The organism is Agrobacterium sp. FDAARGOS_525 (assembly GCF_003938925.1).
In the GTDB taxonomy this organism is placed as follows: domain Bacteria; phylum Pseudomonadota; class Alphaproteobacteria; order Rhizobiales; family Rhizobiaceae; genus Agrobacterium; species Agrobacterium pusense.
In genome coordinates this window covers 1,454,723-1,678,865 of record NZ_RKIU01000004.1, presented here as the reverse complement: position 1 = coordinate 1,678,865, position 224,143 = coordinate 1,454,723, and the positions used below count along the sequence as shown (strand labels likewise).

Annotated in this window: 224 protein-coding genes, 1 tRNA gene and 4 pseudogenes (2 of these 229 cut by a window edge); 87 read left to right on the top strand and 142 right to left on the bottom strand. The window is 59.6% G+C overall.

Features of this window, described 5'->3' with window-relative positions:
* The 28 genes from trbE to EGT36_RS24110 all read right to left on the bottom strand — a co-directional run.
* Positions 1 to 1,063: the start of a conjugal transfer protein TrbE gene (gene trbE / locus EGT36_RS24240; protein ID WP_003500123.1), read on the bottom strand. It extends 1,388 nt beyond the left edge of the window; only the first 1,063 of its 2,451 coding nucleotides appear in the window; it begins with the start codon at positions 1,061 to 1,063; the stop codon falls past the left edge of the window.
* A gap of 10 nt (positions 1,064 to 1,073) precedes the next feature.
* Positions 1,074 to 1,355: a VirB3 family type IV secretion system protein gene (locus tag EGT36_RS24235; RefSeq protein WP_003500121.1), complete on the bottom strand. Its 282-nt coding sequence runs from the start codon at positions 1,353 to 1,355 to the stop codon at positions 1,074 to 1,076.
* The gene (locus EGT36_RS24230) at positions 1,355 to 1,627 is read right to left on the bottom strand and encodes a TrbC/VirB2 family type IV secretion system protein (protein WP_234825348.1); all 273 of its coding nucleotides are present in this window, start codon (positions 1,625 to 1,627) and stop codon (positions 1,355 to 1,357) included. Before EGT36_RS24230 ends, EGT36_RS24235 begins: the two co-directional genes overlap by 1 nt.
* Before the next feature lie 122 nt (positions 1,628 to 1,749).
* Positions 1,750 to 2,682: a P-type conjugative transfer ATPase TrbB gene (gene trbB / locus EGT36_RS24225; protein ID WP_003500105.1), complete on the bottom strand. Its 933-nt coding sequence runs from the start codon at positions 2,680 to 2,682 to the stop codon at positions 1,750 to 1,752.
* Positions 2,683 to 2,981: 299 nt separating this feature from the next.
* The gene (locus EGT36_RS24220) at positions 2,982 to 3,428 is read right to left on the bottom strand and encodes a hypothetical protein (protein ID WP_003500104.1); all 447 of its coding nucleotides are present in this window, start codon (positions 3,426 to 3,428) and stop codon (positions 2,982 to 2,984) included.
* A gap of 8 nt (positions 3,429 to 3,436) precedes the next feature.
* A complete protein-coding gene (locus tag EGT36_RS24215; protein ID WP_003500103.1) occupies positions 3,437 to 5,422 on the bottom strand; it encodes a conjugal transfer protein TraG in 1,986 nt (661 codons plus the stop codon).
* 31 nt (positions 5,423 to 5,453) lie between these two features.
* Positions 5,454 to 7,193: a relaxase/mobilization nuclease domain-containing protein gene (locus tag EGT36_RS24210; RefSeq protein WP_024899641.1), complete on the bottom strand. Its 1,740-nt coding sequence runs from the start codon at positions 7,191 to 7,193 to the stop codon at positions 5,454 to 5,456.
* Positions 7,194 to 7,437: 244 nt separating this feature from the next.
* On the bottom strand, positions 7,438 to 8,163 hold the full coding sequence (locus tag EGT36_RS24205) for a lytic transglycosylase domain-containing protein (RefSeq protein ID WP_003500099.1): 726 nt from the start codon (positions 8,161 to 8,163) through the stop codon (positions 7,438 to 7,440).
* Positions 8,164 to 8,499: a DUF736 domain-containing protein gene (locus EGT36_RS24200; protein ID WP_024899640.1), complete on the bottom strand. Its 336-nt coding sequence runs from the start codon at positions 8,497 to 8,499 to the stop codon at positions 8,164 to 8,166.
* A gap of 47 nt (positions 8,500 to 8,546) precedes the next feature.
* On the bottom strand, positions 8,547 to 9,089 hold the full coding sequence (locus EGT36_RS24195; protein WP_003500095.1) for a S26 family signal peptidase: 543 nt from the start codon (positions 9,087 to 9,089) through the stop codon (positions 8,547 to 8,549).
* A complete protein-coding gene (locus tag EGT36_RS24190; RefSeq protein WP_003500094.1) occupies positions 9,086 to 9,604 on the bottom strand; it encodes a DUF2840 domain-containing protein in 519 nt (172 codons plus the stop codon). The genes EGT36_RS24195 and EGT36_RS24190 overlap by 4 nt, the downstream gene beginning before the upstream one ends.
* A complete protein-coding gene (locus EGT36_RS24185; protein WP_003500093.1) occupies positions 9,601 to 9,855 on the bottom strand; it encodes a ribbon-helix-helix protein in 255 nt (84 codons plus the stop codon). The genes EGT36_RS24190 and EGT36_RS24185 overlap by 4 nt, the downstream gene beginning before the upstream one ends.
* Positions 9,852 to 10,610 (bottom strand): DNA-methyltransferase, encoded by a 759-nt coding sequence (locus tag EGT36_RS24180; protein WP_003500092.1) that lies wholly within the window; start codon positions 10,608 to 10,610, stop codon positions 9,852 to 9,854. Before EGT36_RS24180 ends, EGT36_RS24185 begins: the two co-directional genes overlap by 4 nt.
* A complete protein-coding gene (gene parA, locus EGT36_RS24175; protein ID WP_003500091.1) occupies positions 10,607 to 11,260 on the bottom strand; it encodes a ParA family partition ATPase in 654 nt (217 codons plus the stop codon). The genes EGT36_RS24180 and parA overlap by 4 nt, the downstream gene beginning before the upstream one ends.
* Positions 11,257 to 12,453 carry a replication initiator protein A gene (locus EGT36_RS24170; protein ID WP_003500090.1) on the bottom strand — a complete coding sequence of 399 codons (1,197 nt, stop codon included), beginning with the start codon at positions 12,451 to 12,453 and terminating at the stop codon, positions 11,257 to 11,259. The genes parA and EGT36_RS24170 overlap by 4 nt, the downstream gene beginning before the upstream one ends.
* Positions 12,454 to 12,465: 12 nt before the next feature.
* Positions 12,466 to 12,753 (bottom strand): helix-turn-helix transcriptional regulator, encoded by a 288-nt coding sequence (locus EGT36_RS24165; RefSeq protein WP_003500089.1) that lies wholly within the window; start codon positions 12,751 to 12,753, stop codon positions 12,466 to 12,468.
* 134 nt (positions 12,754 to 12,887) lie between these two features.
* Complete coding sequence (locus EGT36_RS24160) at positions 12,888 to 13,208, bottom strand: DUF2285 domain-containing protein (RefSeq protein WP_255411965.1); 321 nt, start codon at positions 13,206 to 13,208, stop codon at positions 12,888 to 12,890.
* 145 nt (positions 13,209 to 13,353) lie between these two features.
* On the bottom strand, positions 13,354 to 13,662 hold the full coding sequence (locus EGT36_RS24155) for a transcriptional regulator domain-containing protein (RefSeq protein ID WP_174005926.1): 309 nt from the start codon (positions 13,660 to 13,662) through the stop codon (positions 13,354 to 13,356).
* Positions 13,663 to 13,784: 122 nt separating this feature from the next.
* Positions 13,785 to 14,051 carry a DNA -binding domain-containing protein gene (locus EGT36_RS24150; protein WP_003500087.1) on the bottom strand — a complete coding sequence of 89 codons (267 nt, stop codon included), beginning with the start codon at positions 14,049 to 14,051 and terminating at the stop codon, positions 13,785 to 13,787.
* Between the two features lie 115 nt (positions 14,052 to 14,166).
* Positions 14,167 to 14,421, bottom strand: a complete 255-nt coding sequence (locus EGT36_RS24145; RefSeq protein ID WP_003500086.1) for a helix-turn-helix domain-containing protein — start codon at positions 14,419 to 14,421, stop codon at positions 14,167 to 14,169.
* Positions 14,422 to 14,633: 212 nt separating this feature from the next.
* On the bottom strand, positions 14,634 to 14,798 hold the full coding sequence (locus tag EGT36_RS30665) for a hypothetical protein (RefSeq protein ID WP_167666299.1): 165 nt from the start codon (positions 14,796 to 14,798) through the stop codon (positions 14,634 to 14,636).
* A gap of 622 nt (positions 14,799 to 15,420) precedes the next feature.
* Positions 15,421 to 15,930, bottom strand: a complete 510-nt coding sequence (locus EGT36_RS24140) for a hypothetical protein (protein WP_003500079.1) — start codon at positions 15,928 to 15,930, stop codon at positions 15,421 to 15,423.
* A 448-nt stretch (positions 15,931 to 16,378) separates the two neighbouring features.
* A complete protein-coding gene (locus EGT36_RS24135) occupies positions 16,379 to 16,927 on the bottom strand; it encodes a hypothetical protein (RefSeq protein WP_035242850.1) in 549 nt (182 codons plus the stop codon).
* 543 nt (positions 16,928 to 17,470) lie between these two features.
* Complete coding sequence (locus tag EGT36_RS24130; protein ID WP_003497247.1) at positions 17,471 to 17,875, bottom strand: single-stranded DNA-binding protein; 405 nt, start codon at positions 17,873 to 17,875, stop codon at positions 17,471 to 17,473.
* 722 nt (positions 17,876 to 18,597) lie between these two features.
* Positions 18,598 to 19,014, bottom strand: coding sequence for a hypothetical protein (locus EGT36_RS24125; RefSeq protein WP_003497248.1), 417 nt, complete (start codon positions 19,012 to 19,014; stop codon positions 18,598 to 18,600).
* Between the two features lie 165 nt (positions 19,015 to 19,179).
* A complete protein-coding gene (locus EGT36_RS24120) occupies positions 19,180 to 20,118 on the bottom strand; it encodes a DUF2493 domain-containing protein (RefSeq protein ID WP_024897978.1) in 939 nt (312 codons plus the stop codon).
* 328 nt (positions 20,119 to 20,446) lie between these two features.
* Positions 20,447 to 21,493, bottom strand: coding sequence for a DUF7146 domain-containing protein (locus EGT36_RS24115; protein WP_003497251.1), 1,047 nt, complete (start codon positions 21,491 to 21,493; stop codon positions 20,447 to 20,449).
* Entirely contained in the window at positions 21,493 to 25,851 is a 4,359-nt protein-coding gene (locus EGT36_RS24110) for a strawberry notch family protein (RefSeq protein ID WP_003497253.1), read from the bottom strand. Before EGT36_RS24110 ends, EGT36_RS24115 begins: the two co-directional genes overlap by 1 nt.
* Before the next feature lie 259 nt (positions 25,852 to 26,110).
* On the opposite strand from EGT36_RS24110, the gene EGT36_RS24105 reads away from it, so the two are divergent.
* Positions 26,111 to 26,509 (top strand): hypothetical protein, encoded by a 399-nt coding sequence (locus EGT36_RS24105; RefSeq protein WP_003497254.1) that lies wholly within the window; start codon positions 26,111 to 26,113, stop codon positions 26,507 to 26,509.
* Between the two features lie 81 nt (positions 26,510 to 26,590).
* Here the strand turns inward: EGT36_RS24105 and EGT36_RS24100 are convergent, their stop codons facing one another.
* The 10 genes from EGT36_RS24100 to EGT36_RS24055 all read right to left on the bottom strand — a co-directional run bounded on the left by EGT36_RS24100 (position 26,591) and on the right by EGT36_RS24055 (position 32,954).
* Entirely contained in the window at positions 26,591 to 27,013 is a 423-nt protein-coding gene (locus EGT36_RS24100) for an antirestriction protein (RefSeq protein ID WP_003497256.1), read from the bottom strand.
* A 97-nt stretch (positions 27,014 to 27,110) separates the two neighbouring features.
* A complete protein-coding gene (locus tag EGT36_RS24095) occupies positions 27,111 to 27,410 on the bottom strand; it encodes a hypothetical protein (protein WP_003497258.1) in 300 nt (99 codons plus the stop codon).
* A complete protein-coding gene (locus EGT36_RS24090) occupies positions 27,407 to 27,676 on the bottom strand; it encodes a DUF6117 family protein (protein ID WP_003497260.1) in 270 nt (89 codons plus the stop codon). Before EGT36_RS24090 ends, EGT36_RS24095 begins: the two co-directional genes overlap by 4 nt.
* Positions 27,677 to 27,753: 77 nt before the next feature.
* Positions 27,754 to 27,948 (bottom strand): hypothetical protein, encoded by a 195-nt coding sequence (locus EGT36_RS24085; RefSeq protein WP_024897976.1) that lies wholly within the window; start codon positions 27,946 to 27,948, stop codon positions 27,754 to 27,756.
* 9 nt (positions 27,949 to 27,957) lie between these two features.
* Entirely contained in the window at positions 27,958 to 28,359 is a 402-nt protein-coding gene (locus EGT36_RS24080) for a hypothetical protein (RefSeq protein ID WP_024897975.1), read from the bottom strand.
* A 65-nt stretch (positions 28,360 to 28,424) separates the two neighbouring features.
* The gene (locus tag EGT36_RS24075; protein ID WP_003497264.1) at positions 28,425 to 28,622 is read right to left on the bottom strand and encodes a hypothetical protein; all 198 of its coding nucleotides are present in this window, start codon (positions 28,620 to 28,622) and stop codon (positions 28,425 to 28,427) included.
* Positions 28,619 to 29,284 (bottom strand): hypothetical protein, encoded by a 666-nt coding sequence (locus EGT36_RS24070; RefSeq protein WP_024897973.1) that lies wholly within the window; start codon positions 29,282 to 29,284, stop codon positions 28,619 to 28,621. Before EGT36_RS24070 ends, EGT36_RS24075 begins: the two co-directional genes overlap by 4 nt.
* A gap of 97 nt (positions 29,285 to 29,381) precedes the next feature.
* Positions 29,382 to 31,550: a ParB/RepB/Spo0J family partition protein gene (locus EGT36_RS24065; protein ID WP_024897972.1), complete on the bottom strand. Its 2,169-nt coding sequence runs from the start codon at positions 31,548 to 31,550 to the stop codon at positions 29,382 to 29,384.
* 109 nt (positions 31,551 to 31,659) lie between these two features.
* Positions 31,660 to 32,001, bottom strand: a complete 342-nt coding sequence (locus EGT36_RS24060) for a hypothetical protein (protein WP_003497267.1) — start codon at positions 31,999 to 32,001, stop codon at positions 31,660 to 31,662.
* Positions 31,998 to 32,954, bottom strand: coding sequence for an ArdC family protein (locus tag EGT36_RS24055; RefSeq protein WP_003497268.1), 957 nt, complete (start codon positions 32,952 to 32,954; stop codon positions 31,998 to 32,000). The genes EGT36_RS24060 and EGT36_RS24055 overlap by 4 nt, the downstream gene beginning before the upstream one ends.
* Before the next feature lie 276 nt (positions 32,955 to 33,230).
* Between EGT36_RS24055 and EGT36_RS24050 the strand changes: the two genes are divergently transcribed.
* The 3 genes from EGT36_RS24050 (at position 33,231) to EGT36_RS24040 (ending at position 35,487) form a co-directional block, all read left to right on the top strand.
* Entirely contained in the window at positions 33,231 to 33,830 is a 600-nt protein-coding gene (locus EGT36_RS24050; protein WP_003497270.1) for an SOS response-associated peptidase, read from the top strand.
* A gap of 170 nt (positions 33,831 to 34,000) precedes the next feature.
* Positions 34,001 to 34,963 (top strand): hypothetical protein, encoded by a 963-nt coding sequence (locus EGT36_RS24045; protein ID WP_003497272.1) that lies wholly within the window; start codon positions 34,001 to 34,003, stop codon positions 34,961 to 34,963.
* Positions 34,960 to 35,487 (top strand): hypothetical protein, encoded by a 528-nt coding sequence (locus tag EGT36_RS24040; protein ID WP_003497274.1) that lies wholly within the window; start codon positions 34,960 to 34,962, stop codon positions 35,485 to 35,487. The genes EGT36_RS24045 and EGT36_RS24040 overlap by 4 nt, the downstream gene beginning before the upstream one ends.
* Positions 35,488 to 35,569: 82 nt before the next feature.
* On the opposite strand, the gene EGT36_RS24035 is transcribed toward EGT36_RS24040, so the two are convergent.
* From EGT36_RS24035 to EGT36_RS24005, 7 genes are all read right to left on the bottom strand, one after another.
* A complete protein-coding gene (locus tag EGT36_RS24035) occupies positions 35,570 to 36,781 on the bottom strand; it encodes an AAA family ATPase (protein WP_003497275.1) in 1,212 nt (403 codons plus the stop codon).
* Between the two features lie 205 nt (positions 36,782 to 36,986).
* On the bottom strand, positions 36,987 to 38,732 hold the full coding sequence (locus EGT36_RS24030) for a DUF2326 domain-containing protein (protein WP_003497277.1): 1,746 nt from the start codon (positions 38,730 to 38,732) through the stop codon (positions 36,987 to 36,989).
* On the bottom strand, positions 38,729 to 38,956 hold the full coding sequence (locus EGT36_RS24025) for an ABC-three component system middle component 6 (protein ID WP_125271208.1): 228 nt from the start codon (positions 38,954 to 38,956) through the stop codon (positions 38,729 to 38,731). Before EGT36_RS24025 ends, EGT36_RS24030 begins: the two co-directional genes overlap by 4 nt.
* Positions 38,953 to 39,696 carry an HNH endonuclease gene (locus EGT36_RS24020; RefSeq protein ID WP_003497280.1) on the bottom strand — a complete coding sequence of 248 codons (744 nt, stop codon included), beginning with the start codon at positions 39,694 to 39,696 and terminating at the stop codon, positions 38,953 to 38,955. Before EGT36_RS24020 ends, EGT36_RS24025 begins: the two co-directional genes overlap by 4 nt.
* The gene (locus EGT36_RS24015) at positions 39,686 to 40,069 is read right to left on the bottom strand and encodes an XRE family transcriptional regulator (RefSeq protein WP_003497282.1); all 384 of its coding nucleotides are present in this window, start codon (positions 40,067 to 40,069) and stop codon (positions 39,686 to 39,688) included. Before EGT36_RS24015 ends, EGT36_RS24020 begins: the two co-directional genes overlap by 11 nt.
* 1 nt (position 40,070) lies before the next feature.
* Positions 40,071 to 40,439, bottom strand: coding sequence for a type II toxin-antitoxin system RelE/ParE family toxin (locus EGT36_RS24010; RefSeq protein WP_125271207.1), 369 nt, complete (start codon positions 40,437 to 40,439; stop codon positions 40,071 to 40,073).
* Positions 40,440 to 40,451: 12 nt separating this feature from the next.
* Complete coding sequence (locus tag EGT36_RS24005; protein WP_024896899.1) at positions 40,452 to 40,754, bottom strand: helix-turn-helix domain-containing protein; 303 nt, start codon at positions 40,752 to 40,754, stop codon at positions 40,452 to 40,454.
* Between the two features lie 245 nt (positions 40,755 to 40,999).
* Here EGT36_RS24005 and EGT36_RS24000 point away from each other — a divergent pair, with 245 nt between their 5' ends.
* From EGT36_RS24000 to EGT36_RS23985, 4 genes and pseudogenes are all read left to right on the top strand, one after another.
* Complete coding sequence (locus tag EGT36_RS24000; RefSeq protein WP_003497286.1) at positions 41,000 to 41,593, top strand: DUF6088 family protein; 594 nt, start codon at positions 41,000 to 41,002, stop codon at positions 41,591 to 41,593.
* Entirely contained in the window at positions 41,586 to 42,602 is a 1,017-nt protein-coding gene (locus tag EGT36_RS23995) for a nucleotidyl transferase AbiEii/AbiGii toxin family protein (RefSeq protein WP_125271206.1), read from the top strand. The genes EGT36_RS24000 and EGT36_RS23995 overlap by 8 nt, the downstream gene beginning before the upstream one ends.
* Before the next feature lie 14 nt (positions 42,603 to 42,616).
* A pseudogene (locus EGT36_RS23990) lies at positions 42,617 to 43,497 on the top strand (hypothetical protein).
* Between the two features lie 49 nt (positions 43,498 to 43,546).
* A complete protein-coding gene (locus tag EGT36_RS23985; RefSeq protein WP_210211238.1) occupies positions 43,547 to 44,809 on the top strand; it encodes an AbiJ-related protein in 1,263 nt (420 codons plus the stop codon).
* Between the two features lie 33 nt (positions 44,810 to 44,842).
* Here EGT36_RS23985 and EGT36_RS23980 read toward each other — a convergent pair whose 3' ends face one another.
* The 10 genes from EGT36_RS23980 to EGT36_RS23935 form a co-directional block, all read right to left on the bottom strand.
* Positions 44,843 to 45,727: a DUF4231 domain-containing protein gene (locus EGT36_RS23980; protein WP_125271204.1), complete on the bottom strand. Its 885-nt coding sequence runs from the start codon at positions 45,725 to 45,727 to the stop codon at positions 44,843 to 44,845.
* 17 nt (positions 45,728 to 45,744) lie between these two features.
* A complete protein-coding gene (locus EGT36_RS23975; protein WP_024896896.1) occupies positions 45,745 to 46,212 on the bottom strand; it encodes a TIR domain-containing protein in 468 nt (155 codons plus the stop codon).
* Position 46,213: 1 nt separating this feature from the next.
* Complete coding sequence (locus EGT36_RS23970; protein ID WP_125271203.1) at positions 46,214 to 46,804, bottom strand: 7-cyano-7-deazaguanine synthase; 591 nt, start codon at positions 46,802 to 46,804, stop codon at positions 46,214 to 46,216.
* Positions 46,801 to 47,508 (bottom strand): 8-oxoguanine DNA glycosylase, encoded by a 708-nt coding sequence (locus EGT36_RS23965; RefSeq protein WP_024896894.1) that lies wholly within the window; start codon positions 47,506 to 47,508, stop codon positions 46,801 to 46,803. Before EGT36_RS23965 ends, EGT36_RS23970 begins: the two co-directional genes overlap by 4 nt.
* A complete protein-coding gene (locus EGT36_RS23960; RefSeq protein WP_125271202.1) occupies positions 47,505 to 48,908 on the bottom strand; it encodes a toll/interleukin-1 receptor domain-containing protein in 1,404 nt (467 codons plus the stop codon). The genes EGT36_RS23965 and EGT36_RS23960 overlap by 4 nt, the downstream gene beginning before the upstream one ends.
* Positions 48,909 to 48,952: 44 nt before the next feature.
* The gene (locus tag EGT36_RS31370; RefSeq protein WP_353505584.1) at positions 48,953 to 49,690 is read right to left on the bottom strand and encodes a PfkB family carbohydrate kinase; all 738 of its coding nucleotides are present in this window, start codon (positions 49,688 to 49,690) and stop codon (positions 48,953 to 48,955) included.
* Positions 49,691 to 50,146: 456 nt separating this feature from the next.
* Positions 50,147 to 50,920 (bottom strand): hypothetical protein, encoded by a 774-nt coding sequence (locus EGT36_RS23950; RefSeq protein ID WP_199777866.1) that lies wholly within the window; start codon positions 50,918 to 50,920, stop codon positions 50,147 to 50,149.
* Between the two features lie 87 nt (positions 50,921 to 51,007).
* On the bottom strand, positions 51,008 to 51,502 hold the full coding sequence (locus tag EGT36_RS23945; protein WP_024896892.1) for a TIR domain-containing protein: 495 nt from the start codon (positions 51,500 to 51,502) through the stop codon (positions 51,008 to 51,010).
* A gap of 167 nt (positions 51,503 to 51,669) precedes the next feature.
* Positions 51,670 to 51,969: a MerR family transcriptional regulator gene (locus tag EGT36_RS23940; RefSeq protein ID WP_024896889.1), complete on the bottom strand. Its 300-nt coding sequence runs from the start codon at positions 51,967 to 51,969 to the stop codon at positions 51,670 to 51,672.
* Between the two features lie 51 nt (positions 51,970 to 52,020).
* Positions 52,021 to 53,424 (bottom strand): tyrosine-type recombinase/integrase, encoded by a 1,404-nt coding sequence (locus EGT36_RS23935; RefSeq protein ID WP_003497302.1) that lies wholly within the window; start codon positions 53,422 to 53,424, stop codon positions 52,021 to 52,023.
* Between the two features lie 502 nt (positions 53,425 to 53,926).
* Here EGT36_RS23935 and EGT36_RS23930 point away from each other — a divergent pair.
* Positions 53,927 to 54,442 carry a disulfide bond formation protein B gene (locus tag EGT36_RS23930; RefSeq protein ID WP_003585612.1) on the top strand — a complete coding sequence of 172 codons (516 nt, stop codon included), beginning with the start codon at positions 53,927 to 53,929 and terminating at the stop codon, positions 54,440 to 54,442.
* Positions 54,443 to 54,471: 29 nt separating this feature from the next.
* Here EGT36_RS23930 and EGT36_RS23925 read toward each other — a convergent pair whose 3' ends face one another.
* On the bottom strand, positions 54,472 to 55,029 hold the full coding sequence (locus EGT36_RS23925; RefSeq protein ID WP_003585610.1) for an HNH endonuclease: 558 nt from the start codon (positions 55,027 to 55,029) through the stop codon (positions 54,472 to 54,474).
* A 313-nt stretch (positions 55,030 to 55,342) separates the two neighbouring features.
* Here EGT36_RS23925 and EGT36_RS23920 point away from each other — a divergent pair, with 313 nt between their 5' ends.
* The 4 genes from EGT36_RS23920 to EGT36_RS23905 all read left to right on the top strand — a co-directional run bounded on the left by EGT36_RS23920 (position 55,343) and on the right by EGT36_RS23905 (position 58,657).
* Positions 55,343 to 55,642, top strand: coding sequence for a hypothetical protein (locus tag EGT36_RS23920; RefSeq protein ID WP_125271200.1), 300 nt, complete (start codon positions 55,343 to 55,345; stop codon positions 55,640 to 55,642).
* A 120-nt stretch (positions 55,643 to 55,762) separates the two neighbouring features.
* Positions 55,763 to 56,368, top strand: a complete 606-nt coding sequence (locus EGT36_RS23915; RefSeq protein WP_125271199.1) for a transglutaminase-like cysteine peptidase — start codon at positions 55,763 to 55,765, stop codon at positions 56,366 to 56,368.
* A gap of 209 nt (positions 56,369 to 56,577) precedes the next feature.
* Positions 56,578 to 57,369, top strand: coding sequence for a metallophosphoesterase family protein (locus EGT36_RS23910; protein ID WP_125271198.1), 792 nt, complete (start codon positions 56,578 to 56,580; stop codon positions 57,367 to 57,369).
* Positions 57,370 to 57,694: 325 nt separating this feature from the next.
* The gene (locus EGT36_RS23905; RefSeq protein WP_125271197.1) at positions 57,695 to 58,657 is read left to right on the top strand and encodes a glycosyltransferase family 2 protein; all 963 of its coding nucleotides are present in this window, start codon (positions 57,695 to 57,697) and stop codon (positions 58,655 to 58,657) included.
* A 37-nt stretch (positions 58,658 to 58,694) separates the two neighbouring features.
* Here the strand turns inward: EGT36_RS23905 and EGT36_RS23900 are convergent, their stop codons facing one another.
* Both EGT36_RS23900 and EGT36_RS23895 read right to left on the bottom strand, forming a co-directional pair.
* Positions 58,695 to 60,167 carry a lipopolysaccharide biosynthesis protein gene (locus tag EGT36_RS23900; protein ID WP_125271196.1) on the bottom strand — a complete coding sequence of 491 codons (1,473 nt, stop codon included), beginning with the start codon at positions 60,165 to 60,167 and terminating at the stop codon, positions 58,695 to 58,697.
* 73 nt (positions 60,168 to 60,240) lie between these two features.
* Positions 60,241 to 61,461, bottom strand: coding sequence for a glycosyltransferase family 4 protein (locus EGT36_RS23895; RefSeq protein WP_125271195.1), 1,221 nt, complete (start codon positions 61,459 to 61,461; stop codon positions 60,241 to 60,243).
* Positions 61,462 to 61,776: 315 nt separating this feature from the next.
* Between EGT36_RS23895 and EGT36_RS23890 the strand changes: the two genes are divergently transcribed.
* On the top strand, positions 61,777 to 62,898 hold the full coding sequence (locus EGT36_RS23890; RefSeq protein ID WP_125271194.1) for an acyltransferase family protein: 1,122 nt from the start codon (positions 61,777 to 61,779) through the stop codon (positions 62,896 to 62,898).
* A gap of 46 nt (positions 62,899 to 62,944) precedes the next feature.
* Entirely contained in the window at positions 62,945 to 64,273 is a 1,329-nt protein-coding gene (locus tag EGT36_RS23885) for a hypothetical protein (RefSeq protein WP_125271193.1), read from the top strand.
* 110 nt (positions 64,274 to 64,383) lie between these two features.
* Here EGT36_RS23885 and EGT36_RS23880 read toward each other — a convergent pair whose 3' ends face one another.
* On the bottom strand, positions 64,384 to 65,436 hold the full coding sequence (locus EGT36_RS23880) for an acyltransferase family protein (protein WP_125271192.1): 1,053 nt from the start codon (positions 65,434 to 65,436) through the stop codon (positions 64,384 to 64,386).
* Positions 65,437 to 65,865: 429 nt separating this feature from the next.
* Between EGT36_RS23880 and EGT36_RS23875 the strand changes: the two genes are divergently transcribed.
* The 5 genes from EGT36_RS23875 to EGT36_RS23855 all read left to right on the top strand — a co-directional run bounded on the left by EGT36_RS23875 (position 65,866) and on the right by EGT36_RS23855 (position 72,596).
* Complete coding sequence (locus EGT36_RS23875) at positions 65,866 to 66,723, top strand: hypothetical protein (protein ID WP_125271191.1); 858 nt, start codon at positions 65,866 to 65,868, stop codon at positions 66,721 to 66,723.
* 133 nt (positions 66,724 to 66,856) lie between these two features.
* The gene (locus tag EGT36_RS23870; RefSeq protein ID WP_125271190.1) at positions 66,857 to 69,115 is read left to right on the top strand and encodes a polysaccharide biosynthesis tyrosine autokinase; all 2,259 of its coding nucleotides are present in this window, start codon (positions 66,857 to 66,859) and stop codon (positions 69,113 to 69,115) included.
* Positions 69,108 to 69,785, top strand: coding sequence for a hypothetical protein (locus EGT36_RS23865; RefSeq protein ID WP_125271189.1), 678 nt, complete (start codon positions 69,108 to 69,110; stop codon positions 69,783 to 69,785). Before EGT36_RS23870 ends, EGT36_RS23865 begins: the two co-directional genes overlap by 8 nt.
* Positions 69,786 to 69,858: 73 nt before the next feature.
* On the top strand, positions 69,859 to 71,388 hold the full coding sequence (locus tag EGT36_RS23860; protein WP_125271188.1) for an O-antigen ligase family protein: 1,530 nt from the start codon (positions 69,859 to 69,861) through the stop codon (positions 71,386 to 71,388).
* 2 nt (positions 71,389 to 71,390) lie between these two features.
* A complete protein-coding gene (locus tag EGT36_RS23855; protein ID WP_125271187.1) occupies positions 71,391 to 72,596 on the top strand; it encodes a glycosyltransferase family 4 protein in 1,206 nt (401 codons plus the stop codon).
* On the opposite strand, the gene EGT36_RS23850 is transcribed toward EGT36_RS23855, so the two are convergent.
* The 3 genes from EGT36_RS23850 to EGT36_RS30830 are packed head-to-tail and all read right to left on the bottom strand — an operon-like array spanning position 72,597 to position 75,065.
* The gene (locus EGT36_RS23850; protein ID WP_125271186.1) at positions 72,597 to 73,691 is read right to left on the bottom strand and encodes a glycosyltransferase family 4 protein; all 1,095 of its coding nucleotides are present in this window, start codon (positions 73,689 to 73,691) and stop codon (positions 72,597 to 72,599) included.
* Positions 73,692 to 73,746: 55 nt separating this feature from the next.
* Positions 73,747 to 74,895: a glycosyltransferase family 4 protein gene (locus EGT36_RS23845; RefSeq protein ID WP_125271185.1), complete on the bottom strand. Its 1,149-nt coding sequence runs from the start codon at positions 74,893 to 74,895 to the stop codon at positions 73,747 to 73,749.
* Positions 74,892 to 75,065 carry a hypothetical protein gene (locus EGT36_RS30830; RefSeq protein WP_156510768.1) on the bottom strand — a complete coding sequence of 58 codons (174 nt, stop codon included), beginning with the start codon at positions 75,063 to 75,065 and terminating at the stop codon, positions 74,892 to 74,894. Before EGT36_RS30830 ends, EGT36_RS23845 begins: the two co-directional genes overlap by 4 nt.
* Before the next feature lie 247 nt (positions 75,066 to 75,312).
* Between EGT36_RS30830 and EGT36_RS23840 the strand changes: the two genes are divergently transcribed.
* The gene (locus EGT36_RS23840) at positions 75,313 to 76,650 is read left to right on the top strand and encodes an SGNH/GDSL hydrolase family protein (protein WP_125271184.1); all 1,338 of its coding nucleotides are present in this window, start codon (positions 75,313 to 75,315) and stop codon (positions 76,648 to 76,650) included.
* Positions 76,651 to 76,776: 126 nt separating this feature from the next.
* A complete protein-coding gene (locus EGT36_RS30660; RefSeq protein WP_146617398.1) occupies positions 76,777 to 78,162 on the top strand; it encodes an O-antigen ligase family protein in 1,386 nt (461 codons plus the stop codon).
* Between the two features lie 29 nt (positions 78,163 to 78,191).
* Here EGT36_RS30660 and greA read toward each other — a convergent pair whose 3' ends face one another.
* A complete protein-coding gene (gene greA / locus EGT36_RS23830) occupies positions 78,192 to 78,674 on the bottom strand; it encodes a transcription elongation factor GreA (protein ID WP_004445578.1) in 483 nt (160 codons plus the stop codon).
* 272 nt (positions 78,675 to 78,946) lie between these two features.
* Between greA and eglC the strand changes: the two genes are divergently transcribed.
* On the top strand, positions 78,947 to 80,344 hold the full coding sequence (eglC, locus tag EGT36_RS23825) for an endo-1,3-1,4-beta-glycanase EglC (protein ID WP_034497169.1): 1,398 nt from the start codon (positions 78,947 to 78,949) through the stop codon (positions 80,342 to 80,344).
* Between the two features lie 79 nt (positions 80,345 to 80,423).
* Here the strand turns inward: eglC and EGT36_RS23820 are convergent, their stop codons facing one another.
* From EGT36_RS23820 to EGT36_RS23810, 3 genes are all read right to left on the bottom strand, one after another.
* The gene (locus tag EGT36_RS23820) at positions 80,424 to 81,338 is read right to left on the bottom strand and encodes a TIM barrel protein (RefSeq protein WP_172965708.1); all 915 of its coding nucleotides are present in this window, start codon (positions 81,336 to 81,338) and stop codon (positions 80,424 to 80,426) included.
* A gap of 398 nt (positions 81,339 to 81,736) precedes the next feature.
* A complete protein-coding gene (locus tag EGT36_RS23815) occupies positions 81,737 to 82,075 on the bottom strand; it encodes a hypothetical protein (RefSeq protein WP_125271183.1) in 339 nt (112 codons plus the stop codon).
* 134 nt (positions 82,076 to 82,209) lie between these two features.
* On the bottom strand, positions 82,210 to 82,701 hold the full coding sequence (locus tag EGT36_RS23810) for a hypothetical protein (protein ID WP_072493201.1): 492 nt from the start codon (positions 82,699 to 82,701) through the stop codon (positions 82,210 to 82,212).
* A 132-nt stretch (positions 82,702 to 82,833) separates the two neighbouring features.
* On the opposite strand from EGT36_RS23810, the gene EGT36_RS23805 reads away from it, so the two are divergent.
* The 7 genes from EGT36_RS23805 to EGT36_RS23775 all read left to right on the top strand — a co-directional run bounded on the left by EGT36_RS23805 (position 82,834) and on the right by EGT36_RS23775 (position 89,233).
* Complete coding sequence (locus EGT36_RS23805) at positions 82,834 to 84,816, top strand: BTAD domain-containing putative transcriptional regulator (RefSeq protein ID WP_172965707.1); 1,983 nt, start codon at positions 82,834 to 82,836, stop codon at positions 84,814 to 84,816.
* 8 nt (positions 84,817 to 84,824) lie between these two features.
* The gene (locus tag EGT36_RS23800; protein WP_125271181.1) at positions 84,825 to 85,253 is read left to right on the top strand and encodes a hypothetical protein; all 429 of its coding nucleotides are present in this window, start codon (positions 84,825 to 84,827) and stop codon (positions 85,251 to 85,253) included.
* A gap of 37 nt (positions 85,254 to 85,290) precedes the next feature.
* The gene (locus tag EGT36_RS23795; RefSeq protein ID WP_125271180.1) at positions 85,291 to 86,490 is read left to right on the top strand and encodes a YcaO-like family protein; all 1,200 of its coding nucleotides are present in this window, start codon (positions 85,291 to 85,293) and stop codon (positions 86,488 to 86,490) included.
* Positions 86,487 to 87,203 (top strand): TfuA-like protein, encoded by a 717-nt coding sequence (locus tag EGT36_RS23790; RefSeq protein ID WP_125271179.1) that lies wholly within the window; start codon positions 86,487 to 86,489, stop codon positions 87,201 to 87,203. Before EGT36_RS23795 ends, EGT36_RS23790 begins: the two co-directional genes overlap by 4 nt.
* Complete coding sequence (locus tag EGT36_RS23785) at positions 87,193 to 88,329, top strand: hypothetical protein (RefSeq protein WP_125271178.1); 1,137 nt, start codon at positions 87,193 to 87,195, stop codon at positions 88,327 to 88,329. The genes EGT36_RS23790 and EGT36_RS23785 overlap by 11 nt, the downstream gene beginning before the upstream one ends.
* 139 nt (positions 88,330 to 88,468) lie before the next feature.
* Entirely contained in the window at positions 88,469 to 88,906 is a 438-nt protein-coding gene (locus tag EGT36_RS23780) for a helix-turn-helix domain-containing protein (RefSeq protein ID WP_006697702.1), read from the top strand.
* 93 nt (positions 88,907 to 88,999) lie between these two features.
* Positions 89,000 to 89,233: a hypothetical protein gene (locus EGT36_RS23775; RefSeq protein ID WP_004445594.1), complete on the top strand. Its 234-nt coding sequence runs from the start codon at positions 89,000 to 89,002 to the stop codon at positions 89,231 to 89,233.
* Positions 89,234 to 89,474: 241 nt separating this feature from the next.
* Here the strand turns inward: EGT36_RS23775 and EGT36_RS23770 are convergent, their stop codons facing one another.
* The 3 genes from EGT36_RS23770 to xylF form a co-directional block, all read right to left on the bottom strand.
* Positions 89,475 to 90,257: an ATP-binding cassette domain-containing protein gene (locus EGT36_RS23770; protein ID WP_004445595.1), complete on the bottom strand. Its 783-nt coding sequence runs from the start codon at positions 90,255 to 90,257 to the stop codon at positions 89,475 to 89,477.
* Between the two features lie 18 nt (positions 90,258 to 90,275).
* Positions 90,276 to 91,589 carry a sugar ABC transporter permease gene (locus tag EGT36_RS23765; RefSeq protein WP_004445596.1) on the bottom strand — a complete coding sequence of 438 codons (1,314 nt, stop codon included), beginning with the start codon at positions 91,587 to 91,589 and terminating at the stop codon, positions 90,276 to 90,278.
* A 79-nt stretch (positions 91,590 to 91,668) separates the two neighbouring features.
* Positions 91,669 to 92,709 (bottom strand): D-xylose ABC transporter substrate-binding protein, encoded by a 1,041-nt coding sequence (gene xylF / locus EGT36_RS23760; protein WP_004445598.1) that lies wholly within the window; start codon positions 92,707 to 92,709, stop codon positions 91,669 to 91,671.
* A 241-nt stretch (positions 92,710 to 92,950) separates the two neighbouring features.
* On the opposite strand from xylF, the gene EGT36_RS23755 reads away from it, so the two are divergent.
* Positions 92,951 to 94,183: an ROK family transcriptional regulator gene (locus EGT36_RS23755; protein WP_167497240.1), complete on the top strand. Its 1,233-nt coding sequence runs from the start codon at positions 92,951 to 92,953 to the stop codon at positions 94,181 to 94,183.
* A gap of 16 nt (positions 94,184 to 94,199) precedes the next feature.
* On the opposite strand, the gene EGT36_RS23750 is transcribed toward EGT36_RS23755, so the two are convergent.
* From EGT36_RS23750 to EGT36_RS23720, 7 genes are all read right to left on the bottom strand, one after another.
* Positions 94,200 to 95,744: a glycerol-3-phosphate dehydrogenase gene (locus tag EGT36_RS23750; protein WP_125271176.1), complete on the bottom strand. Its 1,545-nt coding sequence runs from the start codon at positions 95,742 to 95,744 to the stop codon at positions 94,200 to 94,202.
* A gap of 165 nt (positions 95,745 to 95,909) precedes the next feature.
* Positions 95,910 to 96,326 carry a methylmalonyl-CoA epimerase gene (gene mce, locus EGT36_RS23745; protein WP_125271175.1) on the bottom strand — a complete coding sequence of 139 codons (417 nt, stop codon included), beginning with the start codon at positions 96,324 to 96,326 and terminating at the stop codon, positions 95,910 to 95,912.
* Between the two features lie 12 nt (positions 96,327 to 96,338).
* Positions 96,339 to 98,480: a methylmalonyl-CoA mutase gene (scpA, locus tag EGT36_RS23740; RefSeq protein ID WP_125271174.1), complete on the bottom strand. Its 2,142-nt coding sequence runs from the start codon at positions 98,478 to 98,480 to the stop codon at positions 96,339 to 96,341.
* A gap of 133 nt (positions 98,481 to 98,613) precedes the next feature.
* Positions 98,614 to 100,617, bottom strand: coding sequence for an acetyl-CoA carboxylase biotin carboxylase subunit (locus tag EGT36_RS23735; protein WP_125271173.1), 2,004 nt, complete (start codon positions 100,615 to 100,617; stop codon positions 98,614 to 98,616).
* Positions 100,618 to 100,660: 43 nt separating this feature from the next.
* Complete coding sequence (locus EGT36_RS23730; RefSeq protein WP_004445608.1) at positions 100,661 to 101,038, bottom strand: hypothetical protein; 378 nt, start codon at positions 101,036 to 101,038, stop codon at positions 100,661 to 100,663.
* 21 nt (positions 101,039 to 101,059) lie between these two features.
* A complete protein-coding gene (gene yghU, locus EGT36_RS23725) occupies positions 101,060 to 101,956 on the bottom strand; it encodes a glutathione-dependent disulfide-bond oxidoreductase (RefSeq protein ID WP_125271172.1) in 897 nt (298 codons plus the stop codon).
* A gap of 102 nt (positions 101,957 to 102,058) precedes the next feature.
* A complete protein-coding gene (locus EGT36_RS23720) occupies positions 102,059 to 103,591 on the bottom strand; it encodes an acyl-CoA carboxylase subunit beta (RefSeq protein ID WP_125271171.1) in 1,533 nt (510 codons plus the stop codon).
* 118 nt (positions 103,592 to 103,709) lie between these two features.
* On the opposite strand from EGT36_RS23720, the gene EGT36_RS23715 reads away from it, so the two are divergent.
* Complete coding sequence (locus tag EGT36_RS23715) at positions 103,710 to 105,128, top strand: helix-turn-helix domain-containing protein (RefSeq protein ID WP_125271170.1); 1,419 nt, start codon at positions 103,710 to 103,712, stop codon at positions 105,126 to 105,128.
* Between the two features lie 6 nt (positions 105,129 to 105,134).
* On the opposite strand, the gene EGT36_RS23710 is transcribed toward EGT36_RS23715, so the two are convergent.
* Entirely contained in the window at positions 105,135 to 105,791 is a 657-nt protein-coding gene (locus EGT36_RS23710) for a DNA-3-methyladenine glycosylase family protein (RefSeq protein ID WP_161794443.1), read from the bottom strand.
* A 39-nt stretch (positions 105,792 to 105,830) separates the two neighbouring features.
* Between EGT36_RS23710 and gluQRS the strand changes: the two genes are divergently transcribed.
* A complete protein-coding gene (gluQRS, locus tag EGT36_RS23705) occupies positions 105,831 to 106,730 on the top strand; it encodes a tRNA glutamyl-Q(34) synthetase GluQRS (RefSeq protein ID WP_037092717.1) in 900 nt (299 codons plus the stop codon).
* On the opposite strand, the gene EGT36_RS23700 is transcribed toward gluQRS, so the two are convergent.
* On the bottom strand, positions 106,698 to 107,615 hold the full coding sequence (locus tag EGT36_RS23700; RefSeq protein ID WP_004445618.1) for a YihY/virulence factor BrkB family protein: 918 nt from the start codon (positions 107,613 to 107,615) through the stop codon (positions 106,698 to 106,700). The two genes, gluQRS and EGT36_RS23700, sit on opposite strands and share 33 nt — an antisense overlap.
* Before the next feature lie 179 nt (positions 107,616 to 107,794).
* Here EGT36_RS23700 and EGT36_RS23695 point away from each other — a divergent pair, with 179 nt between their 5' ends.
* The 8 genes from EGT36_RS23695 (at position 107,795) to EGT36_RS23660 (ending at position 113,896) form a co-directional block, all read left to right on the top strand.
* Positions 107,795 to 108,628, top strand: coding sequence for an SDR family oxidoreductase (locus EGT36_RS23695; RefSeq protein ID WP_037092716.1), 834 nt, complete (start codon positions 107,795 to 107,797; stop codon positions 108,626 to 108,628).
* A 16-nt stretch (positions 108,629 to 108,644) separates the two neighbouring features.
* The gene (locus tag EGT36_RS23690; RefSeq protein ID WP_004445622.1) at positions 108,645 to 108,842 is read left to right on the top strand and encodes a twin transmembrane helix small protein; all 198 of its coding nucleotides are present in this window, start codon (positions 108,645 to 108,647) and stop codon (positions 108,840 to 108,842) included.
* Between the two features lies 1 nt (position 108,843).
* On the top strand, positions 108,844 to 109,422 hold the full coding sequence (locus EGT36_RS23685) for a cob(I)yrinic acid a,c-diamide adenosyltransferase (RefSeq protein ID WP_022563004.1): 579 nt from the start codon (positions 108,844 to 108,846) through the stop codon (positions 109,420 to 109,422).
* 32 nt (positions 109,423 to 109,454) lie between these two features.
* Positions 109,455 to 110,228, top strand: coding sequence for a rhomboid family intramembrane serine protease (locus tag EGT36_RS23680; protein ID WP_004445626.1), 774 nt, complete (start codon positions 109,455 to 109,457; stop codon positions 110,226 to 110,228).
* Between the two features lie 180 nt (positions 110,229 to 110,408).
* Positions 110,409 to 111,155, top strand: coding sequence for an electron transfer flavoprotein subunit beta/FixA family protein (locus EGT36_RS23675; protein ID WP_022563006.1), 747 nt, complete (start codon positions 110,409 to 110,411; stop codon positions 111,153 to 111,155).
* A gap of 25 nt (positions 111,156 to 111,180) precedes the next feature.
* The gene (locus tag EGT36_RS23670; RefSeq protein ID WP_125271169.1) at positions 111,181 to 112,110 is read left to right on the top strand and encodes an electron transfer flavoprotein subunit alpha/FixB family protein; all 930 of its coding nucleotides are present in this window, start codon (positions 111,181 to 111,183) and stop codon (positions 112,108 to 112,110) included.
* A gap of 114 nt (positions 112,111 to 112,224) precedes the next feature.
* Complete coding sequence (locus EGT36_RS23665) at positions 112,225 to 113,106, top strand: 3-hydroxybutyryl-CoA dehydrogenase (RefSeq protein ID WP_037092713.1); 882 nt, start codon at positions 112,225 to 112,227, stop codon at positions 113,104 to 113,106.
* Positions 113,107 to 113,239: 133 nt separating this feature from the next.
* Positions 113,240 to 113,896 carry a hypothetical protein gene (locus EGT36_RS23660; RefSeq protein WP_037092712.1) on the top strand — a complete coding sequence of 219 codons (657 nt, stop codon included), beginning with the start codon at positions 113,240 to 113,242 and terminating at the stop codon, positions 113,894 to 113,896.
* Between the two features lie 22 nt (positions 113,897 to 113,918).
* On the opposite strand, the gene tlpA is transcribed toward EGT36_RS23660, so the two are convergent.
* Positions 113,919 to 114,581 carry a thiol:disulfide interchange protein TlpA gene (tlpA, locus tag EGT36_RS23655; protein ID WP_037092758.1) on the bottom strand — a complete coding sequence of 221 codons (663 nt, stop codon included), beginning with the start codon at positions 114,579 to 114,581 and terminating at the stop codon, positions 113,919 to 113,921.
* A 22-nt stretch (positions 114,582 to 114,603) separates the two neighbouring features.
* Here tlpA and argH point away from each other — a divergent pair, with 22 nt between their 5' ends.
* The 4 genes from argH (at position 114,604) to EGT36_RS23635 (ending at position 120,445) form a co-directional block, all read left to right on the top strand.
* A complete protein-coding gene (argH, locus tag EGT36_RS23650; RefSeq protein WP_034497212.1) occupies positions 114,604 to 116,004 on the top strand; it encodes an argininosuccinate lyase in 1,401 nt (466 codons plus the stop codon).
* A gap of 94 nt (positions 116,005 to 116,098) precedes the next feature.
* Positions 116,099 to 116,302 (top strand): LPS translocon maturation chaperone LptM, encoded by a 204-nt coding sequence (lptM, locus tag EGT36_RS23645; RefSeq protein ID WP_004445637.1) that lies wholly within the window; start codon positions 116,099 to 116,101, stop codon positions 116,300 to 116,302.
* A gap of 13 nt (positions 116,303 to 116,315) precedes the next feature.
* Positions 116,316 to 117,584 (top strand): diaminopimelate decarboxylase, encoded by a 1,269-nt coding sequence (gene lysA / locus EGT36_RS23640; protein WP_037092710.1) that lies wholly within the window; start codon positions 116,316 to 116,318, stop codon positions 117,582 to 117,584.
* Between the two features lie 164 nt (positions 117,585 to 117,748).
* A complete protein-coding gene (locus EGT36_RS23635; RefSeq protein WP_037092708.1) occupies positions 117,749 to 120,445 on the top strand; it encodes a TIGR02302 family protein in 2,697 nt (898 codons plus the stop codon).
* A gap of 257 nt (positions 120,446 to 120,702) precedes the next feature.
* Here EGT36_RS23635 and EGT36_RS23630 read toward each other — a convergent pair whose 3' ends face one another.
* The 3 genes from EGT36_RS23630 to EGT36_RS23620 form a co-directional block, all read right to left on the bottom strand.
* Entirely contained in the window at positions 120,703 to 121,062 is a 360-nt protein-coding gene (locus EGT36_RS23630) for a response regulator (RefSeq protein ID WP_004445642.1), read from the bottom strand.
* A gap of 142 nt (positions 121,063 to 121,204) precedes the next feature.
* Positions 121,205 to 121,747 carry a hypoxanthine phosphoribosyltransferase gene (hpt, locus tag EGT36_RS23625; protein WP_004445644.1) on the bottom strand — a complete coding sequence of 181 codons (543 nt, stop codon included), beginning with the start codon at positions 121,745 to 121,747 and terminating at the stop codon, positions 121,205 to 121,207.
* A 68-nt stretch (positions 121,748 to 121,815) separates the two neighbouring features.
* Positions 121,816 to 122,487, bottom strand: a complete 672-nt coding sequence (locus EGT36_RS23620) for a DUF3426 domain-containing protein (RefSeq protein ID WP_034497223.1) — start codon at positions 122,485 to 122,487, stop codon at positions 121,816 to 121,818.
* Positions 122,488 to 122,684: 197 nt separating this feature from the next.
* Between EGT36_RS23620 and ftsE the strand changes: the two genes are divergently transcribed.
* The 4 genes from ftsE to EGT36_RS23600 all read left to right on the top strand — a co-directional run bounded on the left by ftsE (position 122,685) and on the right by EGT36_RS23600 (position 126,099).
* A complete protein-coding gene (gene ftsE / locus EGT36_RS23615; RefSeq protein ID WP_004445648.1) occupies positions 122,685 to 123,344 on the top strand; it encodes a cell division ATP-binding protein FtsE in 660 nt (219 codons plus the stop codon).
* On the top strand, positions 123,337 to 124,344 hold the full coding sequence (locus EGT36_RS23610) for a cell division protein FtsX (protein WP_035209125.1): 1,008 nt from the start codon (positions 123,337 to 123,339) through the stop codon (positions 124,342 to 124,344). The genes ftsE and EGT36_RS23610 overlap by 8 nt, the downstream gene beginning before the upstream one ends.
* Before the next feature lie 111 nt (positions 124,345 to 124,455).
* A complete protein-coding gene (locus EGT36_RS23605) occupies positions 124,456 to 125,187 on the top strand; it encodes a YdcF family protein (RefSeq protein WP_035209126.1) in 732 nt (243 codons plus the stop codon).
* A gap of 114 nt (positions 125,188 to 125,301) precedes the next feature.
* Positions 125,302 to 126,099 (top strand): lysophospholipid acyltransferase family protein, encoded by a 798-nt coding sequence (locus EGT36_RS23600; protein ID WP_004445653.1) that lies wholly within the window; start codon positions 125,302 to 125,304, stop codon positions 126,097 to 126,099.
* Here EGT36_RS23600 and EGT36_RS23595 read toward each other — a convergent pair.
* The gene (locus tag EGT36_RS23595) at positions 126,072 to 126,623 is read right to left on the bottom strand and encodes a gamma-glutamylcyclotransferase (protein ID WP_004445654.1); all 552 of its coding nucleotides are present in this window, start codon (positions 126,621 to 126,623) and stop codon (positions 126,072 to 126,074) included. The genes EGT36_RS23600 and EGT36_RS23595 overlap by 28 nt on opposite strands.
* 49 nt (positions 126,624 to 126,672) lie before the next feature.
* Between EGT36_RS23595 and EGT36_RS23590 the strand changes: the two genes are divergently transcribed.
* Positions 126,673 to 127,674, top strand: a complete 1,002-nt coding sequence (locus EGT36_RS23590; RefSeq protein WP_004445657.1) for a DUF2125 domain-containing protein — start codon at positions 126,673 to 126,675, stop codon at positions 127,672 to 127,674.
* Positions 127,675 to 127,798: 124 nt separating this feature from the next.
* On the opposite strand, the gene EGT36_RS23585 is transcribed toward EGT36_RS23590, so the two are convergent.
* The 3 genes from EGT36_RS23585 to EGT36_RS23575 all read right to left on the bottom strand — a co-directional run bounded on the left by EGT36_RS23585 (position 127,799) and on the right by EGT36_RS23575 (position 130,679).
* Positions 127,799 to 128,728, bottom strand: coding sequence for a prephenate/arogenate dehydrogenase family protein (locus tag EGT36_RS23585; RefSeq protein WP_034497228.1), 930 nt, complete (start codon positions 128,726 to 128,728; stop codon positions 127,799 to 127,801).
* Positions 128,728 to 129,834 carry a histidinol-phosphate transaminase gene (gene hisC / locus EGT36_RS23580; protein WP_112637004.1) on the bottom strand — a complete coding sequence of 369 codons (1,107 nt, stop codon included), beginning with the start codon at positions 129,832 to 129,834 and terminating at the stop codon, positions 128,728 to 128,730. The genes EGT36_RS23585 and hisC overlap by 1 nt, the downstream gene beginning before the upstream one ends.
* A gap of 83 nt (positions 129,835 to 129,917) precedes the next feature.
* Entirely contained in the window at positions 129,918 to 130,679 is a 762-nt protein-coding gene (locus EGT36_RS23575; protein WP_004445660.1) for a class I SAM-dependent methyltransferase, read from the bottom strand.
* A 119-nt stretch (positions 130,680 to 130,798) separates the two neighbouring features.
* On the opposite strand from EGT36_RS23575, the gene gloB reads away from it, so the two are divergent.
* A complete protein-coding gene (gene gloB / locus EGT36_RS23570; RefSeq protein ID WP_037092757.1) occupies positions 130,799 to 131,569 on the top strand; it encodes a hydroxyacylglutathione hydrolase in 771 nt (256 codons plus the stop codon).
* Positions 131,569 to 132,009: a cupin domain-containing protein gene (locus EGT36_RS23565; protein ID WP_037092703.1), complete on the top strand. Its 441-nt coding sequence runs from the start codon at positions 131,569 to 131,571 to the stop codon at positions 132,007 to 132,009. Before gloB ends, EGT36_RS23565 begins: the two co-directional genes overlap by 1 nt.
* Positions 132,010 to 132,151: 142 nt before the next feature.
* Here the strand turns inward: EGT36_RS23565 and EGT36_RS23560 are convergent, their stop codons facing one another.
* Positions 132,152 to 132,925 (bottom strand): DUF3108 domain-containing protein, encoded by a 774-nt coding sequence (locus EGT36_RS23560; RefSeq protein WP_004445663.1) that lies wholly within the window; start codon positions 132,923 to 132,925, stop codon positions 132,152 to 132,154.
* Positions 132,926 to 133,178: 253 nt separating this feature from the next.
* Between EGT36_RS23560 and rpmB the strand changes: the two genes are divergently transcribed.
* From rpmB to EGT36_RS23545, 3 genes are all read left to right on the top strand, one after another.
* The gene (gene rpmB, locus EGT36_RS23555; RefSeq protein ID WP_003509888.1) at positions 133,179 to 133,469 is read left to right on the top strand and encodes a 50S ribosomal protein L28; all 291 of its coding nucleotides are present in this window, start codon (positions 133,179 to 133,181) and stop codon (positions 133,467 to 133,469) included.
* A 109-nt stretch (positions 133,470 to 133,578) separates the two neighbouring features.
* Positions 133,579 to 134,223, top strand: a complete 645-nt coding sequence (locus EGT36_RS23550; protein WP_112637006.1) for a queuosine precursor transporter — start codon at positions 133,579 to 133,581, stop codon at positions 134,221 to 134,223.
* An 89-nt stretch (positions 134,224 to 134,312) separates the two neighbouring features.
* Positions 134,313 to 134,648, top strand: coding sequence for a pentapeptide repeat-containing protein (locus EGT36_RS23545; RefSeq protein WP_006697146.1), 336 nt, complete (start codon positions 134,313 to 134,315; stop codon positions 134,646 to 134,648).
* 2 nt (positions 134,649 to 134,650) lie between these two features.
* On the opposite strand, the gene EGT36_RS23540 is transcribed toward EGT36_RS23545, so the two are convergent.
* The 4 genes from EGT36_RS23540 to EGT36_RS23525 all read right to left on the bottom strand — a co-directional run bounded on the left by EGT36_RS23540 (position 134,651) and on the right by EGT36_RS23525 (position 139,371).
* On the bottom strand, positions 134,651 to 135,628 hold the full coding sequence (locus EGT36_RS23540; protein WP_037092755.1) for an esterase-like activity of phytase family protein: 978 nt from the start codon (positions 135,626 to 135,628) through the stop codon (positions 134,651 to 134,653).
* A gap of 37 nt (positions 135,629 to 135,665) precedes the next feature.
* Entirely contained in the window at positions 135,666 to 137,570 is a 1,905-nt protein-coding gene (gene cobT / locus EGT36_RS23535) for a cobaltochelatase subunit CobT (RefSeq protein WP_037092701.1), read from the bottom strand.
* Positions 137,571 to 137,677: 107 nt separating this feature from the next.
* Complete coding sequence (gene cobS, locus EGT36_RS23530; protein ID WP_004445672.1) at positions 137,678 to 138,667, bottom strand: cobaltochelatase subunit CobS; 990 nt, start codon at positions 138,665 to 138,667, stop codon at positions 137,678 to 137,680.
* A 68-nt stretch (positions 138,668 to 138,735) separates the two neighbouring features.
* A complete protein-coding gene (locus tag EGT36_RS23525) occupies positions 138,736 to 139,371 on the bottom strand; it encodes a J domain-containing protein (RefSeq protein WP_004445673.1) in 636 nt (211 codons plus the stop codon).
* A gap of 115 nt (positions 139,372 to 139,486) precedes the next feature.
* Between EGT36_RS23525 and EGT36_RS23520 the strand changes: the two genes are divergently transcribed.
* Positions 139,487 to 139,768, top strand: coding sequence for a BolA family protein (locus EGT36_RS23520; protein WP_004445674.1), 282 nt, complete (start codon positions 139,487 to 139,489; stop codon positions 139,766 to 139,768).
* A 226-nt stretch (positions 139,769 to 139,994) separates the two neighbouring features.
* Here the strand turns inward: EGT36_RS23520 and aroB are convergent, their stop codons facing one another.
* Together aroB and EGT36_RS23510 are read right to left on the bottom strand one after the other, a co-directional pair.
* Positions 139,995 to 141,128: a 3-dehydroquinate synthase gene (gene aroB, locus EGT36_RS23515; RefSeq protein ID WP_037092700.1), complete on the bottom strand. Its 1,134-nt coding sequence runs from the start codon at positions 141,126 to 141,128 to the stop codon at positions 139,995 to 139,997.
* 5 nt (positions 141,129 to 141,133) lie between these two features.
* Entirely contained in the window at positions 141,134 to 141,715 is a 582-nt protein-coding gene (locus EGT36_RS23510; protein ID WP_004445677.1) for a shikimate kinase, read from the bottom strand.
* Between the two features lie 188 nt (positions 141,716 to 141,903).
* Between EGT36_RS23510 and EGT36_RS23500 the strand changes: the two genes are divergently transcribed.
* The 5 genes from EGT36_RS23500 to EGT36_RS23480 all read left to right on the top strand — a co-directional run bounded on the left by EGT36_RS23500 (position 141,904) and on the right by EGT36_RS23480 (position 145,808).
* Positions 141,904 to 142,077: a hypothetical protein gene (locus EGT36_RS23500; RefSeq protein WP_037092754.1), complete on the top strand. Its 174-nt coding sequence runs from the start codon at positions 141,904 to 141,906 to the stop codon at positions 142,075 to 142,077.
* Positions 142,074 to 143,060: a site-specific tyrosine recombinase XerD gene (xerD, locus tag EGT36_RS23495; RefSeq protein ID WP_037092699.1), complete on the top strand. Its 987-nt coding sequence runs from the start codon at positions 142,074 to 142,076 to the stop codon at positions 143,058 to 143,060. Before EGT36_RS23500 ends, xerD begins: the two co-directional genes overlap by 4 nt.
* A gap of 62 nt (positions 143,061 to 143,122) precedes the next feature.
* The gene (locus EGT36_RS23490; protein WP_004445681.1) at positions 143,123 to 144,076 is read left to right on the top strand and encodes an acetyl-CoA carboxylase carboxyltransferase subunit alpha; all 954 of its coding nucleotides are present in this window, start codon (positions 143,123 to 143,125) and stop codon (positions 144,074 to 144,076) included.
* 191 nt (positions 144,077 to 144,267) lie between these two features.
* Complete coding sequence (locus tag EGT36_RS23485; RefSeq protein ID WP_006697153.1) at positions 144,268 to 145,563, top strand: L,D-transpeptidase family protein; 1,296 nt, start codon at positions 144,268 to 144,270, stop codon at positions 145,561 to 145,563.
* Positions 145,560 to 145,808, top strand: coding sequence for a sulfurtransferase TusA family protein (locus tag EGT36_RS23480; RefSeq protein WP_037092696.1), 249 nt, complete (start codon positions 145,560 to 145,562; stop codon positions 145,806 to 145,808). The genes EGT36_RS23485 and EGT36_RS23480 overlap by 4 nt, the downstream gene beginning before the upstream one ends.
* A gap of 231 nt (positions 145,809 to 146,039) precedes the next feature.
* On the opposite strand, the gene EGT36_RS23470 is transcribed toward EGT36_RS23480, so the two are convergent.
* Positions 146,040 to 147,185 (bottom strand): CobW family GTP-binding protein, encoded by a 1,146-nt coding sequence (locus EGT36_RS23470; protein ID WP_037092694.1) that lies wholly within the window; start codon positions 147,183 to 147,185, stop codon positions 146,040 to 146,042.
* A gap of 193 nt (positions 147,186 to 147,378) precedes the next feature.
* A complete protein-coding gene (locus tag EGT36_RS23465; protein ID WP_034497250.1) occupies positions 147,379 to 148,497 on the bottom strand; it encodes a D-alanyl-D-alanine carboxypeptidase family protein in 1,119 nt (372 codons plus the stop codon).
* Positions 148,498 to 148,661: 164 nt separating this feature from the next.
* Between EGT36_RS23465 and EGT36_RS23460 the strand changes: the two genes are divergently transcribed.
* On the top strand, positions 148,662 to 149,825 hold the full coding sequence (locus EGT36_RS23460; protein ID WP_037092693.1) for a M20 aminoacylase family protein: 1,164 nt from the start codon (positions 148,662 to 148,664) through the stop codon (positions 149,823 to 149,825).
* A gap of 159 nt (positions 149,826 to 149,984) precedes the next feature.
* On the opposite strand, the gene EGT36_RS23455 is transcribed toward EGT36_RS23460, so the two are convergent.
* From EGT36_RS23455 to EGT36_RS30655, 4 genes are all read right to left on the bottom strand, one after another.
* Positions 149,985 to 150,518, bottom strand: coding sequence for an ATP-binding protein (locus EGT36_RS23455; protein WP_286084335.1), 534 nt, complete (start codon positions 150,516 to 150,518; stop codon positions 149,985 to 149,987).
* A gap of 1 nt (position 150,519) precedes the next feature.
* Positions 150,520 to 152,724, bottom strand: a complete 2,205-nt coding sequence (locus EGT36_RS23450; RefSeq protein WP_125271168.1) for a TnsB C-terminal domain-containing protein — start codon at positions 152,722 to 152,724, stop codon at positions 150,520 to 150,522.
* Positions 152,725 to 152,770: 46 nt separating this feature from the next.
* Positions 152,771 to 153,403 (bottom strand): hypothetical protein, encoded by a 633-nt coding sequence (locus EGT36_RS23445; protein WP_286084334.1) that lies wholly within the window; start codon positions 153,401 to 153,403, stop codon positions 152,771 to 152,773.
* Between the two features lie 64 nt (positions 153,404 to 153,467).
* Entirely contained in the window at positions 153,468 to 153,611 is a 144-nt protein-coding gene (locus EGT36_RS30655; RefSeq protein WP_172965706.1) for a hypothetical protein, read from the bottom strand.
* A gap of 408 nt (positions 153,612 to 154,019) precedes the next feature.
* Here EGT36_RS30655 and EGT36_RS23440 point away from each other — a divergent pair, with 408 nt between their 5' ends.
* Entirely contained in the window at positions 154,020 to 155,402 is a 1,383-nt protein-coding gene (locus tag EGT36_RS23440) for a COG3904 family protein (protein ID WP_125271166.1), read from the top strand.
* Between the two features lie 124 nt (positions 155,403 to 155,526).
* Positions 155,527 to 156,021, top strand: a complete 495-nt coding sequence (locus EGT36_RS23435) for a hypothetical protein (RefSeq protein WP_125271165.1) — start codon at positions 155,527 to 155,529, stop codon at positions 156,019 to 156,021.
* A gap of 258 nt (positions 156,022 to 156,279) precedes the next feature.
* Here EGT36_RS23435 and EGT36_RS23430 read toward each other — a convergent pair whose 3' ends face one another.
* Positions 156,280 to 156,957, bottom strand: a complete 678-nt coding sequence (locus EGT36_RS23430; RefSeq protein WP_125271164.1) for an SH3 domain-containing protein — start codon at positions 156,955 to 156,957, stop codon at positions 156,280 to 156,282.
* Positions 156,958 to 157,165: 208 nt separating this feature from the next.
* Between EGT36_RS23430 and istA (EGT36_RS23425) the strand changes: the two genes are divergently transcribed.
* Entirely contained in the window at positions 157,166 to 158,698 is a 1,533-nt protein-coding gene (gene istA, locus EGT36_RS23425; protein WP_125270476.1) for an IS21 family transposase, read from the top strand.
* Positions 158,688 to 159,482, top strand: coding sequence for an IS21-like element helper ATPase IstB (istB, locus tag EGT36_RS23420; protein ID WP_125270475.1), 795 nt, complete (start codon positions 158,688 to 158,690; stop codon positions 159,480 to 159,482). Before istA (EGT36_RS23425) ends, istB (EGT36_RS23420) begins: the two co-directional genes overlap by 11 nt.
* Before the next feature lie 181 nt (positions 159,483 to 159,663).
* Here the strand turns inward: istB (EGT36_RS23420) and EGT36_RS23415 are convergent, their stop codons facing one another.
* The 5 genes and pseudogenes from EGT36_RS23415 to drt2 form a co-directional block, all read right to left on the bottom strand.
* Entirely contained in the window at positions 159,664 to 161,400 is a 1,737-nt protein-coding gene (locus tag EGT36_RS23415; RefSeq protein WP_125271163.1) for a COG3904 family protein, read from the bottom strand.
* A gap of 474 nt (positions 161,401 to 161,874) precedes the next feature.
* A pseudogene (locus EGT36_RS23410) lies at positions 161,875 to 163,165 on the bottom strand (IS3 family transposase).
* Between the two features lie 110 nt (positions 163,166 to 163,275).
* Positions 163,276 to 164,327 (bottom strand): annotated as a pseudogene (locus EGT36_RS23405) (IS630 family transposase).
* A gap of 949 nt (positions 164,328 to 165,276) precedes the next feature.
* Positions 165,277 to 166,080, bottom strand: coding sequence for a competence protein CoiA (locus EGT36_RS23400; RefSeq protein WP_125271162.1), 804 nt, complete (start codon positions 166,078 to 166,080; stop codon positions 165,277 to 165,279).
* Between the two features lie 27 nt (positions 166,081 to 166,107).
* Positions 166,108 to 167,355, bottom strand: a complete 1,248-nt coding sequence (drt2, locus tag EGT36_RS23395) for an antiviral reverse transcriptase Drt2 (RefSeq protein ID WP_172965705.1) — start codon at positions 167,353 to 167,355, stop codon at positions 166,108 to 166,110.
* Positions 167,356 to 167,536: 181 nt separating this feature from the next.
* Between drt2 and EGT36_RS31155 the strand changes: the two genes are divergently transcribed.
* From EGT36_RS31155 to EGT36_RS23385, 3 genes are all read left to right on the top strand, one after another.
* Positions 167,537 to 167,671 carry a hypothetical protein gene (locus EGT36_RS31155; RefSeq protein WP_286084333.1) on the top strand — a complete coding sequence of 45 codons (135 nt, stop codon included), beginning with the start codon at positions 167,537 to 167,539 and terminating at the stop codon, positions 167,669 to 167,671.
* A gap of 839 nt (positions 167,672 to 168,510) precedes the next feature.
* Entirely contained in the window at positions 168,511 to 168,855 is a 345-nt protein-coding gene (locus EGT36_RS23390; RefSeq protein ID WP_125271160.1) for a hypothetical protein, read from the top strand.
* Positions 168,852 to 169,487, top strand: a complete 636-nt coding sequence (locus EGT36_RS23385) for a hypothetical protein (protein ID WP_125271159.1) — start codon at positions 168,852 to 168,854, stop codon at positions 169,485 to 169,487. The genes EGT36_RS23390 and EGT36_RS23385 overlap by 4 nt, the downstream gene beginning before the upstream one ends.
* Before the next feature lie 448 nt (positions 169,488 to 169,935).
* Here EGT36_RS23385 and EGT36_RS23380 read toward each other — a convergent pair whose 3' ends face one another.
* Both EGT36_RS23380 and EGT36_RS23375 read right to left on the bottom strand, forming a co-directional pair.
* Positions 169,936 to 171,312, bottom strand: a complete 1,377-nt coding sequence (locus EGT36_RS23380; protein ID WP_125271158.1) for a hypothetical protein — start codon at positions 171,310 to 171,312, stop codon at positions 169,936 to 169,938.
* A complete protein-coding gene (locus tag EGT36_RS23375) occupies positions 171,309 to 176,003 on the bottom strand; it encodes an AAA domain-containing protein (RefSeq protein WP_125271157.1) in 4,695 nt (1,564 codons plus the stop codon). Before EGT36_RS23375 ends, EGT36_RS23380 begins: the two co-directional genes overlap by 4 nt.
* A gap of 693 nt (positions 176,004 to 176,696) precedes the next feature.
* On the opposite strand from EGT36_RS23375, the gene EGT36_RS23370 reads away from it, so the two are divergent.
* On the top strand, positions 176,697 to 177,866 hold the full coding sequence (locus tag EGT36_RS23370) for an SEC-C domain-containing protein (protein WP_125271156.1): 1,170 nt from the start codon (positions 176,697 to 176,699) through the stop codon (positions 177,864 to 177,866).
* A 328-nt stretch (positions 177,867 to 178,194) separates the two neighbouring features.
* Here the strand turns inward: EGT36_RS23370 and istB (EGT36_RS23365) are convergent, their stop codons facing one another.
* Entirely contained in the window at positions 178,195 to 178,929 is a 735-nt protein-coding gene (gene istB / locus EGT36_RS23365; protein ID WP_003501246.1) for an IS21-like element helper ATPase IstB, read from the bottom strand.
* A 1-nt stretch (position 178,930) separates the two neighbouring features.
* Positions 178,931 to 180,430 carry an IS21 family transposase gene (gene istA, locus EGT36_RS23360; RefSeq protein ID WP_052821263.1) on the bottom strand — a complete coding sequence of 500 codons (1,500 nt, stop codon included), beginning with the start codon at positions 180,428 to 180,430 and terminating at the stop codon, positions 178,931 to 178,933.
* 136 nt (positions 180,431 to 180,566) lie between these two features.
* On the opposite strand from istA (EGT36_RS23360), the gene EGT36_RS23355 reads away from it, so the two are divergent.
* Together EGT36_RS23355 and EGT36_RS23350 are read left to right on the top strand one after the other, a co-directional pair.
* A complete protein-coding gene (locus tag EGT36_RS23355; protein ID WP_125271155.1) occupies positions 180,567 to 180,971 on the top strand; it encodes a hypothetical protein in 405 nt (134 codons plus the stop codon).
* Between the two features lie 968 nt (positions 180,972 to 181,939).
* Positions 181,940 to 182,239, top strand: a complete 300-nt coding sequence (locus tag EGT36_RS23350) for a hypothetical protein (protein ID WP_004445697.1) — start codon at positions 181,940 to 181,942, stop codon at positions 182,237 to 182,239.
* Positions 182,240 to 182,357: 118 nt separating this feature from the next.
* On the opposite strand, the gene pbpC is transcribed toward EGT36_RS23350, so the two are convergent.
* The 6 genes from pbpC to EGT36_RS23320 form a co-directional block, all read right to left on the bottom strand.
* Positions 182,358 to 184,436: a penicillin-binding protein 1C gene (pbpC, locus tag EGT36_RS23345; RefSeq protein WP_125271154.1), complete on the bottom strand. Its 2,079-nt coding sequence runs from the start codon at positions 184,434 to 184,436 to the stop codon at positions 182,358 to 182,360.
* Positions 184,433 to 189,889, bottom strand: a complete 5,457-nt coding sequence (locus EGT36_RS23340) for an alpha-2-macroglobulin family protein (RefSeq protein ID WP_125271153.1) — start codon at positions 189,887 to 189,889, stop codon at positions 184,433 to 184,435. Before EGT36_RS23340 ends, pbpC begins: the two co-directional genes overlap by 4 nt.
* A 119-nt stretch (positions 189,890 to 190,008) precedes the next feature.
* A complete protein-coding gene (locus EGT36_RS23335) occupies positions 190,009 to 190,197 on the bottom strand; it encodes a Trm112 family protein (RefSeq protein ID WP_004445702.1) in 189 nt (62 codons plus the stop codon).
* Positions 190,198 to 190,207: 10 nt separating this feature from the next.
* Complete coding sequence (locus EGT36_RS23330) at positions 190,208 to 190,879, bottom strand: LON peptidase substrate-binding domain-containing protein (RefSeq protein ID WP_172965704.1); 672 nt, start codon at positions 190,877 to 190,879, stop codon at positions 190,208 to 190,210.
* A gap of 67 nt (positions 190,880 to 190,946) precedes the next feature.
* Complete coding sequence (trxA, locus tag EGT36_RS23325; RefSeq protein ID WP_022563036.1) at positions 190,947 to 191,915, bottom strand: thioredoxin; 969 nt, start codon at positions 191,913 to 191,915, stop codon at positions 190,947 to 190,949.
* Between the two features lie 53 nt (positions 191,916 to 191,968).
* Entirely contained in the window at positions 191,969 to 192,478 is a 510-nt protein-coding gene (locus tag EGT36_RS23320) for a prolyl-tRNA synthetase associated domain-containing protein (RefSeq protein ID WP_004445709.1), read from the bottom strand.
* A 254-nt stretch (positions 192,479 to 192,732) separates the two neighbouring features.
* Here EGT36_RS23320 and EGT36_RS23315 point away from each other — a divergent pair.
* Positions 192,733 to 192,807: transfer RNA gene (locus EGT36_RS23315), tRNA-Gly, on the top strand.
* 45 nt (positions 192,808 to 192,852) lie between these two features.
* On the opposite strand, the gene EGT36_RS23310 is transcribed toward EGT36_RS23315, so the two are convergent.
* Positions 192,853 to 194,043 (bottom strand): IS481 family transposase, encoded by a 1,191-nt coding sequence (locus EGT36_RS23310; protein WP_125271152.1) that lies wholly within the window; start codon positions 194,041 to 194,043, stop codon positions 192,853 to 192,855.
* Positions 194,044 to 194,211: 168 nt separating this feature from the next.
* Between EGT36_RS23310 and EGT36_RS23305 the strand changes: the two genes are divergently transcribed.
* On the top strand, positions 194,212 to 195,039 hold the full coding sequence (locus EGT36_RS23305) for an IS5 family transposase (RefSeq protein WP_067489441.1): 828 nt from the start codon (positions 194,212 to 194,214) through the stop codon (positions 195,037 to 195,039).
* Between the two features lie 436 nt (positions 195,040 to 195,475).
* On the opposite strand, the gene EGT36_RS30825 is transcribed toward EGT36_RS23305, so the two are convergent.
* The gene (locus EGT36_RS30825; RefSeq protein WP_125271151.1) at positions 195,476 to 195,808 is read right to left on the bottom strand and encodes a hypothetical protein; all 333 of its coding nucleotides are present in this window, start codon (positions 195,806 to 195,808) and stop codon (positions 195,476 to 195,478) included.
* Positions 195,809 to 195,814: 6 nt separating this feature from the next.
* Between EGT36_RS30825 and EGT36_RS23295 the strand changes: the two genes are divergently transcribed.
* A complete protein-coding gene (locus EGT36_RS23295) occupies positions 195,815 to 196,258 on the top strand; it encodes a thermonuclease family protein (RefSeq protein WP_353505583.1) in 444 nt (147 codons plus the stop codon).
* A 146-nt stretch (positions 196,259 to 196,404) separates the two neighbouring features.
* Here EGT36_RS23295 and EGT36_RS23290 read toward each other — a convergent pair whose 3' ends face one another.
* Positions 196,405 to 197,259 (bottom strand): ParB N-terminal domain-containing protein, encoded by an 855-nt coding sequence (locus EGT36_RS23290; RefSeq protein WP_125271150.1) that lies wholly within the window; start codon positions 197,257 to 197,259, stop codon positions 196,405 to 196,407.
* A 586-nt stretch (positions 197,260 to 197,845) separates the two neighbouring features.
* Between EGT36_RS23290 and EGT36_RS23285 the strand changes: the two genes are divergently transcribed.
* The 4 genes from EGT36_RS23285 (at position 197,846) to EGT36_RS23270 (ending at position 199,806) form a co-directional block, all read left to right on the top strand.
* Positions 197,846 to 198,133, top strand: a complete 288-nt coding sequence (locus tag EGT36_RS23285) for a hypothetical protein (RefSeq protein WP_502697447.1) — start codon at positions 197,846 to 197,848, stop codon at positions 198,131 to 198,133.
* Positions 198,134 to 198,227: 94 nt separating this feature from the next.
* Positions 198,228 to 198,494, top strand: a complete 267-nt coding sequence (locus tag EGT36_RS23280; protein WP_125271148.1) for a hypothetical protein — start codon at positions 198,228 to 198,230, stop codon at positions 198,492 to 198,494.
* 98 nt (positions 198,495 to 198,592) lie between these two features.
* Positions 198,593 to 199,315: a hypothetical protein gene (locus tag EGT36_RS23275; RefSeq protein ID WP_125271147.1), complete on the top strand. Its 723-nt coding sequence runs from the start codon at positions 198,593 to 198,595 to the stop codon at positions 199,313 to 199,315.
* Complete coding sequence (locus EGT36_RS23270) at positions 199,312 to 199,806, top strand: type II toxin-antitoxin system VapC family toxin (protein ID WP_125271146.1); 495 nt, start codon at positions 199,312 to 199,314, stop codon at positions 199,804 to 199,806. Before EGT36_RS23275 ends, EGT36_RS23270 begins: the two co-directional genes overlap by 4 nt.
* A gap of 163 nt (positions 199,807 to 199,969) precedes the next feature.
* Here EGT36_RS23270 and EGT36_RS23265 read toward each other — a convergent pair whose 3' ends face one another.
* Positions 199,970 to 200,173, bottom strand: a complete 204-nt coding sequence (locus EGT36_RS23265) for a hypothetical protein (RefSeq protein WP_125271145.1) — start codon at positions 200,171 to 200,173, stop codon at positions 199,970 to 199,972.
* Between the two features lie 104 nt (positions 200,174 to 200,277).
* On the opposite strand from EGT36_RS23265, the pseudogene EGT36_RS23260 reads away from it, so the two are divergent.
* The 4 genes and pseudogenes from EGT36_RS23260 to tnpC all read left to right on the top strand — a co-directional run.
* A pseudogene (locus EGT36_RS23260) lies at positions 200,278 to 200,931 on the top strand (flagellar hook-basal body complex protein); the annotation flags it as partial.
* 81 nt (positions 200,932 to 201,012) lie between these two features.
* A complete protein-coding gene (gene tnpA / locus EGT36_RS30355; protein WP_286083554.1) occupies positions 201,013 to 201,399 on the top strand; it encodes an IS66-like element accessory protein TnpA in 387 nt (128 codons plus the stop codon).
* Positions 201,396 to 201,749: an IS66 family insertion sequence element accessory protein TnpB gene (gene tnpB / locus EGT36_RS30350; protein WP_133308182.1), complete on the top strand. Its 354-nt coding sequence runs from the start codon at positions 201,396 to 201,398 to the stop codon at positions 201,747 to 201,749. The genes tnpA and tnpB overlap by 4 nt, the downstream gene beginning before the upstream one ends.
* 68 nt (positions 201,750 to 201,817) lie before the next feature.
* Positions 201,818 to 203,377, top strand: a complete 1,560-nt coding sequence (gene tnpC, locus EGT36_RS23250) for an IS66 family transposase (protein ID WP_125270077.1) — start codon at positions 201,818 to 201,820, stop codon at positions 203,375 to 203,377.
* Here the strand turns inward: tnpC and nhaA are convergent.
* The gene (gene nhaA, locus EGT36_RS23245; RefSeq protein ID WP_125270076.1) at positions 203,346 to 204,533 is read right to left on the bottom strand and encodes a Na+/H+ antiporter NhaA; all 1,188 of its coding nucleotides are present in this window, start codon (positions 204,531 to 204,533) and stop codon (positions 203,346 to 203,348) included. The two genes, tnpC and nhaA, sit on opposite strands and share 32 nt — an antisense overlap.
* Positions 204,534 to 204,863: 330 nt before the next feature.
* Between nhaA and EGT36_RS23240 the strand changes: the two genes are divergently transcribed.
* A complete protein-coding gene (locus EGT36_RS23240) occupies positions 204,864 to 206,198 on the top strand; it encodes a flagellar hook-basal body complex protein (RefSeq protein ID WP_125271143.1) in 1,335 nt (444 codons plus the stop codon).
* A gap of 39 nt (positions 206,199 to 206,237) precedes the next feature.
* Here the strand turns inward: EGT36_RS23240 and EGT36_RS23235 are convergent, their stop codons facing one another.
* The 13 genes from EGT36_RS23235 to EGT36_RS30635 form a co-directional block, all read right to left on the bottom strand.
* A complete protein-coding gene (locus EGT36_RS23235; protein WP_125271142.1) occupies positions 206,238 to 206,567 on the bottom strand; it encodes a hypothetical protein in 330 nt (109 codons plus the stop codon).
* Positions 206,551 to 206,805 carry a hypothetical protein gene (locus EGT36_RS23230; protein ID WP_125271141.1) on the bottom strand — a complete coding sequence of 85 codons (255 nt, stop codon included), beginning with the start codon at positions 206,803 to 206,805 and terminating at the stop codon, positions 206,551 to 206,553. The genes EGT36_RS23235 and EGT36_RS23230 overlap by 17 nt, the downstream gene beginning before the upstream one ends.
* A gap of 45 nt (positions 206,806 to 206,850) precedes the next feature.
* Positions 206,851 to 207,015: a hypothetical protein gene (locus EGT36_RS30645; RefSeq protein ID WP_172965702.1), complete on the bottom strand. Its 165-nt coding sequence runs from the start codon at positions 207,013 to 207,015 to the stop codon at positions 206,851 to 206,853.
* Positions 207,016 to 207,054: 39 nt separating this feature from the next.
* Positions 207,055 to 207,381, bottom strand: a complete 327-nt coding sequence (locus tag EGT36_RS30640; RefSeq protein WP_172965701.1) for a hypothetical protein — start codon at positions 207,379 to 207,381, stop codon at positions 207,055 to 207,057.
* A gap of 19 nt (positions 207,382 to 207,400) precedes the next feature.
* Positions 207,401 to 208,213 (bottom strand): glycoside hydrolase family 108 protein, encoded by an 813-nt coding sequence (locus EGT36_RS23220; protein ID WP_286084332.1) that lies wholly within the window; start codon positions 208,211 to 208,213, stop codon positions 207,401 to 207,403.
* Positions 208,214 to 208,943: 730 nt separating this feature from the next.
* The gene (locus tag EGT36_RS23215) at positions 208,944 to 209,471 is read right to left on the bottom strand and encodes a hypothetical protein (RefSeq protein WP_125271139.1); all 528 of its coding nucleotides are present in this window, start codon (positions 209,469 to 209,471) and stop codon (positions 208,944 to 208,946) included.
* A 2-nt stretch (positions 209,472 to 209,473) separates the two neighbouring features.
* Positions 209,474 to 211,330 (bottom strand): pyocin knob domain-containing protein, encoded by a 1,857-nt coding sequence (locus EGT36_RS23210; protein ID WP_125271138.1) that lies wholly within the window; start codon positions 211,328 to 211,330, stop codon positions 209,474 to 209,476.
* Complete coding sequence (locus EGT36_RS23205; RefSeq protein ID WP_125271137.1) at positions 211,330 to 211,551, bottom strand: hypothetical protein; 222 nt, start codon at positions 211,549 to 211,551, stop codon at positions 211,330 to 211,332. Before EGT36_RS23205 ends, EGT36_RS23210 begins: the two co-directional genes overlap by 1 nt.
* An 18-nt stretch (positions 211,552 to 211,569) precedes the next feature.
* On the bottom strand, positions 211,570 to 214,716 hold the full coding sequence (locus EGT36_RS23200) for a phage tail protein (RefSeq protein WP_286084331.1): 3,147 nt from the start codon (positions 214,714 to 214,716) through the stop codon (positions 211,570 to 211,572).
* A 58-nt stretch (positions 214,717 to 214,774) separates the two neighbouring features.
* Positions 214,775 to 215,203, bottom strand: coding sequence for a GNAT family N-acetyltransferase (locus tag EGT36_RS23195; protein ID WP_125270944.1), 429 nt, complete (start codon positions 215,201 to 215,203; stop codon positions 214,775 to 214,777).
* Positions 215,203 to 215,868, bottom strand: coding sequence for a hypothetical protein (locus tag EGT36_RS23190; protein WP_125271136.1), 666 nt, complete (start codon positions 215,866 to 215,868; stop codon positions 215,203 to 215,205). Before EGT36_RS23190 ends, EGT36_RS23195 begins: the two co-directional genes overlap by 1 nt.
* Positions 215,869 to 215,890: 22 nt before the next feature.
* Entirely contained in the window at positions 215,891 to 216,154 is a 264-nt protein-coding gene (locus tag EGT36_RS23185; RefSeq protein ID WP_125271135.1) for a hypothetical protein, read from the bottom strand.
* Positions 216,155 to 216,181: 27 nt separating this feature from the next.
* The gene (locus EGT36_RS30635; protein WP_172965700.1) at positions 216,182 to 217,243 is read right to left on the bottom strand and encodes a carbohydrate binding domain-containing protein; all 1,062 of its coding nucleotides are present in this window, start codon (positions 217,241 to 217,243) and stop codon (positions 216,182 to 216,184) included.
* Positions 217,244 to 217,324: 81 nt separating this feature from the next.
* On the opposite strand from EGT36_RS30635, the gene EGT36_RS23170 reads away from it, so the two are divergent.
* Together EGT36_RS23170 and EGT36_RS23165 are read left to right on the top strand one after the other, a co-directional pair.
* Complete coding sequence (locus tag EGT36_RS23170; RefSeq protein WP_125271134.1) at positions 217,325 to 217,579, top strand: hypothetical protein; 255 nt, start codon at positions 217,325 to 217,327, stop codon at positions 217,577 to 217,579.
* Positions 217,580 to 218,030: 451 nt separating this feature from the next.
* Positions 218,031 to 218,459 carry a hypothetical protein gene (locus EGT36_RS23165; protein WP_125271133.1) on the top strand — a complete coding sequence of 143 codons (429 nt, stop codon included), beginning with the start codon at positions 218,031 to 218,033 and terminating at the stop codon, positions 218,457 to 218,459.
* A gap of 76 nt (positions 218,460 to 218,535) precedes the next feature.
* On the opposite strand, the gene EGT36_RS23160 is transcribed toward EGT36_RS23165, so the two are convergent.
* Positions 218,536 to 220,851, bottom strand: coding sequence for a tape measure protein (locus tag EGT36_RS23160; protein WP_125271132.1), 2,316 nt, complete (start codon positions 220,849 to 220,851; stop codon positions 218,536 to 218,538).
* A gap of 45 nt (positions 220,852 to 220,896) precedes the next feature.
* Here EGT36_RS23160 and EGT36_RS23155 point away from each other — a divergent pair, with 45 nt between their 5' ends.
* On the top strand, positions 220,897 to 221,184 hold the full coding sequence (locus EGT36_RS23155; RefSeq protein ID WP_125271131.1) for a hypothetical protein: 288 nt from the start codon (positions 220,897 to 220,899) through the stop codon (positions 221,182 to 221,184).
* Positions 221,185 to 221,188: 4 nt separating this feature from the next.
* On the opposite strand, the gene EGT36_RS30630 is transcribed toward EGT36_RS23155, so the two are convergent.
* The 8 genes in view from EGT36_RS30630 to EGT36_RS23120 are tightly spaced (at most 32 nt apart) and all read right to left on the bottom strand, a layout consistent with a single transcriptional unit that may run on beyond the window.
* Complete coding sequence (locus tag EGT36_RS30630; RefSeq protein ID WP_172965658.1) at positions 221,189 to 221,335, bottom strand: hypothetical protein; 147 nt, start codon at positions 221,333 to 221,335, stop codon at positions 221,189 to 221,191.
* A gap of 32 nt (positions 221,336 to 221,367) precedes the next feature.
* Entirely contained in the window at positions 221,368 to 221,751 is a 384-nt protein-coding gene (locus EGT36_RS23150) for a gene transfer agent family protein (RefSeq protein WP_125271130.1), read from the bottom strand.
* Positions 221,751 to 222,197, bottom strand: coding sequence for a phage tail tube protein (locus EGT36_RS23145; protein WP_125271129.1), 447 nt, complete (start codon positions 222,195 to 222,197; stop codon positions 221,751 to 221,753). Before EGT36_RS23145 ends, EGT36_RS23150 begins: the two co-directional genes overlap by 1 nt.
* A 23-nt stretch (positions 222,198 to 222,220) precedes the next feature.
* Positions 222,221 to 222,643, bottom strand: a complete 423-nt coding sequence (locus EGT36_RS23140) for a DUF3168 domain-containing protein (RefSeq protein WP_112635757.1) — start codon at positions 222,641 to 222,643, stop codon at positions 222,221 to 222,223.
* Positions 222,640 to 223,104 (bottom strand): HK97-gp10 family putative phage morphogenesis protein, encoded by a 465-nt coding sequence (locus EGT36_RS23135; protein ID WP_125271128.1) that lies wholly within the window; start codon positions 223,102 to 223,104, stop codon positions 222,640 to 222,642. The genes EGT36_RS23140 and EGT36_RS23135 overlap by 4 nt, the downstream gene beginning before the upstream one ends.
* The gene (locus EGT36_RS23130; protein WP_125271127.1) at positions 223,101 to 223,451 is read right to left on the bottom strand and encodes a phage head closure protein; all 351 of its coding nucleotides are present in this window, start codon (positions 223,449 to 223,451) and stop codon (positions 223,101 to 223,103) included. The genes EGT36_RS23135 and EGT36_RS23130 overlap by 4 nt, the downstream gene beginning before the upstream one ends.
* Positions 223,426 to 223,617, bottom strand: coding sequence for a hypothetical protein (locus EGT36_RS23125; RefSeq protein WP_125271126.1), 192 nt, complete (start codon positions 223,615 to 223,617; stop codon positions 223,426 to 223,428). Before EGT36_RS23125 ends, EGT36_RS23130 begins: the two co-directional genes overlap by 26 nt.
* 9 nt (positions 223,618 to 223,626) lie before the next feature.
* On the bottom strand, positions 223,627 to 224,143 hold the 3' portion of the coding sequence (locus tag EGT36_RS23120; RefSeq protein ID WP_125271125.1) for a head-tail connector protein. It continues 65 nt past the right edge of the window; 517 of the gene's 582 nt are visible here — the last part of the coding sequence; the start codon falls outside the window, past its right edge; the stop codon is at positions 223,627 to 223,629.

The following is a 224,143-nucleotide window of genomic DNA, read 5'->3' as shown; positions in this document are numbered from 1 at the left end:
TCTCGACCAGCCGCAGCTTCTCGTCGGCCACGCGGGCGTCGCCGTCCCAGACGGTCACGGTGGCGGTGATGTATGCTTCTCCGGCGAAGTCCTGGCCGAGTTCCTGAAGCGCGAGATCCGCATCCTGCGCCTTGTTCGCGGCGTCGGTGTCGACGAGCACGGATTGCTCGTTGGTCATCACCTCCTTGAGGATCGCGGCGATCGATTTGCGCTTGGCGAACCACTGCCGCCTGATCTTGGTCAGGAGGCGGATGGCATCGGTCTTGTCGAGGAGGATCGCGCGCGTCGACCAGCGATATTCGAAGGCGAGCCGGTTCAGCTCGTCGAGAATGCCGGGCGTCGTCGCGGTCGGAAATCCGACAATGGTGAGGATGCGAAGATGTTGCTCGCCCAGGCGCGGCTCCAGCCCGCCGGTGAGCGGCTGGTCGGCGAGCAGCGCATCGAGGTACATCGGTGCCTCCGGCACGCGGACGCGGTGCCGGTTGGTCGAAATTGTCGAATGCAGGTAGGTGAGCGTCTCGCCGTCATCGAGCCATGCGCATTCCGGCATGAAGCCGTCGAGCAGTGCCAGGATGCGATCGGTGCGGTCGGTGAAGGCGCGCAGCGCCTCATGAGGATCGACGCCGGAGCGCTCCCGGCCTTCATAGAGCCACGCTTCCGTGCGGGCGGCTTCCTCGGCGGGCGGCAGGTAAAGCATGGTGAGGAAATAGCTGGACACGAAATGCGCGCCCTCTTCCTCGAAATCGGCCTTGCGCTCGGAATCGACCAACGATGAGGCGGGATCGGGAAAGCGGCTGTCGGGATAGGTCGCGGCCTCGGACCGCTGCGCCTCGACGAAGATCGCCCAGCCGGAGCCGAGGCGGCGGAAGGCGTTGTTGAGGCGGGCGGCGACGGCGACCAGTTCGGCCGCCACGGCGGAATCCAGATCCGGCCCGCGAAAGCGCGCCGTGCGCTGGAACGAGCCATCCTTGTTGAGGACGACGCCGGCGCCGACGAGCGCGGCCCAGGGCAGGTAATCAGCGAGGCGGGCGGAGGTGCGGCGGTATTCGGCAAGGTTCATCATGGCCGCGCCCTCACACCGACAGGTGGCCGGGGATGCGCAGATGTCGGCGCCCGACCTCCACGAAGAGCGGATCGCGCTTGGCCGCCCAGACGGCGGTGAGATGGCCGATCATCCAGATCGCGAGCCCGACCAGCCAGAGCCGCAGGCCAAGGCCGACGGCGCCGGCGAGCGTCCCGTTCATGATGGCGATCGAGCGCGGCGCGCCGCCGAGCAGGATGTGCTCGGTCAGCGCGCGATGGACGGGAACCGAGAACCCCGGCACGGCGTCGAGCTGTTCGAAGCCGGCCGCCATCAGATGAGCGCCCCGCCGCCGAACGAGAAGAAGGAGAGGAAGAAGGAACTGGCCGCGAACGCGATCGACAGGCCGAAGACGATCTGGATGAGACGGCGGAAGCCGCCGGCCGTATCGCCGAAGGCGAGCGTCAGACCCGTCACGATGATAATGATCACGGCCACGATTTTCGCGACCGGCCCTTCGACGGATTCGAGGATCTTCTGAAGCGGCGCTTCCCACGGCATCGAGGAGCCGGAGGCGTGGGCGGACGGCGCGGCCGACATCATCATGATGGTGACGAGCGCGGTCGAACTGGCGAGCCGGTCGTATGCTCCCCGCAGCACGGAGGACCTGGGCGGCTTGGCCGGAACCGGCGGAACGGTCGTGATCGGGGCGGAAGCGGGCGACTTCATCAAGGTTCTCCTGTGGGGGGCTGAGTTGCGGGAATGACGTGGTAGTCGCCGTCGGCGGTGAGCCCTTCGACGCGGGCGAGCTGGGCGAGACGGCGGCCGGAGCCTCGGCCGGCGAGCACGGCGACGAGATCGATGGTCTCGGCGATCAGGGCGCGCGGGACGGTGACGACGGCTTCCTGAATGAGCTGTTCGAGGCGGCGCAACGCGCCGATCGCCGTGCCGGCATGGATGGTGCCGATGCCGCCGGGATGTCCGGTGCCCCATGCCTTGAGAAGATCGAGGGCCTCGGCGCCGCGCACCTCGCCGATGGGAATGCGGTCAGGGCGCAGGCGCAGCGACGAGCGCACGAGATCGGAGAGGGTGACGACGCCCTCTTTGGTCCGCATGGCGACGAGGTTCGGCGCGGCGCATTGCAGCTCGCGGGTGTCTTCGATGATGACCACGCGATCCGCGCCCTTCGCCACTTCGGCCAGCAAGGCGTTGGTCAGCGTCGTCTTGCCGGTCGACGTGCCGCCGGCGACAAGGATGTTGGCGCGTGACTGGACCGCCATGCGTAGCGTCTGCGCCTGGTCGGCGGACATGATGCCGGAGGCGACGTAATCGGCGAGGGTGAATACCGCGACGGCCGGCTTTCTGATCGCGAAGGCGGGCGCGGAGACCACGGGAGGAAGAAGGCCCTCGAACCGCTCGCCGCTCTCGGGCAGCTCGGCCGAGACGCGCGGCGCTCCGGCATGGACCTCCGCGCCGACATGATGCGCGACGAGCCGCACGATGCGCTCGCCATCGGCCGCCGACAGCCGCTCCCCCGTATCGGCCAGCCCTTCGGAGAGCCGGTCGATCCAGAGCCGCCCATCGGGATTGAGCATTACCTCGACAACCGCGGGGTCCTCCAGAAACCCGGCGATTGCGGGTCCGAGCGCGGTACGGAGCATCCGCGCTCCCCGCGTCGTCGCCTCGGTCTGTTGGAAGGATCGCGCCACGTCGTCCCCGTCCGGTAGCGGGCACGCCCCATGCGCAGCCCTGGATCGGGGATGAGTAAAAGAGCCCGAAGTCGGGCCGATTCAACAAGTATCGGTCGTAGTAGTGCGGTGGCGTGCAAAGACAGGAAAACGGCGGAGTCCGCTCGTGACGGTGATCCCGGTGGGCGCGCGCGAAAACCGAATCAGTTGCTTGGACTTATCTGTTTTCGCGGCGCGGTGGTCAGATTGCGGACTGTATAATTCGCCTCGGCCTACGGCGTGCCGCCCTCGTCCTTGCCCGCCGCGTCCATGTCCTCCGAAACCTCCTGCCGGAGCTTCGGGCCTTTGACGAGCCGCTGGCCGAGGACGGCGACGAAGGCATCGTAGCGTTCGCCGGCCTTCGCCTTCGCGGCCTGCGCGGCAGGCTCGGGCAACGCGGGCGTCGTCGTGAGCCAGAAGCGGACGAAGACGGCCAGCGTCTCGACGGCGATGCCGAGATCGCGCTCCAGGCGCGTCATGCGGCGGTCGAGCTGATCGAGGCGCTTGGCGACGACCGCCTCCCGGCGCTCGGCATCGTCGGGTGACAGGAAGGACGCGATCGCGGCTTCGGCGATCAGCGAGCGCGACTGGTCGCGCCGGGCCGAATAGGCAACGAGCGCCTGCATGACATCGGGATCGAGATAGACGGACAGGCGCTGCTTTTTCGGTGTTCGGATCATCGCGGGCCTCACAGGTCGATGCCGTCATTGGGATCGAGCGAAGCCTGCCGCGCGACCTGCCGCATAAGCCGGTTCATCCGGCTGTTGCGAACGGTATCGTCCTCGCTGTCGTCGCCGGGATCGCCGCCGAACTCGTTGTCGATCGGCTCCTTTTTCTCGACGGTTTTGACGCGGCTGAGTTCAGGCTGGTGCCGCCGCTCGGATTCGGTCGGATCGTCGTCATCCTCGCCAACGCCGGAGACCGGGGTCAGATCGACCTCCGGCCGCTGCGGCAGGGGCAGGCTGCTCCAGTCGTCCGGCTCGACATTCTCGGAGACCAGCGCCGGGGGCGGCAGGACCCTTTCCTGAAAACGCGGGTCCTCGAAGTAGCGGGCCTTCTTCGCCCGGATCGGCGGCGTGCCCGCCACCATGACGATTTCGTCGGCGGGCGGAAGCTGCATGATCTCGCCGGGCGTGAGCAGCGGTCGCGCCGTCTCCGAGCGCGACACCATCAGGTGGCCGAGCCAAGGGCTCAACCTGTGCCCGGCATAATTCTTCATCGCCCGCATCTCGGTCGCCGTGCCGAGCGCGTCGGAGACACGCTTGGCCGTCCGCTCGTCATTCGTGGCGAAGGCGACGCGGACATGGCAGTTGTCGAGGATCGAATTGTTCGGCCCGTAGGCTTTCTCGATCTGGTTCAGCGACTGCGCGATCAGGAAGCTCTTCAGCCCGTATCCCGCCATGAAGGCTAACGCACTCTCAAAAAAATCCAGCCGGCCGAGTGCGGGAAACTCGTCGAGCATGAGGAGCAGACGATGGCGATCGCCCCTCGTCTCCAGCTCCTCGGTGAGCCGGCGGCCGATCTGGTTGAGGATCAACCGGATCAGCGGCTTGGTCCGGTTGATGTCGGAAGGCGGGACCACGAGATAGAGCGTCGTCGGGCGCGCAGCGCCGACGATATCGCCGATCCGCCAGTCGCAGCGGCGCGTCACCTCGGCCACGACCGGATCGCGGTAGAGGCCGAGGAACGACATCGCGGTGGAGAGCACACCCGAGCGTTCGTTATCGGATTTGTTGAGCAGCTCGCGCGCCGCGCTGGCGACGACAGGGTGCGGCCCGGCCTCGCCCAGATGCGCCGTTCGCATCATCGCGTCGAGCGTGGCTTCGATCGTCCGCTTCGGATCGGAGAGAAAGGCGGCGACACCGGCGAGCGTCTTGTCCTTCTCGGCATAGAGGACATGGAGGATCGCGCCGACCAGAAGCGCGTGGCTGGTCTTCTCCCAGTGGTTCCGCTTCTCCAGCGAGCCCTCCGGGTCGACGAGAATGTCGGCGATGTTCTGGACGTCGCGGACCTCCCACTGGCCCTTTCGCACCTCGAGCAGAGGATTGTAGGCCGAGGAGCGCGCATTGGTCGGATCGAACAGGAGGACGCGGCCGTGCCGCGAACGGAAGCCGGCGGTCAGGCTCCAGTTCTCGCCCTTGATGTCGTGGACGACGCAGCTTCCCGGCCAGGTCAGCAGGGTCGGCACGACGAGGCCGACGCCCTTGCCGGATCGGGTCGGGGCGAAACACATGACATGCTCCGGCCCGTCATGGCGCAGATAGGAGCGATCCATCCGGCCGAGCACCACGCCATCCGGGTCGAGAAGACGCGCGGCGGTGATCTCCTCCGGCCGCGCCCATCGCGCCGAGCCGAAGGTTTCGACCTCCTTGTTCTCGCGCGCCCGCCAGACCGACATGCCGATGGCAACGGCGATGGCGATGAAGCCGCCTGATGCCGCGACGAGGCCGCCTTCCATGAAAACGGACGGCGCATAAGCGTCGTAGAAGTACCACCACAGGAAGAAGGACGGCGGATAGTAGACCGGCCATCCGGCGAGTTCGAACCATGGGGTGCCGAGCTGCGCCTGAAACCCGAGCCGCCACGCGGTCCACTGCGTCGCCGTCCATGTCGTCGCGAGGACGATCAGGAAGACGGTGAGGATCTGGCCCCAGAGGATTTTCGTGGCGGACATTGCGGGGTCCTTTCTTGGAAGGGTGTGATGGTCAGAGGCCGAGCCCGCGCTTGCGGCCAAAACTCCAGTCGACGCCGCCGTCCCCGCGCGCGACGCCGGAGACGTGCCTGGCGAGCTGCTTTTCGAGCGAGGGCGACCAGGGCACGAGCTGGAAGCCGAGGCCGTCGTCGATCATGGCGAAGCGGCCAGAGGCGAGCGTGAAACGCTGGCGATAGGTCCCGGCGACGTATTCGCCGCCGGCGGAATGGTTGAACACGCGCCCCGTCTGCGCGGCGATCTGCTCGCCGAGCGCGTCGACCTCGCGCTGTCGCAGGGTACGCAGGAGGTTGCGGTTGAAGATCACGCTGCGGCCGTGCCGCTCGGCAAAGCCCTGCTCGATCAGGCGCTCGGCGCGGCGGTCGAGCGCGTCGCGCACCTCCGCGCCGAAGCCGCCCTCCGAGAGCGACGCCGGCTCGCGGGCAATGTTCTGCCGGTCGAGCCAGGTCGCGCCGGTCGCCGTGACCTGCCGGCCGATGTCGAGGTCGGAGCGGACGGCGAGAGCGACGCGGCGGCGCCCCTGCGCGTCGTCGAACTTGCGCAGCTCGACGATCGATCCCGGCGCGCTGTCGCCGGTCGAGTCGAGATCGGGGAACTTGATGTGATGGGTGCGGCCGTCGACGCCATCGACCACGGCATAGGCTGTGCCCTTCAGCTCGTCATCCAGGCCGCGCTCGACCAGCCGGCCGACGATCGGGTCGTCAAGGCTCTCGGCCGCGAGCACATAGCTCGCCGTGCCACGCTCGATGCCGCGTTCGGCGAGCGCACGGTGCATGCGCTTGATGATGTCGCCGCGCTCTCCGAGTTCGCGCAGCGTCGGCTCGGCCTTGTCCGAGATCGTCCACTGGCCGGGGCCGATCTCTTCGGCGAGGCCGAGGGATTCGAGCTTGCGCAGCCGGCCGACCTTGAGCGGGAGATATTCGTCGGGCTGGCGGTCGGGATGCGGCGCGACGTCGATGACGCCGGTGCGATAGCCGTCGCGCGCGAGCTGCCGGTCGAGATCGGTCCAGCGCTCGGCCTCGACCTGCCGCTCCAGATGGCCGCGGATTTCGAGATCGCTGCGCAGGCCGAGGTCCTGCGTCACGAGATCCTGCGCGCGTGCTCGCATCCCCTCCTTGATGTAGTCGCGGGCGATCACGAGGTCCTGCCCGTCGTCCGTGCGGCCGCGCAGGATGATGTGGACGTGCGGGTTGTCGGTGTTCCAGTGATCGACGCCGACCCAATCGAGCTTCGTGCCGAGGTCCTTTTCCATCTGGCTCATGAGATCGCGGGCGAAGTCCCTCAGATCGGTCATGCGCCCGGCGTCTTCGGGTGAGACGATGAAGCGGAAGTGGTGCCGGTCGTCCTCGCAGCGCTCGGCGAAGTCGCGGGCGTCCACCTCGTCCAGCTCGGCGCCGAACAGGCGGGCCTTCTCGCCGTCGCGGGTCACGCCGTCACGCTGGAGATATTTGAGATGGGCGGCGAGCGGAGCGGCGCGCGCCGAGTGCCGGACCACGCGGGTCTTGATCACCACGTTGCGCGAGCGGCGCGTGAGCACGCGGTTCGCCTGCACGCTGGCGCGCCGGCCGCGCCCGAACTGCGAGCGGTTGCCGGGCGTGATCCGGCCGGAGCGCGAGACGCGCCCGCCGGCCTTCTGCGCGGCAGCGAGCGCCTGAGCGATGAACGGTCTGGCGCGCTCCGCCTTCGAAGAGCGGATGCGGCCAGGGCGGATGCGGAAATCGTCCTCGGCGCTCATCACATGAGCCCCGCACATCGCGGCAAGTCATGGAAAAGACGGCGAAAGCCGGAAAATCGCGAGGTTCGCCAGAACCGCGCACATCGCGCAGACGGCGCGTAACTCCTTGAAAAACCACAACCGGAATCAGGCGCACCTCGCGCCTTTTTATCTCGCCATCGTCCGGTTGTGGTTCTGCGCCTCCCCGGCCACCCCGCCGATCCTCGCCGGTTGCACGCTACGCCGACCGAGACCGCGAACGCCGTCATCTCGGACCTCCAGCGCCCGAACGGGCGATGAAGAGGTCGCCGGACTGCGGCGCGACGGCAGGCTGACGGCGCGCCGGTAGGGAGGCGGCCGCATCGCCGGGCGCGCCGACGAAGAGCGGCGCATCCCGCCATCCGCGGCGCTTGCCGCGCAGCATGGCGGCGGCGCGGAGGTCGGCTTTCACGCCGATTGCCGGCAGGATCGCCGCGACATAGGCGCGGGTTTCGGCGGGCAGCGCACGGCCGGTCGCGAGATGCTGGTCGAGCCGCGCCGGCCCTGCATTGTAGGCCGCCAGCATCGCCGCGACATTGCCGTAGCGGTCGAGCATCTCGCGCAGATAGGCCGTGCCCGCGAGGATGTTGTCGCGCGGCGCGAACGGATCGCGGCCGAGGCCATAGCGACCGCGCAGCTCGGCCCAGGTCGCGGGCATGATCTGCATCAGGCCCATCGCACCGGCCGGGGACACGGCGCGCATGTCGCCGGCGCTTTCGGCGCGCTTTACCGCGACGATCCACGCCTGCGGAATGGCGAAGCGTCGCGACGCCTCGGCAACGTGGGCGGCATGCGGATCGGCGGCCGCGTTGCGCGCCGGCTGCACGGTCTGCGCGTAAGCCGGGAACGCCGAGGGCGCGGCGAAGATCAGGCCGGAAAGAAGAAGGAGGAGTGCTGGGCGTCGGGCGGCGGAAGGTGGTCCGACGCTGGCGGAAGGTTGGACCGGCACCATTCAGTCCTCCGCCCGCTTCTTCTTCGAGGGAGTGACGTGCAGGCCCCAGACCGTCTCGTCGTCGGGGTCGCGGAAGAGATTGGCGCGCAGAATGCCGCCAAAGAGCGGGCTGTAGAGGTCGACGGAGACGAACTCGCCAGCGCGTTCGCCGACATGCGACCAGCCCGCGCCAATGTCGAGACCGTCCTGATCGCCGAGCAGGATGCGGTATTGCGGCGCGTTCTCGGTCTCCAATGGTTCGGCTGGAACGAAAGTGAGCGGCTCGTCGATGCCGAGCGCGTGGAAGCGCCCTTCGAAGCCGGTTTCTGTGCGGGTGAAGTGGCCGAGATGCGCCATGGTTTTCGTCTCCTGTGCGTTGCGGTGAGGATGAAAGGAGCGCGTCGTCACCGCGTCGGCGCGCGCCAGACGAAGCGGCCATCGCCGTCGTCATCGGTGTAGAGAGGCATCGCGCGGCCGATGACCGCCGAGGCGGGAAGCGCGCCGAAGTAGCGGCCATCGAGGCTGTCGCGGACGTCGTTCATGAGGAAGAGTTCGCCGTCGCCGATCACCCGGCAGCCCTGCCAGGCGGGCAGGTCGCGGCCCATACGGTCGCGCTCCAGCGCCTCGCCCATCTCCACCGCGTCGACCGTGATGGTGCGCCCGGTGCGGCAGACCCTTTGCCCCGGCAGGCCGAGCACGCGCTTGAGGAGCGGCACGCCGCGACCGACATAGCCGCGCGCGACCATGAAGCTCGCGAGCGGCTCGGGCGGCAGCACGGCGACCAGATCCGGTACTTCCAGGGCAACGGCGGGCTCGACCGTGTAGAATCCGACTGGCGCGCTGGCGGTCGCGTTCCAGATCAGCCGTGTCGGCGCCGGGACGATCGCCGCCGCGACCGCGCCCGTGGCCGCGAGGCACGTCACGACGGCGTAGCCGAGGCGGGTCATGGCTCCGCCCTCCGGCGCAGGAGAAACGCCTTGTGCCGGGTGACGGTGTAGGCGCGCGGTTCGTGACCCGCGGCGAGCCGGTTGTGGACGTGCCGCCAGTGGTCGGGCGAAACCTCGGCGGGATCGATGCCCTGCGCCTCGATCGCGTCGACGATCTGGAGCACGCGCTCAACCTTCGGCCAGCCGTCGATCTTGAGCAGGATGTCGCCGCCGGGCCGCACGAATGGCAGCGTCTGGAACGGCTCGCCTCGGTCGACGGCGCGCACGATGTCGACGCGCGAGATGATCGTGCCGTGCTCGTTGGCGGCCCAGCGCACGAGGCAGAAGATCGTCTCGGGCGCGAAGCCGACGAGCCTGCGGCGGCGGTCGAGCTTCTGCTCGTAGCTCTCCTGGCCGAACCTGATCCAGCACTCGATCCGCTTCTCGATCCAGGTGAGTTCGACGAGCGTGGTGAAGGGCGCCGGTCCGTTCGGCAGCGGACGGCCGCGCAAGCGGTAGGCCGCATTGCCGGTCATGGCATGTCTCCTTGGCGGTCGGGAAATTCGCGTTCGAGCAGCTCGCGGAGCATGTCGGACGCCGTGACGCCGCGCCGGAAGGCGGCGATCTTGATGCGGCCGCGCAGCTCGGGCGTGATGTCGATGGTGAGGCGCGCGGTGAAGGCGGCGGCATCGCCACTGCGCGCGGGCGGCGTCTCGCCAGCCTTGATCCAGCCTTCGGCGTCGCCGGGCCGGGAGGCGAAGCCGCGCTTTTCCGTGCGGACCGTCATGGCGCGGCTCCCGCGTCGAATGGCAGCACGGAGGCGATGCGCGCGCGGGCACGCTCGGCCATGGCGGCGTCGATCTCGCAGCCGAGATAGCGGCGGCCGGAAAGCCGGCAGGCTTCGCCCGCCGCGCCCGAACCGGCGAACCAGTCGCCGACCAGGCCGCCAGGAGGGCAGCTCGTGCGGATCAGGATTTCGAGAAGCGCGGACGGCTTCTCGGTCGGATGGATGGCGCGGCCATGCGCGTTGCGCACGTAGATGACCGAGCGCATGAGGCGCGGCCCGCCGTCCTGGCTGACATAGTGGCCGGCGTCGATCTGGCCGGTAAGGGGCGGCCGCTTCTTTCGCCGCACCGTGCGCGCCAGCGCGTCCGGCGTCGTCTGGACATCGTTGTAGACGTCGCGCCAAGGCGTCTCGGCGGGATAGAATTGAACGGCCAGCTCATGCACCCGCTTGAAGCGGTCGGCATGGAAGCTGGAGCCGTTCTGCTTCTCCCAGACGATCTCCTGCGCGATGCGAAAGCCTGCATCCGCGAACCGGATCGCCGTGACCATGAAGCTGCGCAGCGAACCGAACACCCACAAAGAGCCGGTCTGCTTGAGGGCGGCCCGCGCGAGCGGAAGCCAGCCTTCGACGCGGCGGTCCCAGGAGAGCGAGGTGTCGCCGTAAGGCGGATCGGCGAGGATCATGTCGAACGGGCCGCGTTCCGGCATGAGGTCGCGGCAATCGCCGGCCAGGAGGGTTTCGGAAAGCACCGTCATGGCGCGGTCCTCCCGACGCCGAGCCGCGCGATCTCGGCCGCCAGCGCCGAGATCTCGCGCGCGGCCAGGCTGTCGGCGGCGATCTCGCAGGCAAGCCGTCCGGTCTGCGCGGCGTCGGCGAAGATGACGCGCTGGCCGATCGTCGTGGCGAGCACCGGCGGATCGTGCTCGGCCAGCGTCTCGGCCGTCTCGCGCGCGATCACCGTGCGGGCGGCGCAGCGGTTGAGGACGAAGCGGGCGACGAGCTGAGGCCGGTAGATGCGCGCCTCCGTCAGGAGCGCCAGCATCTCCGCCGAGGCCCAGCCGTCGAGCGGCGACGGTTGCACCGGCATCAGCACGAGGTCGGCGGCGAGCAGCGCGGAGCGCATGAGTCCGGCGACACGAGGCGGTCCGTCGATGACGATGTGGTCGGCGTCGCGGGCGAGTTCCGGGGCTTCGCGATGCAGCGTGTCGCGGGCGAGGCCGACGACGCCGAAGGCGCGTGGCAGGCCCTCCCGCCCGCGCTGCTGCGACCAGTCGAGCGCGGAGCCCTGCGGGTCGGCGTCGATCAGGGTGACGCGCTGGCCGCGCCGCGCCCATTCGCCGGCGAGATGGAGGGCGAGCGTCGTCTTGCCGACGCCGCCCTTCTGGTTGAGCACGGCGACGATCATGTGTGCCCTCCCGGCTTTCGGGATCGGGGCGGCGTCGGCGCGTTTGAAGTATCGTCGGCCGTAAGGGAGGATTTACGGAAAGACGTAACCGGACTAGCCTGCGGCCCATGTCCGTGTTTCGTCTTCGTGACGCCGGCATCGAGACTTCTGGCGGCGCTGCGGATGAGGTTTTCCACATCGCGCGCGCGCCCAACAATGTTAGATTCTCTATTAGACTCTAAGTTAAGGCCGGGAATCGTGGTTTCGGGCCAGAGACTTAACTGTGGTGCGTGCGTGCGAAGTCCCGATACCGCCTGCGTGCGAAATCCCGATAGTGCTGCGTGCGAAATCCCGATCGCGTCCACAGCCTTGTCCACAGGGGCCGCTGACGGGCTGACCGGTACGATCCTTAGCAGTTCGCGGCGGCCCTCCCGCTCGATGCGCAGGCGGTAGCCGGGCAGCGGCTGGCGCAGGGCGATGCGGCGGAGCTGGAGCGCGAAGTCGGAGACGCGCACCAGGCTGCCGGATTTCTCATGGAGGTGCGGAACGTCGAACAGCCAGCCGCCGGGCTGGCGTCCGGCGTGCTTGCGGGCGACGCGGTAGAGCCACCGCTCGATGCCGCCGCTCAATCGGAAGTAGGCCGGATCGATGGTGAGGACCAGCGAGCGGTCGACGACGCCCCGGTAGAACCAGTCGGGCAGGACGAACTCCATGCCCTCGACGCGGCCGTCGGCGCGGGAAAGTTCCTCCCACTCGTTGATCCACGAGAACTGGTGCCGCCGCCAGTTCTCGCCCTGGCGGATGTTGGTGCGGATGACCGTCGACTGGAGCCGCGAGAGTGCGCCCTTGAGGAGCTTGTAGTCGCGCGCGCCGGTCTCGCGGCCGATCGCGGTGAGAAGCTGATAAGGGGTGAAGCGCAGGAAGCGCGAGGTTCGAAGGCCGAGATTCTCGGCTTCGACGATCTGGCTCGCGGCCCAGATCAGGACGTCGGCGTCCCAGATGGTCGCCATGCCGTGCTCCTGCACGGCAAGGACCTCGACGCGCACGTCGCCGGCCTCGTAGAGGATCGGCACGACGCGCTTGGCCTTGGCCAGCGAGAAGAACGGCCGTTCCATGAGATCGCGCTGGTCGCGCGGCCGCGCATCGCCGGTCGCGACGACGAAAGGATCGAGCGTGTTGCGTTCGCTGGGCGTGATGAGGCGGCGGCGCTGCATGCCGGGTCCGCCTCAGCGATGCCGCCGCACGCCGTTGTAGGCGGGCGACACCAGGGAAGCGTGGCGCTTGGCGGGCAAGACCGAGCCGCGTGGATCGGCGGTCGAGGTGACAGCGCCCCGCTCGGCCCAGGCTTTGAGGTCGTCGATCGCGTAGACGACGCGGCCGCCGAGCTTGCGATAGGCCGGGCCGGTGCCGTAGGTGCGATGCTTTTCGAGGGTCCGGCCAGACAGGCCGAGGTATAGCGCGGCCTCGGGCGTGCGAAGATAGCGTGGCGGCAGGTCGGAAATGTCGGGCGTCATGATCGGGCCTCCGTGGGGTTCGCGAGGCCGCTGATGGTCAGCGGCGGTCGAAGGCCACGGTGGCGAAGAAGCAACGGCAGGGGGGAGTGCGAAGATGGCGATGCTAAAATCGCACCCCCTGGCCCGACGCCGGATTATTTGCGCCGGCGCCGGCGCAGGAGGCTGAGATAGCCGCCCTCGATCATGGAGAAGGCGTCCTTGACGAGATCCATGACGGCATCGCGCAGGGCCGACGTCTTCCAGGGCTCGTCGGCGATCCGGGCCTGTCCGTAGATGACGCCCGCGATCTCGCGGTAGGTAGCGCCGTTCATGCGGCCATCGACAGCCTGGAGCATGTGCCGCGCCCGCCGGCGTTGCTGGCGGGTCAGACGCCGGTCCTCCGGCACGCGCCGCCGCAACAGCCGGCTGAACAGGCGTTGGACGGCATCGGCGCGGTCGAGCCCGTCCGTATCGATCGGAATGACGATCGAGAGCGGTCCGCCGGCGTCAGCGCCGGAAAGGCGTACGAGATTGAGGTAGCGGCCGCCGCCGAGGTCGTACCGGAAATATTCGCCGTCGTCGCTCGCTCTGGCCTCGGCCGACCCGAGCGCGGCCGAGAGATCAAGTCCGCCGGAAAGGATTGGCGGCGTGGCGGCGAGGACGAGAGCGCCGGTGTCGTGGCCGGGCAGCCAGAATACCGGCGTTTCTACGGCCGAGAGGCCGGGCCGGACGGGGAAAGCAAAGCCCCCAGTTGTTGATCAGGTCTACGGTGGCAGGCGTATCGTCGACCGCCGCGTCCGCCACGGCCCGGTAGTCGCCCTGATATTTCGCATTGCGGCGAAGCCACTCCCAGGCGATGTCAGGGGAGTCGATATCGTCCAGGAAGTCGTAGGTGGAGGAAGATCGCCACTGCGATATGTCGGGTTTCATCGCCTCCTCCTCGCAGTCGTAGAATTAGGGCGTGCAGAGGAGTGATGATTACAATTGCCGCTTGCTCGCGGAAGCCCGATCGCTGGCAACGGATGTTGCCGCGCAGGCATCACGGTGATCGCTTATTTCCGGTATCCTTCGCGCACGAGATGGCGATAGCCCTGCTCGGTCAGCCAGCGCGCCCGCGCCAGGTGGGTGTCGTAGACGTGCCGCGCGCGTTCAGGCTCGCTGTCCGCGTCGAGGCCGAACAGGATCGAGACCGCCTCCCGCCAGCACGCGCCGTCCGCAGCCGAGTCGTGCAGGCGGAAGTAGCGCTTCATGTTCTTGCGGTCGTAGGGTGTCAGTTCCGGGCAATCCGGCGGTGCATCGAGAAAGGCGTTGTCGGTCACGGCAGGGTCCGATCATGGCTTGTCCCCTGGGATTGCGCTCCAGCGCGCCGCCAATGTGCCAGCCCGGCATGGCAGAATGACAAAGGAAGGTTTGCTTCAGAAGGAAATAGCGGCATCAGTATTCTTTGCGGTGCTGTTGTTTCGGCCGAACAAGCATCAAGCCCTCACCCTGATCGGTGCTCAGAAACATGATGCCGTTGTTTTCGAGAGCCCGGCGCACCTGATCCCGCGTGCTTTCGTAGACCTTGAGGCCGCTCTCGGACTCAAGGCGCTTCAGCGCGGTCAGGGAAACCTGGGCCTTGTCAGCGAGCGTCTCCTGCGTCCATCCAAGCAACGCGCGCGCGGCCCGCGACTGTCGGGCGGTGATCATGCATGATCACCTCCTACAGCCACGAATGCGCACGCCAGAACTACGACTAATTTAGTCGCTCTTGGCAAAAAGAGCCAGCGGTAATCGAGTGAAATTCACGGGTTCTCTATAGGTTAGGCCGAACTGATTCGGTCGCCGTGCGCCACGCTCGCCCGGTATGTGGTGCCTTCCCGTCGGCGAGCCGGAAAGAGGGCGAGCGCCCCCTGGCCGGATCAGGCGAACGGGTCGATCTCCCCGACGATCGCATCCTCGTCGCCGTCATATTCGGCGAAGGGCATCACGGCCATCGTGCCATCCCCGGCCCGGAAGATGACGATGGAGACCATCAGGGTAGAGGCGAGGCTGAAGGCGTAGGCGTTTGCATCTGGAAGGGACATTTCTCGGCTCCTGTGCGGGAGCGGGACCATCTCCGCTCGACAGGCTCCCGAAATGTTTCGGCATGGCCGCGATCACCTTGCAGGCTGCGCCGGCAAAGGCCGCACGCATTGCGTAGCGGACCCTTCACGGGTTGATCGTGGAAGGGCATGGCGAAACCAGAGTGGAGCATTCAAGAGCAGGGTGGCGTCCGACCGCGAGCCTCGAACGCCTTCCTGATGCCACCGCCAGGCCGAGCACGCGACGGGTGATCGGGCGCCTCACTCGGTCCGGCGTCGGCAACGAAGCTGCGCACCCGCCGTTCTGCCGGGCGGATTCGCGCCATCGCGGCGAATGATCAATGCCAGGGCTGCGTTCCCCTGCGCGGAGGTAGTCCGCTCAGGGCGCAGCGGAAAGCGGCTTCCGGGAGAGGGAAAGGGGTTTGGGGAAAGGGAGGAGGGAACCGTCCCCTTTCCCCATGGGAGGATGTTTGAAGGAGGGGCTTGCCCTTCCTTCATGGGGAGAGCGCGAGAGGGGGCAACGCCCTCTTTTCGCAAGCAAAGGCGGCCGGTCGAACCGGCGGCCTTGGCTCCCGGCTCAACGGAAAGGCGACAGGCGGCCGAAGCCGCCTGTCGCCTGATGACGTCATCCGTCCTGCTCTTCGTCCTCGAAGGCCGGATCGGTGGTGTAGGTATTGAACCGGATGCCGGTCTCGGCGGCGATCTGGCGCAGGATGGCGCAAAGGCCGTTCAGTCGGTCGTCACCGACTTCGACGCGCGGCGGAGGGAAGCCGTCGAGGAAGCGCCACGTCCCGGTGCGGCTGTCATAGTATTCCTTCGTGGCCCAATCAACGTGAACCTCGCAATGAAGAAGATCGATGCCGTCCGGTTCGCGCCAGTTGTAGGTGAGGTCCTGCCCGGCGCCCCAGATCTGCTCGCCGAGATCGTCTGCATCGGGGCCATCGGGGTTCAGCGCCAGCGCATGCTGAGCGGCGAGCGTCCCGCGCGCCAGGTCGATGAGCTGGTCGAGCTTGGCCACCAGCCTGTCGTGAGCGCCGCGGCTGAAATCGTCGTCGCAGGCAAGCCGGTTGGCAAGCACCATGATTCGGAAGCCTGCGAACTTCGCATAGAGTTCGACATAGTGGAAATCAGACATATCAAGTCTCCTTTCGTTTCTGACGAAAGGTGTCCACGCCTCAAGCACAGAGGGGTCAGGGACCGCGGAACGCGGCCGCCGTGCGGCAAGCGGAGGAACCGATTTTGTGGAGTCGGCCTCTGGCCGGCGGAGGAAAATTGGAGGGGCCGCGCAGTCCTTGACGCCGGATGGGCTGGCGTACAATGCGTAGTCAGAGAGAGATAGCCCGCGGCCCCGACAGGGGCCGCGTCCGTATGGGCCGGGGTGGTTTGGAGGGGGTGTTTCACCCCCTTCATGGGTGGGGGAGCTGGAGGGGGCGGGGCTCTGCCCTGCCCCTTCCGGGGTGAGTTTGAGAGGGGTGGCTTGCCCCCCTTTCATGAGCAAGGTCGAGCGGTCGATCCGCTCGGCTTTGCAGCCAGGACGTCGCAAAGGCGGCAGGCGGTTGCCGCCGCCCGCCGCCTCTCCGGCACTATCGGTATCTGTCGTTTCTGATCGGGGTCTCGTAGATCGCGGGTTCGATGCCCGCCGCCCCGTCCGGCCCGATGCAGTCGTAGTAGAGATAGGTGGTGAAGCGGATGCCGGTATCGGCCGCGATCCGCCGGATGATCCCGCCGAGGCCGCACAGGTGCTCGTCGCTGACCGTGAAGCTCTCCGGGATCGGACGAGGGCACCACATTTCCGCGACCGGATCTCTGTAGCCGCCCCAGTCTATCTCCGGATCGATGCAATCCAGGAGATGCCAGGGATAGAAGCCGCCGCCGCTGGTTTCGAGATCGCCGACGCAGAAGTCGATGGTCATTTCCAGGGCCTCGCGCGCGGCCGGATCGGTTTCGGTCCGAAGCAACGCTTCCGCCCGATGGCCTTCCCGGCAGAACCCGGCAAGCTGCTCGAGCGCATCGGCGAGCCGGTCATGGACGACCTCGGCAAAGCGCGTGTCGCACTCGGCGCGGTTCGCACGAACCTGATTTCCGAAGGCGATGAACTTCGCATGGAAGTCGAGGAAATCGAGCTTGGACATTCTAAGTCTCCTTTCGTTTCTGACGAAAGGTGTCCACGCCTCAGCACAGAGGGGTCAGGGAACGCGGAACGCGGCCGCCGTGCGGCAAGCGGAGGAACCGATTTTCTGATCCGGGCCTAGCAAGGAACGGAGTCGAAAATTGGAGGGGCCGCGCAGTCCTTGAGGCCGGATGGGCTGGCGTACAATGCGCAGTCAGAGAGAGATAGCCCGCGGCCCCGACAGGGGCCGCGTCCGTATGGGCCGGGGTGGTTTGGAGGGGGTGTCGCACCCCCTTCATGGGTGGGGGAGCTGGAGGGGGCGGGGCTTTGCCCTGACCCTTCGGGGTGAGTTTGAGAGGGGCGGCTCCGCCCCCCCTTTCATCAGGGGAGCATCGGGCCAAAAAGTGGATGCCGGTTTTTGGACCTGCCCGATGCCCCGGCGAAGACCTCGGACCGTCGCGCCGCAGCGCGGGGCGGTTCGGGCCGGTAAATCTTCCGGCGGCGCGATCGGTCGCGAACATGGAGAAACCCGGCGGCTTGCGCCGCCGGGCCTTGGGCCTCCCGCTCAAAACGGGATGTCGTCGTCGTAGTCGGTCTGTCCGCCCCGCTCATTTTCGGTCTGCTTTGCCCGGCTCAGGAAATCGACCGTCTCGGCGATGATCTCGCATCCGTAGCGGTCGTTGCCTTCCTGGTCCTTCCACTTCGTGTAGTGGATGCGGCCGCGAACCAGCACCTTCATACCGCTCTTGCAATAGTCCTGGACCGTCTTGCCGAGGCCGTTGAAGGCAGTGATCCGGTGCCATTCAGTGTCTTGAACCCGGTAGCCCTTCTCGTCCCGGACAACCTTGCCTTCAGAGTAGCGGGGGCGCGAGGTGGCCAACGTGAAGTGGGTGATCCGGGTGCCGCCCTGGGTGGTGCGGGTTTCGGGGTCCTGACCGATGTTACCGGCGAGAATGACGATGTTCTGCATTGTAAGTCTCCGTTGCTTCTCGGAGGGACCATCCCTCCGACGAGACCCGGCCAAGGCCGGCGGGAGACGCCTGCAACTGCACGCTCGCGGGCAGCTCGCCCATAAGGCCCGGAGTGGGGCGGGCAGCCGCGCTTGCGCGGCAACACGGTCCGGAGCCGCGTGGGTTGCGGCCGGAAACCGAACGGTCTTAGGGGATCAGTCAGTCGGAGGGATTGGTGCCTCTGAACGCACACGGGATCAGACGCACGGCAGACCATCGCCATTCTCGCCGGCAACAGCGAAACGTCAGGCCCGATGATTCCGCGCCGCCGGGACGACACCTCCATCATCCGCTTCCGGCCACCCGCGTCTCGCTGCTCGGAGGGCATGGGCCTCCGGGAAGGCAATGAAGAGGGCTGACGGGTGCTGAAGGCACGGAACGGCGCTGCGTCCCCCGGTTCGACGGCCGGCAGTGCGGTCCATTAGCATCGTGGCGAGGCGGAAATGAAGGTGGTCGCGGCCAGCCTTCACGACACGAGGGGAGTTGGCCAGCGGGCGAAAGACGCTCGCGGCCTGCGGGCTCATGCCGATGATCGGCCGCTCCTGACCGGGCGAAGCAGACCCGAAGCGGGCGCATGGGCCGACCGGCGCCGACGCTGCATCGCGTTCTGAGCGGGAGGCCGAAGGGCGGGCGGCGCAAGCCGCCTCAGTTTGTCCTGGGAGCGGCGGATCGCGATGCCGGATCAGCGCGAGAAGACCGAGACGCCGAGGGCATTGAGATTGACCATGGCGGCGATGCCGATGAACAGGCCGCCCGTGCCGCCGAGCAGATTGAGCACGATCGCAGAGTCGACCGCATTCTTCGTAACGCCGTGGACAAGGGCATAGCCGGCAATGGCGGCGGGAACTGCGAAGATCGCGAGTGCGATCAGGCGCAGGGCCGGGTTCTTCGCGAAGCCGAGAACGCCGATCACCAGCGCGATCGCCCCCAGGGCGGCGGCGATGGCGGCGAAGCCGGTCATGAACAGGCCCGCGCCGGCGGCCCAGGCATATTGTGCGGCCGTGAGGCCGACCATGAAGGGCAGTGCATAGATCGCGAGATTATAGGCGATGATGCAGAGCATGATGGTCAGGGAGATAGCGAGCAGGATCAGCGACATGGAAGCCTCCGCATGAACGGTTGAGGATCACGACAGGCTTCCGGTGAATACGCTCCGCCTGCGACTATGCTGCTGTGCCGGTTCTGCAAGGATGTTCAATCAAAGCCATCATCATCTCCCGTAGTCAAGTATTCGGCCGGTGAAGGGTTGCCGGAAGGCGGCGCTTTACGCGCCGCCCTCGAACTGCATGGTCGGGATGCCGAGCTTGCGGGCCTTGTCCGCGAGGTTTCCCTGAATGCCGCCGCCGCCGAAGACGAGGACGCCGACCGGCAGGACTTCCAGCATCGTGTCGTTACGCTTGTAGGGAGCCTGCTTTGCCGGATACTTCTGGAAGTCGGGCTCGAAGGCGATCTGCGGCACCTTGCGGCTGGCTGCCCAGCGGGCGGCGATGCGTTCCGCGCCCGTCTTCGCGCCGCCGTGGATGAGCACCATGTCGGCGTGCTTCGCACGAACCTGATCGAGTTTCGCCCAGATCAGGGTATGATCGTTGAAGTCGGTTCCGCCCGAGACGGCAACTTTCGGACCGGCGGGCAGCAGCACCTCCTTCTCAGCCCGGCGCTTCGCGGCAAGGTAGTCTCTGGAGTCGATCATCGCGGCGGTCAGATTGCGATGGCTGACCTTCGAGCCGGTGCGGGGCCTCCAGGCGCTGCCGGTGTGGTGCTCGAAGGCTTCGGCGGCGACATCGCGGAAGAGTTCCATGCTGTTGCGCCGTTCGATCATGGTCTGGCCCTCTGCCGTGAGGCGTTCGAGTTCGACCGACTTCACCTCGCTGCCGTCCTGTTCCGTCTGAAACCGGCGCTGCGCCCGCTCGTTGTCGTCCAGCTCGCGCTCCACCCGGCCGGTGGCGCGGTGGAAGAGATTGACGGCTCCCCAGAGCAGCTCTTCGAGATCGGGTTCGAGGCGGGTGTCGCCGAGGGTCGCGACGAGGGCATCGAAGATATCTGCGACGGCTGCGGCGACGGCATTGCCCTCCGGAAGCGGCCTCGGATCTGGTTCGTCCTGATATGGCCGCCAGCCGTAGAGCTGGAGTTCGTTGAGGACATGATCGGTGGGGGATGCGGTGTGGATCGGCTCGTAACCTGCGTTTTCGTCTTCGTTCGTCATCGTGAGCGTCCTTGTCTGGAGACCGCGCCCATCGCGGCCTTCGCAGGCGTCGACGCCCACAGGCGGACCGGACTGGCAGCCCTCGCCTCTCGCGAGGGCCTCGATGGCCAAGCCCGGCTATTTTGTTTCGCGCTGCAAAGGCGGGGCTCGCCCCGCCGGCGGAAAATAGCCGCGCGCCGCGCCATTGCCCGGCCGGGCCGTTTGTGGGCCGATCGCCCTCTCAGAAGGCCGTGGGCGTGGGCTCTCCGACAGCAAAGGTCGCTTGCGATGATGAAGGGAGACGGCAAGTGGAGACGCCTGATCCACACCGCATCCCCTGCCGATCGCCTCAGCCCTCCACGAAACGGCGGACGTCATCGGGATGAACCTGCTCCAACAGGGTCGCCCGGAGGGCGTCGACGCCGCGCCAGCGCAGATCATCGTTGAAGTCCTCAAGCTTCGGCGACAGGGAAATCGCCTCGATCCCGAGGCTCGTTGCTCTGGCGACCAGGCTGTCTCGCGCACCGTCCCCTGCCGGATCGCGATCCCGGAGGACATAGAGCCTGCGCAGGCTCAGTGGGAACAGGATGGCGGCGAGGTGTGCGGCCGAAAGCGCCGCCATCATTGGCATGTGGGGCAGGACCTGACGGGGCGATAGCACGGTCTCGATGCCTTCGCCGGCCGCCAGCACCTCACCGGCGGCGCCGAAGCGGACACCGTGCCCGAGAAGATCGCCCATCGCCCGCCGCGGTGAATCGACGGGCGCCTTGCCCGAACCGTCCGGTGAAAGCCAGGTGCGGTGCGCGCCGGTCTGCTTGCCGTCGAGGTCGGTGACGGACGCGACGATCGCCGGCCAGATCTCGGTGGGCGAATGCGCATCCGGTTTATAGTAGCACCGCCCATGGTAGCGCAGCGCGGCGACGCCGGAGAGGGACGTGATCGCCCGCCCGTTGAGGTAGATTTCCGCAAGCGTGCCGCCGATCGGCTGCGACATCGCGAAAAGCCGGCGCGAGGCTTCCGGCGACCCCGACGGCGCGGGGCTGGAGGTCCTGCCGGTCGGTGCCCCCGTCGTCGCAGGCTCGGGATGCGGGAGCGAGAGGAACCGGCGCGCTTCCTCGGCTACGTCCTTGAAGTCGACGAGGCCGAGCGCCTCGCGGATGACGTCGAGGAGATCGCCATGCTCCCCGGTCGATGCGTCGGTCCATTTGCCTGCCGCGCCCTTGCCGGTTTCCGGCCCGGTCAGGCGCACGAACATCGAGCGTCCGGGGCTGTTGCGCGCATCGCCGACCTGCCAGTACCGTCCGGCGCGCCGGCCGGACGACAGGTATTCGCGGCAAACCGCTTCGGCGTGATGGCCGAGGCGGATCGCCAGCTCGGAGGCGTCGGGACGGGGCATCACGCCGCCTCCCGCTCGCCGATGCGCTCGACCGGCCAGCGATCGAGCACCCTGGCAAGCACGTCCGGGCCGCTGGCGTCGCTCGGCACGAACATGCGCAGCTTCCACGAGATGATCTCGTGGAACAGCCCGTAAGCCGTCAGGCGCTCGCGCATCGTGTCGTCGAAGCCCGACAGTTCGATGCGGTTCGCGCCCATGACGCGCACCCGGCGAAGCTGAAGGCCCTCGGCGAGGTCGAGGATGGTGCGGCCGTCCATCAAGGCGGCGAAGGCGTCGTCGGGCGCGATCGACGCGGCGCCGGTCGTGGTCGCGGTTGCGGCCCAGGCCGGAGAGACCTGCCGGCCGATGATGCGCTCGCCATCGTCCGTCTGGAGCCGATAGACGCGCGTCGAGTCGTTGGGCAGGCGCTTCCAGATCGGCAACAGCAAGCCCGTAACCATGTGAAGCCTCGCATCGGTGAACTCCGGCACCTCGGCGATCTCGGCTTCCCAGGCCGATGCGAAGGCATCCCGGTCGGCTTCGGCCCAGTGCGTCCCGCCCATGAGGCGGATCGGGATGTTGTGCGCCTCGGTCGGGCGGATCAGGCGGACACGGCGGTCGATCTCGCCGTCGTCGAGCATGACGCTGCTCGCTGGTATCTGCACGGCGGCCCGGCCGGAGCGCTCGTTGACGAGCAGCTTCGCGCGCGGATCGGCAAGTTCGGCAAGAGCTGCGTCGAGCGTCACCGGCCGGTTGCGCCTGCGTTCGTTGATCGTGAGCAGGCTGGTTTCCGCGCCGGTGCGGGGGTGGGTGTAGATCGTCTGGCGATCGACGACGACGAAGCTTTCGGCGCGCAGGGTCTCCAGCCCGGCGTCATAGGTGCCGGACGCGATGGCACCTTCGATGCGGGCCGTCAGCAGCCCTTCAAAGGCGGTGAACAGCACGCCTTGAAGCTCGATCGTCAGCGCCAGCAGCCTGTTCAGGAAGGTCGTGATCGGCGGCAGCTCGTCCTTGAGGCCGTTCGAGTCCATCAGCTTCAGCCCGGTGGCCTGCTCGAAGCGGTCGAGCGAGCATCCCTCGACCTTGCCGCGCACCAGCAGGAAATAAAGCTGACGCAGCGCGTCGCGGGCGTAGGGGCTCTCCAGATTGTCCTCGGGCCGGAACAGGCCCTGGCCGCCGGTCTGGCGCTGGCCGCGCGTGATCGCGCCCAGCGTGTCGAGGCGGCGTGCGATCGTGCTCAGGAAGCGCTTCTCCGCCTTCACATTCGTCGAGATCGGCCGGAAGAGCGGCGGTTGTGCCTGATTGGTGCGGTGCGTCCGGCCGAGGCCCTGAATGGCGGTGTCCGCCTTCCAGCCCGCCTCGAGCAGATAGTGGACGCGCAGCCGCGTGTTCTTCGCCGACTTCTCCGCATGGTAGCTGCGGCCGGTGCCGCCGGCGTCGGAGAAGACGAGCACGCGCTTCTGATCGTCCATGAACGCCTGTGTCTCGGCGAGATTGGCGGCGCCTGCGCGCGTCTCGACGACGAGACGGTCGACGGTGACGCTGCCGCCGGGCTTGCGCACGATGCGCCGCGAGCGGCCCGTCACCTCGGCAACCATGTCCGTCCCGAAATGCTGGACGAGCTGGTCGAGCGCGCCGGGAACCGGCGGCAGGCTGGCGAGCTTGGCGATCAGCGCGTCGCGTCGGGCGACGGCCTCGCGGCTTTCGACCGGCAGGCCGTCGCGATAGACCGGGCGCGACGACAGATTGCCCTCCGAGTCCGTGAACGGCTCGTAGAGCTGGACCGGGAAGGAATGGGCGAGATAGTCGAGGACGTATTCGCGCGGCGTGATGTCGACGCGGACGTCGTTCCACTCCTCGGTCGGCAGCTCCGCCAGCCGCCGTTCCATCAGCGCCTCGCCGGTCGAGACGATCTGGATGACGGCCGAATGGCCCGCCTCCAGATCGGCGGCGATCGAGCGCAGCAGGGTCGGCGCTTTCATGCTGCATAACAAATGGCCAAAGAAGCGCTGCTTGGCGCTTTCGAAGGCCGAGCGGGCGGCGGATTTCGCCTGCCTGTTCAGCGTGCCGGAGCCGCCTTCGCCGCCGCCGGTGATGTTGGCGGCCTGCATCGCCGCATCCAGATTGTTATGGATGATGGCGAAGGCGGCGGCATAGGCGTCGTAGATGCGGACCTGCTGGGGCGTCAGCTCATGCTCGACCAGCTCGTATTCGACGCCGGCGAAGGAGAGCGAGCGGGCGGTGTAGAGGCCGAGGGCGCGCAGGTCGCGGGCAAGCACCTCCATCGCCGCCACGCCGCCGGCCTCGATCGCCTCGACGAACTCCGCGCGCGTGGCGAAGGGGAAATCCTCGCCGCCCCACAGGCCGAGCCGCTGCGCATAGGCGAGATTGTGGACGGTGGTCGCGCCGGTGGCGGAGACATAGACGATGCGCGCGTTCGGCAGCGCATGCTGGAGGCGCAGCCCGGCGCGACCCTGCTGCGAGGCGGCAACGTCACCGCGTTCTCCCTTGCCGCCAGCGGCGTTCTGCATCTGGTGCGCCTCGTCGAAAATGATCACTCCATCGGCGTCGGAGCCAAACCATTCGACGATTTGCCGGACGCGCGAAACCCTCTCTCCGCGGTCGTCGGAGCGCAGCGTGGCATAGGTTAGAAATAGGATGCCCTCGTTCAGCGTGATCGGCTTGCCCTGCGGGAACCGCGACAGCGGCGTGACCAGCAGGCGCTCCATGCCGAGCGCGCCCCAATCGCGCTGCGCGTCCTCGATCAGCTTGTCGGACTTCGATATCCAGACCGCCTTGCGCCTTCCTTGCAGCCAGTTGTCGAGGATGATCGCGGCCGACTCGCGTCCCTTGCCGACGCCGGTGCCGTCGCCGATCATGAAGCCCTGGCGGAGGCGGACGGCGCCGCTGGCGTCCTCGGCCGCGGCGCTCAGCTTGTCGAAGGTGTCGTCGACCGTCCATGCGCCGGCGAGGAAGTCGGAATGCGCCTCGCCGGCATAGATCACCGTTTCGAGCTGCGCGTCCGACAGCAGGCCGAGCACGTCCGCCGGCAGCATCGGGCGATAGCTCGGCTTCGGCGGGGCGACGCTCGCCATCGACGTCGACTGGACGAGCTGGGTGGGATGCGCGCAAGCCCCGGAAATCCGGATGGTCTGGAGACCGTATTCCTCATAGATCGCATCCGACAGGCGACCGGCCTGGGCAGGCTTCCAGTCGACCGTCTCATAGGCGAGCGGAACGCCCTCCGGCTCGCGATGCGCCACAGCCGGCGCGGCCTTCGCCGCCCGGTTGATATAGGCGCGCACGGTCCGGGGCGCGGCGGTCGCGGCCATGGGCACGGCGATGGAAGGGTCGACCGGCGGGCGGGCCGGGAGATGCTCGGCCAGCCATCCGAGAAGCGTGGCGACGTCCGGCGCGACGCCGGGCGCGGTCGGGAACGCGGTCGGATCGTCCGCCGGCAGCTTGTCGATGACGGTGAGCCGCGTCGGGATGGTCGTGCCGTGCTTGGCATAGACCGACCCGTCGATCGCGGCGGAGAAGACGACGCGGCCGCGTTCCTGCAGACGGGCATAGGCCGAGGACCAGGCCGGTGCGTCCGGCGCGAAATTCGCCCCGGTGATCGCCACCAGCCGGCCGCCGGGCGCAAGGCGCGCCAGCGCCGAGGCGACATGGCGGAAGGCGGCGTCGGCCATGCGGCCCTCGACATTCGCCATCACCGAAAAAGGCGGGTTCATGAGAACGACGGTCGGAAGGAGAGCCCGGTCGAGGTGATCGTCGATCTGGGCCGCGTCGAAGCGCGTGACGGCAAGGGCCGGAAAGAGGTGGGAGAGAAGATCGGCGCGGGTGTCGGCCAGCTCGTTGAGCAGGAGCGAGCCGCCGGCGATCTCGGCCAGGATGGCGAGAAGCCCGGTTCCGGCCGAGGGCTCCAGCACGCGGTCGGCCGGCGTGATGGCTGCGGCGAACGAGGCTGCCAGGCCGAGCGGGATCGGGGTGGAGAACTGCTGGAAGGTCTGCGCCTCCTCGGAGCGGCGCGTATGCGTCGGCATCAGGCCGGCGATCTTGGAAAGCTGCGGCAGGACCGCGGCGGCGGAGCCGGCCTTGCGGAAAAGCGGCTTTCCGTATTTGCGCAGCATGAGGACGGTCGCGACCTCGCAGGCTTCGTAGGCGGTCTTCCAGTCCCAGGCGCCGGCAGTGTCGGAGCCGCCGAAGGCGGTTTCCATCGCGCCGCGCAGCATGGTGGCGTCGACGCGCTGGCCGCGTTCGAGGTCAGAAAGGAGGATCTGCGCGGCAACGACGATCGCCGAGGGCGTGGCGGACGCAGCGACGGGCGGAAGCGATGCGGCGACCTCGGCGGCCGCGGTTGCGGATATCATGTTCATGATGGGGAACCTCGGGAGAGTGGACGGAAACGAGCCGCGCAGCGCTCTCTCTCGACCGCACCGGCTCAAATCCGTCCCGGCCCCTCTCTTCCTCTCACAGCTTCCGCGAAATCGCCGAGAGCAGCCGTTCGCCGCCGGAGGTTTCCGGCCGTCACCTCGTTGAGACGACGGCTTTGATCTACAATTGAGCGGGCTGGATTTTGCGCCGGTTTGCTTGCGCAAATCCCGAAACAACCGCGATATTGGAAGGATTAAGCTCGTGAGGACATGGCTGCTTCCGCGTGCGCCGAGATTCTACTGGCTCATCATCCTGGCGTTCGCGGCATCGACGATCACGTCCGATTTGCCGGATTTCGGAGAGGGGCATTGGTCGACCTCGACCGCCTTCCGTGCCTGCATCATCGCGATCGCGCTTCTCCTCGCCGCCCTGTCGGAGTTCTGGGACATCGCGCCCGCGATCATCGTCAGCGCGGAGGCCCGCTACCAGAACCGGCAGGCGCAGGCGGTCTACACGATCCCCGTCGTTTTCGACACCGCACCGACCGTCGTGCCGAGGATGTCGCGACTGCGCGTGACGCGGACGGATGACCATCGGCCCGTCAGGCCGTGGACCTTGCGCTTCGACTATGCCGCCGAAGGACAGAAGGGCGAATGGTAGGACGGCCGCCCCCGCCGCGCCGAACGGGCCATCGCGAACACGACGAGAGCGCCCCGCCGTGAGGCGAGGCGCCCGGTCAAGTCAGTCGATCGCCGCGAAGATAGCCGAAGCTTCGGCATGTCCCTTCGAATAGGCTGCGAGGCGATGGTAGGCTTCCGCCAGATGGTCGGAATCGTGGCGCAGCGCGAGGTTCGAGAGGACGAAGAGGGTCGCGATGATGCCGGCGGCCTCGGCCGACACCTCGCCGCGAAACTCGGTGAGCCCGCTTTCGATCCGCATGGGCGATCGCGACGCGGGGGCGAGGAACAGCGGGCGGCCCCCATACTCGTAGAAATTCCAGAAGCCCCCGCGATAGTCATAGGGGCTGAGCCGCTCCATCACATGATAGACGGTGTTTTCCGCGATGATGAGGAGCCGCAGGCCGAACAGGGTCGGCAGGAAGGTTTCGCGGCAATCGTCCGCTACGATCGTTGCGGTCTGGCGGGCAGTGGCTTGAAGGGTCATGGCCTGGTTCTCCGGAGAGAGGAAGGAGACAGGTCCGGGCGGCGCTCTCTCTTCAACCGCCCCGAACCGTCCAGGCCCCGTCCCTTCTCTCCCTCGCTCACAGGCGCCAGAGGCCGCCGGCGATCTCCCGCACCAGCATGTCGCGCGCCTTCGCCATCACCTCGCGGCCGCAGGTCTCGGGGTGATCGAAGAAGCGCGCGGCCGGGCCGTTCTCGGTCCAGTCGGCGTAGTAGCAATAGGACCGATCCTGAAGCCGGAAGGCCGTCATGTCGGCGGCCCAATGCGGCTTCGGCTCGACGACGACGGTGACGCCATCGCGCGTTTCGGGCCAGGGCAGCGAGCGCTGCGAGGGCGGGCAACGAAGGTCCGCCGCCAGTATCTCGTCGACGGTGATCATGACGCGGCTCCCTCGCCCGACCTGGCGATGAAGCCGTCCGGATCGTCGGGATCGGGCGGCAGGTAGGCGTCGTAGGGATTGCCATCGGCCAGATGGCCGAAGGGCGTCATGACGAAATCGCCGTCCTCCGCGCGGCCGACGGCGCAAAGGACGTAACGGCGCTCGCCGGTGACGGCATCCAGGCACTCCATGAGTGCGAGATTGCCGTCGCCGGCGGCGCGGAGAAGCGTGTTGAAGTTGGTGCGGGCGTGATCGGGAATGGCCATGTCAGGCTCCTGAAACGAGAACGCCCGGCGCGATGGCCGGGCGATGGATGGGGATTGCGATCGGGGAGACGCAGGCGTCAGAGGCGGAAGCGCGCGACGAGGCGTTGCGCCTCGGCGTGGTGGCGCAGCATCTTGCGATAGAAGCGCTTGCGCGCGTCCCGCCTGTCGGGATCGCGCAGGGCGGAGCGGGACAGCTTGCGCCGCGCCGCCCCGACGACCGTGCGGCCGCGTTCCCACACGGGAACAGCGAGACGGAGATAGGTGGCGTACATCGCGGCCACCTACACGTTGATGCGCTCGCACAGCGCGTCGATCTCGGGGAGATCGAGCCCGGCGTGCGCGCCGTCGTTGTTGTAGATGTCCAGGAACACCGGATCGAGCGGCCCGTTGACAAGGGCGAGCTGAAGGGTGCGAAGACCGGCGAGCACCGCATCGCGCTCGTGGGCGGTCATGGCGACGATCAGGAACGCCTCGACCGTCTCACCCTTTTCGAGAAGACGGACGCCGGTGGATTCGTCGATTTCATAATCGTCGAACTCCTGCACCTCGCCGGTGGCGATCCATTCGCCATCGTAGCGGACGCTTTCGGCGACGCTTCGCGCCTCTGCGGGCGTGCCGGCCTCGACGACGGTTTCGTAATAGACAAAGGCATCGTGGCCCTTGCGGACAACAAATCTGGGCATGGGAAGCTCCATAGGGAAAGCACCGGGCGCGACGGCCGGTCTGGTTGACGGGATGGTGGGAAGGCTCAGTGCCAGGTCTGCCACGCGCCGCTTTGGGCCGCGGCGTGGCAGCGCAGCATCTCGCGGTAGAACTTGCGGCGCAGAAGGCGTTTGCAGCGGTCCCGGCGGACCCAGGCGGGAAGCATTCGCGCCGCCGCCCGCAGGACCGCCCGGTCGGTGTCGATCACCGTGATGCCGAGATCGGCATAGATCGAGTGCATCATGGCCGGCCTCCCTTGGTGTTGCGCCACAATGCCGGTCCGAGGGCGGTGAGCACCGCGCGGATCTCGGCCGTGCCGGTCCGGTCGTCGGGAGCGGTCGATCTGACGACAGCCAGGCATGCCGAGCTGATCTCGCAGTCGGTCACGGCGTCGGGCGACAGGCCGCCGAAGTCCGGATCGGTTGCGAGGATCGTCGCGATGCGATCGCGAACTCGATCTTCCTCAAGCCATGCCAGGACATGGCGACGTCCGGGAAGATCGGCGGCAGGGTCGGGATCGCGCGCGCCGGCGATGATCGCCTCGCCGCGTGCGACCTCCCAGGAGGCGCGCGAGATCCAGTCCCTCTCCGTGGCGGTATTCGCGCAAACGTCTGCGACCAGCATCTTCAGCAGGCCGAGAACGATCTCGAACTGCGCGATCTTCCGGGCGTCCGTCTCCGCGAACTGCGAGGGAACGGCAATGGATGACCGTGCGAGGGGCGCATCCGGTCCGGGCCAGATGCCGGTGACGTAGGTCTCGCCGGCCGACTCGTAGGCGATCGCATCGCCATCCCGATCGTCGTCCTCGATGGCGAGCCGGCAAGCCAGCTCGGGCGTGTCGGCCTCGTATGTCCGCGTCCGGTAGGCCGGGAGCCGGTAAGCGGTCTCGATGGTGAACATCGGCATGATGTGCTCCTGAAACGAAAACGGCCCGGCGAGCGCCGGGCCTGGAGGTGGAAGGGGGAAGATGCGGGGCGACCGCGGCCGCCCCGCGGATGTGGGACTATTCGGCGGCGACGAGCACCGCCGGATCTTCGCCGGTGCCGGCTTCGGGGGCCTCGTCGTCGCCGGCGAGGAAGTCGGGAAGCGCCACGTCGGGCTCGTCCTCTTCGGCTGCACCCTCGATCGCGGGCTCTTCGCTGGCGAGACGCAGCGGTTCCGGGAGCCAGCCGGTATTCGCCAGCCGCTCCTCCGCCTCGGACGCCATCCACATCTTGTCCTTCTTCTGGTTGTCGAGGAGATTGGCGGTGCTCTCGCCGACGGCCTCGGCGATGGCTTCGAGGATGCGCTGCTTGGTCACGCGACCGAAGTAGTTCGCGACGGTCGGCCGGAATCCGGCCTCCGCCATGTCGAGGCCGGTCACGCGGGCCAGGCGGTCGGCTTCCGCCATGCGCGCCTGGAGCTGCCTTTCGGAGATGCCGGTGGCGCTCATGGGATTGGGCCGCTCGTAGAGCGCGTTGATCCCGAGAGACATGCAATGCGCCAGCAGCGCCATGCGGTTCTCGTCGTCGAGCGCAACGAGCCAGTCCCAGAGCGCATCGTCGTCGGTCGGCACCTTGGCCTTCCATGCGGCGTGGCGCTTGTCCACGGCCTTCGCATAGGGCGTGGTCTTCAGGTCGGTTCCCTGATTGCCGCAAAAGACCTCGTGAACCGAGACCTGGACGGTCGCGCCATGGGTGGATCGCCTGAAGGCGTCGCGGGCGAGCTTGTGCAGCAGCGCCGTCATGGCGACATGGGGATTGCTGCCGACCGCGTTGCGCAGCGCGATGGTACGATGCGCCGACAGCTCGATCACCAGCTTTTCGGGGAGCGGCCGGATGACGTCCACGTCCTCCTCTGGCTCGACCGGCCGGCCGTTGACGGCGATGACGGTGCGCGGTCCCTCGGGCGAGAGATCGTCATCGTCCTCGCCGTCGATACCGGCATCCGGCTCGACGCCTTCGGTGTCGACGGTCTCGACCGGCTCGTCCTCGGGGCGCACCCAGCCGCGATTGACGACAAGCTCGCCGTCCTCGTCGACGGTGACGAAAGCGCCGGCGATGGCGATCTCGACCGGATCATAGACGGTCGGGCGGCGCTCGAAGGCTTCGAGCTGCCTTTCGATCTCGCCTAGGCGCCGGTCGATGTCCTCGGGCAGCTCCTGATCGGCCGGGTACTTGGCCTCAAGCCGCTCCTGCTGGCTGCGCAGCTTCTCGCGTTCGCGCCGCTCCTTCTTGGACAGTTCCGCCGGCGTGCCGACGACGCCGCGCAGGCCGTGGTCATAGCCGTAGGGAAGTTCGAGGTCTGCTTCGACCCACTTCCAGCCTTCGGCGGCCACAGCATCCGCGGCCGCCTTCAGCTTCTCCCCGACCAGCCGGTCGAGAAGCGGCACGTCTTCCAGCCATCCCTCCTCGTCATCGTCGAAGAGATAGCGCGGCAGGAGAGACCCGCTCGCCGCCAGATAGGCGTCGAGGCCGACGAAGCGCGCACGCTTGTCGGATGCGGGAACCTCGGTCTCGGTGAGCATTTCCCGGATCTGCCAGGGCTCCTTGTTGTGGGACTGCCGGACGGCATCCCAAACCTGCTCCTGGCGTTCGTGATCGGGATGGGCGGTGAACGCCTCCAGCGTCCGGAGCGTCATGCCGTTCGCGGCATAGACCTCGTGCAGCTTGGGCGAGACCTTGGCGAGCACCAGGCGCTGCTCGACATAGCGCGTCGTCGTGAAGTAGGCGCTGGCGACCTCCTCGTGGGTCATGCCGCCATCCACCATCCGCTTGAAGGCGCGGAACTGGTCGAGCGGATGCAGCCCGACGCGGAAGGTGTTCTCGGCCAGCGAGTCGTCGACGGCCGAGGTCTTGGCATTGGCCTTCTTGACGAGGCAGGGGACCAGGCCGTCCTCGGGGAAGCGACCCTTTGCCACCAGGCGGGCGATGACGCGGTAGCGGCGACCGCCGGCCGGGGTCTCGAAATCGCCGGTCTCGTTGCCGTCGGCGTCGAGAACGGCGCGGACATTGATGCCGAGGATCAGGTCCTCGCGGCGCTCGACATCGAACTCAAGCTCATCGAGGCCCGCATCGGCGTCGACTTCGCGAACATTGTCGTTCGACAGATGGATGCGGTTGAAGGGAATGTCGCGCGACCGCGAGAACTCGATCATCGCGAGGGCGGGCTTCTTCTTGGCAGCTCGGGCCATGGTGGGGTACTCCGTGACGGGCGCCGAGAGCCTCTCTCTCCGCTATCAACCCGTCACGAAATCCCCATCCCCTCTCTCACTCTCTGGAACGCCGATGCGGGCGCCTGCCTCACCGGGCGGGGAGCGACGGCCGCGGCGCGTCCACCCCGTATTTCCGCCGCAGCGTGTCGATCGCCGCCTCCTGCCGGACGATCCTGCGACGAAGCCGGTCGAGATCGGGACCGGACGCCTTGAGCAGATCGTCGAGGATGCGGCGGTATTCCGCCTCGTCCGCGCCGGTCCAGCGGCTCATCGCACGATGGTAGTGCCGCGCTTTCGGCCGCCGGCGGATCGCCTCGGCTTCGGCCCGGCGGCATACCGCGCGCTCGGCCAGCGCGAGATTGTCCCGGCTTCGGGCGAGGCCGGCTTCCATGCGCACGAGAGCGGCGTGAAGTCGCGCGCGGTCAATCACGCCGCCCGCCTGTCAGGCTCGGCCTCCACCGGGCGCAGCCCGTCATCGGGGGCGAAGGACAATATCCAGTCGGCCGCCTTGCTGGCCTGGCTGGCGGCGCGGACCACGGCGCGGGAATCCTCGCGCAGCACGTCGAGCCAGGAGCCGATATAGTCGGCATGGCGCACGGTCGGGACGATGCCGAGCGACGCGCAGCAGAATGCGGCGCTCATCTCGGCGATCAGTTCCTCGAAGGCATATTTCTTCGTGCCGAAGGAGGAGGAGAAATCGCGGTTCAGCCGGCTGCGATGGCCGCTGGCGTGACCCAGCTCGTGCAGGGCCGTCCGGTGCCAGTTGATCGGCTCGAAATAGGCTTGCGGCGGCGGCACGACCACATAGTCGTCGGCCGGTACATAGAATGCCCTGTCGCCGCCGATGCGGAAGTCGACGCCCGTCGCCCTGATCAGCGCCTCGACCCTCGGCTCGATCAGGCCGGGGGGCGGCGGCGGAACCGCGACGGTGATGTCGTCGGGCAGCCGTTCGCATTGCGCTGCATTGAAGACGGTGAAGCGCTTGAGGAAGGGGATGGCCTGGGCTTCCTCGCCGGTCTCGCGCGCCCGGCGCTTCTCGTCCTCTGGGACGAAGCGGTCGGCATAGACGACGGTGGTGCCCTGCTCGCCCTTGCGGACATTGCCGCCGAGCGCGGCGGCCTGCCTGTAGGTGAGCCAGCCCTGACCGGGAAAACCGTGCTGCACGACGGCGCCCCAGAGGATCAGGATGTTGATGCCGCTGTAGCTGCGGCCGGTGGCGGCGTTCCTCGGCAGGCCGAGCGGCGCTTTCGCCGACGCCGTGCCCCAGGGCTGGACCCAGGGGAAGCGGCCGACCTCGAGCTCGGCGATGATCTTGCCGGTGATCTCGTCATAGAGGTTCGTCCGGTCCGAGCCGGCGCGAGGGGTGCGGTCACGTCTGGACATCGCGGTTCTCCGCGACGGGCGCCGGGAGCCTCTCTCCCAGCCCTCAACCCGTCACGGCAAACCCCGTCCGCACTCTCACTCTCGGGGGGCGTTGCGGGGTCTCCCCGCAGAAGGGGGTGTGTCGGCAACGAAGTGCCGACCAGGGGGAAGGCTTTCCCCCGCAAGACCGTAAAACCGTGGAAGCGTATAAATGCAAAAGCATAGATACGGACCGCCGGAAATCGCGAAGGACCGCCAGCCTCGAAATCGCTCCGGTCCCGCCCTATCTTGCCATCCATGTGCAACGCCTATGAACAGCATGTGAAATGGGTCGAGTATTGCAGGATGATGCAGGCGCTGGAGCTTGGGATTCCGACGCAACAAAGCGACCTTGACCTTCCCGAACATGACGACATCCGCATCAACCAGATGGGTCCGGTGATGCGGGCGACGGCGAACGACCGCGAGGTCGAGCTGGAGCGGATGAATTTCGGATTGCCGTCGAACCGGCCCGAGGGCGGCCCGGTGTTCAACTTCCGCTCGGAAGGGCGCGATTTCTCCAACACCCATCGCTGCCTCGTCCCGGCCTCGGCCTTCTTCGAGTTCACCGGCACGAAATATCCGAAGACCAAGCACCGCTTTACGCTGAACGGAGCGCCCTTCCTTGCCGTCGCCGGCATCTGGCGCGAGGCGCAGGGCAATCACCCGGCCTCCTTCGCCATGCTGACGACCGATCCCGGTCCCGACGTGAAGCCGATCCACGACCGGCAGATCGTGGTGCTGCGGCCGGAAGATTGGGCGGCCTGGCTATGGCTGACGAAACCGGAGGCCGAGTTATTACGGCCGCTGGAGCAAGTCTCCCTCTCGGTCGAGACGGTGCGGAAGGGTGCCGACTAGCCCCATCGCCGCTTCCATCCGCCACTATGACAGCGGCATCCGACGACGAAAGCGGCCGTCAGCTTCTCCAACATGCGATAGTGCGCTCGACCGCTTCCCGGCCGAGGTGACGCCTTTCCTTGAAGAGTCTAGGGTAGATTTGTGGAAGTTTCGGAGCTGTTGGCGGGGGCATGGCGGATATATTTGAGAATGCGGTAACTTCGATTGTGCTCGGTATCGAAGATTTCCGAGAGGGTTCCGACGCGCGCATGTTGAGTGCGGCGCGCAACTACTATGCGGGCGTGCTGTTACTGGGCAAGGAATGCCTCGTCCGTGCCGCCCCTGACGCCGATCCGATGGAGATCATCGGCGCGAAATTCGAACCCGTCCCCGATGGTGACGGCGGCGTTGACCATGAGGTTGTCGGCTATGCGACGGTAGATCTCGCCCAGCTCAAGAGCCGATTCAAGAAATTCGGCTTGTCCTGGCCTGACGTGAACATCGAAAAGCTGCAACGATTCCGAAACAATCTTGAGCATTATCACCTGGCCGAACCCGTTGGAGCGCTGAAGGAGGCGATCGCCGCCTCATTTCCGATGGTTATCGACTTCCTGGAGACGCTGAAAGAAGATCCGCAAGACGTCTTGGCGGACGTCTGGGATACAATCCTTGAAGAGACGAATGCCTTCAATAAGGTCCAGAAGAGCTGCATGGACAGCCTTCTGCGCCTGAATTGGCCCGGTGAGATCGGGCAACTGGATCGTATGTCTTGCACCAATTGTGGCTCGTCTCTTATCGGTCAGACCGACCGCGACAATATCGAGAGCGAAGCGGCCGATGCCAAATGCTTCCAGTGTGGCCATGAGTACGATCAGCGGCAGCTTGCTGAGATGGTCGTGTCGGCGAGCTACGAGATCGACGCCTATTATGCCGCCAAGAACGGTGACTCGTCACCGATCGCGACATGCCCCGAATGCAGCGCCGACGCCTATGTCGAGAATGGAGAAATGAGCATTTGCTTTGCATGTAAGGAAACGATCGGTGGCGAGTGCAGTCGATGCAGTGCCGACATCACGGTCCATGAGTACAATCCAGACTATCCCGGTTTGTGCAGCTACTGCGCTCACACCTGGGAAAAGGTTATGCGAGAGTGACGAAGGATATTGTCATCCGCACCGCCGTCGAGACGGATAATTTGATGGAGATGGTGCGAGCCTCTGCCGCACGGGCTCAACAATGGATGGCGTCGCAATCGGGGGACCCGCTGGACCTGTTGCGCCGGATGAAGTTCGATCCAATTGGCTTCCATCCCCTCGAGGATCGGCCGTTAAATCTGATCGAGCAAATCAATCAGACTTGGACCTTCGCCGTCGCCATCGCGGCTGCCCGCCAATTGTTGAACCTACATCCAGACGTGAGCGGGTTTCGGCTCGCCCCTGGCGCGCACGCATCGCTTGAACTCGACATCATGAGTGAGGAAGCCGGCTATGTCGGCGCCGAGACCTTTGCGGCTGTCAATCCACGCAACAACGGCAAGCTGGCAGCCGATCTTGTTAAGCTCGCATCTCGCATGGAGCGATATAAGTACGTATTCTTCATGTCACCCTTGTTCCCCGGCAACGAACGCCGACCGCAGTTCGAACGCAATGGGATAGAGGTCTGGTCTGTCGATTTCTGACCAGGACGAAAGGGTTGTCCGACAGGGTGGTCGTCGGTGGTTGCAGCAGACTGAGAGAGGCGATGAACCCAAACTTCTTGGGTCACGCACGCGGTGATGCGACTACTGTCCCTTTCTCTCCTGGTCGTCCGTCCACCATGTAGATCTGCCAGCCGAGCATCTCGACGTCGCTGGGTAGTTCCCAAGATGTCAAGACAGTTTGGTATAGGCACTCGGGACTGCCGAAGAAGTCCAAATAGGGCTGGATAGCACCCCAATCCATTCCAAGCGACTTAAGCTCGACCAATAGCAGCGTCGGCCCGAATTGGGTTCCTTCACGGGCTAGCGCCATCGCGAGTTCAAGTAGAACGCGCCCCCTTTCGCCACCCGATAATTGCTCGAACCTCATCACTCGACCATTGGTCAGATGACTTTCCAACACGTAGACAGGTGCGTCAAGATCATCTCTCTGAAGCTCGTCCTCGTCGTCTTCCTGCTGCGTCCGCTGGACAAATTCCACTTTCTTTACGAAATCACCGGATACGCGAGTGCCCAAGCTGCGCAACGCGAACTCATCAATCTGGAGCAAGTCCATGATTCGACGAAGATCGCACACAATGCGGTTGTCACCGCGTCCGCTTAGATAAACCGCGCTTGATCGGGCGTGGTTTCGGCTAACCGTTTTTCCATCAAGGTCTAGAGTGAGGATGCCTTCTGTTTGAACGGAGAGCCGATGTTCGGCGGGGGCGTCGAATATGATATCGTAGTGGACGTTGTTGTTTGCGAGCCAACGCCGGATATTGTCACTCGCCTCAAGTATGCTCACCCACTCGCAAATAGCGGATTTGCCACTGCCATTAGGCCCGATTAGAAATGTGGTCTTGGCGAAATCGATCTGCGTGCCGGGCGTGAAGAGCGGTGAACGCTCAAGCCTTAGAGTTCGCACGAATCCGAAAGCTGCCTGATTTCCGCTATGTTCAAACGATGTGCGGTATTCGTGGAGCGCTTTCCAGCTCTGCAACACATTGACGGGAAAGCGCACGCCGCTTTTCTTGTCGATCAGGTTCTCGTGCGCTCCGCACATCCAAATACCATTGGATGCGTGTTTTAGTTGCGCAGGCTTTAGCCCGCCCTGCCCACGGGGGCCACGAAGAGAGGCGGCGTGAATATGGCTGGCGAAGCCGGTGTCCTCGTACTGGTCAGGTGCGACCGCTGGCCCGAGGGTCAACTTCTGGCAGCCCGGATAGGAACAACGATAGCCTGCCCTGGAAGCGATGACATGGCGCGTCGTTGATGTAAAACCGTGCCGCGTCACGTAGATCGTACTCCGATTTGCGAGGCCCTAAGATACACAACTGAATAGACCAAATTACCTTCATTCACTTAAAATCGCGCGTTTTCACGCGAATTTCTCCGATATGCCCATATCCGTCCGTGAGCGTGCGCCCCCGGAATGGGCGCGGTGGCAACCGAAGCGTTCCGAAAATGAAGAGCCAGACCCGACCATGTGCGCCCCCCAATCAGTACCGGAATCCGAGCAGACTACCGCTCGCGTCGGTATCCGTCAGACGCAGCCGAACGAGCGCTTCATAGTCGAAGCCCGGCGAAAAGTCGCTGACCGGGACCATGTCGGTGTTGAGGGTGCAGATATATTGAAAGTCGTATTTTGCGGCCATCGCTGCCGCTAGTTCGAGCGCGTGGGCTCGCTGACGGGGATCAACGCCGTCGAAGATCGTGCTGTCGTGAATCAGGAAGTCGATCCCGAGACCGCGCTGCCGCGCGAATGAGATCAGCATGAGATCGTAGCAGAAGATTTTCATCTTGCTGATACCCTCGCTCGGGCTACCGGCAATCTCTACGTCGAACTTGTAGCCCGTATCATCGATGTCGATGACTAGGCGACCGGGCGATTTGTAGAGACTCTCGGAGAATTCAGAGAACAGGCTGAGCGCCTGTGACCAGAGTGCGCGCCGTTCTTCATAATCGAGTGCTGTCGCTCGCTTCAACTCCACGGTCTCGACCTTGATCGTGTCCGCCTTCGTGGTCATCTGGCGAAGCTGGGTGATCCTGTTGGTCAGTTCATCGACCTTCAGCCGGGTGGCGGCATGCAGCTCCTGTAGCTGCGTCAGTTCCTCCAGCGCGCCCTGTCCGGCAAGCGCGCTAAGGTAGCCGGCACGGCGATCCGTGAGAGTCGCTATGTTCGTCTCGCGCTCGCTGACAGCAGCCTCAAGCGCGGCAATCTCGCTGGCGATGAACTCGCGGCGGTTGGCGATAATCTGCGCATTGAAAGCCCGCGCATCCTCCAGCGTCTTCTTGACGGCGCCAGGCAGGGCGATGCCCGCCTCACCGTAGAGAGCTTCCAGCCGGTCTTCGGTCGGGACATCTTCGCTGACCAGCGAGTCGCGGTAGCGATCGAGCCGGCGCTTATCCACGATATTGGCGTTGACCAAGCCGTGGATTTCGCCGGTCAGGACGTTCGCCTGGCCCTCGATCTCACGGTACTGGGGAAGCACGCGGAAGCTTGAGAGAGCATCGCGCTCGCGTTCGAGCTGTGTCGACAGGCGAAGGCGTTCGGCTTCGAGTTCACCGAGGGACGCCAGTTCGCCGTCGACCGCTCCGGTCTTGATCGCCTGTTTGAGCGCATCGAGTGCGTTTTTTTGATCCTTGAGCTGCTGCCAGGTCGCAGCTTTCTCCCAGTTCAATCCGAGAAGGAATGCGTTGTGGACCTGGATATCCCAGGTCTTCTGATTATCGAAATACTTGAAGGGGATGTTGTACGCGGCTGTCTGGTTACGCACGAAATAGGAAAGCAGCGACCGCGCCGAGGGCTTGTAGCCCGACTCGGCAGACAACTCGCTGATGCCGAACAGCGCCCAGGCGAGGACCGCTCGCCATTTCTTCGCGTCGAGACCGGGCACGCCTTCCTTGTTAGGGGTCGGGCGGACAGGCCAGTCGTCGGTCGCGCCTTCGATCGCGAAGAAACCGGGCGTGTCGGTGGCTCGCGTTACCGCGACGTCGCGGCCGGACAGGGAAAGCTCCAGCGTGAATGCCCAACCCTGCAAAGCCTCGATGCGAAGTCCCTTCCCGGGTGAGGTATTGCTTGCGAGACAGAAGTCGATGATCTCGATGAGCGTCGATTTGCCAAGTGCGTTCGTCGTGTCCTTGTCGCCGGCCGAGGTGGATCGGTCGGCCAGTATGAGATTGACTCCTGGCTGAAGCAGAGCGGCGTGGAAGCCTTTGTGATTGGCGCGAACAGCTCGGATCATGAGGCGGTCCTGACGATGAGGCCGTCTCGAATGTCGATGGCGCCGATGAGATAGAGGAGATTCGAGGCCAGCACGAACCGCTCGAAAGTTCCGACGTTCGGCTCCGTGCGCAGACGCTCCCAAAGGCCCGAGAAGGTCATGGGCATGCTGAGGTGGGCAAGCAGCGTCGCGCCGACACCGATCAGCGCCTCGTTCTGCGGGATATGTTTGGTCGGAAGAATCATTTCTCAAACACGTCGCAGATTTCGAAAAGATAGATCAGCACCGCGATACCAGCAGTCTTGTCCGCCTGCCGACGCAACCCGCGTTGGGCAAAGGCGCACATCAGCTCGAACAGCTCGTCGCCCTTATGGCCCTCCTTCCGACGCGCGTAATATTCCTCAAGGAAGCCGGCTTTCAGGCGTTCGGGAAAGTCCGGATCGAGCTGCGCTTCGGCCTCGACATAGTCGCCAACGGTAGCTCGCGAGGTCAGACCGGCAGCAATGATATGCCGAGATCCGTTCGATAGAGCGTTCTTCTTGATCTTCTCGTCGGGCGCGGTGAGATCGAACGATCCATTGCCTACAGGAGCTTGGCTGGCGACCCACGACACAGCGTTCTGCAATTCGGGAAAGGCAACGTCCGCAAAAGCCGCCTCCATCGCCTGGCGAACCTGCTCTTCGTGGCTTTCCTTCAGTTGCTGCAACGTCGCGGTGGGCCAATCAGCCTCGACCTTGTCGATGATCGTATGGTGGTCGGTGCAGAGATAGATAAGGTTGCGGACGTTATCGCGCTCCGCATCGGTCATGGAGGCGTCGTAGCGCGCGGCGGTCGGCTTTTCACCCCGAATATGTGCCGCCTCGCCGACATAGGTGTCGTCTCCCACCTGGGCGTCGTAGGTGAGATGCTTGCCGCATTTCGGAAAGGCGCAGACGCCGCCGCTTCGAAACGCCAGGATGATTCTCGTCGGATAACTAGCGCCCACGCCGACCGCCCATCTGCGCGCGCGTGCCAGGACGGCGGGTCGTTATCTGTGGAGGAGCGCTGGCATCGCCGAGCTGGTGAATCCGCAATGCGGGCCGCTGCGGCAGCTTGACCGTCAATTCGAGCTCTCCCCCCACAGCTTCCACATAGCTGCGGAGAGTGGAGAGATACATATCGGTCTGTCGCTCGATCTGAGAAACCGAGGGCTGCTTGATGTTGAGCGCGGATGCGATCTCAGCCTGGGCCTTACCCGCAATCTGCCGCAACTCGCGAAGGCCCTCGACTTCCTGCTTCAAATCCTGATAGCGGGCGTCGATCGCTGCCTGCTCTTCGGCAGGGAGCGCGGCAATGATGTCATTCAGGCTCCGACCCATCTCATTTGCCCTTCTTTGCGGATTTCAGGCTTTCCAGATGCTCGGAAAACCGTAGATCCGCCTTTGCGATCAGCGTTTTGTAGAAGCGCTTCTGACTGACGCCCGATTTGTCACCCGCTACAAGAACGATGGCTTTGCGCTCGGGATCGAAAGCGAAGGCCGCACGCCATTCGCCATCGCTGCCTTCGAAGCGCAGCTCCTTCATATTGGCGTGTTTCGATCCTTTGAGCGTGTCGGCGTGAGGCCGGCCAAGCTGCGGTCCGTAATCGGACAGCAGCTTGGTGGCGGCGATCAACGCGACCCGGACATCACGCTCAAAAGTCAGAACCTCAGCCTCGAAGGCGGAGTGGAATTCGACCTCCCATTCCATATAGGTTAGAACCTATATCCGGTCAATGGGAAGGATGCGGGGCGGTTCTGGCGATACCGTCGTGGTGCGACGGCAGCTCTTAGCCCAAGCGTCCAGATCATCGACTGCATAGCGGACCCATTTGCCGAACTTATGATAGGCGGGGCCTCCTCCTCGCGAGCGGTAGCACTCCAACGTATGTGCTTCGAGGGCGAGGTAGCGCGCCGCCGCCTCAGTGTCGACGAAACGAACTGGTCCCGCCTCGTCGACGAACCTGGCGCGCTTGAGGATGTCCGGCGTTGGCCAGCGGCGATCCGGCTTTGCTCTATCGGACATGACCGGCCTCCATCGCTTCGGTGCGCTTCGAGCCAGGCGGAACCGAGCGGTTTTCGCCGCTGCGGTGACGATAGGGTCTGTAATTGCCGAGACGGGTGGGGGACTAGCGCCCCGACCGCAGATAATTCGAACATCCCTGACTCCGCGCGACAGTCCGGGGAGCGGGCGTAAACATTAGTCATGCCGTTCCCACATAGATTGAAAACTGTCAGAAAACTGCGTATATTTCTGACAGGAGATTTATCATGCAGCGACTGACCGAACAGATTCTGGCGCATACCGAGGGTTTGCCCGAGGGCGCTCCAATCGCCGCGAAAAGCCTGCTCCATCTCGGCAACCGCCCCGCATTGGACCAGGCATTGTCGCGACTGGCAGAACGTGGCCGGCTGATACGGGCCGGGCGCGGCGTTTACCTACGTCCGGTTTCGAGCCGGTTCGGCGTTCGCGCGCCCTCCGTCGATAAAGCCGTTGAAGCCCTTGCGACGCAGCGTGGTGAAATCATCGTGTCGAACGGAGCGGCGGCTGCCAATGCGCTCGGGCTCACGACCCAAGTACCGGTCCGGTCGGTCTATCTGACCTCGGGCCGAAGCCGGACCATGACTCTGGGCCAGCAGACTATTGAGCTGCGCCATGCGCCACGCTGGCAGTTGGCGTTGGCCGATCGCCCTGCCGGGCAGGCCGTGCGCGCACTCGCCTGGCTGGGACCGGAGAAGGCGGAAGCGGCCTTGAAGACGCTGAAACACAAGCTGCCGTCTTCTACGTTCGGCGAGCTTGTCGCGGCCGCGCCGCAACTACCGAGCTGGCTCGCCAGATCGGTCGGCAAGGTCGCTCATGGCTGAAGCCTTCGTCACATTGTCAGCGAACGATCGGCGCGAGGCTCTTGCCGTTGCCGCCGATCGATCCGGCCGCCCGGCCCATCTGCTTGAAAAGGACGTGTGGGTCGTCTGGACTCTCGCAACGCTGTTCGGGTCAAATTTCGGCGAACATCTCGTATTCAAGGGCGGCACATCACTGTCAAAGGCTTATTACGTCATCCGGCGTTTTTCCGAGGACGTGGATCTCACCTACGACATCCGCGCCATCGCCCCCGACCTGGTGGGCGAAAACGGCGAGGGCCTGCCGAAAAACCGGAGTGAGGAGAAGCGATGGTCGAAGGCAGTCCGCCACCGGCTGCCAGAATGGGTCGACGGAACAGTCCGACCTCTCCTTGCCCGCGCGATCGACGCGCAGTCGTTGCCTGCAACGTTCAGGGCCGAAGGCGACAAGCTGTTCATCGACTATGAGGCGACCTCTTCGGGATCGGGCTATGTGGCTCCGAGCGTGATGCTGGAATTCGGCGCCCGCTCGACCGGGGAGCCGGCCAGCCCGCGCGATGTTGTATGCGACGCGGCCGGATTGGTCGACGGCGTCGAATTCCCAGCGGCTCGTCCCCGGGTCATGCATGCCGAGCGAACCTTCTGGGAGAAAGCGACGGCAATGCATGTTTATTGCCTCGAGGGCCGGTTGCGGGTCGATCGGTTCGCCCGTCATTGGCACGATGTCGTCCGACTGGATGATGCGGGGGTCGCCAACGCCGCAATATCGGATCGTGAGCTCGCCGACGCGGTTGCCCGCCACAAAACCATGTTCTTCGGGGCGAAGACGGTTGATGGCGAGGTTATCGACTACGAAGCCGCCGTCGGTGGAAAGCTGCAACTCGTGCCGGACGGAGATGCGCGCGCTGCGCTGGCAACGGACTATGCGCACATGGTCGAGGATGGGTTGCTGCTTGACGACGCGGAACCCTTCGAGGCGCTGATCATGCGATGTGCGGACATCGCCGGGCGAGCCAACCGTGCTGCGAAGTGATGATGGGAGATAGGGTGTCGAGCTATTTTACGGATCGTGAATATGGGGCACGCCCTGCAACAATCGATGTCATTGGTGACCGTCTGTGGCGGGTCTTTTCACCTTGATCGAGACGAGGATTGGCGATGGCTCGTTTGGCTTTCGCTTTCCGGAACAGTGCCCCGACGGGAATGGTCCGTGCGGATGTGACGTCCAAGCCTTCAGCCGGGTGCTGGGCGCCGAGGTGCCGTGGATCGAATGGCCGTTCTCTGTGAACGAAGTGCCCGATACGCCGGTGATCCTCGATCTGCTCGAGTTTTGCGCCAGCGCCGTCGGCGAGCCGATTCAAGGCAGTTATCATTCCTACTTCGGTCACCATCACTTGAGCTGGAACCGGGACGGCGGCCTTGCTCGGTTCGTAGCCGACGTAAACCTCCTGTTTCGCCGGAACGCGATTGCGTATGAACTCACATCGAGCGGACAGGCCCGCCGGCTTCTCCCACAGCCGGTCGCCGATGTTCTCGGTTGGGCGATGTTTCATACCGGTGATGCGGAGACGGACCGCCTGCTCGAAGCCGCTCGCCAACGATTTCTATCGCTCAAACCTGAAGACCGGCAGGACGCGCTGGAGAAACTGTGGGATGCCTTTGAACGGCTGAAGACACTGGAACCCGGCGCCAACAAGCGCGCTCAGGCCGAAGCGATGCTGGACCGTGTCGCCACGCCGGACTCTGGATTCCGGGAAGCCCTTGGGCGGGAGGCCGCTGAGCTGACCTCCATAGGGAACAGCTTTCGCATTCGTCATTCCGAGACGACCCAAGAAACCCTGACCTCTCTGGATCAGGTGGATTATCTGTTTACGCGGATGTTTGCATTTGTGCGTGTGATCCTGAGAGGGACCGGGCGTGGCGGATGATCTTTATCGGCTTATCTTCGGAATTCTGCACGGGATGAGCCACGCCCAAATGAGTCAGGAGCCGGGGCTGGTCGCTGGGCTGGTCGTGCCGGCACCAGAGGGCTTCTCAAAACGGCAGCGTATCGAACTTGCGCTCGAAAACCTCACGCAGGCGGACTTGGCTCGACTGGCGCTCAAATTCGCTGCTGCTCGCAGCGACATCCCGCTTGATGAGGCGGGCCGCAAGGTGCTTGAGGCTGATGATCCACCGCTGACGCAGATCACACGACGAGACGTCGCGCGGATTCTCGACAACGACCTCGCCGGCGAGCGTAGCACCGTGGAGGTCGTCGAGAGCTACTTCCCGCTTTCCTCACCATTCGAAGCCCTTTTTGGCAGCAAAGGCCAGAGCCTGCGCGACCGCATCGCCCGGCACATGGATCACAATCCCGGCGATTGGTCGGTCGAACAACTGTTTGGAGAAATCGGGGCCTTCGATTGTTCCAGGGCCAGGTTCGGCGCCTTGCTCGAACAAGCTGTTCACCCCCTTTCCCGATCAGGTGATGAGCAGACGAAGACAGTCGAAGCGTTGAACAGGGTGCTCGCGCGGGATGGATATGAGCTTGCGCAGGATGGCGAGGTATCCGGCCATCCGCTTTTCAGTTTCCGCTCTCTAGTGCGGGGGGTTGGCGGCCGGCCGAAAAACCTGATCTTTGCGTCACGAGGACCGAAGCCGGAAATCGGCTTCGCCGATGCGATCAACAACGACATCGTCATTCTGTCCGGCGAAGAGAGCTGCCTGATCTACGACCGGCCGATCAGCGCGAGCGGCCTTCTGTGGTCGGAACTCGTTTCCTGGTGGGGCGACGTTACGCCCGGTGCTGATGCCGCAAGACTCGGAGCGCGTCTCCAGGAATCCCTGGCCTCGGATGCGGAACGCAAGCTTTTCGCGGCCTACTTCAAGGCTTATCGGTCTACCCTCGGCGAGGCGCTGCCCGCGCTGCTGCCGCAGGTCTACCTTCACTATGATCCTGCCGTCGTAAAAACCCTGCGTCACCGGCTTCCATTGCCGCGTCAACGCATGGACTTCCTGCTTCTGTTACCCAGCCGTCAGCGCGTCGTGATTGAGGTCGACGGTAAGCACCATTTCTCGGAAAACGACCTTCCTTCATTGAAGGTCTATGCCGATATGGTGTCGGCCGACCGCGAGCTGCGCCTTGCGGGATATGAGGTCTATCGGTTCGGTGCAAATGAACTGGTCGGTGACGGCGCCGAAGCGAAGATCAAGGATTTCTTCGACAAACTTTTTCGCCTGCATCGCATTCGCCAGTGAACTCACTCGCTGATCGGTTGGCGTATGATCAAATCAGGGCGCATTCTCGATCTGGCGGGCAACCCATTGGGTATGTTCACGAGAGAACGCTCGCTCGGCTTCATTTATGAAGGCAGAAAACTTCTCTTCGCTGTCAATCGTGCCAAGCCGCGTCTGCAAGATGCCGATCTCGTGGGCGGTGAGGCTGTAGGCAGAAGCGAGTTCGTTGAATTTCTTCAGTTGGATCCAACCTATGGCGGAAGACGCTATCACCAGCAAAGGTTCGGTTGGCCAAATCATCCATGGTGGATCATGGCGGATTCGGAGGAGAGCTAAAGCGATTGCGGCACCTTGAACGAGGACGCATATCAATATCCATAGGCGAAAACGCTGCCTATTCCAGGTAACCTTTGCTACATACCATTCGCGTTGGTCCGTAATCCGGTCAGTATTATATCGTTGAACACGCTCTGCGAGAGGCAGAGCACGAACCGCATTCATTTCGTTGGTGATCTGATCGCCGGTTACCGGCCGACGGCTTATCGAGTCGCGGACGTGGCTGTTGGCATCCAGAATCGCCCTCAGAAACTCCGAGAATTTCTCTGCTACTGTTGAGAGTTTCGGGGCATCTTCGAATGGCTCAGCTCGCATCATGTAACGCCAGGTTGATGTCTTGATCGACTCCGCCAGCGCTCGGCACCCGTACCACTCTTTCTCAGGTTTTTGGACTGCCATATATAGTAGGAGGCCCGTAGAGGCGGCCAGAACTAACGCATAAGCGATGTATAGATCAGGAGACGCTCCAAACCAAATAGAGATCGTCGCTGCGACAGTGAGCAGAAGGTACTGCAGCCGAATAAGCCTTAGATAGGTGGACTGGGCATCGGCGGCGGAGCCGTCTGCCGAGCGGTACAGGGCGGGAAAACTATCAGGCGTCATATCGACGGATCTCCGGGCTATTTCAGTTCAGCGGCCAATTGATTCCACTGGACGACTTTCACGCCGTGCTTCGCCACCCAAGGCGGATTTTGCCGTGGGGCGCCCCCCTTGGGGTGAACCGCCACCACCTTTTTCCCAAGAGCGAGGCTGGTCTCCACTTCCCAAGTCACCCAACGGCTTTGCGCAGTATTGTCGGAGATGTAGACGACACAAACAGATGAGCGCTCTATCCGCTCGCTGATCTTTTGTTTGATATATTCTGCGCGTTCGCTGTCGTAGGGCTCGCGAACAGAATGATCGTTGAACTCGATATCACTGTTCTCGTTCTTCGCATGCGCGCGCAGAAGATTGACCTCGTCCATATCTTCGGTTGCAAAACTGATAAAGACATTTCGTTTGCCGCCCTGAAGCGCCGCCTTGGCTTTCTCCTCCAGGGACCGAATGTCGCCTAACCTGCTCCAGCTCCCGCTACTCCCGCCGCCCATATCAGACCCCCTCAGCCTTGAATTCATTACATGCTATGCACGCTCCACAAGGTGTTTCACCCCCGAGATGACAGGAATAAGTGCCCTCGATGCCTTTAAGCATCGCGACTTCGATGACTTCCTGCTTGTGGAACGACGAGAGCGGTGCAAGGACCTTTATTTCACGCCCCATGCTCCTTGCGATCATTGCCTCCGCCTCCTGCAAGAACGCCGATGTCTGGTCAGGAAACAGGCTGGTTTCCTCATGGAGGAGTCCAATCGATATCGCATCGGCGTCGCGCTGAAATGCGTAGGCTGCTGCTACAAGCAGAAAGAGGAGATTTCGACCAGGAGTAAACGCATCCTCCAGCACTCGCTGGTTCGGGTCCGTCAACCCGGACTTAATGAGGCGGCCATAGCCCGACAGGTCGGCCACCTCCAAATCTGGTAGCTGCAACTTGGCCATCGCTGACCGGCAAGCCGCGTGCTCTCGATCGCGGGATCGCTGCCCATAGTCGATGAAAATCGGATATTGCTGAATCCCTTCCTCTTTTGCGAGGTAGGCGACCAGCGTGGAATCAAGCCCACCGGAAACGAGAGTGACAATGCTCATGCTAACGCGCGCTCCGTATCTTGAGAACCCGCAACCCGCATCACTATCCAGATCGCCCAATCCATAAGGCCGACTGCAAATCCGAGCCTATTTGCATGTGAAATCAGTTTATCTTCTTGCATGTGATAGTGTGAAAGCTTCGAGATGGCTCGGCCGGCCCCTGTGTAGAGTCCAATAATCGTCATGTAGTTCAATACGTGGCGATCCAGGACTGCGAGATCGTAGCTGATACCTGCGTTACGCAGGAACATACTCGCCTGCTTTGGCCCGATTCCAGCTACGTTCGACACAAGCCACGAGCGAGCGGTTGCCGCATCTCCGAAGGCATGCACGAGTGAGCACAGGTCCCCGCTTTCCTGCGAGACCGATTCGCGCGCAGAGGCCAATTGCATCGACTTTGATCGAGGAAAGCGATAATTTCGAAGGCTGCCGTTCACCAGTACAGGTTGACGGAGAACCCCGAGGATTTCATCGGCGAGTTCGGCCCGGGGTGCCGATGTGTTGAGGAGAAGCTGCCGTTTATCCAAAGCATCGGCGGTGGCTACGGCAAGCCCATACGGTACTTGACTGCTGAGCAGGCAGCATGAGAGTTCCCACCAGAGATTTCGCTCGTCAAGCGCACTCTGAGAGCGCTTAGCCCGCTCTTCAATCTCCGGGCATATTGCGGCAACGGCGTGCTCCAGCCTGGCAGCATCGTTTCTCATCTGAACAAATCCGGCATTTGATCCCTAAGTTGTTTTGAATTGGATTGGCCCAACAGGCCGACGGCAAATGCTTCTAAGCGATTTGTTGAAGCGGCAGCCTGCAAGTCGTGGGTTAGCTCCCGATAGTAGTCCAAATTATGGAAGGCAACTTTACCTGCGTAGTCTATATTATCGTCGGAGAGCGCAGAAACAGTGATGGCCGAAGCCGCCATCTGCGCCTGGTATGCGAAAAAATCGAAATGTTGGTAGTGATTTAATCTGTGCTGCTGTCGGTCAACGGCAACCCGGCACCACTCTAACCCATCGAAGCTGTCTGCTCCAGCTGCCGTTAGGATCGCTATACTCCATGGATTTCCCGTACCCAAGAGATGGATCGGCTGATAAAAGGATAAGCGATCAAGCTCGTTCCGGACGCGCCTCATGGTCTGTGCGCGCTGGATCAGCCCTCGGCCCAACTCGCGCTCCGCCAGCGCGATCATCGGTGGCTGGAGCTGGTCGGCGACATCCCGCACGACCTCGGGGAGAATAGTAAGATCGTACCCTTTCGACCTAGTGGCGGGAGCATGAATGATTGGAAGGACGGGGGCTTTGGTGAACTTCCTGTCTCGTTCGACCGCTGCGATGACTTGCCCAACCGCACGCTTTCTGTCCCTCGACGGATCCATCTCGTCGAAGCAATACACCCAATCGTGTGAAATCCCTTCCAGCGCCAATTCGAAATCTTGGGGCTTCCAGCTGTCGTCGTCGCGTCGCGTCGCTTCATAATTGCCTGAATCGACGAGGACAAATCCGCCTTGCGCGCGGATACGCTTCAGCTCCTGCTGGATACCTCGAGGGCGGCGGGGTGGAAACAGGTCGTAGGCGGAGACAAGGACCGTCGATGTACCGAAGAGACGAAGAGCCTTAAGAGCTTCGAGAGGAACGAGTTGTGTCTCGTGTGATGACACGGAGAGGAACAAGCTCGGAAGGGGGACTCTACCCGCAGCGATGGCTGATGGGCGGGTTGGCGCCATCCTCGGCGGGACGACAGTCGAAATCTTGCGCATCAGGTGCTGGATACCAGGATGATCGTCTTCTCCGGTCCAGCCCAGAAGATCAACCGCACTATAGCCGTTAAAGCCGTACGGCGCATTTGTCGGAATGATCTTAGCGGGAATAATCGGAATATTATATTGCTCAGCTAAGCGGAGTTCGTCCTTTACATTACTATTGTCCTTAGCTGTCGGCGACCAGAGCGGAACGACGCATTTTGTATTCTGGATTTCACGTTCGATCACGGTCGAGAAGTCGCCGACGATTTTATCGTCCCACCAAACATCCCATCGGGTTGAAAGTGTTTTTACTAATCTCTCCGCCTGTCCGACATCTTCTCGTGAATAGACTATGTAGACGTCTGACATACGTAATTACTCCCCCCAGAGTAGTGAATCAGAAGTCTCACAAATTATGCGTCGCCGCAACTGTCTAGGCTACGGCAAGATGCACGAGGCCAGGCAGCTCGGTACAAAGACGAGGCGAAGTCGGGAACAATCGTAACGCCGAGATCGGAGAGTGCAGCGATATCGGACCGCTGCTCCTCGTCCAGTATTACAATATTTTGGTGAGATCGCGTTGCGCAGAGTCGTCGAATTTCCGTTGTGCTCAATCCGTCCGCCACTAGAAGTGAAGGTGCATTTTCGAGGAATGAATCTGGGACCTCATCGAGTTGAGGTGAGAGCACTTCAACACCAAGCTCTTTCAGGCGGAAGCGCGCCTCCTCAAGCGTATACCGCCTTCCGATTGTAGATGTTGAGCCATGCAGAACAATCCGGTTTGGTGCCTGCCCTGTTATGGGCTCGCGGCTATTGAGCAAGTCGGTTTGCACCGGAAGGGTCATTGTCTCACAGTAGGCGGACACCGATCGGGAGGCGAGGTCCGCGGCTTCGGCCGCGGAAGTTCCGGCTTCGCCCCAATGATATGCAAACACGGCACTGAAGACATCCCCTGTTCCGATCTTGAAGACCCGAGATGAATAATATGCGGGAATGGTATTAGGTTCGGCATGACGCTCAAAGACGGTGACCCCCCGCACCCCTCTTTTTACGACTATCACAGTCACCCGATCGCCATTCGACATGGCTTTCGCGGCGGCAGTCGCCAAGTCGGTGCAACCCGCATAGCGGCAGAGCTCTAGCTCATTCATAACCAAAGCAAGCCGTTTCGCTGTCGAGCCATTGGCTCCAAATGGCTCAGGACGGACAGCTGTCTGAGGATCGTAAATCGCGCGGACAGCGTGCACGATGGCAGATCCTTCCAGGAACCCGAATCTCAGGACCACATCTCCCGAAACATGTATCGGAGGCTGCTGAGGAAATGACCCAGGTCGCGGCTCGATGTGTGGTTGAGACAGTGGGTGGAAGTACGCAAATGCGATCGCAATATCGGAATGGGTGCGGGATAGCCGCACACCGAGGTCCGACAGTTCGTCCGCTCCCGGGCTGCTCTCGTCCCGTGCATAGGTGTGAAGAGTGCTCCCTGGCGAAAGAGCACTGACGGCTGCCGCCGCGCGCCCGCCCGAGCCAAACTGTGCGTTCCACTTCGGCGTTTCGCACAATTCGCGATATAGTCCACCTGCGATTTGCATGATGCATACGTCCAGCTAATGGCCGATGATTGTCTGCATGCGGGCTAGTAGCGTCGCGGACAACTCGGCCCGACCTTGGTCGTTGTTGAGGTAGCGCACATATCGGAGATGGCGCAGGTCGAACGGGATATCGTGATCGCTTTGTGCAATGAGGATGACCTCTCGACCTAAGGTGTGCGCAATCCCGGCTTCGTAAAATACATTCGGATTTCGACCTGAGCAGTCACAGATCACGATGCGCGAACGATCAATCAGGGAAACGACATCCTGAATAATTGACGCATTCTCCCAGATGTCGTCCGCCCGTCGGCAACGAAGTCCGACACCTTGAGCAGCGTTTCGGATAGCATCAAAAACAGGATTAAACGCCGCATCGAAGGGCATCATGGCGGATGCAAGATGGGGGTCTAAATTCTCATGCTCGGCCAATGGGAAGACCGTTGGCCGCTGTCGCCGGGGGCGTACCTGGCGAAGTAAAAAGCGGTACAAGTCGACCTCTTTCACGGCCCAATGGTTGCGAGAGAATTCGAAATCTCGGGGCATGTCCAGTTCAGCCCGGCTATCATAAAGCAGCGAGTTTGTTAGGGGAGGAACGTCGGGGTCAAAGCTTACCTCGAGTGAGACTTCGCCCCCTACGATGCGCGCCCGGTTTATCTGCCCGACATACGCGGACTCATCGCCGGTCCCCTCTTCGCAGAAGAGACAAGGCAGAGCCGTAAGTTTGTCCAGAAGTGGCGTATTGTTCAATCTGAATAGTTCGGCAATATGCGCTTCCGTATATTCGAACATCCGGCCGATCGGCACAGTGACTCTTCCCGATGGCCAATCAGCATTAAACATCAAAAGATTGAAAATCGACGTCCCCTCCGCGTTAAATTACAGGCCCCAGCTACGATACTGATCCGTGCCGTAGTGCCGTGCTCCCCCGGCCCTTTCGGTGCGGCTCAAATGTTGGAATTCAGTTGGCCAATGTCTTATAGCATGTTCTATGGCCTTCAGTTTGAATGGTACGTGTACAACACAATGATCCCTAATGATCGGCGGGCACAAACTGTCCTGTACGCGGCTTTCATTGAGGTTGACGGCAATAATCGGCAGATCCAAGCTCAACGCGAGTTCTAGCTCCCACCTTACAAAGCGGAAAAGATTCTTGGTCGAGTTTCCAATCAACACCATAACTGCTGTCGATTGTCGCATTCGCTCCCGCAATTTCGATTTTACGTAATCCTCATTCTGAGCACGCGACGTCATGTTGTCGAGATCATGAGAGTCCACGAACTGGAACGGTATTCTGGGGTTGGCATGCCACCCCCGGACATACCGGTAAGCCCATTGGTCGTTATCGCCATCGAAAACGACGTAAGTCGACATTTTCCGTTCCCCCCAAGACTACTTAACGCTGAACCCGATCTACAAAACTCAGAAGCTTCCTTCGCCGCGTGCGAACCCCAACGCGATTCAGAACTCTCGGTCAAAGGCTCGAATCTCATCCTCGAAGGAAGAGTGAGCGTGCCCCTCCAAGAGACATAGCCTCAAACCTATGTTCGATTAAGAGGGAGAATGCGCGGTGCTTCCGGAGAAGCGGTCGTCGAACGTCGGCAGCTTTCCGCCCAGGCATCAAGGTCGCCGACCGCGTACCGGACGTAGCGTCCGAACTTGTAGAATGCCGGCCCCGTATCGAGAGATCGGTAGCATTCGAGCGTATGGGCATCGAGCGCCAGATATCTTGCCGCTGCGTCTGTATCGACAAAGCGGACGGGGCCAGCATCTTCCACGTAGACCGCGCGCGCGAGGAGGTCTGCGGACGGCCATTTTGCTCGGTTGTTAGGTCGCGACATGACGCACCTCCGTTCGTGCTTCGGCAGGGATCGATGTGAAACGGGGCGCGCTCATCGCGTTGCCTCCCTGTTTTCATCATGTCGGGCGCCGGGCGGGGTGGCGCGATTGGCCCCGTTGCGATGGCGGAATGGCCGATAGTTTCCGACCTTGGTGCGCGACGAATACTTGCCGTCTTCCAGGCCGGGAGGCGGCGACGCGGGCTCGGCAACGTCCGCTGTTTCCAGCGCGGCGCCGACCTCGATCTCGACCTCTGTCGACGGTTCCTCAGCGACCGGGGCTTCGGCGCCGACGACGATGCGCCTGCGCGCGGCGACCGCATCCGCAGCCATGCGCACCGGGTCTTCCTCGTTGTGAACGTAGCGCATGAACATGGTGACGGTCTTATGCGCCGTGAGCGCCATACCGACCTTCAATGGCACGCCCGAGTTCGCGATATCGGTTGCGGCGCGATGGCGGATGCCGTGCGTACCGACATGGGGGACGCCCGCTCGGGCAAGGATGCGCCGCCATCCGTGTTGATAGGTATTGTCCGTCATCGGCTTCGAGGGATCGAAGATCGACGGGCACACATAGGGCGACGTTTCGAAGCGCGGAGCCTTGCTGAGCAGCCGGTGAGCCTCGTCGCTGAGAGGCTTCGTCATTCCTCCCGTCTTGCTGTCAGGCCAGGTCACGCGCCGGCGTTCGAGGTCGATCCAGGCCCATTCGAGCGTAAGCACCTCGGACTTGCGCGCCGCCAGCTCGAACTGGAGCCGGATGGCGAGGGTGATGAAGGGATGCTCCAGGCCCTCCCGGTCCGAGCGGTCGAGATAGGCGAAGAGCTTGCGCATCTCCTCGTCGGTGATGAACCGGGTCGATCCGTTCTCCGCGAATTTCTGGACGTGCCTGCACGGATTGGAGCCGTCTGGCCGATATCCCCACAGTTCGGCGAGGTTGAACATCTTCCGAAGGGCAGCGAGCGTTCGGTTGGCGTTCACCGGCCGGTCGGCCATGCCGGTCATCAATTCCGAGATGTGGGCGCGGGTGACTTCATGAGCCTTGTAGCGGCCCAGGCGCGGAAGGATGTGGTTCTTGATGTTCAGTTCGTTCGTCGCGACGGTGGAGGGCTTGTTGTGAAGCTTCGAGTGCTCCTCGATGAACTTGGTGCACAGCTCCTTCATGGTCGGTGCTGCGCGCGCGGCTGTCTTCTCCGCGCACGGGTCGCGTCCATAACGAACCTCCGCGAGCCAGTCCTGTGCCAGGTTGCGGGCCTGATCGACGGTGAGTTCTCCGAATCGACCTAGCGCGGGCTTCCGGCGGACGCCGGAATTGGTCACGTAGGCGAGCATGAAGATCTTGCCGCCGAACGGTGTGACTTTCAGCATGAAGCCCGGTACGATCGTATCGCGGAGTTCGTATTCGCGCTCCTTCGGGCGCGCGGCGTCCACAGCCGTCTTGGTGAGTTTGATTTTGGCCATCAGAGGTCTCCAAACACGTTAGTCGTAGGAGTCGCGCGAGGGTGTCTAGGAGCACGATTCCCGGCTATTGCCGGCAAGTATGGAGAAGTTTGAAGCCTACGATGGTCAAGCTAAATCATTGATCGTAGTAGGTTTTCGCGCTTTTACTTGCAATCGGCGGTGTTTAGAATATCGTCCTTTGGGCCGCTCAAAATGCGGTTCCGAAAGGAGTGCTGGTTCGATCCCGGCTTGGGGTACCATTACCTACACATCTCAATTTTCCCTGCTCCAGATGCTTTTTTCATAGCGGCTTCGATGGGTAGCGTAGAGGCTGGTGTCCTCACGAAAGCTTGCTCATCCGCCTCCGTTTCTTACCAGGCTTTCATTTGCCAGTTGCAGAGGACTGGATTAGACGAATCCCGTAACATTCATCGAGATCGGCGACTTAATTTCGCCATCACGCCCGCCTTTTTGAAAGCCCGTTCGGGATATCTGCTTCTTCGCGAAGTTTGGGGAAATTTACATGGCCAATGCGACATCCGCCGATAACAGCCGCACACTCGCCGCTCTCGGCGTCACGGCGGGAATGATCTTCACCGTCGGCTCAGCCCTCGGTTTCCAGCATATTGGCGGTTACACGCCCTGCGCGCTGTGCCTGCTACAGCGCGATCCCTATTATTACGCCATTCCGCTTGGCATCTTGGCCATTGCATCCAGCATTTTCAAATTGCCGGTTCAAATAACACGGCTGCTTCTCGCCCTTATCGGCGTGGCCATGTTGATTGGGGCCGGCCTCGGCGTCTATCATGCGGGTGTGGAATGGGGTTTCTGGGCGGGGCCGATTACCTGCGCCACCGGGGCGCCTTCCATCACGACCAATGCCGGCGACCTGTTGGGTAACCTCAACGCCATCAAGGCGCCTTCCTGCAATGATGCGGCACTTCGTGTCCTCGGCCTGTCGTTCGCCGGATGGAACGTCATCGCAAGTCTGGCACTTGCGGCAGTCGCCTTTTTCGGCGCAAGCCGTAAAAGCCGCTAAGCGGAAAACCGCGTCGCAGTCCTGAAAGCTCAGGGCTGCAGCTCGGTATCCCAGTAAAGATAGTCCATCCAGCTTTCATGCAGATAATTGGGCGGAAACAGACGCCCATTATTGTGCAGGTCCTGAACCGTGGGCTGGAAAGGCTTCTGCGCCGGGAACATGCCCGCCTGTTTGGGAAGCTTGCTGCCTTTTTTAAGGTTGCAGGGAGAGCACGCCGCCACGACATTGTGCCAGGTGGTTTCACCGCCATGCGCGCGGGGAATCACATGGTCGAAGGTCAATTCGTCGCGTGTCCCGCAATACTGGCATTCAAACTTGTCCCGTAGGAAGACGTTGAAGCGCGTGAAAGCTGGGTTGCGGGTGGGCTGCACATAGGTCTTGAGGCTGACGACACTCGGCAGCCGCATGGAAAAGCTGGGTGACGACACCGCATGATCATATTCTGCAATGATGTTCACACGGTCTAGAAAGACGGCCTTGATCGCGTCCTGCCAGGACCATAACGACAAGGGATAATAACTCAGCGGCCTATAGTCTGCGTTCAGAACGAGCGCCGGCAGGGCCTGTGGTGAAACTGCAATCGTCAAGGGCTTCTCCTGAGCGATTCGGCATCTGCACTTGTATATTAGGTCCGTTGTTACAGGATTGTGAAGCCTATAAATGCAGCGGAGAAGAGCTTAATTTTTCAGCGGGAAAAAGGCCCTTTTATGTTCCGGTGAGGCAGGCAGAAGCCGATTGAGCAGCCGGTCGCACGACGAGACAGCGGCGGGTGATTCCATGCGCGGGAACCGTCAAATCCCTTCTCACGACAGCTGCTGCATCAATGATATGATCAGCGATACGGCGAGATGAAAACGGCGCTGCCGGCGACGACCATTCGCGCCCCCCGGAGGAAACGGAATGACCGCGCATCGGCATCTAACAGCAGCATTTCGGGCGGCCCTTGCGAGCGGCGCTTGGATCTTTGCCGCTTGCCTGGCGGGCTCGGCACCTGCCCAGCAATATCAGAATTTCGAGATCGCGCCGGATGGCCGCGGTGGTGCGCAGGGAACGATAGGCGGGCGAAATTTCGAAGTGCCCCGCAGTTACGACAGGCCGCCCGCCGGCCGCGTCTCCCCGGACACGCGGCGCGACCGGAGAACCAGCGTGCCGCAGCAGACATGTATCGTCGACGCCGAAGGCCGAACACGCTGCAACTGATGGCATTCCCGCGAGAAAAATGGGATTTCACTAAAAAGCAATCTATCGACTTAAATGGCCTGCAAGAAAGCATCGCTATGTTCCCGGGCATAAGGAAAACAACTGTGCAGGGGCAAGAACATGGCGAAGAAAATAACCCGTGTGGCGGCAAGTCTGGCCATTGCCATCGGCGTGGCGGCAGGCGTGGCGACGACGGCACCGGCCGTTCAGCTCGGCGGCCTCGCGAAAAACCCGGCGGCGTCGCGGCCCGGCCAATTCATGACGACAAGCCGTCCCACGATCGCGCCGATCGCCTTTGCCAAATTCTGCGACAATGCCGCCGACCAATGCGTGCGCATTGGTGATCGTGACACGATCGAACTGACCAAACAGAAACGCGTGGAGCTTCAGCGCATCAACTCCGAGATCAACACCGCAATAACCTATGTTGGCGAACTGGAGGGCGAAGACGAATGGAAGCTGAACCCGACAAGCGGTGATTGCGATGACTATGCGGTGAGCAAGCGGCAGCGCCTGCTGCGTGCCGGCTGGCCTTCCGGCGCCCTGCGCATCGCCACCGCGCGCACCCCCAGCGGTGTCGGCCACGCGGTTCTGGTGGTCAGCACCACCCAAGGGGATTTGGTGCTGGACAATCGCACCAATGTCGTCAAACCGTGGAAGTCCGTGGATCTGAAATGGATCAAGATCCAGTCGCACGAAAACCCGCGTGTCTGGCTGAAACTCTAGGTCTGAAGCAGACATAGTCTTTGCAGGCGAAAAAGAGTATCCTGCCGCTCGCCGATGGAGGCCCCGCCGCGCAAAAACCGCTTCTGGCGAAGCCTTCCGGTAGGGGCCGGGAGCGAGATTCTGACCGGGCACGACCTGTCTCGGGCGGGTGACGTGGCATCAGCTTCCAACGCTCTTGACCTCGTGTAAGGGAGACAGTATCGGCAGCTATGCCCAAGGTGCTCAACTGGATTCGCGGTCGTAAACAACCAGCCCCCCGCGAGGCGCGGAGACGGCGCAGAGTTGAGCTTGGCGACAGGCTGACATCCTTTCCGATCTATGCCATCGGCGATGTGCACGGCAGTCTCGATCTGCTTTTGCAGGCAGAACAAAAAATCCTAGCGGATCTGGCCGGCGACCCCTCTCCCGCCCTTGTCGTGCTGCTCGGCGATTATGTCGATCGCGGACGCGATTCCTGTGGGGTTCTCGAGCATCTGTTGCGGCCGCCGCCTGCGCCACTGCGCCGCATCGCGCTGTGCGGCAATCACGAGCAGCTGTTCAGCGACTTTCTCGAAAACCCGCACGAAAACATGCATTGGCTGGATTTCGGCGGTCGCCAGACGCTTCTGTCCTATGGTGTGGATATTGATTATTTCATTGAAAAGGGCCGCCTGAGGGTTCAACCCTTCAAGGATGCCCTGCTGGGCGCCATTCCCCAGACTCACCGCCAGCTTTTGGCCAATTTGCCGATCTACGCCCGCATCGGGCCCTATATTTTTGTGCATGCCGGCCTGCGTCCGGGTCTGCCACTCGAAGCGCAGACCGATGAGGACATGCTGTGGATCAGGGAACCTTTTCTGTCCCAGGGCGCGGGACTGGACCTCCTTGTCATCCACGGCCACACGCCGGTGACGGAACCGGAAACCGGGCCGCAACGGGTAGGCATCGATACCGGTGCTTTCACCACCGGCAGGCTTACAGTCCTGAAGATCGTGGAATCGGGTCTTTCGATTATCGTGTAACCCCGTCGCTGTCACCGCCATACAACATGTCGTTTGAATATCCGTTTATTGTTTTGACGAGAGAAATTTCACTTTATTCCTGAAGAAAATTGCCTTTAAAAAAGATGGATACTTAAAATGACTGCAGCATATTTCCGGGAAAAACCGGCCATAATTTAAACATTCAGGACGCCCCGCCAGTGCCGATACAAACAGGAACACTTTCCCTGATCCCCGATGAAGCTCCGTGGGCGTTTCCCACAGGCCTCGCACGCGAAACCGCAGCAGCAGGTAACCCGCTCGGTCGTCGCTTCAGGTCCAGGGCCAGCCAACTGCAAGAGGCTTCATGCGTTATTCCATTCTCGTTCCGGCCTTCAACTCCGAAAAAACCCTGGCACGCGCACTAGACAGCCTCACCCAACAGAGCTTCGGTGACTGGGAAGCCCTGATCATCGACGACGCTTCCACCGACGGTACGGCGGAGATGGCAGAAGTCCATGCTGCGCGCGACCCGCGCTTCCGGGTCTTGCGCCAGCCGAAAAATGCCGGCCCGGCCGCATCCCGCAACGCGGGCATCGAGCATGCACGGGGAGAATGGATCGCGCTTCTCGATGCCGATGACGCCTACCTGCCCGATCGATTGAAAAGGCTGGCGGAAATATCCGACCGTGTCGGCCTCGATATGATCGCTGACAATCTCCTGCTTTACGACCTCGGGGCCGATACCATCGTCGGTCCGGCCTTTGCGATGGAGAACGCGCTTTCGAAATGGACGATCCGGACCCTCTGCGAAAACGATGGCCCCGGCCGACACAGCCACGCGGGATGGCTGAAGCCTGTTTTTCGCAAGCAATTGCTTACGGAGAATAATCTTCGCTACCACGACACATTTCGCGTCGGCGAGGATTTTCTTCTTTATGCCGAATTGATTCTCACCGGCTGCAGGGCAGCCATTCTTGATGAGGCGCTCTATCTATACACCACGCCCACCGGCGCAGTATCGGGTCAGCGGTCGACATCGCAGACAGTCGTCAATAATGCGCACTTACTCGCCTCAAGTGACATGCTCATCGAGCGGCTGCAGCAGGGGGACGGCGGGCGCAACGCCCTTCTTGAGCGAAGGGCGCGTCTTAATCTGTCGCAACGCCGGGAACCGGTGAAAGCCGAGATGGTAAAGCTCTATAAAAACAGGCAATTGCTGGCTCTTGCCCTAAAAACCATCCGTCACCCGGCCGCATTCCGGGATATTCTGCGCCCGCGACCCGTCTCCCCCGGTCCTGAAAAATTGCGGGCGCTGCCCTTTTCCTGATGGGAGACGACGGCGAAATAGTCTGCAATGCCCCGCTTCAGCGGCGCGACAGAATTTTGCGCAACTCTACGACCGAGGTTTTCGCGACCGCGGGCATGGCCGCGAAAATCAGCGCCGCGTAGATGCAGGCGCCCACCACAACCAGACATGCGAGAGAGATGATCGGAGGCAATCTACCCTCGATGACCTGCTCCAATCCAAATACGGACGCTCCCATGACGATCGATGCACCAAGCGGGATGGCAATGACCCTCATGATTTTCTGGAATTCTACGCCGCCGTAACGCTGGGTATAAAAAACACCCACTGGCCAGACGCCATACACCTTCGCGACATGCGCCCAGGCGACAGGATAAAGACCGAAAGGAGCGGCGAGGAAACTCAGTCCGATACCGGCGAGCAATTGCAGGACCGAAATTTTGAGATTGAGCCCTGGCCTTTTGATCGCCGCCAGAACACCCCAGGTGAAGGATTCCACCACGAAGGGTATGGCAATGAGGCAGAGAATTTGCAGCGCCGGCACCGCGGGTTTCCAGTTTTCGCCAAACAATACTGGAATGAATATAGGCGCAACCGCTGCCATGCCGGCAAAACACGGAAATGCGAGAAGGCCCGAAAAGCGGATGAAACCGAGACAGGCCTCTTCCACCGAGCCTTTCTGTGCATGGGCCTGCGAGTAGGTCGCCATGGCCACCGAACCGAAAGGAATAACGGCGAACTGGCTGACAAGATCGATACAGCGCCAGGAAAGCCTGATGTAACCCACGGCAGCCGGCGTCAGGAACATGGCCGCGATCAGTTCCTGAAGTCTGAGGTTCATGGCGAGCAGGAAGCTGGCCGAGAAAATTCTGGACCCGAAACTCCATTGGTCAGCCGCGTAATGCCTGACGAAACGGCGGCGCGGCACCCAGCCTGATGCGAGCCAGTTCATGATCGTCGTTGCGATACTGGCCAGCAGGCGCTGGGCCACCATGGCCCATATCCCCCATCCCTGGAGGGCAAGAACTATGGCAATGGCCCCGGCGAGCATGTTGGAAAAAATCGCCCGCATTGCCAGCTTTCGAAACGCGAACGCCCGCTGCAGCCGGGCCTCATGGATACTGCCGGCACCCATGATCAGGAGCACCGCGGAAAGCGCCATCAACACGGGGCCGAGTTCCGCGAGCCCGAACAGGCCGGCGAGGAACGGTGCCGCCACGGACAGCGCAACGCATAAGGCAGCGCCCCAGCCAAGGGAGAACCAGAAGGCTGTATCCGCATAGTCTTCTTCAAGTTGAGGCCGCTGCACCACCGCCTCCGGCAATCCGCCGCGCGCGATGACGAGAATGATATCGACAAAAACCGTGGCGATGGCGACGAGGCCAAACTCATCCGGCGTCAGCAGACGCGCGAGGATAAGAAAAACTGCAAATGAGAGGAAGACATTGCCGTAACCGCCGACGGCGCTCCACAGGGCGCTCGTGACCGACCGCCTCTCAAGGCCGGGGGTATCGTCCTTCGTTTTCAACATGGCCGGCTCCAGTGCGGCCTGTTCAACCCTTCACCCACGGCATCGGGAGCAGGCTCGCGCCGTCGGCGGCCCGTCATGCCGCCGCGGCCCTGCTTTTTGCCAGGACGTCCTCATAGAGTTTCACATAATTCTCGCCTACCCGACGCGAAGTGGATTCCTCGACAATATTTCCGAAGTCGGCTTCCGTCGGCAATTGCTCGCGTGACAGTGTCAGCACCCGACGGATACGGGCAGCCAGATCGGCAGCATTGCCGGGTTCGAACAGCCAGTCATGATTGGTCTCGCCGATCAGTTCCGGAATGCCGCCGGAGGCGGCGCCGATGACCGGCACGCCCATCGCATAGGCCTCATAGATCGTGCGTGGTGAGGGTTCTGCCCAGAACGAGGGAACGATGAGAACATCGATCTGTTCGAAAAACTCCTTCGGTTTCGCCCAGCCGATGAATTCGATCGGCAGATCGCCGGCCTGCGCCTTGAAGCGCTCAATGGAATCGTCCATCGCGTGGCCCGCCACCAGACAGCGCCAGTTGCCATGACCGATTTCCCTGAAAGCATCGACCATGTTGCCGACGCCTTTCTCCGTATTGATGCGGCCTATGTAACCGAAGGTCATGGGCTGGCCGCTGCGGTCGATCTGTCGTCGCGCCACGGGGTCGCCTTCCGGGACCGTGCAGGAATAAAATATGACGCGCAGCAGGCTTTCCGGAATATGGTGGAAAAGCCCGTGATTGACATGCGTCCTGAGGATTTCCGTACCGACGCTCGCGACCGCGCCGATATAACGCTGTGTGAATTTCTTTGTGAAATTCACCACCTGACAGCCCAGATGAATATGGTCGCAGGGTTTGCCACCCTTGAACATGGCGGCGTTGCCGCATAGCAGGTCATATTCGCAAATCGTATGCACGATCGGAATGCGGCGCTTATGCGCCGCCCGCCACACCAGCGTCGTAACATCGAGCAACGAATGCGTGTTGAGGACATCGGGCCTGAAATCGTCAAGAACCGCCTCGAACTGCTTCTCGACGTTGAAATTCCATTGTTGCCTGATCTTCTGCATACGCCTTTGCTGCGGCGTATATTGCGGCCAGTCTTCCAGCCAAAAATCATTGTTGTGGAACATGCGGTAGACGCTGACGCCATTGCGCACCGACTTCGCCTCGGCCTGGCGCTCTATGCAGGCGGCACCCACCGTATGCCCCATGGCAACGAGTTCCTCTGCCAGATGCTCGACCGAGCGTTCGCATCCACCGACGATATGCGGCGGGTAAAGACTGCTGAGGAGGATTCGCATGGGCTACGCTCAATATCCTTTAAAATTTATATTTCGGCACCGGCACCGCTGAACCGACCAAAAGGAACGGTTGTGAAAGGGCGGCGACCAGGCCGAAGGAAGTAACAATTTAAAAATCAACATCAGAATATCGGGCTTAAAGAGCACCGAAAACACCGCCGTTTCAAGTGATTTTTTGCGGCGCCGCGGAATTCATGCCGTATTGCAAAAAAGAATCTCCGTTGCTAATTATATTCGAATATAAAACCTAACGATATGCAGCCCCGCCGCTGCACCATTGATCTTATTATTTTATTTTAAAAAATTTGGATTCCCATGTCTTCTCAAAGTAGCGGAAAGCTTCCGAGAAACTACAATCTCGACATGTTGCGCGGTCTTGCCGCAGTTTGCGTTGCTTATTCTCATTTGGCCCTGAAGATGCACAATCGCGGCGATACTGATGGAGTGACCCGGGCCCTTTTCGATGTCACCAAGGTTTTTCTCGATGTCGGCAAATTCGGCGTGATCGTGCTGTTCGCGCTCGGCGGTTACTTCATTCTCTCATCGCTGCAAAATGCCGCCATGCGGTATCGGAAACCGCTTACCGCCTTTGTCCTGCATCGGTTTTTCCATCTTTATCCCGCCTACTGGCTGTCACTTTTTTTCGGCGTGCTGATGCCCTGGGATGACCCGGGCAAGATATTCCCGGCCCATGTCGTCGCCATCAACGCCACGATGCTGCAGGGCTTTTTCATGACGGAAAATGTCATGGGGCTCTACTGGACCCTGCAGATCAATCTGACTTTTTACGCGCTGTGCGTGCTGCTGTTCCTGATGGGACGAGCAGCCGATTTGCGGGTGGTGACGGCTGCAACAGTTGCGCTTTTTGGTTTTGCGGCAATTCTCTCCCTCGTAAGATACAAGCTCGGCATCAAGATGCCGGTTGCCCTGCTGCTGATGGTGGGTGTGTGCTTTCTGGCATCGCTGTGGAAGGCGTCAGATGCCGGGCGCAACCGTGACAGTCGATATTGTGCCTGGATTGCGGTCGGCACTTTCTACGCAATGCTTCTCCCCATCTGCCTCCTGGCCTATTCGCATGACTACGGCTTCGAGGAGACCTGGTATCGCTACGCCATCAGCTACGGCACAGGCATGACGGTTTTCCTTGCGGTTTCGGCGATGAAGAGGCCTGTCCTCAATCGGCTGGCGCCCCTCGGCGGTGCAAGCTACGCCATTTTTCTGTGTCATCCGTCCGTCTATGCGGCTCTCGACAGGATCGGGTTTACGCCAGCCAATACATCGCTGTCCCCATCCATCGTTATGGCTATTTCTGTCCTCTTGGCCATCACATGCGGCCTGGCCGCCAATCGTTTTGTTTTAGCACCCGTGCTCGCCTGGGGAGAGAATGTCGTCAATTCGGCATCCCGCAGACATTTAAGTGCAACCTTGGCCCGTTAAATTGAGATAGGAACATAGTCAGCACGAATAACGGCAGGAGATCTTGATGAAAGAAAACAGGCCTGTCGGTGCTCGCTCCATGACGCGACGCACATTGCTGTCTGCAGCCTCTTTCGCCTTTGCCGCAGCCGGTGGTCTGCGTGCCGCACCGGCGCAGGTCAAAACCGATTTTTCTGCCAATACCGAGGCATTTCTGGACAGTGTTGGAGTGTGCGGCCATTTCACCCGCACACGTGGTGTCTATCCGGAACAATTCGACCGCATCCTTCCGGAACTCAAGGCTCTCGGAGTGCGCCATTTACGCGACGAAGGCATCATCTTTCCCGAAGACCGCCGGGAAAGCGCCTCCTTTAAGCGGCTGCGCCAGATCGTTGCGTCAGGCCTGCGCCTCACCGTCATCTGTTTTGACGATCTCAACCCCTATCTGAGCACGCCATTGGACAGGCTCGTGGATTTCTACGACTGGTGTGATGGCGGCATCGAGGTTTTCGAAGGCAGCAACGAACCCGTGCTTACGTCCGATCCGAAAAATGCGCCGCGCCTTTCGGCGCAACATCAGACGGCATTGCACGACGCCATCCGCGCAAACCCCGCGCTCAGGGATCTTCCCCTTGCCGCGCCAAGCTATGTCCTCAGCAACAGGGCGCTGGCGTTTGATCTTGCCAAGGTTTGCCAATATGGCAATATTCATCCCTATGCGGGCATGGAACACCCCGAAACGACCGGGCCGGGCGCCCTCTCGAAGTCTCTTGCAGCTTCCGCGCACATAGCAGCAGGCAGGCCGACGCTCGCCACCGAAATCGGCTACCATAGCGCCCTGAAGACCCAGAGCTTTCATTTTCCTGTCACCGAAGGAATAAGGGCGCGCTACATGCCGCGCACGCTCCTGTGGTGCTTCATCAATGGTATCCGCCGGACATATATCTATGAAATGGTGTCAAGCTTCGCCCGGGATGACACCAATCCCGAGTCCTCCTTCGGCCTGCTGCGCCACGATCTGAGCCGCACCGCCGCCTATGAGGCGGTCCGCGCCCTGCTCTCGCTCCTGACGGTAAGACGCCAGACCGCGCCCACGCAATGCCAGCTCGAATTCGTCGAAAGCGCCTCCGAAAGTGTTTCCCTGAGACTGTCGCGACCGGATGGCGCGCTGCTTGTGCCGGTGTGGCTTGCAATATCGGGCTGGCAATGGCCGGCGCAGATCGAAAACCCGCCAGCCGAACGTGCAGCAAGCTTTATCGTTACCGGTCCACACAGCCAGGTGATTGCCCACCGGTTTCAGGACGACGGCTCCGTTATCCAGCGCGTTATTCCGCAGGAAGGCGGGCAATATCGGCTTGCCATCAGCGACCAGTTGACGGTGCTGGAAGTTTTTTGAACACTCACCAACGATTTCCAGCCGCAGCTTGAAACCTCCGCCCACACCGGGCGGGTGACTGGCGCGGCCGACATCTTTCGCGTGATCGACCGGGCAGTTGCTCTCACCGCTCAATGTTGAAGGGAGAGCCGCCTGACGCCGTCTCTTTTGCGATAGGCTCGATTAATCGGCGCCTCAATGAATCGATAAGACGCCAAGCCGCACACGATCGTCAGCAGCAAAGCCAGAACACCTGTGATGAGCACCGACACGATACCCGACAACCCCGTTACCCCGACAGCCTTCATCGCAATTTGAATCACCAGATTGTGGACGAGATAGATGGAATAGCTGGCATTTCCCAGATGGACCAGAAGCCAATGCCTTGCAACATAACCGTTCTGTTCAAGGAAGACGCAGCCGGAAACCAACAGGAGTCCCGCAACGCCCCAGGTCAGAGGCCGCACAATGCTGTTGTTATAGAGCTCGAATCCCGAGCTTGTCGCGAGGATGACTGACGCTCCGGCAACGATGAAAAACCAGGCCCCTCTCGGCCCCAGGAAGGGCGGCTTGCCTTTCCTCGCGCAGAAAAATGCTCCGAAGGCGGCACCCAGGGCGAAATCCAGCATCACCGGGCTGCTGTAATACCGCAGGTAACCATCAAACGAAAACAGTAATCCGGATAACACAAGTGAACAGAGAAAGAATATAATAAACAATATTCTCGTATAAAAACTCCCCACAACCATCAAAATCGAAAAAACAACATAAAAGAACATTTCGTAGTTCAGGGTCCACCCGACAGACAAGACCGGCTCCCAAAATCCTCCGCGTTCAAATGGTATGAAAAACAGGGACTTCCAGACGTAGCTCGGCTGCAACTCCATAACGCCGAGAGGGCGCGCGCCGAGGAGAAAAATAAAGACGATTATGAATGTCATTATCCAGTAAATCGGAACGACCCTGACAATTCTGTTCACCAGGAATTTCAAGGGATCGCCATCTTTGTTGTGAGTTGTGACGACCATTATGAATCCGCTCAGAACGAAGAATATGTCGACGCCGGAAGCTCCGGCCTCGTATCGTCTGACACCGGGGAAAACCCGGTCGATAACGGGCATGAAATGATGGAAAAAGACCATGAACGCAGCAACCGCGCGTAAAACCTGAAGATTGATGATCATCAAATCAATATCCGTATGAATTTGGGATTAATCAAAAAATTATATTGATATAACAGGTGCTTAACTCGGAAAACCGGAGAAATTATAATTTTGCCACGCAGTGCGAAAAGTAAATGAGCAAGACGGGAAGACAAAATATCTCCCTTTATTCAAACATCAGCTAAAATCAAACAATTCCATAAGCCTGTCAATTCCTCAGGACCGGGGAGAAGAACTTCGTGACTTTCATCGCTGGCCGACCAACGCCGTATCAAGCCTTGGGCAGCTATCGCCGGTTAAGGATACTTAAGAAGTTGCGGTTGCGTAGTTGTTTTAGCACTTGATCCGCCGCCTAGCCTATGCGATCTAAGAAGAACATTTTAAGTGCTGAATAACCATATCGGCATTGCGCGTAATTAAAGTCGTATTTTAAGAATTTGGAGAGTTGTGATGTCTCGCCTTCTTAATGGCTCGGCGCTCACCGGTGCGATATTGATTATCGGCACGGGTATAGTTTCCGCCTCAGCCCATGCACAGAATGTCGAACCTGCGCCAGGCGCGCCGCAGCAGCAGGCCGCGCCCGCCCAGAGCGTGGCGACAGGCGCACCGGTCAAATCCCCCGATGAAAGCACCGCCGCCTTTCTGGGGCGGGTGAACACGACCAGTCCGGACATGGTTCCCCTTGCCGCCGCTGAAGCGTTCAAGCAGTCTCCGACGTCGCCAACGGTCAGGGACCTGATCGCCGTCGCTTCCAGCACCGATGCCGCCACGGCCGAGCTGGCGGCGAAGGTGACGGGCGGATTTCCGATCATCGCCGTCTCCACCAGTGCCGCGCAGTTTTCCGAGCAGATTTCCGCACTTGTACTGAGCGACTCCAGCCAGTTGCCCGCCGTCGTCGCATTGGCACAGAAGGTCGGCAACAAGGATTTCTCGGAAGTGGTGGGCGAAGGTCTGGCGCTTGCCTATTCCGCGGCGATGCAGAACAACAACACGATCCTTGCGGCCGCCATTCAGCTGCAGACGAAGGGCGCCGGCGTGCCTTCCGATCTGCTGATCGCCTTCAGCGAAAACATTGAAGGAACCGCGGCCGGCCCGGCTGCGGCAGCAGCACCCGCGGCCGCAGCAGCCGCCTCGCCGATCGGCGGCGCGGGCTCCACGCCTGCGAGCGGCAACAGCGTCGGTGGTTCGGCGGGCGGCCAGACCGGGGCGGGTACCGCTCAGTCCGGTGGAACAGGCGCGCCTGCCGGCCGTGGCAGATCGCTTTCCACCGGCAGCACCAGTACGCCGGTCAGCACCAGCCCCGTTTAACAAAGCCCGGCCTTGCCGATCCCTACGGGAGCGGCGATCACCCGAAACGTGATGCAACCGGGACTTTGGCAGGCCCTGTGCCTGCCTAAAAAAGCGAGGCTGACAGTTGTTGCAAAGGCACGATCCACTGACGATGGCCGATTTCGATAAAAACGGCTTTACGGCTGACTTTATCGATATAGATGCCGCACTTGCGACGGTTCGCCGTCAGTGGCGCATCGTGCTGGCGGCCGTCGCCGTTGCCGGGGCAATCGGCCTTGCTTTCGCAGCCACAGCCGTTCCGATCTATTCGGCTACTGCAACCCTTTTGATAGACCGCAACAACAGCCAGGTTGTCGAACAGCTTTCGACGATCGGGGGCGTGATCGAGGACGAGGCGTCCATTCTCAGCCAGGTCGAGGTGCTGCAATCGGAAACCATCGGCCTCGCCGTGGTCGACAGCCTCAACCTGACGGAAAACCAGGAATTCAGGGCGACACGCGCCTCGTTCCTAAGCTCCGTGCTGAGCACCATCCGCTCACTTGTCAACGTATCGCAATGGTTCGCGCCGGCGACAAAAGAGGCGGTAGTGGATGACGGAACCCTGAAAAGGGGTCTTTCGGACCGGTTGCTGCAGGGTCTCAGCGTCAAGCGTATCGGCCGGACCTATGCGCTGGAACTCACCTATAATTCGACGTCGCCGGTCCTTGCAGCGCAGATCGTCAATGCGGTCGCCGCAGCCTATCTGGTGGACAAGCTGAACTCCAAATATGAGGCAACGAGGCGGGCGAGCGACTGGCTGTCCGATCGCATTGCCGAACTGCGCCAGAGGGCGCTCGACACCGACCTCGCCGTCCAGAAATTCCGTGCTGAGCATAACCTGATCTCGACCGGCAATAACGGGCTGCTTTCCGACCAGCAGCTGGCGGAGTCGAACAGCGCGCTTATCCTGGCGCAATCGGAAACCGCCAGGGCGCGGGCAAGAGTGCAACGTATCGAACACATCCTCGCTACCGACGATGTCGATGCGGTCGTGACGGATATTCTCGACAGTTCGGTCGCAAACGACCTGCGGAAGAAATACCTCGAATCCTCGAAGGTCGAAGCCGAGATCACCGGTCGGCTGGGCGCCAACCATGTGCAGGCGGTGCGTCTGCGCAACGAGATGCAGGAATATCGCAGGCTGATGTTCCAGGAAATCAGCCGTATCGCGCAAAGTTATAAGAGCGATCTGGAAGTTTCCGAAGCAAGGGAGAAATCCCTGGCCGAAACCGTCGCCAAGGCCACCAATATCAGCAACTCCGCCGGCGAGACGCAGGTTCAGCTTCGCGAATTGCAGCGCGAGGCGGAAACCTACAAGAACATGTATCAGACATTCCTGCAGCGTTATCAGGAGGCCATGCAGCAGCAGTCCTTCCCGGTGACGGAAGCGCGCGTAATCTCCAAGGCCGTACCGCCGAGAACGCCGAGCAAGCCGAACAAGGCGCTCATTCTGGCGCTGTTCATGATCATGGGTGCGGCCGCGGGCGGCGGCGTCGCCATGTTCCGCGAATTCCGCGATCGCTTTTTTCGCACGGGGGAGCAGGTCCGCGACGTGCTTGGCCTGGAATTTCTGGGCAATACACCGCTTGTGCCGAACAAGCTGGCCGCAGACACGGAACCGAGAGGGCAAGATGGCGGCCCAACCGTCACGCGCCCTTCCGGCGTTGCCCGTTATGCCGTAGACCACCCGCTCTCCTCCTTCGCCGAAACACTGCGCAGCACGCGGCTGGCGATCGATCTCGGCATAGCGGCAAAAAACGGCGCCAGGGTCGTCGGCGTCGTCTCCGCCCTGCCGAGTGAGGGAAAATCGACAATTTCCATCAATCTCGCACAGCTTCTGGCCGCACAGGGCGCAAGGGTGCTGCTGCTCGATGCGGATATTCGCAACCCGGGCGCCACCCGCGCCCTTGCCCGCCACGCGACAGCAGGCCTGCTTGAAGTGCTGCTGGAATGTCGCTCCATCCGCGATGCGCTTGTGCATGATGAAAAGACTCGGCTTGCTTTCCTGCCCACGGTCGTCAAGCAGCGTGTCCCGCACTCCTCGGAACTCCTGACTTCCGCGCAGATGCACCGCCTGCTGGCCGAGGCAAGCGGGGCCTTCGATTACATCATCGTCGACCTGCCGCCACTTGGCCCCGTTGTTGATGCGCGGGCGATGGCCGGCCGGATCGACGGCTTCGTTTTCGTCACGGAATGGGGCAAAACCGCACGGCGGGCGGTTCGCAACACCATCGAAAACGAAGTTCAAATCCGCAAGAAATGTCTGGGCGTCATTCTCAACAAGGTCGACACGGAGAAGCTCAAGCTTTACCGGGCTTACGGTTCAAGCGAATATTATCATTCCCGCTACACGCGATATTATCATGACTAGGACTGCTGGCGTGCCGAGCCTGCGCAGGGTCCTGACGGTCACGCCGGTATTGATCGTTTCGCTATTTGTGTTGTTGCTCGCGGCCCAGGCTTTTTCCGAAACACGACGGTTTTCCGATATCATCGCTTTGGCGCGCATTGCCGACGAGGACAATGGTCTCTCTCCCGATCTGCTGACGAAAACCGTCGAGGGTCTGCAGCCCGTCATTGCCGAAAAAATCTGCCGTTCGGATATCATCAAGGCCGGGATGCGGCTCGTGCTTGCCGATATCGACGCCCATGCCGGGGATGCATCGCCAGAAGCGGATGCCATGCGCCTCGGTTTTGCCGAAACCTATATGCGCCACGCCCTGTCGTGTCTTCCCGCCAATGGCGATGTCTGGCTGCGCCTCGCCATGGTTCGCTCGTTGCGCAACGCCTCTGCCATGGAAATCGCCGTGCTGACGAATTTCTCCCAGCTTTATGGCCCCGCCGATGCCAATCTGATCCGCGGGCGCTTCGTCATCTGGCAACAATTTACCAAAGGCGCCCTACCGCAGGCTGAGGCGGCCCGTGAAGCCGACACCGCGATCGTCTGCGGCAGGCAGGGCGAAATATTGCGATGGTCGTTGAGGCATGTCTGCTCCCAGGAGCTTCGGACCAGCATGCAAAGCGCCAAACCACGGCCCTGAGATACACGGAAGCGCCAAGTCCTTTCTTTAGTTCATTGTCACCACAACAAGCAGATCTCAAAAGCCGAACATCATGCAGACCCTCGACGCTCGACCGGAATTGCTGTCATCCTCGCCGCCCCGGCCGGCATTTGTTCTGCATCGCGCCCGGGCAATCGTCACGATCGCTTTCTGGACCATATTCCTGCTTGCCTTGCTCAATCGCGGCGCAACCGACATCGAAAGCCGGATCGTCATCACATTCGCCGCCTATCTGCTGCTCCTTGCCGCCCTGCCTCTCTTCGGCCCGCCCCAGCCCGCCATAGGGAAGGCGCTGGCAGCGGCCTGTCTTCTGCTCGGCGTACTGATGCTTCAGGTCTTGCTTCAGACATCCGCCAGGCAGGGCATACTGTCGTCCAACCCCGCCTGGTCCGCCGCCGCGATGTTTACGCAGGTGGCGCCCGCAGCCACGATCTCGCTCACGCCGGCAGATGATTGGCTGGGCCTGCTGAGCGCCGCCTTGCCCTTTGGCGCCTTCATGACCGGGCTCGTGATCTTTAATACGGACGAGCGTGCGGCAAAAGCGCTGCGATGCTTTGCAATCGCCGGCGGCTGGCTGTCGCTGGGCGCGATCCTGCAATTTCTCCTGTTTCCCGATATGCTCGGCCTTATTCAAAAGCGTTTTTATCTCGGCAGCCTGACGGGGCTCTTTGTCAACCGCAATACGGCGGCGACTTTCTTCGGGCTTATCCTGCTCACGCTTGTGGTGCTGCTGAATAACAAGCTGGCGGCTCCGGATTGGGGAAGGGTGAGAGCGCTTGTGGCAAACCGCCTGACGGTGCCGGGCGATCAAAAACGCCTCATCCGCCACGCCGCCTTCATCGGCCTTCTGACCGGGTTCTGTTTCATCGCCCTGATGCTGACGGGATCACGCGCGGGCATCATGTCCAGTTTCGCGGCGCTGCTTTTGCTCATCCTTCTCATCGTTTTCAACTCACCCGGGCCCGGCCGGAATGTCGCGCCCTCACGGCGCAGAAGGCGCGGCTCCAGACGACGCGCAGCAATCCTGCTCGCCATCGCCATCGGCCTCTTCGCCCTTTTTGCAAATCGTGTGGCGCTGCGTATGGAAACACGCCTCGAAGACGACATGCGCTTCTGCTATATGCCCGGTATTGCACGCGCGATAACGGATAACTGGCCCCTGGGCGCGGGGCTGGCCAGCTTTTCAGAAACCTACGCTCCCTATCATTCCGCGCAATGCGGCGTCGATGCCGTCGTCACCCATGCCCATAATGTGTATGCCGAGGGCTTGCTGACCCTCGGAGCCGCTTTCCCGTTTTATGCGGCATTTTTCCTGTTCGGCCAGTTGCTTATTTTCATTCGCGGGGCCCGCAGGCGCAAAACTTATCGTTATGCCTCGCATCTCGGCCTCGCCGGGCTGCTGCTGGTGGCGCTGCACTCGTCCCTCGATTTTTCACTGCAAGTGCCGGGCTTCGCCATGGCTTACGCCGTTTTCCTCGCACCCATCGTCACCCTTTGCCTGCACCCACCAGGAGCAGATCGGCGCAGACAAACTTCGGCCAATGCCGCTTCCTCCGTCTCGGCCGCCGGCACAGGAATTTAAACATGCGTATCTTGCAGGTGACATCACTGTTTTCTCCCGACCGTGTGGGAGGCGCGGAGATATTCGTCGAAGACCTTGCCCGGGGTTTGGCCGGGAAAGGACATACAATCGCGGTTGCCGCCATTTCCCGGGAGCGCAAGACCGCAGAATTGCGAGACGGTTTCGCCATTCATCGGCTTGGACATACGACGCCCTTTTTCATTGGGGATTGGGAGCGGCAAGCAGAATGGAAACGCAAATATTACAAGGTCGCCGTCCAGATCGATCCCCGGCTGGTGCAGCGGCTGGCGCGCGTCATTGAGGATTTTCGCCCGGATGTGATCAATACCCATTCCCTCTCGGAACTGACGCCGCTGATCTGGCCGATGATTGGCAGACGCGGTATTCCGCTTGTGCACTCCCTGCATGATTTCACCAGCATGTGCACCAATGGCTCCCTGTTTCACGAAGGGCATATCTGCGATGGCAGGAGCAAAAAATGCCGGGCCTTCTCCTGTCTGCACCGGCGCTGCCAAGGCGCGGTGGATGCTGTCACCGGCGTTGGCAGCGACATTCTGAAACGCCATCTGGAGGCCGGTTTTTTCACGCACGTTCCTGAAAATCGCCGCGCGATAATCTGGAACGCCATCGCACAACCAGAATCGTTGAACCCCCGCAAGGCCCGTGTTGCAGGAGAACCGCTGGTTTTCGGTTATCTCGGACGTATCGAAGAACCCAAGGGCGCCGATCTCCTTATCGGGGCCATGCGGCTCCTGCCCCCGCAAGGTTGGCGAATGACCATGGCCGGTCGAGCGCCCGGCGGCATCGAAACCTATAAGCGAAAGGCATCAGGCCTGCCCGTCGACTTTCCCGGATATGTCGAGGCCGACAGTTTTTTTGCTGGCATAGATTGCCTCGTCGTGCCGCCTTTGTGGCCGGAGGCTTTCGGCAGAACGGTAGCGGAGGCCATTTTGCGCGGCGTCCCTGTCATTGGAGCCAATCTCGCCGGAGTTGCCGAACAGATTGGTCGCGACAGGCCGGACCGCCTTTTTGCGCCAGGTAATGCCAACGAACTTGCCGCCCGTATGATCGAGGCCATGAAAAATCCTGCCGTTCTCACAGAGTTGGCGCAAACCAGAGAGCGGATTTCTCAAGGCGTCGCGCCGGAACGGGTGATTTCCGCGTATGAAAAACTTTATGCTGATCTGCGGCGGCCGATCACGGCATAGTCAGGCCGTCTCGTGGAAAAGCTGCGCATATGTCTCCGCCGCCTTTTCCCAGGAATAAAGGCTGCGGTTTTCGTAACCCGCCTGGCGCAGCGTCTCCGCAAGCGCCGGCTCGCGAAAGAGCCGCTCCAGAGTTGCGACGAGACTATCGGTGTCCGAGGGATCGAAGGTCAGCGCGCCCATACCGGCAATTTCTGGTGTCGCAGAACGATTGGAGCAGACGACCGGGCATCCCAGTTGCTGCGCCTCCAGCACCGGCAGGCAGAAGCCCTCATACGTGGAAGGCGCGCAAAGGCAGGCTGCATGACGATAAAGTTCCGCCAGTTCCCGGTCATCTATGCTTGAAAGCCGGATAAGCCGGGCCTTCAATCCCGGATCGTCAAGCGTGTTGGCGATTTCTTCCGCCTCGTCGCGGCCCACATGGACAATACGCAGGTCCGGCATCGTCGGGCCCAATCGCGCAAAAGCCTTGCCCAGAAGTGCAAAATTCTTGTTCGAGGTCGCGTTTCCGACCGCCAGTATGTAACGCCCCGCGATCGGCGGCGGCGCAGCCGTGGCCCCTGCATCCAGCTTCAATGTGCTGTCGGAATGAATGGTCACGCTCTTGCGGGCAGCCCCGGGATAAAAACGCGCAAGATCCATTCGCGTCGCGTCGGATACACACGCGATCCGGTGCGAACCGGCCAGCATGAGGCGAAAAATGAAATCGGTGGTCAAGGCCGCCCGCCAGCCAATCTGTTCAGGTATGGTCTTGAAATAGAGATCGTGAACAAGGGTGATTCGACGCCTGCCGCCCAGCGGGCTGCCAAAAGGATCGGCATTAAAAAGCACGTCAATGCCTTCCCGGCGGCAAAGCACCGGCAGCGTCATGGCCTGCCGCAGCACGTCAAGCACCATGATGTGCGGCCGAGCCGTCTCTATCAGCCGCAGGCGGCTGTCGCGCAATTCCGCGGGCAATTGCGCCCGCGTCCAGGGCGAGCGCAGGATATAATCATCATCAGTCTGCTCTAGAAGCCGCTCCAGCAGGCTGAAGGTTACGCGGGCAACGCCGGAAGCTTTCCCGCCATACTGGCTCGGCATGTTCACGAGAATGCGCATTCCAACCTTCCACCCGTTTGGGATTGCCGCCTGTGAGCGGTCGCAGACCGCAGCGTCACGCTACTTCAGACAAAAGCGCGGAGATCGTCCTGCAGGTTTCCTCGAGCGAAAAACGCCGCATCACATCTTCCCGCCCCTTCTTCCCCAGTTTTTCAGCCAACGTCGGGTCCGTCAGGATGCGGCCCAGCGCCGCGGCCAGTGCCGGCGCATCCGCAGGCGGCACAAGCAGGCCGGTTTCACCATCACGGATGATCTCGGTGACCCCACCGCCGCGGGTGGCGACAACCGGTCTTCCGCACATCATGGCCTCCACCACCACACGACCAAACGGTTCGGCAACAACTGAGGTATGGGCAACCGCGTCCATCGCCGCCATCAACTCCGTTACATCCGGGCGAAAACCGAGAAATCGGACACGGGAATCAAGACCGAGACTGGATGCCAGCGTGCGGATGCGGCCTTCGTAAGCCTCCTGCCCAAAAAGCGCGCTGCCGACGATCACGGCCTGGACCCCCTCCATTGCAGCAATCGCCTCAAGGAAAACATGCTGCCCCTTCCATTCGCTCAACCGGCCGAACAATCCGATCAGTGGCTGAGGGCCAAGGCCGAGCTCCCTGCGCAATTGCTGCGCTCTTGCGGGGTCATAAACTGACGCTTTGGCTGGGTCGAAACCGTTATAGACGACGCGGACCTTGTCCTGCTCGCCTCCCGCCTTCACAAAAGCCCTGCCCGTCTCTTGCGAATTGACGGCGACCAGCCTGGCGAAAAGACGCGAGAATGTCAGCGAAGCGCGGCGGTTTGCGGCGCTGAAGGCGGGGTCGGTGACGATATCATGCAGGATCCAGATCAACGGCCGACGACTGAGCTTCGCCGCCAACGCGCAGACAAAAAGCGCCTTTTGCGAATTGGCGCAGATCACGTCATGGTTTTTTGCCTGACGGCTGAGCTGCCAGGCAACGGCCAAAACATCGACGGCCCCTCGCAGCATCGCACCAAACGACGAATCCCGCCGGATCGACAGCATTTTTTCTCCCGCAGACAGCAGAAGAGGCGGCCTGCCGCATTCCGCCAGATCGTCTGCTGCCCCACCGCCACTGAGGAAGCAGGCTCGCCAGGAGCGCGGCCCGGCCTTGACGATATCCGCCAGAAAAAGTTCGGCACCGCCCTTTTCCCCCGTGTGGCTGACGAAAAGCGCCGATGTCATGCCTTGAGCTCCACGGCATGCAGGCACCAGGGATAGCACCACTCCGTCTTGCGGGCATCACCGGGGTCGGGGTCAGAACGACCGCCCCCTCCGTCAGTGGCGGCGGGATATTCGGCGGAGACAGCAATTGAGAAATAACAATACTTGATCGCGCGGAAAAAAAGTGACATTCAAACCTTCGTGTGGACCAAAAATCCGACCCAGATAAAATAAAAAATCTATTTTATTTATATGCTTTAGTTGAAATCGAAGAAAATTCGTGACGTGCAGTTTTATTGCGATTCAGCGTCCGGCTCCCTGTGTTTTTCCCCGGGCCTCACCGCGAGGTTATTCTCAAGGGGCAGACAAGGAGACCGAAATGATGCTGCTCGAAGACAAGATATGCATATATATGACCGGAACGGAAGAGGTGCCGGCATGATCGGCGTATCGCTCGGCATTTCCCAACAAAACCGCACGGCGATGGCGGGATCAGTCGATGCGTTCTCCCCCCTGCGGGCCCGTCTTGTTGCGGGCAAGAACGCCACGATCTTTGTGAATGGCGACAGCACCGCCCACGCGGACGACGGGCCATTCCAGCAATTCGCCATCATGCTTGGCGGCCTGCATGATATCAAGGTCGTGCTTTACCGCTGGGCGGAATGGCAGACCCATGCCGCGACGGGTCCCAAGGCCTATGCTGACCCAGTTATACTGCGCGCCGGCACGGGCGCGACGCTGACTGTCTATCTTGCCACACTGCCGGTTGGCAGGCCGGGCTACATGCTTGCCGAACAGCGCATGGCAGCGCTGCAAATTCCACGCCCCGACCTTTGCATTATGCATCACGGATATAATATGCAGAGCTTCGAAACGCCCGGTGGCATCCGAAGCCCCGGAAGGGCTGCCCTGCTTGGGCCGCTGGGCATGACCGAATGGCATTGGCCGGGCGCTGCACAGCTCATCACCACCCAAAACCCCTGGAAGGATGGAACGGGCTACGACAAGGTCTATCACACCATACTGGACGTCGTCCGGGCGCACCCGAACCTGACGCTGGTGGACACCCATGCGGCATTTATCGCAAACGGCAAGGACGCCACGCTTTACAACGACAATATTCATCCCAGCAGCACAGGTTCGGCGCTCATCGCCAGAACCTTGTTCGCCGCCTATCTGGCGTCAGCGCCGAATAGCGGCTTCGAAACCCCCTGCTGGCCAAAACTATCCGCCACCAACCTGATCGCCAACGGCGATTTCACCGAATGGTCCGGGCCCGCTCCTTCAGGCTGGTCCCTTGCAGAGTCAGCCTCCGCCACCAAAAGCACGGAGGTCACCTTCTCCCCCTCTTTTGCCTATAGCCTCGCGTTGCGAGCGAATGGCAGCGAGTTCAGCGGGCTTTTCCATTATTTCCGCAACGAAGAAGCGGCCGCGATGATCGGCAAGACTCTCTCCTTTGCGGTGCTCTATAAGAACAGCGCAGGACAACGCAGCCCGTTCGTGGAGTTGGTTGCAAAAAGTGGCGGCGACCTCAGGACGATTATTTGCGCCGCCTTGCAATTTGGAGGCTCGGGCATTCTGGACGATAGCGGATGGATGTGGGCCACAGCTAACGGAATTACGGTGGATGCCGATGTCGATCCAAACGAATACAGTCTTTATCTGCGAATCCTTCCGGCCTTTGGCTATAGTGTCCCGACGTCCAATGCACCGCTTTACCTTCAAAGGATAATTGCGGTGGAAGGAGATTTGCCGAAAGGTAATCTCACCGGCTGAAGAATAAAGGAAAGGACTTGCACGCCGACGTCATCAGGATCACTATCCAACGCCTCACCACATGGTCGCGGCGCCCAACAACCTCAGGACAATTTCATTGTCTGCAGCGAAGAATAAAGGCCGCGAATGACAAGTCATGCAAATAACGGGGCTGCTTATCGATCATCGATACCAGGTTTCGTCGTGGCGATGCCGTTTTATCCTTCCAAAATCATCGGTGTGCCTGGCGTGATCCTGGCGTTCTTCGTTTTTTCCATTGGCTTTTTTATTCAATGCAACATCGTGACGAGCAATATCGGACTGCGCTTCCTGAACATTAGCGACATGCTGGTTTTGGTAACGCTTCCTGTTATCGCCATTCTCTATATTCGCTGCCTCACCCCCTCAATCATTCTTCTCTATCTCGTTCCGCTGACCGTTTTTTTTCTACTTTCTACTTTCTTCGCGGATGATCGTGGCGAAGGCGAATTTTATACGACAGCGCTGACATATTTTTACGCGATCTATTTCCTCTTTTTCGCCTATATGCTTTTCAAGGAGAACCTTCTCGAATTATTCTCTTGGGGCATGTTCATCGGTTTCATCGCGGTGACAATCCTGTTGTTCCTGGATATCGTCATTCATGACAGGCTCGCCTCGCTTGGCCTATCCTTCATGTTCGATGAGGCGTCGGTGCTGGAGTCCGCGGCTCGAGGTGAAATAAGCCCGCTATTATTACGTTTGGAGAAGGCGGGGGGAATATGGCCGGTGGGCAATACGGCCGGACCGGCTTTCGCTCTAGCCGGTGCGGCAGCCGCTCATCTTGCGGAGCGCTACAAGCGCCCAATGCTCTTTGCTATATTTATACTGGTATATTTGGCCAGCTTCACGCTGACGCTCAATCGATCGGGCCTATTTGCCGTAATCGCGATCGGACTCTATTTTTATTTTAGAAATTTTTCGATACGAATGCTGTTCAGCACGTATTTCGGTTTCGCTCTATCTGCGCTCGTCATCGCTGCCGTTTTGCCCTTCGGAATTCTCGATTTCGCAGAACAGGCGTTCTCGAAACGCTTTGTGGAGGACAGCCACAGTACCGACAACGTGCAGGAACGATGGACAACCATCGCAGGCGGCTTCCAAGTGATGCTCGATCACCCTTTCGGCGTCGGTTTCACGGCACGAATTCAGGAGCTTACGCAGGTCGCGGGTATCGGCACGCCGCATAACGGCTTTCTGGCTACTGCCTACGCCTCCGGCATCCCGTTTTGCCTTCTAGCTGCCTTCGCACTCGTCTATACGATCCTTCGGAAACGCAAAGTCGGTTTTTTCGCCTATTCCGCGATAGCGGTCATTATCGGTTACCAATTTGAAGAACTGAATTTTAATCCCGTCTTCATGGCGCATGTGGGACTAGCACTGGCATACGCCTCTATCGACCTCGATTTCAGGTTTTTCCTGAAGAACGCCATGATGCGGCTGACGGCAATGGCCAGCGGTGGAGGCAGCTCGGCAGTGCCATTTTCCCGGTGATAATGTTGGTGCCAATGCCAAGGAGCCGGTCACGAAATGTCGACAATTTCAATCTCCCTGTCAGCCAACCCGACAAAGTCTCCGACCGCTCTTCCCATCAAGGCCCGAGCCACCGGAGAAACATAGGACATCGATCCCCTGGCGGGATTGGCCTCATCCTCGCCAACGATCCGCAACCGCTGCGTGCGGCCATCGTCGCGGCGGAAGGTTACCAGATTGCCGAATGCCACAACGGCATTTGTGGGCGGATCTGGCATCACCTGAGCCGTACGGACTCGCTCCGCAAAATAACGCATGTCTCGCAATGGGCCGGCGGAAGCGCGCCGCCTTTCATTTACATCCTCGATCGCGCCAGCGGCTTCACAGGCTTCACGGGCCAATTGTAACTGCCCTTCCAGAGCTTTCAGCCCTGTCTTGGTCACCAGATTGGGATGAGGTGAAATCACCCGATCCGGCAGAACCGTTTCGGCTGCGGTCTCCGCACTGTCTTCCTTGGTAAAGGCTACACTCAATCCTGCAACTCCATTGCGACGGGATGCTGACAACAACCGCTAACCCGGAGCGATTTTGCCACTACCGGCAGCAACGCAGCAAGAGCACAAATCCAAGAAACGATCTTTCGATGTCGATCGAACAGGAACAAGCCAACTCTCTGCGTAACATCTCCCGTCCGTCCGGAACGGAACATACCCCTCATTTCTGGCCCTAACAGGAAGCTTTTCGCGCTGTTAGGCTGTTGTTCAGGAGGAGGGAGGAAGCGACGCAAACGGACAGGAGAAGGCTTATGGCCAGAACAGTTGTGAATGCGCTTGGAGACACACTCTACTATAGCGGCAGTTCCACCGGATTTTTCTCCGCCACGGGCTCCGGCCCGCTTCTTGCCGGTACGGCCGGCAATGATTCCATGTGGGGTGACAGTTCCGTCAATGTGACAATGGCGGGCGGCACCGGGGACGATATTTATTATCTTTATTCCAGCATCAATCGCGCCGTCGAAAATGCCGGAGAGGGTATCGATACGATCGACACCTGGATGAGCTATACACTTCCCGAAAATTTTGAAAACTTGCGGGTCACCGGCGATGGCCGTTATGCCTTCGGCAATTCGCTCGACAATATCATCACCGGCGGATCTGGCAGCCAGACGATTGACGGCGGTGCCGGCAATGATGTGCTGATTGGCGGCGGCGGTGCGGATACGTTCGTATTCACGAGCGGCAATGGCACCGATCTCATCATGGATTTCAGCGCCAATGACACGATCCGCCTCAATGGCTACGGCATTACCTCCTTCGAGCAGCTTGCAAGCAATGCCACGCAGCAGGGCAATGATCTGTGGCTGAATTTCTCGAATGGCGAAGCCGTCGTTTTGGCCGGAACGACCATAGACGATATCCAGCCCGACCAGTTCGAGCTCAGCCTCGACCGGTCATCCCTGACACAAACCTTTGCAGACGAGTTTGATACGCTGTCACTGCGCAACGGCGATCAGGGAACCTGGGATGCCAAATATTGGTGGGCACCGGAGAAGGGCAGTTCCCTGACGACGAATGGCGAGGCGCAGTGGTACATCAACCCGGCATATACCGGTACGTCGGAGGTAGACCCGTTCAGCGTCAGAAACGGCGTCCTGACCATCACGGCTGCCGAGACCCCGCAATCGATCGCCGACGAGGTCGAGGGATATGATTACACCTCCGGGATGCTGAACACCTATTCCTCCTTCAGCCAGACCTATGGATATTTTGAAATTCGCGCCGATATGCCGACCGATCGCGGTGCCTGGCCGGCCTTCTGGCTTCTGCCGGAAGACGGGTCGTGGCCGCCGGAACTGGACGTCATCGAAATGCGCGGCCAAAATCCCAATACGCTCATCATGTCCACACATTCGAATGCGACCGGCGAACAGACTTCTGTCATCAACAATGTCAGCGTGCCGAGCACGGAGGGGTTTCACACATACGGCGTGTTGTGGGATGCCGAACACATCACCTGGTATTTCGATGATGTCGCCGTTGCGCAAACGGATACGCCTGACGATATGCATGATCCGATGTACATGGTCGTCAATCTTGCCGTCGGCGGCATGGCGGGAACACCCTCGGCAGGTGATTTCAGCGACGGTTCGCAAATGATGATCGACTACATCAGGGCCTATTCGCTCTCCGACTGGGCAGCGTGAACAGAATTCCGGCAGCCGCGTCCGCAACTGCCGGTATCTCCGGCGTCGGCCGATCGCGGCCGCGCGCAATTCGGTTCCCTTACTCTGCTGCGAGCAGTGTCCGTTCGGCGTTAAGCGTCATCAGACGCCGCGCCGTTTCGAGGCTTGCGGGCTGCTCGGCCCGATAGCGACGGCCGATTTCCATCATCAGAACGGTGTCAGGCAGGAAGGTCAGTTCGGAGAAGATGCTCTCCCATTCGATGTCGCCCCAGCCGAGCGGCATATGCAGATCGCCGATGCCGAGCGCTGTGTTTTCCTGCGGAAAATAGGGCTGGTAGAAACCCTGCGGCCGGCCGAAGGAATCGTGGACATGGAGATGACCGGCGACCGGCGCCATCGCACGAAGCTGTTCACGGAAGTCCAGGCCACGATAAGTGGATTCGAGATATGCATGGCTGAAGTCGATCAGCGCCACGACATTGTCGTGGCCGACAGCCTTAACGGTCGCTGCCACCTCAGCCGGTGTCTGGCGGTATTGGCCGGGTTCGGTGGTGAAGATATTTTCGAGCGCAATCCGCACACGATAGGGCCGGCAGAATTCTGCGAGTTCGAAAAGCGCGTCGCGTTCACGATGATCGGCCTCTGCCCGCTCGGCGATCTGGTCAGCGCGCAGCGCGCCGCCATGCTGGACAAGAATACCCGCACCGATGCGGTCACAGAGAACGGCAAGCGCCTTCGCGGCATCGATCTGGTAGCGGCAGGTCACCGGATCCATGAAGTTGGATGAAACCAGGCCGTGCACCGTGTAACGGAAATCGAACTGCCTTGCGAGCGACACGAGACGGTCCGCGCGCTCCTCGATGATGCGGCCGCCGGCAATCACGTCGAGGCTGGTGGCGGCGATTTCGACGGTGTCGCAGCCAATATCGGCAAGGGCACGCAAATCGTTTTCAAGCGTGGCGAACTCGCCATCGTCCGAGCCGGCGTTAAAACCGGTACCAATAAGATTGCTCACTTCGTCATCTCCAGAGCTAAAAAAGTCATGCGAATTCGCGCGACCGCGCAGCGCGTCATGCCGCACCGAAAGATCAGGCCGGCCAGCACAGACATGGTCTGTCTCGGCCGAAGCGACGTGATAAGAAAAGTCCGTGCCCGCCGGCGAGGCCAACGGGTGGACCGTGGTGATGCGTCTCCATCGAGACCGATCACTCAATTAAGTTTGTTCATTTACAGCTTTATGACATTCCGCTGAGCGAAGTCCGCAAATCGACGTGGCGGAAGCGGCGCTACAGGGCTGCGGAGGAGCCGGACTGGATATCCACTCAGTTTCGGGGGTGCGACACTCTCCAAGTTCCGATGCCCGAATTAGTGGCGGACGATATCGGCTGTTGAAGCCCGTTTGGGCAGGAGGAGTCAACCGAGATTACGCACCATGAAATAGATCAGCAGACAATGTCCAATCGCAAGCACTGCCCATGCCCATTTCGCGACCCTGATATCGGCGTCGACGACCATGTTGCTGATTTCCGCCCGGCGTCCCGCTTCTTCTGCCTCGCGCACTTCCGGCGGGCGCGGCGGGAACGCCAGCCCGGCTTCCGCCTCTTCCACGACATGAAGCCTGTCTTTATGAGCTTGCGGACGTGGTTCCCCCTCGGCGCGCTCCGTCGAAAACGCACGGCTGTCGGAAGCGCTATTCACCGCCAGAAGCTGCGATGACACCCGCCTGTTACGCACGTTACCTTGATTGGGCATCATAATTTTCCACACAATAAAAATAAAAATATGCACCGGTATTCCCCGACCAAGCCTGAGCTCTGCCAGGTGAATCTACCGAACCCCCTCTGCCCGCGCGCCGCGTTCTCCCCTGAACGCGAAGCACCCCGCAATCAGCGCGCCGCGCCCGCGGGAAAATTCCGCCCGCCCGGGTGAGGTTTCGCCTCCCGCTGGATCAGGAAAACTGATTTCTCCACCGGCAGCGGCTCCACCGTCCGGTAACGCTGAAAACGTCTGGAATATTCGAACCGGATGAGCCTGTCGTCGAATTTACCCGCCAGAACGCGATAGCCGTTGACCACCTCGTTCAGGATTTCCAGTTCCTCTCCCCACAGCCAGCCGCCATAGAAAGTGCCTTCGTTCGAACGCAGCACGATCTCGAAGAAGTGTCCGCCCGCCACGGCAGGCATGCGGAAGAGAATGTCGAGATTGTCCTCATCCTGATCATCGCATTTTTCCGCCGACAGCCTTGCATGCGCGACCTTCGCGTGAACCAGCGCCGAGACCGGATAAAACGGGCGGCCCTTGAACCACATGAATTCACTAACCGCGTATCCGACGTCATCGGCGCGCTGGTAAGGCTCAATACGCGGCTCGAATGCCATGTAGCTTCCGTTGAACGCTATCACTTTCGATGATCCCCGATACCTGTCGCCTGCCGGTTCCGCCCGTCATTCACGCTTCCGTTTGCGACAATAGGCAGGCGGCGTCACACCAGCGTCAAATCGAATGCTATGATGACTTTCAATTTCCCGGGCACGTTGTTAGATGGTGATTCAAGGGGGACGAAAGTGGCTGGGAACGATGAACTGATAGCGATCCGGCTTTTTGGCACCCCGCGCTGTGAAGCGGTGCGGGAGGCATTTTTTCCGTCCAAGGGTTTTGCCCTCACGGCCGCCCTGATCCTTGCTCCCAACCAGTCCCTGTCGCGCCAGCACCTCGCATCGCTGCTGTGGGAAGATGTCGAGCAAAAAAGGGCCCTCGGCAATTTGCGGCAGCTCATTCTGCGCCTTCAGAAACTCTTCGGCGACGACGAGGCCATTCTGCTGACGGAAGGGAATGATCTGAAGGCCGGAAAGCTGGCGCAGCGCACCGACCTCGCGCTTTTTCTCGCCGATGCGAGAGCCGAAGACCCGATGCGGCGGCTGAAGGCCCTTCTGGAGTTCGGCGGCGACCTTCTGGAGGGACTGGATGCCGGCCAGGACCATCTCTACCTCTGGCTGCTTTCAGAGCGTCGCCGTCTCAAGGACCTGTTTTTTTCGAGCTACACGCAGCTTCTTGAGGAGCTGACCCGCTTCGGTCGCGCCAGCTCGAATGATATCGCCAGACTTTCCGAGCGCGCGCGCAATATCGAGCCGGAGCGCGAAGAAACCTATCGTGCCGCCATGGCCTCCTATGCGCGGATCGGCAATATCAGCGGTTGCGAGAGCATGTACCAGCTGTTGCTGGAACAGCTCCGCCAGGAGGGACGCCCGCCGGAAGCCGAAACCGTCGCGCTGAGGCGGCGAATACAAAGCCTCACCGCGACAATCGCGACCCCCGCCGAGCCGGAGGAAAGCAGTCGCCGGCAATCGCTGGCAAAACCGCGCGTGGCTTTCTGCCGGCCGGCGCGGGTGGACGGGCTATCCGTTTCACCGGTGATGCAGGCCTTTGTCGAAGACGTCGCAAACAGCCTTGTGCGGTATCGGACCTTCACCGTCCTTTCACCGCACAGTACCTTCGCGCTCTCGCATGACCGGGCGGATGACGGATATGCCATGTTGCGGGCCGATTATCGCATCACGTCGACAGTTTTTGACGATGCCCGCATGTCCGTGGCGCTGATCGAGGAAACGACCGGTGAAATCGTCTGGTCGCTGGAGGCGGTGCTGACCGAAAGGCACATCCACGCTGCCTTCCGGCTGCTGTCCAAACAGGTGGCTGCTGCGCTTGCGCGGGAGATCGAGCGGCTTCAGGTGGAACCCGACCGCAACCACAGTGGCGTGGCTTACCGGCAATTGCTGGAGGGCCAGCAGCTTCTGCGCGGCAAATGCGACCTGCCGCTCCTGCGCAGGGCCCGCTCGATGTTCCGCAAGGCTGTCGATCTCGATCACGGAATGGCGGTCGCCCGCGCCCGCGTTGCGCAAAGTCTGCAACTGGAGTGGCTGATGCTGGGCGGTAATGACCCTCACCTGCTGCACCGCGCCAAGGCCGAGGCTGACGCCTCTGTGGAGATTGATCCGGCCCTCGGCGTCGGCCACTGGATGTGCGCGGTGGTGGCGCTTTATCAGCGGGATTTCGACATGTCCGCCGAGAAATTCTTCGAGGCGGAAGCGCTCGCCCCAAACTCAGCCGACCTGCTTCTCCAGCATGCCGATGCGCTCGCCCATTTCGGTGAGGCGGAAGTCGCGTGGGAAAAATTTCAGCAGGCCATCGACCTCAACCCGCTCGCCCCCGATATTTACTGGTGGGCTGGCGCCAGCATCGCATTCAAGCGCGAGGATTATGGGGCCGCGGTGGAACTCTGCGGTCGCATGGAAGACGATGAGCCCGCGCTGCGAGTTCTGACCGCAAGTCACGCGCTCCACGGTGATCTGGCCGCCGCCCGGGAAGCCGGCAGCAGACTTCAGGAAAACTATCCGGGCATGACGGCAAGGGAGATCAGCAGCCTGTCTCCGGACCGCGACCCGGTAGCAAACGAAAAATTTTATCAAGCGCTTCGTTTAGCCGGGATCAAATAGGAGAGAATATGTCGTCGCATTTCTTTATCTTCGGGAAAAAGGGTTTTGGCGTTCTGTTCATTCGCACCACGCCGGTCAGAGTTGCTTCGGTATCGCACGAAACGATCACCGCCTATGAGGCGAGCCACCCCGGCGTGGATGGTTACGCCCGCGTGGCTGCAGCAGCCAAGGCCATGCTTGTCCGCCAGGACGGCCAACCTGAAGCCGAGCTGGACCAGGTTCAGATTCAAGGCATCGAGGCGCTTGTCTCAGGCGGCGCCGTCGTGTCCGAAGCCGATTTCGCCTTTATCGGTGAAGTGGTCGATGCCGGCTGGGATTTCAACCGCATGGTGCTGACGCCGATCGAAGCGGCACTGAAGGCAGTCGGGCCCGCGGGTTCGATCACCGGCGAATTGTTCGACGCGATCCTTGCCGACGACCCGAACGCCGCGCCCTGACGGCGATTGTGAAGCCTTGACCACTCAAGGTCCTTCCATGTCAGCGACAACGGACAAAGGTGATGCAGACGCTTCCATCTTCGATCCCGAACTGCTCCGGCGGTTCGGGATTACCCGTGTCGGCGACGTGACCGGCCTCGATATTGTCGGCATACCCGTCTGGTTTGCGGTTCGCCCCAATTCGCGCGGTTTATCGGTGTCACAGGGCAAGGGACTGGTTCCGGCGCAGGCGAGGCTCTCTGCCGTGATGGAGGCGATCGAAGGCGCGGTTGCCGAGGATACCCGCAGACACACGGCCGCATTCGGCTCAATCCAGGATATGCGCGACAGGGGTTTTCCCCTTATCCCCTTCGAGAGCGTTGGCAGGGTCGATATGGACATGCTCAACCCCCAGCGTGAACGCGCGTGGGTGAAGGGAACATCGGTTCGTCGGCAGCAGGAGATCTACGCTCCCTATGAGCTGATCGGCATGGATTTTCGAGCGGATTTCCCCTGGGACCGGCAAGCCTTCCTCATGAGTTCGCAGGGCCTCGCAGCCGGTTTCAATCATGACCACGCCGTCCTCCATGCCCTGCAGGAATTGATCGAAAACGACGCCTGCTTTCTCGTTGACGCTTTCGAAACCCGCGCCGTCAGCCCCAGACCGATCCTGTTGCCAGCGGGCGTCGAAACATCATTCGACAGGCTTGTCCGGCATCTTTCGGACCTCGGTCTGCCGCCTTCCTTCTTTGACATGACAAATGCGCTCGGCGTGCCGGTGGTGATGGCAAGCCTGCCGCGGTCGCTTCATGCGCAGGATGGGCCGGCGACCCGCAGCGCTGCCGGGGCGGCCTGCCGTCCCGACGTTTACGACGCCGCGCTTGCTGCGCTACTGGAGGCGGTCCAGTCGCGGTTGACGGATATTAGTGGTGCCCGCGACGATCTCTCCCCGCTTCGTTATCGGCGTGACGGGGTTGCTTCCAAGCCCGTGGCCCCCGGGGCAAATCAGGCAGAACAGGCGCCGGGCAGTCTCGACTTATCGCGTTTCGAAACCTCTTTGCCGCCATGGCGCCAGCTTGCGGAACACCTTTTTGCGCGTGGCATCGACGATGTCCATGTTTTTACGCTGGAAACGGGCCTTTCCGGGCTGCACGTCGTGCGCGTCCTGGCAAGCGGGCTGGCCCCGCTCAGCCGCGGAATGCAACGCCTATCGCAACGAACGCTCGAGGGTTTTCTGAAGGCCGGGGGGACGACATGAGACCGGTGGTTTTTGCGGGCCCATCCATCCACGGCATTGCCGGCCAGTTCGCCGGCCTCGATCTTCGCGGCCCGGCGGCATGCGGCGATATTCTCGATGCGGTCCGTCAAGGCATCAAGGTCATTGGGCTGATCGATGGGCTTTATGGCGATTGCGCCGCCGTCTGGCACAAGGAAATCCTTTACGCGCTTTCATCAGGCGTCACCGTTTGCGGTGCCGCCAGCATGGGCGCGCTGCGCGCGGCGGAATGCGCCGCCTTTGGCATGATCGGCATTGGTCACGTCTTCGAAGACTATCTGGATGGACGGCGTTTTTCCGATGCCGATGTGGCCGTGAACCACGCCCCAAGAGAGCTCGGTTACAGCCCGCTCACTGTCGCGCTGGTTGACGCAGAAGCAACGCTCGCGGCATGCGGAACCTCCTTCGGGCTCGCAGAGCGGAACGCCCTGTTGCATGCCGCCCGCTCTCTGCATTTCACCCGCAGAACCTGGCGCTCTGTCACCACGGAGGCCGGTCTCGAAGCCGAGGCGGCAAATCTTCTCGCCGCTCATGCTGTTTCCGTCAAACGAAACGACGCCGCCCTGCTTCTGGCCATGCTGAACGGCGGCGCGTTACCAACCCCGCCACCGCCAGGCTGGAAATTCCAGAATACTCTCTTCTTCCAGCAATTGGCGTCCGGACGGACCGCAGGAGGTCCACGCGGTGACCACTGATCGGCCTTCGCCTCTGATAGCCGATTGCGGCGGCCTCATCGAGACGATCGCGCTCTCGCTGCCCGCCGCCTGGTTTGCCGACGCCGGGATGGGCTTCACCGTTTCACCTCTTGCTCCCATCGGTAACCTGCTTTTGACCCTGCCGCGAAATGTCGCGGTTCTTCTGCTGGTTGATCGTCCGTGCCTTGCAGCCGCGCGGAGCTGGCTCGATCGTCTCGCTGTCACGTGCCAGGTAGACTTGGTGACGCTTGATGAACCCGGCACCGTTCCGCACCCGTGGATACAGGATATGTTCCATGTCCGGCTGCGCGCAGACGCCCTGACACCGGAATTGGTCTCAAGCGGGGAGAGCGCTATAAGCCAGGCGCTTGCAGCCCGTTTAGGCTTCGCGACCGCAATCTCCGATGTCATCTTGCCCGGCGGCAACCAACTTGTCGGCCCGGATTACCGGCTGGTCGGCCACGCCAGCCTGCAGGGCGGCGCAGAAAGCGCGCGAAGCGCGCCGGCCACCCTTTCACGTCGTTGGCTGCGGATCGAGGCTCTTGACGCACGGGCCGTCTTCAGCTTCGGCTATAGGCCGGAAGACCTCGGCGAAACAGTCCAACCCGACCTTTCGCAGACGGGGTCCGGACCGGCAATGGCCGCCAGGAACATCCACCAGTGCGGTTTCCACGTCGATCAGTTCGTTTCGATAACTGGACTTCGGCGCGACGGGCGGCCGCTTCTGCTGGTCGCCGATCCGGAAGCCGGTGACATGCGCTACCCCCGTGCCGCCGAGGAGCTGAAACGGAAGCTGGACGCTTCTGCTCTTTCACTCGCGCGCCAGGGTTTCGCCATCCTGCGAAATCCCGTGCCGGTTTTGCCCACCATCGACACCAACAAATGCCTGCCGAGGCTTTACAACAACGTCCTCCTTGAAAACGTGACGCGCAACGGCGAGACCCAGCCGTTGGTCTGGGTTCCGCATTTCGGCGATCTGGAACTGCTCACGAACTTCGATGCGGAAAATCGGCGCATATGGGAAAGCCTCGGCTTTCGTGCGATCGGCGTTTTGGGATTCAGTCATCTTGCAAGCCGCAACGGGGCGTTGCGCTGCGCTACAAAGGTTATAATGCGGGGCCTCTGACAATCGATTCCAGATGAAAAACCCTGTTCTTTTGGCAATAAAGGTTCATAATACCCGTGGAAATTGTGTTGAATGTATACCTTCGACAATATTAATTGACGATCATCGAATTTAGCCCTCACAGCCGGAGGAATTTGTAATGCAAGCGAAACTACCCAGCCCGATCGATGTGCATGTGGGCGCGCAAATCAGAATGCGCCGCAAGTCGCTCGGCATGAGCCAGAGCGCGCTGGCCGGGCGATTGGGCATCACCTTTCAGCAGGTGCAGAAATACGAAAAAGGCGCCAATCGCGTCGGCGCATCACGCCTGCAGGCCATAGCATCCATCCTCGGTGTGGAGGTCAGCTCGCTATTCGCCAATGCCACGCCCGACGGCGGAGAAGCCAATCCGGCCCTCGGCTCGATCAACGCCATGCAGACATTTGTCGCCTCCAACGAAGGTTTTTCGCTCAACCAGGCCTTTTCGCGCATCAGGAGCGCCGCCGTGCGCAAGAGCATTGTTGCCCTCGTCACATCATTGGCAGCTTCCGAAGCCATTGAAAATGCTGGCACCGCGGAAACCAAAAACGACGATTGACGCAGGTGTGACGCTCGCGTGACGCTCGATGTGGTCGAAAATGAACAACGCGGTTTCACGCGTTCTCATACTGTCGACTGTCGAGAGGGAATCATGGTCACGCCTACCACAGCAGTACTTGAACAGGACGATGCAGACGAGATTCTGGCGCTTGGGCGGATGGTTTCCTACCTATGCCAGCGGTCGAAATCTCTGGAACTCGGCATGTCGACCTATTTCCTGGAAATGGCCTTGTTGTCGCTCGCCCAGGACATCAATCAGCACGGCCTGCCGCTCACAGCCGCGGAGGCGAATGGGGGTGGTTTCGCTCCGGCCGACCTGCATTGAACAGGCGGCCGGCGTAATCTGCAGGATTGAGCGCCTCCATCTCGATCTCCGGTCATGAGGCGTCGGTCCGCTTTTTTCGTGCCGCTCCGGCGCGGCCGGTCCGTCGGTAGCGCTTCCGGTTTTCTGCAAATCCAATGACAAAGGCCCGGCTTACCACCGGGCCTTTGTCATCAACAAGCGCTGCGAAAGGAAGTCCGAAGCCGCTTCGGATTTGCGCGTCTTCGGACGGAATATTCGACAGTCAGGATACGACCGCGCCGGGGCCTGCCACGGCACCCGCAGGCACCTTGCCCAGAATGATCATCCCGAGCACTTCGTCCTTGGTCACATCCTGGGTGCGGGCATGGCCCACCACCTTGCCGTTTTTCATCACGAACACACGATCGGCGAGATCGAAAACGTCGTGAATATCGTGGCTGATGAGAAAGATGCCGATGCCCTGCCGTTTCAGCTCCTTGACGAGATCGCCGACCTGCGCGGTCTCCTGCGGACCGAGCGCCGCCGTCGGTTCGTCCATGATAAGGATGCGGGCGTCAAAGAGAATGGCACGAGCAATGGCAACGGACTGCCGCTGGCCGCCGGACAGCGCCTTTACCGGCTCCTTGAACCGCCGAAAATTCGGGTTGAGACGTCCCATGACCTCACGCGCGGAGGCTTCCATGGCGACATCGTCCAGCGTGCCCCATTTCGTCTTCAGCTCGCGGCCGAGATAAAGATTGGCTGCCGCATCGACATTGTCGGCCACGGCAAGCGTCTGGTAGATGGTCTCGATGCCATATTTCTTGGCGTCACGGGGATTGCGGATATCCGCCTCTTCGCCATTGATGAGGATATCGCCGCTATCGCGCCGATAGGCGCCTGAGAGTATCTTGATCAGGGTCGATTTGCCTGCACCGTTATGGCCGAGAAGGGCGACAACCTCGCCGGGGAAAAGATCGACAGAGGCGTTTTCCACCGCGTGGATGCCGCCGAAGGAAATGGAAATATTGCGCATTTCCACGAGGGGCGTGACTTGGTCCGTCATAGGAGTTCTCCTCGGTTCTTACTTGGCGCGGGCGCGGTAGATGGTGTCGAGCCAGACGGCGACGACCAGAACCACACCGACGACGATGCGCTGGAAGGGCGTATCGATGCCCACCAGCACCATGCCGGATTGCAGCGACTGCATGACGAGCGCGCCGAGCATCGCACCCGCTATGGTTCCGACGCCGCCGGCAAGCGAGGTGCCGCCGATGACGGCTGCCGCGATGGTGTAGAGTTCATCGAGCTCACCCTGGGCATTGGTAGCGGCATTGAGGCGAGCGGTTGAAATCGCCGCGGCGATGGCGCACAGAACCCCCATCAGCGTGAAGATCTTCACGGTGACCCAGCGGGTCTTGATGCCGGCAAGTTCGGCAGCTTCAGGGTTGCCGCCGATGGCGAAGACATACCGTCCGAAACGAAGCCGTGTGGCGATGAAGGTCATGACCGCACCGACGGCGAGCGCCATCAAAACGGGAATGGCGATGCCGTGCGGAATGAACAGGCCGCCATCCGGCCAGGCGATGCCGTTGGCATCGGCATAGTTGCGGGCAATGTTGACCGGCCATGGGTAGCTGTTGACGACGGCCACGAAACCGATGACGACAAGGCATCCGAGCGCAGCCAGAAAATACTCCGCCCAGACGGGCCGTAGCGGAAAGCCGAAACGTCGGCGCTGATGACGTGAATTCAGGATTGCCGCCACAATGGCGACGCAGGCGACGGCCGCGGCTATCCAGCTCCATGTCGCACCGATCGAGCCGCTGGTGCCGCCCCCCATCAGGCGGAAGGTGGAATCCATCGGCGCCACCGTGCGGCCGCTGGTGATGAACCACGTGCCGCCGCGCCAGACGAGCAGGCCACCGAGCGTGACGATGAAGGAGGGTACGTTGAGGAAGGCGATGATGGAGCCCTGCAACATGCCGATCGCGCCGCCGACGAGAATGCCGACCGCAAGCGTGACAATCCATGTGGCCCAATGTTCGAAGCCAAGGATCTGCGGCAGGATTTCCGCCTGCATGACACCCATGATCATACCCGAAAAACCAAGGATGGAACCCACCGAGAGATCGATGTTGCGGGTGACGATGACGAGGACCATGCCGGTTGCCATAACGGCCACGGACGCCGTCTGCACGGAAAGGTTCCAGAGATTTCGCGGCGTCAGGAACAGGCCGCCGGACAGGATATGAAATCCGATCCAGATCAGAAGAAGTGCGCCGACCATACCGAGCAGGCGGGTATCGAGTTCCGTGGCGCTGATGAAGCGCGCAATCGAGCCGGTCTTTTCCGTCTTGGCGGACGCTGTGGAATTGGATTGGGTCATATCGGCCATGAACTGCCGGTGCTCCTCACATCTTAAAGGGCGCCGCGCCATGAACCACGGCGCGGCGCCCGAACCGGGACATATTCGATCAGTCGCAGGCCTTGACGGACCCGGCCTTCACGCCCTGGCAGGCGGTTTCCTTCTTGATCCATCCCGCATCGATAACGACGTTCAGATTGTCCTTGGTGATGGCGATCGGCTTGAGGAACACCGACTGCATCGTCACCTTCTTCGGACCTCCGTCAAAAGCGGTGACGCCCTTGATCTCCGTCATCTTCTTGCCACCGGCCAGTTCCAGCGCGATGCCGGCTGCTTCCTTGCCGAGTTCGCGGCTGTCCTTCCAGACTGAGACGGTCTGTGTGCCGAGCGCGACGCGGTTCAGCGCGGCGAAATCGGCATCCTGCCCGGAAACCGGGACCGACCCCGCCAAGCCCTGCGCCGCGAGCGCGGCGATTGCGCCACCGGCCGTGCCGTCATTCGAGGCGACGACCGCATCGACCTTGTTGTTGTTCTTGGTCAGGAACTGTTCCATGTTCTTCTGGGCATTTTCCGGCTTCCAGCCATCGGTATAGGCTTCGCCGACATTCTTGATCTTGCCGCCGTCAATGGCCGCCTTCAGCACTTCCTGCTGGCCCGCAAAGAGGAAATCCGCGTTCGGATCGGAAGATGAGCCCTTGATGAAAACATAGTTGCCTTCCGGCTTCACCTTGAAGACTTCGGCTGCCTGCAGACGACCGACTTCCTTGTTGTCGAAGGTGATGTAGAAGGCGTTCTTGTTTTCGATCAGACGGTCATAACCGACAACCGGAATACCCTCGGCAACCGCCTTTTCAACAGCCGGGCCGATGGCGTCGCTGTCCTGCGCCAGGATGATCAGCGCGTTGGCGCCCTGGGAAATCAACGATTCCACATCAGTTAGCTGCTTGGCCGCGGATGACTGCGCATCGGCGGAGATATACTTTGCGCCTGCCTTGTCGAGGGCCGCCTTGATGGCCGCCTCATCGGTCTTCCAGCGCTCTTCCTGGAAATTCGACCAGGATACGCCGACGACGAGGTCAGCCGCAATAGCGGCCGTATGCAGGGAAACGAGTACGGCTGTACCCGCCAGAAGCTTGGCGAATGAATTCATGATGTCCTCCCGGTAAGAGCGCTGCCCCACACCTCCATGCGGGGAAAACGCCTGAAAAAGCTGCCGGTCGTTGTGGTTTCACAATTTTCTCGACAGTCGAGAAAATTAATGTCAGAGATTCCCCATGCTGTCAACAACGGCTGCGGGCAGCATCCGGGTGCCTTGATCTTGTCCAGCACATGCGCCATGGACAGGTCTAGCACGACAGGAAAAAGGCCGTTCAGGGAGCATGCCCCAGCCCATGTCCGCCATTGCAAGCACGGAACTGGTGCGCCAGAAAAACAGCCTGTCGGTGATGGCAGCACTGCGCCTGCACGGCAGTCTCTCCCATACGGACATGTCGACTTTCACCGGGCTTGCTTCAGCAACCGTTTCCGCCATCACCACCGAGCTTGAGCGGGCGGGCCTCATATTACGGAAGGAACAGCTCGCAACCGCCGGTCGGGGCCGGCCGCGAATTCTCTTCGGGCCACGCGGGGCTTTCTGTCACGTCGCCATCGTCATCATTTCTTCAGATAGCGTGCAATATTCGCTGGTCGATTATGCCGGCAAGCTGGTGGACCGCTTTACCGAACAGAGGATCGCCGCTGAAAAAGGCACGTTCGGCGGCGCGATCCTTGGCGGCCTTGCACGGCTTGCCGACCGCTCACGCATCGACAGTCATGATATTCTCCAGGTCTCGATCAGCAGCAAGGGGCTGGTGGATGCGGGCGCGGCAACGCTTCTCTGGTCTCCGGTTCTCGGCGACGAAAAGATAGATTTCCGGCAGCTTGTTTCGCAAGACGGGCGCACCCGCGTGACGTTGAACAACGAGACGCTGCTGGCCGCAAAAGCCATCTGGATGGGAGAGCATGCGAAGGGCAATCCCGCGCCGGATGCCCTTGTTACCCTGTCGCTCGGCCATAGTATTGGCCTTGGCGTCGCCCGTGCAACGGGCGGCATGATCGAGGTCAGCGCCCCCAACTTCGGACATATGCTGCATCTGGCCGACGGCGCCTTGTGCCGCTGCGGCACCAAGGGCTGCATCGAGGCTTATTCCGGCTTCTACGCCATCCTGCGCTCGGCTTTCGAGGCCCCACCGCAGGCCGAACCTGCGAAGTTCGTGCCGATAGCCGAGGTGGACAAGATCGCCGCTTCAGCCCGCGCGGGGGGACGCATGGCGCGGTTTGCGTTCCGCACCGCTGGGCTGGCGCTCGGCAACGGCCTTTCACGCCTCTTCAGCCTGCATGGTCATATGCCGGTTTTCATCACCGGCCCCGGCACGCGTTATTTCGACCTCCTGGAAAGCGGCCTGCGCGACGGGCTGGCGCAATCGCAAGCAGTGCGTTTCGGCGGCATGCCGGAAATTGTAATAGCACCGAACGAACCGGAACTGGTGTTCGAAGGGCATATGGAACACGCTCTTTCCGCCGCCGATGACTATATATTGAGTGCAGAAAGCTTTCCGAAACCGGCGAGGAACTCCACAGCCTGACACTAGCGGAAGACGTTCAGGCTCGCTCCACCGCAGCTTCCGCCTTTTCCCTTCCACCCGTCAGCTTGGATACGAAGTCATCCAGCTCGGCAGCCTCGGCCTTGCTCATGCGAAGGCCCTGTTTCGTACGTCGCCAGAGAATGTCCTCGGCCGTGCAGGCCCATTCCTGCTCAACCAGCCAGCGCACCTCGCATTCATAGAGCGTGCCGCCGAAATGCCGGCCGAGCCCGGCGGCATCGGTAACGCTGCCCAACAATTCCGCAGCCTTCGTACCGTAGTTTCTGACTAGCCGCTCGGCATGGTGTCCATCGAGGAAAGGATATCGGGAGACAAGCGCCCGCACCCGCGTCTCATATCTCTCCGCGCCGAAATCTCCACCCGGCAGGTGTGAGCCCGCCGTCCATGGCTTGCCCTTCTCGCCGATCGCCGCGCCGATCTTTTCCAGCGCATGTTCCGCCAGCCGTCGATAGGTGGTGAGCTTGCCGCCGAAAATATTGAGGAGTGGAGCTTGCCCGTTGCCCTCCTCAACCTTCAGCACGTAATCGCGTGTGGCTTCCTGCGCTTTCGAAGCACCATCATCAAACAGCGGCCGCACGCCGGAATAGGTCCAGACGATGTCTTCCGGCCGAACCGGCTCGCTGAAATAGTCGCTGGCGGCGTTGCAGAGATAGGAAATCTCTTCCTCGGAAATGCGAACCTTGGCCGGATCGCCCTTGTAGTCGCGATCCGTGGTGCCGATCAGCGTGAAATCCCGCTCATAGGGAATGGCGAAGATGATGCGGTTGTCAGGGTTCTGGAAGAAATAGGCGCGCGGATCGGAAAACTTCCGGCGCACGATAATATGGCTGCCCTGCACGAGCCGGACATTATGCACATCCTTTCGCCCGAAGACGCCGGACAGCACCGTATCCACCCAGGGACCAGCGGCGTTCACCAGCATACGTGCCTTGTGCACGCCCGCACGGCCGGTTTTTTCGTCCAGAGTTTCGATGAGCCAGAGCCCACCTTCGCGTCGTGCGGAAACGACCCGCGTGCGGTTCATGATCATCGCGCCGCGATTAGCGGCATCGCGCGCATTGAGAACCACGAAACGGGCATCATCCACCCAACCGTCGGAATATTCGAAGGCCCTGGCAAAAGCCGGCTTCAGAGGCTTTCCAGCCGGGTCCTTCCGCAGATCGAGCGTTCGGGTGGCTGGCAAAAGTTTCCGGCCGCCGAGATTGTCATAAAGAAACAGGCCAAGCCGAACCATCCAGGCCGGGCGCACCCCGCCCTTCTGAATGGGCAGGACGAAACGCATGGGCCAGATGACATGCGGCGCCATGGCCCAGAGAATTTCCCGCTCCATCAGCGCCTCGCGCACCAGACGAAACTCGTAATGTTCGAGATACCGCAGGCCGCCATGGATGAGCTTGGTGGCGGCGGACGACGTGCCGGAAGCGAAATCGCCTTTTTCCGCAAGCGCCACGGAATAACCCCTGCCCACCGCATCGCGGGCAATGCCGCAGCCATTGATGCCGCCGCCGATGACAAAAAGATCAAAAATGTTCTCGCTGGACATGAAGCCTCCGCGACAATGCAAGGGAGAACCCTTTATGGAAAGACAATTACATAAAAACGAAAACAAAACGAATGTCAAAAGAAAACAAACGAACCACGAAAGCACGTGTGAAAGCGCCGCCGTGAGCATTGCCTCACAGGGTCAGCCTCCTAGGAGATTTATGTTTCAGCCGTGTGTCTGAGAAACCTGCTCGAGCTCATAAAGCACCCCGCCCATATCCTTCGGATGCAGGAAAAGAACGGGATTGCCGTGCGCGCCGATCTTTGGCGTGCCATCGCCGAGAATACGGACGCCTTTTTGAATGAGGTCGTCGCGCGCCGCCAGTATATCCGGCACCTCGAAGCAGAGATGATGTGTGCCGCCGCCCGAATTGCGTTCAAGAAAAGTGGCAATCGGCGAGTTTTCCCCGAGCGGGTGAAGAAGTTCGATCTTGGTGTTATCAGCCTGAATGAAAACAACCGTCACGCCATGTTCAGGCAGGGCTTGTGGTTCCGAAACCGCCGCGCCAAGCGCCCTGTAACGGGCAATGGCGGCATCGAGGTCGGGTACCGCGATGGCGACGTGATTCAATCTTCCGAACATGGCCGCCTTCCCTCACACGTTCCGCCTGATGCCTTCGAGCAGGTCGAGCACCTTGTTGGCCGCATCCATGACATTGGTACCGGGGCCGAAGATGGCCGAGACTCCGTGGTCGAGCAGGAACTGATAATCCTGGCGCGGAATGACCCCACCGACAACAACGATGACGTCTTGCGCGCCTTTCTGTTTCAGCGCCTCGACCAGCTGCGGCGCAAGCGTCTTGTGCCCTGCGGCGAGCGACGACATGCCGACCACATGCACCTTGTTCTCAACGGCAAGCTCGGCCGCCTCCGCCGGTGTCTGGAACAGGGGACCGGCCAACACGTCGAAACCAATATCGCCGAAGGCAGACGCAATAACCTTTGCGCCACGATCATGCCCATCCTGCCCCAGCTTGGCGACCATGATGCGCGGTTTTGTGCCGATCCGTTCAGCCACACCTGAAAGGCGGGCGGCAAGCGTAGCGAGTTCCGGCTCATCCTTATAAGCCTCGCCGTAGATATCGCTCACCACCTCGGGCACCGCAGCGTGGTCTCCGAAGGCCGCGCGCAGCGCATCGGAAATCTCTCCCACCGTGGCGCGTGCACGGGCCGCAACGACGGCGGCTTCGAGAATATTGCCCTTGCCGCTGCGGGCCACCTCCGAGAGCGCCTGCAAAGCGGCGGTCACGTCCTTGCCATCGCGGCGCCGGCGCGTGTCTTCGATGCGGCGGATTTGCGCGGCCCGCACGGCGGCGTTATCGATATCGAGAACATCGATATCCTCTTCATTCTCGAGACGATAGCGGTTGACGCCGACGATCACCTCCTCGCCCTTGTCCACCGCCGCCTGCCGGCGTGTCGCGGCCTCTTCGATCAGCCGTTTCGGCAGGCCTTCCGCCACGGCCTTTGTCATGCCGCCAAGCGTCTCGACCTCCTCGATCAGCGCCCAGGCCTTCTCGGCCAGCTCATTCGTCAGGCTTTCGACATAATAGGAACCGGCCAGCGGATCGACGACCCTGGTGACGCCGGTTTCGTGCTGGAGGATAAGCTGGGTATTGCGGGCAATGCGGGCAGAGAATTCCGTCGGCAGCGCAATCGCCTCATCGAAGGAATTGGTGTGCAGTGATTGCGTGCCGCCGAGCACGGCGGACATGGCCTCGAAGGCAGTGCGGACGATGTTGTTATAGGGGTCCTGCTCCTGGAGCGACACGCCCGACGTCTGGCAATGGGTGCGCAGCATCAGCGAGGACGCCTTTTGCGGCTTGAATTCCTCCATGATACGTGACCACAGCAGGCGCGCGGCGCGCAGCTTGGCCGCTTCCATGAAGAAATTCATGCCGATGGCGAAAAAGAACGACAGGCGGCCGGCAAAATCGTCAACATTCAGCCCCTTGGCCAGCGCCGCCCGCACATATTCACGGCCATCCGCGAGTGTGAAGGCAAGCTCCTGCACCAGCGTCGCCCCGGCCTCCTGCATATGATAGCCGGATATCGAGATGGAGTTGAATTTCGGCATCTCCCTCGCCGTATATTCGATGATGTCGGCGATGATCCGCATCGAGGGTTCGGGCGGATAGATATAGGTGTTGCGGACCATGAACTCCTTGAGGATGTCGTTCTGGATGGTACCGGAAAGCGCTGCACGCGGCACGCCCTGCTCCTCCCCCGCTACGATGAAACTGGCAAGTACGGGAATGACCGCGCCATTCATCGTCATGGACACCGAGACCTTGTCGAGCGGGATGCCGTCGAACAGGATTTTCATGTCCTCGACGCTATCGATCGCCACGCCTGCCTTGCCGACATCGCCCTCCACGCGCGGATGGTCGCTGTCATAACCGCGATGGGTAGCGAGATCGAAAGCCACGGAAACGCCCTGCTGACCGGCGGCCAGCGCCTTGCGGTAAAAGGCATTCGAGGCTTCCGCGGTGGAGAAACCGGCATATTGGCGGATGGTCCAGGGCCGTCCCGCATACATGGTGGCGCGCGGGCCGCGGGTGAAAGGCGCAAATCCCGGCAGGCTGTTCAGATGGGAAACATGTTGCAGGTCGTCGGCCGTATAGAGCGGCTTGACCTCGATACCCTCGGGCGTGTGCCAGACGAGTGTGTCCGGTGAGCGCTTCAGCTCCTTTTCAGCAAGGTGAAGCCAATCCCGCACCGTTTTTTCACCCGACATGCATCTCTCCCCGTTTGCATTTCGCTCTAGCATTCCAGCGGGAGATCAAGGCAGATTCGCCCGGCCCGTCCGCAGGTCCGACCCCGTAAACCGCCCCGGCCGGTATCCGTTCCGGACAAACCGGCAGCGACCCTCACTCGAACTCGAGAATAACCTCATCCACAGCGAGACTATCGCCGGGTTTCGCCGCCACTCTCGCAACACGACCGCGTTTTTCGGCACGCAGGATGTTTTCCATCTTCATGGCTTCCACCGTCGCCAGTGCCTGCCCGGCCTCTACCTCGTCACCCTCACACACCGAAATACCGGTGATGACCCCCGGCATGGGGCAGAGCAGCAGTTTCGACGTATCCGGCGGCAGTTTTTCCGGCATCAGCAGCGCCAGTTCCGCCACGCGCGGGCTGCGCACGCGGGCGAGAACATCCATGCCACGCCAGCGCAGACGAACCGCTGCGCCTGCAAGGTCGACCTTGACGGCAATGACCTCGCCCGCCACCGTAAACTGGCCAAGGCTTTGACCGGGAAGCCAGCCGGTATCGATGGTGAGCGCTGTCCCGTCTTCAAAACGGACCGCCGCGCCATCCGCACCGGTTTCAATGCTGAGCCGGTGGCGGAACCCACCAAACGAAACCATCCAGTCTTGCCCGATAATGCGGCGATGATTGCCGATGGTACCGGAAATTTCCACCGCTCGGTTCTGCACACGCTGATTGATGATAGCGGCAATGGCAGAAAGCCTGCGTGCTGCGGCTTCATCCGGCTCGACGCCGGAGAAGCCTTCCGGAAACTCTTCCGCGATGAAGCCCGTCGTGAGCCTGCCAGAGCGAAAGCGCTCATGCTGCATGACGGCCGACAGGAAGGGCAGATTGTGGCCGATGCCCTCGACTTCGAAACGGTCGAGCGCCCGCCCCATGGCATCGATGGCCGTTTCGCGATCCTTGCCCCAGCTGCACAGCTTGGCGATCATCGGATCGTAATACATCGAAATCTCGCCGCCTTCGAAAACACCGGTATCGTTGCGGAGAATGGTGCCGTTTTCCTGCGCCCCCTCCTGCGGCGGCCGATAACGCGTCAGACGACCGATCGAAGGAAGGAAGTTGCGATAGGGATCCTCGGCATAAAGCCGGCTTTCGATCGCCCAACCGTTCAGCTTCACATCCGCCTGTCCGAAGGAAAGCCTTTCACCCGAGGCCACACGGATCATCTGTTCAACCAGATCGATGCCGGTGATCAGTTCCGTTACCGGATGCTCCACTTGCAGGCGGGTGTTCATTTCGAGAAAATAAAAGTTGCGGTCGCCATCAACAATGAATTCCACCGTGCCGGCGGAGTGGTAACCGACCGCTCTCGCCAGCGCCACGGCCTGCTCGCCCATGGCATGCCGAGTCGCCTCGTCCAGAAACGGCGACGGCGCTTCCTCGATGACCTTCTGATTGCGCCGCTGGATCGAGCATTCGCGCTCCCCGAGATAAAGGATATTACCGTGCCTGTCGCCCAGTACCTGTATCTCGATATGGCGCGGCTGGGTGACGAATTTTTCGATGAAGATGCGATCGTCACCAAAGGAGGATTTCGCCTCGTTTTTCGAGGACTGGAAACCCTCGCGCGCCTCAGCGTCGTTGAAGGCGATGCGCATGCCCTTGCCGCCACCGCCGGCAGACGCCTTGATCATGACCGGATAACCGATCTGCGAGGCGATCTTCACCGCCTCATCCGCATCCTCGATCAGCCCCATATGGCCGGGTACGGTGGAAACGCCGGCTTTCGCCGCCAGTTTCTTCGACGTGATCTTGTCACCCATGGCCTCGATCGCGCCGACGGGCGGACCGATAAAAACGACACCCGCCTTTTCCAGCGCCTGCGCAAAGGCAGCGTTTTCCGACAGGAATCCGTAGCCCGGATGGACCGCATCCGCTCCGGTCTTCTTGATCGCCTCAAGGATCTTGTCGATGACGATATAGGACTGTGACGAGGGTGCCGGGCCGATATGAACGGCTTCATCTGCCTGTCTCACATGCAGCGCATTGGCATCGGCATCCGAATAGACCGCAACGGTGGCGATGCCCATCTTCTTCGCCGTCTTGATGACCCGGCAGGCAATCTCGCCGCGATTGGCGATGAGGATTTTCTTGATCATGCGGTTGTTGCCCTCTCCCTCAGCACAAACCCTTAAACAGCCCTCAAATCTCGAAAAAATTCTCGAAGGATTCCGGGAAATTCTGCCGGGCGACGCGTTCGTCTATGACGAGCATTGCCTGATAGGAAACAGGGTCGAAATTTTTCTCCGCAGGTACGACCTCGCGGCCGAAAAGCAGGTTGAGGCGGGCGGCGTCGAGATTGCCGCGCTCGAAGGGCTCGGCACCGAAATGGTGCCAGAGCGAGTGCAGAAAGGCGGCATCGATGCGATGCTCCTTGGTGTCGTTGCGCGCCCGGCGGGGTATCATCTTGATCGGTGTTACCCCTTTGGGGTTGGCGCGGCGGATGGTGAACTGGACGCCCGTGCTCGGCATACCGGAGGGAAATCCCTTGTGTTTGGTCATTTCGGGCAGGTTCGCCATCTTTAGTCCTTCTTGTATTTGTTACGCCTTGCCGATCTTGTCCTGCGTCTTCGTGTCGAAGTCGGAGGCATCGTGGCGTTCATGCAGTTGTTCAGACGGATCGCCGGAGGTCTTGTTGACGATCACGCCGCGTTTTACAGCAGGGCGTTCGCCGATTTCCAGCGTCCAGCGCATGACGTTCTTATAACCGTCTGCTTCAAGGAAAGCACCCGCATCGCCATATGCCTGGCCAAGCGCGATCTTGCCATACCACGGCCACACCGCCATGTCGGCAATCGTGTATTCCGAACCGGCGAGATAACGGTTTTTGGCGAGATGGCGATCCAGCACGTCGAGCTGGCGTTTGACTTCCATGGCGTAACGATCGATGGCGTATTTGATCTTGATCGGCGCATAGGCATAAAAATGGCCGAAACCACCGCCGAGGAAGGGGGCGGAGCCCATCTGCCAGAACAGCCAGTTCAGCGCCTGCGTGCGGGCATTGCCCTCCTTCGGCAGGAAGGCGCCGAATTTTTCCGCGAGGTAAACGAGGATAGAGCCGCTTTCGAAAACGCGCGTCGGCTCAGGCGTCGAATGATCCATCAGCGCCGGGATCTTGGAGTTCGGATTGACGCCGACGAAACCGGAACCGAACTGGTCGCCTTCGCCGATCTTGATCAGCCAGGCATCATAGTCTGCGCCCTTGTGGCCGGCAGCCAGCAATTCTTCCAGCATGATGGTGACCTTCTGGCCATTCGGCGTCGCCAGCGAATAAAGCTGCAGCGGATGCTTGCCGACGGGAAGTTCCTTTTCATGGGTGGGACCGGCGATCGGCCGGTTGATATTGGCGAACTGGCCGCCATTGCCCTTGTCCCAGGTCCAGACCTTGGGCACTTCATACCCGGCGGGGAAATTATCTGCTGAGGATTTTTCGGCCATGAAAATGTGTCCTTGTGCGTTTCAAGAGGACATCCGGACATCCGGGCGCCTGAACATCCATATAGTAAGGTGGCCGAAGCATTTTTCCAGCCCTTCAGCAGATCAGAGCGGAATGGTGTCGTGTTTCTTCCAGCGGGTTTCCACGCTCTTGTTGCGCAGCGACGCAAACGCGCGGGCGATGCGGCGGCGCGAGGAATGCGGCATGATGACCTCATCGATAAATCCGCGCTCCGCCGCGACGAAGGGATTGGCGAAACGCTCCTCATATTCTCTCGTGCGCGCAGCGATCTTCTCGGCATCGGCAAGCTCGGAACGATAGAGGATTTCCGCCGCGCCCTTGGCACCCATCACGGCAATTTCGGCCGTTGGCCAGGCGTAGTTGACGTCCGCCCCGATATGTTTGGAGGCCATCACGTCGTAAGCCCCGCCATAGGCCTTGCGGGTGATCAGCGTCACCATCGGCACTGTCGCCTCCGAATAGGCGAAGAGAAGTTTTGCGCCGTGCTTGATGACGCCGCCATATTCCTGGGCCGTGCCTGGCAGGAAACCCGGCACATCCACCAGCGTCAGCAACGGAATGTTGAAGGCGTCGCAGAAGCGCACGAAGCGGGCGGCCTTGCGCGAACTGTCGATATCGAGGCAGCCGGCCAGCACCATCGGCTGGTTGGCGACGACGCCGACCGTCTGGCCTTCGAGACGAATGAAGCCGGTGATGATGTTTCGGGCAAAGGCCTCCTGCAACTCGAAGAAATCGCCCTCGTCGGCCAGCGCGTGGATCAGCTCCTTCATGTCATAGGGCTTGTTGGAACTGTCAGGGATCAGCGTATCGAGCCGCGCTTCCAGGCGCGCCGGATCGTCGTGGAACGGCCGCACCGGCGGCTTTTCGCGATTGTTGAGCGGCAGGAAATCAAAGAGCAGCCGCACATGCTCCAGCGTCTCGATGTCGTTTTCGTAAGCGCCGTCAGCGACGGAAGATTTTTTGGTATGGGTCGAGGCGCCGCCCAGTTCTTCGGCCGTGACGATCTCGTTCGTCACCGTCTTCACCACATCCGGCCCTGTCACGAACATGTAGGAGGTGTCACGCACCATGAAGATGAAATCGGTCATGGCAGGCGAATAAACCGCACCGCCCGCACATGGCCCCATGATGACGGAGATCTGTGGCACGACGCCGGAGGCGACGACATTGCGCTTGAAGACATCGGCATAACCGCCAAGCGAGGCCACGCCTTCCTGAATACGCGCGCCGCCGCTGTCGTTGAGGCCGATAACAGGCGCGCCGTTACGCACCGCCATATCCATGATCTTGCAGATTTTCTGCGCATGGGTCTCGGATAGCGAACCGCCGAGCACGGTGAAATCCTGGGAAAACACATAGACCTGCCGGCCATTGATGGTGCCCCAGCCGGTCACGACGCCGTCGCCCGCCACCTTCTGCTCCGCCATGCCGAAATCCACCGCACGGTGGGTGACATACATGTCGTATTCTTCGAAGGAACCTTCATCTAAGAGCACGTCGATGCGCTCGCGCGCCGTCAGCTTGCCCTTGGCATGCTGCGCATCAATGCGCTTGACGCCGCCGCCGAGCCGCGCCTCTTGCCGCCGCGTTTCCAATTGCTCCAGAATGCCGGGCATGTTTCCTCCATGCGTTTCCTCAAAATCAATAGCTTAGAAAACATTCGCCTAGAAGCCTTGATCGTGCGCGTATGCGTGCCATAAATATTTGCAATATTTAATTTTGCAAAGTTGCAACATGGCGACGGAAAAGCTCTTCATCGGCCGCAAGGTGCGCGGCCTTCGCGAAAATGCCCGCGCCACGCAGGCGCAATTTGCCGAACGGCTGGGCATCTCCGCGAGCTATCTGAACCAGATCGAAAACAACCAGCGCCCCGTTTCGGCCAGAGTTCTCGTGACGCTGGTGGAAAAATTTCAGCTCGACATGGCGGAACTGGCGACGGGCGAGAGCGACCGGCTGGTTTCCGCCCTGCGCGAGGCGCTGAAGGACCCGCTGTTCATGAATTACGAACCGGGGCTTCAGGAGTTGAAGCTGATTGCCCAGAACGCACCGGGTTTTGCCCATGCGCTGCTGCGCGCCCATCAGGCCTATCGCCAGAACAGCGAGCAGCTGGTGCAGCTGGATGACAGGCTGGGCCGCGGCACCGCGCAGGTGGAAAGAACCCCCTATGAGGAGGTCCGCGATTTCTTTCACTTCGTCGACAATTACGTTGCCGAGATCGACCTTCTGGCCGAGGAGCTGGCGCAGGAACTGGAGATCGAGGGAGGCGAGACCGACGGCATTCTAGCAGCACATCTCAGGAACCGTTACGGCATCCATATCACAAGAACCGCGGCGGCAGGCGGGCTGATCCGGCATTTCGATCCTGTCGGTAAAACGCTCGCCCTCAGCTCCTACATGGCCGCATCCACCCGCTGTTTTCAGCTCGCCTTGCAGATCGCCCAGCTTCACGCCGGCCCGACGGTGGACAGGGTGCTGGCCGGCGCCGGTTTCCGCAACACGGAAGCGGCCGAAATCTGTCGTATCGGACTGCACAATTATTTTGCCGCAGCGCTCATCCTGCCCTATTGGCAATTTCACCGGGCGGCGCAGGAGCTACGCCACGATCTCGAACTTCTCGCCGTGCGTTTCGGCGCAAGCCTTGAGCAGGTGGCCCACCGTCTGAGCACCCTGCAGCGACCCGGCATGAAGGGCGTACCCATCTTTTTCGCCAAGATCGACCGCGCCGGCAACATCACCAAACGCCACAGCGCCACGCGGCTGCAATTTGCCCGCTTCGGCGCGGCCTGTCCGCTGTGGAATATCCATCAGGCTTTCGAAAGCTCCGACAGGATCGTGCGGCAGCTGGCGGAAACGCCTGACGGCGTGCGCTATCTTTCCATTGCAACGCAGATCGAAAAGGCCGGCGCCGGCTTCAATACGGAAAGGCCGCGTTACGCCATCGCACTCGGCTGCGAGATTTCCCATGCGCAGAATTTCGTCTACGCCGACACGCTCGATCTCGGCAATGCGGCTTCCTTCAAACCGATCGGCATTTCCTGTCGGGTGTGCGAAAGGGTGGATTGCGTGCAGCGCGCCGTGCCGCCGCTGAAACGCAAGCTGCATTTCGATCATCTTTCACGCGGCGCCCTGCCCTATCGGATTGCCGATTTTTGACCCCGCTCAGGGCAGTGGCACCATCGCGCGCCGCATGATGTTGGCGTAATAACCCCAGAAAAGCCGGGCGGCTACAGAGCGCCATGGCGACCAGAGCGTCGCGCGTTCCGCGAGCCATTTCGCTTCCGGCCTTATCTCCAGATCGAGCGCATGTGCCACCGCTGATCTCAGCGCCACATCGCCAACGGGAAAAATATCCGGATGCCCGCCGCAGAACATCAGATAGACCTCGGCCGTCCATGGGCCTATGCCACGAAGCGCCACGAGTTCAGAAAGGGCTGCACTCCCCTCCTTGCGCACCACGCCGTCAAGGTCGATCTGCCCTTCGGTAACGGCGCGAGCCAGTCCTTCCAGCGTCGTCGCCTTGGCGCGCGAAAGGCCGAAAGTAGCCCGCAATTCCTCCGGTGCGCCGAGATAATTTTCCGCCGTGACCGCGCCGCCCGTCCCGGTGAGAATACGCGCCCATATGGCAGTGGCGCTGGCGCGCGACACCATCTGCGAGACGACGATATGAGCAAGGCCGGCAAAGCCGGGCTCGTGGATGCGCAGTTCCAGCGGACCGGCTATCTCAATGACAGGGGCAAGTGCGGGGTCGAGGCGGGCGAGATGCTCCAGCCCTTCGCTGATGTCATCCATCCCGGTGATGATTTTCATGTCGGTCATTCCATATGCCGCCAGCCCGCTGGCGGGGTGCATTAAAACATGGCAGAAGAAACCATGCCTTCATCCATCCGTCAAAAACCGGTTTACCGTTTCGCGCCAAGCCCCAACGGCCCGCTGCATCTCGGCCATGCGTTTTCCGCATTCCTGAACCATGACATGGCGCTGGACAATGGCGGCCGCTTTCTGCTGCGTATAGAGGATATAGACCAGACGCGCTGCACGCCGCAGCTGGAGCAGGCGATCTATGATGATCTCGGCTGGCTGGAACTCTCTTGGGAAGAGCCAGTGCGGCGACAATCGGAGCATTTCGATGAGTACCGGATGGCGCTGCACAGGCTGATCGAGGCGGATCTTGCCTATCCCGCCTTTCTCAGCCGTGGCGAAACCAGGGCCATTGTCGGTGCCTTCGAAGCGGAAGGCGGGACATGGCCGCGCGATCCTGACGGAGCGCCGCTCTATCCGTCCGTCGACCGCGAGAGGCCGAAGGCGGAACGGGCGGCCCTGCTTGCATCCGGCCGGCAACATGCCTGGCGGCTCGACATGGACAAGGCGATCCGCGCCGCCCGCACCCCTCTGTTCTGGCAGGAGAGCGGCGACGGGGCGACGGGGCAGATCGATGCCCTACCCGCGCTCTGGGGCGATGTGGTGCTGTCGCGTTCCGACGCGCCTTCGAGCTATCATCTTTCCGTTGTGGTTGACGATGCATTGCAGGGGATCACCCATGTGGTGCGCGGCATGGATCTCTTCCATGCCACCGCCATCCACCGGCTGCTGCAGCAGCTGCTGGACCTACCGCAGCCCGCTTATCATCATCACCGGCTGATTTTGGGCACGGACGGGCGCAAGCTTTCGAAAAGCGAAGGCAGTACCGGGCTTTCCGCCCTTCGCGCCGAAGGAGCGACGCCCTCAGATATCCGCCGGCTTGTCGGCCTCCTCTAGCGCCTGCCCGCGGCGCGCGCCATTGCCGCCGATGTTACGGCGGATGATCTGCCGGACCTTGTATTTCATCAACGCGGCATTCACCTCCGCGCCGAGCATGAAGATGACGCCGACCATATAAAGGAACACCAGAACCACCATGACGGAGGCGAGACCGGCATAGGTGGCGGCATAATTGGCGAAGGTGGAGAGATAATAGGCGAAGATAGCCGCGCCGATGACCCAGAATATCATCGTCAGCAAAATACCCGGCCAGACATCCCAGATGCGGCGCTTGCCTGCGGGTAGCCACAGATGCGCCGCCACCAGCCCCGCCGTCAGCACCACGATGGTGCCATAAAGGCCGAGGCTGGAAATGGTGTTCAGCACATCCGTCAGCCACGGAAACCGCCGTTCGGCGAAGGACATGGCGACCGGCACGGCGACGAGCACGGTGCTGATGCCGGCAAAGACCACAACGGCAATCAGGACATAAAGCAGGCTGAGCAGCCGGGTCACATACCACCAGCGCGTTTCCGTGACGCGATAGGCGCGGTTCAGCGAAATGCGCAGCGCCTCGACGCCGTTCGAGGCGAAGTATGCAGCCGCCAGTACCGAAATCGTCAGCAGGCCGCCGCGCGGGATGGTGAGAACCTGCTGCACCTGAGCTGCCAGCGGACCGGCAATTGCTTCCGGCCAGGTGTCGAAAATCAGATGCACCGCCGTTTCTGAGAACTGGTCGGCGCCCAGAAAACCGGCCAGCGCCGTGCCGAAGATCAGGAACGGAAACAGCGCCAGCAGGATGGACAGCGCCATGTGGCTCGCCATCGCCCAGCCGTCATCCTCGGCGAAATGGGAATAGGCATCGAAGGCAACCTTGCCTGCCAGGCGCACTGCGGCAACCATGTCGCCTCCATTCATCGGCATTTCATTTGTAACTTCGCCCCGAATATGGGAAATCAGCTTCGTTTTGTACAGCGCGCAAGCTGACCTTTCGGTTCCCGAAGGACACGGATTTCGCGCGATTGGATTTTAACGGGCCGGGTAATCGGACCAGAGCGACAGTCGGTTTCCCGGAGCGGCAAATGTCTGAAAAACCCGTCATCATCGTCACCGGATGTTCCTCGGGGATCGGCGCCTATTGCGCCGGCGCGCTCCACCGGGACGGCTGGCGGGTCTTTGCCACCGTGCGGCGCATCGCTGACATGGCAGCCCTCGAAAATCAGGGCATAGAAACCCTGATCATGGATTACACAAAGCCCGAAACCATCGCCGCGCTGGTCGACACCGTCGCCGCCCGCACCGGCGACCGCATCGATGCGCTTTTCAACAATGGCGCCTATGGCCAGCCGGGCGCGGTGGAGGACCTGCCAGTCGAAGCGCTGAGAGCCCAGTTCGAAACCAATGTCTTCGGCTGGCACGATCTGACGCGGCGGGTCATTCCCTTTATGCGGGCGCGTGGTGCGGGCCGCATCGTGCATTGCTCGTCCATTCTCGGGCTCGTGCCCTATCGCTATCGCGGCGCCTACACCGCTTCGAAATTCGCGCTTGAGGGGCTGGGCGTCACCCTGCGCATGGAGCTTCAGGGCAGCGGTATCCATGTCAGTCTGATCGAACCCGGCCCGATCACGTCGAAATTCACCGCGACGGCGCTTGCTCATATCAATGAGCATATCGATCTCGAAAATTCGGCCCATGCGGCAGAATATAAACGCCAGCTGGCGCGTATGGATGGTTCCGGCCCCGTCAACCGTCACAAGCTCGGCCCGGATGCCGTTTATGCCGTGCTGAAACACGCCCTGACGGCTGCAAGGCCGAAACCACATTATCCCGTTACCGTTCCGGCCAAACAGGGGCTTATGCTGAAACGGCTCTTGCCTGCCGGACTTTTCTATCGTCTGCTGCGCAGATTCGATTGAGGAGGAGTAATACCGCATGTCCGGCTTCACCACCGTTCTGGCCCTTATCGTCATGGGGCTTGTCGTCATCGTGTTGATACGCGGCCTCTTCAACATGCTGAAGGGACAGGACGCCAACCGGTCCAACAAGCTGATGCAGCTTCGCCTGCTTCTGCAGGCCATTGCCATCGCTCTGATCATGCTCACCCTCTGGCTCACCGGAGGCGGCCGCTGACATGGTGAAACTGAACAAGATCTACACCCGCACCGGCGACAAGGGCACGACGGCGCTGGTTTCCGGCCCGCGCCGACCGAAGCACGATCTGCGCGTCGAAGCCTACGGCACGGTGGACGAGACCAATTCGGCCATCGGTGTCGCGCGGCTTCACACGGCCGGGCTGGAAAAGCTGGATGCCATGCTTTTCCGCATCCAGAACGATCTTTTCGACCTCGGCGCCGATCTTGCCACGCCTGACGATGGCGAACCGCTGCCTTACGAACCGTTGCGTATAGTCGAAAGCCAGGTCACACGGCTGGAAAGCGAAATTGACGACCTCAACGCCACCCTCGAACCGTTGACGTCGTTCGTGCTGCCGGGCGGCAGCGCCGCGGCGGCAAATCTGCATTTGGCACGCACGGTTTGCCGGCGCGCAGAAAGGCTGATGGTGGAGCTTTCCGTCACCGAGAATGAGATCGTCAGCCCGGCCGCCATCAAATATGCCAATCGCCTCTCCGACTTCCTGTTTGTCGCGGCCCGTTTCGCCAATGATGCCGGCAAGGCCGACATATTGTGGGTTCCGGGCAAGAACCGCTAAGGCGTTTCAACGACGCAACCAAAGGGCGTTCGATGTTCATACCGCTGCACGATGCGAATTCCCTCAAGCATATCCGGCTGCAATATGTCACCATCGGCCTGATCGTGGTCAACGTGCTGGTCTGGCTGTTTACCGGCGTGCTGGCCAGCGACACCGAAGCCAATGCCGCTGCCCTCGGCCTCGGCTTCATTCCCGCCGTGGTGTTCGATTACGCCTATCTGGAACCCGCCCTGCAGGTCGTGCCTGATGACCTCACCGCCATCACCTATGCCTTTCTTCATCTCGATTTCTGGCATCTGGCCGGCAACATGCTGTTTCTCTGGGTCTTCGGCGACAATGTCGAGGATGCGCTCGGCCATTTTCGTTTCCTGATCTTCTATCTCGCCTGTGCCATCGCCGGCGCGCTGTTTCACGGTTTCGTCGCACCCACCTCGGAAGGACCACTGATCGGTGCCTCGGGTGCGGTTTCCGGCGTCGTCGCGGCCTATTTCCTGCTGCATCCCAAAGTGCGCGTCTGGGTGCTGGTCCTCATGCGCATTCCGCTTCCACTGCCCGCCTTCATTCCCCTGGCGCTGTGGATCGGCCAGCAGTTCCTGATGCTGGCGCTCGGGCTGGAAGAGAATGTCTCCTGGGGCGCGCATGTCGGCGGCATCTTGGCGGGCGCCATCATGGTAATTTTCATGCGCAGACGGGGCGTTCCCCTGTTTGATCGCACCATTGTCCCGCCGAGGGCGGCGCAGTTCAAAAATACGTCGCAAACGGCGGGGTTGTCGCAAATCGAACGCGGCTATGACGGGGGTAGATGAGACGTCACGTGAGAGATAGAGTATTTACGTTAACGTCAACGTAAGATATGCCTTGTGTGCATGCGATAATGAAGATTGCTCCGTTGTAATTGCGGGAAAAATGCTTATCCATGTCGCCAACCTGTTTTTGGAGGTCCGCTCGGCACTGCCAAGCGGACAGGAGTTTGAGGAAAGCCGCCGATGAAAATCCTTGTCCCCGTTAAACGAGTCGTCGATTACAACGTGAAGATCCGCGTGAAGGCGGATGGTTCTGGCGTTGAGCTTGCCAATGTGAAGATGTCGATGAACCCGTTCGACGAAATCTCGGTGGAAGAGGCCCTTCGCCTGAAGGAAGCCGGCAAGGCTGAAGAAGTCGTCGTCGTCTCCATTGGACCTGCCAAGGCGGAAGAAACGCTGCGCACCGCGCTTGCGATGGGTGCCGATCGCGCCATCCTGATCGAGACCGATGAAACGGTCGAGCCGCTCGCTGTCGCCAAGCTCCTGAAGGGCGTGGCCGAGGCTGAGCAGCCCGGTCTCGTCATTGTCGGCAAGCAGGCGATCGATGACGACTCGAACCAGACCGGCCAGATGCTTGCGGCCCTCCTCGGCTGGGGCCAGGGCACCTTCGCCTCAAAGGTCGTGCCTGCCGACGGCAAGGTTGCGGTGACCCGCGAAGTCGATGGCGGCCTGCAGACCGTGGAACTGAAGCTTCCCGCTGTCGTCACCACCGATCTTCGTTTGAACGAGCCGCGTTATGCCTCGCTGCCGAACATCATGAAGGCGAAAAAGAAGCCGCTCGACAAGAAGGCTCCGGCCGATTTCGGCGTCGATGTTTCGCCGCGCCTGAAGGTGTTGAAGACCGAAGAGCCGGCGGGCCGCAAGGCCGGCATCAAGGTGGGCTCGGTTGCCGAGCTGGTCGAAAAGCTCAAAGCCGACGGCGTCCTCTAAGGTTTCGGAAAAGGGAGATATTCTCATGGCCATTCTTCTTCTGGCAGAACACGACAACGCAACCCTTTCCGACCTGACGGCAAAGACCCTGACGGCGGCAACTCAGATTGGCGGCGACGTCCATGTGCTGGTCGCCGGATCCGGCGCCAGGGGCGCTGCCGACGCCGCAGCAAAACTTTCCGGTGTTTCCAAGGTGCTGCTTGCCGACGATGCATCCTATGCAAACCAGCTGGCGGAACCGCTGGCGGCGCTGATCGTTTCGCTTGCCCCGTCCTATGACGTCATCATCGCTCCTGCGACCGCCTCGGCAAAGAACGTCACGCCGCGTGTTGCTGCGCTTCTCGACGTGGCTCAGGTCTCGGAAATCATCGAAGTTGTCAGCCCGGATACCTTCAAGCGCCCGATCTATGCCGGTAATGCCATCCAGACCGTTCAGGCAACCGATGGCAAGAAGGTCATCACCGTTCGCCCGACCGCCTTTGCGGCAGCGGCAGAAGGCGGTTCGGCAGCGGTCGAGACGATCGCCGCCGCTGAAAACCCCGGCGTCTCCTCTTTCGTTTCTGATGCACTGGCCTCGTCCGACCGTCCGGAACTGACCTCGGCGAAGATCATCATCTCGGGTGGCCGTGCTCTCGGTTCTTCGGAAAACTTCAAGGAAGTCATCCTTCCTGTCGCCGACAAGCTCGGTGCTGCCGTTGGTGCATCGCGCGCTGCCGTCGATGCCGGCTATGCGCCGAATGACTGGCAGGTGGGCCAGACCGGCAAGGTCGTCGCCCCACAGCTTTACATCGCGGCGGGCATTTCCGGTGCCATCCAGCATCTGGCCGGCATGAAGGACAGCAAGGTCATCGTCGCCATCAACAAGGACGAAGAAGCGCCGATCTTCCAGGTTGCCGATTACGGCCTTGTGGCGGACCTCTTCGAGGCATTGCCGGAACTGCAAAAGGCTCTCTGATTTCAAATAGATGATGAAGGCGGCGCGTTTTTTGAACGCGCCGCCTTCTCTTTTTCGGCGATATGCGTAACATCGCCAGCGAATTTGCACATGCAGCACATGGGAGAACAGCATATGACCGCCCCCTTTAAGAACATCGGTGTCATCGGAGCCGGTCAGATGGGGTGCGGCATCGCACATGTCTCTGCGATTGCCGGCTACAGGGTTCATATTTACGATCTTTCCAAAGACGGCATCGAGGCCGGCCTTGCCACCATCAACGGCAATCTCGCGCGCCAGGTCACCAACGGCAAGCTTTCCGACGAGGCCCGCAAGCAGGCCCTGGCGCTCATCAGCGGTTCGACCGATGTCAACGACCTGGCACCCATGGACCTCGTCATCGAGGCTGCCACCGAGAACGAAGAGATCAAGCGCAAGATCTATGCTCAGATCTGCCCGGTCCTGAAGCCGGAGGCGCTTCTCGCCACCAACACGTCTTCACTTTCCATCACCCGGCTTGCCTCTGCCACCGACCGTCCGGAACAGTTCATGGGCATCCACTTCATGAACCCGGTGCCGGTCATGAAACTGGTGGAACTGGTGCGCGGCATCGCCACCAATGAAAAGACCTTCGATGCGGCCAAGGACTATGTGCGGACGCTCGAAAAGGCGATCACCGTCGCCGAAGATTTCCCGGCCTTTATCGTCAACCGCATCCTTCTGCCGATGATCAACGAGGCAATCTATACGCTTTATGAGGGCGTTGGCTCCGTGGAAGCCATCGACACCGCCATGCGCCTCGGCGCGAACCACCCGATGGGTCCGCTGCAGCTCGCAGACTTCATCGGCCTCGATACCTGTTTGTCGATCATGCAGGTGCTGCATGACGGCCTGTCCGACAGCAAATACCGCCCTTGCCCGCTGCTGGTCAAATATGTCGAAGCCGGCTGGCTCGGCCGCAAGTCCGGCCGCGGTTTTTATGATTACCGCGGCGAGACGCCGGTTCCGACACGATAGAACCTTCACTGTTCTTTCGTTGCTGGACCGCAGAAGGCAGCCGGGCGACAATGCAATCTATGCGATTATAAAGTAAGTAGACGCGCAGTGCGTGCGCACCCAAGATCATGCTGTGATTCTTTTGGGGGCTTACATGAAAATTCATACTGCAATGTCTATTGTCGCCATTCTCGCGAGCGGTTGCGTTTCGGAAAATCCGCGGGAGATTGTCAGAAGGGCTGGTTATCTCACGACGGTGCCGCCCAGCACCAGCTTTGGTCCAGGTAACATCGTCTGGAAAAAGACCAATCGATATAACGACAAAGACGATATCTCGCTTGGTTACATCTGCTCTCCGGAATATGTGACGTTCCCTGGCAGCCCTGAAAAAGGGAGGGGCGAAATCAGTGATTTCGGGCGAAAGAAGGATTTCTCCTTCAATGCAGACAATCTGCAGAAACTCGGATTTTCAAGCAGCGCGCAATATGTGAACAACCTGACAATCAGGTTCAGCAATATCGAATATCTCGAATACGGCCTCGACAAACTCGAAGCCATAGAAAAGACGCTGGGGCCGGAGTGCCGCAATATCCTTCGGAAACAACGCAAGAAGCAAAATGCACATATTGTACGTTCTGCTTTCAAGGCGGATCTGGATTACGCCATTACATATAAGGCATCAACCAGCGCCTCCATCAAAGCTGCAATATTGAAGGAAATTGAAGCCGGGTTTGGCATTACCCTTGAAGGCAATCAGGGTCGTGTCGGCCGAGGCCTTTATTACGGTGTATCGGTGGACCCGCTATACTGAGTTCGAAAAGTCTTATCGGCAGTCATTTGACTGCCGATATCAGCGCCTTCGCATCTTCGCTATCCCACGCCGCCGGGCCGTTCATGGCGCCGAGCAGGCACCCGTTTTCGTCCAGCAGCAGGGTTGCGGGCAGGCCAAAGGCAAGGCCTTCCTTTTTGAGAACGTTGAAAACGCCCATGGAACTGTCGCGATAGTGCTTCAGGGAATCGATCTTGTATTCGTCCATGAAGGCTTTCGGCTTCTCATCCCCGCCCGTATCGATGTTAACAGCCACGACTTCAAAGCCGTTACCGCCCTTTTCCTTCTCCAGCGCGTTCAGCGCCGGCATTTCTTCCCGGCAGGGCACGCACCACGTCGCCCAGAGATTGAGCAGCACCGCTTTACCCTTGAGATCGGCAAGGCTCATATCTTTCCCCTCCGGCCCTTTGAAGGAGAGCGGAATAACGCGCGGGGTGTCTGCCGCCGACATAGCCGCCACCTGGCCCTTCAGAAAGGGTTTCAGCGTCGCAATGCGGTTCGCCGCACCTTCACATAAACCGGCGTCGGCCACCGCTGCCCCTTGAACCGGGCTCTCAGACCCAATATGCCTGAACCAGACCGCGCCTGCACCGGCGAGCACACCGGCAACGGCAGCAATTGCAACCAATTTGGCGGAAGGAAGCCTGAACGGCCTTTTCTCTGTCATCGAATACTCCAGGGCATCACACATGGCTGACGGCACAGATCAGAAATCCTCCAACCAGATGTGGGGCGGGCGTTTCGCTTCCGGGCCATCTGCCATCATGGAAGAGATAAATGCCTCCATCGGCTTCGACAAGAAACTTTACGCCCAGGATATCCGCGGCTCTATGGCGCATGCCGCCATGCTGGCATCTAAAGGCATTATTTCGCCTGAAGATAAAGACAAGATCACCGAAGGCCTGAACACGATCCTGTCAGAGATCGAATCCGGCAGCTTCGAATTCTCCCGCAAGCTCGAAGATATTCACATGAATATCGAAGCGCGGCTTGCCACCCTCATCGGCCCGGCCGCCGGCCGCCTCCATACCGCCCGCTCGCGCAACGACCAGGTGGCGCTCGATTTCCGCCTGTGGGTCAAGGAAGAATTGCAGAAGACCGAAGGCATGCTGACGGCGCTCATCGCTGCCTTCCTCGACCGCGCCGAGGAAAACGCCGATACGGTCATGCCCGGCTTCACGCATTTGCAGACGGCGCAGCCTGTCACCTTCGGCCATCATTGCATGGCCTATGTGGAAATGTTCGGCCGTGACCGCGCCCGCGTACGCCACGCCATCGAGCACATGGACGAAAGCCCGATTGGTGCGGCTGCCCTTGCCGGCACCGGCTATCCGATTGATCGCCACATGACGGCCAAGGCGCTCGGTTTCCGCGAGCCGACCCGCAACTCCATCGACACCGTGTCCGACCGCGATTTCGCGCTGGAATTCCTGTCGATCGCCTCCATCTGCGCCACGCATCTGTCGCGTCTTGCCGAAGAGATCGTCATCTGGTCGACGCCGCAATTTGGTTTCATCCGGCTGTCGGACGCCTTTTCCACAGGCTCGTCGATCATGCCGCAGAAGAAGAACCCTGATGCCGCTGAGCTGGTGCGCGCCAAGACCGGCCGCATCAACGGCTCGCTGATCGCTCTCCTCACCGTGATGAAGGGTCTGCCGCTCGCCTATTCCAAGGACATGCAGGAAGACAAGGAACAGGTTTTCGACGCCGCCGAAAGCCTGGAACTGGCGATCGCCGCCATGACCGGCATGATCCGCGACCTTGAAGTGCGCAAGGACCGCATGCGGGCGGCGGCAGGCTCCGGTTATTCCACCGCGACCGATCTGGCCGACTGGCTGGTGCGCGAAGCGGGACTGCCCTTCCGCGATGCTCACCATGTGACCGGCAATGCCGTGGCGCTGGCGGAAAAGAAAGGCTGCGATCTCGCCGATCTTTCGCTGGAGGAGTTGCAGGCGATCCACCCCGGTATCACCAACAGCGTTTTCGATGTTCTTTCGGTGGAAGCATCGGTCGCCAGTCGCACAAGCTTCGGCGGCACGGCTCCTTCGGAGGTGCGCAAACAAATCGCCTGGTGGCGCGGCCGCAACTGATAAATCTGCGTTAAGCCGCGATCACAAGAAACAGGGTGCACAAGCGCCCTGTTTTTCGTTATCAGAGATGCACATATTTCCTTTGGACAGGCCCATGCTTTCAAAATCCGTGCGCAAACTCATCGTTCCCATCGGCATGACGCTTGCCGTAAGCCTCGCTCTCAGCGCCTGCGGGCGCAAGGGCGACATCGATCCGCCGAGCACGCCGGTCGAAATGCGCAACAAGCGCGCCGCCGATGGCAGTGAGCCGAAGCCGGCAACGGCGGAACGGCCCTTCATTCTCGACAAGCTTCTCTGACGGGTAAAAAGCCGTGAACCATTTTGGCTATATCGACGGCGTGCTGCACGCCGAAAACGTGCCCGTGCCCGAGATCGCCAAGGCGGTCGGCACGCCCTTCTACGTCTATTCGACCGCAACCCTGGAGCGCCACTACAAGGTGTTCTCAGGTGCGTTTGCGGATGTGGACGCCATGGTCTGTTATGCCATGAAGGCCAACTCCAACCAGGCCGTGCTGAAGACGCTGGCAAAGCTCGGCGCTGGCATCGACGTCGTCTCCGGCGGTGAATTGCGTCGCGCTCTGGCTGCTGGCGTGCCGGCAAACCGCATCATGTTCTCCGGCGTCGGCAAGACGGTTGCGGAAATGGATTATGCGCTGGATGTGGGCATTTATTGTTTCAACATCGAATCCGAGCCGGAGCTGGAAGTCCTCAATCTGCGCGCCATCAAGGCGGGCAAGCGGGCGCATGTCTCCTTCCGCATCAACCCTGATGTGGATGCGCGCACCCACGCCAAGATTTCCACCGGCAAGAAAGAAAACAAGTTCGGCATTTCCTATGAGCGGGCGCGCGCCGTCTATGCCCATGCTGCAACCCTGCACGGCATCGAAGTCACGGGCATCGACATGCATATCGGCAGCCAGATCACCGAGTTGCAGCCTTTCGAAGACGCCTTCCGGCTGCTGCGCGAACTCGTCGAGGCCCTGCGAACCGATGGCCACACCATCAGCCATGTCGATATTGGCGGCGGCCTCGGCATTCCCTACCGCGACGACAATAATCCGCCGCCTTTGCCGGATGCCTATGCGCATATCGTCAAGAACGAGTTGAAAAGCCTCAACTGCAAGATCGTCACCGAGCCCGGCCGCCTGATCGTCGGTAATGCCGGCATTCTGGTAACGGAAGTCATCTATGTGAAGGATGGCGGCGAAAAGACCTTTGTAATCGTTGACGGCGCGATGAACGACCTCATCCGTCCGACACTATATGAGGCCTATCACGGCATCCGCCCGGTGGTGCAACCGGCAGAGGATACGCCGCGCATCAAGGCCGATATCGTCGGCCCGGTCTGCGAAACCGGCGACTATCTGGCGCTGGACCGTGAGATGGCCGCACCGCAACCGGGCGATCTCATCGCCGTCAGTTCCGCTGGCGCCTATGGTGCGGTGCAGGCAGGAACCTACAATTCCCGCCTGCTGGTGCCGGAAGTGCTGGTCAAGGGTGACAAATTCCACGTCATCCGCCCCCGCGGCACGTATGAAGAGCTGATCGCCCTCGATTCCGTGCCCGCCTGGCTCGACTGATCCGCTTGCAGCCGATCACAATTGAGCGAAGCTGCCTAAAAAATGGGGGTGAGGGCTTGGCTGCCCTCGTCTTCGCCACAAAGAATGTTATCCTTGCCTCTGATATGGAGAACTCGCCGTTCCGGGAATGGCGTTGACGTGGCCAGAACCGGGAGAACGGATTGATGACCACAGCCGGAGAGGACAGGACAGGCAGAAAGCGCTCCACTGGCGCATTCGTGCAGCGGCCGGACCTTGCCCGCCGGGTTGCCGCCAAGCGTTTCTTCGCAAAAATCGTTCTGCTTTCGGAGAAGATCGCCCCGAAAACGCTATGGCCGCTCTCTATTGCCGCTCTGTTTTTGGCGCTTGCCTGGTTCGGCCTTTACCGGCACATGCCGGATTTCCTGCGGCTCGGCGTCGTTTTCGTGCTCGTGTTCGCCTTCATCGCCACTCTCCTGCCGATCGCGCGGCTGAAATGGCCGACTGACAACGACGCTTCCCGCCTTCTCGAAGATCGCAACGGTCTTGCACACCAACCTGTTGGAGTACAGGAAGACGAACCGGCCTTCGACACGCCTTTTTCCAGAACGCTCTGGAAGGAACACCAGATCCGCATGGCGGAGCGTATCGCCGCACTGAATGCCGGTCTGCCGAAGCCCGATATCGCCCGTTATGACCGTCTCGCCCTACGCGCCGTTCCCGCCCTTCTTCTGGCCGCTGCCTTCGGTTTTTCCTTTTCCAACGGCGCAGGCACGATTGCCGATGCCTTCCGCAGCCAACCGACCGTGGGTCCGCTCAATCCCGATATTCGACTGGACGCCTGGGTTACGCCGCCCTCTTATACCGGCCGCGCACCGATTTTCCTGACTGGGCGTGACGCGACCAACCGCGACGCGGTTTCCGTGCCGCAGTCCTCCAGGCTGACGATCCGCATGACCGGTGGTGATGGGGGCGAAGAAGTGACCTTCGAACCGGAAATGGCGGGCGCCCTGCAAAAGCTCGCTCCCGAGACAACCCGGGCCGACAGCGCGAGCGGTGATGTCTCGGTTCCGGCGCAGGCTCCTTTGGCGGATCAGCCCTTGGCACCGCGCACCTTCGCGATGGATGTCACCGAAAGCGGCATGATAACCGCCAATGGCGAGCAATGGTTGTTCAATGTCATCCCGGACCAGCCGCCCAGCATTGCCTTCGACAACATGCCGCGCCGCGCCGTCAACGGCGCGCTGGAAATCGGCTTCACCGCCAAGGATGATTACGGGTTGAAGGAAGCTCACGCAATTATTGAGCCTATCGGCGTGGCCGAAGGCGCGACAGCGCTTTACCCGCCGCCGGAATTCAAGCTCGATCTGCCGCGGCAGAACAATCGCGAGATCAAGGGCCTGACCAGCCGCAACCTGACCGAACATCCGATGGCCGGGAAACGCGTGCGTATTACACTGGTGGCGACTGACGGTGCAGGCCAGACCGGCCGCAGCCCTCCGCATGAAATGGTGCTGCCGGGCCGCAATTTCTCCGAACCGCTGGCCGCTTCCATTGCCGAACAGCGGCAGATTTTTTCGCTCGACACACGCCAGATGCCAAAGGCGATCGCCTATAACGAGGCGGTTGGAATGCGTCCGGAAGAGACCATTCCCAACACGACGCATTATCTCCTGCTGCAATCGGCGCAGACCCGCATGCGGCTCGCCTATAATGAGGAGATGCTGAAGAACACTGCGGATTACCTCTGGGAGATCGCACTGGGCATCGAGGATGGTGATCTTTCGCAGGCGGAAAAGCGCCTGCGCGATGCACAGACCGCCCTTTCCGAGGCGCTTCAGCGCAATGCCTCCGATGAAGAAGTGGCCAAGCTCATGCAGGAGCTGCGCGAGGCGATGCAGCAGTTCATGAGCGAGCTTGCGCAACGCATGCAGAATGCGCCGCAAGCCAACATGAACCAACAGGCACAGAACGTGCTGCGCCAACGCGATCTGGAAAACATGATGAACCAGATCGAGAATCTCGCCCGTTCCGGAAACCGCGATGCCGCGCAGGAAATGCTCTCGCAATTGCAGCGCATGATGAACAATCTGCAAGCCGGCCGACCGCAGCGTCAGGGGCAGCAAGGCCAGCAGCAGAGCAGCAAGATGCGCCAGCAGATCGACAAGCTTGGCGAAATCCTGCAGCAGCAGCAGAAGCTGATGGACGAAACCTTCAAGCTGGATCAGGCATTGCGCGACCGGATGCAGCGCGGTGATCCGCAGCAGGGCGGCGAAAGCGACGACCAGCAGATGGGCGAAAACGGCCAGCAACAGCCTCAGGGCCAGCAAGGCCAACAGGGTGAGAATGGCCAACAGGGCGGACAGCAGCAGACTGACCAGATGACCGCCGAGCAATTGCGCGAAGCGCTGAAAAACCTGCGGGCCCAGCAGGATGCCCTCGGCAAGCAGCTCGGCGAATTGCAGCAGGGACTTCGCGATCTCGGCATGGAGCCGGGCGAAAATTTCGGCAAGGCGCAGCAGGAAATGCAGGGCGCCGGTGAGGCGTTGGGCAAGAGCCAGGGTGAACAGGCCGTCGAGGGCCAGGGCAATGCGCTGAATGCGCTGCGCCAGGGCGCACAGGACATGATGGGCCAGATCATGCAGGCCATGCGCCAGCAGGGCCAGCAGCCTGGTCAGGGGCAGGAAGGCATGGCCGGTCAAGGCGGCCAGAACGGCCGCGATCCGCTCGGCCGTCCGCGCAGCACCACCGGCCCTGACTTTGGCGATCAGGTGAAGGTGCCTGACGAAATAGACGTGCAACGCGCCCGCGAGATTCTTGACGCCATCCGCGAAAAGCTCGGCAACAATCCGCCGGGTGAGGTGGAACGGCGTTATCTCGAGCGGTTGCTGGATATCAGGTGACGGTCCGCACAGGTAATGGTGCGCCTCGTTACATCCTGTTTCAGAAGCTAAAGTTTCTGTCATGCCGGACTTGATCCGGCATCCAGCAGACGCGCGTCTGCGCGGCGGAAAGAGTTCTTTCAGCCCAAGGACTTGGGCTGGCTGGATTCCGGCTCAAGGCCGGAATGACGGAGGTAGGGAACTGCGCTGAGCCAGGGGGCTGACCAACAAAAATGGCGGCCCGACGGCCGCCCTTTAAATCTCTGCGCCCCTACCACTCAGGCCGCAAGCGCCCGTGCCACAGCCTTGCGAATATCCGGAAGCGCAAAGGGTTTGGAAACCACGTCCACGATCTTCGTCGCCAGATCATCCGCCCGTTCGCGCTGCTCGGCGTAACCGGTCATCAACAAAATACGCATGGCCGGGAAGCTTTCGGCGGCGCGGTGCGCCAGCTCGATGCCATCCATGACCGGCATGCGGATATCCGAAAGAAGAAGATCGAAACTGGTTTCCTGAAGCTTTTCCAGCCCCTGCTCGCCGTCTGCCGCCTCATGGGTCTCGTGACCGTCGAGACGGAGCGCCCGCGCCACGAAAGAACGCAGCGCATCCTCGTCTTCGGTAATCAGAATCTTCGCCATTACTCATTGCTCCTGGGCATCATTTCCAGCCGTGAGCAACATCGCAGGCTCCTCTTTTCAAGAGGTAAACACCCAGGCTTTGGCTGGGTGAATGGTTAATGAGGCGTCTCTTCGCTGTGCCGTTCCGGCACGGGAAAACTGCTCAGGCGTCGCCGGTGACGACGCCGACGAAGGGCAGCTCGCGGAACGCATAAGCGACATCCATGCCGTAACCCACCACGAAATAATCAGGACATTCGAAACCGACATAATCGGCTTCCAGATCTTCCTTGCGCTTGACTTTCTTGTCGAGAAGCACGGCGATGGTGACGTTGCGAGCGCCACGCTCGTAAAGCAGTTCCTTGGCGAAGCGCAGCGTGCGGCCAGATTCGAGAATGTCGTCAATCAGCAGGACGTCGCGGTCTTTCACGTCGCTGTCGATATCCTTGACGATCCTCACGCCCTGCGAAACCGTGCCGGTGCCATAGCTCGACAGCGTAATGAATTCGACTTCGGGGGCAAGACCACTGTCATGCAGCGCGCGGATAAGGTCGGCCGCGAAAATGAACGATCCCTTGAGCACGGCAATGACGAGCAGATCCTTGGTCGGGCCGCTGGCAATGTGCTTGGCCATGTCGCGATTGCGCTCTGCAATCTGCTCGGCGGTATAAAGCGGCTCGATATTTTTTCCACGGACGACGGGCATTCTTACTCCTGTGCTGCGCCTTGCCGATTTTACCTTTCAGTAAAAATAGAAGACAGGCGTTAGCACAGTCAGCGTCCGGACGCACCCGCCTCAACGAAGGAAAGCTTGATCTCGGGCGTTTTTCCACCGGGATGGCGCAGTTTTGCCGAAAAACCGTGGCTGAAACCGGGCTGCATCTGTTTAACCGGCGGTTCAATGACCATGCTGGCCACCAGTTGTCCCTTGGCGGCAAAAAGGTCGGCGCGAAGGGCCGGCACCTCTTCAAGCTTGCCGCCGTTGTTCTCCACGATGCCATTGATGAGCAGGATATCCATACCGCCCGCCTCCTGCGGCGTCACGGTGACATGGGAAATGGCGAGGGGACTGACCGAAGCTGCTACAGCGGTCTTTTCCGGCACCACCACCGAGAGGCCGCCTGAACAGACAAAAACAAGAATGGCGAGCCCCGCCACCAGTGCGGAATAAGCGTCCGCCGACAGGAGGGATAATCTGCGATCCAGCCAGCCGATGAAGGCGAGGCCGAGCACACCGATGGTGACAGGTGGTTTTGCACCGTCCAGGGGCCTCGCGCCGCGATTGTCGTTTCCGGGCTGGCGCGGACGGTTTTCCTTGATGGTGACAAATTCCGCGTCTACCACGTCAACTGTCGGGTTTGCCGCCCGCGCCGTGCGGCGCAGCGGCGTCTCCGGCATCAGGAGGTCAAAATCGAATGCCGCTTGCCGGCGAGATGAACGGAACATAGCCATAGAATTCCTTGGGTGAGGTTTTCCGGCCCGCAAAACTGGGCATTGCAACGAATCCTGCCAAGTTTTAAATTTAAATGGTTAATGCTTCGCAAAAACCGCTCGCCGGGCGTCCCGAACCGGGGTAGACCGCGCCCTCCGGCTTCATCCCAGCGGCTTGCGAACCACCACGAAACGAAGAGACTGGAAGTCCGTTGATCCATTTCGAAAATGTCGGGTTGCGTTACGGCATGGGACCCGAAATCCTGAGGGACATGACCTTCGATATTCCCAAAGGGTCGTTCCAGTTTCTGACCGGCCCCTCGGGTGCCGGCAAGACAACGCTCCTGCGCCTGCTACTGATGTCGCTGCAGCCGACCCGCGGCAATATCCGCATGTTCAATCGCGATGTGTCACGCATTCCGCGCAGCGAGCTGCCGATGTTGCGCCGACGCGTCGGCATCGTGTTTCAGGATTTCCGGCTGCTTGATCATCTGACGACCTATGAGAATGTCGCCCTGCCGCTGCGCGTGCGTGGCAAGGAAGAAAGCGCCTATCGCAACGACGTGATCGAGCTTCTGAAATGGGTTGGGCTCGGCGAGCGTGTCAACGTGCTGCCGGCGATCCTTTCCGGCGGCGAGAAGCAGCGCGCCGCCATTGCCCGCGCGCTGATGGACCAGCCGGAAATATTGCTGGCCGACGAGCCGACCGGCAATGTCGATCCGCCGATGGCCAAGCGCCTTCTCAACCTGTTTCTGGAACTCAACCGGCTGGGCACCGCCGTCGTTATCGCCACCCATGACTTCGGCCTGATGGACCAGATCGATGCGCGCCGGATGATCCTGACCGAAGGGCGGCTCGACATCTATGAATGAGATCACCCGCAAACCGTTGAAGCCGGAAGCGGCGCAGCCGAAGCGTCCGCCCATGCGCATCCGCCCGATGGCACCCATTCTGCCGCCCTCCAACATTCAGGGCAATGCGCTGATGGTGGTCATCGCCATCATGGCTTTTCTCGCCTGCCTCACGCTCGGCGCCGTTTCCATGGTGCGCGCCACCGCCGCCACGTGGCAGAGCCAGATTTCCCGTGAGATCACCATCCAGATCAAACCCGAGGACGGGCTGGACATGAATGCAGCGCTGAACAAGGCGCGCAATCTGGCGCTCACCTTCGTCGGCACCCGCGATGGCACCATTCTTGACGATGCGGCGACATCACGCCTGCTGGAGCCGTGGCTCGGCAGCGGGCTCGATCTCTCCGAACTTCCCATACCGCGTCTCGTCGTCATCACCATCGATGAAAACAATCCGCCCGATTTCCAGGCGATGCGGGATATGCTGAAGGCCGAGATTCCACAGGCATTTCTGGATGACCATCGCACCTGGGTCGACCGGCTCGTTTCCATGGCAAGAACCACTGTCATGATCGGCGTTGGCGTCCTCGTTCTCGTGTTCACCGCCATGGTACTGACCGTCGTGTTTGCCACCCGCGGCGCGCTTTCCGGCAACCGGCACATTGTTGAGGTGCTGCATTTTGTCGGCGCGGAGAGCAGCTTCGTGGCGCGGGAATTCCAGAAACACTTCCTGAAGATCAGCCTCAAGGGCGCGGCGGCGGGCAGTGCGCTGGCGGCCGCCGTGTTCCTCGTCGCCGGTTTCTGGCAGTCGAGCACCGTCGCCACCCCCCAGAGCGACCAAGCAAGCGCGCTTTTTGGCTCCTTTTCCGTCGGCCTTGGCGGTTATTTCGGCATTGCGATGACGATGATCATCATCGCGCTTCTCACCACCATCACCGCACGCGTCACCGTCATCCGCACCATCGACGATATCGATCGTGTCCGGTCCGATCCGTCGAAAAGCGACGGCCTGGCATCGTGATGACACGATGAATCTAGCGGAAAAACTGAAACCGTCACGAACGGGATGTAACCTGCGGACGGTGGACAAAAATGCCTGTTCCTTGCCTTAATCGGCGAGTAATCAGGAGGAATGTTTGTGAGTCGGACGGACCAGGATCAGGCAGCGACGCGACCGGCCCGAAAGGGGCTTTTGGCGCGGCGTGGTCCATTGCGCCGTTTTATCCGCGGCCTCATCCTGCTCTGCGTCATCGCGCTCGGCGCATTTTCCGGTGGTTTCCTGTGGTTTGCGGATTCTGTCGCCTCGATGCGCCCGCCCGAGGGTGCCAGAGGCGATGCCATCATCGTGCTCACTGGCGGTTATCAGCGCATCGAACAGGCGGTCGGCCTTCTGAGAGACGGCGTGGGCAAACGGCTTTTGATTTCAGGCGTCAACCCGGCCACAACCCGCTCGCAGATACGCAAGATGACGCAAGGGTCGTCCGATATGTTCACCTGCTGCGTGGACATGGGCTACAAGGCGATAGATACGATCGGTAACGCCAATGAGGCGGCGAGCTGGATACGCGATCACAACTACTCGTCCATCGTGGTCGTCACAAATAATTATCACATGCATCGCAGCCTTCATGAATTGCGCAGCGCCAGCCCACACACGCAATTCATCGCCTATCCCGTCATCAGCGCCGATCTTGCCCGCACCAACTGGTTCGTGGAACCGGATGTGGTGAGAACCATGCTTTATGAATATCTGAAATTCGTGGCGGCGGCCGGACGTGACCTGACGGGCTTCGGCAAGGGCGATGGCCTGCGCAAGGCCACTGCCGATCACACTGCGCCTAAAGTCACTGCAGCTTCCTCATAAGCATCCAGAAACACGCTTGCTGCCGCCCCTTGTTTTCGTGTAGGCGTCTGACATCGGCATCCGGCATCGAAACGCTAAAGACTTCGAAACGGCTGCGTCCCGGGAAGGCTGTTGATGCTCAAGCTGCGCTCTTTTCTTTTCAATACGCTGTTTTATCTCAACCTGATTGTCCGCATGATCGTGCTGACGCCGATCTATTTTATCCTGCCACGCAAGATCGCCTACGAAATCCCGAAGAACTGGGCGCGCTCCAATCACTGGCTGATGAAAACCATCGTCGGCACCACCTTCGAGATCGAAGGGCTGGAAAACATTCCAGAGACTGGCTGCATCTTCGCGCCGAAGCACCAGTCCTTCTGGGACACCTATGCGCTGCTGCCCAACCTTCCCGATCCGGTCTATATTCTCAAGCGCGAACTTTTGTGGATCCCGCTGTTCGGCTGGTACGCGATGAAACAGAGGATGATCCCGGTAAACCGCGCCGCACGCGGTAAGGTGATGCTGAAGGTGATGGAGCGCGCGAAAGAGGAAATGGCCGCGGGCCGCGAACTCATCATCTATCCCGAAGGGACACGCCGGCCGCCGGGCGCCGAGCCTGAATATCGTTACGGCATCGCGAGGCTTTACCGTGACCTTCAGGTTCCGGTCATTCCCGTCGCCATGCATCCGGGCCTCTTCTGGCCGCGCCGTTCCACCATGCGTTATCCCGGCCATTTCAAGGTGCGTATCCTGCCCGCCATCGAACCGGGGCTCGACCCCGATGTGTTCTTCAAGCGCCTGATCGATGTCACGGAAAAGGCAAGCGACGAATTGCTGCTGGAAACCGTGCGCAACAATCCGCATTTGCCCTTGCCGCCGACTGCGGTGAAGCGGATTGCCGAACTTCAGGGCAAGGAATCAACGGCTGGCTGAGCGACAAGCGCGCCGACATTGGCAGCGATGCTCTCCAGCAAGGAATCGCGTATGCCCATGTCCTGCAGATGCTGCACGGTGTTGAAGACGTAATCCGTGTTCGGACCGGAGCGACCGGCCGCAGCCGCGATGATGACAGCCGATTCGGCAACGCCGAGACCGCCGATATATTGCTCATGCGCGGGATCGGCCACGTAGGTCACGGCACTCCCGCGCCGGCCGTCGGAAAGCGCGATCGAAACTACCCGCTCCTTGTAGACGTTCGTCACCAGTTCGCGCTCACGCAGATAGGCCATGACGGGATCATGATCCTTGCCCCGCACGCGAAAAGCGACGCCAAGACATGAACCACCGCGTTCCAGCCCGAGAACGAGGCCGGGCTTTTCTTCCGTGCCTCTGTAAAAATTGGAGCTGATGCAGAGCGAGCGCCGATAACCGTGCAATCGTGCCTGCTGCCTCTCCTCAAAGGCGAAGCCAGGGTTCCACATTAACGAACCGTAGCCAAAGACCCAAAAATCGTCCATATCCCAAGCCAAATCAAAATTCCCTGAAGTCTGTTCATCGGAGATCAATATGGCAGCGTCAAGCCAATCCGGCACGGCCAAAAAATTCCTCTGGCTCGCCATCGCCATCCTCGTGGTTATCGGACTTTATACCGCCGGGTGGTTTTACGCCGCCGACAGGCTGAAGCAGACTGTCCTGAACGTGATTTCCCCCTCGCAGGCCCGCAGCGTCAGCGGCGAATGCAGCGATATCGCCTTCAAGGGTTATCCCTTTCGCATCGGCCTCTTCTGCGCGAAGGTGACGGTGGATGACAGCCAGAACGGCGTCTCCGCCTCCTTTGGCGAATTGCGCTCGGCGGCACAGGTCTACAATCCCGGCCATATCGTCTGGGAACTCGATTCGCCTGCGGAAATCCGCTCGGCCCACGGCCTGACCATTTCGGCGGAATGGAAGAACATGCAGTCCAGCATCGTCACCAGGCTGAAGGGCATTGACCGCAGTTCACTCATCATCGATGGGCTAAAGGCGCAGGCGGTTTCCTCGGTCACCGGCCAGACCATCGACTTCGATGCCGTCAAGACGGAGATGCACCTGCGCCAGAACGGCGCCGATCTCGATGGCGCGATCACGCTCACGGACTCCGCGACCGTCATCAAGGACTGGCCGCAGATTCTTCCGCGCCTCAACGCCATTGCCGATGTCACACTCGCCGGCAAAGCGGGCATGGTGGATGGCAGCGATACAGCTGGCCTTTATGGCGCAAGCGGCGAGCTTCGCCGGCTGGTCGCCGATATCGGCGAAGGCCGTGTCATGCGCATCAGCGGCCCCTTCTCCTTCGATAACGAGGGTTATCTCTCCGGCAAGTTCAAGCTGGAGATCGAAAAGCTCGGCGCGTGGTCTGACAATGCCAAGCAGGCGTTTCCACAGCTGCAATCCACCATCGACACGGCGCGCAAGCTGCTCGGCGCACTCGCCGGCGGCGGTGACAGGGCGTCCGTCGATCTCGTAGTGGACCGCGGCCGCGCCACGATCAGCGGCTTTATCCCGCTGGGCAAGATTCCGCCGATCTGAGGGTTAGCCCGTAATCTACGTCATCCTTGGGACAAGCCCGAGGATGACGAAAGCAAGGCTTTGACACTTTACCAGCGGTTTGATGGCCGGATCAAATCCGGCCAGGACTGTCGCCAGCGGCGCCCTACTTCTTCTGATCCAGCGCGTGACGACCGAAGTCGGGCGCATCGACGTCCTGACCTGCCTGCACGATGGAGCGACGAATAGCGCGGGTGCGCGAGAACAGCTCGAACAGCTTGTCGCCCTCTCCCCAGCGAATCGCCCTTTGCAGGGAGGCGAGGTCCTCGGAAAACCGGGCAAGCATCTCAAGGATGGCGTCCTTGTTGTGCAGGCAGACGTCGCGCCACATGGTAGGATCGGAGGCGGCCAGACGTGTGAAGTCGCGGAAACCGGAGGCAGAATATTTGATGACTTCCGATTCGGTCACCGTCTCCAGATCATCCGCGGTGCCGACGATGTTGTAGGCGATGATATGCGGCAGATGCGAAACAATGGCCAGAACCTTGTCGTGGTGTTCGGCATCCATTTCATCCACGCGCGAACCGAGCGCCCGCCAGAAATCCTTCAGCTTCTCCAGCGCCGCCGCGTCCGTGCCCGGCAGCGGGGTGAAGATGCACCAGCGGTCGCGGAAGAGGCCGGCAAAACCGGCATCCGGGCCGGATTTTTCCGTACCTGCCAGCGGATGGCCGGGAATGAAATGCACGTTGTCAGGCATATGCGGCGCCATCTGTGCGATGACCGAAGCCTTGGTGGAACCCACATCGGTAACGATGGCGCCCGGTTTCAGATGCGGTGCGATCTGCCGCGCCACGCTTTCAGACGCGCCGACAGGCACGGAAACGATGACGAGATCGGCATCCTTCACCGCTTCCGCCGCCGAGACGGTATAATCCGTGCCAAGCGCCAGTTCTTCCGCCCGTTTCAGCGTATCTTCGCTGCGAGTGGAAATAATCACATGGCGGGCGAGCCCCAGTTCCTTGATGTCCCGGGCAATGGACGAGCCGATCAGGCCGATGCCGATCAGCGCGATGCGTTCAAACATGATCTCAGCCATCAAGCCCGCCCCATGAACTCGTTGAGAGCAGCGATGACGCCAAGATTGGCCTCTTCCGAACCGATGGTCATTCTGAGCGCATTGGGGAAACCGTAACCGCGCACCGCACGCAGAATGTACCCGCGGCGGCTCAGGAACTCGTCAGCGTCCGTTGCCCGCTTGCCGTCCTGATCCGGAAAATGGATGAGGATGAAGTTGGTGACTGACGGCGTGACGGTGAGGCCGAGGCCGGTAAAGGTCGTGACCAGCTTTTCCATCCACACCGCGTTGTGCGCCACGGCTTTTTCGACGAAAGCCTGATCGCGGATGGCAGCGGCACCCGCTGCGATGGCCGGCGCGCTCATGTTGAACGGCCCACGCACACGGTTCAGCGCGTCGACGATGGCGGCCGGACCATACATCCAGCCCACGCGCAGGGCAGCAAGGCCGTAGACCTTCGAGAAGGTGCGGGTCATCACCACGTTGCGGTTACCGGAAACCAGTTCCAGCCCGGCCTCATAGTCGTTCTTGCGCACATATTCGGCATAGGCCGCATCCAGCACCAGCAGAACATGTTTCGGCAGGGCGGCCTGCAGGCGGCGAATTTCCGCAACCGGAACATAGGTGCCGGTGGGATTGCCGGGATTGGCGATGAACACCATCTTGGTCTTCGGCGTCACGGCGGCGAGGATCGCGTCCACATCGACAGCGCAATCCTTTTCCTTCACCGTTACCGGTGTCGCGCCCGCGCCCATGATCTGGATCTTGTAGACGAGAAAACCGTGTTCGGTGATGATCGCCTCATCGCCCGCACCCAGATAGACGTGGCAAAGCAGGCCAAGAAGCTCGTCGGAGCCGTTGCCGCACAGGATATTCGCGATGTTGAGGCCATGCACGTCGGCAATGGCCTGCCGCAACGCAATCGCCTGCCCGTCCGGATAGATTTCCAGATGGCTGGCCGCCGTACTGAAAGCCTCGATGGCTTTCGGGCTTGGCCCGAGCGGGGTTTCATTGGAGGAGAGCTTATAAACCTTCGCAACGCCATCCACATGCTCCTTGCCCGGAACATAAGCGGCGATATCCAGAATACCCGGACGCGGAACAGGTTGGCTAAGCTCTGCACTCATTTGTTCGACCTTTGGAAAGCGCCGGAGAACCCGGCAAAAGCAATGCCGGAGGCATTAGACCGGAACGGTCGCTTTGTCGAGGGTCAGCGCGGCTTTCCTTGGCTTGCGGCCGCGCGGGTGGTGGGCACCCCCTGTGGCGCGAGTACCGGCACGAAAACCCGGCGCGAGGCGCGCTGGGTGACTGGCAATCCCTGATAGAGACGTTTTTGCGCCTCCACCACGATGACGCCGGAAAACAGCGGCCAGAGACGACGCCCGGTATGTTCGAGGTAACGGCGGAATTTCAGCACCGGCCGGCTTGTAGTGGGCGGAAAGAACAGCGCCTCGGCGGTGGCGCCCGGCGTGAAATTGGTTTCGCGCAACAGCGCCGTCAGCTGCCCGCGCGAATAGGGCCGGCCGGAACCGAAAGGCGTGTGTTCCATGCGCGCCCAGACGCCGCGGCGGTTCGGCACCACGATGACCAGGCGGCCGCCCGGCGCCAGTACCCGCCATAGTTCCTTGAGGCTTTCCCGCGGATTTTCGGCAAATTCCAGCGCATGCACCATGAGAACCCGGTCTATCGACGAATCGGGCAGCGGCAATTCCTCATCGAACACCAGCGCGGTGGAGGAAAGCTCTCCCGCAGGCCAGTTTACCGCCCCCTGCCCGGCCGGCATGAAGGCGAAGGTGCGCTCCGTATCGCGGCGGAACCGGTCCAGAAACGGCACGGCATAACCGAGGCCCACCAGCCGCTCTTCCGGCAAGGGAGGCCACAGCGTCGAAAGCGCCATGGTGATCGCCTGCTCGGCCGAGCGGCCAAGCGGAGAATGATAGAATTCGCGCAGATCGACGATATCGGTATTCATGGGCGAGAATGTAGCATCAGGCGGTTGGACTTCAAGGCGTCTGCCCTTACATTGGAAGTCAGTTGGGAAAGTCAGGCAGGCGAATGCGCCGGTTTTGGCCGGCAAATGGAGAGGATACGATGAAACCTTTGGAAATAGACGTCTTTCTTTGCCGCAGCGACAATTTCGGGGTTCTGTTGCACGACCCCGAAAGCGGGGCGACTGCCGCCATCGACGCGCCGGAAGAAGGCCCTATCCTGCACGCTCTCGACGGCCACGGCTGGAAGCTCACCCATATTTTCACAACGCATCACCATCAGGACCATGTGGAAGCCAATCTTGCGCTGAAAGACAAGTTTCAGTGCGAAATTTACGGCCCTTACGATGAGGCCGTGGCCATACCGGGGCTCGACCGCTCGCAGGCCGATGGCGACGAATTCGAATTCGCCGGCCGCCGCGTTCAGATCATCGCCACACCCGGCCATACGGCGGGGCATATCTGTTATTATATGCCGGATGACGGGCTGCTGTTTGCCGCTGATACGCTGTTTGCCATGGGCTGCGGCCGCCTTTTCGAACGCCCGGCGGCGGATATGTGGCATTCCTTCCAGAAGCTGATGGCTTTGCCGGAAGAGACCAAGGTCTATTTCGGCCATGAATACACGCTGAGCAATGCCCGCTTTGCCCTGACCGTCGACCCCGACAATGCCGCGCTGCGTGACCGCGCGGAAAAGGTGGAAAAGGCACGGCAGGCGAATGAATTCACGATTCCCACCACCATCGGGCTCGAAAAACAGACCAACCCCTATATGCGGGTGGCGGATACCGGCATTCGCAAAAATCTTGGTCTGGAAAGCGCCACCGATGCCGACGTCTTCGCGGAAATCCGCACGCGCAAGGATAATTTCTGATGGGAACGGATATATCTGCGCAGGCGATCATTCGTGAACTGGGGCTCGAGCCGCATCCCGAGGGCGGTTTTTACCACCAGACTTTCCGTGACAAGGCCGGCGGCGATCGCGGTCATTCGACGGCCATCTATTATCTCCTGGAAAAAGGCGATCGCTCGCACTGGCATCGGGTAACCGATGCGGTGGAAGTCTGGCACTATTATGCCGGCGCGCCGATCGCGCTGCATCTTTCGCAGGATGGCCGGGAAGTGCAGACCTTCACGCTCGGCCCTGCCGTTCTGGAAGGCGAGCGCCCGCAGGTCATCGTTCCCGCCAATTGCTGGCAGTCGGCCGAAAGCCTCGGTGATTATACCCTCGTCGGCTGCACCGTCTCGCCGGGCTTTGCCTTTTCGAGTTTCGTCATGGCCGAACCCGGCTGGTCGCCTGGGGATGCGCAGTAACTTTCAGAGCAATGCTGGCAGGGGGATGAGGAGGCAAAGCGAGAGCTTGCCCCCTCATCCGACCCTTCGGGCCACCTTCTCCCCGGCGGGGAGAAAAAATACGCCGCAACGTCTGCTTTTCTTACACTACCGTCAGCCTTAGTCAGCCGCCGTATTTCGTGGCGGTGATGTAGACCTGTCCCACCCGCGTCGGGATGATCGCATAAACAGGCGCATAGACATCCATGTTGTTCGACTTGGCGAACCAGATCTCCATCGAAATGGATTTCAGATACTCGATATCCTTGCGCCCCTGCCGGTAACCCGACTTCGGCACATAACGCGCCTTGCAGACGATGGCGTCGCCATTAAAACCATTGGTCTTGAACGGCTTGGTGCCGCTGGAGCTCAAAACGAGATCGAGTCGCGATTCGCCGTCATAGATCGGCAGGCGAGTCGGGCAGATGCGGCCGCCCGCGGGAATGATGAGACCGGAAATCGGATCGAGAACCGAGCGCAGGTCGCGGTCTTTCACATCAACCCAATTGTCCGGCCGTGTCTTCGGCTCCGGTTTCACCGTCGTCGATGTCACGTTGCCGTTGCGATAGACGACGTCATAGGTGCGCACCCGCTTACCGTCCTTATAGACCAGCGAATACTCGTTGGCCTGCAGCCGGTGGCCACGTCTCGCGCCGGAAACGGTCGTCTTGCCGGAAATATCCTTGAGAATGCTGGCAAGACCGGCGGCACTGAAGGACCCGGAGATCGAATAATTTGGTCCATCCATGCGAGTCGAAAAACTCGCTTTGGCAATCGGCAAAATGCCGAGATTGATGCTGTATTCGCTTGTGTGGCGCGCTTCGGCAGCGAGCGAGGGGGAGACCCCCGCTAACGCCATTGTCGCGGCCACGAAAATGCTTTTTCCTCTGGCAATCATTTCGATATCACCTTAAAAGAGGCGCGGAAGCGGCCTTATCGGGCGATGATATACGCCGACTTGTGGCAATAAAAAAGCGGATGCCGGTTGAAAACGCCGGAATTTCCTTTCATTTGCTCGCGAGCGGCTTGACTGTTAAGTCTCGTCTGACTATAGAACCGCAACTTTCCAATCATGGCCAGTTGGATTGCCACCCCGGTTTTTGCCGGTGGCGAGCCAGTGGTGAAACAGACGAAACGAAATAGGTGTACCCATGTCCCGTGTATGCGAATTGACCGGCAAGGGCGTCCAGACGGGCAACAACGTCAGCCACGCCAACAACAAGACCAAGCGCCGGTTCCTTCCGAACCTTTGCCAGGTTACGTTGATCTCCGATGCTCTCGGCCAGCGTTTCCGCCTGCGTGTTTCCGCAGCCGCTCTGCGCTCCGTTGAACACCGTGGCGGCCTCGATGCCTTCCTTCTGAAGTCCGGCGAAAACGAACTGAGCATGCGCGCTCGTCTCCTGCGCCGCCAGATCGCCAAGAAGACGGCTGAAGCTGCTTAATAGCAGTTTCGACATCATCGACATTCGGAAGGCTTGACTGGCTTTGGCCGCTCAAGCCTTTTGCTTGTTTAATCCGGTTCCAACTGGTGGCATCACCCAGGATAAAAAAATGCTCTACCTGCGCTATACGCTTATCTATGTCGTGCTGATGACCCTCGTGGTCGTTGCGTCCAATATTCTGGTGCAATATCCGCTTTCCGGTTCGCTGTTCGGCATCAATCTCGGCGACCTACTGACCTGGGGTGCCTTCACCTATCCAATCGCCTTCCTTGTCACGGACCTGACGAACCGCCAGTTTGGCCCATCCATAGCGCGCCGCGTCGTGCTTGCTGGCTTCGTCGTCGGGGTCACGCTGTCTTTCTGGACATCCATTCCACGCATTGCAGTCGCCTCTGGGACGGCTTATCTGATCGGTCAGCTGCTGGACATTTCCGTGTTCAACCGCCTGCGCCGCCAGCGCTGGTGGCATGCGCCGCTGGCCGGCTCCATGCTGGGTTCGGTGCTGGATACGGCGCTCTTCTTCTCCATCGCCTTTGCGGCAAGCTTCTCCTTCGTCGGCCCCAACGATGCCTTCGCCATCGAAAACGCTCCCATCCTCGGTGTCTTCGCCGTGGAAGCGCCCCGTTGGATTTCATGGGCCCTGGGTGATCTTTCGGTGAAGGTTCTCGTCGGCCTTGTCATGCTCCTGCCTTACGGCGCGCTGATGAACACGCTGAAGCCGATGCCGGACGCCGTCAAAACCGGCCGCGTTTGAGACCGTCAAGCGCGGATGAAATCGCGCTTGCAAGCCAGCCGTCAGCATTGCAGTCTGTCGTCCGTGGCACAGCGCGGAGGCAGGTAGACATGCAGATCAAGGACGTTATCGACATTGTAGAGGCCGCCAGCGCTACGCTTTCAGGCTCAACCTTCAATGACGTCAATCTTTCCGGCACGGTCTTCGACAACGTCAATCTTTCTGGGGCGAGCTTCAACAATATCAATTTGTCGGGTGCGTCGTTCACGGATAACAACATGTCCGGCTGGTCGATCGATGACGTCAATTTTTCCGGTCTGAAACTGAGCAACTCAAATCTGTCCGGTGCGCAGATAACGTCATGCCGAATGACCGGCATGAAGATCGACGGCATTCCCGTCGAGGATCTGATGGCTGCCTACAAGGCGGCGCAGCAGCAGACTTGATTTTACTCCACTAGTCTGAATTCCAGCATCAGGTTGCGCTGGAGGAAAGAGTGGTTGTCATCAGAAATGATGACGAGGCGCGTCGAACCATCCGGCCCCTTCACCACATCCATGCCTTCCATATTGTCGATCTGGTAGGCCATGCCGGCTTCCATGAGGATTTCACCATCCACCACCGCGCCCGGCCGGATATCAGCACCATGTATGCGGCGGATGCGCATGCCGACGCCTTCGGCAAAATTGAAGCGGCGCTCGAGCAGCAACAGGTCGCCATTGGGCAGGAATGCGCCATCAGTCACGTCGAACGAGGGATGGTGGGTAACCGCGAATGTGCCTTTCAGCGGCCCCTCAAGGATCGCGGCGAGAAGATTGCCGTCCGCATCAATGCTTTTCTCCGCAACGACGACGAGAGCGCCGGCGAGCGGCGAATCGGCTGGCGAGACCGCGAGCGCCTCCATGCCGCCATTGTGGCGCAGCTCATTATTGGGAATGAGATGCGGCAGACGGCCAAGTGGCTTCGAGGTGGCAAAGCCCGGATCGGGATAGATATCGATCCTGTGGCGTTGCTCGTAACTGACGAAAACCCTGCCGCCGCGCAGCGCCAGCCCTTCCGCATCCATCTCCATCTTGCGCGGCGGTTCGCGACCGTTCATGTCCAGCATCGGGGTAATACGGACTTCAGCAAGACCAGACAGCGCCCCGACAGCGTCACGTGTGACCCTACCGGTCAGCCAGTGGCCGGTATCCAGCACCGCAACGAAGTCTTCTCCGTTGGGGCGGAACCGAATGGAGGAGATAGCGCCGAATAACTTTTCCGGCGCACTCATCACCATGCCGCCAATGAATTCCAGCTTGCCGAAACGTTTTTCGCTGGTGCCGACCTCGAAACCGGAGAGCTGACGGACGCCGACCGGCACATCGATGGCGGACGCGCCAATGGAAACCGGACAAAGCGATACGGCCGCCAGAATGGCGGCCATCAAGAGCGTTTTGCGGGCGGAGGACGCCCCGCCCTGCTTATCCCGCACGACGGACCCTGCGGGACGAACCGGCAGCACCGCTTGTATCTTCAAAGAGCGCCGCGAGCTGTTCGGTCATCGCGCCAGCCAGCTCGTCCGCATCCACAATGGTGACCGCGCGGCGGTAATAACGTGTCACGTCATGACCTATACCGATTGCCAGCAGCTCCACCGGCGAACGCGTTTCGATCTGCTCGATAACGGCGCGCAGGTGCCGCTCCAGATAGTTGCCCGGATTGACCGACAGGGTTGAATCGTCCACCGGCGCACCATCAGAGATCATCATCATAATCTTGCGCTGCTCGGGGCGGCCGATCAGGCGATTATGCGCCCACATCAGCGCCTCGCCGTCGATGTTTTCCTTGAGCAAGCCTTCGCGCATCATCAGGCCGAGATTGCGCCGTGCGCGCCGCCACGGCGCATCCGCCGACTTGTAGATGATATGGCGCAGATCGTTAAGGCGGCCCGGCGAAGCCGGCTTGCCGCTGGCGAGCCATTGCTCACGCGATTGCCCGCCCTTCCATGCCTTGGTGGTGAAGCCCAGAATTTCCACCTTTACACCGGAGCGCTCCAGGGTACGCGCCAGAATATCGGCGCAGGTGGCGGCAACCGTGATCGGACGGCCGCGCATCGAACCGGAATTGTCGATGACCAGCGAAACCACGGTATCGCGGAATTTGGTGTCGCGTTCCTTCTTGAAGGAGAGCGGCTGCATGGGATCGATGATGAGCCTGACGAGGCGGGCCGGATCGAGATAACCCTCTTCCAGATCGAAATCCCAGGAACGGTTCTGCTGCGCCATCAGGCGGCGCTGCAGACGGTTCGCCAAGCGCCCCACAGCGCCCTGCAGATGAGCAAGCTGCTTGTCGAGGAAGGCGCGCAGACGGTCAAGCTCGGCCTCGTCGCACAGTTCCTCGGCGTGGATTTCCTCGTCGAATTCCTGCGTGAAGATGCGGTAATCGACTTTCTCGTTGAAATCATCGAAAGGGCTGTTGGGACGGCGGGTCTCGCCAGGCGTTTCGGAATCCTCGTCGAGATCGTCGGACATTTCCTCGTCCGACATCTCGGCGCCGTCCATCTCGCCTTCTTCCATTTCCTCCTGCGAGGCCTCGTTCTCATCGGCGGGCGTCGCGTCGGAGCCGGCCTCTTCCTCGACCTGCTCTTCTTCGGTCTCGTTGGTGCGCGGCTGGTCCTCGTTGGATTCCGCTTCCTGGCTTTCCGGCTCGTTATCCTCGTCGCCGAAATCCTCCGCCATCTGCATGGAGGTCAGCATCTTGCGCACCAGACGCGAAAACGCCTTCTGATCGCCGATCACCCTGGAAAGATCGTTCAGGTCGCCGGCAGCCTTGTCCTCGATGAAGTCGCGCCAGAGGTCGAGAACCTTGCCGGCACTTTCCGGCGGCTTTTCGCCTGTCAGCTTCTCGCGCACCAACAGCGAAACGGCTTCGGCAAGAGGAGCATCATCCTGTTTTGTAATACCGGCAAAATTCGCCTTGGCGTATTTTTCCGTGTTCATGGCATGGATATTGGAAGCCATGCCCGGCATCCGCAGCGCACCGATCGATTCAACGCGCGCCTGCTCCACCGCATCGAAGATCAACCGCGCTTCAGCGCCCTGCGGCGACATCACCGCATGGGTATCCGCATCGTGGCAGGCGAGACGCAGCGCCATGGAATCGCCGAGGCCGCGGGTTATCGCGATTTCCTGCGCGGTGGGTTTCTTGGAAATTTCCGGCAGGCGCATGCGCTCGCCGGCAAGACCCGGCCGTTCATTGGCGAAAACGACTTCGACTTCGGCATCGCCAGCGACGGATCGCACGCATCCGGCAATCGCCTGACGCAACGGTTCCGTATCGACCGCCGTACCCGGTTTCGCTCTGGAATTGTCGCCGCGCGCTGCCATTGTCTTTCCTGTCGATTGTCGACGCCTGCGGCCCACGCATCTCTGGATGCGCGATCCGCCGGCGTCCTCAAGTCATGGATGATCTTTTCCGGGCAAGCCGGGAACGATCAGGCGCTGAGAACGATGTTCGCAGCGCTTTCCTTCAGCTCGACGCCAAAGGCCCGCTGATACTGCTCGGCCACCAGCGTGCGCTCCAGCTCGTCACACTTGTTGAGGAAGGTCACGCGGAAGGCAAAGGCGAGATCGCCGAAGATTTCCGCATTTTCCGCCCAGGTGATGACGGTACGCGGGCTCATGACGGTGGAGAGATCGCCATTGATGAAAGCCGAACGGGTAAGATCCGCCACGCGCACCATCTTGGAGACGGTTTCGCGTCCCTTCGGATTGTCGAAGCTCTTCACCTTGGCGGCGATGATGTTCACTTCCTGCTCATGCGGCAGATAGTTCAGCGTGGTGACGATGGACCAGCGGTCCATCTGCGCCTGGTTGATCTGCTGCGTGCCGTGGTAAAGCCCCGTCGTATCACCAAGGCCGATAGTGTTGGCGGTCGCGAAAATGCGGAAGGCCGGATGAGGACGGATAACGCGGCTCTGGTCGAGCAGGGTCAGCCGGCCAGACGATTCCAGCACGCGCTGGATCACGAACATCACATCCGGGCGACCGGCATCATATTCATCGAAGACAAGCGCGACATTGTGCTGGTAGGCCCAGGGCAGGATGCCGTCCTTGAATTCGGTAACCTGTTTGCCGTCTTTCAGGACGATGGCGTCCTTGCCGACGAGATCGATACGGCTGACATGGCTGTCGAGGTTGACGCGCACGCAGGGCCAGTTGAGACGGGCAGCCACCTGCTCGATATGGGTGGATTTACCCGTGCCGTGGAAACCGGAGACCATGACACGTCGGTTGTGAGCAAAACCGGCAAGGATCGCAAGCGTCGTGTCGCGGTCGAAAAGATAGTCGGGATCGAGATCAGGTACATAGGCGTCGCCCTGGGAATAGGCGGGAACCCGCAGATCCGTATCAATGCCGAAAACCTCCCGCACGGACACCGTCGTGTCGGGCAGGTTGGAAATATCAAGGTCGATTTTGCTCATCACGTCTCCAAGGCGGGCGGCAGCCACCCGGCCACATCATCAATCAGGCGGTAAACACAGAAGTTGGCTTAGCAGAAACCTGACTGCTTTAACAATTGATATGCTTGAACAACAGCCCGAAAACGTTCTTCCGAACCACGATCGCCACCATTAGCATCAGGATGGTGCTTTTTGACAAGCTCCTTATAGCGCCTTTTTATGTCTTCCTGCTTTGCACTGGAAGAAAGTCCGAGCGTGTCGAAGGCTTTTGCCTCCAGCGTCTTCAATTTGCGGTCCTGCTGCATGCGGGTGCCGCCTGCTTTCGAGCCACCCGCGAAACCGCCGGCAAAGCCGAAAGGATCACGGATACGGGCATTGCCGCTCGCCGTGCCAGAACGCAGCGTGGAATGCAGCGGGCTGTCGCGGGCGGTCTTGTTGACGCCCACCGTCCAGGTGGGGCGATGGCCGGTGATCGCTTCCTTCTGGTAACGGGCGATCTCGCTGTCGGACAGGCCGGAAAAATAATTATAGCCTTTATTATATTCCTTCACGTGCTCAAAACAGAACAGGAAGAATTGCCCCTCGGCATTGCGGCCGACGGGTGCCCGGTGAATGCCCGGCTTGTCGCATCCGTCCCACTGGCAGGTTGGGGCCTGAACCTCAGGTTCCCGCTCCCTTTTCCGGCGCGTGCGGATGCGGTCGAAATATTTCGAATCCAGTTTCATGATGCCCTGATTATGGGGTGCGAAAAGCCGCACAACAAGAATTGACAAAGCGGAATGTTACAGGCTTTTAGGGAGCCCCCTTCAAAGACCGGCAAACAGAATTGGAGCCCTTCGAATGTCTCTGCGAGAGCGCATAGAAACCAAGCTTCGGGAAAGCTTTTCACCGGAGCGCCTGAGGGTCGTCGATGAAAGCCAGATGCATGCGGGCCACCAGCCGGATATCACAGGTACCGGCGAAACGCATATGCGTGTTCAGATAGTGTCGGAGAGCTTTTCCGGCAAGTCCCGCATTGAACGGCACCGGGCAATCAACGCGCTTTTGAAGCCCGAACTCGATGCCGGGCTGCATGCTCTGGCGATAGAGGCAGCGGCACCGGGGGAAGCGGTGCGGTTTTAAGTAAAGGTTGTCATCCGAACTGAGAGCAAGCCCCCTTACCCGGCCCTTCGGGCTACCTTCTCACCGGCGGGGAGAAGAAACCGGGCGGCAAAGCCTTGCTCAACGCGCCAGCAACTTTTCCCGGTAGGGCATTGCCAAAACAGCTTGTTCTTCTCCCCACCGGGAGAAGTGCCGGAGCGAAGCGAGGCGATGAGGGGGCGCCCTCACCGTACCTCTCAGCGCCAGTTCACGCCGGATGCTTCTCCGACAGAAAGGACTGCACCTCGGATGCCGCAACGTCATCCGCCACGAAGGACTGGCCAATGCCGTGGGTGAGGATGAAGGTGAGCTTGCCGCCCTTGACTTTCTTGTCCTGCGCAATTGCCGTCATCAGCGTTTCGACGGGCGGCAATTCTCCAGGAATATCTTTCATCGTGGTCGGCAGGCCGACTGCCTTCAGGTGCGCTTCGACGCGCGCGGCATCGTCAGGACTTGCGAGGTTCAGGCGGGCAGAGAACTGGTGCGCCAGCACCATGCCGATGGCGACACCTTCACCATGCACCAGCCGCTTGCTGTCGTAATTGGTCGCCGCCTCCAGTGCGTGACCGAAGGTGTGGCCGAGATTCAGAAGGGCGCGTACGCCGTTTTCCTTTTCGTCGGCCACCACCACGTCTGCCTTGGCCTGGCAGCTGGTCGCAATCGCCTGGATGCGGGCAGGGCCGCCGGTGCGGATGTCGTCCCAGTTCTTTTCCAGCCAGAAGAAAAAATCCGGCTTGTCGATCAGGCCGTATTTCACCACTTCGGCGTAGCCGGCGCGGAATTCGCGCGGACTGAGCGTATCGAGCACCGCCGTATCCGCCAGCACCAGATCAGGCTGGTGGAAGACGCCAATGAGGTTCTTGCCGTGGCGGGTGTTGATGCCGGTCTTGCCGCCGACGGAGGAATCGACCTGCGCCAGAAGCGAGGTCGGTATCTGCACGAAACGTACGCCGCGGCGGACGATACCGGCCGCAAAACCGGCGAGATCGCCGATCACGCCGCCGCCGAGCGCGATCACCGCATCATTGCGCTCCACCCTTGCGGCTAGAACCGCATCGCAGACAGTGACGAGATGCTCGAAGCTCTTGGTCTTTTCACCGGCCGGCAGGGTCAGGGAAACAGCCTCGATGCCGTCCGTCTGCAGTCCATCCATCAAGCCTTCAAGGTAGAGCGGCGCGACATGCTCATCAGTAATGATCGCCGCACGCCGGCCCCTCAGCCGCGCCGAGATTTCGCCGCCAGCCCGGCCGATGAGGCCCGGCCCGATCAGAATGTCATAGGCGCGCTCGCCGAGCGGCACATGGACGAGACGTTCATCGGCGTGGATTTCAGAAGGCGTCATGGGAATCAGTCTTTCTGTTCGATGCCGGCAATGGCGGCCAGCACTTCGGTCACGATGATTTCCTTGCGGACATCACGGGATTCGATGGTGAGATCTGCTTCCGAATAGATCGGATAGCGCTTCTCCATCAGGGCCGCCAGCGTGGCCCTGGGGTTTTCGGTCTTGAGAAGCGGGCGGTGATCACGCTTGTTCACCCTCTCCCACAACACCTCCAGATCCGCCTTCAGCCACAACGAAATCCCACCACGGCTGATGTGCCGGCGCGTATTGTCGTTTATGAAAGCGCCGCCGCCAGTTGAGATGACCTTGGGTCCACCGCGCAGCAGCCGCTTGATGACCCGCGTTTCCAGCGCCCGGAATTCTTCTTCACCATAGGTGGCAAAAAGTTCTGATATCGTCATGCGCGAAACCCGTTCGATTTCGACATCTGTATCGATGAAGGGAACCCTGAGCTGCTGGGCAACCATGCGGCCTATCGCCGACTTTCCGGCGCCCATCAGTCCGACAAAGACGATATTGCGCCGTCCGAGCTTTGCCCGCGCTTGCTCCCCGAGTGTGGCCGGGACGGATAAATTCGTTTCGCTCATAAATTTGAAAGCCCGTTTGGCATGGATATCTGCAAATGTTTACGAAGCGTCAAGCCAAATTGCTGACTGAATTGCGGTGAATCACAATGATCGCCGCATGCGGCGGTGACAGTGGCAGGCTTTTTCAGCTTGCCGCCGGTTTCGCCGCACCGCATATACGTTTCGACCGCCACCTTCACGGAGCCGCCATGCCCACCCTCTTCCGCTTCACGATGATACTGGCGACCATCGCGGGGCTGGTCTATGGCGGCATGGTGCTGCTTGTCATGGTCGTTCAGCCCCGCGACCGCGAAGTAACGGTGCGCATTCCCTCGGAAAGGCTGAACCCACCGGGGGCAGAACCGGCAAGGCCCACCCCATGAGCGGTCAACCGGCGGGGGGGCGCGACAGCGCGCGGCTGGAGAGTTTTCTGGAGATGATGAGCGCCGAGCGGGGTGCAGCCGCCAACACGCTCGCATCTTACGAGCGTGATCTGACGGATCTGCGCGAATTCCTTGGGAGCCGCGGCCAGTCTCTGACAGAAGCCGCCACATCGGACCTTTCCGCCTATCTGACCCATCTTTCCGCGCAAGGCTTCGCTGCGACCTCGCAGGCGAGACGCCTCTCATCCATGCGGCAGTTTTATCGCTTTCTTTATTCGGAAGGCCTGCGCAGTGACGACCCGACCGGCATCATCGATGCGCCCAAGAAGGGCGTTGCCCTGCCGAAAACGATGAGCGTCGCCGATGTAAACCGTCTCCTTGGGCTCGCGGCGCAGGAAGCGGCAACCGAAGGTCCCGGCCAGCTCGCGCGCATCCGCATGCATCTGCTGCTTGAGCTTCTTTATGCCACCGGCATGCGTGTCAGCGAACTCGTCTCGCTTCCGGTCAAAGTGCTGCGTCAGGAAGGACGTTTCCTGATGATCCGCGGCAAGGGTAACAAGGACCGGATGGTTCTTCTTTCCCGAACGGCGATCGAGGCCATGGAAAAATATGAAGCCGCCCGAAAGGCGCTTGCCTCAGAAAAAGGCAAGGCAACCAAAAAGGCCGAAGCGACGGATAGCCCGTGGCTCTTCCCATCCAACAGCAAGGAAGGCTATCTGCCCCGTCAGGTCTTCGCCCGCGACCTCAAGGACATCGCCATTCGGGCCGGGCTGCACCCCTCGGCAGTGTCACCGCATGTGCTGCGCCACGCCTTCGCCAGCCACCTCTTGCAGAACGGTGCGGATTTGCGCGCGGTGCAGGAACTGCTCGGCCACTCCGACATTTCCACGACACAAATCTATACACATGTGCTGGAAGAACGCTTGCAAGAGCTGGTACAAACACATCACCCCCTTGCCAAACAGGGCAAAAACCTTGATTAGAGCGACCGGAACCGCCGGATAATCCGGTCAAACCTTGCGCAAAACGATCGGAAACGGATCTCATGCACAATTATCTCGACTTCGAAAAACCTATCTCGGACCTTGAAGGCAAGATCATCGAGCTGAAGAAGCTTGCCGATGAAGACGAGAGCATAGACACCTCGGAGGAGATCAACCGCCTGGAATCGCGCGTCAACGATGCGATGCAGGACATCTATTCCAAGCTGAACGCCTGGCAGAAAACGCAGGTCGCGCGTCATCCGCAGCGTCCGCATTTCGTCGATTACGCCAAGGCGCTGTTTACGGACTTCACGCCGCTTGCCGGCGACCGCAAGTTCTCCGAAGACGCCGCCATACAGGCCGGCCTTGCCCGTTTCAACGGTCAGCCAGTCGCAATTATTGGCCAGGAAAAGGGCAATGACACCAAGAGCCGGCTGAAGCACAATTTCGGCAGCCCGCGCCCGGAAGGTTACCGCAAGGCTATCCGCGTGCTGGAATTGGCCGACCGCTTCTCGCTGCCTGTCGTCACGCTTATCGATACCGCAGGCGCCTACCCCGGCGTGGGTGCGGAAGAGCGCGGCCAGGCTGAGGCCATCGCCCGCTCGACGGAAATGTGCCTGAACGTGAAGGTGCCGATCGTCTCCGTCGTCATCGGCGAAGGCGGCTCGGGCGGAGCCATCGCGATTGCCACCGGCAACCGCGTCTACATGCTGGAACATGCAATCTACTCTGTAATCTCGCCGGAAGGTGCGGCATCCATCCTCTGGCGCGATTCGACCCGCGCCAAGGAAGCCGCGACCAACATGAAGATCACCTCGGAAGATCTGAAGTCGCTCGGCGTCATCGATGGTATCATTCCCGAGCCGATCGGTGGCGCGCATCGCGCGCCGGAAACCGTGATCAGCGCGACAGGCGACGTTATCGCCAAGGCGCTGGCCGATCTTTCCCAGCGCTCGGGCACGCAGCTTAGGGCCGAACGCCGCCAGAAATTCCTGGATATCGGCCGTAATCTCTGACGCGGCCTTAATTTCCGCCGCTATCGCCCCAACTCGGCCATAGTCCGGTCACATCAAAAGATGGATCGGCGGCCGCGGGGGCGGATCCGATTTGAGTTAAGAAGATGTAAACGGTTAATACCGTATTTAAATTGCACACGGAACGGTATAGAACTGCCGCCACTTCGTGCCATCGTCTTTCGGATCAGATCATGCGTTTGACACATTTTGCACTTCTTGCCTGTACCGCGCTCGTTCTCGCCGGTTGTAACGATACACTCGAAACCGTCGAACGTGATGTGTCGCACATCAAGAACAAGGTTGATTACCCGCTGTCTCCGTCCATTCTGGCCGAGATCGACAAGAAGGGCATGGACCGCACGTCGCCGATCATGATCCGTATCTTCAAGGAAGAAGGTGCGCTGGAAATCTGGAAGGCCAAGCGCGATAACCGTTTCGACAAGATTGCCGAATATCAAATTTGCGCATGGTCGGGAAAACTCGGCCCCAAGGTCAAGGAAGGCGACCGGCAGGCGCCGGAAGGTTTCTACAACCTGACGCCAGCCCATCTCAATCCGAATTCGAAATATTACCTCGCCATCAATACCGGCTTCCCGAACCGCTACGATGCTGCCAATGGCCGCAACGGCACCAACCTGATGATCCATGGCGCCTGCTCATCATCGGGCTGTTACTCGATGACGGATGCGCAGATTCTTGAAATCTACGGTTTTGCCCGCGATGCCTTCAAGGGCGGCCAGAAGACAGTTCAGCTGCAGGCATTTCCTTTCCGCATGACGGCGGAAAACATGGCACGTCATCGCAAGAGCGAGCACCTCGAATTCTGGAAGATGCTGAAGGTTGGTTACGACAATTTCGAAGTCACCAAACGTCCGCCGGAAGTGAATGTCTGCGAGAAGAAATATGTCTTCAACCAGCAGGCGGAAGGTGGCAGCTTCAACGCGTCGGCCCAGTGCCCGCCCATGAGCACGCCGCCTGCACTCGTCAGCGCGCTTTCGAGCTATGAGAAGACCTACGATCTCGCCTATGAAAAGGCGATGAAGAAATATGAAGGCATGGCCTGGTACGACCCGAGCGAAGCCGAGCGCAAGGCGCTGGTGGCCGAAAAGCGCAAGGGCCGCGAACCCGCCTATGCCCCGACGGGCTCGGCGCTGAAGGCCGGCAAGCTGATGAAGGAAACGGAATATGCCGCGCTGATGGAGAAGAAGGCGCAGCAGGTGACATCGTCTTCGCCAGCGACCACCGCAACCGCCTCGGCGCTGCGTGGCCCTCGCCCTTCGGCTAACCAACCGGCCACGGCGCCGCAATCGAACCCGGCACCAGCTGCCCCGACAATGGTTGCCTCGGCTACGCCTGCAGCAGGCCAGACTGGCGCTGCTGCCCAGAGCGTTCCGGTGCCAGCCATGAACCCGCTTGCCTATTCCGCAGCCCCGGCGCCGGAAGCACCGGAGAAGAAGCCCTTCTGGAAGTTCTGGGCCAAGGAATGACCGCAACAAGCGAGATCATCTATGATTTGAGGGGGCTTAAATGCCCCCTTCCGGTTTTGAGAAGCCGCAAGAAACTTGCAACGCTGAAGACGGGGGATGTTCTCACCGTCGAGACGACCGATCCTTTGGCGGTGATCGATATTGCACATATGTGCAATGAGGATGGGCATCGTCTGGTGGAGACGACGGCGCTGGATAAGGGCCATCGGTTTCGGATTATGAAGGGTGGGAAAACCGACGTTTGACGGTGTCGCCGGTGGTTCACCCCCCTCTGTCCTGCCGGACATCTCCCCCTCAAGGGGGAGATCAGTCGCTGTGGCCGCTCGTTCCCTCGCCAGTATGCTCGCTGCGACCGTCGATGCGGAAAAGAGTATTCGGAGCAGGCCCCTTGTCGATCTCCCCCCTTGAGGGGGAGATGTCCGGCAGGACAGAGGGGGGTAAGCCACACCCCGGCCCGGCCGCCATTCCATACTACTTCAAAACTTCAACCCAGAAACCGCCAAAGGATTATCCGTCAGCGCCTGCCTGTCCGGGCGGTCAATACCCGGCGCGCTGGTGAAGGCAGCGAAGAGGTCCTTTACGAAAGCCTCCGGCAAATCCTTCGTAATCAGCACCATGCGCGTGCGCTGATCAGCGGGGTCCGGCCAGGCGGAAAGACGCTCCGGCGCGTGAAAAATCGTCTGCACGCCATGGAGCACCAACGGCCTGTCCGGATTGTCCGTGAGCTTTACGATGGCCTTCATGCGCAGAAGCTTTTCACCATGCGCCGAGCGCAGCAAATCCACAAACATGTCGATGGCCATTGGGCTTATCGGCTCGTCGTGTATGATCGAAAAGGAACGAATGGATGCATCGTGGCGGTTCACGTCGTGGTCATGGTGGTGGTGGTGGTGATCATCGTGGTCGCCGTGATGGTGATCATGTGCATGATCATGGTGGTGGTGATCGTGCAGCGCCTCTTCGCCTAACCAACGGCTGACATCGGCAGTTTTATTGCCGGCATCGTAAAGGCCGTTATTGAGAAGCCCCGCAGCACTCCAGTCGGTTTTGTCACCGTCCTCGATGATCGCGCGCGGATTGAGCGCCTCTAGGCGGGCAGTTAATGCCGCAATCGTGGCGTCATCGGCGAGCGCTCGTTTCGTCACCACAAGACGATCGGCCACAGCCACCTGTTTCACAGCTTCCTGATGATTGTCGAGTGTGGAGAGGCCGTTCACGGCATCCACCACAGTGACCATGCCAACCAGCACGAAATTCTGCGCAATGACGGGGTTACCCATGACCGACTGCATGACGGGAGCGGGATCGGCAAGGCCGGTCGTTTCGATGACCACGCGCTTCACCGGCTTCAGCTTGCCGGTCTGGATACCGTCCATCAGTTCCGCCAGCGTGTCCACCAGTTCGCCGCGCACGGTGCAGCAAAGGCACCCTTCCGCCAGTTCTATAATGCCCTCGCCCGCGCTTTCGACCAGCATGTGATCGATGCTGACATCGCCGAATTCATTGATGATGATCGCCGCGTCGCTCATGTCAGGATCCTTGAGGAGCCGATTGAGCAGAGTCGATTTTCCGGCGCCGAGAAATCCGGTGATAATGGAAACCGGGATACGATCGCGAGACATGTCTGGCCTGTATGTTGATTGCCGCTTTGGGGAAGTCAGTTCAGGACGTAAAACCCGCAACGGCATGAAGCTAAAACAAATCGCCCGAGGCTGGAAGCCGCGAGCGACATTGTAATATCATAACATGATCGATCTGCGAATAGCCAAATGGCAGGGCGGCCGGGAGACCTGTCCTGGCACCTTCGCCTGTCCGTCAGAATGTGGGGCGCGGGATCGGGATCGGCACATTCGCCAATTGGCCCTTTGCGGCCGCGCCCTTGGGCGCATTAACCGCGACCGTCTCGCTGCCCGGTATAAGACCGGCAAAGGAATATTCCGGCGGGCGGGTCATTTCCTGCACATAGGGCGAATGGATGACCATGCGGCCGGCATCGTCGCGTCCCTCACTGCGAATTTTGGCCGCCTTCGGGTTGCATATTTCGGCGCTGATATCGTTGACCTCTGCGGTATCGCCATAAGGGGCAAGCGAGGCGAGCGAGACACCCTGACCGGAAGGAGACGTCAGGCCCATCTGCAGAAGATCGGCCGACTGGTCGGTTCGACCCGCGAGACTATCGGCACCCAGCACCACAGTGATGATCGAGCGGCCATTGCGCACGGCCGATGCCACCTGGTTGAACCCGGAAGCGCAGATAAAGCCGGTCTTCATGCCATCCGCGCCATCGAAGCGGCCAACCAGCATGTTGAAATTGGCGTAATTCTTTTTGCCCGTGGTGACGCCCTCAAGCGAGAAATAATGCGCATATTCGGGAAATTCCCGCTTGATGATCAGCGCCAGCAGCGCGAGGTCGCGGGCCGTCGTGTACTGGCCCTTCCCCGGCAGACCGTTGGGGTTCACGTAGTGCGTGGAATTCATGCCGAGGCGCTGCGCCTGCGCATTCATCTGCGCCACGAAATTATCCGTGTTGCCGCCGATGGTCTCCGCAATCGCGACTGCAATATCGTTGGCGGACTTGATCAGCAGCAGCTTCAGCGCGCTGTCCATCGTCAGTTTCTGGCCGGGCTTGAAATACATCTTGGAGGCGGGCTGGTCGGCGGCCTTCTTGCTCATCACCACTTCGGTCTGCGGGCTGATCTTGCCAGCTTTCATCTGCGAAAAGGCGATATAGGCGGTCATCAGCTTGGTCAGCGAGGCCGGATACCATTTGCGGAAGGCTTCCTGGTGCGAGATCACCTTGCCGGTTTTGACATCGACCACCATTTTCGGATTGGCATTGGCCACCGGGGCCGCGGCGACGACACCTGCGGTGATGATGGCAATGGCTGCGGAAAGCCGGCGGGCGGCGTTTGGCGATTTGAAAGTCTGTGGCAAGGCTAGTCCTCGAATTCCCGTCTTCAGTCGGGGAATGGCAATATTCACCATATATGTCCTAGCAATGGCAAAGTACATTGATTACGTCAATTATGCGGCGCACTATCCACCACGGAGGATGGAGTTTTACGACACGCCGTACAGATGAACCCAGGAATGAACGAATGCCGATTTTGAACAGAGCCGCCGAACTCCAGCAGGAAGTCAGCGAATGGCGGCATCACCTGCATGAAAATCCAGAGATTTTGTATGATGTCGACAACACCGCGGCCTTCGTCGCGGAGAAGCTGAAATCTTTCGGCGTTGACGAAATCGTGACCGGTCTCGGCCGCACCGGCGTCGTCGGCATCATCAGGGGCAATCTTCCAGGCAATCGCACCATCGGCTTCCGCGCGGATATGGACGCGCTGCCCATAGTCGAGGAAACCGGCAAAGCCTGGGCATCGAAAACGCCCGGCGCCATGCACGCCTGCGGCCATGACGGCCACACCGCAATGCTTCTCGGCGCGGCGAAGTACCTCACCGAGACCCGAAATTTCGCGGGCTCGATCGCTGTCATTTTCCAGCCAGCGGAAGAAGGCGGCGCCGGCGCGCTCGCCATGGTCGAAGACGGCCTGATGGAGCGTTTCGGCATCGACGAAGTTTACGGAATGCACAATATGCCGGGCATTCCGCTTGGCGCCTTCGCCATCCGCAAGGGCGGCATCATGGCAGCACCGGACAAGTTCTCAATCACGGTCAAGGGCCGAGGCGGCCATGCGGCCCAGCCGCATCGCACGATCGACCCCATCACCATCGGCGCGCAGATCGTTGGCAACCTGCAGATGATCGCCTCACGCAATGCCGATCCGATCCGCTCCGTTGTCGTCTCGGTCACGCGCTTTCATGCGGGTTCCAGCCACAACATCATTCCCAACGAGGCGCTGATCGCCGGCACCGTGCGCAGCCTCGATGAGACAGTGCGCGATCTCGCCCAGGAACGCATCAGGCAGATGGCGGAAGGCATTGCGCTTGCCAATGGCGCGGAAGCCGAAGTCGTCTATGAGCGCTATTGCCCGGTGACCTTCAACCACGCCGCTGAAACCGACCACGCTATCCGTGTGGCCCGCGATGTGGTTGGCGAACCGAATGTAGACCCCGATGTCGATCCCTCCATGGCAGGAGAGGATTTCTCCTTCATGCTGAAGGAAAGGCCCGGCTGCTTCATCTTTATTGGCAATGGCGATTCGGCCGGGCTCCACAATCCGGGTTATGACTTCAACGACGAAGCCATCGCCTACGGCATCTCCTATTGGGTGAAACTTGCAGAACAGCGCCTGACGAGCTGATGTCAGGCCAACGCGAAGAAAGCGGAGGACGAGATCAACCGCGATGAAGAACGCGGTTGATCCGCCGGCTGGGTCAGGTTAAAGAGCAATTCAGTGTCCACGTAGCTCAGCAGGATAGAGCGCTTCTTTAACCCACAAAACCTACCGTTTAGAGCTAACCTATTGAAAGCTCAGAATTCTCCGTGAACGTAAGTTTACCGATCTGGCTAGGCCGGGTCCTTTCGTTGAGGCTTGCCTGCCCTTAATGGGAGCCACTGAACGATCTCCCGACAACTCTTTCAGTTCTCTGAGCTGTTGTTTGACTGTCTCGTAAAGTTCATGCTCATTTGCACGATTACTCGCGGGCAGACCCATTTCCTGAAGGATACGGATTGCCAAATCTTTGGTGGAGCAAGGTTTCGGCACCTCGATGCTGATCAATGGACGCACCGTTTCGCCATACTCATTCTGGTATGCCTGAAACGATTTCGATTTGATCCTTGTGAACGCTCGCTCTAACGAGGTCGATTTTCCACTGCCGGACTCGCCGATTACGATGAAGGAGCGCCTTCTCGAGCCGCCGCCGGCAAGGCAATCGAGGGCATGGTCCTCGAATTCCGTAAGGCGCTTCACAAGTTCCAGGCAACGGCCCGTCTCAAAGTAACGATTGGTTTCCCGGACTCGCAACGCGCGTAGTTCGTTGGATGCAGTCATTTTAGTACTCCTCGTCGTAGTGGAAGCCGGAAACAAGTGCGTCAGGGGCTTGCGTGGCGGCGATTTCGTTTTCTTTGATTTCTTCGGCCTCGGATTTTTCGAGGGCGAACAGCTCGGGGCGCTGGATAACCATACCGATCCGCAGCGGATCGTCGGGCAGTGGGCTTTCGGCGAGGAGCTGAACCCGATCTTCAGATGGCGCGGCCATCCACGCTCCGAACAGTTCCGCGTCCCAATGGTCGAAGTTTTTGGCGGTCGGTACGCTTGGAGAAAGACCGGCGCGAAGTGTCGCGGCATCACCGATGGCGCGGAGCCGATTTATTGCGTCGTACATCACCGTCATGCCCTGCTCGGCAGCGGTCGTATAGCTGGCACGCAATTCCTTGCGTGCGGCCATCCATTCGGCGAGCGTCACACTGTCATCCAGACCGACGGTGTTGCGAACAACGAACCAACCCTTGTCACCTTTGACGGCGATATGCGCGGGGCATTCCGGATCGTATTTGATCTCGACATCGACCTGGTCGAACATGGTCCGGAGCCGCTGGATTTCAGCATCACAGTAGGTGATGCCGAATACGGTAATACCGTAGTCGGAAATCCGGCGGGTCGCCTTGATCCCGAAAAGCTGAAGCATCTCTTCGGCATCTGGCGGATAGAGGATTTCATATTCTTTGGAGGCCTCGACCCACGCATTGTGCGGGGTATTACCCCCAAGGCCAGAATGCGGCTTGTTGTGATAGATGTCGCATACCGCGAAGATGAAAATCTTGATCAGTTCGTCGACCAGCAACGCGGCATGGGCCTGCGGATCGTAATCGCCCTTTTCTACGACCGAAGAGAAAGTCCGTCCCTCGAAATACGGTGCGATCAGCAGGCCGATCGAATGGAAAAGGCTCTCGATGAACGGGCGGCAGCCAGGATCGCCAGCGGGCGGACGAGTACCGTGAATACGCGCGGCACGAAGCACCTCGGCGGTCCGTTGCGCGGTGAATTCCGCGCCGTTGTCGGTGTAAATGACCCGAGGCCTGATTTTCCCGATCCACGGCGTCTGGGCGTCCACATATGACGACAGGTGTCTCTTGTCAGTCATGATCATGCGGATCGTTGCAACGGCGGACGCGGCGTTCGGGTTTGTGCTCGCTTTCAGCGCCAGGATGTAACGTGTTGCGACGTCGATCGCGGCGCAGAAGCAGATGCGAACACGAGGAATACGCTCCTGAACCTTTTCCGGTAGCGCGTTCCAGATGCCCGTTTCTACCAGCAGCGAGATCAGATCGACGGTGACGAAATCCATCTCGATCCGCTGGCCAGGGGCGACCTCGTGGAAACTGCGACGGATCGCCTTGAATTTCTGGACAGCATACTTCTCGCCGTGACGGCTCGCGATGACGTGAAACTTGTCGAACTTCGCGATCATCGCTTCGAATTTTTTGCGGGATACCATCCCGATTTTCTTCGGGGTTGGGAGGTCGGCATTGTGCTTCTGAAGTTCAGCCAGGTACGACCGATAGACATGTGCCTTGGTTGGGCGGCGACGATCCAGATAGGCCATCGCCATCTTGTGTGCGAACGCGACCGTAGCTGGTTTCAGAGCGAACAATTTTGGCCCGGGACCATGATGGCGTGGAAGAAGCGCCATCACGTCGCCGTCGCAATTGTGGTAGTCGTCGTAGTCGCGTTTGAAGGTTTTGACGCATGGGCAGGGGAAGATGACAACCTGACTTCCCTGATCGGCTCGGTCATCGACGACGAGGTCGACCAGTGCTTTTTTGATCTCCTGGTTCCACGCCACCAGCTTCGGTCCGAGCTTTTTCTCAGACATTGGCAGAAGCTTGCCAATGCGGTCGCATTCAACATCATACCTGTGGATCAGCTTTTCGCGGTGCAGAGCTAGATCACGATCTTCGACGTGGAATTCGTCCCATGGCTTATCACCGAAGATGGCACGGATTTTTTGCTGCGCAGGGCTGTTGTAGCCATAGCGGATGGATGCTTTGTTGCTGTCGAGCGCGGCGTAGATTTCCACGTGCGAGAGGAAAATCTTATATTCCACATCGTTTTCTGAACGGAACAGATAGCCCACGTCGTCGCGGCTTACAGGAATGAAGAAGGCGTTCCTCGCCTTGTCATGGTAGCGGTCCATTTGACCCATACCGATGAGTGAATGGAGAAATTGGCGAGCGGGCAGCGTGCGGGATTCCATGGTGGTCCTTTCTCTGATGGATGGAACTTTGATTTGGTTGGGAAGGCTAGGCGCAGACGCGCAGCCAGGAGCGATCGTCGATGCGACCCGAGTAGACGGGTCGGATTAGACGGAGATCGATTAGCCGCCACGCGGCGGTGCGGCGTTTACTACGTGACGGGACGTCGCGCAGCAGGTCGCCAAACCGGAACTGGCCCGGCAGATGTTTCACCACATCCACGAGTCTGGCACATTCGGCGTCATCGTGGTGGAGGCGGGAGGTGAGGATGAAGTAGGCATTTTCGAATGCCTCGTGGGTTGCTTCCTCGTTCGTCATCAAGGCAACGGCGTCGGCGACGCGCGGCGTCAACTTTCCTAATAGGCCCACCCCTGTGATGCCGCCTGCGCAGATGCGATCAAGAAGATCGAGCATTTCTACCCGCTTGCGAGCATACTTCACCGCAACGGCGACCCTTGTGCCGTCGTTGAGAACGATGAAGTAGTCGAAGGTGTGTTCACGCAGGACGCCGTCGGCGTCGGTGTAGTGGACCTTCGGGTATTGCGACTGGAGTTCTCGAAGGCCAGTCAGGGTCTGGAGTACAGAGCTGACGCGGTGCTCGAGTTCGCTCTCGTGGTACACGCCGTTGCCGTTGAAGAACGTGTGACCACGTGCGGTCTTGGCCTGTTTGTCGGCGGGCACGCGCAGGGCGAGGCCGAAGTGCGGCTCGTGCCAATAATCTTTACCCGACGCGGTGCCGGTCGGATTAGCGGACGCCCGGTATTTCCAAGCCCCCGACCAAGGTCGTGCCGATGCGTTCCGGTTGCTGGCTCATGGATGCAAGGGAAAGGAAGCCGAGCCCCTCGCGTTTCTGGTAAAGGTATTGGGCGACTTTATGGGAGTGACGCATTCCGATCTCCTGCCTCGTATCCTGCGATAATCTCGCTGGCCGAGGTTTCCGGTCGGAATTCCTCTGGCTCAGAGAGAAGCAAAACCTATATTGGCTGCTATCGTCATTATGCGTCCCCATTGCTACTCACACCGTGGGTGAGCGGATATCACGTCGAGGCAGGGCTCTTACGCGTCAAATCTTAATGAGATGTAATGTTTTTTGGCGATTTCTTATAATTTTACAGACGATCTGGCCGGAAACATTTGGCTGGATCATGTGTGCGTGACCTGATTGTCAGATGTTAGTCAGCAGCATCTTGCGATAAGTAATCACCGCGATCGCGTCTTGCCTGATCACACTGTACTTGGTCCCTCAATATAGCCATGGTAATCTGGGTTGTCTGACAGGAAACAAGGCGGGGGTAAATTGAGCAATCGGCACGTTTCATATTCATCTTTGTTCGTCTTATCTGCCGCGTGTTGGGGCCTGGTTACCGCGCAACCGACGTCCGGCGCTGAAATAAGCAAATCCACCAGGGATATTTGCGTTCTCAAGCTGGAAGGCGAAATCATACCCGGAGATTTTTCTAGGTTGGTCGATATCGCGGCCAAGGAATTTTCAGGGTTTGACGGTGAAAGCTCTGCTCATGACACCATCTGCCTCGACAGCCCGGGCGGCAATGTGACGGAGGGTGTCAAACTGGCTGAGTTCTTCTACAAGAACGGCGTCGGAACCGTCATTGAGGACGGTGCGGAATGTTATTCCATGTGCGCGATTATGTTCATGATGGGCATAGCGCAAGGGCCAGAGGTGACTTTTGTTAACCGCAAGCTGCACATCAACGGAAAGCTAGGTTTTCACCGTCCGTATCTTTCCCTGACCACGGAAAGCCTCGTCAGCACTAAAGTGCTTGCAGTCGCTCACGACGTCGCCTTGGAGAACATGAGTAAGATCATGGTACTGGCGAACAATCTCGTTCCTTGGTCGAACTCGACGATGATGCGCCCCGACCTGATCCAGGAGATGCTCAAGCACATCGGCAATGATTTCTTCTACATTGACACGGTCGAAAAAGCTGGACGGTTCGAAATCGAGCTCGTCGGGCTTCCAAAGCAGACTACGCCCGAGGAAGAGCGCGCCTACTATGCGTGCGAAAACTCATTTCACTGGCAGGTTGGCTTGATGAAGGAACCGGCAGATGCCAGGAAATTTCAAAAACCCGTCACCCAAGATGATGCGGTCGTCAAATTACTGAAAGTGGAGGGCAGCACGAAGTATTTTTCTGTCACCAGCATGGACGCAGGATATTCCGAAGCTGGTTGCGTAATCGCGGTCAATAGTGACACCCTACAGGGATGTGGTTATAACGGGATGTACAACGTGCTTCTTGGTCAAGGAACCTGCACCGTGGAAAACTTCGCTGATCGAAGCGGCCACATTGGACAGTTGGCGTCGTATAGGCCGGGACTGAAGCTGCAAGAGTTGGGCGGGGCGGCCATTCAACCAAAAGACAGCTCGCCTACGCCCATTATTGGCGCGAAGATGCCTGCTACTTGTACCGTCTTCAGCAAGGACGGTGTGAAGGAGGTTGAACCCTGCGAAGCTACCCTGACTGTGAATATCCTGGTGGATAATCGGCGCGCCGACCGGTACGAGTTTGTCTGGCCGACAGGAAACAGAACCGTACTTTCGCGCGACGGGGACTTCTTCTCGATCAACGGCAAGCCCTCCATTCCATACAATGAAGACGGCTACACACTTTGTGCGCTCAACAGCGAAACTAGAAATCGGTTCTGCTTCAAAATTTAGGTGGGTGCGGAGGCGAAATGACTTAGAATAGTTCGCAGCATAGAATGCGATCAGTGTCTGAAATTAGATGGCAATCAGACGTTCGGCTTTTTTATCGAGTAGCTTGGACGCTTTGGAGGCGAACATGCCCGATGCACTTCCGCCAGGTTCAAATACGCGCCTTACATCGGATGGTGAGTTGAGCCGCTTCGCCAGACTATGCGGCCTGGAGACGTTTGGGGAGGCTGTTGAATATGTTCAGCGCCTTCCTTACGGCCGCACCAGCGAGCCGGACTTTCGGCTTGTACTGACTGAGGGCAGAGGCACTTGCAGCAGCAAGCATGCTTTTCTTGCTGCACTTGCGCGAGAGAACGGGTTGGTTATCGAACTGGTTCTGGGTGTTTATGAGATGACGGAAGAAAACACACCGGGCGTTGGAAACGAACTGGCCCAAAATGGGCTCTCCGCTATACCCGAAGCACATTGCTTTCTGCGCACCGATCACGGTGTTTTTGATGTGACCATGCCGGAAGGATCACGAAAGAGCGATAGGCGACATTTCTTGCATGAAGAAGTGATCACGCCAGAGGACGTGGGTATCTACAAGGCCATTGTGCATCGGCGCGTACTTGCAGGCTAAATAGCTTAGATCGCAAGGAACTTGGACTCGACGTAGCGTGGCAAATTCGAGAAGCGTGCATCGCTGCGCTTAGTCGTGAAGTGGCCAAACCCGACTAGAAGGTCGTAGTTGCCAGTGTTTGGACTGCGGTTAAGCTACACCTCTTCCTCGCTTGCCCTCAAGTTCAGTTAAGGTTGTACGAATTTTGAGGCGGTCGCATCGCATCAAAGGCGACAAGCTTTCAGGGAGGATGTCGTGGTCAGGTACCTGCGGATACGATCAGCGATAAGCTTCAATCATCGATTTCGTAACATCCTGGGCGAAACAGATTGGCGCATAGCCGCCAGGTTTTGAATATGCACTTCGGTTGCCGCATCTTCGGCCTCTGCGGTCTGTGCTGTAGGGGCAGGCGCATGTACCGGGGTAGTCGGCCAGGGATTCGGCAATGATCCGCTGGATGATGATGGTGGGTGATAGCGTCGACGGAGGCATGCTCTTTGGTTCCGACGGTTTTGAAATTTCCTTCCGCTTGGGGTTGTCATCCTGCAAAAACCTGGTTGCGACCCATCCTTCTTTTTGAGTCAGAACATCTTTGATCCTGGACCATTGTGCCTCCGACTGAAAGAGGTCCACTTTTCGTCCTCGATCCAGTCTATCAATGATTTGAGACTTTGGACTTGGTGCACCACGCAGTGCGACGCCGTTCCCATTGACGAACTTAGTCGTTATTTCCACGAAATTCGACGATCTTGGCGTCTCGTCTCGCGGGGAAGCGGTTGTTGCGGAAGGGGAGGTTGGTTGTTGGTCGCTCGTCGCCGGCGGCGGACGTTCCGAGACGCGAACACCGGTTGAGAAACTTGGCGACTGTGTCGTTACGCCGGACTTCGACGGCGTTTCCCCCAATTTCGAAATGCCGAACAGGATAAGTCCACAAAGCAGCCAGTATCGTTTTTTCATAGAAGAGCCCCCATGGCATATTTCCGATGGCTAAAATGCTCTGCAAGTGGCAATGGCGGCCACTCTCAACTTAATGGTTAATTTCGATGATCTATGTGTTGGTTTCCACGCAGAAGTGAGCCGGTTAGGCGCATAATTTCCATTGAGAATTGAGCCATGTGAACCTTCCCCCAACGCGGTGAGCGACGGGGGCAACGGAGTGATCCACATGGGACTTTTAAACATCATCCGCCGGATGGCGCTGCGTGAGAAGCAGTCGATCCGGGAGATCAGCCGGCGCACCGGGCTGTCGCGCAACACGATCGCGAAGTATCTGAACGCCGGTACGATCGAGCCGACGTTCACGATACCGGAACGGCCGAGCAAGCTCGATCCTTTTGCCGATAAGCTGGCGGCTTGGCTGAAGACCGAGGCCGGGAGGTCACGCAAACAGCGTCGAACTCTAAAGCAGCTTCATGCCGATCTGGTGGTTCTCGGCTTTACCGGCTCCTATGGTCGGGTTGCCGCCTTCGCCCGTGATTGGCGGGCTGACCGGCAACGTGAGCAGCAGACGACGGGCCGTGGCATATTCGTCCCGCTGTCTTTCCGCCCAGGCGAAGCATTCCAGTTCGATTGGAGTGAGGACTATGCCGTGATCGGCGGCGAGCGCACGAAGCTTCAGGTCGCACATATCAAGCTATCGCACAGTCGGGCTTTCCTGGTCAGGGCTTACCTGCTGCAAACGCATGAGATGCTTTTTGATGCCCATTGGCACGGCTTCAGGGTGTTTGGTGGGGTGCCCGCGCGGGGAATATATGACAACATGCGCACCGCAGTTGATCGCGTCGGCCGCGGCAAGGAACGACAGGTTAATCTCCGCTTCCTCGCGATGACGAACCATTACGTCTTTGCACCAGAGTTCTGCAATCCCGCCGCGGGTTGGGAAAAGGGTCAGGTTGAGAAGAACGTTCAGGATGCTCGGCCGCGGCTGTGGCAACAGATGCCTGACTTTCCGGATTTGCTGTCTTTGAACGTCTGGCTGGAGCAGCATTGCCAGGACCTATGGCGGGACACGGCGCACGGGAGTCTGCCCGGTTCGATCGCGGATGTTTGGGGTGATGAACAGCTTGCTTTAATGGCATTGCCCGCCATGTTTGACGGCTTCGTCGAGCAAAGCAAACGTGTCTCACCAACATGCCTGATCACCTTCGAGCGTAATCGTTACAGCGTGCCGGCATCGTTTGCGAACCGTCCTGTCAGTCTGAGGATTTATCCCGAGCGGCTGGTCGTTGCAGCCGAGGGAAATATCCTCTGCGAACATCCGCGGATTATAGAACGCAGCCACGACAAGCCGCCGAGGACGATTTATGACTGGAGGCATTACCTTGCGGTCATCCAGCGCAAACCCGGAGCTCTGCGCAATGGTGCGCCTTTCCTGGAATTACCGCTGGCCTTTCGACAACTGCAAGACCAGATGCTTCGCCGTGCCGGTGGTGATCGGGAGATGGCCGACATCCTCGCTCTGGTGCGTCATCACGACGAACAGGTTGTCGTCAGGGCTGTGGAACTGGCTCTGGATCAAGGCGTGGCGACCAAGACGCATGTGCTGAATCTGCTGCATATGCTGATTGACGGCAAAACGACCGACGGCCCCGACATCGACACGCCGCAGGCGCTGACCTTGGTACGTGAACCCAAGGCCAACGTCGAACGTTACGATGGCCTACGTGTCAGGATCGTGGGAGGTCGCCATGCGTCATGATCCGGCCAGCGCCGCCGTCGTCATCATGCTGCGTAGCCTGAAGATGTATGGCATGTCTCAAGCGGTCACGGACCTGATCGAGCAAGGTGCTCCGGCCTTCGATGCAGCCGTGCCGATCCTGTCCCAGTTGCTGAAAGCCGAGATGGCTGAGCGTGAGGTCCGGTCCATCGCCTATCACATGAAAGCTGCCCGCTTCCCTGCCTACAAGGACATCTCCGGATACGACTTCGCCGCCAGCGAGATCAATGAAGCGACGGTGCGCCAATTGCACAGATGCGAGTTCATCGACGGGGCGCAGAATATCGTGCTTGTCGGCGGACCGGGCACAGGCAAAACACATGTGGCGACCGCCCTCGGCGTCCAGGCTATCGAGCATCATCGCCGAAAAGTCCGCTTCTTCTCGACCATCGAATTGGTCAATGCGCTCGAGCAGGAGAAGGCTAAAGGCAAGGCAGGTCAGATCGCTGAGACGCTGGTTCGTCTCGATCTGCTGATCCTCGATGAACTCGGATACCTTCCGTTCAGTGCTTCAGGCGGAGCGCTCCTCTTCCACCTGTTGAGCAAGCTCTACGAGCGCACCAGCGTCGTCATCACCACCAACCTCAGCTTCAGCGAATGGGCCACCGTCTTCGGCGACGCCAAGATGACGACAGCTCTGCTCGATCGCCTGACCCACCGTTGCCACATCCTGGAAACCGGTAACGACAGCTTCCGCTTCAAGGCCAGCTCGGCCGCAGCAGCACAGAAGAGAGGAGAAAAGGCCAATCCCTTGACCAAAGCCTGATCAGAAAACCATACTTAGAGGTGGCTCACTTCTCGGTGGAAAAACCGGCTCACTTCTGCGCGGAAACCAACAATCTATGGCCGGCAGGCGGTCGCTCTTGGCCTTCGGCAGGCGCGTGCGAGCGGGCCAGACGCAGCTAGGTATTTTTTAAGCTCGGAGGAAGTCCTTCGCCAAACCAAACTCAACGGAGATTTTCGGCGATCGTCCGATAGCACGCGTCGTCTTTACCGACGTCAGTTTTGGTGACTGGTTTCCAAATATCTCGGTCGAAATCGAAGAACTCGACCACACATGTATTGGTATCGTAGTTCAGCCACTGAGCGGCCACCAGCCTGCTGTCGCGGCGAAAGTCCAAACTCAGATACATGTGCTCTTCGCCACCACGTGGGAAGGACGCCGGGCGACCCGTTTGATTGTTGGCGACGATAACGAATGAGCACCCGGTACCGCACCCGATCTGGATGAGGGTATAATGGCCTGCGAAATTTGGTCCTTGCCGCATACCATCGCGAATACGGGTCCTGAAACTATTGAATTCGCGATCACGCCCCCTGAAGTCTGGCATAATGGTCTTTCCCAAAAAACGGCCTTGGGCTGGATAGCTGGAAAGGTCCGGCCGCTTGAATGTTGCGCTCGACGCAATCCCTACCGCGCTTTCCTGATTGTAGGATGTCGCTTCACAGGTGTGCCAGCGCATTTGATAGCCGTATTCCCCGTCACGGCCATAACACCATCCTGCAGCTTGCAGCTTATCGCTGATGGCTTCGCGTCGTTCACAGGCCACATTTGTTTCCGGCAAATCACCGCTGCCGCCGCGACAGGCACCATTTTGTTCCGTCCATTGGGATATCAGACGTACGGGTTGAGAGACGCCCTTATCGGTCTGAATAACCTTGCTCGATTCGGAGAGGATTACGCCCGCCCTCTGGTCCCAAACCAGAGAAAACTCGGCGGAGCCGGATGAAATACGGTTGCCGACGTCGCGTTTCGTGTACCAGTCAACAATGCCATCCACCTTGCAGGTTTCCGCGCAAGTTACTTTCGTCGAGCCTGCCTGCACGCTGTAGGCGCGGACTGGCCATCTGGTCACAAATTTCCGCTTCTCGGCAATCACCACGGATTTAGGTGTGGGTTTGCCGTAGAAGTCCACAGTGTCGCCATACGCCTTTTCCAAAAACGTCAGCGCCTCGACGTTCCCGCGAGACCAAGCGTCGTGGTATGACGCTACGAAGGCTAATGCTTTTTCCTCTGTTGTCGGCGCAGCGGCTTTGGTGGTTGGCGGGATTGTAGGCACGGCCGTCGGGGCGACCTTGGATGCAGCAGAGGATTCCGTCAAGTCGGCCAGACTTCCCCACGTCACTTTATAGCTCTGCATCTCGTTGGCGGTGAGATAACGCATGTCGTTGCTGGGGACGGACAGGCTGAGCTGGAGCAGTTTCGGGTCGACATCCATCTCCAGAAGGTACGTCATGATCTGGGCGGTCAGCGCCTGAACCGCAGCGACTGCAGTGTGCCCCTCGACAATCGCTTCCGGCGAGAAAGAGGATTGGTGCACACCGATCGCGCCTGGCTCTGCCTGCCGGTTCACGCCTCCGACGAAAGCGAGTGCACAGGCCGAAGCGCATTCAGCGGACCGGAGCTGCAGCGTCGATAGCCCGAGCGATCTGATCATCCTCCCATACGCCATCGCCGTTGCAACGTTGCCGCCGTTGCTGTTGAAGGTGATCAGCTTGGCACCGCTTGCGGCGACTTCACGCGCAAGTTGGTCAGGATTGTCCGATGTCGTGAACTCACCTTTCAGCAGGAGAACGGGTGAAGAGCCGTCAATTGGAACACGCTCAAGGGTGATGTCCGCATGTGAGACCCCGGCACAAGCGATGGATGCCGTAACCGCTACCAATAGAATACGCTGAAACACGACCTCTGCCCCCGTTCGCTTTCAGATGCATGCTATCGCGTCAAATCCCACGCGCAATATGGAAAGCCGCCACACCGGGTTTGATAACTGCCTTGAGTAAGTGAAGAGAGTCGATGATGGTACGTGGTCTGGAATTGGCCATCCCTCGCTATTGCGGGGATGGCCCAGGACGTCAACGTAAATTGCGCCTATTGGTAAGGCGCTCTCTCCGGGTTTTGAATATATTTCCGTCAAAAAGACCGAAAGATTTCCAACCGTCTTCCTTGATCTCACCATACAGAATACGGAACTATAACAGTTCCGTCACCAATATCTTCTGTAATGGAGACCGTGAATGTCCCGCCGATCTCGGAATTCACGTCAAAGACCTCTTCGCCGAGAGCTGGCGTGGTCGCGATAGTGTCCGTCGTCGAATGATTTGAGACTTTTTGGGCTTTGGAAGATTGGAGTTTCCGGCTCGGATTTTGGGTTGATTTAAGCCGCTTTGGCTTGGTGGTTCAAGCGTCGTTGTTCGATCGTGTCTCGTTTGATCCTTTCGCGTTCCAGCAGGATGGTCTGGCCGCGCCCGAAGTAGAAGTCGGCCGGGGTGAGATTGTCGAGGCTCTCGTGGTATCGGCGATGGTTGTAGTGTTCGACGAACGCCGCGATCTGGGCTTCGAGGTCCTCCTGGAAGAAGTAGTTTTCCAGAAGGATGCGGTTCTTCGGCGTCTGGTGCCAACGTTCGATCTTGCCTTGCGTCTGCGGATGCCCCGGAGCGCCGTGAACCTGGTCGATCTTGTATGTCTCCAGCCATTCGCCGAGATCGGAGGCGACATAACACGGGCCATTGTCGGACAGCAGGCGCGGCCGGTGCTCAACCTTGACCTTGTCACAGCCTGAGGCGGCCAATGCCAGGTCGAGCGTATCGGTGACGTCATCCACCTTCATGCTGGTGCACAACTTCCAAGCGATGATGTAGCGGGAATAATCGTCGAGGATGGTCGACAGGTAAAACCAGCCCCAGCCAATGACCTTCAGATAGGTGAAGTCAGTTTGCCACATCTCGTTCGGCCTCGTGGTCTTGTCCTTGAACTCGTCATTGGCCTTGATGACGATATAGGCTGGTGACGTGATCAGATCGTGCGCCTTGAGCAGGCGATAGACCGAAGCCTCTGAGACGAAATAGCTTTTTATGTCGGTGAACTTCACCGCCAGCTCGCGCGGGGACAGATCGGCATGATCCAGCGCCATTTCGATGATGCGATCCCGGATATCGTAACCCGTGACGGAGCCGAGTGCCGATCTTCCAATCCCTCGACACCGTGAGTTTGGAAGCGATCATACCAACGATAGAAGGTCGGTCGTGGAATGCCGAGCTTGTCGAGTGTCTGCCGGGCAGGCAGGTGAGACCCTTCCACGAGCCGGATGATCTCAAGCTTTTCGGTGGCGGGATATCTCATTCGTCGTCGCCCCCATCCCCGATCATGCTTTTTTTAAGCAGGCGGTTCTCCAGGGTGAGGTCGGCCAGCGCCTCTTTCAGGTCACGGCTCTCACGGCGCAGCGCCTTCACCTCGTCACTGGTGGCAGAACGGGCGGTGTCGCCCGCAAGGCGCTTCTTGCCTGCTTCGAGGAATTCCTTCGACCAGCTATAATACAGGCTCTCGGCGATCCCTTCGCGGCGGCAGATCGCAGCGATACTGTCTTCGCCGCGCAAGCCTTCCAACACGATGCGGATTTTCTCCTCCGACGAATGGTGCTTGCGCGTGGCCCGCCGGATGTCCTTGATCTTATGGCATCAAACGTAAACAAAAAGTACTCGTAAATTTGCGATCACCGAATTGGCGGCTTGTGCCGTCCGATTTGATGACGGCTCCCGGTAATACCAACGTGCATTGATCATGACCTGTGTGCCCAGTCTCGTAGGCCGATGGACATAATCTTCCAAGGTTGATCGATGAGCCTGTTCCAGGCTCGGCAACATTGATCGACGATGTCGTCATAATCCCGGAAGACCCGGTTCGACAGCCAGTTGTCACGCATGAACTGCCAGACGTTCTCCACTGGGTTCAACTCCGGAGATCGCGGGGCAGGAACATCAATGTGATGTTTTCGGGAACCTTGAGCTTCGGCGTGACGTGCCAGCCGGCCTGATCGAGGATGAGCACTGCATGCGCGCCGGGATCGACGGCCTGGCTGATTTCGGCGAGATGCTCTTGCATGGCCCCGGTGTCGCAATAGGGAAGAACAAGACCTGCGCCTTTGCCTTTCTTCGGGCAGATCGCGCCGAAGACACATGGTCCGCTGATCGGCAGGTGCAGATGGTCGTGTTCCTCGCCGTGCCCATCGCCGGGTGATCTTGTTCTTCTGTCCTATTCGGGCTTCGTCGGCCCACCAGATTTCGATATCCGTGCCGGGCGGGCATTTTTCCCTGATCGCTGCCAGAGCGGCGGGGAAGTCTTTTTAAAAACGTCGCCTTCCAGTTCGTTCTGCGCATAATGACGAGGACGGGCCGAAAGCTTGGCAAAGCCGAGGGCCTTGAGTTCGCGGCCCACCGTCGTCTCGTCGATGGAAATGCGGAACTCCTCGAACAGCCACTGGACCAGGTCCTTGCGCCGCCAGCGCACCACGCCATGAACGGCCGAAATTGGGCCGCTCTCCACAAGTTGAGCCAGCGCCTTGCGCTGCGCGTCGTTCAGTTTCGACCGAGCCCCGGGCGCTTTGGTGTTCATCAATCCATCGGGACCGCGCTCATTGAAGCGCACGACCCAGTCACGAACGATCTGTACCGTCCCGCAGCCGATCTCGGATGCATACTGTCTGGACCCGCCGTCATAGATCGAAGCCAGAGCCAGAAGCCGGCGAACTTGCGCGGCGTCCCTGGCTTTCCTCGCAAGCCGTCTCAACGTCGAGCCGTCATAGTCCATCGGCAACGATATTGCTCTCGTCATGCCGAACCTCCGTTCGGCACAGGGAGTCAGAAATTCGATGATTTGGGAACCCCCCTACGAGTCGCCGTCAGCGCTCGTTGGTATAACGCGCTTAATGCGCATCGTTTCACTATTTCGTTTGCTTGATGTCTTGTGGATGGTGAAGCCTTATTCTTTATCTCAGGCACACCTATCGGAGCATTTCGACCCGACCAAGTGAAATAGCGACAAACCTATGGAGCGCAATCATCTCGTTTGCCAATTGCAGACACCGATCGGTGCAGGAAAATGGTGTCTACGAGAGGATTCGAACCTCCGACCCCAGGATTCATACCACTTCGGCTTTAACCGCCGCCCTTAGGCGTTCGTGGTCTGGACTGTCCCTTCACCATGGGCCGAAGCCTTTAGGTGCTACCCATCCAGTCTCTACACCTTCAACGGATTTCTCCGAAGCTTGGCTCGGGATTGGCATGCTGAGAGTTCAGCGAAGCGTTCCCCGACTTTGAGTAGATCGACTACACCCTTTCGTTGTATAGCCCCCAATTTGCAACCAGGAATCCTGTGCTCTATCCTGCTGAGCTACGTAGACATACCGTTCGTCACATGACGGTTCGTACCTTATGCCTCTGTAAATATCAATACATTCCCCATCGCATGATAAGGCGGAACGGGCATGGCCTGAACAACCTGTCGCTTCGCGGGGCAGGCGGTGAACCAAAGCCATCGAATGTTCAATGAAGCACGAGGTCAACCCGCTCGATCGACCATCATAAAGTTTTCGACAAGGTTCGACGCAGAACGGTTTTCGCAGCACTGGGAAGTAACGGCTCCGGCAAGGTTTGAACGACAGTCTAGCCATCAGAAACAGAATGCCCGTTCAAATGCCGCTGTACGTCGTGCCTATTCCGCCGGAGGCAAGCCGCCGCGGCGACGCACTTTTGTCCCAGCGCGAACCCAAAGTCGCCTTTGCTCAAACCACTGGTATAGTTGCAATGGTTCCTTGCGGTAGTGAGAACGCCGTTGAAGTCCACGCCGTACGCCATCTCGCGCCGATGGTAAGCTGATGGACCCCATACGGTCCGCGCAGCTTCAAAGTTCTCCAACGCTTAGACTTTTTGGCGTATCCTCCCACCGAACGCTCAACCCCTCCCGATTCATACCACGTGGCCGAGGCGACATCGATCGTATGGTCTCCGAACTCGCCTCGCCAAAGGCTACCGTCCGAAGGGTCGACGTACCACAGTTCGTTGTAGCCAAGCGCCTTCGCCCACTTTTCCCAAGGACGAATCGAATATTTCGAGATCGCAATACCGCCAGGTATCGGCTTCGAACTCTCTTTCATATCCGATGTAAGGATTCCAACCCATAGAACCGGGACCTGCGCAGCGATGTAGGCTTTTGTTCTCCCCTCGATGGCAGGATACAGGATCGGTGTGTGCTGAATTTCGAATGCCCACCGGCTCCGCCCATCAGGCGATGTGACAAACACGTCGGCACGGCGATCGCCCTGAATGGACAGTACTTTCACTTCGTAATTGGCGGTGTAGCCCGCTCTCCGAAATGCGTCACGCAGTGCCTCCTTGGCTCCGAGGTGCGCTGCTGTCTCCCCCTTCGCCCAAAAACAGTCCGTCGGAGGCTTGTGCGCGAAATGGGCGATTTTGATCTGGCCCTTACGGGGAGTGACGGCCTGACCGCATTCCGGGCAATGATACGAAAAGCCTTTGGCGGAGGTTGCTGCGTCCACGCTCAAACCGTTCCAGTTCGCTGTAAGCATTCCGCTGGTCCTTTGCTCAGGCTGCTACTAAAGGTCCTTCAATCGAAGGAGTTCACGCTCGACTTCCTTTTCGAACCGCCTCAACTGGCGCAATATCATTTCTCCATTATCGAAGAGCTTTGCGCTTCGTCGAGCGTAAGACGAGAAATTTCGGGCTGCGACCGAGGTGAACCGCTTTCGCAGTTTCTTGGTGTAAACCTTGCTGGCCTTGCCTTGAGCGATCGCCTTCGCGGCAACATCACGGGTGCGACGGAATCCCTTACGCATCTTGCGCCACTGGCGCGACATCGAACTTGGTCGGATGGTGGCACCTTCTCCATGGAAGGTGAAGCCGAGATACTGGGCAGCTTTCCTCGATGCTAGCGCAGCGTTTGCCGGGTCGAATTCCGACACTTCAGTCTTGTCCCTGCTGATCTCGAGCGCGTCCGCCGCGAGGAGGTTTTCGATTTTGACCTCGACGTCCCGTGCGTGTTCGAGCCCGCATACGACGAGGATATCATCCGAGTAACGCCGATAGAGCGCGCTGATCGAACGGCAGTAGGCGCTCATCGCGATGTCGAAATCCAGCATGAACAAATTGGAAAACGCAGCGCTAATCGGTGTTCCCTGGGGTATTCCGAACGCGTTGGGATTTTCGTGGATGGGGATGCCGGCTTTCTTCACCTCCGCGATGGTTGCGATTGGGTCCCGCGTCCGTCGTTGGAGGCTTTGCAAGAAGGTGGGCTGAGCACGTAGGTCATCCAGGCGGACGTAGCGGAATTTCGTCATGAATCGAAAGACCTTGAACCAGCTTTCTGGAAGGTTCTCGACGCCGAGTAAATGTCGAAGGCGCATCTTGAGCAAGCGGTGATCGAGGGTGTCGAAAAATTTGGTTACATCGTAGGCCAATATGGCGACGGGTGCATTGGCGCGAGCGTAACGATGCACGTCCGATGCGAAATGATAGTTGCCCTTGCCGAGCGACCGATATGCGATGACGTTTTCATCGATCTTGTTTGAGGCATAGGTCGCCTCCAACCGGTGATTTAGCAACCAAGCATAATAGGAGAGGACGCACGCATCACGATGCGACGCAAACATGATCGCGCGATCCTTGAGCCTGGTCTTGTGATCCTTGGGCTTGTAACGTTTTTCAGATTTAATGTAGTGGATAAGTGGCGAGAAAGGATGAGCTTCGACGAAATCAGGTTGAATTACCCTTTTCGCGAACGACTGGCCGACCTGGCGGTCGAAATGCCTATATCCTCGGGGAGCAAACCAGCCTAAATCGATCAAGCGTTGCTTCTCCGCAGAGTTCGGGGAGTTGATCCTGACCCTGGACCCCAGCTCGTAGAACTGGACACTTCCCCGAACGCACGCCGCCATCTGTCTGCACCTCAATCGATTGCATCGAATGCGATCCCGACACGGGTCTATTAACGCGAGGCGGTATTGTGTAACCACGGAGGTCCGAGCCATGCTCGATATCTCGTTCATCATTCCATACCTGGTGGCGAAGATCATCGATCTCGTCCTGCCGGGAAGTAACTTCGAACTTGACAGTCTCAACGGTCCGACCCGCTGGCCAATTCCAGGGGCAGACACAACGTAGGTGTGTGAACCCGATTCTGCAATCTCGCATCGACGGAAATACACAAATTACTTCAACGCCGTAGACGTTGCCACCTGACCATTGGTCGTGGCACGCGTTGATGCTTCAAGCACCGAAGGATTCGCGCTATCATTCTTGATGTCATCATTGATAGCTAGATCGACTTCGTGGGTAAAAGCTTGAGTGACCGGACTTCGCGTGACCGCTATTGGTGCGTTTCTCCCGTCAAGACTGCAGCGATAGTGTTGGGAACGGTCTGACTTCCTTGGTCAAAGTGTCCGGAGCCAACGGTTACGTTCATTTTTCAATTTTTAGGCGATCATTCATATTCTACAGCATGAAATCCTGCATCAGGAAAATTTGGTGCTACTTACATATCGACAACTATAGCGCGTTTTCGCATTTTGATATCAAAGAGCTAGAACCACGAGATTCGCCGTACCGATTCGGGGTTGAGGTCACCGCGTTTGATCGCGTGCAAAGGAACCATTATGGCCTGCTCCAGAGGAAAAGCTCATCCTAACGCAGCAACTAAGCTCAGACTCTTTGTAGACTCCGCCGGGTATTGCCAGAATCCGGGATGCAACACAGCATTGTTTCCCGAAGGATACGATGGGCACCCGCACATCGCTGAGATGGCCCACATCTTCGCGGCCGTCGACGGAGGGCCAAGAACAGAGGAAACGTTGACTGAAGAGGAAAGGGGCGACTACGCAAACATAATCTTGCTCTGCGCCAATTGTCATACGCTTGCGGACAAAACGCCTGAATCCCACCCCGCGACCCTTATGACGTCATGGAAGCGAGGTCACGTAGAGAGAATACGTCAGGTTTTCGGAGTGCGAAAATTCGAGACCCGGGCCGAGCTTCGCCTCGAAGTTGATAATCTTCTGCGCGAAAACCGGGCAGTCCATAAAACCATCGGTCCCGATCTCGACTATCAGGCAAATCCTGAGGCTGAAGAGGCGCATATGTGGCGAGCTCGGATGAGATCGACGATTATTCCAAACAGCAACAAGGTTCTCCTATTCGTCGATAGCAACATCGGATTGCTGACAGATAGCGAGCGGGAAGTGGTCGAGCAGTTCAGACTCCACGTCAAAGGCCTTATTCTTCGACACCTTGAGGGATTGAAAGTCCCCAACATCCGTTTTCCGACCGAAATGGCGAACATCGCAGCATGACCACGCAGGAATTCGTTTCTAAGGCTTTGACAGCGAGCGGAGATGTCTCCGATCATACTTGGGTGGCACCAGAGATCGTGGAAATACAGCGGCCCGAGAAACAATCGTTTCGGGCAGCCGTGATCGCCAAAAAGATGGTTTTCGTCGACCACGTGAAGCCGCTCGCCGACCAAGGCGTTGAGGTCATCGTCAATTTTCCTAAGGTGGGCATGTGGCGAGCCGATGCCATCGAATTCTGCGAGGCGAAAGGTATCGCGTGGGGGCGCTATGGCGTGCTGCTCAAAGCTCTGCGCGCCGATTTTCCCGGAGAATCTCGAGACCCCCAAATCCAGTTCCCGCGACGCGCGCTGTCACAGCACACGAGGGTCAAAGAGGTCGGATTTATCAACGATCAGTTGCTGACAGTTCGTCACGATACTGGGAAGGTCCTGAGGATCGCGCTCGTCTACGACTATGATCTGGCCCCTGAGGACATCCGGAATGCACGTGAGCGCCTTGGAGAGTTCGACTTGGTGCTCAAAAACAATCCGAACGGCTCCATACTCGACGGCGTGGCGGAGGCGGCGGATAGCTTAGGGGCGGAGGTCTTTGAAATTGCAGGTATACTTCGCTATCTCGGACGATTGAAGTGATCTCTGGCGATGATGTCTACTTCGTCAATGTGTTTGAGATGATCAAGGAGTGCCGAGATATCGGATTGGATGCGGACTGGTACGTTTTCGGGTCTGCTAGCCGCGAGGATAAAATGCCGGCCGATATCGACATCCTTTGTCTCGTTGAAACGTATGAAGTTGGAAGAGTGATATCTAAGGCGGTAAACAGCCACCTGCTTCGTAGCCCTATTGATCTCAGAATTCTCTCTCGTGAAGACGAGGGCAGGCTCAATTTTATACAAAGGACAGGCAGCATTTGGCTTACCCACTCAAGCTCGCCCGGGTGAAAAGCGTCGGCCGTTAATCTCCGAGGCCGGCCGAGACAGACCATCCAGCACCTTCCCGATGCTGCTTGCCGAGATAAGCGGTCATCCAGTCTATAAATAATCTCCGATCTTGGCGCGCTGAGCCGTCACCGGGGGGACGACTACTCTATAGAATCTGCATTTGTCTGCGACGCAGGGGCATCCCACACCTGCTCCCATCCTTCGGCCTGACTGGCGGTGAGGCGCTCTGACATTCGCGTAAGTCGTTTCTTGTTGAAGACGATGCCCCCAACCGGGACCGAATGGCTTCCCACCGGCAGATGAACATTCACCAAGGCGACCTTTCCGGCCACCAGTAATATTTCCATATTGGCAGGCAAATGCCCCTGCGGCAGCAATATTCCGCGATCAAACAAACGTTTGTGGTTCTGTCGAACGGTCTTATGCGTTGAGCGCGGCATCACAAGAGTCGTTCGCATCCTTTTGCCCGCGTTACGCAGGGCGTGGCCTATACTCGCAAGACCTTCCCCCACTTTAAGGCTTCGGCCCCAAGTCGCGCCGTTTGGTCTCAACCAGACGACGTCACACACCTGATCTGACGCTTCGAAATCTCCCACCAGAGCGATCAACCGATCGAAATTTCGAGGCAGATAAGGCGCGCCCGTGGACGCGATGAATTCTGCCCCCTCAAGCGGGAGACTTACGAGCGCCTCACGCCACGCATCAGTGCTGTCAGGATTGTTGATAACATTGGCGAACCGTGAATCGCCGGTCATACGTTCGAATTCGACGGCTGCGTTCGACGCAATGTCGGCCCCAGCCTGTAGGTGCCACGCATCGCTTGCGGCCACAGTCAGCTTGTTATAATTCGCAGCGCTGTCGTTGAGGTCCGTGAAAGTCGGTCGAACCCGCAGCCGGTCCATGTCGAGAACCAAATCTGCGCGCAATATCTGATAGCCATAAATGCCACCCTCGACGTCCGACACCGAATAGAGATTCACAGCGTCAGGATCGGGGAAACGACGAATTCGCTTCGCGTAGTCTCGGAAATTCTCCTCAAACGCAGCGCGGGCGAACGCCTCCGGCATATCACGAGCTTCCGGAAGCTCCGCCACCTTGACAAGGTAGTCGGCGGAGCGCGCTCGTGAACGCGGGACCATGTTTCGGCTCACGAGATCATACCAGACGTTCTCGATGATCGACGACGTTTCCACAACGTGCGGAACGCCAGACGTGGACGACGAGCGGAACAGCTCCCGGCCAGCGGGGGCAAGTTGGACATCGTCATTTACGATCTCCACCAGATTTCGCCGACCCATATCCGTTAGAACCGTTTGCATCTCACTGGTCGTGAAGCCAAACCACGCCCGCATGCGGCTCACCGCCATTCTGTCCAGTATTGCCAAAAGCCGCAGCACGAACTCATCAACAACAGGGAGTTGGCGATCTCGTGTGATCGTAGCCCGAACCGTGAAGCGACGGCAGGAGACTTGGAAATCAATCGAGTCAACGACGATACGATCCTGTGCCTCGCTCATTGGCCAATCTCCGTGGCAGGTCTTACTTCGCCATCTGTCTGAGACATGGAATTCACCTTCGAGAGCACCGTCTTCATCGGGGACCGACATTTAGGGTCTGACCACATCGAGGTGTCACCGAGGATGTAAAGACGCTCCTTGGCGCGAGAAATTGCCACATTGCACCTATTTTCGCGACCTACGTGTCCAGACTTTCTTTCGGAGTTAGAGCGAACCAAGGTCACGATGACAATTTCGTTCTCCTTGCCCTGATACGCATCGACCGTATCGATCACGACAATCCGGCGGAACTCTTCAGGAAATGCTTGCTGAGACCATTCGCGTTCAATTCGTCGTTTCTGTTCGCTATACATGCATATGACGCCGATTGCCGGCTCACCGCGTCTGGAAAGTGTCTCCACGAGTGTGGCCTCTTTTGAAAGCCGATGGAGTATCGACATCACGCCGGTGATTTCGGCTTCATTCCAAATATCGCGTCCGTAGTTGCGGTCGCGCTCTGTCGCACCAGACATATCCGCAGTGTCAAACCAGACAACAGGGGTTGCCAGATCGCTTGGAAGACCGTCAAAGGCCTTATCATGTTCGCGGTCATTGGATGGTTTTAGTCTAACACCATAGGGTGCGTAGAAAGTCTCGGAGACGAGATCGCTAATCGCGGGAATCATTCGATACTGTTCATCGAGAACCTGAGCGTTTCGACGCCCATAGGATGACTCGAAAGCTCGCTCGAAGTCTGTTTTGTCCAACGCGGCTTCAGCGTCGAAAAACTCTTCGACAAGCGACTTTTGAACGTACTTATCTACCATGGGCCTGAGCTGCCTTTGGTCACCGACCAAGACAACACGGCTTCCTAGTTGCAGCGGCACGGAAAGTTCTCCACTCGTGCATCGCGCAGCCTCGTCTACGATCACCCAATCAAACGTTCCCTGGTCCAAACGAATTTGCGACTGACCAAGACCGACGCATGTCCCTGCGACCACCCGCCGCGTTTTTGCAAGAAATTCATCGAAGTTGCGATGGCCTGAAGAAAGCGTTTCTTTCCATTGATTGGCGAGCGATATCAGCTGTTGGACCGTCACCAAGTCGCTCGGAGACGCCTTTGGATGGGCGGTCCGCACTGCATCGAAAGCCTGCTGAAGAGCCTCTGCGATGTCCGTCGGGTCTACGCCGACATCGCGTCCGAGAATCCTAGTAGCTTCCCTAGCGAACGCCCTAGATAGCGTCCGAATCCGGGCACCCGACCGACGCCGCTCTTCCTGGGCGACATCGCCGAGAGCGGCAGCCCTTGCCATTTCGATTGAGCGTTTCAGTGCGCCGAGTTTCAATTCGACATTGATAACGTCCAGAACGAAAGACTTTGGAATCCCCACCGCGGAAGCGGCGTGTGCCACCCGCGTTTTCAAACCATTTTCAAACCGGACTCGATGTCGATCTTTCAAAGAACGGGCCTGGTACGGCCGAACCCGCTCTGTAGCACCGCGCGAACCAACCCGAAGAAGATCGGCATAACCGCCATGCTTCCTATAGGTCTTGAGCAATTCTTCCAGCACGTTGTTGACAGCCTCGTGAGACTGGCTGGCAACGAGTACTCTTCTTGCTCCGCCATCTTTCAGGAGCCAATGTACTAGACTGGCTATGAACTTCGTTTTGCCGGAACCCGGCGGCCCCTGCAGAAGCCCAACAGGGCCGGTTTCCACCAAGGACCTGAAAGCGGCTCGCTGACCTTCGTTTAACTTATACGTGGAAATCTTCTTCAGCGATTCGGGAGCATCGTAGCTGACCTCCGGTGCATCCATCGTGGGATCAAAATAATCGATCAGATTTGCGATAACGCTGGATCGGCGTGTGATACGCTCCACCGCCTTACGTCGTCTCTCCTTCGAGACGCGATCCCTTCGGTCCACCAAGGCGACGAATTCGCCCTCGGCAACTGGTGAACGCTGGTCCCGTATCGACAAACGACGATTATCACAGTTCGGAATATCCAGATATCCGATCAATCGACCAGAATATCCCCCGAGCCGCACTTCAACCGTGTCATCGTCTTCAAACTCGATTGGAGTTGCTGCTTCGTAGTAGTAGCTCGCCGAATTCCCTACATCTGGAATACGACGATCAATCCGGACACGTGGAACAGAATCTTCCTCGAGCTCGGCCGACCGAACCCACATCCGTGCAATGTCTAACGACGCTGTTCCGAGCGATCCAGGTTCCGGAGGTTCATCGTCGTAGAAGTAGACTTCGTCCTTCTCCTCGACTTCAGCGTCGTCGGGACCAGCGTCGGGTTTCTGAACCGGCACCGTATCTCTGAGGAACTCGGCAAATTCCTGCAGCCCTTGGGCGGGACCAGCCTTCAAAGTGAGTGCGATGGGTAAGGTGTGGCCGCGACCAAGCTCCTTGAAGCCCGTCTCGAAAACCTGCACGTCGTCCACTTCAGTGTCGCGCATCCTCAGCAACAAACGGCGCTCTGGACCGGTAATCCAAAATACATCCAGCCCGCCGGCGGTCCTGTGGGCTAGCACCCAGAGCGCATCATCCACTCCCTTCAAAGGGCCGATAGGCAAGCCGGGATACTGGAGAACGAAGGTCCGGAGAGCTGGCTTGGAACGCCTCTTTTGTTCCATCGAAATGGCTTCGAGGAGAGGATCGAGGGTTTCGACGGTATGTCGCCCAAGTTCTTGGCGGGCCGTTTCTACGACGTTCGTGAAAGCTGAGCTCGAATGGCTTTCAGCAAAGCCAACGACCATCTTACACACGGCATAACGATCAATTTCCTGATCCGATTTTCTCTCGTGATCCTCAGGAACCCAAGACATGCTTCTCAGCCGGCCGCCATCGGTTCGAGAAATATCTAGGAGGTCAATGAGCGTTACCGCGTTTCCACTTCCAACGATCACATTTTCCGGATGGAGATCGCCATGGGCTAGGCCTCTCGCATGGAGTGAGTTAACTGCGGCAACTAGGTCGTGTAGAACGTCGAGAAGCTGGTTTTCGTCCTCAGCCTGGTAGCTCGAGAGAGGGGCTCCATCGACCCATCGCGTTACGACAAAAGGCCCGATGCTCGAAAGTCCACTATCGACGACATGGACTATGCCTGGCTGAGGGACGCCTTTTAGGGCAGCGCCCACCTCCAACATCGCTAGGAGTGCGTGGTCTCGATGCGCGTTTCCACGCTGGATGCCATTCCAGACTTTCACCACTACCTTGCCAGACGAATGATTGCTGTCATAGCGAGTCGAGTTACCACCGCTCGTCAGCGCCCCCGCTGGTGGGTAGGCGACATAGGGGATTAAGCGGGTCTCAAACTCATCCAATCGTGATTGGTCTACGGCCGGTCCCGAAGGAGTTCTAAGTTCGCCGATCGCATCAGCGAGCTCGCAGGCGTCACGGTAACGGGCGTCGGGCGACGCCACGGCCTTCTCGGCGACCTCCATCCATCCGGGAGGGAATACCGTTTCCTCGCCTTCGATTTCAGCAAGTTCACGCATGATCAGCCCGAGACTGAGAACATCACGTTGCTTTGCCGTAGCGGCCGGTCCATTTGATACGGGTTCCGGTTCCGCGTAGGTTCCGAGTACTTCGAGATAGTCCCCAACCGACTGATCGTCTGGAAGACGCGCCGAGAAGAACCCCGTGAGGTTCATACCGGTCGGCTCACCCAACCATACCGCGTCACCGCCGATGTCTCTGTGAGCTACATCTTTATCATGCAATTCGGCGACCATCGACGTCAGCGTATGCATGATGTCAACGCGCTGCTCTCCTTCAAGATCAGAGCCATTTCGCTGTAGGTATCGCCTAAGCGTGGTCCACCCGGGAGGCACCGCCAGCAATTGATAATGCTCCGTCAAAACTTCGTCTGGCGGACTGCCGACAGATTTGAGGATGCCCCGTTCGGCCATCCAGCTTCCGTGTTCGCTGAGATAGGCTACCGTCTTCAGCTCTCGATCTGCTATTAGGCGACGGCCCTGCGGTTCATTCAGGCCAACGGGCAAATTGTCAAAGCGAAACAGCCGCAACAGGCCCTTGATCCGCTCTTCCTTGGCAAGCTGTGTCCGATGTTCGCGCCATATGTCCTTCCGATGAACAAAGAAATTTTCGTCTGTGACGTTGTAGCCGTCCCAACTCATTTTCATTGGCTGGAAGTACGCCGGATTACCCAGCACCTTGTCGAAATCTTTGACAAGCATGTTTGGCTTGACGCTCTGAAGCGTAACCGTGCCGAGCAGTCGATTCCTATCCTTTGAATGTCCGAGGAGTTTAGCTTCCTCAAGGGTGAGGACATATGGCTTTTCATCCGCCGGGAGGTGATCACGAACGGAGGTGCCCGTGAGCACGACGCGAGAATCGACGTAATATCGACCAAGCTGGCCCTGCCCGCGCAAGATGCCTTTTACCTTCTTGGCTTTGTCGTTTCCAAGCTGAACCGGCGAGCGTTGCGGTTTGCCGTGAACCCACATGTCGCCTTTCGTCGTAAGCGGGCCATTCCAGTCCTTCAGCTCCAGCAGTACAACACGATCGTCCATGACAACCAGTAGGTCGATCTCAATGGGAGCGCTGTTCGCGGGAAATGCGTTAAGCGAAGCGAACATCAGCCAATTGGAAGGAAACACGTTCGCCAAGGCGTCTACGCCCTTCACTTCGCGATGATGAATGCCCGCGCTGCTGAGATATCGAACTTTGCATGCCATTTGTTGCCCCCCGGCCCAGTCGAGCACTGCTCGACGGCAATACAGGATACGCGAATGTCGGTTGATTCTCGAAGTAAGTCGAGATGGCGATAACAATTTCTGAGTGAAATTTTCGATCAACCTGACCTTGAGCTGGTAACTTGCGACGGTACGGTTTTGGTGCAGCAAATTGACTGCCCATTAGCCTGAAAGGACAGAACCGACAGACTGTAGCATGTGTAATCTCTACCGGATGGACGATCGCGACTGGGTCAACAAATGGGCGAGAAACCGAGACCTCAATGAACAACGAGCTATCAAAGCTAATTGAAGTCTAAGGGTTGCCCGAGATATCGCTGAGGCTGAACCAAAAACGGAAGTGCTTTGTTTCCTTGTCGAACAGGCAATCGACGAAGCTGTCGCTGAGGCAACCCGCCGAGATCAGCCGATCCCCATCGGGTATAACGGCCCGTTTCAGTAGTTGCTCCATGAAGGACAGCGAGCGACATATGATAGTCGCTCGTCGGTCGGCATAGCAAAAGTCGACACCTTCACGCCAACATTGGTCTCTTACCGCCGTTGCTCACCTCATACTCGTCGTGTGAGCATTCCACGGCCGCGGTTGGCGTTGAATTCCCGACTTGGCCGAATTAAGAAAGGCAGCAAGTGCGGGCGACCGCTTTGCACTCGCATAATTTTGAAAAAGAGCCGTACATGGCACCTCATCGATCCCTCAATGCGCCGAAGATGGTTCCACGGATGATCGTGCCTGTCGAAACAATGGAGCCGTACGATTTGTGCTGGTGCGATTCCGGCAAGAAGTACAAATGGTGCCATTTCCGACGCGAGCAGCAGAAACCGATCAATGTGTATGAAATTGAAGCGGCGATGCATGCTGAGCTCAGGGCCGGCTACTGCGCTCATCCCGACCCGGATAGCGACCCTTGCAGCACAACCATCGTAAGGTCACACACCGTTCAGAAGAAGGGCGGTCTGGCCGCGATTGCCGAAGACGGTCACGTCATGACAGTAAAGCCTTCAATGAAGGAACTAATCAAAACCCAAGGCAACCCGCAGCCTCAGAAGATCGGCGTAAACAAGGCATCCGTTTTTCCCGGCTTCTGCGGTCGGCATGACACCGAACTGTTCAAGCCAATCGAGGGCAAGTCTCTAACATTGACGAAGGCCACAGCCTTCCTCTTCTCGTACCGTGCCATAGCCTACGAGCGGTTTTCCAAGGAAGCACAGCTCCGCAACATTGACATTCAACGTGAAGCCGACAGAGGCCATCCGTTTTTCAAACAGGCGATGATACAGACGCACCTCGCTACCTTCGTCGCCGGAGCCAAGATCGGCATGCGAGATGTGGACGCTTGGAAAACTGAGTTTGACGCTCGGCTACTGTCCGGCGCGCTCGACGACTTTCACTATGCTGCGGTCCGCTTCGATCGAGTCCTTCCTGTAGTTGCGTGTGGCGCTTTCCACCCCGAATACGATTTTCAAGGACAGCAACTGCAAAAACTAGGACGCACTGACGTCGACCTTGAGCACGTGACAATCACGGTGACAACATTCGACGCGCAGACGATCCTTGTTTTCGGCTGGATCGGCTCTTTCGATAGTCCTGCCAAAGCTATTGCCGATTCTTTCATTGCGGTCGACGATCTGTGCAAGGCCGACGCCTTGGTGCGGCTTCTCTTTGTTCACACTGACAATCTATTCCTTCGACCGAGCTGGTGGGAGGCGCTAGGGGATATCGAGAGGCGCGCCTTGAACCAAATGACGAGAAGCGGGACGACCATGCGTTTGCGTAATAGTGGAGAGCTGAGCGGTGACGGGACATCGTTTGTCTCTGCAAACGTCGTTGAGGTCGTCAGCGGCTGACCTGGGCAGGACTGGAGGGAGTTTAGAATCCTCGTTCATCGAGCTAGGATAACCGAGCGTCAGCGAGGTTGGCCAGGAACACATGAAGAGCCTTGATGAATTCGCTGCGGCTTACGACGAATGCAATTTCGTCGGTATCCGCAGAGCCGCCTGTGGAGCTCGAGAACAGCTCCGGTGGAAAATGGTGTCAATCGGCGTCGTAACGGGACCCCTTATCGGCTCCCAAAAGGGACCCCTGCCTCTAGTTGCATCGGGTCAGCGCGCGTAGGCCCGGGGCTCTCCATTTAGCGCAAGGGCCTGCGGGCGCGGGTTGTTTGTCTTTTCGGCTTTAGCTTTGAGAGCGGTTTTTAAAGCGCCAGGATTCGTTCCCGGTTTCCACGATCTCGCAATGGTGGGTGAGCCTGTCGAGCAGAGCGGCGGTCATCTTGGCGTCGCCGAATACGGCCGGCCACTCGCCGAAGGCCAGGTTCGTCGTGACGATGATGGACGTCCGCTCGTAGAGCCTGCTGATGAGGTGGAAGAGGAGCTGGCCGCCCGCCTGGGCAAATGGGAGATAGCCCAGTTCGTCCATGATGACGAAGTCGAGCCTGGTGATGAAGTCGGCCAGCCGTCCCTGTTTGCCGCTACGTGCCTCCGTCTCGAGCCGATTGACGAGGTCGACGACGTTGAAGAAGCGGCCGCGTGCGCCATTGCGGATCAGAGCACGAGCAAGGGCGATGGACAGGTGAGACTTTCCCGTGCCGGTTCCGCCGACCAGAACGATATTGTGCTGCTCGGCGAGGAAGGCCCCGGTTGCGAGTTGGCGCACCAGGCCTTCGTTGACCGGCGTGTCGGTGAAGTCGAAGTCGTCGATGTCCTTGGCCAGCGGCAGCTTGGCGACGGTGATCTGGTATTTGATGGAGCGCGCTTGCTTCTCGGCGATCTCCGACTGAAGCAGGTCACCGACGATGCGCGGCGGTTCGTGCTGTCGCTTGATGCCGGAGGCCATGATCTCGTCATAGGCGCTACGCATGCCGAACAGCTTCAGCGTGCCCATCATGTCGAGGATTTGGGATCGTTCCATATCAGCTTGCCCTCCTCAGGCTGTCGTAACGGGCGCAGTCGGCCAGAGGCTCATGGGTCAGGCGAAGCGCATCGGGGATGGAAAGGATGGCGGCCGGCTGCGGATCACGCTTGCGGGCCAGAATGTTGATGATGACGGCGGCCGAGAACACGCCCTGATCGATCGCCTCCTGGCAGGCCGCTTCGACGGCGGGGAGCCCGTCCAGGCCCACGCATTCGAGGATCGACACCATCTGCCGGTCGCCGTCATGCATTGCCTTCAGCCGGCGGCGCACCTTCTCCATGGCGGCGGGCAAAACCCAGTCGTGGAACGGCGCACCGTTGCGCAGTGCTCCCGGTTTGCGGGTCAGGACCGGCACGTAATGCCAGGGATTATAGATCGTCTCGCCACGGCCGAAGCAGCGATCGTGTTGGCCGATTTCCACGCCATCCTGCCGGATGACGATGCGATCTGCATAGGCATGTATCTCGGCAGGGCGGCCGACTGCCGTAGACAGTACCGAGTATTTGTTGTTGTCGAAACGCACGAGGCAGGTCTTGCCGATCGAGGCCTGCACAGCGTGGAAGCCGTCGAATTTGCCGGGATAGCCGACCAGGTGCGGCCGCTCCGCATCGAACACCTCCCAGATCGTGCGCTCCGTCTGATCGACGTGCTTATGAGCGCGGGCGTAACTGATGCACTTGTCCAGCAACCAGCCATTCAGTTCATCGTAGGATTTGAAGCGCAGTCGCGGCGTGAAGAAGCGTTCGCGCACCAGATTGACCTGGTTCTCGACCTGGCCTTTCTCCCACCCCGACGCCGGCGTGCAGGCCACCGGTTCGATCAGGTAATGGCTGCACATCTGTAGGAAGCGGCGATTGTATTGCCGTTCCTTGCCGACGAAGACCGTCTCCACCGCGGTCTTCATATTATCATAGATGCCGCGCGTGCAGGCCCCGCCGAAGAAAGCGAACGCCCTGTCATGGGCGTCGAAGACCATCTCTTGCGTCTCGCGCGGATAGGCTCTCACATACATCATCCGGCTGTGGCAGAGCCGGATATGCGCAACCTTCACCGTCGTCGTCACGCCGTTCAGCACGACAATCTCGTGGCTCCAGTCGAACTGGTAGGCCTCGCCCGGCGCGTAATAGAGCGGCACATAGGCTTGCGCCGTCACGGACCCGCGCTCCTTCGCCCATGTTCGGGCGTAACGCCGGACTGTGTCGTAACCGCCCTCGTAGCCGAGGTCGCGCAAGTCCTCGAATATCCGGATCAGTGTCAGCCGTTCGCGAGAAGATTTGGCCTCATTGGCGAGGAGCATTCCATCGAGCTGACCGCGCCAGGGGCCGAGCTTCGGCTGAGGTTGACGGGTCCGTTCGTATTTGAACTCCGTCTCATCGGTGCGCAAAACCTTCCGCACCACTTTCCGCGATATGCCCAACTCCCGGCAGATCGCCTTGATCGACTTGCCCTGAACATGGGCTAGCCGCCGTATCTTCAGAATTGTTTCCACAATAAGCATCCGAACAAAAAGCCTCCGATGAAACCGGAGGCTGTTGTAACCCCATTGCAAATGGGGGTCCCGTTTGGACGCCGATCACCCCATGTGCGGGGTCCTTATTCCATGCCTAATCACAGGCAGAAAAAAGGAAGGCAAAATGTACTCGCCTCAACAGGTGCTGGAAAAGGCGATAAATGAGCTAGAGGCCAGCATTGCGAACGAACGCAAACATCTGGAAGCCTATATCCAACAAAAGACGACGGAGCTTGCTGCAACCCAAAAAGTCGTTGAACGCCTACGGGACGAATTGGCCAATATCGCGCCGGCAGCCAACTCGAAGGTCGATCTGCGGAAACACTCCAAATCCTTTTGGATTCGAGAACATGCTGTTGAATTGCTGCGTGCTTCTGGTGGCCGGCTGAATCGAATAGAGCTTATTGCTGTCCTTGCGGATCGTGCAGCTGGATCGAGTGACCCCGAGCAACTGATTAGGCGCGCGCTATCAAGGGATAGTCGGCTTGTTTCTCGAGGTGACAGCTATGAGCTAACCAAGGAGTCATAATTCACGCAACCGCCAACCCTCGCAGACATATAAAAATATCGAAACGAAGCTTCCCTAAATTCAAAACGAACAGTGGTGTGTCCGGCCACACCCAGAACTAACCTTGTCCGCCTTCTGGCCAACCAACAATAAATCATCTGCGTCTCCATAAAAAAATCGGGAAAATTCTGGGAAAATTGAATCCGCCCCTGGCGGATACTCTATTTGTTCGGCCACTCGTGCCTGTCCCTGTAAAGGCACGCTTCGCTCTAAAGGCCTTGACAGGGCCATTCACTCGTAGCGTTGGCTTGGGACCAGCAAGGCCAAGTATGGCCTAGCTGGCCCTACTACGACTGGCGTCCAGAAGAATCGTTCTAGCTAGCCGCTAAAATCGGTAAGGTAAGGTAAACATAGCCCCACTTAAAGATGAGCACAGGATTCCTAAGACAAATTGGGGGTTGCGCCCGGAAACGACGCAATCGATCTGCTCAAAGTCGGGGAAAGCTTCGCTGGTCTTCCAGCATGCCAATCCCGAGCCAAGCTCCGGAGAAATCCGGTGAAGGTGTAGAGACTGGATGGGCAGCACCTAAAGGCCTCACGGCCCATGGTGAAGGGACAGTCCAGACCACGAACGCCCTTCCCGACAAGGCCGGGCGGCGGCGAAAGCCGAAGCGGTATGAATCCTGGGGTCGGAGGTTCGAATCCTCTCGTGGACACCATTTCCTGAAAATTATTTAAAATCAATGACATAATCGGACAGCGACCAGCAGACAGCTGGTCCGGGCGCGAGAAGTGGTGCGTATTCTTTGCCAGCCTGCCGCCTGCAATTGGCAAATATCAGATCGACCGACATAATAGCGTTTCCTCCTAGAACACAGAAAGTTCAAAGCTTCGTAAGGGAACGTTGAAAGCCCGCAATCGCTTCCTATTTCCTATCAGTGACGACGAGGCGCCTGTCGAAGTGGGTCGCGCGAGACGAGGGAGATTTGATGATCGACGAATATGGTCCATATGTGCAGATGTCCACACTTGGAGAACAGATGGCTGCCTGCTACCAGACGGATGCAAATCTCGCGCTGGAACCGCATCTGGCACATTACATGGACGAGGTGGAGGTGAATATAGCCGCCGACAGCTTCAACCATGTTGGCTTCCTGAACAGGATCAGCAGCCGGTTGCAGGTGACGCTGGCGGCAACGACCAATCAAAGACGCCGGGAGTTTCTGCAAGCGGTTGTGGCTTCGCTTCAGGAGCGGATCGACCGCCATTCGTTCGATGTGGCTCAATAGGATTGGACCGGTCATCTCCCCGCGGTTGACCGGCTTGCCGCACTTGGTTGACGAGACGGTCACAAGGCCTGTCTTACAGGAGCCCTCGGCGGCCGTTGTTGACTTGGACGCGCCGTCGTCATTCGACGAAAATCCGGACACTCGACGCACGGCCATCGGCGTCAATCACCGTGAGTGTGGAAAACCCCTGCCCTTCCGGGCGCCATTCACTGTTGCGACGGTGGGATGCATCCGGCAGAGGCAAACCGTTGGCGAGCCAGCGGAAGGGTGCACGCCCGCCCTGAAGCTTCAGCACCAGTGGCGAGATGCCCGACTGGCCGGAAAGCTCTACCCGCGCGCCCTCGGGCGGATAAACGATGCGCGGGGCGCTTTCACGTCTTGAAGCCGAAAGCAGGCCGTTTGCGGTCGTCGTGAAACGCCGCTGGTTTGCCGGAAGGTCGGCCACGCTCACGCGCGCGACGCCGGAGGGTGCTGCCGGCATTGGCGTGATGGCCACGCCCGATTTTTCAAAGGCCTCGAAGAGGAGGGGAGCCGCCGTCGCATAACCGGCAATACCTGGCACGGCGCCGTTATCGGCGCGGCCGACCCAGACGCCGACCACGTGCCGCCCGTCATACCCGATCGACCAGGCGTCGCGGTAACCGTAGCTGGTGCCGGTCTTGTAGGCGATGCCGCGCTGTTTCATGCCGAGTGGCGGCAGCACGCCGGACAGGATGTCCGAAACGTTCCAGATTGCGGCATCGGAAAACAATTGATCGCCTTCCTGTCGTTCCGGGGCGGAGCGGACGCCATCACCGAGGCGTACGGGACCCTCGCCACCTGTTAGCCCGGCATAAAGCTGGACAAGATCGACAAGCGAAATGCCGGCGCCTCCGAGAGCAATGGCGAGCCCGGGTGCTTCGTTGGCGGGCAACGCGAGTGTGACGCCAGACCGCCGGAACCGCACCATCAGCGCCGATGGGCTCACCGCGTCGAGCAATTTCACGGCGGGCACGTTGAGCGACAGTTGCAGCGCCTGCCTGATGCTGACATCGCCCTGATAATGCATGTCGAAATTGCGCGGCCGGTAACCGGAAAAATCAGCCGGGCGATCCTCGATGATGGTCTCCTGACCGATCAGGCCATCCTCAAAGGCGAGGCCATAAATGAATGGCTTGAGGGTCGATCCGGGCGAGCGCACCGCGCGGCTCATCTCCACGAAACCCCGCCGCGTCGTATCGAGATAATCCGCCGAGCCGACCTCCGCCAGAATATCCCCGCTCTCTGCATCGGCCATGACGATGGCGACGGATACCTTATCGCCGATTTTTCCTGCTGCATGGCGCGCCACGCCTTCCAGTTCCCGCTGGATCGACAGCTTCAGCGTCGAGCGTATTTCCGCAGCATTGGGGAATTTCGCACGCGCGGCAGCAGCCATGTGCGGTGCTAACGCCGGCAGGTCGCGCCGGCTGGTCGGAACGCCCGCAAGCGTCGCCCGTTCCGCTTCGCCCTCACCCACGACACGTTCGACGGCAAGCCTCTGCAAGACCCGTTCCCTTGCCTGTCTCGCCGCCTCGGGATACCTGTCCGGGCGACGCCTTTCTGGCAATTGCGGCAGGGCGACCAGAAGGGCCGCCTCGGCCGTGTCGAGCCTTCCCGGCTCCTTGCCGAACCAGGCGAGGCTGGCCGCGCGTATGCCTTCGAGATTGCCGCCATAGGGCGCGATATTCAGATAAAGATCGAGGATATCCGCCTTGCTGAGCCGCCGTTCGATTTGAATAGCCCGCAGGGCCTGAAGAAGCTTTGCCGAGAAGGAGCGATCGGCGCGTGGCTCGACCAGCCGCGCCACCTGCATGGAAAGCGTCGAGGCGCCGGATACGATCCGGCCGTTGCTCACCAGTTGCCACGCGGAACGCAGCAAGGCCCAGGGATCGATACCCTGATGGTCGTAAAAGCGTTGGTCCTCATAGGCGACCAGCATCCGCAGGAACTGCGGATCGACTTCGGCCGCCGTGGTGTCGAGCCGCCAGCGGCCATCCGCTGTTGCAAAGGCACGCAGCAACTTGCCGTCTCGGTCCAACACCTCGAAGGATCGCTGCCGCGCTGTCTCGAGCGGCGGCGGGTAGGCCTTGTCCACCGCATCCAGACCGAAGGCCGCACCGCCGATAAGCAATGCGGCCATAACGAAGCCGACGATGACAGCTTTTTTCCGCCTCATGGGGTCGCCGAACGCACCTCCATGCGGCCGGTTGCGGTGCGGGCGGCAAATTGCGGCCGGTACATATCCTCAACAGACGCCGCCGGATGATCATAAGTACCGGGAGTGACCGCGCGGACGACATAGGCCAGCGCAATTTCCGAACTGTCCCCTGCCGAGCGATCGAAGGCCGCCACAAAACGGTCGTAGCGGAATTCGGTATGCGCCGCCTCCGTTTCCGGCAACCAGTCGAAATTCGACAGTTCGGCCGAATTGACGAGGCTCGGATTGTCGATCTCGAAACCGGAAGGCAGTAGATCCGTCACCAGAATGCGCGACTGCCAGCTATTTTGCGGCACCACGTTCAGAACCACGACATAACGTTCGTTCTGTGTGACGTCGCTCGGGTTCACCTCCTCGCCATCCATGGAATAATAGGTGCGGGTGATGGTGAAGCCTTCGCCGCCGGCAGCGAGCGGCTGAGCCGGCGGGGCCACCGTAGTGACAACGGCCGTGACCGGATCAGCCGAGGCATTGGCGATCTTCAGCGGTGCGGCCAGCAACTCGTCGCCGCTCATCCACTTCCCGAAACCGCCGGTCTGCAGATCACCGTTCACATCGAGACGGATATCCTTGTCCTCGCCTTTCACGGCCCGGGCGGCCAGCAGCATCCATGCCTGCTCCTGTGTGCTGGTATAGGGCTTCTTTTCCCATTCCCTTGCCACGGCACCGGCAAGCTGCGGCACGACGGCCGGAACCGGACGGCTTTCCGCCGCCAGCGCCAGCGCCGCCGCACCGTCGCGAAGGGCGGAGCCATAATCGGCGCGGGCGAAGCTGACATTGGTGGCGCGGCTGGCCATGTCGAGCGAAGCACCGAACACGGTCTTCGAACGGGCCTGGTCGCCGTAAAGCGAAAGGGCTGCGGCAACCTGCGCCTTGGCAAGCGGCGTCGGGAAATCGGCAAGCGCAGTATCGGCGTAATAACGCAGATCGTTGATCGCCGCCTTGCGGTTGCGCGCCAGCACATAAAGCGAATAGGCGATCTCGTTGCCGCGATCCTTGACATTGCTGTCATAGGACAGGCCGTTCTGCAGGTTGTTCAACGCCTGCACCATGGCCGCTTCGGGGACATCATACTTCTGCTCGCGCGCGCGGGTCAGGAAGTCGGTAATATAGGCATCGAGCCACAGATCGCCGTACCCCGGCGACCAGAGGCCGAAGCTGCCGGAACTCGACTGGAAGGACAGCACGCGGTAGACCGCTTCCTGAACCCTCTTACGGGTGTCGGGATCTTCAGCCATGCCGCTGTCCTTCGTCAGTTCCGAGACGTAAAGCAGCGGCAGCGCGCGGCTCGTCGTCTGTTCGGCGCAGCCATAAGGATATTTGTCCAGCATCATCACCAGCGCCGGGATATCGAAAGCGGGCGAGCGCGTGACATTAACGGCGACGGACGAGCCGAGGAGCATACTGTCGGCCAGAAGATCGCCATTGATCGTCAGGCTGCTGTTCGGCGCAATCTTGATTTCGCGCCGCGTCGTGACTGGAAGAACGGCCGGGCGCACCGGAATGTTCAGAACCTGCTCAAGCGAGACACCTGCCGCATTGGAGACCTTGATTGTGATCGCGCCATTGCCGGGCTGTTCGCCCGTCAGCGGAACGGTCAAAGACGACTTGCCGCCCTTTTGCAGCGCAAGTGTCTGCGACACTTCACCCTGATCGACCGTCAGAGCCGTATTGCTGGTCACATCCAGCCGGTAGTCGCCGGCGTCGCCATCCGTATTTGCGATATCGAGCCGCAATTGCGAGATATCGCCGGGGGCGAGGAATTTCGGCGCGCTGGCCGTTACCACGACGGGATCGCGAATGATGGCATCGGAAACCGCATGTCCCACGCCGGTCTTCGTCCAGGCAACCGCCATGATGCGGGCCGTCCCGTTGAACTGCGGAATATCGAAGCTCACCGTCGCCTTGCCGTTAGCGTCAAGTTCGACCGGACCGGCAAAGAAGGCCACAAGCTTTTCCGTGGGCGGGCTGCCCTGAAGGGCCGCCCCGCCGCCATCACCGCCGGTGCGCAGCCGGCCGGTGGCGCCAAGCGAGCCGTCAATCAGGCGGCCATAGAGGTCGCGGATTTCCAGTCCCAGCCGGCGCTGGCCGAAATACCATTCATCCGGCTTCGGCGGCTCATAGCGGGTGAGGTTCAAGATGCCGACATCGACCGCCGCAACGATGGCGTAGGCCTTTTCGCCCACACCAGCCCCCGCAACCGTGATTGGAATTTCGAGCGGCTGGCGCGGCAGCGTCTTCTGCGGCGCGCCGAGTGTGACGGCAAGCTTGCGCTCGGCCGGATCGACGGCAAGCCACTTGATGCCAATGGCGCGCATGGGCATACGGCTTTCCTGCGCGTCGCCGGGGCGGAACAGCGTCGCCGTCACATAAGCGCCGGCGCCCCATTCCTCGGTGACCGGAATGTCGATCTCGCCGCCCTCTTCGCCGATCTCGGCATTCTGTACCGCAATCAGCTTTTCCGAACCGGACGTTATCATCAATTCACCGGCGAAACGTGAGGAGACCTTGAGTTTGGCCGTATCGCCGATCTTGTAGCTCTGTTTGTCCAGCGCGATTTCCAGCGCATCCGGCGTTTCCGTCGAGCTTGCCTCGACATAGAAACCGGCATCGAATTCGACACTGGAAACCGGTGCGCCATTACCCGCACCCTCCACTTCCAGCCGGTAGCGACCCCAGGTGACCGGCACGGAAATTTCGCCGCCATTGGCGTCGACCGAAAGCGTGCCGGTTTCCTGCTGCTTGGTGTATTCCACGGGCTCATAACGCCAGGAATTACCCTGACGATACCATTGATAGTTACGCTCTACCTTGATGAGCTTCCAGGTCAGGCCATTCATCGCCTGTTTGGCACCATCGGCACTGACACCGATGATATGGAAACGTCCAACGGAGTTCTGGGCGAGATCGCCGGAAAACTGCGGCTTGATGCCAATGACGGATGCTTCCGCCTTGATGGGCAGCGCCAGCGAGCGTTCCACGGCGCGGCCGCCGGCTTCGCGCATGCGCACGGTGATGTTGGCGGAGAGAAGCTGCGTTGTGGATGGCAGATCGGTGAGATCAACGTTGAAGCTCGCTTTGCCCTCTTCATCCAGGACCGGCAGATCGGCAAGCGTCGTGCGGTTTTCCTCTTCGCTTTCCTCATCGGCCAGGCCGAAGAAATAACCTTCGAAATCTGCGCTGGTGCGCGTCGGCTTGATCGCGACCTCCCCTTCCAGCGTCAGGCCGGCAGCGGGCGCGCCATAAAGATAACGGCCATCGACGTCGATTGCCGTTTCTGCGCCCGGATCGATCTGTTTTGCCTTGCTCGAGAGGTCAAACTCGGTGCGGTCAGGCACAAAATCATCGACAAGGAAGCTCTTTTCGCTGATCGCAGCCGTTTTTGGGTCGGTATGGATGCGCAATGTCCAGGTGCCGCGCATGGCATTTGCCTGCAACGGCAGATCGACCGCATGACCGCCGAGCGCCTTGCCGTCGCTGACAAAGCGCCGGTCTTCCACCCCGTCAGGGCGTGAGAAAATGAAAGTGAGCGGCAGGTCCTCGATTGCCTTGCCGTCAACGTCACGGGCCAGGGCTGCGGCATGCACGGTCTCGCCGGCACGGTAGATGCCACGTTCGGTCCAGCTGAACACGTCGATAGCACCGGGTGCTGCACGTCCCGTCACGCCGCGATCCGAAAGATCGAAGCCTGCACGGGTCATATCGAGGAACACGTAATCCTTATCGCCGTTGCGCGCCGTCAGGATGGCAGGCGCCTGAGCCGCCGTGCCGCGCATCAGGCCGGCAGAGAACACCGCGCGTCCGTCCGCATCGGTTTTCGCGGTGCCCAGCACCTCGTTGTTCTTGGCCAGGAGCTGCAGATCCACGTCCGCAAGCGGTTTGGCGCTGCCGAGTGCGCGGACAAATACATTCAAACCGTCCGTTCCGGCATAGGTGGTGATGCCGGTATCCGACACGAGGAACCATTGGGTGGCGCGCGAATCCCAGGTTTCCGGCGCCGTGCCCGGCGGCACTGCAGTCAGCACGTAGATGCCCGGCTTGCGCTCCGGCAAGGCCTCATCCACTGGAAAACTCGTCACAACATCCTTGTTGAGATCGGGCTGGATATCAATCGAGCCCTGCCAGACAAGCTCGCCGATTTCGTTTTCGATACGGTCGGCATTGTAACCGTCCATCTGCGTCAGAAACTGCGAATTTGCGAGCAGCGCGGTGATATTGCGGTCACCGACGCGATAAAGCTTCAGGTCGGCCTTGTCGGCATTCACAGAGACAATCGGAATGCCACGGCGCGCACTGCCCGGCAGCACGAAATTCTCGCCGGTGAAGCGCACGCTGGCCGTGCGGTCACGCACGTAAATATCGAGATTGACCTGTTTTTCCAGCGGCTCTTCCACGGAAGACGGCAGGCCGGCGCGCAGTGCGATCTTGTAGCGCTGGCCATGGGTCAGGCCTTCGACGCAAATTTCGCTGCCCTTCGCCTCGATGGCCTTGGGAGCTGCCCCATCCAGCGTGATGAAGGAAGAATAATCGACGCCATTCTTCACCAGCGGTTCGGAAAACTGCACGCAGGCGCGCGGGCTTACGCTGTCCGTATCCACCGTATTGTTGATGACGCGAAAACCCTGGCGCGTGCGCAGGTCGGCATAGGCCGCCTTTGTCTGTGCATCATCGGTAAGCGCAAGGCTTTCCTTATAGGCATTGAGGGCTGCGCGATAATTCTGAGTTCTTTCAAATGCCTTCGCCAGCCGGTTCAGGGCTTCTGTGCGGGGGCTGACTGTTCGGCTCAGCTGATAGGCATTGATGGCGGCAGACGCCGCCTGCCCTGCGATCGAATAATTATCGGTGACCTGCGCCGCCTTTTCGGAAAGCTCCGCCCAGAGCGCGCCGTCGTCTGGCGTGATCGCGAGGGCCTGCTTATAGGTCGTAACCGCATCGGGAATATTGCCCGCGGCCGCCTGCTGCCGCGCCGTCTGTACGAGGGCTTCCACGCCTTGCCCGCCCTCACCGTCATTCGCCGCAAGGCCGGATTTCATTCGGCGCGCTTCCTGCTGCAGGCTGTCAGTGACGAAGGACAGGCGCTGCGGCGCGCCGATATCGGCTTCCGTCGCCACTTCGACAATCTTGCCCGCAACCGCACCGGGGAAGGCGTTCAGCTGATTGAAATCAGATTTGAGGAAGCACCATTTCACCTTTGGATTGTAGGTAAAGGCCTTGCAGGATGTGTCCCCGGCGCAAATCTCGCCACATTGCTCCAGCGAGACGTTTTGCTCCGTCCTGAGATCGAAGCCGAAATAATCGCCATTTTGGGTGGTCACGACCTTGCGGGAGGGTTCCGCCGCCATGGCTGGCGCAAAAATCATGGCGGCCGAGACCGCAACCAGCGAAATCCGGACGAGCGCGCGCAATGACATCAGTTCTCTCCCCGCAACAGACATGTCGGGCGGGACTCTGGTCAAATCCACGCATGGTTGTCAACGCATCTTCGTCAATTCGCGCCATGACAATCTGTGGAGAGTAAAAGAAGCTGCGATTAGTCCTCTATTTTACGCGCTTCCGAGATGAGCATGATCGGCACACCGTCACGAATTGGATAAGCAAGCCGCGCATTTTCGGAGATGAGTTCATTGCGGGCACGGTCATAGGAAAGGCGGCCCTTCGTCAAAGGGCAGACAAGCAATTCGAGAAGCTTCGGATCGACGTTGTTCATCCTGTCGTCCATGGCGGCGATCCTACTGCAGCACGTTGCCGCCCTCACCCGATCCCTGGGCAAGAACGATCTCGGTGATGGCGATCAATGTTTCGGCCCGCGTCTTGAGATCGGGCGCTTCCAGCAGCGCCTGTTTTTCGGCGGGTCCAAAGGGAGACATCATGGAAAGCGAATTGACCAGAACACGGTTGCCGGCCCTTTCCACACTCTCCCAATCCGCTTCCAGCTGGTTGGCATCCAGAAACGAGCGGAACACCCGCAGCAGGTTTTCACGGTCCACGGCCTCCTCATCGTATTCGCCGGAGAGATCGGCGATGAAGGGCGCGTGACGGAAACTGCGATAGGGCTTGCCGGCCTCCACCTCCTCCAGCAGACGGAAACGGCACACACCGGTGAGCGAGATGATGTAACGGCCATCGCCGGTTTCGGAAAAGGAGGTGATGCGGCCAAGGCACACAACCGCACTCAACGGCCCGCCCTCCAGGCCCGATTCAATGACATGAAGGGCTGGCTGCACCATGCCGATGAGACGGTGACCCGCCAACGCCGTGTCGATCATGGCAAGATATCTTGGCTCGAAGATATTGAGTGGAAGATGGCCTTCCGGCAACAGAAGAGCACCGGGAAGGGGAAAAACCGGCACGGTTTCCGGCAGGTCGTCGCTCTTCACATATCTTGCATTTCCGACATGCATGGGAATCAAGCCCCCTGTTCACTGCTGCCGGCCGGCGGATCAACCGCCTGGCCGGGATATGCCCGCATTAAGAAAACAGTATCGACGAAAGCTTCCGGCGGCCCGCGACGGTCGCCGGATCCTTAAAGCCCCAGGCCTCGAAAAATTCGAGAAGCTGGCGGCGCGCGCCGTCGTCGTCGAAGGTCCGATCCTTACGCATGACGTAGAGCAGATGATCCGCCGCCTCGTCGCGCCGGCCCTGCGCATTCAGCACCTTTGCAAGCTTAACCCGTGCCTCGTGTCGATCCGGGTCGGCTGCCAGTTCGCTTTCCAGCGCCACGGGATCGCCGATCTTGCGGGCTTCCTCATATTGGGCGATCTTTTTCGAAACGAGCTGAATGCCCGCATCCTCATTGAGTTCCGCCGGCAGTGACGACAGCAATTCACTGGCCCGCTCATATTGTCCGGCGGCGATCATGCATTCGGCAATGCCGGCAATCGCTGCGGGGTTTTCCGGATCCGCCTGCATGACGGCGCCAAAGAGCTGTGCCGCGCCGTTAAAATCGCCATCGGCCAGAAGCTGTTTCGCTTCGGTCAGAACGGCCTCGATCTCCGCCTTGGGGTCGCCTGCATCAGGGCCGGCAATCTTTTCGATGAACTGCTTGATCTGGCTTTCCGGCACCGCGCCCATGAAGCCGTCGACCGGCCGGCCATCCGCAAAAGCGACGATTGCCGGAATGGACTGGATGCCGAGCTGGCCGGGAATGGACGGGTGGTCGTCAATGTTCAGCTTCACGAGCTTCACGCGGCCATTCGCTTCGTTGACGACTTTCTCGAGCACGGGCGTCAGCTGTTTGCACGGGCCGCACCAGGGCGCCCAGAAATCCACGAGAACTGGCTGACGACGTGACTCTTCCAGAACGTCCTTGGAGAAACCAGCCGTCGTTGTGTCCTTGATGTGTCCGGAGGACGCACCATTCAGCTCGCCACTATAGTGCGCGCTTGCGGACATCTGCCCGCCGTAGGAACCGCCGTAAGGATTATTCGTGTCGCTCATGCCGGTCTCCCGTAACCTCTGTCATATGTCTTGATTGAAGCAAAGATCGTATCTCACTCGCTGACTTTCAAGACAAGCGGCGTATGTCCGGTCGCCTCGAGAAAGCGAATGAGATCCGCGGATGCGATTGTCGTCGTCTGGTCGTTGGAGAGCGGGTGGCCATTGACAAGTTCGTTTTCCAGCAGCGCGCTATCCAACACAAAGGTGACCTGCCGGTCCGTGTCGTTGATTGCGCCGAACACCGTGACCGAACCCGGCACCACACCCAGATATTCGAGCATTTTTTCCGGCCGGCCGAAGGACACGCGGCTTGCAGCACCGATGATCTTATGGACGCTTTTCAGATCCACCACCGCGTTTTCTTCCACGGTCAGAACGAAGTACTGGTCCTTCTTGTCCTTTACAAAGAGGTTCTTTGTGTGGCCGCCGGGGATCAGGTCGCGCAATGACTGCGATTCCGCGACGGTAAAGACAGGCTCGTGCTGTTTCGTGGTGTGCGAAATTCCAAGCCCATCGAGAAATTCGAACAGCTCCGCTGCCGTCTTGCGAGAATTCTCCGCCATATGCTGCCACCTGCCTCTGCCGATTCCATTGTCGTTGCGTCATGATTAAGGGGGCAGCCGCCTATTGGCAACGCGGGAAAAATCGGCTGCAGGAAAAATTATCAATCTTTTCCGCCGCTTGTCGCATTTCTCAAAGAAATTTTCGCGTTTTTGTCATTTCCCTGTTGCATTCCAAAATCGATTGAGCGATATAGCGCCCGTCGCCGCTTCGGCGGCCCACGGTTCAGCATACTACCCCGGACCGGTGGATTTGAGCGGGTGTAGCTCAGGGGTAGAGCACAACCTTGCCAAGGTTGGGGTCGAGGGTTCAAATCCCTTCGCCCGCTCCAGTTTCTCAATGTGTCCGAACCGAAGACATAGGTAACAGTTTGTACCTAAGACATAGGTGACAATCTCGTGCCGAACGGATTGTCGATGGTTTGCAGTGTTCTCTGTTCCAGATCGATATATCCTAGATCATAATGCATGAAGCTGACGAGCCAAATGCCGTCTTCCACCTCCTTTAGTCCCAGTTTCTGTCTGGCCAGGACGGTCGATATGTTGATCTTCTTGCGATAGAGGCAGGCACGTCCACAATTGGTGACGATGATGTCACGATCATGGAAGGGATACTCGATCTCCGGCAGGCCAAGGTATGGGCGCAAAGAGGCATTGTAGAGATCAGCAGGCACTTTCATACCGATCGCCTCATGGGGCCTCTCACCATTGAATTCGCTGACGAATGCATCGAAGCGTACCTGTTGCTGGAGAAGGCTACGTTCGGGCGGTCTCGTTGCTTCCTTCTTCAATGTCAGATGCATACGCTCATGCAGGCCGTTCTGCTGGGGATGGCCCGGTTTGATGCGCTCGATCGCGATCCCAAGCCTCAACCAGAAGACCGACAGCTTCGACAGATTGTAGAGCCCGTTTGGTGAGGCAAAAGGCAGCCCGTTGTCCGAGCGGATCGCCTGAGGCAGACCATGCTCGACAAACAGGCGGCGGAAGGCTTCGATCACGGCTTGCTCGCGTGTCGATTCGAAGGCTTCGCAAGCCAATAGATAGCGTGATGCCTGATCGGTTACGGTCAATGGGTAACAATAACGACCGTCCCCAAGTTTGAACTCGCCTTTGAAGTCGGCGCACCACAGATCGTTGGCATTGACGGCCTCAGACAGCGTGGTGCCCATGGCCTTGCTTGCCCGGTTCCTCTTGCGGGCCTGGCGCACAAGGCCATGGCGGTCAAGCACCGCGTGCACGGTGCTGCTCGCCGGAATGCGGACATCTCCGGCGAGCTTCTTCACCAGCAACTCGCGGATCTTGCGCGCACCCCAATGCGGCTTCTCCTTTTTGAGACGCACGATCATGGCCTCAACGGGATCGGGAAGTTGGTTGGCGTAGCGAACCGGACGCCGGGATCTGTCTGTCAGAGCTTCAAGCCCGTCGTCTTTGTAGCGATTGAATATCTTGTAGCCGGTCTTGCGCGATATGCCGAAATCCCGGCACACCTCGCTCATTCCTTCGCCCTCCAATAGGCGGGCGACAAAGCGCAGACGTTCCTCCATAACCGAAGTCTCTCTCCACGGCATCAACACCTCCCGCAAAGCGAAAAGTGTTACCCATGTCTCCGGTACAAAACGTCACCTATCTCTCGGAGCCTGATCCGAAATTAAGTTGAGTGGTGTCAGCGGGTTAGCTTGACGCCATCCCAAGTCGCTGATTCACGGGGTTTTGCAACAAACTTCCGGAGTTCGACGATGTGGACCGACACCACTCGGGCGCAGTATGCCCGTGCACAGCTGACTTTGCCAAGCGATTTGACTGACGCGGAATGGGCCGTGCTGGAGCCGTTTCTTCCGCAGCCTTCACAGGTTGGGCGTCCGCGGAAGTGGCCGCTGCGGCGCATCGTCGAGGCGATCCTGTATCTGCTGCGCGGAGGGCTGCCTTGGCGGATGTTGCCGCCCTGCTTTCCTCCGGTCTCGACGGTACGACGCTGGTTCTACCTGTGGCGCGACAATGGTCTGTGGCTTTCGCTCAATCATGCTCTGCTTCTGATCGGCCGGGAAGCGGCAGGGCGCGAAGCGTCGCCCAGTGCAGGAGTGATCGACAGCCAGAGTGTCAAAACCACCGAGAGCGGCGGGCCTCGGGGCTACGATGCGGGCAAGAAAATCAAGGGGCGCAAGCGCCACATCCTGACCGACACAGACGGCAACCTGGTTCATGCTGTGATCCACACCGCCGACATCCAGGATCGCGACGGGGCACCGTTCGTCCTCGCCGAAATAATCCGCCGCTTCCCGTGGCTGCGGCACGTCTTCGCCGATGGTGGGTATGCCGGTGACAAGCTCCGGGAGGCACTGCGCAAGATCGGAAAGAGCAAATGGACCATCGAAATCATCAAGCGGTCCGACGCCGCGAAAGGCTTCGAGGTGCTGCCGCGCCGCTGGGTGGTGGAACGAACCTTCGCATGGCTCAGCCGCAACCGACGTCTCGCCAAGGACTTCGAACAAACCATCGCCTCAGCAACCGCCTGGCTGTTCATCGCATCAATCCAGCTCTTCACACGCCGTATCGCAAGAGCATGAAATTACACGAGATAGTTTTGAATCAGACTCTCAGGTCGGACACAAGTCACGACCTTTCGGGTGTTTATTTTTTTCGCAGCGGCGGTTTTCGTTTCGGCGTCATCGGCTTCATATTGTCTGTGTGCGAGCGGTACAAAAATTGTCCCCCGGGCGGAACCTATATCGAGGATGGCCGTTTGAACGCTGAGGCTCCTAACCTCAGTTCCCTCTGATTGCCCGCTGCCAGCGGGCATTTTTTTTACCCTCTTTAAAGTCGCCTCCTGCGCCCGCCCCTTTAAGACTACGGGTGAGAGCCCCGTCTTACGCCGCTGAATGGCAGAACAACCCTGTCAGCAGCAACAATATGACGCCTTGATCTTGCCATATTTCATTCAGTGTGCTTTTGTGCAGCCGCCCTTGTGGGAGGGGGTAGAGGTTGAGGCCCGCTGGCTGCATTTCAGCAGTAAGCGGGTTTCCCTTTTTTTGGGCGAGATTCGCCGGCGAAGGCGCTTGATCCATTGCTATTTTCCACCGAGACAAGCAACGAACTCCCGCGCTGCACGGTGAGGTATGGTTTTTTCGTATGAAGAAAAGTGGTAGCGGGAGACCGTTCTGGTTTCGACAGCCGACAGGACGAAGACGAGCTTATTTCGCTTGGCGTCTGGCGGATTAAGATGCTGAAATCAATGAAAAAATACGTCGACCAAATCAAAGAGGATTTGGAACGGACTAAAAACAAATCAACAACCGAGAATGCTGCAAACGAGAAGAACTCCGGGTCAGCAGCCATATGAGAATGAAACATCCCCTCAGACCTGAAGCGATAGCCTTCGCCCTAATTGTGAGTTCCGCTCCGGCACTGCCTTATTCTGGTGAAGGTGTAGCATGCGCATCGCTTGTGGTGATCGACGGCGACACCATCAACTGCGACGGCCAAAACATGCGCCTGCTCGGGGGCGGGGTGCCGTTCAAGTCTGGCGTGGATGCTCCCGAAATGGGAAGCCGTGCCAAATGCGAGTTTGAGCGGGATCTGGCGATGAAGACGAAAGCCAGGCTGAAAGAACTGCTGCTGGCCGGCGTGCCTCGCATTGAGGACAGCGGCGCGAGGGACCGGACGCAAAGCCGCCGGCCGCTCGTGAACATATACCTCCCCGACGGCCGGGAAGCTGGGCAGGTTCTTATGTCGGAAGGATTAGCGCGAGAATGGCGCCCAGAGCACCGCATTGATTGGTGCAATTGATCTGCATCTCCTTTACGGAGACTAAGAACTTCGGGGAAAGCCACAAGCTCACAGGAACCCGCTGTCAATACTATGCTGCCGGCGGGTATAGTTGTAGCGAGCGAAGCATCGCCGCGATGGGATCCTGCGAGTTCTATGACTGCTCGTCAGGCAGCTTTAGCGATCGACTGGCGACGCTTCTTGCATTTCCTGAACCACGTGACGGCTAGAGCTTTCCAAAACTGGATTTTGTGAGTCACGGCCAACAGCTTCGCTTCCTCCTCAGCTGTCGTCAACAAATCAACAATTGCTTCGGTAAGGTCGTCGCCAGTGATTTTTTCGCAGTATTCCGGGTCCGTGAGAAGCAGTTCAACCGCTTTTATCTGCGGCGCGGTTAAGGGACCACGATCGGCGTTCGCCAAGACCTCCAGTATCTCCCGCGAGAGGGCCGCACCACGCCTCCCGATCATCGCCGCGATTTGCTTGATCGCTATTGTTTGACGAGAACCAGTTCCTGTGTAAGCATTTGTTGTCTTGAGAATTTTGACGTTTGCGCGAGCGCAGACCAACTCGATGGTTTGGGCATCCTCGTCGCCAGACGCGATAGCTGCTTGATGGAGTTGGAGGTTTGTCACGCCAAGGCGATCGGTGTTTTGTCCGATAAAGGCCTTGGCTTGTTCCACCGTGCTTTCAGCCTCGACAATCATGACCGGGATTGCGTCCAGGTTCGGATTAGAGGCGGCGGCGATCGCCGTGTGCTGTCCATCAAGCACTTTCAGAATGGTTTTACCGTCCCATTCGGCGTAAGCGCAAATCGGCGGCTTATACTTCGTCCACTCAAAGTTCTCGATTATACGACGTATTTGCCGCATTCCTTTTTCGCTTACGTTTCTTTGGTAGGTGGGATCGACGTACAGATCGGATGGGCGGACCAATTCGAAAATCGGCATACCCGTCGCCGGCACGTTTGCCGTAAGACCGGCGATACTCACGGGTGAAATAACTCTTACATTATCCTGCATCGTGGCTCCTTCTCGCAAAATCGCGATACAGCTATTGTAGGCGACGACGAGAACACGGTTCCAACCGAGCTTGAGCTGACCATTTACACTCGATTAACATCCACAACGGTGTGCTCAGGTTCGGGGCAAACGGTGGATAACTATGCCCGCCGAACCACTTGGCCGGGCGTGCAAACTCTCATAAGGGTGCGGATTTGCTGGATCCAGTATTTGATAAATGCTATCCGCCGCTTGCGCAGTTACAGTAGCGGAAGCCCAGATCAACCTGATGACAACACAACAAATCCCCGCGTAACTCGATCCCATCGCAAATACTAAAGGAGGCCCTACCTGAAGCCTTCCACTCGGCCGTACTCTTTTCCACTGCACGCCTTCCGCCCGCCATCAGGCGCAGAAATATTCATTACCGGTTGCCGGGAGTTATTGACTCTCCAGCCAGGTTGTAGTGAAGCTTGGCCTTGACGACGCATAAGTCGTCAGGGGAACTGGGGATTACATGAGATATACTCTACTGTTGCTGGCCTGCGGGCTGGCCGTTTCTTCGTGCGCGAAAAGACCAGACGCAATTGTCCCTGTGGACGTGCCAATGGCAGCTTACAGCAATCTGGATTGCCAGGCACTGGCTCGCGAGTACTTGAAAGAACAAGCATCGCTCTCTGCCGTTTCAAAGCAACAGCACGACGCCGCTACCGGCGATGCGGTTGGTGTTTTCCTCGTCGGCGTGCCGATGTCGAGCACGTTCGGCGGCGACAAGGAGGGCCAAGTCGCTGTTGCCAAAGGCAAGGTTAATGCGATCGAGGCAAACTTGAAGACGAAAGGATGCGGCGTCCCTGTGGCGAAAAATGCTACAGGTGCCAAGGAAGCATCCAAATGAACGACGTAGTGTCGAACATGACCACACTCGGCGCAGGCGAGCTGGAGCGAAAGAAACGAGACGAGGCTAACAAAGCTGTGAGCGGCTACCGGAAATGATGAGCCCGGCACGTCTCATCTGCGGACTTTTTGCGGTTGTGGCCATCGCTATTTTTATTGGCCTGCTGACGGTAGATCAGTGGTTTACCATCGGGGAGCGAGCACAAGGGGACTACCCAACACGGACGCCGGCAGAACAAGCCGAGGCTGAAGCTAGGGCAAGCGCAGCGGCCGAGGAAGCCAGCAAGGCCGCCGATGAGACACATAGAATCATAAATGGCAGCGATGCCGGAATGAAGCGGGACGAGGTGAAGAAGAAGTGAGAGTTGATTTCCCATACTGACGTTTGAATGGCATCATTTTGGCTTAATGAAGCGTTAGGCTTCCATGGAATAAATTAACTCGAACTGCGGAGGAAAGATTGAACCACTCGCTTGAATACTCTTTCCGCATTATCGGACCTAAGCCAGATACAATACCGATGGGCCGCCTCGCCGTATATATGGCCGAACTCGCGAAGCTAATGGGAGCTTCGGAGAGCGTGCATTTCAAGGAAATTCGTGACCAAAGTGTAAGCATCGTAGCGTTCGCTGAAGAGCAAAGTGTCGCGATTATTTCACCTCGGATACGAGAGGCGGCACAGAATGATAACGATGCGGAAGCTGCTGCCCCATGGCGCAAACTAAACGAATTTCTGGCCGAAGATGGTTGGACGGCAGAAATGCCCCTGCCCAAGGGAGGCGAGCTTATATCCTTTCCAGGGGCAACGAAAGCATCAAAGGTTATCCGAGTAGTCAACCAACACACATCAGTTCAAGGCCGGCTTATTCGCATTGAAGGAACAGGCGACAAGGTGAAGATTGGCTTGGAGATCGACGGGGATCTGAACGCTCGCATTTCGATAGATGCGGTGCATGCTATCTCACTGGCGAAGCTCTTTCACCAGCACGTCAGAGTAAGCGGAGATGGTAGGTGGCGGCGTGACACGTCCGGGAAATGGTTTCTGGACAACCTCTATGCGACTTCATTCGAAGTTCTTGATGAGGAGCCTCTGGTTGAAACATTGGGTAAACTTAGAAGCCTTCTCCCCCCGGAAGGCGGCAAAAATATTGTCCAAGCAGTTGATGAGCTTCGCCACGCATGATCGTCGTTGACACTGTTTTCCTTGTTCTGATGATTGACCCAGACAGCACCCAGGACAACGGGCGGGTTGAAAGAGTTAAACACTTTGTTCAGGGCCTCTCTAAAACAAACACGGTGGTAATGGTCCCTTCTCCATCCATCGCGGAGCTTGTTGCCGGTCGCGCAGAAAAGATTGAAGAGGTTGTAGAAACCCTGCGTCGGCTCAAAGGTTTCACTGTCCAATCGTTCGATGAAGTCATAGCGATCGAAACAGGTGAGCGAATAGCCTTCCATCAAGCAAATCTAACGCCACAGGACCGGGCGACGCATTGGAAAGTCACGATGAAGTACGACGCGATGATAGCCGCAACAGCTATCGTTCGAGGCGCAAGCGAACTTTATACGGATGACCCAAACTTGGGGAAGTATCTTGCTGGAAGTTCTGTATCTCTCCGCCTCATCGATGATCTCCCACTACCTCCAGAAGATCCTCAACAGAGATTAGATGTTTAAGCAAGTGACCCGCTCCGGCGGGTTTCTTTTTGCCCCGTTAATCCGGCTTTAACCATGATGGTTCAGCATGAGATTGCGCGGACCAGAAGACTGCGCCGAAATCTGTATTGCGTATCGTTGAAGGGACCCGCCGCTAATGGCGGGTTTCTTTTTGCTCGAATTCTTATTTATCGCCGTCCGGCACGATCAGCCAAAACAACTGCACCAGGTCATCCCAGAGCCGGCCTAGACCCTCGATCATCGCAGTGATTTCCAGATACGCGTAGATACCAGCGGCGATGAGCGAGATCAGTGCGCAGGCCAGCAGCCATGGCCAGATTCTGCGTCCCCGCTTTGGAGCTGATTGCGCTTCTTGCTCGATAGGCATCTACAACCCCCGTCTTCAGTAGCAGATCGCTCTTGCCGGTTAGTTCCACGCAAGCCTCGTTTTTTACTGCTCTTTCTAGTTGTTTATTTGCGGGGAGTCCTATCATGAGTTTGTTCGGCACGATGAAAACTGGCATCTCGGGCATGAACGCTCAAGCCAATCGCCTTGGAGCAGTCGGTGATAATATCGCCAATGCCGGCACAACCGGCTACAAACGTGCCTCCACAAGTTTCTCTTCCATGGTCTTTCCCTCCTCCCAAGGAAGCTATTCATCTGGCGGTGTTTCACCGAGTGTCAGGTACGCGATATCCGAACAAGGCGGACTTTCTTATACGACATCGAAAACGGATCTCTCCATTCAAGGAGCCGGTTTCTTCATCGTAGAGGATGCAGTCGGCACGCCATACCTAACGCGAGCAGGATCATTCACGCAGGACAGCGAAGGCTATCTAGTTAATGCGGCTGGATACAAAGTGCTCGGATATCCTTTTCAGGATGGAGCCGAACCCACAGTGGTAGTAAATGGATTCAATGGCCTGTCACCAGTCAAGTTCGACGGCGGCAGCCTAATGGTAACGCCCTCGACCAAGGGTGTACTGAACGTCAACCTTCCGGCTGACGCTGATCCGGTCGGCACCGGGGTAGCCGGTCTTCCTCCTTCGCAGAATACTTCAAACTCCGGGTACAGTTTTCAAACGGTCAACATAGATGAGACCGGGCGCAGTGACATCTATTTCACCAAGATCAACGAAAACAGTAACCGGTGTCCCGCTCCCACATTGTTCTGTCCGTCCTGATCTGTGATCCGCTTTCCATGGATGAGCAAAGGGAGTTTCTCCATGGAGAGTACGTTGGAGTTTCTCACGACCAGGAAGTCTGGGCGTGAGCCGCAGCGGCACTGGCCGGACGACGTCAAGGCGCAGATCGTTTCGGAAAGCCTTCGGCCCGGAGCGTTGGTGAATGAGGTGGCAGAGCGATATGGCCTGAAGCCGAACCACCTATCCACCTGGCGGACGATGGCACGGCAGGGCAAGCTGGTTTTGCCTGCACCCGAGGATGCGATGGAGTTCGCGGCGGTGATCGTCGATCCACCCGTTGCGGAGCCGTCCCTCAAGAAAGCCAGCCGTCCCGAGATCATCGTCGGCGCTGTCACGATCCGCTTGGAAGAAGGCGCGTCCGCCTCCCGGATCGCCGCTGTCGCACGTGCCTGTGCGGTTCCGGCATGATCTTTCCCTCGAACCGGGTTCGGATCATGGTGGCGACCAAGCCTGTCGATTTCCGCAAGGGTCACGATGGATTGGCGGCGCTGGTCAAGAACGAACTGCACAAGGACCCATTCACGGGGACGGTCTTCGTATTCCGGTCACGCAAGGCGGACCGATTGAAGCTGATTTACTGGGATGGCAGCGGTCTGGTGATGGCCTACAAGCGATTGGAGGAGCATACGTTTACCTGGCCAGACATCCGGGACGGCCTAATGACCTTGGGACATGCCCAGTTCGAAGCGCTGTTTGCCGGGCTCGACTGGCGTCGGGTTCGGTCCGTAGAGGCACGAGCGCCAACCGCAATCGAATAGGTGCGTCACGATGACTCGGTTCGCAAATTCCGGCGGCGTGATGCCGCCCAATTTGATAAGATTCCAGCATGTTGGATGCGGTCGATCTTCCAGACGATATTGCTGCCCTGAAGGCGATGCTGATTGCCTCCCAGCTTCGTGAAGTCCGCAAGGACGAGCGGATCGAACGGCTGGAGAAACTGGTCGCTGCTTTCAAACAAGCCGCCTTTGGCCGCAAATCCGAGAAGGTCGATCCTGAGCAATTCGATCTTGCACTGGAAGACCTAGAAACGGCCATTGCGGCGATCCATGCCGAAGACGAGGCCGACAGCGCTCCAGGTAAGCCGCACCCCAAAACTCGCGCCGCCAATCGTGGCTCTCTTCCCGCCCACCTTCCTCGTGTCGAGGAGATCATCGAGCCCGAAAGCTTGATCTGCAACTGTGGCGGCGGCCTGCATTGCATCGGGGAAGACGTGTCCGAGCGACTCGATATCATCCCGGCACAGTTCCGCGTCATCGTCACTCGTCGTCCCAAATATGCCTGCCGTGCCTGCACCGATGGCGTATCTCAAGCTCCAGCGTCTGCACGATTGATCCACGCCGGATTGCCGACCGAGGCGACTATCGCGCATGTGTTGGTGTCCAAATACGCCGATCACCTGCCGCTTTATCGGCAGGCACAGATCATGAGCCGCCAGGGTATCGATCTCGACCGTTCGACGCTCGCCGATTGGGTCGGGCGGGCGGCATTCGAACTCGGTCCGGTCTTTGATGCTCTGATCGCCGACCTGAAGCGCTCTACCAAGCTGTTCATGGACGAGACCCGTGCCCCGGTTCTCGATCCCGGCTCGCGCAAGACCAAGACCGGATACTTCTGGGCGCTGGCGCGGGATGATCGCCCATGGGGCGGCGGCGCTCCACCGGGCGTGGCCTTCACCTACGCTCCCGGTCGCGGGGGCATTCATGCCGAACGTATATTGCAGGGCTTCTCCGGCATCCTGCAGGTGGATGGCTATGCCGGATACAACAGACTGATCGCACCAGAGCGCGTTGGGCCGGACATTCGGCTGGCCTATTGCTGGGCCCACGCACGGCGCAAGCTGGTAGAGATCACGCGCAACGGATCAGCACCCATTGCCGAGGACGGCGTCAAACGGATCGGGGAGCTGTATCGCATTGAAGCCGAGCTACGACGCCGTGATCTAACGGCTCGTCTTGCTGGACGACAGGAACGCTCAGCGCGGGTCGTCGCCGACATGCAGGCCTGGCTTGACCATCACCGTAGCCGTGTCGCGACCAAGTCCCCGCTTGGCGAGGCCTTGGCCTACATCAACAAATACTGGGATGGTTTGAAGCTCTTCCTGACAGACGGCCGCATCGAGATCGACAACAATACGGTTGAGCGGACCATCAGACCAATTGCGTTGAACCGGAAGAACGCTCTCTTCGCGGGACACGATGCGGGAGCGGAGAACTGGGCGACAATCGCCTCACTCATCGAAACCTGCAAGCTCAATGCTGTCGAGCCGTTCGCCTACATGAGCACCACCCTGACCGCCATCGCCAACGGCCACAAGCAGAGTCAGATCGATGACCTGCTACCGTGGAGCGCCCGATTTAAGTCTCGGATCGACGGCCAAATGCGGTGAGCAAAACCGCACCAATCAAGCCCGATGTCAGTGAACCCAGCAGAATGCCGATTTTCACGTGATCCTGGACGTTCGGATCGTTGAATGCCAGCAGTCCGATAAACAGAGACATGGTGAAGCCGATACCGCACAAGAGTGCCACCCCGGCCATCTGTCCCCAGCTCGCTTGTGCAGGAAGTTCGGCAAGTTTGAGGTTTACAAGAACTGCAACCGTGCCAAGAACGCCGACCAGTTTTCCGAGCAGCAGCCCGGCGGCGACACCCATGGTCAGCGGCTCGGTGACAATCGACATCGAAACCCCGGCAAATGAGACACCAGCATTGGCAAAGCCGAAGATCGGCACGATGGCAAACGCCACCGGCTTGTGAAGATGGTGCTCCAGCTTATGCAAAGGAGATTCTGCATGAGTGGCTTCCGGAGTGCCCGGCGTGAGTTTCAACGGAATCGTAAGCGCCAGTACGACACCCGCCAGCGTAGCATGGACGCCGGATGAGAACACCAGAACCCATAGCACTGCACCCAGCACCAGGTAGGGCCACAGTGCCTTTACGCCCATCCGGTTAAAGATGATGAGGTTGCCGACGACAATAGCCGCGCCGGAAAGTGCCAGCAGGTTGAGGTCGGCGGTATAGAACAGCGCAATTACGATGACTGCCCCAAGATCATCGATGATTGCCAACGCGGCCAGAAAGATTTTCAGCGATGCCGGGACACGTTTCCCGAACAGCGACAGCACGCCGAGCGCAAAAGCGATATCGGTCGCCGTCGGAATGGCCCATCCCCTGAGCGCGGACGCATCGTTCCAGTTAAAGTAAATGTAGAACAGCGCCGGAAACACCATCCCTCCGGCGGCGGCGGCTCCCGGCAGGATGCGTCTGCTCCAGGTCGATAGCTGACCGTCCAGCATCTCTCGCTTTATTTCCAGTCCCACCAGCAAGAAGAAGACAGCCATCAGTGCGTCATTGATCCAGTGCTGGATGCTGAGCGGCCCGATATAGACATGAAGGATATTGAAATACGCATCCGCCATCGGCGAATTCGCTGTCGCGATTGCCATTGCGGCAACGAACATCAGGATGACACCGCCTGATGCCTCGTTATCGAGAAAGTGGCGGAGAGTGGATTGAATGCGGCCCTTGGACATCGTCGAAGACATGGGTTCGCGCTCCTTGTGAGAGGTTGATCGTAGTCTCCGTGGATTTCGGGGGAACCCGCAGCACCGCAGCACGCGCTGTGGGCAATATCTAGCGACTATCCGTGCTCATTTCTACAAAATTCGACCCGCATGAGCCAGATACGCGCCATCAAGTGATCAAGCATGATCCTGTAAAATGTCCGCGCCGCAATTGCATGTTTGATATGGGCGCGAATTCAATGTGCCAGCGGCACACCGCTTACCGAAAACACGTGGGAGATCACTGCCTACGTAAATTATAGCGGCACGTCGTCCGGCTTCCCTTATGATCTGGACAGTGGCGATATCGTCATGGCGACCACAACGTTGACTTTCGATCCGTCCACGGGGGCTATAATTGGCGGCAATCCAAAGCTGTACCCCGATCCGGCCGATCCGTATTACCTGGATTTTTCCAAACTTTCCCAGCAGGGTTCCGGCGGTGGCTCGTCGCAGGGAATGAAAATTCAGATTAACATGCCGTCCGATGCCCCAGCCATTAACAGTGGCGCTGGCGATGTACCGGCGTCCGCAAACCAAGTAAGCTCCACTTATCTTGTTAAGCAGACCCTCTCGGGTTATGCGGGTTTTGCCGGGGACGTTCAACTCGACGTCTACTACACGAAGCTCAGCGCAGACACGTGGGAAGTTTCGATCTACGACAGAGCGAAGGCGACCGCAGGAGGTTTTCCCTATGGGCCTGCGGGCGATCCACCGCTGGCAAAACAGTTGCTGACCTTCGACTTAACGAGCGGTGCCATGACCAGCAGCGGCCTCGTCAACGTAACCTTGCCCAGCAACGATGTCTGGCCGATTGATTTCAGTGGCTCGGTATCGATTCCAGACCTCTCGCCGGGATGGGAGGATGGAGTACAGGTCAGCCTCAACCTGCCAGCGGCCGCGCCAACCGTCACCCCATATGTTTTAGGTGCTACCCCCGCCGACAATTCAGCGTTAAGTCAGTACTCCCAAAAGTCCTCGGTCGTCGCCTATGATTATTCCGGTAAGTCCGTTTTGCTGGATGTTTACTACACTAAGGGCGCTGACAATTTCTGGGAAGTCACCGTATTCAACCAAGCCGACGCCAACAATGGCGGATTTCCTTATAACTCGGCTCCTTTGGCCACTGATTTACTTGAGTTTGACCCGGCGACAAGGAGGCTTGTCGAAAACCCGAGTATTCTTATTGATGTACCGAATGGCGCAGCAATGACACTCGATATGTCGGGCACCACAGACTTTGCTGCAGCCTTCTCGGTCAATGCTGCCAACGTAAATGGAAGTTCCGCGAGCGCATCCACGGGATTTATCATCTCCGATGACGGGATTGTATCGGCGCGCTATGGCGACGGCGCACTTCGTCCTCTTTTTCAGATCGCCTTGGCCGATGTGCCAAGCCCGGATAACCTTATGCCGGTCAATGGTAACGCATATTTGCCAAGCAATGCCTCCGGTATCGTCACGATTTCCTATCCAAATTCTGGCAGCATGGGATCGATCGTGTCGGGGGCGCTGGAAAATTCTAATGTAGATATCGCCACTGAGCTCACGGAGATGATCGAAAGCCAGCGTGTCTATACGGCTAACTCGAAGGTATTCCAGACCAGCTCAGAGTTGCTTGATGTGCTTATCGGCCTCAAGCGCTAGTGTTTCCAAGCATTGGAGCACTACCCCAGCGGGATATGTTCAAGGCCTCCTAGCCACCTCTCGCTGGATGCGGAGCTCTTCACGGATCCGGTCCATCTCGATAGCCATATTCGAAAACGACCTGCCTGAGTCTTTCATGGTCTCGGTCATTTCATGAACGGCCTCGGTATGCGCCTCAAGCGCGCGTGTGGCGTTATTCAGGGCTGTAGGGTCTACGATCACCGCAGCAACCTGAGCGGCCGCCGGTGACGTGGCAGGAGGCGTTTTTGCACCTTGCCAAAGCCCGAGATACCGAACCCCGAAGATTATTGCGAGAGTTGCACCAAAGGTGATGAGAGCGGGCGTCGGCAAATTAGCCAGCTGTTCCATTCCTGATTTCCCCTTGGTCGCGAGCGGCGCGGTTTATGTTGACGAGCTCGCCAAAAGCAAAAAGCGGATAAATGGCGATCCACGTGCTCACGACATCAGAGGATGCGAAGCCGTATGTTATGCCTGTCCAGATGATGCAACCTACCCCAGCTGAGAACTGCCTGATCTGGGGTGTAACCTTTTCCTTGGCGCCATTGATGACCAGGCCAATGATGCGCAAGCATCCGACGATCGCCATCAGCCAGCCGAGAAACGATTCAGATGGGAAAAGCTGCCGGAAGGTCTAGAACTGCGGGAGATTGAATGTCTGCGTCGGCAGCAAAAGCACCCAGCCGAACCCGATCATGTGCAGCGCCATGAACCATTCCGTCATTCTCGGACCGAACCGATGCTGGATGCGCACCCACATACCAACACCTCTGTAACCGGGCGCGCTCACTTCCAGCACCCTTGGCGACTCCCATGTGCGTTATGGCTCGCGACCTGGTTAGCGAATTGCCGATCGTCCATTGTGATCTTCACTGCTGTTTCGAGCGTCGGCTGAAGCTTGCTCCACCCGGCGCACACATTCGAGGTGTTCGGCGTCTGGCAGCCCGTAATTAGCGCACAGCTCAGCAGCAGCGGAAGAATTGATTTCCACATTGGTATCGTTCCTTGATTGGAGGACTTCGACGGTCTTCGTCAGTGTCTCTGTGGCCATCTCGGCGCGCTGGACGCGCTTTCCTGCGAGGTAAGATGAGACAGCCACCACACCGACACAGAGAAGCCCACCAGCGGCGATCTTGAGCCAGTTAGGGATAAGCGCCCAGATCATGCCGCCCTCACCCGCTTGACTAGATAAATGAAGCCAAGGATGCCCCGCCGATCATCAATGCAGCGAGCGCCCACTGCACCGGGCCGGATCCGGCAAAGATTGCGCCGGCCGCCGACAGGAAGCCGCCAAGCGGTCCCCATGCTTCCGGCTTCTTGATCACCTCGATAAGCCCCGTGTCGCGAACATCGGCTTTCGCCTTGCCTTCCTCCGGCACCTTCACGTCCTTGACCATATCGGCGCTGAGCGTAGCCAGACGAACTGCATTACCGACAACGCCGAGCTGATCAGCCCACTGGCCTTTCGGATCCTTGCCAGTGACACGGATTGTCCAGCCACGGCCATTGACCGGGAAGCCGGTCTTTGCATTGGTCAAGCTGCGAAGATAGGCCATGCGTTCGTCGCAGTAGGCGTGGATGAGCTTGGCGATACCGCCGGGGTATGCCTTGACAGCCGCCACGGTCTGCTCGCCCACAACGCCGTCCTCGCGAACGCCGAGAACCTTCTGCAGGCGCCGGACTGCGGTAGCAGGTCCGGAGTTCACGCCAAAGTCAAAGGCTGCATAATCGAGTCCTTTGGGCAGCAGATCGCCTCCACTCTGCGTCCAGTAGGACCGGCGATAGATTTCAGTGGCTTCCTCGCGCGTCATCGCCTTGACCTGTTCAGCCGTGACAGATGCAACGCCACGATGAGCCGCAAGCGTCTTTCCCGTAATCCCAAACTTCGTCCCGACGAGAACTCCGTTGAGGTAATTGCCTTTGTCGCCCTTATGGTTGGTGTATCCGCCTTCATGGCCGAACATTAGTTCCAAGGCGATTGGAAGTGTTTCTCTCATCTGATAGACTTTCTTTGGTTCAACAAAGTATGGAAAACCTATGCGAGCTTTAGATATCACTGGGCAGCGTTATGGGCGGCTGGTAGCTATCAGCCGCGAACCATCCGGACGACACACGAAATGGCGTTTTCTTTGCGATTGCGGGAATGAGACGTCGATTTACCTCGACGCCGTCAGGGCTGGTCGTAGCACCAGTTGCGGTTGCCTTAGGACAGAGCTAATTCGGGAGCGATCATTGACGCACGGGCACAAGGTCGGGCGCAAAACGTCCCGCACTTTAAAGGCCTATCAGCATGCTAAATCGCGTTGCGAAAACCCCAATGACCCAAAGTTCGATAACTATGGTGGAAGGGGAATCACCATGTGCCGAGAGTGGCGCGAGAGCTTCGAAACGTTCCTTCGCGATATGGGGGAATGTCCACCTCGCATGACACTTGATCGGGTTAACGTGGATGGCCATTACGAGCCGCGGAATTGCCGTTGGACCTCACACCGGCAGCAGGCGCGCACAAGGACGAATAATGTTCTTGTGGAGTTCGAGGGGCGTCATGTCATCCTCAAGGACTTCGCTGCTTTGGTAGGTGTCAACTACAAAGCTCTGCACGCTAGGGTGAAATACCGTGGGCAATCCCCAGTCGATGCGGCAACCCAGTTGAAAGCCCAAACATAAGGTCGAGAGCGACGGGAAGCGTTTCCCGAGCCATGATGTTCTCCTGATTTTCGAGAGTGTTTAAGCCGTGACGGCTTCCGCCCACATGGCGTCAATCTGCTCGTCGGTTAGACCGAGAGCGGCAGCAATAAGCAAAAGCGTCGGATGGTCGCGGTTGAAGGTGCTGGCGTCGGCCCATTCGATTTGGGCTTCTTCCTTCGCAAGCCCATCAGGCATTGCCGCGATAGCAGCGTCGACGCCAGCAATAGAGATACCGTTGCGAACCAATGTGAGGCGAAGTTGACGCCGTGTAATTGGCGAAGGTGGCGTAGGTTCAATGGGTGGGTTGTACTCCACCACTTCGCCATCCACCCATTTGCGTCGGCCGGAATTATTTACGAACTCAAGCCATTGCTCTGGAGTGATTTCAATCGCCTCATCTGGATAATCATCACCAACAACGATGGTCGAATAAAACCCGGTCGGGAAACCGTCATCCGCGAAGGTCGCAAAGATCGCTTCCGGCAACTCAATCACATCCGGCAACGTTTCGCCGGATGTCATTGAAGCGTGCTCGGAAACTACCGGCTCGTCGGTCTCGTTTTCCATTCTTACCTCCCCACTGCCCAATAGTTTGCGGGCATGTTGTCAGCGGCCACAGTTCCGCCTGCGACATAACGCGTGCGCAGAGCAAAATTGCTCAGCGTCCATGTGTCCGCCCACGCGGAGTACATCACTGTTGCGGACGCCTGCGCGAGATTGACGTTTGCGAAAACGCCGTAACATGCGGTCGGGAACGCAGTCGGAAAGGCGACCGTCAAGTTACCCGCACTTGTGGTCGCAGAACCCCATTGAAGTATCAGCCCACTCGGCAGGCGCTGCCATCCGTTTGCGGCCAATGACTGACCTGCGCCGAGGGTGACCCAAGCTGCTGCCGCGTCGGCATCATCGAGCAAGGTGCGGGCGAAGGCAGTAAGGTCGGTAGTCGCCATAGCCGCCGCGCCCGTGAAGTACGCCAGCTTGTTCGCGGCCCCGGTGACAGCATGAAGCGCTGCTACAGGTCCGGTAATCTGCTTGATGGTTTTGCCGCTCGTACCGCTGAACCCGACAGGTGCGTTATCGATGGCAACAGCAGGGCCGGACACATCGCCGTCGATGCGGGTCCAAGAGGTCCACACACCGCCCGCTTCCTTTCGATACCAAACATTGGTTCCGGTGCTTAGATTACACGCGGTTTGCTCACTTCCGCCGACGCCGAAAGCAGTTTGTTTCAAAATAAAACTTCCGCTTTCAGGTGCATTTGTCGGAACTGAAGTGCCACCCCAGCGATAGGTCGCTGAAATGTCGGGAAGTGAGTTAAGATCATCCGTGCTCGTCAACAACGTGCCAGTGCCGCCCAAGCCAAACGCCCCGACAAGCATTGCAGCGCCCGCAGTGGCATCGGTTGCGCTTGTTTGACCTATCGGAAGCTCGCGCCACGCCGTCCAACCCGCCGTTAGCTGAATTCTCGTGTAAATTCGGACGTTAGATGTGATGCTATCAAAGAAGATTTGCGTTTTTCTATCTGACGCCCTTTGGAATTGAAGGATGTAGCCCCACCCGCTAGTGCCTATGGGTGTATTTGTGCTCCCATTTGCTGCTGAAAACAGGCCGTTTCCGACGAGGTTGTTTGCGTCAAGCGTAGGGCTTGCGGCCAAATCTCCAAAATTCCAGCCGCGAAAAGTGCCGGATGTAATACTGGAAATGTCCGTTACATCGCCAACTTGACTTTGCTGCCACACCGTCCATGTATTTGACAGTTTGCGCCTATTCCAACGCCGACCTTGGGCGGTGACGCTGATAAACTCTTGTGTTGCCGCCGATGCGTCGTGGATTAAAGTGAAAACAATGCCTGAGCCGCCGCCAGACGGTCCGTTGACAGTTACAAGGTTTGTACTCGCGACTTTGACCCATCCACTCTCAGTGATGTTGTCGAGCGCATTAGCTGCTGTGACGAATGAAGCTGCCGCTTGCAACCGCGTCGGGATCTGCGCATTCGGAATTGTCCCGAGGAGACCGTAAGCCGATGCGCTGTTTAGCAGTGCGGCCAAACCGTTCTCATCGATCCCCAGCAGGCGGCTTGGCGTAGATGGAAGCTGAGACAGACCATACAGCACGCCAGAGCCGAGCGAACCGAGCACGCGCCGCATCGCTTCAACAGCGATCACGTCCGGGTTGGTTAGCTCGATCTTGTAAGCGGCGTTTGTCTGCGCCGGACCCGGCCAGTTATCCTCAAGCGTCAGCTGCGTGTTGCTGTCGACCGACGCAATGATGATCGGCCGGCCGACATGAATGCCAAACTTGTCGCCAGCCTTGATGGCGGTCAAACCGCCTACGGCTGACAGCCAGTTCGTGCCGGTTCCAGTGACGGTCTTGGAGTTAACCGCGACCGTCGCTGTACCGGTGTTGTAGTAAGCTTCGCCCGCCATTATTCCAAGCCTCCGTCAGTGGGTTCCTCTTCCTCGCCGCGAGCAAGGCGCAGATCAGCTTCCAAGCCGTCGATTTTCGCATTCAGCCGAGCGATTTCAGCCGCAGCAGAGGCGTGCGACTGAGCAAGAAAGAGGTTGCGCTGCTTAAAGAATTCTTCGCGCGCGTTCGCTTCTTGCAGGGCGACCCTCGGATCGACCTGCATCGTGTTGCCGGTTGTCATTCTTCACCTATTCGAGGGTTAGCGCTTGAACACCAGCGCCGTGATTTGTGAGACCAAACTTCCGCCTTGAAGGCTTCCCGAAGGGCCAGAAGCGCCTCCAATCGTGAATGTCGTCTGCGTTCTGCCAGATGGCGGAATGAAGTTCACAGAGGAAGCCACATATGCGGTTGCTCCACCCTGGACAGAAGAACTGTGCTGGGTGTCGATAATGTTGCCGCTTTCCGACAATGTCATAGACGCGGTCGCCAACCCCGGAGGATTGACCGTAGTGGACATGGTTCCTCTTGTTTTCCATATTATCAGGACGTTTGGAGCACCTGCGCCGTGGTCGACCACCAGGGTTCCAGAGGATGCAGACACGGCGACGCTGACAGCGCCGGGAGCGATATTGGACGTGCCGACCTGAAGATTGCCAACAATCGCATTTTCGATATTGACATTGCCCAGCTCGCCCGACAACGCGGACAGGCTGTTAACCCTGACGTCATCGAGATAGAGGACGTTGCCCTGATATACGAACGGGTTACGGACTATCGAAGCGTCATCATTGCCGATAATGATCTGCTGCGCCTTCAGAATGACACGCGTCGGGCTGGCCGGGTTTGATGGAACATCCAGCATTAACGCTGCTGACCGGAACGATGCATCGTTCACGGCCGCAACAATTGCGTAGCGAGCGGCGTAGCCAGACGGCCCTGCGCTCGCTTCCCACTTCACGTTGACCTGGGCATTGTTCCCGCCGAGGGCCGCAGTGAGCGTATCCGTCCGAGTGGCCAGCGCCGAGGTAGCATTCGCCACCGCGAGAATGTCGGTAGACAGCTGAGCAGTCGCCGCGCCAAAATCCACCTCGATTTCGTCAACCCTGCCTACGAGCGCCTCATTGGCATTGGCGACGGCGATGATCTGACTTGTCAGGCTGGCAGTGGCGTCGTCGAACTCCACCTCAAGGCTGTCAACCCTTGTGGCAACCGCCTGCGTACCATCAACAGCGACCTGTACTTGGCTGGTAAGCGAAGCAATGTTCTGCCCTACACTGACGGTCAACTCTTCCAGCTTCGTGCCAACGGCCGCCGTTTCGCTGACCGCTATCTCGATTTTCTCGCGATAGTCTGCACGAGCACTGCCCAGCGCCAGCGACAAGTCGCGCCTGATGGATTCGCTGTGCTCCATTGCTGCAGCTGGCATTTCCAGCTGGGCAGTGATGAGAGCCTGAATGCGATCTCGCGACGTGCGCGCGTTGTCGTAGAGCCACGAGAGCTGCTTATCGATGCCGGAGAAGTCGACATCGACGAACACATCCTTGTCGGTCAGCAAGACATTAGGCGTGATGACGGGAATGAACCCAGACCACAAGACAGGCCTATCGCCGCCGGGGATGTATCGCCCGCGGACGACGTAGCTTTCAGCCGGCAGCAGGCTTTGCGAGATGAGCATAGAGCCAACCTGGGGCTGGTCGGTTCGGCCCTCGGAGATTTTCTCCAGCGTGGCCTGTAGTCTCACCTCGTATTCGATGCCGATCACGTCATCGAGGCGCCCATCGCTGTTATCCCAGGTCAGCCGAATAGCCGGTCGGCGATCTTCACCGGAGCTGTCCTTGACCGTGGCCGGTTCCGCAAACCAGTCGACGATCGGCTGTGGTGTCGGACGAATGACACCAAGCTGGCCGTCAACAGGCGGCTTGAATTCGGTATCGCTGCTCCAATCATAGTCGGCCGGATCAATCTCAGTGATGTCGATCATCACGTCGAGATTGGCGCGATCGGCAACACCGTCGATACGCATCAGCTTGGCGATGTAGCCGTTGCGCTCTGACGTCCACGAAAACACCGTTCCCGGCGTGGCGTAGGCCCAGAACTTTGGCGGCAGGACAATCGTATGCCTGCGGAAGCGCCGAGCCTCCTCAAGCGCAGATTTCATCAAGCGCTGAACCTGCTCCGGGTAGGGAACGAAGTTCAGGTCGACATCAGCCATCAGGCGGCGATTGCCGTCGATCGCTTCAAGGTCTGTCCGATAGAGCGGCGGGGCTGTCTTGGCGACCCAGCCATCTGCCGGCGAAGGATAGTTTGCCGAAACACCGTTGATCGTGTCGGCCAGCCCGAGGAACGGCGTAAACTCCTGCTCTTCTGTGGATAGGATATCATCGTCGGTGAAAGCGATAACGGGAGCATCAGGTGCACCGGAGTGCAGATAATAGACGCCGCCGACTTCCGATATCCGGCCTTGGCAAGCCGTCAGCAACGCCTCGACGGCGGAGGTCAGCGGTGCATCGACCTGAATTTCACCGCCACTGCGGTAGGTGTTTACCCAGCCCGTTGATTCAAGCGTGCCGGCTCGATGCTTCTCGATCTGCGCAATCCATGCTGCGGCAGGCAGGCGTGAAGAGGAAAGGTTCTGCAGGCCATAGAACCACTGGCCGTTATAGGTGATGCCGCGCAGTAGATTGTAAATCTGCACTGCCGGCAGGAAATCACCGTCGCCGCCCCACGTCGCTGGATCAGCGAAGCGCTGCGGACCAACGCCGCCTTGCGTGCTGTCACGCGAGATATCGTAGAGGCGCAGGCCCTCGAGCAGGAACTTGAAGGAAGGCACGCCAGAAAACATGTTCTTCGAGACGCGAGCCGTGACAATGGCATAAGCAACACCGCGCCCGATACGATCCGGGTTCCACCACCTGTTGCCGTTAGAAACCGACGTGAACAGGAAGCTGTCGGCCGTCGTCTGCGTGCCGTCGTAAAACTTGATCCAGAGACTGTCCGGATACTCGTTGACCGCATAGCCGCGATCCGTCAGCCCGCCGAGCGTCACACGCTCGCCATTGACCCAGACTTCAGCAAGGCCACGCACAGGCAAATCCGACAGCGCAATAACCTGCGTCAGATAGGCGTTCGGCGTATCGCCGTCCTGCCCCCAGGTATTGACGAACACGAGCGAACCAGCGGTGGCTGTGCGGCCCATGATGAAGGAGCGAGCAACATCGCCGCCGCCCTGCAGTGTGCCGTTTATGGAGAACGTCGGGTCTTTGGGCTTCCCAGCGAGAGACTGCGCCAGAAGGCTGACGCCTAGGCCAACCGCAGTTTTCAGCAGGAACGCGCCGACCGCACCAAGGCCGCCAATAAAACTGCCCACAGCCGTAAAAACGGATGCAATAGCCGTGAAAATAGCCATCGATTTTCCTTGGGATGCGCAATGCGCGCGGGGCGCGGATGGCGCCGAAGGAATGCCGCTAGAGCGACTTCATGAAATGTGTTTCGACAGCGCTGTAGCCGCGCCGCTCGTAGAGGCTGGAGACGTCATTGGTTGCCAGTGAAGCCATGCCGGCAGAGACGCAGCCGACTGAGCGAGCCCATGTCTCGTAGGCATCAAGCATCTTGATTGCGGCTCGACCGCGCGCCGCCGTCGTGACGTACCAGACCGTCTCTTTGGCAATCCGGCCAGCACCAAAGGGATGTTCAAAAGCGCAGGCCATAAGAACGCCCTGCGCTGGATCGCCTGCGACGAGAACGCAGGCCTTGTCCGACGCCAGATGCTGCTGAAACAGTTGATCGGCGTAAGCTGCTTGGAACGGGAAGGTGAACCCTGCGGCCGCGTGGCTCTCACGCAGGAGCGCCACAATGCGGTCGCGGTCCTCGCGCTGTGCGAAGCGGACATCCATCAGAATATACCGAACAGCTTCTTGCGCTTCTTTTGTGTGGCAACCTTGCCCTTCTCAGAGCCCCAGAAGAACTCCCACTCGGACGATGTGTCTGCATCGGTGTAAAAAGCGTCACCAGCCTGTCGCAGCACCTGCGTCGCGTGACTGCGCGTCGACGGGTTGGAACGCGTCATTTCCTGCGTGTGACTGGCGCAAACCATCGTCACGCTGCCCTCTTCGTTCTCAGAAGGCGTGTTGATTGTGATGGTGTCGACAAAGCCAACGAAGCGGCATTCAGCCGGCGCCACCATCTGGCGGCTGTCCGGGTCGAACAGACCTCGATAAATCTCGACCCGAGCCTGCCGGCAATCATACTGCCTCACCAGCGTCTGCACGTGCTCGCTGACCTGAGACAGGCGAATATTGACGTTCTGGACCGAAAGGTTGGCGACGAGCGGAATGTCATCGATCTGCACCAGCGTGCCAGAGCCGTACCAGTCACGAGTGACCGGCAAGCCCGTGTCCGGGTGCACGATGGCGGCCGACACGTTTCCGACGTCCGACCACATGCCATCGGTGACCGGCTCGCCAGTCGCCCGATCGCGCGCAACAAACCATAGGAAGTCACGCGCCACCAGCTGCCGCGCCTCAAGCGCTGCAAGGTTTTCTGCTGATATGTTTCTCATTTTGACCTACGTGGGTGTCGGGTTATTTGCCCAGTGCGGCGTCAATCATGTCGCGATAGGTATTGCTCGGCATGCCCGTCGTCGCCAGACCGGCCTCATGCATTGCCCGCGTCGGCTCGCGCATCGCGTTGATAGCCGCGCGGGCCTCAGGCAGGAACTCATGCCATGCGAACTCCTGAGGCTCCGTTTCCTTGCTGTAGTTTGAAGATGAGAATGGCCTGTCGGGATCTAACCCAGATGCAACACAGATCGCCCGCGCCACCCGCTCAATCATGTCTTCAGCCATCACCTCACCACCCCTTGCCAACTCAAATCATCTTGCTTCAATCGCCTGAAACGTGACTGTGCCGCGACCAGTGGCCATGTCGGCAGTTGTCGAAATCGAACCAGGCACGATCGCCATGACGCAGGAAGGCTTGACCAGCGTGGCGGCGACAGGCGCCGTAACGCCCGGCCATAGATGCGGACGGACCTCAAACTGCGATGTCACGCCGCTGGCGCTTGCCGTCGCTGGCTCCATGACCATGTGCAGGTCTTTGTCGCCGATCTGGATGTAATCCCCAACGGAAGCAACGTAGCCAGCGGGAAGACTGGACAGCGAAATCTCTTTTCGGTTTGCGGCAATGGTAGCGACCACAGCTGCGCTACTGAAGTCCAGATCATCAACAAGCATGGTCCCGGCCGTTGAGCCGGTCGTGTGATAGACCTGAATCTGAACATGCGTTGCGGTTGCCGGGGCCGTCACCCGGCCGCCAACCTGTCGATACGACTGAGACAGAGCAACATTGCCAGCCGCATCCGTGAATGATATCGACGTGCCTCCTGTTGCCGCAGCAAACCAAAGCGCTCTTATGTAGCCACCTGAACTGCTGGCCACATCTCCCTTTACCCATCCTGTCAACGAATAAGAGCTACCAGCAATAACCGGAATACGGACCGCAGACCCGAAGCCGAGGCTTCCCGATTTCGTCAGCGCAGCGGCACGAACGCCGGTTCTTGCATCGCTCGAAAGCCCCGCAGTTGACCCGAACGTCCAACCAGTCGTTCCGTTCTCGAAACTTGGATTAGGGACAACATTCCCTATGATCGCCCCATTCGGATACGCCACCGGGAAACAGCGAGACTTCGGGAATGCGCGAAACGTCTTGAGCCCGTTTTCCAAGCTCGTGAGCCGCGCACGCCAATAGTCCAGTTCGTTCGGCTTCATCGAGCGTGACTGCGCCGTCATCTGCCAGAGCGGCGAGCCCATGTCCTTGACGACAGTCCGGCCGCCAGCTGTGCGCGATTGCTCCTGTCGCCAGAGCAGATTGAACTCGGTCGACCAACCAGGGAACTCATCGAAAAACGAAGTTGGGAGCGGGTATGTGATTGTCATTGTGGATTCCGCCTCTTGCGGGGACTCGACTCCCGATTGCGTCCGTGCTCCTTTTCTAGCGCCAAGCTAAAGGAGTGACGCATGAGAGAAGACATTCACGACACCGCATGGAAACTAGGGGTTCAAGAACTACTGAGACGTTTGATCGCGGACACTCACTTTTCATCCGACAAGCAGCAGTTTCAGAAACAGCTTGATGGGTTGCTCAGCCAGACATTAACTGCAATCGAAGCTAACGTCGGTTTTTATGGCGTCAGCGATGCCGACGTCGCGGAGATTAAGGACGGCGCCTCAAAGACCGTGAAGACTATTGTTGGAACGATCAAGCCGATCTGATTTGGTATCGATCAGCAAAGGAAGGATTACTGCATCGAAGATCGAGACCGGACGATCTATTTCGGATTTTACGCTCTTCTTTTTCGGGGGTTCCATATCCATCTCCTAAAACAGTTGAGGCGGCCGGAGCCGCCTCTTTTGTTGATCCCATCAGCCACGACAATCCATGCATCAACGCGGCTTGCCTAGACTTACCTTGCCTGCCTTGGCCGAACCCGGTACGCCATGCGTCACCATGACAAACCGTGCCTTGCCAGCCTTGCCTTCCAAAACTCGACTAGCCGTGGCATGCCTGCCTAACCATCCGCGACATACCGCGCCTAACCAGAACCTTCCCTCACGGCCAGACATCTTAGGCGTACGGGATTAACTAATGGCGCACCTCGTGCTTGAATTGCATTATTACTTATCAGTATAAGCAACGGCAACTGTCGCGCGGGATCAGTCAAGCATGATATTCATTCCTTTTTTAATCGTGATTTGCATTTTCATAATCTACATAATCGGCGGCCTAATATATCTTGGCTTACACGGGTTAGGTCACCTGATCGAAAACGGAACCAGGCGTACATGGCTTCTTATCGGCGCTGCGGTCGGCATACCTTCATTCATCGCGGCTGGCATCGCGATTTTCAACGGGGTTCAACAAGCGAACCGATATGGCGGCTTATCGAACATGCAGCGCCATGCCGCGATATCTACCAGATTACAGCTCGATTTTTGGAAGTGGAATATACCGTCGTTAATCGAGTGCATGAAGTATGATGAAAATCTCCAAGCCGTCCTCGACCGGTACCAGTGCGTAAGCAGTGACGAAATCAGGCTTGTAGTAGAAAAATACAACGAATATGCCGCTGAGTACGATGCAGGAAAACGGTAGCCCCAGCTAGCGCGGGGCTTCATTTGCTACGGGCAATACCATCTCCTAAAACCGTCGAGGCGGCACCATTGCCGCCCTACCCCAACTTCACGTTTCGTTTCTGAGCCGACCGAACAGCGGCCTCAACGCGGCTCTGCAACTCGCCCTGCATCTTGGCCAGCGCCTTTTCCTGTCGAGCGACTGCTTCAACAGATGCGCCGCGGTTGTCGACGACTGGATTGAAGTTGACGACGACACCGGCAGATTGCGCTGACATTGACCGCAAACTCGGCACACTCGGGACAGAAATTCCTACCGGCCCACCGTTGGCGTAGCCTTTGAGATTGCGCCGCATGGCTTCCATCGCCGCAGGGCCACCGGCAGCTTTAACTGCCGCCTGGTCAAAGACGTATTCGCCTTTATGCACGACGCCAGCAGGCTGATACTTGCCGCCGTCGCCGGTGTAGCCGCCGTCTGAATACAGGCCGCCCGGAGACGAAGGGAAGCTGCTCTTGCCACCACCGCCAAACAGACTGAACAGGCCGCTCAAGAACCCACCGCCGCCACCAGCAGCGTTGTTGACCTTGAAGATGCTGTTCAACACGTCATCGATCAGCGCGTTGCCGATCTTCTTGAGGCTGTCGGCTAAGATATCCGCCGCGCTGGCGCCCTCTACGAAGCCGTCGATAATGCCGCGCGTAACGTCCTTGGCGGTGGCCATGGCTTCTTCGGCGCGCTGGCGAATCTCATCCTGCTTTTCGGCCAGTTGCTCGGAAGCGACAACAGCATTCGCATAGCCAGCAGCCAGCCCCTCGATCGACTTTGTCAGCTCGGGCGTGATCTTGACGCCTGCCTCTTGGGCAGCAGTGAGAAGGTCTTGCTTGGCCCGGACAAATTCCAGCGTATACCCGTAGTCGTTTACGAGTGGGTCTAGAACTTTTTGCGCTGCCGTTTCCTCGGTTAAAGCTTTGGTCCTAGCGCGTATCTGATCGACTTCGCGTTGGTAGTCGTCGACGCGAGTGCTGCCTGATCTCCCACCCTTCCCGCCGCCGCCATTCGATGTCACCTGATATTGAGGATCGGTGATGTCGATCGGCGTGAATTTCTTACCAGAACCGCCAGACCCAATTGTTGGCGCAGTTGACGGGTATTCGATTTTTGTCTTTTCGAGGGCCGTCTGAACAGCAGTTGGAGCGAGCTTTGCGGCTTCCTCTTGTAACCCCTTTATTTGACCTTCCAGTTGACGAACCTCTGCCTGCCCAAGGACATTCATGGGATTGGCTTTGATTTCAGCAATCTGTTTCTCAAGGTCGAGGCGTTTGGCTGTGATGTCGTTCAGCTTATCGGCGGACTTGACGGTAGACTCTATCGTCAGCGCGCCGCCAAGGTAGGAAACCTTGCCGTCCTTCCCGCCGAGCGCATCAACCACACCGGCGCCGATATTTTGAAGGCCGCTAATCCTACCAATCCACTCGGCCATGTTCTGCGCCGCGGTCGCACCTTCATTTAGAAGCTTTATGATGGCACCAATATCAGATCCTAGCCCATCCATATCTACGCTGTTTATGAAACTCGCCATGTTGTCGATGGCCGAACCGAACGTATTCGCGGCTTGCGTAGATTCGTTGAACCTGCGGACGGAATTCGTTAGAGCGGTGCGAAGTTTCTCCAAGCGCTGATCAACGGTAAACACCGCACCAGCAACCTTTTGCTCAAGCACGGGCGCACCCGCATTGATGCCGTCAAAGAATGCCTTTGAGGAAAGCTTGCCTTCCAGCATTATCGCCCTGAGCTTCGCGACCGATCCTTCGGCCTGCTTGATGCCAGCGGCAGCCGCCTGCAGAATAGTCGGTGCGCCTTCGAGGATCGAATTAAATTCTTCGGCACGGACTACGCCTGCGCCCAACGCCTGCGAAAGCTGCAATAGGGCGCCGGAGGCTTCCTGGCTTGACTGGCCCGACGCGCGCAGCGCCAAGGCAACGTTGCTGGAAAGGCTGATGATCTCGTCCGACGATACACCGAGCTCTTTCTGGACCAAGGACACGCGACCATAGAGCTGGACCAGGGTTTCGAGAGGCGCCGCGTTCTTCTGGGCTGCCGTGAAAAGCTTCTGATACACACTTTCGAGTTCTTCGCCGGCGAGGCCCGCTACCTTCAGGGAGTTGGTGATGCGCGTACCGCTATCCGACAACTGCCGAAAACCTTGAGCGCCGCCGATCAGGGCAAATGCTTTCGAAGCGCTTGCAGCAATCCCGGAATAGCCGGCAGCCAGCCGCTTGTTCATTGATGCGAACCGACTCTCGATCGCTCTAGCCTGTTTATTCGTTTCGCCACGAGCTCTTGCAAGCGCGCGCTCATACCCCTTAACGTCGGCAGAAAGCTGAACAACAAGGCGTTCAAGATCTGTTGCCATTTAGAAACGAACCTTCTAGCTATTGGCCAAACGGGAGATGCGGCGGTGGGAATTCAAAAGAAGAGAATGTTCTGCGAAGAAGAAGTGCGGATGGTTCTGGCCGAGAGGCAGACCCCCAATCACGTACTGCACCTTTTGCTGTCGGTCGTGACTGCTGGGTTTTGGATTCCGGTATGGTTGCTCGTCACTGTTTTTGGAAGCGGCGCCTACAAATGCCCGAGTTGCGGTGCCCGCACCCTCGGTTATGTTCCCAAAAAGTATAAAGAGGCATTGGCCAACAATCAGACTGTCCAGAAGCCAAAACAGGACTTGGACAATTTCGGAGCATGGTGAGGGTTCACTCCCGCACCCACTCCCAAAGCTCATCGACTTCTTTCGCCGTCAGCCCGCCGTCATCCGGTGAGTTGGCCTCGACGTAGCCATCAACAGCCGCCAAGAATTGCCACACAGTCATGTCGTTGACCTGTTGCGGGGTGAAACCCATTACCGCGCCGGTCCCGTAGAGCGCAGCAAATCTCAGCTTTCCGTTTGGGAGTTCATCGAGCTGTTTTCGGTTTGATTTGCTGCGTCGTCCTCCCCCACCTTCTCCTCCGGCGCACCGGTGAGGCCAGCAGAGAGAATGACCTGCGCGGGGATGAGATTTTCCATCGGCGGGCGGGCCTCGACATATCGGCGCACAAGTTTTAACGCTTGCGATGGCTCCATGCCGCCACCGATCAGGCCAAGCCTGATGATGTTGCTGATGTCCTCGATGCGCCACTCGCCGTTGTGCAGGCGCTGGAGCACGACATAGGGGCCGGCATCGCACTTCTCTTGAAGCTCTGCCAGTTGCCCCCAGGCAAGGCGGAACGAATGCGTTCCGTCTGCCCAGTCGAAGGTAACAGTCGCGTCCCTCATCATCAGGTCTTCGGCGTTGTGACACGGACCATCGCGCCGTCGCTCTGCATAGAGACATTGTTAGTCGCCCGCTGCCCATTGCTGGCTCCAACCTCCATGCTTTCGATATGCATTTTCCCGGTCCATGTGATCGTCTTCGCGGGAAATTCCCATTCGACTTTTACCGGGATACTGTCGATCTTATCGAAGCCTTCCAGCCAGGTATCGACGCTCTCGGACGCGAGCACGCCCTCGCCAGAAATGCTCATGGAAAGCGACGTCGCGTCACGTCCGACCCAGTCGACCTTATCAGGATCTGTACAATCTGGGATTTGGACTTCTTCCAGCCCCTTGTTCAGGGTGATCGACCGCTGCGTAAAGCCGCATGGCGCGCTGTAAACGATCGGCGTTGCCGAATTTCCAAGGAGCACGCGAATCTTGCCCCCCTTGATGGTGGTTGCCTGAGCCATTGCGGCCTCCTGTGTTGGCGTTTTCAGTGATGCTCGACGCCAGCGCGGAACGTGCTGACGATCTGGGTTGTCAAGCCATCCGGCGCGCGTAGATCGCGGCGGCCGTCGAACTCGAAATAAACAAGGGCATTGTCGGCCAGTGGCAGGCTCTGCTCGTCCAGCGCCTTCTTGATGGCCTTGGCTATCTTGCGGCCTTCCATGAAGCCGGGATCGCGTGACCATGCGTCCAACTGGATGACCAGCTCGGATGCTTCGATGCAGTCGGCGTCTTCCGGCAAGTCCTGCACCGGCCCGAACGAGATGTAGGGAAATGTCGCCGTGATTTTGCCATCAGTCGTTGGCACTCGGTCATAGATACGATTGCTGACCAGCGCGGCCACATCCGGATCAGCTTTCAAGGCGGTGACAATGGCCACCTGCAGTTCATGCGCAGCGTCGTTTGTCATGATCCTGCCGCCACCTTCTTTGCTGAGTCTCGCGACGCCTTGCGTATCGCGCGGACGGTGCGCCGTTTGTTTGCCCGCCAGGAGACGAAGAAAAACGGCTGCGCTGTCGTGCCGGGATGAATTGAGCCTGCGAACAGGCCACCATTCTCGTGCCGCGCCGTGCCAAACTCGACCCAGCGGGCATAGAAAGCCTCTTTGTTGCCAGCGTAGATCGTCAGCGTCATATCGCTGTCGCCTGTCGCCTGGACTGAAGCAAGAGTGAGCGAGCCCTTCGGAGCCTTGCCCCAAGTCCAGCCGATGCTGTCGCGCAGCGTGCCGTCATCGACCGGGACAAGGTTTTTCATCATGGCGACGATTTCGTTCGCCTTGGCTTCCATTGCCTGCCGGATCATCTGCTTGGCAACCGCTGGCAATTTCGCCAGCTTCCTGTTGAGGCGATCAAGGCCTTTGATTTTCGTCATCCGCTTGCCACGCCACTCTGACAGAGGAAATCAAGCCACTGCCGGTCATTGGTCGGCGTCACGTCGCGGATGTTGAACTCGGTTCCGGTTCGAGCATCCCTTACCCGCCAGTCCGTATCCACTGACCGTGTCTGCGAAGACGAGCGAACGAATATGACCTGTGTGTGCTGCCCTTGAAGGCGATCAGCCATGATGCTTTCGCCGCCGCGCAAATGCGCAAAGCCTGCCCGGACCTGAAACTGTTCGACCCACTGACCCACAAAGACGCCATCTCCACGGTCTATTTCTTCGCGCTTGTCGAATGCGACACGGTGGAGCAGATCACCGGCTGATCTCGGCTTCGCCATCCTGCTTTGCCTCCGCGTCTTTACCGGCCCATTCAGCCTTACCGGCGGCGACGGCTTCTTCCGCGCACTCGCGCCTTACAGTGCCCTCCCAGCCCGCCTTGTAGCCGATTGTGCTCTGGGTCGTGGGTTTGTAGTCGAAGTCCTGTTTGAAGCGTACACGGGCCATCTGGGCCTCCTACAGCAGCGGTCGGCGCCACTTGGCAATAAGGGCGCGTTCCATGTTGGCGATTGTCTGGCCGGCATCGGTCGCAGTCTGCTCATATCCGATCTGGACGCGGGCGATGATAGCGGTGAGTATGTCGGCCGGGACGGTCGGCTTGTCGTCTACGATAGGCCAGCCAGCGCGGTACTCGACCGAGATTGCGGAACGAAGCGCAGTATCGCTCGGCATGGTGAAGCCATCCACGAACCGAACATATGATCGGCCGGCGGCATCCGTCTCGACGGCATAGTCTGTCGACGGGATCTGCGTCTCGGTCCCGGCGCTGTCGCGTGTCTTGACGCCGTCCACTGCGATCACCGGGCCGAGCGGAAGTCGCAGGCACTGCTCGAACCTATCAAATGCCTGGCGCCAGGTTTGCTCGACAAGGCAGATGCCGAGCACGCCAGTCCAGCCTTCGTAATGGTCGACCGCGGACTGGATGAGGCTTGTCAGCATCTCGTCATCATCCGCGCTGTCGACGCGCAGGGCC

Coding starts and splice junctions, on each gene's coding strand:
- EGT36_RS23680 (WP_004445626.1), top strand. CDS start 109,455: ATGTTCATACCGCTGCACGATGCGAATTCCCTCAAGCATATCCGGCTG.
- mce (WP_125271175.1), bottom strand. CDS start 96,326: ATGTTCGGAAGATTGAATCACGTCGCCATCGCGGTACCCGACCTCGAT.
- EGT36_RS24145 (WP_003500086.1), bottom strand. CDS start 14,421: ATGATCACCGCCCGACAGTCGCGGGCCGCGCGCGCGTTGCTTGGATGG.
- EGT36_RS23610 (WP_035209125.1), top strand. CDS start 123,337: ATGAATGAGATCACCCGCAAACCGTTGAAGCCGGAAGCGGCGCAGCCG.
- EGT36_RS23370 (WP_125271156.1), top strand. CDS start 176,697: ATGGCACCTCATCGATCCCTCAATGCGCCGAAGATGGTTCCACGGATG.
- EGT36_RS24235 (WP_003500121.1), bottom strand. CDS start 1,355: ATGGCGGCCGGCTTCGAACAGCTCGACGCCGTGCCGGGGTTCTCGGTT.
- istB (WP_125270475.1), top strand. CDS start 158,688: ATGCGTCATGATCCGGCCAGCGCCGCCGTCGTCATCATGCTGCGTAGC.
- EGT36_RS24210 (WP_024899641.1), bottom strand. CDS start 7,193: ATGAGCGCCGAGGACGATTTCCGCATCCGCCCTGGCCGCATCCGCTCT.
- EGT36_RS23490 (WP_004445681.1), top strand. CDS start 143,123: ATGCACAATTATCTCGACTTCGAAAAACCTATCTCGGACCTTGAAGGC.
- EGT36_RS24070 (WP_024897973.1), bottom strand. CDS start 29,284: ATGCCGATGTTCACCATCGAGACCGCTTACCGGCTCCCGGCCTACCGG.
- EGT36_RS24155 (WP_174005926.1), bottom strand. CDS start 13,662: ATGAAACCCGACATATCGCAGTGGCGATCTTCCTCCACCTACGACTTC.
- EGT36_RS30830 (WP_156510768.1), bottom strand. CDS start 75,065: ATGTCACTTTTTTTCCGCGCGATCAAGTATTGTTATTTCTCAATTGCT.
- EGT36_RS23605 (WP_035209126.1), top strand. CDS start 124,456: ATGTTTGTGAGTCGGACGGACCAGGATCAGGCAGCGACGCGACCGGCC.
- EGT36_RS23690 (WP_004445622.1), top strand. CDS start 108,645: ATGTCCGGCTTCACCACCGTTCTGGCCCTTATCGTCATGGGGCTTGTC.
- EGT36_RS23335 (WP_004445702.1), bottom strand. CDS start 190,197: ATGGACGACAGGATGAACAACGTCGATCCGAAGCTTCTCGAATTGCTT.
- EGT36_RS23985 (WP_210211238.1), top strand. CDS start 43,547: ATGAGTCAGGAGCCGGGGCTGGTCGCTGGGCTGGTCGTGCCGGCACCA.
- xerD (WP_037092699.1), top strand. CDS start 142,074: ATGAGCGGTCAACCGGCGGGGGGGCGCGACAGCGCGCGGCTGGAGAGT.
- EGT36_RS23795 (WP_125271180.1), top strand. CDS start 85,291: ATGTCAGCGACAACGGACAAAGGTGATGCAGACGCTTCCATCTTCGAT.
- EGT36_RS23185 (WP_125271135.1), bottom strand. CDS start 216,154: ATGGCTGAAGACATGATTGAGCGGGTGGCGCGGGCGATCTGTGTTGCA.
- tnpB (WP_133308182.1), top strand. CDS start 201,396: ATGATCTTTCCCTCGAACCGGGTTCGGATCATGGTGGCGACCAAGCCT.
- EGT36_RS23310 (WP_125271152.1), bottom strand. CDS start 194,043: ATGCCGTGGAGAGAGACTTCGGTTATGGAGGAACGTCTGCGCTTTGTC.
- hisC (WP_112637004.1), bottom strand. CDS start 129,834: ATGAGTGCAGAGCTTAGCCAACCTGTTCCGCGTCCGGGTATTCTGGAT.
- EGT36_RS31155 (WP_286084333.1), top strand. CDS start 167,537: ATGCTCGATATCTCGTTCATCATTCCATACCTGGTGGCGAAGATCATC.
- EGT36_RS23240 (WP_125271143.1), top strand. CDS start 204,864: ATGGCGACCACAACGTTGACTTTCGATCCGTCCACGGGGGCTATAATT.
- EGT36_RS23210 (WP_125271138.1), bottom strand. CDS start 211,330: ATGGCGGGCGAAGCTTACTACAACACCGGTACAGCGACGGTCGCGGTT.
- EGT36_RS24090 (WP_003497260.1), bottom strand. CDS start 27,676: ATGGCCATTCCCGATCACGCCCGCACCAACTTCAACACGCTTCTCCGC.
- EGT36_RS23560 (WP_004445663.1), bottom strand. CDS start 132,925: ATGATTGCCAGAGGAAAAAGCATTTTCGTGGCCGCGACAATGGCGTTA.
- EGT36_RS23780 (WP_006697702.1), top strand. CDS start 88,469: ATGCAAGCGAAACTACCCAGCCCGATCGATGTGCATGTGGGCGCGCAA.
- EGT36_RS23775 (WP_004445594.1), top strand. CDS start 89,000: ATGGTCACGCCTACCACAGCAGTACTTGAACAGGACGATGCAGACGAG.
- EGT36_RS23160 (WP_125271132.1), bottom strand. CDS start 220,851: ATGGCAACAGATCTTGAACGCCTTGTTGTTCAGCTTTCTGCCGACGTT.
- EGT36_RS23430 (WP_125271164.1), bottom strand. CDS start 156,957: ATGAAAAAACGATACTGGCTGCTTTGTGGACTTATCCTGTTCGGCATT.
- EGT36_RS23330 (WP_172965704.1), bottom strand. CDS start 190,879: ATGCATGTCGGAAATGCAAGATATGTGAAGAGCGACGACCTGCCGGAA.
- EGT36_RS24200 (WP_024899640.1), bottom strand. CDS start 8,499: ATGGCGCATCTCGGCCACTTCACCCGCACAGAAACCGGCTTCGAAGGG.
- aroB (WP_037092700.1), bottom strand. CDS start 141,128: ATGACGCCTTCTGAAATCCACGCCGATGAACGTCTCGTCCATGTGCCG.
- yghU (WP_125271172.1), bottom strand. CDS start 101,956: ATGGCCGAAAAATCCTCAGCAGATAATTTCCCCGCCGGGTATGAAGTG.
- EGT36_RS23910 (WP_125271198.1), top strand. CDS start 56,578: ATGCCCAAGGTGCTCAACTGGATTCGCGGTCGTAAACAACCAGCCCCC.
- EGT36_RS24165 (WP_003500089.1), bottom strand. CDS start 12,753: ATGACGCCCGACATTTCCGACCTGCCGCCACGCTATCTTCGCACGCCC.
- EGT36_RS23895 (WP_125271195.1), bottom strand. CDS start 61,461: ATGCGAATCCTCCTCAGCAGTCTTTACCCGCCGCATATCGTCGGTGGA.
- EGT36_RS23285 (WP_502697447.1), top strand. CDS start 197,846: ATGGCAGCTTACAGCAATCTGGATTGCCAGGCACTGGCTCGCGAGTAC.
- argH (WP_034497212.1), top strand. CDS start 114,604: ATGGCTGACGGCACAGATCAGAAATCCTCCAACCAGATGTGGGGCGGG.
- EGT36_RS23945 (WP_024896892.1), bottom strand. CDS start 51,502: ATGTCGACTTACGTCGTTTTCGATGGCGATAACGACCAATGGGCTTAC.
- EGT36_RS23235 (WP_125271142.1), bottom strand. CDS start 206,567: ATGGAACAGCTGGCTAATTTGCCGACGCCCGCTCTCATCACCTTTGGT.
- EGT36_RS23170 (WP_125271134.1), top strand. CDS start 217,325: ATGAGAGAAGACATTCACGACACCGCATGGAAACTAGGGGTTCAAGAA.
- EGT36_RS23730 (WP_004445608.1), bottom strand. CDS start 101,038: ATGGCGAACCTGCCCGAAATGACCAAACACAAGGGATTTCCCTCCGGT.
- EGT36_RS31370 (WP_353505584.1), bottom strand. CDS start 49,690: ATGAATGAGCTAGAGCTCTGCCGCTATGCGGGTTGCACCGACTTGGCG.
- EGT36_RS24125 (WP_003497248.1), bottom strand. CDS start 19,014: ATGTCGCTGATCCTGCTCGCTATCTCCCTGACCATCATGCTCTGCATC.
- EGT36_RS23770 (WP_004445595.1), bottom strand. CDS start 90,257: ATGACGGACCAAGTCACGCCCCTCGTGGAAATGCGCAATATTTCCATT.
- EGT36_RS24000 (WP_003497286.1), top strand. CDS start 41,000: ATGCAGCGACTGACCGAACAGATTCTGGCGCATACCGAGGGTTTGCCC.
- cobS (WP_004445672.1), bottom strand. CDS start 138,667: ATGAGCAAAATCGACCTTGATATTTCCAACCTGCCCGACACGACGGTG.
- EGT36_RS24100 (WP_003497256.1), bottom strand. CDS start 27,013: ATGACCCTTCAAGCCACTGCCCGCCAGACCGCAACGATCGTAGCGGAC.
- EGT36_RS23340 (WP_125271153.1), bottom strand. CDS start 189,889: ATGTCATTGCGCGCGCTCGTCCGGATTTCGCTGGTTGCGGTCTCGGCC.
- EGT36_RS23965 (WP_024896894.1), bottom strand. CDS start 47,508: ATGAGAAACGATGCTGCCAGGCTGGAGCACGCCGTTGCCGCAATATGC.
- EGT36_RS23660 (WP_037092712.1), top strand. CDS start 113,240: ATGAAAATTCATACTGCAATGTCTATTGTCGCCATTCTCGCGAGCGGT.
- EGT36_RS23980 (WP_125271204.1), bottom strand. CDS start 45,727: ATGACGCCTGATAGTTTTCCCGCCCTGTACCGCTCGGCAGACGGCTCC.
- EGT36_RS30640 (WP_172965701.1), bottom strand. CDS start 207,381: ATGATCTGGGCGCTTATCCCTAACTGGCTCAAGATCGCCGCTGGTGGG.
- rpmB (WP_003509888.1), top strand. CDS start 133,179: ATGTCCCGTGTATGCGAATTGACCGGCAAGGGCGTCCAGACGGGCAAC.
- EGT36_RS23380 (WP_125271158.1), bottom strand. CDS start 171,312: ATGAGCGAGGCACAGGATCGTATCGTCGTTGACTCGATTGATTTCCAA.
- EGT36_RS23880 (WP_125271192.1), bottom strand. CDS start 65,436: ATGATCATCAATCTTCAGGTTTTACGCGCGGTTGCTGCGTTCATGGTC.
- EGT36_RS24120 (WP_024897978.1), bottom strand. CDS start 20,118: ATGACGAACGAAGACGAAAACGCAGGTTACGAGCCGATCCACACCGCA.
- EGT36_RS23970 (WP_125271203.1), bottom strand. CDS start 46,804: ATGAGCATTGTCACTCTCGTTTCCGGTGGGCTTGATTCCACGCTGGTC.
- EGT36_RS23590 (WP_004445657.1), top strand. CDS start 126,673: ATGGCAGCGTCAAGCCAATCCGGCACGGCCAAAAAATTCCTCTGGCTC.
- EGT36_RS23710 (WP_161794443.1), bottom strand. CDS start 105,791: ATGACCGACATGAAAATCATCACCGGGATGGATGACATCAGCGAAGGG.
- EGT36_RS23750 (WP_125271176.1), bottom strand. CDS start 95,744: ATGTCCAGCGAGAACATTTTTGATCTTTTTGTCATCGGCGGCGGCATC.
- EGT36_RS23810 (WP_072493201.1), bottom strand. CDS start 82,701: ATGGCATTCGAGCCGCGTATTGAGCCTTACCAGCGCGCCGATGACGTC.
- EGT36_RS24015 (WP_003497282.1), bottom strand. CDS start 40,069: ATGGGTCGGAGCCTGAATGACATCATTGCCGCGCTCCCTGCCGAAGAG.
- EGT36_RS24140 (WP_003500079.1), bottom strand. CDS start 15,930: ATGTCTGATTTCCACTATGTCGAACTCTATGCGAAGTTCGCAGGCTTC.
- EGT36_RS23995 (WP_125271206.1), top strand. CDS start 41,586: ATGGCTGAAGCCTTCGTCACATTGTCAGCGAACGATCGGCGCGAGGCT.
- EGT36_RS23920 (WP_125271200.1), top strand. CDS start 55,343: ATGACCGCGCATCGGCATCTAACAGCAGCATTTCGGGCGGCCCTTGCG.
- tnpC (WP_125270077.1), top strand. CDS start 201,818: ATGTTGGATGCGGTCGATCTTCCAGACGATATTGCTGCCCTGAAGGCG.
- EGT36_RS23150 (WP_125271130.1), bottom strand. CDS start 221,751: ATGATGAGGGACGCGACTGTTACCTTCGACTGGGCAGACGGAACGCAT.
- EGT36_RS23450 (WP_125271168.1), bottom strand. CDS start 152,724: ATGGAATCCCGCACGCTGCCCGCTCGCCAATTTCTCCATTCACTCATC.
- EGT36_RS23510 (WP_004445677.1), bottom strand. CDS start 141,715: ATGAGCGAAACGAATTTATCCGTCCCGGCCACACTCGGGGAGCAAGCG.
- EGT36_RS23900 (WP_125271196.1), bottom strand. CDS start 60,167: ATGTTGAAAACGAAGGACGATACCCCCGGCCTTGAGAGGCGGTCGGTC.
- EGT36_RS23915 (WP_125271199.1), top strand. CDS start 55,763: ATGGCGAAGAAAATAACCCGTGTGGCGGCAAGTCTGGCCATTGCCATC.
- EGT36_RS23635 (WP_037092708.1), top strand. CDS start 117,749: ATGACCACAGCCGGAGAGGACAGGACAGGCAGAAAGCGCTCCACTGGC.
- EGT36_RS24030 (WP_003497277.1), bottom strand. CDS start 38,732: ATGATCCGAGCTGTTCGCGCCAATCACAAAGGCTTCCACGCCGCTCTG.
- EGT36_RS24190 (WP_003500094.1), bottom strand. CDS start 9,604: ATGACCGGCAATGCGGCCTACCGCTTGCGCGGCCGTCCGCTGCCGAAC.
- EGT36_RS23485 (WP_006697153.1), top strand. CDS start 144,268: ATGCGTTTGACACATTTTGCACTTCTTGCCTGTACCGCGCTCGTTCTC.
- EGT36_RS24085 (WP_024897976.1), bottom strand. CDS start 27,948: ATGTACGCCACCTATCTCCGTCTCGCTGTTCCCGTGTGGGAACGCGGC.
- EGT36_RS23875 (WP_125271191.1), top strand. CDS start 65,866: ATGTCTCGCCTTCTTAATGGCTCGGCGCTCACCGGTGCGATATTGATT.
- EGT36_RS23480 (WP_037092696.1), top strand. CDS start 145,560: ATGACCGCAACAAGCGAGATCATCTATGATTTGAGGGGGCTTAAATGC.
- EGT36_RS24215 (WP_003500103.1), bottom strand. CDS start 5,422: ATGTCCGCCACGAAAATCCTCTGGGGCCAGATCCTCACCGTCTTCCTG.
- EGT36_RS23145 (WP_125271129.1), bottom strand. CDS start 222,197: ATGGCTCAGGCAACCACCATCAAGGGGGGCAAGATTCGCGTGCTCCTT.
- EGT36_RS23815 (WP_125271183.1), bottom strand. CDS start 82,075: ATGCCCAATCAAGGTAACGTGCGTAACAGGCGGGTGTCATCGCAGCTT.
- EGT36_RS23355 (WP_125271155.1), top strand. CDS start 180,567: ATGTACTCGCCTCAACAGGTGCTGGAAAAGGCGATAAATGAGCTAGAG.
- EGT36_RS23935 (WP_003497302.1), bottom strand. CDS start 53,424: ATGGCCAAAATCAAACTCACCAAGACGGCTGTGGACGCCGCGCGCCCG.
- EGT36_RS23545 (WP_006697146.1), top strand. CDS start 134,313: ATGCAGATCAAGGACGTTATCGACATTGTAGAGGCCGCCAGCGCTACG.
- EGT36_RS23265 (WP_125271145.1), bottom strand. CDS start 200,173: ATGCCTATCGAGCAAGAAGCGCAATCAGCTCCAAAGCGGGGACGCAGA.
- EGT36_RS23720 (WP_125271171.1), bottom strand. CDS start 103,591: ATGCCCGGCATTCTGGAGCAATTGGAAACGCGGCGGCAAGAGGCGCGG.
- lptM (WP_004445637.1), top strand. CDS start 116,099: ATGCTTTCAAAATCCGTGCGCAAACTCATCGTTCCCATCGGCATGACG.
- EGT36_RS30660 (WP_146617398.1), top strand. CDS start 76,777: ATGACAAGTCATGCAAATAACGGGGCTGCTTATCGATCATCGATACCA.
- EGT36_RS24095 (WP_003497258.1), bottom strand. CDS start 27,410: ATGATCACCGTCGACGAGATACTGGCGGCGGACCTTCGTTGCCCGCCC.
- EGT36_RS23130 (WP_125271127.1), bottom strand. CDS start 223,451: ATGGCGAAGCCGAGATCAGCCGGTGATCTGCTCCACCGTGTCGCATTC.
- EGT36_RS23460 (WP_037092693.1), top strand. CDS start 148,662: ATGCCGATTTTGAACAGAGCCGCCGAACTCCAGCAGGAAGTCAGCGAA.
- cobT (WP_037092701.1), bottom strand. CDS start 137,570: ATGGCAGCGCGCGGCGACAATTCCAGAGCGAAACCGGGTACGGCGGTC.
- hpt (WP_004445644.1), bottom strand. CDS start 121,747: ATGCCCGTCGTCCGTGGAAAAAATATCGAGCCGCTTTATACCGCCGAG.
- EGT36_RS23230 (WP_125271141.1), bottom strand. CDS start 206,805: ATGGCGATCGTCGGATGCTTGCGCATCATTGGCCTGGTCATCAATGGC.
- EGT36_RS24025 (WP_125271208.1), bottom strand. CDS start 38,956: ATGATTCTTCCGACCAAACATATCCCGCAGAACGAGGCGCTGATCGGT.
- pbpC (WP_125271154.1), bottom strand. CDS start 184,436: ATGAGGCGGAAAAAAGCTGTCATCGTCGGCTTCGTTATGGCCGCATTG.
- EGT36_RS23940 (WP_024896889.1), bottom strand. CDS start 51,969: ATGTCGCGACCTAACAACCGAGCAAAATGGCCGTCCGCAGACCTCCTC.
- EGT36_RS23525 (WP_004445673.1), bottom strand. CDS start 139,371: ATGAAACTGGATTCGAAATATTTCGACCGCATCCGCACGCGCCGGAAA.
- EGT36_RS23890 (WP_125271194.1), top strand. CDS start 61,777: ATGTCTTCTCAAAGTAGCGGAAAGCTTCCGAGAAACTACAATCTCGAC.
- istA (WP_052821263.1), bottom strand. CDS start 180,430: ATGCTTATTGTGGAAACAATTCTGAAGATACGGCGGCTAGCCCATGTT.
- EGT36_RS23975 (WP_024896896.1), bottom strand. CDS start 46,212: ATGGGCGGCGGGAGTAGCGGGAGCTGGAGCAGGTTAGGCGACATTCGG.
- EGT36_RS23805 (WP_172965707.1), top strand. CDS start 82,834: ATGACTTTCAATTTCCCGGGCACGTTGTTAGATGGTGATTCAAGGGGG.
- EGT36_RS24195 (WP_003500095.1), bottom strand. CDS start 9,089: ATGACCCGCCTCGGCTACGCCGTCGTGACGTGCCTCGCGGCCACGGGC.
- EGT36_RS23565 (WP_037092703.1), top strand. CDS start 131,569: ATGGGAACGGATATATCTGCGCAGGCGATCATTCGTGAACTGGGGCTC.
- EGT36_RS24075 (WP_003497264.1), bottom strand. CDS start 28,622: ATGATGCACTCGATCTATGCCGATCTCGGCATCACGGTGATCGACACC.
- EGT36_RS23220 (WP_286084332.1), bottom strand. CDS start 208,213: ATGAGAGAAACACTTCCAATCGCCTTGGAACTAATGTTCGGCCATGAA.
- nhaA (WP_125270076.1), bottom strand. CDS start 204,533: ATGTCTTCGACGATGTCCAAGGGCCGCATTCAATCCACTCTCCGCCAC.
- EGT36_RS30630 (WP_172965658.1), bottom strand. CDS start 221,335: ATGGGTTTCACCCCGCAACAGGTCAACGACATGACTGTGTGGCAATTC.
- EGT36_RS24220 (WP_003500104.1), bottom strand. CDS start 3,428: ATGATCCGAACACCGAAAAAGCAGCGCCTGTCCGTCTATCTCGATCCC.
- EGT36_RS23190 (WP_125271136.1), bottom strand. CDS start 215,868: ATGAGAAACATATCAGCAGAAAACCTTGCAGCGCTTGAGGCGCGGCAG.
- EGT36_RS24130 (WP_003497247.1), bottom strand. CDS start 17,875: ATGCAGAACATCGTCATTCTCGCCGGTAACATCGGTCAGGACCCCGAA.
- gloB (WP_037092757.1), top strand. CDS start 130,799: ATGAAACCTTTGGAAATAGACGTCTTTCTTTGCCGCAGCGACAATTTC.
- EGT36_RS23715 (WP_125271170.1), top strand. CDS start 103,710: ATGGCGACGGAAAAGCTCTTCATCGGCCGCAAGGTGCGCGGCCTTCGC.
- EGT36_RS24050 (WP_003497270.1), top strand. CDS start 33,231: ATGTGCAACGCCTATGAACAGCATGTGAAATGGGTCGAGTATTGCAGG.
- EGT36_RS23140 (WP_112635757.1), bottom strand. CDS start 222,643: ATGACAAACGACGCTGCGCATGAACTGCAGGTGGCCATTGTCACCGCC.
- EGT36_RS23125 (WP_125271126.1), bottom strand. CDS start 223,617: ATGGCCCGTGTACGCTTCAAACAGGACTTCGACTACAAACCCACGACC.
- EGT36_RS24110 (WP_003497253.1), bottom strand. CDS start 25,851: ATGAACATGATATCCGCAACCGCGGCCGCCGAGGTCGCCGCATCGCTT.
- EGT36_RS23960 (WP_125271202.1), bottom strand. CDS start 48,908: ATGTCAGACGTCTACATAGTCTATTCACGAGAAGATGTCGGACAGGCG.
- EGT36_RS23905 (WP_125271197.1), top strand. CDS start 57,695: ATGCGTTATTCCATTCTCGTTCCGGCCTTCAACTCCGAAAAAACCCTG.
- EGT36_RS23205 (WP_125271137.1), bottom strand. CDS start 211,551: ATGACAACCGGCAACACGATGCAGGTCGATCCGAGGGTCGCCCTGCAA.
- istB (WP_003501246.1), bottom strand. CDS start 178,929: ATGGAACGATCCCAAATCCTCGACATGATGGGCACGCTGAAGCTGTTC.
- EGT36_RS23870 (WP_125271190.1), top strand. CDS start 66,857: ATGGCCGATTTCGATAAAAACGGCTTTACGGCTGACTTTATCGATATA.
- gluQRS (WP_037092717.1), top strand. CDS start 105,831: ATGGCAGAAGAAACCATGCCTTCATCCATCCGTCAAAAACCGGTTTAC.
- EGT36_RS23620 (WP_034497223.1), bottom strand. CDS start 122,487: ATGTTCCGTTCATCTCGCCGGCAAGCGGCATTCGATTTTGACCTCCTG.
- EGT36_RS23350 (WP_004445697.1), top strand. CDS start 181,940: ATGATCGACGAATATGGTCCATATGTGCAGATGTCCACACTTGGAGAA.
- EGT36_RS23790 (WP_125271179.1), top strand. CDS start 86,487: ATGAGACCGGTGGTTTTTGCGGGCCCATCCATCCACGGCATTGCCGGC.
- EGT36_RS24230 (WP_234825348.1), bottom strand. CDS start 1,627: ATGATGATGTCGGCCGCGCCGTCCGCCCACGCCTCCGGCTCCTCGATG.
- EGT36_RS23215 (WP_125271139.1), bottom strand. CDS start 209,471: ATGGAAAACGAGACCGACGAGCCGGTAGTTTCCGAGCACGCTTCAATG.
- EGT36_RS23665 (WP_037092713.1), top strand. CDS start 112,225: ATGACCGCCCCCTTTAAGAACATCGGTGTCATCGGAGCCGGTCAGATG.
- EGT36_RS23670 (WP_125271169.1), top strand. CDS start 111,181: ATGGCCATTCTTCTTCTGGCAGAACACGACAACGCAACCCTTTCCGAC.
- trxA (WP_022563036.1), bottom strand. CDS start 191,915: ATGAGCGACACGAATAATCCTTACGGCGGTTCCTACGGCGGGCAGATG.
- EGT36_RS23675 (WP_022563006.1), top strand. CDS start 110,409: ATGAAAATCCTTGTCCCCGTTAAACGAGTCGTCGATTACAACGTGAAG.
- EGT36_RS24010 (WP_125271207.1), bottom strand. CDS start 40,439: ATGGAATGGGAGGTCGAATTCCACTCCGCCTTCGAGGCTGAGGTTCTG.
- EGT36_RS24170 (WP_003500090.1), bottom strand. CDS start 12,453: ATGCAGCGCCGCCGCCTCATCACGCCCAGCGAACGCAACACGCTCGAT.
- EGT36_RS23290 (WP_125271150.1), bottom strand. CDS start 197,259: ATGCAGGATAATGTAAGAGTTATTTCACCCGTGAGTATCGCCGGTCTT.
- EGT36_RS23305 (WP_067489441.1), top strand. CDS start 194,212: ATGTGGACCGACACCACTCGGGCGCAGTATGCCCGTGCACAGCTGACT.
- EGT36_RS23630 (WP_004445642.1), bottom strand. CDS start 121,062: ATGGCGAAGATTCTGATTACCGAAGACGAGGATGCGCTGCGTTCTTTC.
- EGT36_RS23695 (WP_037092716.1), top strand. CDS start 107,795: ATGTCTGAAAAACCCGTCATCATCGTCACCGGATGTTCCTCGGGGATC.
- EGT36_RS23950 (WP_199777866.1), bottom strand. CDS start 50,920: ATGTTCGAATATACGGAAGCGCATATTGCCGAACTATTCAGATTGAAC.
- EGT36_RS23865 (WP_125271189.1), top strand. CDS start 69,108: ATGACTAGGACTGCTGGCGTGCCGAGCCTGCGCAGGGTCCTGACGGTC.
- tlpA (WP_037092758.1), bottom strand. CDS start 114,581: ATGACAGAGAAAAGGCCGTTCAGGCTTCCTTCCGCCAAATTGGTTGCA.
- EGT36_RS23840 (WP_125271184.1), top strand. CDS start 75,313: ATGATCGGCGTATCGCTCGGCATTTCCCAACAAAACCGCACGGCGATG.
- EGT36_RS23595 (WP_004445654.1), bottom strand. CDS start 126,623: ATGGACGATTTTTGGGTCTTTGGCTACGGTTCGTTAATGTGGAACCCT.
- EGT36_RS23135 (WP_125271128.1), bottom strand. CDS start 223,104: ATGACGAAAATCAAAGGCCTTGATCGCCTCAACAGGAAGCTGGCGAAA.
- EGT36_RS23685 (WP_022563004.1), top strand. CDS start 108,844: ATGGTGAAACTGAACAAGATCTACACCCGCACCGGCGACAAGGGCACG.
- EGT36_RS23470 (WP_037092694.1), bottom strand. CDS start 147,185: ATGTCTCGCGATCGTATCCCGGTTTCCATTATCACCGGATTTCTCGGC.
- xylF (WP_004445598.1), bottom strand. CDS start 92,709: ATGAATTCATTCGCCAAGCTTCTGGCGGGTACAGCCGTACTCGTTTCC.
- EGT36_RS23575 (WP_004445660.1), bottom strand. CDS start 130,679: ATGAATACCGATATCGTCGATCTGCGCGAATTCTATCATTCTCCGCTT.
- EGT36_RS24205 (WP_003500099.1), bottom strand. CDS start 8,163: ATGGTGCCGGTCCAACCTTCCGCCAGCGTCGGACCACCTTCCGCCGCC.
- EGT36_RS23885 (WP_125271193.1), top strand. CDS start 62,945: ATGAAAGAAAACAGGCCTGTCGGTGCTCGCTCCATGACGCGACGCACA.
- scpA (WP_125271174.1), bottom strand. CDS start 98,480: ATGTCGGGTGAAAAAACGGTGCGGGATTGGCTTCACCTTGCTGAAAAG.
- EGT36_RS23320 (WP_004445709.1), bottom strand. CDS start 192,478: ATGGCGGAGAATTCTCGCAAGACGGCAGCGGAGCTGTTCGAATTTCTC.
- EGT36_RS24185 (WP_003500093.1), bottom strand. CDS start 9,855: ATGACGGTCCGCACGGAAAAGCGCGGCTTCGCCTCCCGGCCCGGCGAC.
- parA (WP_003500091.1), bottom strand. CDS start 11,260: ATGATCGTCGCCGTGCTCAACCAGAAGGGCGGCGTCGGCAAGACGACG.
- EGT36_RS23755 (WP_167497240.1), top strand. CDS start 92,951: ATGTCCGCCATTGCAAGCACGGAACTGGTGCGCCAGAAAAACAGCCTG.
- istA (WP_125270476.1), top strand. CDS start 157,166: ATGGGACTTTTAAACATCATCCGCCGGATGGCGCTGCGTGAGAAGCAG.
- EGT36_RS23520 (WP_004445674.1), top strand. CDS start 139,487: ATGTCTCTGCGAGAGCGCATAGAAACCAAGCTTCGGGAAAGCTTTTCA.
- EGT36_RS23855 (WP_125271187.1), top strand. CDS start 71,391: ATGCGTATCTTGCAGGTGACATCACTGTTTTCTCCCGACCGTGTGGGA.
- EGT36_RS23435 (WP_125271165.1), top strand. CDS start 155,527: ATGCCCGATGCACTTCCGCCAGGTTCAAATACGCGCCTTACATCGGAT.
- EGT36_RS23850 (WP_125271186.1), bottom strand. CDS start 73,691: ATGCGCATTCTCGTGAACATGCCGAGCCAGTATGGCGGGAAAGCTTCC.
- trbB (WP_003500105.1), bottom strand. CDS start 2,682: ATGCTCCGTACCGCGCTCGGACCCGCAATCGCCGGGTTTCTGGAGGAC.
- EGT36_RS23195 (WP_125270944.1), bottom strand. CDS start 215,203: ATGGATGTCCGCTTCGCACAGCGCGAGGACCGCGACCGCATTGTGGCG.
- EGT36_RS23500 (WP_037092754.1), top strand. CDS start 141,904: ATGCCCACCCTCTTCCGCTTCACGATGATACTGGCGACCATCGCGGGG.
- EGT36_RS23280 (WP_125271148.1), top strand. CDS start 198,228: ATGATGAGCCCGGCACGTCTCATCTGCGGACTTTTTGCGGTTGTGGCC.
- EGT36_RS23585 (WP_034497228.1), bottom strand. CDS start 128,728: ATGGCTGAGATCATGTTTGAACGCATCGCGCTGATCGGCATCGGCCTG.
- EGT36_RS23375 (WP_125271157.1), bottom strand. CDS start 176,003: ATGGCATGCAAAGTTCGATATCTCAGCAGCGCGGGCATTCATCATCGC.
- EGT36_RS23860 (WP_125271188.1), top strand. CDS start 69,859: ATGCAGACCCTCGACGCTCGACCGGAATTGCTGTCATCCTCGCCGCCC.
- EGT36_RS24115 (WP_003497251.1), bottom strand. CDS start 21,493: ATGCCCCGTCCCGACGCCTCCGAGCTGGCGATCCGCCTCGGCCATCAC.
- EGT36_RS23845 (WP_125271185.1), bottom strand. CDS start 74,895: ATGACATCGGCGCTTTTCGTCAGCCACACGGGGGAAAAGGGCGGTGCC.
- EGT36_RS23930 (WP_003585612.1), top strand. CDS start 53,927: ATGGCCAATGCGACATCCGCCGATAACAGCCGCACACTCGCCGCTCTC.
- EGT36_RS24045 (WP_003497272.1), top strand. CDS start 34,001: ATGGCGGATATATTTGAGAATGCGGTAACTTCGATTGTGCTCGGTATC.
- EGT36_RS30825 (WP_125271151.1), bottom strand. CDS start 195,808: ATGGCTGCTGACCCGGAGTTCTTCTCGTTTGCAGCATTCTCGGTTGTT.
- EGT36_RS23295 (WP_353505583.1), top strand. CDS start 195,815: ATGAAACATCCCCTCAGACCTGAAGCGATAGCCTTCGCCCTAATTGTG.
- EGT36_RS30655 (WP_172965706.1), bottom strand. CDS start 153,611: ATGCGTCACTCCCATAAAGTCGCCCAATACCTTTACCAGAAACGCGAG.
- EGT36_RS23550 (WP_112637006.1), top strand. CDS start 133,579: ATGCTCTACCTGCGCTATACGCTTATCTATGTCGTGCTGATGACCCTC.
- EGT36_RS30665 (WP_167666299.1), bottom strand. CDS start 14,798: ATGTCCCTTCCAGATGCAAACGCCTACGCCTTCAGCCTCGCCTCTACC.
- tnpA (WP_286083554.1), top strand. CDS start 201,013: ATGGAGAGTACGTTGGAGTTTCTCACGACCAGGAAGTCTGGGCGTGAG.
- EGT36_RS24180 (WP_003500092.1), bottom strand. CDS start 10,610: ATGACGGTGCTTTCCGAAACCCTCCTGGCCGGCGATTGCCGCGACCTC.
- EGT36_RS24135 (WP_035242850.1), bottom strand. CDS start 16,927: ATGTCCAAGCTCGATTTCCTCGACTTCCATGCGAAGTTCATCGCCTTC.
- EGT36_RS23200 (WP_286084331.1), bottom strand. CDS start 214,716: ATGGCTATTTTCACGGCTATTGCATCCGTTTTTACGGCTGTGGGCAGT.
- EGT36_RS24055 (WP_003497268.1), bottom strand. CDS start 32,954: ATGTCCAGACGTGACCGCACCCCTCGCGCCGGCTCGGACCGGACGAAC.
- EGT36_RS23765 (WP_004445596.1), bottom strand. CDS start 91,589: ATGGCCGATATGACCCAATCCAATTCCACAGCGTCCGCCAAGACGGAA.
- EGT36_RS24005 (WP_024896899.1), bottom strand. CDS start 40,754: ATGTCCGATAGAGCAAAGCCGGATCGCCGCTGGCCAACGCCGGACATC.
- eglC (WP_034497169.1), top strand. CDS start 78,947: ATGGCCAGAACAGTTGTGAATGCGCTTGGAGACACACTCTACTATAGC.
- EGT36_RS23455 (WP_286084335.1), bottom strand. CDS start 150,518: ATGACTGCATCCAACGAACTACGCGCGTTGCGAGTCCGGGAAACCAAT.
- EGT36_RS24065 (WP_024897972.1), bottom strand. CDS start 31,550: ATGGCCCGAGCTGCCAAGAAGAAGCCCGCCCTCGCGATGATCGAGTTC.
- EGT36_RS23270 (WP_125271146.1), top strand. CDS start 199,312: ATGATCGTCGTTGACACTGTTTTCCTTGTTCTGATGATTGACCCAGAC.
- EGT36_RS23800 (WP_125271181.1), top strand. CDS start 84,825: ATGTCGTCGCATTTCTTTATCTTCGGGAAAAAGGGTTTTGGCGTTCTG.
- EGT36_RS24080 (WP_024897975.1), bottom strand. CDS start 28,359: ATGCCCAGATTTGTTGTCCGCAAGGGCCACGATGCCTTTGTCTATTAC.
- EGT36_RS23540 (WP_037092755.1), bottom strand. CDS start 135,628: ATGGCCGCCATTCTGGCGGCCGTATCGCTTTGTCCGGTTTCCATTGGC.
- EGT36_RS23165 (WP_125271133.1), top strand. CDS start 218,031: ATGATATTCATTCCTTTTTTAATCGTGATTTGCATTTTCATAATCTAC.
- EGT36_RS23385 (WP_125271159.1), top strand. CDS start 168,852: ATGACCACGCAGGAATTCGTTTCTAAGGCTTTGACAGCGAGCGGAGAT.
- EGT36_RS23400 (WP_125271162.1), bottom strand. CDS start 166,080: ATGCTTACAGCGAACTGGAACGGTTTGAGCGTGGACGCAGCAACCTCC.
- EGT36_RS23700 (WP_004445618.1), bottom strand. CDS start 107,615: ATGGTTGCCGCAGTGCGCCTGGCAGGCAAGGTTGCCTTCGATGCCTAT.
- EGT36_RS30635 (WP_172965700.1), bottom strand. CDS start 217,243: ATGACAATCACATACCCGCTCCCAACTTCGTTTTTCGATGAGTTCCCT.
- EGT36_RS23600 (WP_004445653.1), top strand. CDS start 125,302: ATGCTCAAGCTGCGCTCTTTTCTTTTCAATACGCTGTTTTATCTCAAC.
- EGT36_RS23735 (WP_125271173.1), bottom strand. CDS start 100,617: ATGATCAAGAAAATCCTCATCGCCAATCGCGGCGAGATTGCCTGCCGG.